This is a genomic window from Luteimonas galliterrae (genome assembly GCF_023374055.1).
Lineage (GTDB): Bacteria > Pseudomonadota > Gammaproteobacteria > Xanthomonadales > Xanthomonadaceae > Luteimonas_C > Luteimonas_C galliterrae.
Genome location: NZ_JAMBEP010000003.1, coordinates 1 through 229,148 on the forward strand (window position 1 = coordinate 1; position 229,148 = coordinate 229,148).

Below are 229,148 nucleotides of genomic sequence, written 5' to 3' on the forward strand. Positions count from 1 at the left end.
CGTGCGAATGAATTCGCACCTACGAAAAGCAAGAGTATCGGGCAAAGCGCTGGGTTACTCGCTTCGCTCGCCCTCCGGGCCATCTGCTGACGCAGAGGTTCGCTCCGGCTTTCGGCCTCCGCAGTCCCGCCTTCGCGAGGATGACGACTTACGAACGACCGTACGCTGCCTATGGCAATTCAGCCCGCGCTTTCAGCGCATCGAGAAACCTGCGCGGCGCGCCGTCGAAGCCGCCGTTGGACATGAATACGACATGGTCGCCGCGCGTCGCCAGTTCGCGCAGCATTGCGATCAGCGCATCCACATCGGCCGCAGTGCGCGCATCGCCTCGCATCGCCGCGACCACTTTGCCGGCGTCCCAAGCCAATTCCGGGCGGTGCAGGAACACCACCGCATCGGCCCCGTCCAGCGACGGCGCAAGCGCATCGGCATGCGCGCCCAGCCGCATAGAATTGCTGCGCGGCTCCATCGCCACCACGATGCGCGCACCACCCACCCGGGCGCGCAGGCCTGCGAGCGTAGTCGCGATCGCCGTCGGGTGATGCGCGAAATCGTCGTAGACGGTGATGCCGCCGATTTCGCCCAACACTTCCAGCCGGCGCTTCACGCTGCGGAAATCGGCCAATGCGGCGACCACCGAGGCGACATCGACGCCGACCGCATGGCAAGCCGCCAGCGCCGCGAGCCCGTTCATCACGTTGTGGCGCCCGACCAGCGGCCAGCGCACGACGCCGATCTGCGCGCCGCGATGGATGACCCCGAACTCGCTGCCGTCGCCCTTGACCAGGCGCGCGCTCCAATCGAAACCGTCGCCCAATCCGAAGGTGTCCACCGGCGTCCAGCAGCCCATCGCCAATACTTCGGCGATCTTCTCGTCTTCGCCATTGACGATCAGCTTTCCGCGCGCGGGCACCGTGCGGACGAGATGATGGAACTGGCGCTGGATCGCCGCCACGTCCGGAAAGATGTCGGCGTGGTCGAACTCCAGGTTGTTGAGGATCGCCACCGTCGGCCGGTAATGCACGAACTTGCTGCGCTTGTCGAAGAAGGCGGTGTCGTATTCGTCGGCTTCGACCACGAACTCGCGGCCCGTTCCGATGCGCGCGGACACGCCGAAATCCTCGGCCACGCCGCCGATCAGGAAGCCGGGCTCGCGCCCAGCGGCCTGCAGCAGGTATGCGAGGATGGTGGTCGTGGTCGTCTTGCCGTGCGTCCCGGCCACGGCGATCGTCTCGCGACCCGGCAGCACGCGCTCGCGCAGCCATTCCGCGCCGGAGGTGTAGCGCAGGCCCTCGTCCAGCACGTACTCGACCGCATCGTTGCCGCGCGACAAGGCGTTGCCGATCACGATCTCGTCGCAGTCGCGCGAGATGTTGTCCGGCGTATAGCCTTGCTTGAGGGCGATGCCGAGGTTTTCGAGCTGCGTCGACATCGGCGGATAGATCGCCTGGTCGCTGCCTTCGACTTCGTGGCCCAGTTCGCGCGCCAAGGCCGCGACGCCGCCCATGAAGGTGCCGGCGATTCCCAGGATGTGTAGCTTCAAGTTCGTCGATTCCTAGTCAATTGAAGCAAGCCGACACTTGAACGCTGGCGGCCTGCTCCCTCTCCCGCTTGCGGGAGAGGGCTGGGGTGAGGGCGCACGACCGATCAGGTCGCGGCGAAATCCTCTGGACCCTCTTGCTTTGTTTCGCAACAACGCAGGCGCAAGTAGATACATTCGATGCCATCGTGAGATATCGCGCGCCCTCATCCGGCGCTTGGCGCCACCTTCTCCCGCAAGCGGGAGAAGGAAAGCCTCAACCGACCTCGGTCGCAGGCGCGATCGCCTCGATGATCCGGTTGAACACCTCGTCCATCGAACCCACGCCGTCGACCACGGTCAGCTGCCCATGCTGGCGATAGAACTCGATCACCGGCGCGGTCTGCTGGTCGTACACCTGCAGGCGCTTGCGCACCGATTCGGGATTGTCGTCGTCGCGGCCTTCGGCCTTGGCGCGGCCGGCGATGCGGTCGATCAGCAGCTCGTTGTCCACGTCCAGTTGCAACGCGAAATCCATCGGCTGGCCGATGCGCTGCAGCAGCTTGTCCAGCGCCGCGGCCTGGGCCAGGTTGCGCGGATAGCCGTCCAGGATGAAGCCGTTGGCCGTGTCCGGACGCGAGAAACGGTCCTCCAGCATGCCCAGCAGGATCTCGTCGGACACCAGGTCGCCGCGCGCCATGATGACCTTGGCCTCCAGGCCCAGGGGCGTGCCCGCGGCCACTTCCGCACGCAGCAGGTCGCCGGTGGAAATGTGCGGCACCTGCAGGTGCTGTTTCAGCTTAGCCGCCTGCGTGCCCTTGCCGGAACCGGGCGCGCCGAGGAGTACCAGTCGCATCGCTTGCTCCAAAACGCCGAAAATCGAGTCGCCGCAGGGCGTTACACTCCCCTTGCCGCGGCGAAATACCGTGCCAGCTTACCGCAAACCCCCCGAAATCCCGAGCCTGCCCATGTCCGGAACCCTGCTCTACGCCCAGTCCGGCGGCGTCACCGCCGTCATCAACGCTACCGCCAGCGCCGTCATTACCGAGGCCCGCGCCCGCAAGGTCAAGGTATTGGCCGCGCGCAACGGCATCTTGGGCGCGCTGCGCGAGGAACTGATCGACACCTCCAAGGAATCCGCCGCCGCCATCCGCGCCCTGGCCCACACGCCCGGCGGGGCCTTCGGCTCGTGCCGGGTCAAGCTGAAATCGCTGGAAGCCGACCGCGCCAAGTACGAGCGCCTGCTGGCCGTGTTCAAGGCCCACGATGTGCGCTGGTTCCTCTACAACGGCGGCAACGATTCGGCCGACACGGCGCTCAAAGTGTCCAAGCTGGCGGCGGAGTTCGACTACCCGCTGACCTGCATCGGCGTGCCCAAGACGGTCGACAACGACTTGGCCGTGACCGATTGCTGCCCGGGTTTCGGCTCGGCGGCGAAATACACCGCGGTCTCGGTCCGCGAATGCGCCCTGGACGTGGCCGCGATGGCCGAAACCTCCACCAAGGTCTTCGTCTACGAGGCGATGGGCCGCCACGCCGGCTGGCTCGCCGCCGCGGGCGGTCTGGCCGGCAAGACCGTGGACGACGCGCCGCATCTGATCCTGTTCCCGGAGCGGCCTTACGACGAGGCGGATTTCATCGCGCAGGTGAAGAAGATCGTCGCCCGCGTCGGCTACTGCGTGGTGGTGGCCAGCGAAGGCATCCGCACCGCCGACGGCAAGTTCGTCGCCGACGCCGGCGGCGGCAAGGATTCGTTCGGGCATACGCAATTGGGCGGCGTGGCTTCGTTCTTAGCCGGTCGCGTCAAGGATCAACTGGGCATGAAGGTGCATTGGACGTTGCCCGACTATCTGCAACGCTCCGCACGTCATCTGGCGTCTAAGACCGACCTCGACCAAGCGCTTGCAGTCGGCAAGGCTGCGGTGCAGTACGCGTTGAAGGGCATGAATGCGACGATGCCGGTGATCAAGCGGACTTCCGATTCGCCGTATCGCTGGAAGATCGAGCCGGCGGCGTTGGAGAAAGTCGCCAATCATGAGAAGACGATGCCGGCGAATTTCATTCGCAAGGATGGTTACGGAATCACCGCATCTGCACGGAAGTATTTGGAGCCGTTGATTCGCGGCGAATCGCCGCCGCCGTACGGGCGGGATGGAATTCCGAATTACGTTGCTTTGAAGAATGTCGCCGTCAAGCAGAAGTTGTCGGTTTGGAGGGGGTGATCCAAGAGCCTGAAACTGTTATGCCGGCAGATCTACCCCGATAAACGGTATGCGGGTGAATGTGCCGCATAAAACAGCGGCGTCGATGCCCGCCGAAGCAATCGCTTGCCGCGCAAGCGCCTGATCTGATTGGGATTTATCTGATTGACGGTCTTCGCTGGTCGTCGCACACTGCGGTTTATGCCCCAGTTTGGGGTCTAAATGTAGTTAGGTGTCATGGGAGATCACCGCGACTTCGACAAGCTCTTGGCATACCTTCGGCGCGTTCCGTCGGTGTCCGGCTCGATCGGCTCTGGCAAGTTCGACAATGGCAACTGGTGGGTCAAGTTCTCGCTCGACATTACACACCCGCTTGCTTGGAGCGTCGTGCAAGAGTTCGGTTGTGTCCTCAACTACCTCTCACTGGAAGAACGCTTGCCCACCTTGTTCATGCCCGTTTCCCCCGCGCCCTACCTCAACGGTGGGCCGGTAGACTTCCTTGCGTGGGTCATCGAGTCCAAGGATCCTTCGTTCAAGCCCGGCACTGTTGCCGAGTGGCTCGAGGGCCGTCTTCCACGCCCGGTCGAAGACCTGGCTCAATGGGAGTCCGGCGATGACACCTAACAATTCATTCAAGCCGAACCCGCTTCGCGGGTCGGCTTAATTCAGGCGTTAGGCGGCACAGCCATGTCCTCGCAAGTCCAACATTTCGCAGAAGCGGCGAACCAATTCTGCTCTTGGGCTGAGCATGCTCCGCAATCTCCCGAGGCCGAGGCAGGAACAGCTCTACGGCTGCTATCTAGCCTCTATCAGCAAGCGCTTACCCTTCCAGACACCTTCGCGGAGGGAGAGCCCGCGGAGACAACTGACGAGGAGTGGAAGAGCATCTACCGCCGTTTTGGGGCACTGCCCTTCAACTACTACTCGCAGCGCTTCGATCCGATGGACGTTCAGAATGATGCGCTTGAGCTGGGAGACCTTGCGGACGATCTCGCTGACACTTGGAGAGACTTGCGGCGGGGCCTCTCACTCTTCAAGTCAGGTCACGTCGCTGCCGCTGGCTGGGAATGGCGACAGAGTTTCTGGCAGCATTGGGGGCATCATGCAGCGGGCGGCATCTATGCACTGCACTGCTGGCTTGCGGAGCATTCTCAGGGTGCCGCCTAACAATTCATTCAAGCCGAAGCCGCTTCGCGGCTCGGCTTAATTCAGGATGCAGGGGGATTTATGCTGGATCGTCACGAAGAGCTTGAGCACTATGCGAACTACGCCGAGTACTCAAAGACCTTGCGTACATGGCTCGTTGCTTACGGGATCGGGGGTCCGGTTCTCCTAAATACAAACGATCATTTGCTCAAACTATTCAATTCCTCACCCCTAAAAAATTGGATCATCTTCTTCTTCCTTGCTGGTGTATTCGGCCAAGTCTTGCTTGGATTTATCAACAAATGGTGTGCCTACCACATGTATCTCGGTACCTGTAGGCCCAACCTCAAAGACACAACTCGCTACAAGTTCTGGCACTACATAAATGAGCGCAGCTGGATTGACCTGACTATCGACGGCCTTTCGATCGCATCGTTCGTGATTGCAACTGTCCTCTGCCTAGTTTTGGTGATCTAGCATGCAGCCTAACAATTCATTCAAGCCGAACCCGCTTCGCGGCGCGGCTTAATTCAGGCGTTAGCCACCATGAAACACCTTACATCGCCCTTGCTGTTTCTCAGCCTCGCGCTCGCTGCGCGCGGCTCGGTCGCGCAGGAAAGCCTGCCTGTCCCTTCGATCGCCGACGCCACGTACGCCGAGTACCGAAACGAGTACCGGGCAAGCGCGCTTTGCGGGAAGGAGGAAATCACCCTGTGGAGCTGCGAGACCCGCAGGCGCGCCTATGCGCTTTGCTCTTCCCCCGTAGTCACCCGCACCTCGGGCTACATGCAATACCGGGCCGCCAACCGCGGCAAGATGACCTTCCAGTACCCCGCCGCAAAAAGCCCGCCGACCGGACTTTTCAGCTATGTCTCGTACGGCAACGGCAATGCCTCCCTGGAATTCACGAGCAGCGGTTACCACTACATGCTGCTCGACCCCCTTAGGGAGAACTCGTCCATCGTGGTGTCGCCACCCGCCGGCGGAAAAGAAACGGAAATCGCTTGTCCGGGCAATCAAACCCTTCAGGTCAACTACACCATGCGACTCATGTACGACTCCGGCGTATGGCTGGGCAAGTGACACGCATGGCGGCTAACAATTCATCCAAGGCGACGCCTCTTCGCGGCGCGAATTCCCGTGGCCGCATTTTTATGTTTGCTCCGTCTATGCACCATAGAGTGCCCGCCTGACCACTCGAGCCGCCCCACTTCGCGGTTCCGCTCATTCGGCGTTATGAGGAATAGTGACGTGACCAATCGCAACCCCGCCGAACAGCTTGGAAAGATCGAAGCTGAACTACGTCGTCTTGGCTTGCTCGTTGGCCCCATCCAACCCGCTCAGGTCGTCCGCTCGGCCTTCGGTATGGGTGAGATGCCGTTCGAAGATTGGCTCACGAAAGTCTTCCTGCCTCGTGCTTACGAGGCGGCGGACAGGAATCAATGGCCGCAGACAAGCCAAGTCGGGACCGCTGCCATCCGCAATCTCGACGGTCAAGCAGATTACGCAGCCTTAATTACATTGCTTTGCGAATTCGATCGAATAGTCGAAGCCTTGTAAACCTAGGATACAGGCAGGCAGGGTGGATTTCACTATGAGAAAAAATCACGCAACCGTGTTTTTCATTATTCTGTTCGCACCGCTTTTGTTGTTCGCTCGACCATCAAGCGGTGAAAACGAAACGAAAACCAAAGAAACCGAGCCTTCAGTAAGCGAACAAGAATCGGCTGAAGACGAAAATCCGCAAAAATGCAATAGAGCTTGGCGGAAAGCGATCTCTAAACAGATTGATCTCGGCTTTTTTGCCTCTTACGAGAAACTACCTAAGATAACCTTCGCGGAAATATCGAAGGCCGAGTTTGACCGCTATAAAAGCGTTTATCGTCCCAAGCTGGATCCGCAGCCTTCTCGCATCACGATCACTGAAACCACTTTTACAATTGACACTAACCTGGCCAAGCTAACTTTCTACCGAGAAAATCAAGATCTATTGGATCGGCATCATGCTTGCTGGATGGTGTACAAGGGTTATTACCCGGAGCTGAAAACCCATGCTTTGGTAGATGCATCCGAAGCAGAGGGCCTGAACTTCGGCACATATATGTTAGTCGATAGCGATACGAACACGGCTTACTCTCTCGCCTCTATGGAAGCGGACGGTGCTGTCGAAACACCTCTTGTTTCGCCTGGAAACGGTTATTTGGCCTATTACCAGAATTCTCCGTACAAACCAGGCACCTTTATTGGGCTGATCCGGATTACCGGCGATCCGAAGCGATTCAGAGAGTATGCGAGTTTCTCTTCGAGGGAGTACAAAGATTCTGATCGCTTCAACTCCGTTGAAGATCTAGTCTGGATCGATGATGACGCCTTTGCCGTTAAAGCAGCGCATATCGAGAAATTCAGTGAAACTCGCCCCGAGCCCAAATACTTCAAAACGAAAAGCCTTCGCGAGGTAAAGGCCCCGTAGGGCGCTGTCAGGCGCGGAGAACGGCACTTAAGCGAGAGAAAAACCGAGTCAGAGGCCGTTTTGATAATGGCGTCTGACCCGTTTCCCCATATATTGAGCCAAACCAGCGTAGCCCGGGTAAGCGCAGGGCCGTAGGGCGGGTTCCAACCCGCCGTTTACCGATCGAAGCCGAGGAACGCGCCGAGATACAGCAGAAATACCGGTATGTGGGCTGTTATCGGATCGTGCATACGGCGGGTCAGGACCCGCCCTGCAAATGCTTAAATTCGGGCGTTATGCCAATGCGAATATTCCTTGCGACTCTGTTTTCATCTTTTGCCGCCGTAGCTGTGCAGCCTGTAGTACTGCTCAGTTGGTTCTTTCTCCCAGCTTTGCTACAAGGCGCCGACCTGTCGCAGGACGTACTCGCCCTGACGACCTTCATGGCCATGTTTTTTGCGGTTCCATTCGTCCTTCTCCTTGGCATTCCCCTCACGCTCGTGCTGTATCGTCTCGGCCGCCTCAAATGGTGGCCGCTAGCGCTCGCAGGCACTATCGCTGGCGGCCTATTCGTCGGCTGGCGCGGTCCGGGTTCGGACAAGGGCGCTTCCTCTGGCGGCAACTGGTACGGCAGTTACAGAGACTTCGTCGTTGATGGCGAGCCCACGTTTTATGGCTGGCTGAGTTATCTGCAGTCCGTAACTATCTTGGCTCTGCACGGACTGATCGGGGCCACCGTGTTTTATTTCGTTTGGGTGCGCTGGATGCGCCCTAACAATGCATTCACGCCGAGCCCGCTTCGCGGCTCGGCTTAATTCAGGCGTTAGCCGCTACGAGGAGTTCTCAGTCATGGGGCTTTTGACCTTCAGCATCAACGTCACCCTCGACGGTTGCGTCGACCACCGGGAGGGGATCGCCGATGACGAGACACATGCCTTCTTCACCCGCTTGATGGACGAAGGCGGGGCGATGCTGTGGGGCCGCGTTACCTACGAGATGATGGAGAGCTACTGGCCGGCAGTCGCCCGAGGCGACGTGGAGGTACCGCCGGCGATCCGCGAGTGGGCGGTAAAGCTGGAGACCAAGCCGAAGTACGTGGTGTCGTCGACGCGAAAGGACTTTCGGTGGACCAATACCCACCACATCGCCGGCGACCTTCGCACGGAGGTGCAGAAACTGAAGGACGCGACTCCGGCCGGTGTGCTCCTTGGTAGCGGCAAGCTCGCGACCGAGCTGGATCGGCTGGACCTGATCGACGAGTACATGTTCCTCGTTCACCCTAGGATCGCCGGCCACGGCCCGACCCTGTACCAGAGCGGGCTGCCCAGTACGCGACGGCTCGATCTGGTCTCCGCGAAGCCGCTCCGCTGCGGCGCGGTCGCCATGCATTACCGGCGCGAGTGCGGCTAGCAATTCATTCAAGCCGACGCCACTCCGCGGGTCGGCTTAATTCCAGACGTTAGACCGCACAGAGGGGCATATGGCAACTGAGAACACAACGGCGTCAACGGGTCTTGCCCGCATTGCCATCGGCGTACTCTCGCTGAGCCCTTTTGCCGTAGCCCTGGACCTCTGGCTACGTTTTTTACCGAACTACCCCGCCATGCAATACATGCGCACTGCTGACCCAATCGTTCAAGCGGGTTGGATCACGCTGGGCCCTATCGGCATCATTGCCATCATACTTTTACGACGACATCCCATTGCCGGCACGATTCTTGCCTTGGCATTCTGCGCGGCATATGTACCACTCGCGAGACTACTTTGGCGCCATTTTACCTGGGGCTGCTGGGTTGCAATCGGATCCGTTGTGCTTGCAGTGACAGGCACTATTCTCTGGGCGCGGTCCAACAATCCGCCCAAGCCGACATCGCTTCGCGGCGCGGCTTAACCCTGGCGTTAGACCGCACCCATGCCCCGCTACGACTTCGAACTCTTTGCTGGCTACCATCAGTTTTACCTGCAGGACGAGCCTGCGGATGGCAATCTCGGCGATGCCTGGACCGAGGAAGCTTCAAACCGCCTTCTTGCTGTTACTCCTGGTATCGTTGGCGTGGGCACCGTCCGCAATATGGATGTGCTGGTAACCATAGACATCTTAGACGGAGAGCCTCGGCTCGATCTGGCCAGATTCGACCATGTGGTTGAGTGCTCTCTTTCAATTCAGAGCGGCCGCATCGTCGTTGCAGGATGCACTGACTACTTCCCCGATGCGGCCCGCATTGATGTTACAGCTGGCACGTATCGCGTCCGCTAGCCATTCATTCAAGCTGAAGCCGCTTCTCGGCTCGGCTTAATTCAGGCGTCAGGCGCCAAGGAGACATCATGACTGTCAAGCGTATGGACAACGTCGGCATCGTGGTAGAAGACATCGAGGCCGCCATTGAGTTCTTCACCGAACTTGGCCTCCAGCTCGAGGGGCGCGCCCCGATCGAAGGAGACTGGGCAGGCGGCGTCACCGGATTGCGCGGCATGCGCGTCGAGGTGGCCATGATGCGTACGCCGGACGGCTACAGCCGGCTCGAGATGTCCCGTTTCCTCGCGCCGCCCGTGGTCGCCGATCACCGCAACGCACCGGTGAACGCTCTCGGTTACCTGCGTGTCATGTTCACCGTGGAGGACATCGACGATACGCTCGCCCGGCTTAGCAAACACGGCGCGAAGCTCGTCGGCGAAGTGGTCCAGTACGAAGACATGTATCGGCTCTGCTACATCCGGGGCCCCGAAGGAATTCTCATCGGGCTCGCTCAGGAACTCGGGCAGCATATTTCCCGAGTGGATCCCTTAAGAACGTAAGCGTTGAGAACCGGATTGGCGTCCAACAAGTCATTTGAGCCGGGCCCGCTTCGCGGGTCGGCATAATTCAGGCGTTGGGCCCCTGGAAGGCGCCACGCCCGGCGCGGCCTTCTTTTGAGGATAGTGGTCTTGTCGATTTGACCAGCCCTTGTTCGTCGTAGCCATACCAGACAGACCCACATACGGAGAACAGGCTATGCGGTTCATCATCACGGCGCAGTCGAATGCGGAGAAGACGACGGTCGACCAACAGCCAGAATTCGATGCGGAACTCTTCAAGGCGTACATGCGCTTCAACGAGGAGATGCATCGGGCCGGCGTGCTTATCGCATCCGAAGGCCTCAACCCTGCGGCGAAAGGGGCTCGCATCGCGGTGGCAGAAGGCAAGCGCTACATCGTCGACGGCCCCTTCGCCGAGTCGAAGGAACTGGTGGGAGGCTTCTACCTCATCGAAGTGGGCTCGCTCGACGAGGCGATTCAATGGGCCCTCCGCGCTCCGTCCGGCTTCGGGGCCGACGACATTCTGGACATTCGCCAATTGACAGGCTCGGGAGACCTGCCGCCTGAAATTCTCCAACTCATCGCGGAGGCTGCGCCGACATGGAGTGCCGCGGCTTGGCCGCCGCTCAATGCGAACAAATAGCAAGCGCTGTAGGCTGGGTTGGCCTCATCAACCCAGCATCACGGTTGTACAGGGAAAGGCTGGGTTGATGAAGCCAACCCAGCCTACGAACTTACCCAGGCTGCGCTTAGTGTCAGGCGAACAAGACAGAGCCTTAACCCGCCGTTGACGGCCGCAGAATATGCGGTGTGGTTAATCGAAGCTTCGTGCGAAAGCGGGAGGCGGCCATGGCCACGCAACAAGCGATAGACGAAGCCGACATCCGGCGACGACTCGATCGATTTCTCGATGCGGTCCGCGCCATGGATATCGAAGGCGTGAGGCCGATCTATGCGCCGGATCTGGTGTCGTTCGACATCGTCCCGCCGCTGCAGCACCTCGGAGCGGAGGCGAAGCTCAAGAACTGGCGGGACGTCTTTGCGGCCTACCAAGCTCCGCTCGGCTACGAACTGCGCGACCTCACGCTGGCCGTGGACGGCGACGTGGCGTTCGGGCGCAGCCTCAACCGGATCAGCGGCACCTTGAAGAACGGGAAGCGGAGCGATTACTGGGTTCGCTGGACGACGGGCTACCGGAAGATCGGCGGCGATTGGCTCATCGTGCACGACCAGGTCTCGGTGCCCATGGATGTGGAGACCGGCGCCGCGTTGCGGAACCTGGAGCCTTGACGGTGCGGTCCGCCCCGAAGGCGAAGAAGCAGGCGTAGTCCGGCGAACGCCAGCGCCGCGGGCTCGCGGCCATGGTGTTGCCGCCCGCATGTCCGTGCCGTTCGGCACCCCGGGTGCGCTACGCTTGCACCAGCTACGCCCGCCAACGGTGGCGGGCGGTTCGAGGAGTGAGCATCGTGCTTCTCTCTGAATTTCTCGCAGCAGCCGGCTACCGGCGGATCCCGCTGCAGCGCAGCGAGGTGGGGCACTTTCATGCCCCGGCGTCGTTGCGCGGACGGGCGGTGTCCGTCCTCGTGGATACGGGAGCCGACTGCACCTTGGTGAGCCTGGCGTTGGCGCGCGAACTGAACCTTTCGCTGTCCTTGCTCCCCGACAAGGGAGGCGGCGCCGGGAATGCGGCCATGGACGTGTACGTGGTGGTGGATGCCAACCTGGATCTGGCGGAACTGCCCATCCGGCCGCACAGCCTGGTGGCCATGGACCTCAGCCACGCCAACGAGGCGCTGACCGCCCAGGGCATGGCGCCCATCGAGGCGATCCTCGGCCAGGACGTATTCGAGCGGCACGCCGCCGTGATCGACTACGGCAGCCAATCGTTGTTCCTGCGTCCGTAACGATACCGCCGCATGCAGCGCCTCGCCCCTTCGGAGGAATGACGATGCACAAGCACCGCATTTTCGCCATCAAATTCGCAAGCGTTTATCCGCTATACGTCCAAAAGGCCGAACGCAAAAACCGCACGAAAAAGGAAGTCGACCAGATCATCTGCTGGCTGACCGGCTACGACCAAGCGGGATTGCAGCGACAGATCGGCCAGGAAAACGACATCGAAACTTTTTTCGCCCAAGCACCGGCCATGCATCCGAACAGTTCGCTCATCAGGGGCGTGGTCTGCGGCATCCGCGTGGAGGACATAGAAGACCCGCTGATGCGAAAAATACGCTATCTGGACAAGCTGATCGATGAGCTCGCGAAGGGAAAGGCGATGGAAAAGATTCTGCGGCAATAAGCCGTCGGCTGACCCAATACAAAGCATCGCCCGTCCGGCTCATAATGCGAAAACAACATAGACGGGATCCGAAGATGACGATCGAATGGTCCGACACCGCCGAAGGCGTCGATTGGACGGCCCTCTCCGAGATGTACCGCCTCGCGCCGCTGGGCAACAAGAGCGCGCAATGGCTGGAGACGGCCTTCACCAACAGCATGTTCAAGTTTTTCGTGCGCAGCGGCGGCGCGGTCGTCGCTGCGGGCCGCGCGGTGGCCGACGGCGTGGATTGCGCCTACCTCTGCGACATCGCCGTGCACCCCGACCACCAGGGCACGGGTTTGGGCAAGGAACTGATCCAGCGGCTGGTGGACCGCTGCCGCGGGCACCGCAAGATCATCCTGTACGCGGTGCCGGGCAAGGAACCGTTCTACGGCAAGTTCGGTTTCAGGCGGATGCGTACGGCGATGGCGATCTTCGAAAACCCCGATCGAGCCGCTGCCGACGGCTATACGGAATGAAACAAGCCCGCCTGCGCCTCTGGCGCTAGATTGGCGGGCATTGCAGGGCCCGTAGGGCAACCCGCCGCCTGCCGGTAAACGTGCGGACAACTTCGAGCACCCTCTTTGTCCACGCCAGAACTGGCTATATCGGACCAAGATTTGGCGTAGGATCGCGGGCTCCAAACGCCATCAGACCGGGAGCGTCCGCACGTGCATCGTACTTACGTTGTCGGGCTTAGGAGCTATCTGGCCATAGGTGCGGCGGGCTGCGTCTTTTTCACTGGCTGCAGCATAGGGGCGTTTGTCGCCAAGCAGTACTGGCCCATTTCAGTCTTTGCCTTCTTTGCGGTCATGAGCCTCTACGTGTTGCTCAGCGCCGGGAAGTACGTGCTCTCCGATACCCATATCGCGCATCAGAACATGTTCGGACACTTTCGGATGCGATGGCAGGATGTGCGCAAGGTGGAGTTCGGCACTCAAGGCTCCATAGTCCTCCATGGCGGAGAGAAACGGCTAGTCGTGGCCCCGCCCGCGTATTGGTCAGGATCGAATAAAGCCGAGGCGTTTGAGCTGTTGCGCAGCAAGCTCGATAAACCGGACATAAAGTCGTATCCCAGCAACCTGGCCGACTATAAAATTCACAAGAATGTTCGGGTTTGATGTGAAGCCTGCCCTACAATCCCAGCTTTGATCAGGCATCGGAAATGCGGCCTTCCGCCTCTCCATCCCGCTTTCCCGTGCGCATCTGGGCATTGGCCGCGCTGTATTGCGTCGCGAGCCTGGTTCACTTCGCGCACAACGCCGAATACATCGCCGTCTATCCCAACATGCCTGCATGGCTTACCCGGGAGAACGTCTACGTCGCATGGCTGGCGGTCACCGGCGTCGGCTTCATCGCTGCCGCTCTTTCGTTCGCCGGCTGGCGCACGGCTGCCGCGCTGTGCCTTGTCGCCTATGGCGGCCTCGGCTTCGGCGGGCTGGGCCACTATGCGCTCGCCTTGTGTTCCGAGCACACGTTCGCGATGAACTTCACGATCTGGTTCGAGGTCGTTGCCGGTGCGATACTCGCCGTGTCCGCCGCATGGTTCATCAAACCATCGCGCCCGTTCGTAGCGTAACGGGCCGTTACGATCAGGAGACGACATGCACCACTCCCGACTTTGCTCGATGCAGATCGACTGCCGCGTCGAGGACATCGATGCCGCCGCCGAATTCTGGGCCGCGGCGCTCGGACGCCCGGTCGATCGCGGCCATTACGGCACGCGCGGCAACTACGTGATGCTGCAAACGCCGCCGGACGAGCCGATGGTGCAGATCCAGCGCGTCGAACACGAGAGCCGCGTCCACCTCGACATCGAGACGGACGACATTGCGGCCGAAGTCGCGCGCCTCGAGGCGCTGGGCGCGACCGTGGTGAAAGAGCTGGAGCGGTGGGTGGTGATGCAGGCGCCCACCGGGCAGCGGTTCTGCGTCGTGCGGCTGCAACGGCCTGGTTTTCCCAAGAACGCGAACCGCTGGGACTAGAGCGCTTGGGCCTGCGGCGCCGAGCGACGCCGGATATTGCGGTAATGGTCGTCGCAGAAACTAAAAAGGGAAGCGCCGCGCGCCTCCCCACAATGAATTTATACAATACAGGGGGACTTGCGGCAAGGCCCGCTGCGCAATGCAGTATCGCCGGCCTGCCGAAACGGCAGGACACCGGAGCGACGCGATGACCGATACGCAAACGTACTACCACGGCACGAAGGCCGACCTGAAGACGGGCGACCTGATCGCGCCGGGTTACGCCTCCAACTACGGCAAGCGGAACCAGGCGAATTTCGTTTACCTGTCCGCCACGCTGGACGCGGCCATCTGGGGCGCCGAGCTGGCCGTCGGCGCAGGGCGTGGCAGGGTCTACATCGTGGAACCGACCGGGCCCATCGAAGACGATCCGAACCTGACGGACAAGCGATTTCCCGGAAATCCTACGAAGTCGTACCGCTCCCGGGACGCGTTCCGCATCATCGGCGAGGTTGCGGATTGGAAAGGCCACTCCCCCGGCCAGCTCAAAGAGATGCACGATCACCTCGAGAGCCTGAAGCAGCGCGGTATCGAGGCCATCGAAGAATGAGCGCGGTTCGGCCATCCGGCGATCTATTCGAGCCGATCCGCTACGCGGGTCGGCTTGATTGGGACGTTAGGCGCCCATGAAAGTTCAGCCCCCACCCGGCATTAGAAAGCGAGCCGTACCATTGGCGGCCGCCTCCTTTGCCCTGTTGCTCCTCGCTGTTCCGGCGGCTCACAGGCACGCGCTGAGAAACGATCTTTCGGCGCATACGTTCAAGGTGACCATCGCCAACGAACGGGAGGATGCCTACATTTGGATCAACGATGAAGCGTCGGCGACCGTGTGGATTCCCGGAGCAGATGCCGGGGATGACCCCATCGCCGGGGCGCTGGCGCAACTAGAGCTTCCCAGAAATAGGCTAGGCAATGGATTCCAAGTGCAGCCGCAAGAAGTTGCGGAGGGATTGATCACGCTCCCGTCGGATTTCGAGCTGCAACGCTATATCCGCAAGGGATACGAGCTTAGATTGGCTGTCAGAGTCGTTCCTCGCGGATACTACTCGAAGGACTTTCCTTATGAAGACGATCCGGAAATCGGTATCGACAACGCGTATGGAAACACTTACCTGAGCCCTCATTTTTCGCGCTCAGTTGTCAGGCTGACCTATGGTCCATAGGCGGCTGCAATTCGATCGAGGCATAGCTAGGGCCGTAGACCGGATTGGTTTCATCGGCCCGACATCGCGGTCTAACATGGCAAGGGCAAATGAGGCCGCGCTTGGCGCGACCCGATGACCGCCTTATGGTTGCAGCAGGAGAATCCGATGGGAAAACCCCGCATCTTCTTGGGATCGTCAGGAAAGCAGGCGAAGCTGCTGCAGGCCCTGACGCGTGGCCTGGACGACATCGCCCATGTGGAACCTTGGACGACATCGTTCAATCCCGGGACCACTACGCTGGAACGCCTGCTCGAGCTGACGCGGGAAGTCGACTTCGCGGCCTTCGTGTTCGCGCAGGACGACTGGACGGCGGGCAGTTCGCCCGCGGCGATCGAGCCTGCATCCGGCCAGGCCTCTCCGCGCGACAACGTCGTGTTCGAGGCGGGCCTTTTCGGCGGCGTCCTCGGCATGCGGCGGACGTTCATCCTGCACGCCAGCGGCGCGAAGCTGCCCACCGATCTGCTCGGCCTCACCTGCGTGCGCTACGACGGGTCGGCCTCCGCCGCGGAAACGAAAGCCATCTGCCAGAAGCTGCGCAACGCGATCGAGAACGAAGGCCGCGCCTCGCGCATCGAAGGCCTATGGTGGCAGTACTCGCTGACCCAGCGTACCGAGAAAGAGCCGTCGGCATTGGGCGTTCTGAAGATATCGAGGAACCGCAACGGCGCCTTGGAAACGAACGGCCGCGCGTGGCAGGAAGACGGCATGCTATCGGCCAGATACTGGAGCGAAGCGGCGAGAGAGAAGGACGATGCGTCCGGCGTCTTTTACTATTGGAAGGGCGAACGGCCGCTGCACCCGGACGCCCCGCAACTGGAAGGCACCGGCGAGCTCCGCTTGGAGTCCGCAGACCGCGCATCGGGCTACTTCACTACGCGGGGCGAAGGCGTGAACGCGCGGACGGCCGGCGTCTATGTCAGAGCCGATCCGGCGGACGTGGAAACCCTGGATGGTTCCGACAACCACAAGCGCGCGGCGCTGATCGCAGAGCGTCTGGCGGATTGGAAATCGATCAGGAACACCTGATCGCCGCAGTCCGCTACGAACGTAGCCAACGAGAGGAACGCAATGAAACCGCGGATGGAATACTGGAAGGCCTCCCCCGACAGCTACAAGGCGATGATGGCCTTGGATGCTTACCTTCGCCGCTCGGGCCTCGAAAAACCCTTGTTGCACATGATCAAACTGCGCGCATCGCAGATGAACGGCTGCGCCTATTGCATCGACATGCACTGGAAGGACGCCCGCGCCGCCGGCGAAAGCGAACAGCGCCTCTATGGGCTCGACGCCTGGCGCGAAGCGCCCTACTACACCGATCGCGAACGTGCCGCGCTCGCGTGGACCGAAGCTTTGACGAACATCACCGATGGACACGTGCCCGACGCCGTCTACGAAGCCACCCGCCGCCATTTCTCGGACAAGGAACTGGCCGACCTCGGATGGGCCGTCGCCGCCATCAACGCCTGGAACCGCATCGCCATCGCCTTCCGTTCGGAAGCCGGCTCGTACCGGGCCCCGGCGCACGGTTGACCATGGCCGGGGGCAGCCGCCGCGGCGGTAACGAGGCTATCTCGCCATCGGTCACGAGTCGCGACCGCTGGCGGCGCGATGGGACTTCCGACTAGCGTCCTGAAGCCTGCGGATCCCGAGCTTGCCCGGTTTTGAGTTCGATCGCCGTTGGCCTGAAAGACCGTCCTTATCGCCTGCTGCACAGGAATTCCGCACAGGACGGCGGACGAAAAAAATCCGGGAACCAACGCATGAAGACGATCACCGCCGCGCTCGCCCTGTTGTCCGTCGCTAGCCTGCCCGCGTTCGCCCAAACCGCCGACGCTGCGCTCGAGGGGCAGATCCGTCAGTTGGACCTGGCCCATGCCGAAGCGATCTTCAAGGGCGACGCCGCCGCGCTCGACAAGCTGATGGACGACGACATCACGGTGAACCACCCCACCAACCGCATCGTCAAGGAGAAGAAGGAGCTGCTCGACCTGATCGGCCAGGGCGTGATCCGCTACGACGCATTCGAGCGCAGGCCTGAGAAATTCCTGTTCTTCGACGACATGGTGGTAGTGATGGGCGACGAGACCGTCGTGCCCGCCAAGGGCGCGCCGAACGAAGGCAAAAGCCTGCGTCGCCGCTACACCAACGCCTGGATGAAGCGCGATGGCCAATGGCGCCTGGCGTTCCGGCACGCGAACAACGTCTGCACGCCTTGCCAGGCAACGCCATAGACGACGGCGCCCGACGGGCGGCATCTTCGGCCGCGCCGACAGGCCGATAATGCCGGCCGTCGGCGGGCGAGCACCAACGCATGAAAGCCATGCTCCGGCGCGACCGGCGGGGCGCGCCGGAAGTCATCCACAAGGAGACGTCATGAAACGATTCTTGGCCATGTATATCGGCACGGCAGGCGCGACGGAGAAGGCACAGTGGAACAAGATGGATCCGGAAAAACGAAAGGCGCTGGAAGCATCCGGCATGAAGGCCTGGATGGCATGGGGAAAGGCGCACGCGGACGCGATCGTCGATCAGGGCCGCCCGCTCGGCAAGACGAAGCGCGCCTCATCGCAAGGAATCGCCGACATCAAGAACGGCATGACGGGTTATGCGATCGTCCAGGCGGAGTCCCACGAAGCGGCGGCCAGGATGTTCGAGAACCACCCGCATTTCGCGATCTTTCCGGGCGACTCGGTGGAGATCATGGAATGCCTGCCGCTGCCGGGACAGTAACGAAATCCGACGATCGTCGCGGTTATCCTCAATCACCCTTCGAAGCGAGGTGTTTATGAACAGCCCGGCACTCATCCCACACTTGGTCGTCGACGACGGCGAAGCGGCGATCGCGTTCTATGAGAAAGCGTTCGGCGCGAAACTCGAAGCCAAGCATCCTGCCGAGGACGGCAAGCGGCTTATGCATGCGCATCTGACGCTCGGCGCCGGCGCGCTGTTCCTGCACGACGATTTTCCCGAGTTCGGCGAACACGGCGCCAAAGCGCCTGCACGGCTGGGCGGGACGAGCTGTACGTTCCATTTGGACGTACCCGACGCCGACGCCGCATGGGAACGCGCGGTCGGGGCCGGCGCCGCCGTGCTCATGCCCTTGGACAATCAGTTCTGGGGCATGCGCTATGGCCAGGTCAAGGATCCTTTCGGCCATGTCTGGTCGATCGGCGGACCGGTGAAATGACGGCCGTGGCCCGGCGAAGGCGTCGACTCTGCGGAATGGCGTTCCGGACACGGCTCGCGCAAGAGGCGGTACGCTATCCGGGCGAAACGGGAACGAGGAAAGGAGCGGACGCATGAGCATTGCGCAGCAACTCGGCGAACTCGAATTCGGATTCTGGAAAGGCACACGCAACTACTACGACGAGCATCTGGCCACGGAATCGATGGCCGTGTATCCGGATCCGGTCGGCGCGCTTTCGCGCGACGAGATCCTGGCGTCGATCGACGATGGCGCGCGCTGGCAGGAAGTGGAGCTGGAGGACATGGCCGTGATCGAGGCCGCGCCGGGCATGGTCATGGTGACGTATCGCGCGAAGGCCTCGCGTGGCGACGGCGAGACGTATCAGGCGCTGGTCGGCAGCGTTTACGTCAAGGAGGACGGCGAGTGGAAGCTGGCGTTCAACCAACAGACGCCGGCGTGAACCGCTCGCGGGAGCGGCTTCAGCCGCGAGCTCTTCGGGATGCGCGGAGACCGCTCGAAAAAGCTCGCGGCTGAAGCCGCCCCTACGAAAAGCGCGCTTACAATAGGCTTACATGGATACGGCACAGCTGAAGAAATTCTGCGCCGCGCTGCCGGGCGCCGCGGCGCGCCAGCTCGACGAACCGATGAACGTGCTGGTCTACTCGGTCGGCGACAAGACTTTCGCCTATTTCAAGACCAGCGAGCCGGAACGCTGGCGCTTCAGTTTCCGCGCTTCGCCCGAGCGCTTCATCGAACTGACCGACGTGCCAGGCATCAAGCCCGCGCGCTGGATGGGCCGTTACCGCTGGGTGACCGTGGTCGACGTGCGTACGGTTCCTGCCGCCTACCTGCGCGAACTGGTGGAATGGTCGCATGGGGATGCGCTCGGCAAGCTCAGCAGGAAACGCCGCAACGCGCTACTGGGCATCGAAGCAGCGCCCGCTACCGGCGATCGGCGTCCTGCGCGACGCGTCGTTCGGCCGGCGAAGCCGAGACGCGCAGGTACCGGCCAGGGTGATAGCTGACGTACCTGCAGAAATCGAGCCCACGGTGGATGAAGGTTTCGCCGCGCAGCACGATCCTAGCGTCGTAGAGGCACCCGTCGCCTTCGCGGTATCCGATCGCCAGCGTTTCGCCGGTGCCCGCGCTCAGGCCGCGGTCGCCCAGCGGCATCGCCACCCACGCGCCGCCTTCCTGGGCGAGGGAAAACGATTCGATGCGGTCGTGCGTATCGTTGATCAATTGCACGTAACGCGTCTGGGCCGCTACAGGAAAAGCGGCGACGATCGGCAGGGCGCACGTCAGCGCCCACATCGGCTTGCGCGGATGCATGGGGATTCTCCTGCGGATAGGCGTGCTCGATCGCGGCTATTCGCGACCGCGATGCCGGCGCGGTGCCGGCAATACCTGTGATGCGCGCTTCGCGAAAAAGGTTGCAGCCGCAAAAAAAGGGCGACGGGTCCGAGGGTGTACGGGCTCTGCAGGGCAGAGCTCGCTCCGCTGCGCGACCGGGCGGTAGCCGCGGAGCGAGCCCCGCTCTACGAAGAAAGGCTAGAGCGCCTCGTGGCCCAGGTCGAGTTCGCGCACGCGCTTGGCGTCGCGGCGCTGCTCAACCAACGCGCGGATCCGTTCGCGCACGCCGTCGGCGCCCTTGATGTCGGCCAGCACCATGGACGGCGTGGTGGCGTCGGAAGTGCTCAATACGATGTCGCCGATGCCGACCACCCGCTGCCAGAACGTCTGCTGGAAATGGGTGTCCTTGACCCGGTACAGCTCCAGGTCGTCGGTGACCCGGTTGAATACGCCGCGGGTAGTCTTCAAACGTTGGTCGGTGAGCGCGTAGCGGGTGTTGCGCGTGACCAGCCAGCGCCACAGCGCCCACGGGATCGGGATCACCAGCACGCAGGCGACCCAATACCAGAAGTTCTGCCATTGGGACGGCGTGCCGGTCCAGGCTTCGCGTTCGGCGACGCCAGGCGTGACGCTTTCGATCTGGTCCATGCGCGTACCTCGTCGAGTATGGAGACAGCCCCCATGTTTCCATCATAAACGCCAGTTCCGCGAAAAGCGGCCAGCGCAGCGCGCAGCATCCAAGAAAGCGGCGAGTGCCGGCGACGGGATCGCCGGCACTCGGCGCCGCTTCAACCGCGCAAGAATGCGAGCAGATCGCGGTTGACGACTTCGGCCTGGGTCGTGCACATGCCGTGCGGGAAGCCTTCGTAGATCTTCAGCGTCGCGTTGCGGAGCAGCTTGGACGAGATCATCGCCGAATCGGCGATCGGCACGATCTGGTCGTCGTCGCCGTGCATCACCAGCGTCGGCACGTCGATGCGCTTGAGGTCGTCGGTAAAGTCGGTTTCCGAGAACGCAGCGATGCAGTCGTAATGCGCCTTGGCGGCGCCCATCATGCCCTGGCGCCACCAGTTCGCCCGCAGCGGTTCGGAGAGCGGGGTGCCGGGGCGGTTGAATCCGTAGAAGGGCACGGGAAACGTCCAGTAGAAGCTGGCCCTGTCGGCGGCGAGTTCCTTGCGCAGGCCGTCGAACACCTCGCGCGGCAAGCCGCCCGGATTCGCGGCGGTCTTCAGCATCAACGGCGGCACCGCGCCGATGAGCACCAGTTTGGCGACGCGACCGGCGCCGTGCTTGGCGACATAGCGCGCCGCTTCGCCGCCGCCCGTCGAATGGCCGACGTGGATGGCGTCGCGCAGGTCCAGATGCGCCGCCAGCGCCGCCACGTCGGCCGCGTAGGTATCCATGTCGTGACCGGTGGGCGTCTGGGTCGAGCGGCCGTGGCCGCGGCGATCGTGGGCGATGACGCGATAGCCTTGCTCGAGAAAGAAGAGCATTTGCGTATCCCAGTCGTCGCTGGACAGCGGCCAGCCATGGTGGAAGACGATCGGCTGACCCGAGCCCCAGTCCTTGTAGAAGATCTCGGTGCCGTCTTTGGTAGTGATCGATTGCATGTGGCGTCCTCGTGGGGGTGGGATCGGCGGGGGTGTCGATCCGGGAACAGCATATGCCCACGCGAACGGTGCGCGTTATGGAGACTGCGTTGGTAGGACGGGCTTTTGTAGGAGCGGCTTTAGCCGCGAGCTCTTTTCACATGATCGCGGCGATGGCCCGGGAAGAGCTCGCGGCTAAAGCCGCTCCTACGAACGCAGCCGCTCGCGCGCGCCTTAGTTGCAGGCCTTGCCTTCGACGCCCATCGACGCGGCATAGATCGGCAGCGCGGCCAGATCGCCCTTCTTGGCGGCGTCCACCGATTCCTTCAGATAGATGCGCGAACGACCCTGCGCGTCCAGCTTCGGCGGCGCGCCGCCGGCGGGTTTGCGCCAGATGCGCACGACCGCCATCTGCGAGGGACAGGCGGCGCTGGGCACGCGGATCACGTCGTTGAAGATCCAGCCGCTCTTCTCGCTGGCCTTGGCCTTGGCCGCATCGACGAAGCGCGCACGCGCCTGGCAATTGGGGCTGGTGCGCACCACGGCGAACTTGTAGGGCTCGGCCGCCTGTCCGGTGAAGGCGCCTTCGACGCGCGCGCAGGCTTCGGGGATCTGGCGCAGGGTATGGACCACGCCTACGGCCTGCGGCTTGCCGACCGGGCGCTCGATCTCGGGCTTGGGATCGGCCGCCAGGGCGGGCAGCGCCAACGCGGCGCAGAGGATGAATAACGGGGCGTGGCGCATGGCGCGTCTCCTCGAAAACAGGGCCGCAGGCTGGCATGGCCCCGCTGAACCGAACCCGGACGCTCGCGGCAGCGCAACAAAAACCGGGCAAAGTGCCGGTTTGGCTGGGGCCGGGCGCCTATGCCATAGTCGGCCGGTTGCCATCGGGCATTGCCACGGGAGGGGTTCATGCTGGTTGAGTACGGTTTGTGGTTGGCGCTGCTGTGCGCCGTCATCGCGATTCTTTACGGAATTTTCTCGGCGCGCTGGATCAACGCCCAGCCCGCCGGCAACGAACGCATGCAGGAGATCGCGGCGGCGATCCAGGAAGGCGCCCGCGCCTATCTCAACCGCCAGTACACCACCATCGGCATCGCCGGGGCGGTGCTGATGCTGGTGATCGGCTTCTTCCTCGGCTGGCCGACGGCATTGGGCTTCCTGATCGGCGCGGCGCTGTCCGGCGCAGCCGGCTACATCGGCATGAACGTGTCGGTGCGGGCCAACGTGCGCACCGCCGAGGCCGCGCGCAGCGGCATCGGCCCCGCGATGGACGTGGCGTTCCGCGGCGGCGCCATCACCGGCATGCTGGTGGTCGGCCTGGGCCTGCTCGGCGTGGCCGGCTACTACGGCCTGCTGATGTACGCCGGCCGTTCCACCGATCAAGCGCTGCACGCGCTGGTGGGCCTGGCGTTCGGCAGCTCGCTGATCTCGATCTTCGCGCGGTTGGGCGGCGGCATCTTCACCAAGGGCGCCGACGTCGGCGCGGACCTGGTGGGCAAGGTCGAAGCCGGCATTCCCGAGGACGACCCGCGCAACCCGGCCGTCATCGCGGACAACGTGGGCGACAACGTCGGCGACTGCGCCGGCATGGCCGCCGACCTGTTCGAAACCTACGCGGTCACCGTGATCGCGACGATGCTGCTGGGCGGCCTGATGGCGGCCAGCGTCGGTTCCAACGCGGTGCTGTATCCGCTGGTGCTGGGCGGCGCGTCGATCATCGCTTCGATCATCGGCACCTTCTTCGTCAAGGCGAAGGACGGCAGCGGCATCATGGCCGCGCTGTACAAGGGCGTGATCGTGTCGGGCGTGATCGCGGCGGTGTTCTTCTATCCGATCACGACCTCGCTGATGGGCGATTCGCCGCTGGGCGCCGGCAACCTGTTCTTGTGCTCGCTGACCGGCCTGCTGCTGACCGGCGTGATCGTGTGGATCACCGAGTACTACACCGGCACGCAGTACAAGCCGGTGCAGCATGTGGCAGCGGCCAGCACCACCGGCCACGCCACCAACATCATCGCCGGCCTGGGCGTGTCGATGAAGTCGACCGCGCTGCCGGTGATCTCGGTGTGCCTGGCGATCTGGATCTCGTACTCGCTCGGCGGCCTGTACGGCATCGCCATCGCCGCCACGGCGATGTTGTCGATGACCGGCATGATCGTCGCGCTGGACGCCTACGGCCCCATCACCGACAACGCCGGCGGCATCGCCGAAATGGCGGAACTGCCGCCGGAAGTGCGCGCCGTCACCGATCCGCTGGACGCGGTGGGCAACACCACCAAGGCGGTCACCAAGGGTTATGCGATCGGTTCGGCGGCGCTGGCCGCGCTGGTGCTGTTCGCCGACTACACGCACAACCTGGAAGCGGCGGGCAAGGCGGCGGTGTTCTCGCTCAGCGATCCGGCGGTGATCATCGGCCTGTTCATCGGCGGACTGATCCCGTATCTGTTCGGCGCGATGGCGATGGAAGCCGTCGGCCGCGCGGCCGGCAGCGTGGTGGAAGAGGTCCGCCGCCAGTTCCGCGAGATCCCCGGCATCATGGAAGGCACCGGCAAGCCCGATTACTCGCGCGCCGTGGACATGCTGACCAAGTCGGCGATCAAGGAAATGATGATCCCGTCGCTGCTGCCGGTGCTGGTGCCGGTGGTGATCGCGTTCCTGATGAACTTCCTGATGGGCCCGGGCGCAGGCATCCGCGCGCTCGGCGGCGTGCTGATCGGCACCATCGTCACCGGCATCTTCGTGGCCATTTCGATGACCACCGGCGGCGGCGCCTGGGACAACGCCAAGAAGTACATCGAAGACGGCCACCACGGCGGCAAGGGTTCCGAGGCGCACAAGGCCGCGGTCACTGGCGACACCGTTGGCGATCCCTATAAGGACACCGCGGGGCCGGCGGTAAATCCGTTGATTAAGATCATCAACATCGTGGCGCTGTTATTGGTGCCTTTGCTGTAAGTGCCCGCGAATGACGCCAGGAAAAAGCCCCGCTCAAGCGGGGCTTTTTTTGCTTGTCTTCCCCCTTTTTCAAAGGGGGCGACAGCAAAGCAAAAGCGAGAAGAGTGCAGCGGACAAACTCCGCTACAAGCCGGTCAGGATTCGAAGACGCCCGTCGGCAAATCGAACCACGCCGTGCACAGCAGTTGCTGGCTCTCGGCGTGCGACAACGAGCCCAACCAAACTTCTGGCTTGTCCGGCTCCGGTTTGAGCGCCTTGAAGTCGTCCGCGAACGGAACGACGCCCAGGCACCACCGCATCCGCTCGACCGGCGCATCGGTCAGCAGCGAAAATTCGAATGCGCCTTCCAGCGTGGCGCCGGGCTCGACCCGCGATGCCAACGGCGTCGGCGGAATGATCGGATGCGGCTTGGACAGCGGCAGCGCGCGGTGGCTCAGCGTGAGGTCGCCGTCTTCCTGCGAAAACGTCGGTTGCGCCACTTCGCCCTGCACCAGCTTCTTGGTCATGACCGCATGCCGGTTGCCGCGGTCGAACGCCATCAGCGGCGCTTCGCCTTCGTTACGCAACCGGTACGACACCTTCAGCGGGGCGCCTTGCGCATATTCGAAACGCGCTTCGAGGACGGCATCGGCACCGGTCACCCGGGTTGTGCTGCGATCGTCGGCAGGCATGGCGCTCTTCTCCGTGGCCGCAAGCGCGGGCTCGGGCGCCGATGCGGCGGTCAACCCGTAACCTGCGGCAAGCATCGCCAACATAAGCACGTTCACCGGCCGGAGCAAATATCGCATCGTTCCCTTCCTGAATTAAAACGGGCGGTGCACGCATGCACCGCCCGATCCCAGTAATCCTTCACCGGGGGCTCCCCGTACTCCGTCACAGGCGATCTGCGGCGGTTCCTTGCTCGGTTTTACAGCGAATAGCTCGGCCGATCCGGCAGGCCCAACTCGCGGCGCAGGCCGTTCTCGGTCAGGCCGATCGGATTGTGGGTGGTGGCCGGCGTGCTGGGATCGCCGTCGAAATCGAACGGCTGCGCGCTGGTCTCCAGGCCCACCGCCTGGCGCTCTGCATTCGGCACCTGGCCGCTGTCCGGGCCGGTGCCGTTGTAGGTGCCCGGCTGGAAGGTGCCGTTGACGCCGTTATAGGCGTGCGACATCTCGTGGTACAGCACGACCACCGGCGCCGGGAACGCGTCCATGTGGAAGGACGGGTTGTAGCTGATCTGCACGTCCGAGCCCTCGCCCGCCTTGCCGTTGCTGATTTCCGCGTCGCCGCGGCCCAGCGTCTGCGCGTAGCCGTTCTGCTCGTTGGCCAGTTCCTTGATCGTCACGGTGTTGCCGTTGGCGGCGGCGGCGTCGAACTCGGCGAGCATCTGCTGGCCGTTCGGCGAGCTGCGCAGGAAGTCGATCTCGGCTTCCACGCGTTGGCGGAACGCATCGGAACCTTCGACCTTGACGCCCTGCGTGCCGAGCTTGCTGTTCAACTCGACGTTCACCACCACCTGGCCGTTGTCGCGCTGGCCTTGGGCGAAGCTGATCGCATCCACGGCGGTCTGGCCGTAGACCTTGTCGGACGTGGTCACGCCTTCGACCGTGTCCTTGCCGTCGCCGGTGTAGATGCGGTTGCCGTCGGTGCCGCTGCGGATGGTGTCGTCGCCCTGGCCGCCGGACAGCATGTTCTTGCCGGCGCCGCCGTCGAGCCGGTCGGCGCCCTTGCCGCCTTCGACGAAATCGACGCCGTCGTCGCCGGCCAGCGTGTCGTCGCCGTCGCCGCCGTAGACCACGTCGTCGCCGGCGCCGGCTTCGATCTTGTCGTCGCCGCTGTTGCCGAAGATATCGTCGCGGCCCGCGCCGGTGCTGATCGTGTCGTTGCCGATGCCGCCGTCGATGCGGTCGTCGCCCGCGCCGGTGGTGATGGTGTCGTCGCCGGCGCCGCCGTCGACCACGATGTTGACTTTGACGTTCGGCGCAACGTTGATGGTGTCGTTGCCGGCGCCGGTGCGCAGGGTCAGTTCCTGGTTCTCGCCCAGGCGCACTTCGTAGCTTTCGCCGTTGACGGCCACATCCAGGGTACCGTCGTCGCGCTGGGTCACCTGCACGTCGTCGTTGCCGGTGCCTTTGGTGGTGAACACGACCTGGTCGCTGCTGACATAGGTCTGGCCGAAGCCGGCTTCGGCGATGGTCTGCTCGCGGGTGACCGTGGACTGCTCGCCGTCGGCCAGCTGCAAATTGCGGATGGTCTTGCCGTCCGGGGTCTGGCCGGAGGGCTGACGGGTGCCGGTGTCGCTGCCGTCGACCGTGATGGCGTCGTCGGCGGCCTGGCGCGGGGTCGATTCGACCGGGTCGGTTCCGGCCACGGTCTGGGTAGGTCCCTGACCGGTCAGCGCTTCCTGCTCGGCGGGGTTTTCCCAGTAGCTCGGCGGCTGCGAGGACTGGACGGCGGGGTCGAACTGGACGGTCATGGCGCTCCCTCATGCTCCCGGATAAGTCGGGATTGCATATATACGCACCCGTATGGGGCCGACCAAGCTAGGGCGTTCCCTAGTGTCCGGGTAAAATGGGCGATGCTGCGACGCAGCAGGGACGCGTAGAATGTCGGCCTTCTTCCCCTAATCGCCGGTAACGGCGCGCGCCCGCAACGGCGCGGAACCCCGATTCGGAGCACGCAATGGGCCTGGACCTCGTCCCCACCGGCAAAAACCCGCCGGAAGAAATCAACGTCATCATCGAAATCCCCAAGGACGCCGAACCGGTCAAGTACGAGGTGGACAAGTCCAGCGGCGCGATCTTCGTCGACCGCATCCTGTCCACGCCGATGCGCTACCCCTGCAACTACGGTTACGTGCCGCACACCCTGTGCGGCGACGGCGACCCGGCCGACGTGTTGGTGATCCTGCCGCTGCCGCTGATCCCCGGCTCGGTGATCCGCTGCCGCCCGGTCGGCGTGCTGCGGATGAAGGACGAAGCCGGCAGCGACGAGAAGCTGCTCGCGGTGCCGATCGACAAGGTGTTCGCCGGCTACAGCCACATCGCCGACATCGACCAGGTGAGCCCGCACTGGTGCGAGCGCATCGGCCACTTCTTCGAGCACTACAAGGATCTGGAGAAGGGCAAGTGGGTGAAACTGGACGGCTGGGGCGATGCGGCCGAGGCCAAGACGATCCTCAACGAAGCGATCCAGCGCTTCAACGCGTTGCCCGACAAGCCGAATTTCTGAGCCTCGGCGCTTTGTAGAGCGGAGCTTGCTCCGCTGCTTTTCGCTTGCTGCCGTTGCCTTTCGTAGGAGCGGCTTCAGCCGCGAGCTCTTTTCCACGGATCGCGGTGATCTGAGCGCAGAGCTCGCGGCTGAAGCCGCTCCTACGAAAAGCAGGAACAGCGGGCAAGCCCCACTCTACAAACAGCCGAGCCTAGGGCTCGCACTAGCTAGTTCGCACGCACCCCGATCCCTAGCCTTCCGCCGTCCCCCGAACGGAAGGCGAACTTATGGATGGCGTACGCCCGGTTTTGTCCGCGAACGAGTGGCCGGCAGCGCCGTTGCAGACGCGCAATGCGAATGCGATGGCCGCCGCCGCTGCCGACGGCGACTTGGTCGCCCATCTCGAAGACCTGGCCGCCGACGACAAGCTGGTGGATTTCCTCGGCCAGACCGACGACGCGATCGCGCTGGCGCAAAGCGATCCCACCTTCGCCGAAACGCTCGATCCGCTGCTGGAACGCATCCAGGGCGCGCTGACGGCACTGCCCACCGGCACCCTGTCGCGCGCCGAGCGCGACGCGGTGGAAGCCACGCAGGGCAAGCTCGATGCCTATCTGGGCGGCGTCGAACCGCCGACGGAACCGGGCGAAGTCCCCGGCGGCGGCCTGGAAGCGCATGAAGAGGCCGGCAGCCACCTGATCGAACGCCATGTGGGCAAGAGCGAACAGGACCTCATCGACCGGCTGAACAGGGAAAACATCAGTGCATCGTCCAGCTTCCGCGACCTGCCGGCGGCCGAGCATTTCGTCGCCGCGACCATCGCCGAAAACCAGGCGCAGGTGGACGCCTGGCTCGACGGACAGGGCGGCAACCGGCTCGTGCTGGAAGAACGCTTCGACGCCAGCACCGGCATTTCGGTGAAACGCGGCGACACCCAGGCGGAAGATGTTTTTTCCGTGAAACTGGTGCTGGAACGCTCCGACAAGCTCGGCATCGGCTATAGAATCGTGACCGGTTACCCGACCGCGCCATGAGCGTCCTGCAGATGAGCGATTTCCCCGCGTTGCGCAACTTCCTGTCCGCGTACTTCCACCAGGATTGGGCGGTGGAGCACGACACGCCCGGCGCGGTCGTCGATTATTTCGTGGAAGGCGAATCCGCGCATCAAGTGGCTCAGCTGCGCGACGAGATCGCGCGCCTGCTGGCGCAGGACATGGATGAGGACGAGCTCGCCGCTCAAGTGCACGAGCTGGGCAGCGAATACGATCCGAGCCTGGATGGCGGCAACTACCAGGACTGGCTGCGCGGTATCGAAGAACGGCTGATCGCCTAGCGCTTTTGTAGAGTCGAGCTTGCTCGACTACCTGCTCCACATGTGGGAAACAGCAGTCGAGCAAGCTCGACTCTACAAGAGCGGGCCTAGGGTTTCCCCGGGTTAACGCAGCGCTGCCGCATCCGCACAATACGCGTATCGACGGCGGAGTTGACGGCATGCTCGATCCCGTACGCACAAGCGAACCGCAAAGCGCTGCCGCACAGGCATCGCAGGGAACGCCGTCCGACGCCGAAAACCTGCAGCTCGCCCTGCGCGACGCGCCGCTGACCGAGCGCCCGCACACCGCACTGGCCGCGACGCAGCGCATGGACGACGGCGAACTGCTCGCGCTCGCCGGCAGCGAGCAAGGCACGCAGGCCTTGGCCGCCCTCGACAACGCGCTCGCCGACGCGCCGCCGACGCTCGATGGCGTGCGCGAACAGCGCCTGCGCCTGGGCGACGCGCTGGACCGTAGCCCGCATCCGGTCGATGCGAATCCCGTCGGTTCGCCATCCACGTCCGCGTTTCCGGCGATCGTGCCGTTCGGCGCGCTCGCGCAGATCTTCCCGGCGGCGTCCGCCACCACGCAGACCACCGCGCGCATCGGCGACAACACCGTCACCTGGACCAACGACAGCCAGGGCCGTCCGATCCGCGCCGAGGCGGATCTGACCGAAGTGTTCGAAGGCATCGACCGCAGCAGCGCAGAAACCGATGCGCAACGCGAAGCGGCCGACCGCGGCATCGAAGGCGATCAGGGCGGCCACCTGATCGGCCACCGCTTCGTCAAGGACCAAGGCCTCAAGAACCTGTTCCCGCAGAACGGCAACTTCAACGTAAGCGCCTACAAAACGTTGGAGAACGAGTGGGCCGACTGGATCGACAGCGGCAAGGACGTGCACATCGTCGTCCAGCTGACGCCCAAGGACCAGGACCGGCCGAATCACGTGCGCGTGTCCTATGAAGTGACCGATCCGGTTTCCGGCGACGTGGTGTACGATCAGCGCGTGACCTTCCGCAACGAGGCCGGCCAGCGTTACGACCGGATCCCGCGCGCGGACATGGACAATTATTGACCACTGCAGGACCGCGTCCGCCATGACCCAGGATGAGCTGATCGTCGAAATCGGCCGGCTGATCGTCGCCGACGGCAAGGCCACCGCGCAGCCCTGGGACCGCTATGCGCTGATCGCCTACTACGACGGCAGCGTGTCCAAGCTCAACGGCTTCGGCTACATGGGCGATGGCCGCGGCAGGCCGGCGACGCCGGAGACGTTCGACCTGGAAGACCGGCTCGACGAGTTGCGCGAAGCGACGCGCGTCGAGGGCAAGGCGCCGTGGCTCGTCTGCGTTTTTCGGTTGAACCGCCAGACCGGCAAGGCCACTGTCGACTTCGAGTACGAGCATCCGGAGCGCTGGCACGTGACGCCGGCGACCGCGAGCGAGATCGCCGAACGCGCAAGGCCCGCGTAATTGGAGTCGCCATGATCGGCCCCCTCTCCCGCTTGCGGGAGAGGGCTGGGGTGAGGGCGCGCGAACTTTCCGATGGCGTCAAACCCTGACGCAGCCTCCTCAACGGCGACACACCGGCAATTCCGGCGCAATTCTGCCGTAACGCGCGCCCTCACCCAACCCTCTCCCGCAAGCGGGAGAGGGCTTTCAAGCGAAGAGGGCTCTACGGCTTGCGCACGCGCAGCGTCGCCAGCGCGATCAGGCGCGACACCACCACTGCGATGTACATCACGCCCGCGAACATCTCCAGCATCGACAAGGCCCGTGCCGGTGCGGTGACCGGCACGATATCGCTGAGACCGACGCTGGACAGCAGGCTGAAGCTCAGGAACAACAGCTCCATCCAGGTGCGCGGCGATTCGGTGTTGAGCGCGGCGGTGAAACTGCCCGGATACCAGCTCTGGCATACCGAGAACGCAAAAGCGAATGCCCACGCCAGCAAGGTGAACGTCGCGCCGGCCGCGAGCAGTTCGTCCAGCGTCACCCGCGTGTCGGCCAGCATGTACGCCGTCAGCGCGCCGGCGGCATAGAAATACAGGATCGATTCGAGCAGGTGCGCGAGCGGCACCAGCTGCGTGTAGCCGAATACGTTGGCGGCCAGCGATATCGCGACCGAAGGAATGGCGAGCAGCCACGCGGCCCAATTCACCGCCTGGCTGCGGTTGATCACCCACAAGGCCAGCGCCAGCACCGCGATGCCGAACACGCCGAACACCGCGCGTCCGGCCGCGGTGTTCTCCATCAGCGGATTGACCACGATGGTCAACAGCTGCACGCCCAGCAGCCACCCCGAAGGATGGCGCCGGAGGCTGGACATCAACCAATGCTGGGGCGGGGCGGCCGTTTTATCGGGCTTCTCCTGCCCCACTTCACTTCACCGGCGGCGTCGGCGGCACCGGCACGTTGGAACCGGCCTGGAACGGGAAGCGCTGGAAGATTTCGAAGATCGCGCGGTCCACGTCCTGCAACTGCTCCTGCGGCGGCTTGCGGCCGACCCGGCCGATCGCGTCGCCGGTCCAGACCAGGCGGTTGCGCGGCGCGTCGACCAGGTCGACGGTCAGCGTGCCCTCGGTGTAGTTGCTGACCTGGGTCTGGTCGTACCAGTACGGCACGGCCACGTAGCGGCGCGAGCGGTAGCTGTAGAAGTACTGGTAATCGACCATGGGCGTGCTGTAGACGTCGGTGCGCTGCTGCACGATGCCCTGGAAATTCACCTTCATGTCCGGCGATTTGGCATCGTAGGTATAGCCGCGGCGACCCATTTCCTGGCGGATGTCGGTCTTGATGCGGTCGGTGATCCAAGTGGAATAGCCGGTGTTCTCCTCCATCGCGATCGGCTCGTAGAAAGCCCAGGTGCGGTAGCGGGAGAAATCGGCTTCCGGATCGGTTTCGGTGCGGATGCGCGGGCCGGTGGCGCAGGCCGACAGCACTGCGGCCAGCATCAACAGCGCGCCGCTCTTCCAAAGCCAAGTAGTACGGGGTTTCATGGCCAATCTCCAGGCTCGTTCTGGTGGCGAGTCTACGCCGGACCGGTGGATCCGGCGTGAGCGATTTCCGAACGGTTCACGCTTGTTCAGCGCCTGCCCGCTCCGCGTGCCGCCCTCATTCGATGCGGTAGACCTGCGCGCCCTGCTCGCGGAACTGCGCCGACTTCTCGGCCATGCCGGCGTCCAGCGCGGCGGCCTCGTCGACGCCGTGCTCGGCGGCGTAGTCGCGCACGTCCTGGGTGATCTTCATCGAGCAGAAATGCGGTCCGCACATCGAGCAGAAATGGGCCAGCTTGTGGGCGTCCTTGGGCAGGGTCTCGTCGTGGAATTCCTTGGCCTTCTCCGGATCCAGGCCGAGGTGGAACTGGTCCTCCCAGCGGAATTCGAAACGCGCCTTGCTCAGCGCGTTGTCGCGGACCTGCGCGCCGGGATGGCCCTTGGCCAGGTCGGCCGCGTGCGCGGCGATCTTGTAGGCCATGATGCCGTCGCGCACGTCCTCGCGGTTGGGCAGGCCCAGGTGTTCCTTCGGCGTCACGTAGCAGAGCATGGCCGTACCGTACCAGCCGATCATCGCCGCCCCTATTGCGGAGGTGATGTGGTCGTAGCCCGGCGCGATGTCGGTGGTCAGCGGCCCGAGCGTATAGAACGGCGCTTCGCCGCATTCGGCCAGCTGCTTGTCCATGTTTTCCTTGATCAGCTGCATCGGCACGTGGCCGGGGCCTTCGATCATGGTCTGGACATCGTGTTTCCAGGCGATTTTCGTCAATTCGCCGAGCGTTTCCAGTTCGCCGAACTGGGCCGCGTCGTTGGCGTCTGCGATGCAGCCCGGGCGCAAACCGTCGCCGAGCGAGAAAGCCACGTCGTAGGCCTTCATGATTTCGCAGATCTCTTCGAAATGCGTGTAGAGGAAATTTTCCTTGTGGTGCGCCAGGCACCATTTGGCCAGGATCGAACCGCCGCGCGAAACGATGCCGGTGAGGCGCTTGGCGGTCAGCGGCACATAGCGCAACAGCACGCCGGCGTGGATGGTGAAGTAGTCGACGCCCTGCTCCGCCTGTTCGATCAGGGTGTCGCGGTACATTTCCCAGGTGAGCTCTTCGGCGCGCCCGTCGACTTTTTCCAGCGCCTGGTAGATCGGCACCGTGCCGATCGGCACCGGCGAGTTGCGGATGATCCATTCGCGGGTTTCGTGGATGTGCTTGCCGGTGCTGAGGTCCATCACCGTATCGCCGCCCCAGCGGATCGCCCAGACCAGTTTTTCCACTTCCTCGGCGATCCCGGAAGACACCGCGCTGTTGCCGATGTTGGCGTTGATCTTGGTCAGGAAATTGCGGCCGATGATCATCGGCTCGCTTTCCGGATGGTTGATGTTGTTGGGCAGGATGGCGCGGCCGCGCGCGATTTCGTCGCGCACGAATTCGGGCGTGATGAACTTCTGGATGCTGGCGCCGAACGCCTCGCCGGGGTGCTGCTTGAGCAGCACCGCATCGCGCACCGCATCCAAGCGCTGGTTTTCGCGGATGGCGACGTATTCCATCTCCGGCGTGACGATGCCGCGCCTGGCGTAGTGCATCTGGCTGACGTTGGCGCCGGCCTTGGCGCGACGCGGCAGCGCACGGTTGGGAAAGCGCACGCCGGCGAGCTTGGCGTTGGTTTCGCGGCCACGGCCGAATTCCGAACTCAGTTGGGCCAGCAGCTCGGTGTCGCCGCGTTCCTCGATCCACTTCGCGCGCAGCGGCGCGAGCCCGGCGGCGAGGTCGATGCGCGCGTCCGGATCGGTATACGGTCCGGACGGGTCGTACACGGTCACCGGCGGATTCTCTTCGCCGCCGAACAGCGTCGGCGTCTGCGACAGCGCGATCTCGCGCATCGCCACGCGCACGTCCGGGCGCGAGCCTTCGACATGGATCTTGCGCGAACCCGGAATCGGTCGCGTCACGGATTCCGACAATTGTTCGGTCTGCTGGAGCAGGGAGGAAGGTACAGCATTCATGGCGTTCGTCCTGTTTCTGGATGGACGAAGCGGCGGCGCAGACGCGGAAAGGGCGTCCTGCGAAGCTTCCCTACGCCGGTGTGAGCCGGATCAGGTTCGAAGGGTCTGTCTCAACCGCCGAAAAGCTGGCGGTACCCCCGCTTCAAGGTGCATTGAATCACGGGACCCGCCCGGCCGCCACGATGTTTTTCTGTGGGAGCGGCTTTAGCCGCGAGCTCTTGATCTTGTCTCGACCGGGAAGAGCTCGCGGCTAAAGCCGCTCCCACAAAAAACTGCCTCTTGACGCAGCGCACCAATCTCCGGTATTGCTGTCGCATGCAAGCTCCACCCGCCATCGCCCGCATCGCCGCCCCGCCGCAAGGCCGGAGCGCGTTCGCGGCGGCGACGACGATTACCACCACGACGACCACCACCACCCCGACCCGGGTGCGGACGCGCGTGTTTATCTGATCGACCACGCCGCTCCGCACCCGATCAGGGTGCGGGCTGGCAGCCTTCCCCGAGTCGCGATGCGGAGCCCAACCGGAGCTCCACCATGTCTGCGCCTTCTTCCGACGAACCCTCGCCCCACTGCCACGTCCACAAATTCGGCGGCAGCAGCCTGGCCGATGCCGCGCACATGCGCGCGATCGGCGGCCTGCTCGCCGACGGCGCCGGCACGCGCCTGGTGGTGGTTTCGGCGATGCACGGCACTACCAATGCTTTGGTGGCGCTGACCGAGACCGCGCGGCAAGGGCGCGATTGGGCGCCCGAGTGGGAAAACCTGCGGCAACGGCACCTGCAAGCCGCTGCTGAACTCGGTGGAGGTCTACAGACCACTCTCACTGAAGCCTTCGATGCCTTAGGCCGCGATCTCGCCGCGTTGGCCAAGAACGAAGCGGATGCCGAACGTATCAGCGCACGCGTGCACGGCCTCGGCGAAATCTGGTCGTCGCACCTGGTGCACGCCGCGCTCGGCGGCGATGCCGGCGGCTGGCAACGCCTCGACGCCCGCGAAGTGCTGGTCGTGCACCCCGGCGAAATGGGCGTGGGCGTGGACTGGGACGAAAGCCGCCGCCGCTTCGCGAAATGGCGCGCGCGGCATCCCGGCCGCGATACGGTCGTCACCGGCTACGTCGCCAGCGACGCACAGGGCCACGCGACCACGCTCGGCCGCAACGGCAGCGATTTCTCCGCGGCCATCTTCGCCAATCTTTGCGATGCGAACGCGTTGACCATCTGGACCGATGTCGACGGCGTGCTGTCGGCCGATCCGCGGCTGGTGCCGGATGCCGTCTGCCTGCCGTCGCTGTCGTATGCCGAAGCCTGCGAATTGGCTTATTTCGGCGCCAAAGTGCTGCACCCGCAGACGCTGGCGCCGGTGCAGTCGCGCGGCATCCCGCTGCGCATCCGCAACACGCGCCGCCCGCAGGCGCCGGGCACGCTGATCGTCGCGAAATCGGACTTCGAAGGCGCGCCGGTGAAGGGCCTGAGCCTGGTGCGCGACCTGGCGGTGCTGGAACTGGCCGGCAACGGCATGGTCGGCGTGCCCGGCACCGCCGAACGCCTGTTCGCAGCGCTGCACGGTGCCGGCGTGTCGGTGACGATGATTTCGCAGGGCTCGTCGGAACATTCGATCTGCTGCATCGTCCGCGCCGACCAGGCCGAACGCGGCCGCGCCGCGATCGCCGCCGCCTTCGCCGACGCGATGGCCGACCAGCGCACGCAGGCCGTGCACGTCACCACCGACATCTGCGTGCTGGCCGCGGTCGGCGACGGCATGGTCGGCACGCCGGGCGTCGCTGCGCGTTTGCTCGGCGGGCTGGCGCAGGCGCGCGTCAACGTGCGCGCCATCGCGCAGGGCGCGAGCGAGCGCAACATCTCGGTCGCGATCGCCAGCGCGGACGCCACGCGCGCCTTGCGTGCGGCGCACTCGGCGTTCTGGCTGTCGCCGCAGTACGTGTCGGTGGGCATCATCGGCCCCGGCCAGGTCGGCCGCGCGCTGCTGTCGCAACTGGCCGCGACCCTGCCGCGGCTGCGTTCGCAATCGCGGCTGGATCTGCGCATCCGCGGCATCGGCGACAGCAAGCGGATGGCCTTGTCCGAAACCGGATGGGACGCTGGTATCGCGCTCGATGCATTGCAGAGCGATGCCGCGCAAGCAACCAACCTCGATGCCTTCGCCGCGCACATCCGCGCCGAACACCTGCCGCATGCGTTGATCGTCGACTGCAGCGCCAGCGATGCGGTCGCGGCGAAATATCCGCTGTGGTTGGCCGCCGGCATCCATGTGGTCACGCCCAACAAACACGCCGGCAGCGGCGACTGGGCGCGATATGCCGCGATCCGCAATGCGCAACGCCAGGGCGGCGGGCGCTTCCTGTACGAGGCCACCGTCGGCGCCGGCCTGCCGGTGATCCTGACGCTGCGCAGCCTGCTGGACACCGGCGACGACCTGCACGGCATCGATGGCATGCTGTCGGGCACGCTGGCCTGGCTGTTCAACCGTTTCGACGGCAGCCAGCCGTTTTCGGCGCTGGTGCGCGAGGCGAAGGCGCTGGGTTATACCGAACCGGACCCGCGCGACGACCTTTCGGGACTCGACGTGGCGCGCAAGCTGGTGATACTGGCACGGGAGGCCGGGCGCGAGCTGTCGGTCGAGGATGTGGAAGTGGAGAGCCTGGTGCCTGCGCAATTGCGAACCGTCGGCCGCGATGAATTCCTCGCGCGCCTCGAAGAACTCGACGCGCCGATGCAGGCGCGGCTCGAAACCGCCGCCGCGCAAGGCCTCGGCCTGCGCCACATCGCCCAGTTGGGCCGCGACGGCAGCGCACGGGTAGGCGTGGTCGGCCTGCCGGCGGATCATGCCTGCCGGCATACGCGCCTGACCGACAATCTGGTGCAGTTCCGCAGCGAGCGCTATTCCGAAAACGCGCTGGTCGTGCAAGGACCCGGCGCGGGACCGCAAGTGACGGCCGCAGGCGTATTCGGCGACATGCTGGCGATCGCGCAATCGCTCGGCGCGCAGACCGGCATCGCGGAGGCGCGCGCATGAGCGGCCCGCGCGCGTCGGCAAGCGCCTTCGCGCCCGCCAGCGTCGGCAATATCGGGGTCGGCTTCGATCTGCTCGGCCACACCATCGACGGGCCGTGCGATATCGCGGTCGTGCGGCGCATCGACGAGCCGGTGGTGCGCATCGCATCGATCGGCGGCGAAGCCACCGGCGCGGGGTCGTTGCCATTGGCTGCGGAGAAGAACACGGCCGGGCAGGCATTGATTTCGCTGCGCGCGAAGTTGGGCCTGGCGCATGGTTTCGAACTGGAATTGCGCAAAGGCATCGCGCTCGGTTCCGGTCTCGGCGGTTCCGCCGCTTCATGCGTAGCGGCCGTGGTCGCGGCGAACGCGTTGCTCGACGAACCCTTGCCGCGAGAGGCGCTGTATCCGTTCGCGCTGGACGGCGAATCGGTATCCAGCGGCAGCCGCCACGGCGACAACGTGGCGCCGATGCTGCTGGGTGGCGTGGTGATGGCGACGGAAACGCGGATGATTTCGTTGTCCGCGCCCGAATGGCTGCACTGCGTGACCGTGCATCCCGACCAAGTACTGGAAACAAGGCGCGCGCGCGCGGTGCTGGCCGAGCCGTATCCGCTATCGCTCGTTGTCGAACAAAGTTCGCATCTGGCGCTGTTCCTCACCGGTTTGCAGCGCGGCGATGCGGCATTGATCCGCGAAGGACTGCAGGATTTGTTGGTGGAACCGCGGCGCGCGCCGCTGATTCCCGGCTTCGTGCAGGTCAAAGCGGCGGCGCTGGGCCACGGTGCGCTGGGTGCGAGCATTTCCGGCGGCGGGCCGAGCGTGTTCGCCTGGTTCGCGTCGGAAGCGGAAGCGCAGGCTGCGGCGCCGGCGATGCGTGAGGCGTTTGCGTCTTCCGGATTCGATTCGCGGGCTTATGTTTCGCCGGTGGCGGGGCCGCGGGCGGAGGTGATCGATGCTTAGCGCCTTTGTAGGAGCGGCTTTAGCCGCGAGCTCTTACTCCGGGTTTCTGCGTGTCTGGAAAAGCTCGCGGCTAAAGCCGCTCCTACAAAAAGCGTTAGCAGCATGAAGTTTCTGAGCACACGCGGCACCTGTCCGCTCGCCTCCATCGATGAAGCACTCGCCGCGGGCCTCGCGCCCGATGGCGGACTGTACGTGCCGGAACGCTTCCCCGAATCAGTTTTTGAAGGTCCGGCCATGACTCTCGACCGCACCGCGCGCGCGCTTCTCGCCCCCTATTTCGACGATTCCTCGCTGCGCGACCAGCTAAGCGACATCTGCAAACACGCTTTTTCGTTCCCGGCGCCGCTGCGTCCGATGCATGGCGAAGGCGACTGGCTGCTCGAGCTGTTCCATGGCCCGACCGCAGCCTTCAAGGACTACGCCGCGCGTTTCCTGGCCGATGCCCTGTCAAGACTGCGTACGAAAGACGCGCCACCGACGACGATTATCGTCGCCACTTCCGGCGACACCGGCGCGGCCGTCGCAGCAGCCTTTCATCGCCGCGCGGGCTTCAATGTCGTGATCCTCTACCCCGACGGCCGCGTCTCGCCGAGGCAGGCGCACGGCCTGGGCTGCTGGCGCGACAACGTGCGCGCGTTCCGCGTCGACGGTAGCTTCGACGACTGTCAGCGGCTCGCCAAGCAGGCCCTGTCGGACGAAACGCTGCGCCGCGAGCTGTCGCTCAGCTCCGCGAACAGCATCAGCCTGGGCCGCCTGCTGCCGCAGACCGCTTATTACGCGCATGCCGCGCTGCAATTCCACGCCGACCACGGCACCCCCCTGAATTTCATCGTGCCGACCGGCAATCTCGGCAACGCCTGCGCGGCGTTCGTGGCCAAACGCATGGGCCTGCCGATCGGCGAGATCCGGCTGGCGACCAATGCCAACGACGTGCTGCCGCGTTTCTTCGCCGACGGCGACTATGCGCCGCAACCTACGCGGGCGACGCTGGCCAATGCCATGGACGTCGGCGCGCCGAGCAATTTCGAGCGTTTGCGCCATTGGTACGGCGACGACGGCGTCTTGCGCAGGGATTTCGTCGCCGGATCGGTGGACGACGACACCATCCGCGACACGATCCGCGCCGCGCCGCAGCGGCATGGCATCGTCCCCTGCCCGCACACCGCGACCGGACTGCATCTGCTCGAGCGCCTGCGCGACGCCGGCGATGAGCGGCCCTGGGCCGTCGTGGCCACCGCGCACCCGGCCAAGTTCGAGAGCATCGTCGAACCGCTGGTCGGCCATGTCGTCGAACCGCCACCGGCGCTGGCCGAATGCCTGGCCCGACCGGCATCGGCCGAGCCGATGCCTGCCGACTATGCTGCACTGCGTGAGCGTCTACTCAGTCGCTGAGATGCGCTTTTCCGCGCTCTGGCGGCTTCTTGTAGGAGCGGCTTCAGCCGCGAGCTCTTTCGATCAGTTCCGGACACAAGATCCAGGTGAGGAAGATCTCGTGGCTGAAGCCGCTCCTACAAAAGCATGACCAGCGACTCCTTGAGCTTTATGGTCTCTGCAGGCCGCCTGTCGGGCAGAAACCCTGAAATTTTTTCGGCGAAGCTATTGACAACACCTCAATGGCCATGTTCTGCTCGACCCATGACGCAGCGCAACATCCGACCGCAGACCCTCAAGGCCATGTCGCAAGACGTGCCGGTCGCGTTGCTTAGCTTCACCGCCGCTGCCCTCGTACTCGTACTCGTCCTTATTACCGTCCAAACAGGCGCGGGAGTCGGGTTTGCGTAAATAACGCCACAAACCCAGGTCGAAAGAACCTCAACCCCGCGCCCGAAAAGGCGCGGGGTTTTTCGTTTTTAAGGCCCGGGTTCCTGAAATTCGCACACAGGAACACGCGTTCGTGAAAAGCGATGCCATAAAACTAGGCCCCTCCCGAGCTCCGGCGCGCGCGATGCTGCGCGCCACCGGACTCGACGATACCGCGATCGCCAAACCGCTCGTCGCAGTCGTGCATACATGGACCGACGTGTCGCCATGCAACCTGACGCTGCGCGACCTGGCCCAGCACGTGCGCGCCGGCGTGATCGCAGGCGGCGGCACGCCGGTCGAGTTCAACACCATCGCCGTCACCGACGGCATCGCGATGGGCAGCGACGGCATGCGCGCGTCGCTGGCATCGCGCGAGACGATCGCCGATTCGATCGAACTCGCTGTGTCCGGGCATTGCCTGGATGCCGTGGTGATGCTGGTCGGCTGCGACAAGACCATCCCCGCCGCGGCGATGGCCGCGGCGCGGCTCGACACCCCCACCGTGATTCTTTACGGCGGCACGATCATGCCAGGCCAGTGCCGCGCGAAGGACGGTAGCGACAAGGCGCTGACCGTGCAGGACGTGTTCGAAGCCGTCGGCGCGCACGCGGCCGGCCGCATCGACGACGGCGAGCTGCACGAGATCGAAAGCCACGCCTGCCCCGGCGCCGGCGCCTGCGGCGGCCAGTTCACCGCCAACACGATGGCGATGGTGCTGACCTTCCTGGGCTTGTCGCCGCTGGGCGCAAACGACATCCCGGCGATCCACGCCGACAAATCCGCCGCGGCGAAAGCCTGCGGCGAATTGGTCATGCAGCAGTTGCGCAACGGCGGACCGAGACCGCGCGAACTCCTCTCCCCCGGGGCGCTGCGCAACGCAGCGCGCGCGGTCTCGGCCACCGCCGGTTCCACCAATGCGGCGCTGCATCTGCTGGCGATCGCGCACGAAGCCGGCGTGCCGTTCGATTTGGAGGAATTCGAAGCAGCATCGGCGAACACGCCGGTGATCGCCGACCTGAAACCCGGCGGCCGCTACACCGCCGCGGAAATGTTCCAACACGGCGGTACGGCATTGGTGGCGCGCGAACTGCGGGCGGCCGGTTTGATCGAGGATATTCCGACGGTCACCGGCCGTTCCTTTTTCCAGGAGCTGGATGCGACGCCGGCGCCCGGCGCGCAGGACGTCGTGCGCCCGGTCAGCGATCCGATCAAGCCGCGTGGCGGCTATTCGATCCTGTACGGCGATCTCGCGCCGGAAGGCTGCATCGTCAAGCTCGCCGGCCACGGCCGCGAGCGTTTCGAAGGCCCGGCGCGCGTGTTCGATTCGGAAGAAGCCGCCTTCGCCGCCGTGCAGGACCGTGCAGTCTCTGCCGGCGATGTCCTCGTGATCCGTTTCGAAGGCCCGGCCGGCGGCCCTGGCATGCGCGAGATGCTCGCCGTCACCGCCGCGCTGGTCGGGCAAGGCCTGGGCAACGACGTCGCCTTGATCACCGACGGCCGTTTCAGCGGCGCTACGCACGGCTTCATGGTCGGGCACATCTCGCCGGAAGCCGCGCACGGCGGGCCGATCGCGAAATTGCGCGACGGCGACATCGTGCGCATCGATGTCGCGACGCGCCGGTTGGATATCGACGCCGATTTGGCATCGCGCGAACCCAAGCGCATCGCGCCGCGCGTGACCACGGGCGTGCTGGCCAAGTACGCGCGCGATGTCGGATCGGCTTCGAAAGGTGCCGTTACTGCGCCAGGCCCGTTAGATGCGCCGAATAGCTCGCAACGCGTCATCTCCATTTCTGTCATCCCGAGCGAAGAGAAGGATCTTCTTTACGTGTGACATGCCAGCCCGGAGAGCAGACCCCTCACTGCTTTCGGGATGACAACTCCCATTCGACAACCCGCATACACCGATCACCCACACAAGGCCACCGCAATGACCACCTCCGCAAAACCCAAGATCGCCATCGTCGGCTACGGCAGCCAGGGCCGCGCGCATGCGCTCAATCTGCGCGATTCCGGTTTCGACGTCACCGTCGGCCTACGTCCCGGCGGTCCGACCGAAATCAAAGCGAAGGCCGACGGCTTCACGGTCAAAACACCGGCCGAAGCCGTCGCCGGTGCCGAACTCGTCGCCGTGCTCACGCCGGACATGGTCCAGCCGCAGCTTTACGGCGAGGTGATCGAGCCGAACATCGCGCAAGGCGCCTGCCTGCTGTTCGCGCACGGCTTCAACGTGCATTACGGACAGATCTCGCCGCGCGCCGACCTGGATGTGGTGCTGGTCGCGCCGAAGGGCCCGGGCGCGCTGGTGCGCCGCGAATACGAGATCGGCCGCGGCGTGCCCAGCGTCTATGCCGTGCAGCAGGACAACAGCGGCCGCGCCGAGGAATTCGCGCTGACCTACTGCGCCGGCATCGGCGGCGCGCGCCAGAACGCGATCAAGACCACGTTCAAGGAAGAAACCGAGACCGACCTGTTCGGCGAACAGGCCGTGCTCTGCGGCGGCGCGACCAAATTGGTGCAGGCCGGCTGGGAAACGCTGGTGGAAGCCGGCTACCAGCCCGAAGTCGCCTATTACGAATGCCTGCACGAACTGAAATTGATCGTCGACCTGTTCTACGAAGGCGGCATCACCCGCATGCACGAGTTCATCAGCGAGACCGCGCAATACGGCGCGCTGACCCGCGGCCCGTACGTGGTCGATGCCGGCACCCGCGCGCAGATGAAGAGAATCCTCGCCGAGATCCAGGACGGCACCTTCGCGCGCCAGTGGATCGCCGAGTACGCCGCCGGCAACGCCAACTACAAGGCGCTGAAGCAGGCCGATCTCGACCATCCCATCGAACAGGTCGGCAAGAAGCTGCGCGCCAACATGAAATGGCTGTCGACGGCGCCGCAGACCCCGGCGAAAGCCGCCACCCCCGCCGCCGATACGCGCAGCGAAAAACGGGAAGAGGCCGCCGCATGAACGGTGCCCGCTGGCTGGTGCAGGCATTGGCCGCAGAAGGCGTGGATACGCTGTTCGGTTATCCGGGCGGCGCGATCATGCCTTTTTACGACGCGCTGCACGGCGCGGACCTGAAACACATCCTGGTCCGCCACGAGCAAGGCGCGGCGTTCGCGGCCAATGGTTATGCGCGTGCCAGCGGGCGCGTCGGCGTATGCGTGGCCACTTCCGGCCCCGGCGCTTCCAACCTGGTCACCGGCATCGCCGACGCGATGCTGGACTCGGTGCCGATGGTGATCATCACCGGTCAGGTCGCGACGCCGTTGATGGGCACCGACGCGTTCCAGGAATTGGACGTGTTCGGCATGACGATGCCGATCGTCAAGCATAGCTTCCTGCCGCGCAGCGTCGACGACCTGCCGCGGATACTGGGCGAAGCGTTCCGCATCGCGCGTTCTGGCCGCCCGGGTCCGGTGTTGATCGACCTGCCCAAGGACGTGCAGAACGGCGATGCCTCGCATCTGCCCACGCACCGACCGCTGCCCGTCGACGAAGTGCCGGCGCCGATGGACGCCTCGCTGCACGCCGCGCTGGCGTTGATTTCGCAGGCGCAGCGTCCGGTGATCTACGGCGGCGGAGGTTTGGCGCTGGGCGATGCCGTGCAGGCGTTCCGCACCTTCGTCGACGCCACTCAGATTCCGACGGTGCTGACTTTGAAAGGATTGGGCACGTTGCCGTCGCAGCATCCGCTTAACCTGGGCATGCTCGGCATGCACGGCAGCCGCGCCGCCAACTTGGCGGTGCAGGAATCGGATCTGCTGATCGTGGTCGGCGCGCGCTTCGACGACCGCGCCACCGGCAAGCTGACCGAGTTCGCGCCGCATGCGCGGGTCGTGCACATGGACCTGGACGCTTGCGAGATCGGCAAGCTGCGCCATGCCGATGCCGGTGTGCGCGGCGACATCCGCACCACTTTGACCCTGCTGACCCTGCCCTGCGCGGCCCATCTGCACGGCCGCAACGGCGCCGCACGCCGCGCCTGGCGCACCGCCTGCCAGCAACGCGCCCGCGACGGCGCGGCGCGCTACGACGCGCCCGGCGAAACGGTGTACGCGCCGGCATTGCTGAAACGGCTGTCGGAAATGGCACCCGATGCCGTGGTGGCATGCGATGTCGGCCAGCATCAGATGTGGGTGGCGCAGCATTGGCGCTTCGACGATCCACGCAAGCATCTGACCAGTGGCGCGCTCGGCGCGATGGGCTTCGGATTGCCGGCGGCGATCGGCGCGCAGTTGCAGGATCCCCGATCGCAGGTGATCTGCGTCAGCGGCGACGGCTCTTTCCTGATGAACGTGCAGGAGCTGGCGACCGTGGCGCGCTACCGCCTGCCGGTCAAGATCGTGCTGCTCGACAACCAGGCGCTGGGCATGGTGCGGCAGTGGCAGGAACTGTTCTTCGAGCGCCGCTATTCCGAAGTCGATCTGTCCGACAACCCCGATTTCGCCGCGGTTGCGAGCGCATTCGGCATCCAGGCGTCTTACGTCGATCGCGCGGACGGCGTCGAGTCCGCGCTGCGGGCGCTGCTGGACGCGCCGGGCCCCGCGCTGCTGCATGTGGCCATCGATCAAGCCGCCAACGTCTGGCCGCTGGTGCCGCCCAACCACAACAACGCGCAGATGCTCGATGCCGACGAGCCGGCATCGTTGCCGGGAACCGAAGCGCCGCCAACCTCCCCCATCGCCGAGGAACCCCGCCATGCGTTATCAACTTGATCTCACTTTGCGCCAAGCCGAAGGCGCGCTGTCGCGCGTGCTCGGCACCGCCGAACGCCGCGGTTTCCGCCCGCTGTCGGTCGATGGCGAAGCGCAGCCCGACGGCGACCGCTGGTACCTGCGCATGACCGTCGAGGGCGAACGCTCGGACGAGTCGCTGCAGAACCAGTTGGCGAAGCTGTACGACTGTTTGGACGTGCAGGTGACGCCGTGTTGACGAAAACAACATTGGACCGGCCCTCCCCAAGTTGTCATCCCGAACGCAGTGAGGGACCTGTTGTCGTCGCCGACAAGCAGATCCCTCCCTACGGCCGGGATGACAGAAAGGAAGAATCGACCCGATTGAAGTTGTGGTTCGACGGCGAAGTGGCGGATGCGGGCACCTTGCAAGCCGACCTGACCACGCACGCCATGCACTACGGCAGCGGCGTATTCGAAGGCATCCGCAGCTACGCAACCGCGCATGGCGCCGCGATGTTCCGCCTACCCGATCACCTGCAACGCATGCGCAAAGGCGCCGAGCTGCTGGGCATCGATTTCGACATCGCCCAAGCCACCGAAGCCACGCTGCAGGCGCTGCGGGCCAACCGCCATCGCGACGCCTATATCCGCCCGCTGGCCTGGGTCGGCGCCGGCAGCTTCGGGCTGGACGTGACCGGACACGCGCAGCACCTGATGGTGGCGACCACGCCGACGCTGGTGCACCTGGGCGGCGCGAACACGCGGATGACGGTGTCTCCGTGGCGGCGCAACCCGGCTAGTTCGTTGCCGCCGCTGAAGCTGTGCGGCGCTTACGTCAATTCGATCCTGGCCAAGCGCGAAGCGAAGTCGCGCGGTTTCGATGAGGCGCTGTTCGTCGACGATCGAGGCTTCGTCGTCGAATGCACCGGCGCGAATGTGTTCCTGGTCAAGGAGGGCTGCGTCATCGCGGTCGAGCATCGCGATGCCCTCCCCGGCATCACCCGCGACACGCTGATCGCGCTGACCGGTGCGGTTTCCCGCACGGTGACCCTGGAAGAACTGCGCGACGCTGATGAAGTCTTCGCCTGCGGCACGGCCGCCGAAGTGGCGCCGATCGCCGCAGTCGACGATCGAACCTTCGGCGACAACCCGGTCAGCCGCGAACTGGCTGCGTTGTATGCGCGCGTGGTGCGCGGCGAAGAGTCCGTATCTCAAGCCTGGCTGACGCCGGTCTGATCATGGATTCCGCCGTAGCCAGCGACGTAACCGTAACGGCCTCCGATGTGCTGGCGGCGCAGGCGCGCCTGCGGCGTTATCTGGACGTGACGCCGACGCATTACGCTGAACGTTTCGGCTGCTGGCTTAAGCTGGAAAACCTGCAGCGCACCGGCTCGTACAAAGTGCGCGGCGCCTTGAACGCGCTGCTGGCGGCGCGCGAACGCGGCGACGAACGCACCGTGATCGCCGCTTCGGCGGGAAATCATGCGCAAGGCCTGGCCTGGGCCGCGTACCGGCTCGGCGTGCACGCGATCACCGTCATGCCGCGTTGCGCGCCTGAAACCAAGATCGCCGGCGTCGCGCACTGGGGCGCGACGGTGCGCCTGCACGGCGACAGCTACGACGAGGCCAAGGCCTTCGCTCGCGAGCTCGCCGAACAGCACGATTACCGCTTGTTATCCGCCTTCGACGACCGCGACGTGATCGCCGGGCAAGGCACGGTCGGGCTGGAACTGGCCACGCTGGCGCCCGATGTGGTGCTGGTGCCGATCGGCGGTGGCGGGCTGGCGGCAGGCGTCGCGCTGGCTTTGAAATCGCAGGGGGTGCGCATCGTCGGCGCCCAGGTCGAAGGCGCCGATGCGATGGCGCACGCGTTGCGCGGCGACCGCAGCCTGCGCGAACCCGCCGCCACCCTGGCCGACGGCGTCCGCGTCAAGGAACCTGGCTATCTGACGCAACATCTGCTGGCGTCGCTGCTGGACGACATCATCATAGTGCGCGAAGCCGAGCTGCGCGAAACATTGGTACGGCTGGCATTAGAAGAACACGTGATCGCTGAAGGCGCCGGTGCGTTGGCGCTGGCAGCGGGACGGCGCGTGGCCGGCAAGCGCAAATGCGCCGTCGTTTCGGGCGGAAATGTCGACGCAGGTGTCTTGGCAAGGCTGTTGTCGGAAGTGAGGCCACGTCCGCCGCGCAAACCGCGACGTCGAGCTCGAGAGCGCGCATTGCTTAAGCCCTCTCCCGTTTACGGGAGAGGGTTGGGTGAGGGCGCGCGACCTATCCCGATCGCGCCGTTCGCATCTGGAGCTACAGCAAAGTCACTGGATGACAAGCCTTCGGCTGTTGTAGAGCGCCCCCGCCTTCGCGGGAATGACAGCCAAAACAAAACCTCCATCACCGAGGAAACCTACGCATGAGCGCCCCCGATCACGTACGCATCTTCGACACCACGCTGCGCGATGGCGAGCAATCGCCGGGCTGCAGCATGTCGCCGCAGCAGAAAGCGGTGATGGCGCGCGCGCTCGCCGAGCTCGGCGTGGACATCATCGAAACCGGCTTCCCGGCCAGCTCGCGGTCCGACCGCGAAGCCGCCGCGCTGATCGCCCGCGACTTGCGCGAGACGACCTTGTGCGTGCTGTCGCGCTGCCTGCCCGGCGACATCGAAGCGTCGGCACGCGTGCTGCAGTCGGCGGCCAAACCACGCCTGCACGTGTTCCTGTCGACCAGCCCGCTGCACCGCGAACACAAATTGCGGATGAGCAAGGACGAAGTGCTGGAAGCGACGGTGCGCAACGTGGCTTATGCGCGTAGTTTCGTCGACGACGTCGAATTCTCGACCGAGGACGGCACCCGCACCGAAGAGGATTTCCTGGCCGAGGTCATCGGCGCCGCCATCGCGGCCGGCGCCACGACGATCAATGTGCCGGACACACTCGGCTACACCACGCCGGCGGAGATGCGAGCCCTGTTCCAGCGACTGATTGCGACCGTGCCGGGCGCAAAAGACGTGGTGTTCAGCGCGCACTGCCACAACGACCTGGGTATGGCGGTGGCCAATTCCCTGGCCGCGATCGAGGGCGGCGCGCGCCAGGTGGAGTGCACAGTCAACGGCATCGGCGAGCGCGCCGGCAATTGCGCGATGGAAGAGCTGGTGATGGCGCTGAAGGTGCGCGGCGCCTATTTCGAGGCCGACACCCGCATCGATACGCGCCGCCTGGTGCCGACCTCGCAATTGCTGTCGCGGTTGGTCGGCATGCCGGTGCAGCGCAACAAGGCGATCGTCGGCGCCAACGCTTTCGCGCACGAATCCGGTATCCACCAGCACGGCATGCTGCGCCATCGCGGCACTTACGAAATCATGAATCCGGAGGACGTCGGCTGGCCTGCGTCGCAGATGGTATTGGGCAGGCATAGCGGCCGCGCAGCGGTCGCGCATCGCTTGCGTGCGCTGGGCCACGTGTTGGAAGACGGGGAGCTGGACCGCGTATTCGCCGATTTCAAGGCGCTCTGCGAAAAGCAGCGCGTAGTCGACGACTCCGATCTGCAGCGCCTGATGCAGGACGATGCGAACGGCGACGGCTATCGATTGACATCGATGACGGTCAGCGACCGCGGCCAGCGCGCCAGCGCGCAGATCGAGTTGTCAGATCCGGACGGGCTGCGGATCATCGAAAGCGCGTTGGGCGACGGCCCCGTCGACGCGCTGTTCGCCGCCCTGGCGGCGGCGACCAGCGTGGACTTGAAGCTGGAAAGCTACCAGGTACACAGCGTAGGCATCGGCACCGACGCGCGCGGCGAAGCCAATCTGAGCGTGCGCCACGACGATGCCGAGTATCAGGGCACGGGCACCAGCAAAGACATCATCGAGGCCAGTGCGCTGGCTTGGTTGGATATCGCCAACCGGGTATTGCGTACCCGACAACCGCAACGCTTGTCCGCATTGGCTTGAGCAGAGATCGGAACATGAAACCAAGAACCCTTTTCGACAAATTGTGGGATGCGCACCTGGTCGCGCCGGAAACCGATGCGGTGCCGGCTGTCCTGTACGTGGATCTGCACCTGATCCACGAGGTGACCTCGCCGCAGGCCTTCGCCGAGCTCGACGCGCGCGGCCTGCGCCTGCGCCGGCCAGACCTGACCAAGGGCACGCTGGACCATTCCACGCCCACGCTGCCCGCCGACGCCGAAGGCCGCCTGCCCTACTTCAGTGCGGAAGCCGAAACGCAAGTCGACACGCTGCGCCGCAACTGCGCGAGGCATGAAGTGGAACTGTTCGATTTCGGCAGCGAACAACGCGGGATCGTGCACGTGATAGGGCCCGAACTGGGCCTCACCCAGCCGGGCATGACCATCGTCTGCGGCGACAGCCACACCGCCACGCATGGCGCATTCGGCGCGCTCGCGTTCGGCATCGGCACCAGCGAGGTCGGCCACGTGCTGGCGACGCAGTGCCTGCTGCAGCGCAAGCCGAAGACGCTGGCGATCGACATCGAGGGCGAGCTCGCGCCTGGCGTCGGCGCCAAGGACCTGATCCTGCACGTGATCGGCGCGATCGGCGTCAACGGCGGCACCGGATACGTGATCGAGTACCGCGGATCGACGATCCGCGCCTTGTCGATGGACGAGCGGATGACGGTCTGCAACATGTCGATCGAGGCCGGCGCGCGCGCTGGATTGATCGCGCCGGATCAGGTCACCTTCGATTATCTGGCAACCACACCGCGCGCACCTCAAGGCGCGGACTTCGCCCGCGCCGTAGCGCGCTGGCGCGAACTGCGCAGCGACGACGGCGCGCATTTCGACCGCGAAGTGCGCATCGATGCGTGCCAGATCAAGCCGACCTTGACCTGGGGCACGCATCCGGGCCAGGTCGCCGCAGTCGACGCGCGCCTGCCGCAGGCGCGCGACGCGGACGAAAGCAAGGCGCTGGCATACATGGGCTTCGACGGCGGCGCGGTCTTGGCCGGACGGCCGGTGGACGTGGTGTTCGTCGGCAGTTGCACCAATTCGCGCCTGTCCGACCTGCGCCAGGTGGCCGAGGTGTTGCGCGGACGTCAAGTGCATCCGCGCGTGCGCATGCTGGTCGTGCCGGGTTCGGAACGGGTCAAGCGCGCGGCCGAAGCCGAAGGCATCGACCGCATCGTGCGCGACGCCGGCGCGGAATGGCGCGAACCCGGTTGTTCGATGTGCATCGCGATGAACGGCGATCTGGTCGGTCCGGGGCAACTCGCGGTGTCGACCAGCAACCGCAACTTCGAAGGACGCCAGGGCAAAGGCGCGCGCACCTTGCTGGCCTCGCCGCTCACTGCTGCGGCATGTGCGGTGATGGGCGTGGTGACCGATCCGCGTGATTTCCTGCCTTCGCCGCCGGCGCGCAACCGCACTTTCCTGGAGGTGGCGTGATGCGCCAGTGCGCTCCATCGATTTTGAGCCGTCATTCCCGCGAAGGCGGGAATCCAGTGACTTCAACGCTGCACCAGATCGCGGCGAAGCTGTCTGCGATCGCGCGCGCCCTCTCCCAACCCTCTCCCGCAAAGCGGGAGGGGGCTAAAGCCAAGTCGCTGGATTCCCGCCTTCGCGGGAATGACGGCTTTAAGAGCACGAGTTTCAAGGAACCTAACCCATGACTGCTATCAAACAATTCTCTTCCCGCACGGTCGTTCTGCGCGAGAGAAATATCGATACCGACCAGATCATTCCAGCACGGTTCCTCACCACGACTGAACGCAACGGCCTGGGACGCTTCGCCTTCAACGATTGGCGCTACCTGCCCGATGGTTCGCCGAATCTGGAGTTCGCCTTCAATCGCTCTGAAAACAAGGATGCTGCCATCCTGGTCGCAGGCCGCAACTTCGGCTGCGGCTCGTCGCGCGAGCATGCGCCATGGGCGCTGGCCGACCTCGGCCTGCGCGCGGTGATCAGCAGCCAGATCGCCGACATCTTCCGCAGCAATGCGCTGAAGAACGGGCTGCTGCCGATCGTGCTCGACGAGAGCATCGTCAACGAGCTGCTGGACCAACCCGGTATCGAATTGAGCATCGACGTCGCCGCGCGCAGCGTAACCCTGCCCGATGGCCGCCGTTTCGAATTCCCGCTCGACACCTTCGCCCAAACGTGCCTACTGCAGGGCGTGGACCAGCTCGGTTATCTGCTCAAGCAGCAATTCGCCATCACCCGTTTCGAAAACAGCCGCCTCACGGCGCATCCGCGACAGGAGTTCCACCATGCACGCTGAAATCGTCGTTCTGCCCGGCGACGGCATCGGACCCGAGGTCACCGCCGCTGCGGTCGCGGTGCTGCGCGCTGTCGGCGAGCGTTATCGCCACCGCTTCACCTTGCACGAGCATGCGATCGGCGGCGCCGCGATCGATGCCTGCGGCGAACCGTTGCCGGAGAAGACGCTCACCGCCTGCCGCTACGCCGACGCAGTATTGCTGGGCGCGGTCGGCGGGCCGAAATGGTCCGATCCGCGCGCGAAAGTACGGCCGGAACAAGGCCTGCTCGCGCTGCGCAAAGCCTTGGGCCTGTACGCCAACCTGCGCCCGGTGCGACCGCATCCGGCCACGCTCGGCGCCGCGCCGATCAAGCCGCACCTGCTTTCCGGCGTCGACCTGCTGGTGGTGCGCGAACTCACCGGCGGCATCTACTTCGGCGACAAGACCAGGGATGCCGACAGCGCCAGCGACGTATGCCGCTACAGCGTCGGCGAAATCGAACGTGTTGTGCGCCGCGCATGTGAACTGGCACGCCGGCGCCGGGGCCATGTGACGTCGGTCGACAAGGCCAACGTGCTCGAAACTTCGCGATTGTGGCGGGAAACGGCCACGCGCGTGGCGCGCGACGAATTCCCGGACATCGTGCTGGAGCATCAGCTGGTCGACTCGATGGCGATGCACCTATTGTCCCGGCCGCGCGCGTTCGATGTGGTCGTCACCGAGAACATGTTCGGCGACATCCTCACCGACGAGGCCTCGATGCTGGCCGGATCGATGGGCCTGCTGCCGTCGGCCTCGCTGGGCGACGAGCGCGTCGGCCTGTACGAACCGATCCACGGGTCCGCGCCGGACATCGCCGGCCGCGGCATCGCCAATCCCTGCGGCGCGATCCTGAGCGTGGCGATGCTGCTGCGCCACTCGCTCGGGCTGGCGCTCGAAGCGGACTGCGTGGAACAAGCCGTGTCGGCGGCGCTCGATGCGGGTGTGCTGACCGCGGACCTGGCGCCGGCTCGGGCCGCGAGCACGGCGCAGGTGACTGCGGCAGTATTGGAGCACTTAACCGCCGATTGTCACGTGGCAGAATTGCGCGACTAGCTTTTTTGCTCTTGTGGGAGCGGCTTTAGCCGCGAGCGTTTCAAGGTCCTTCGCGGGTGAAGAGCTCGCGGCTAAAGCCGCTCCCACAAAACAACGGGCGGCTCAGCGCAGCGAGGCGTTGATCTTGGCGAGCGCAGCAGCGCCCGGATTCAACTCCGGCGCTTCGAGCGCATTCAAAGGCGCCGGCACCGTATTGAGGTGCCCGTGCAGATCGCCCGCTTCCTGATCGAAATACAGCAGGCCGGTCACCACCTCGCCCTGCGCCTGGCGCTGCTGGATCAGGTTCATCGCGGTCAGCCGGTCGCGCGGGTCGTAGGTCTCGTCGAGTTTGCGCAATCGCAGCACGGAACCGTCGTGCTGCTCGACCTGGATCGTCTCGCCGGCCGCATAATCGACCACGATTTCGGCGCGCGGCAGCATCACATCGAGCTGGTTGACCGCATCGTTGTGCTCGCGCACGTAATCGTAGCTCTTGGTGCTGCCGGGATGGTTGTTGAAGGCGACGCAGGGGCTGATCACGTCCAGGAACGCGGCGCCGCGGTGCGACAACGCGCCCTTGATCAGCGGCACCAGCTGCTTCTTGTCGCCGGAAAAGCCGCGCGCGACGTAACTGGCGCCCAGTTGCAAGGCCATGCTGACCATGTCCAGCGGACTGTCGGTATTGGCGACGCCCTTCTTCGACACCGAACCCTGATCTGCGGTGGCCGAGAACTGCCCCTTGGTCAGTCCGTACACGCCGTTGTTCTCGACGATGTAGACCATGTTCACGCCGCGACGGATCGCATGCACGAACTGGCCAATGCCGATCGACGCCGAATCGCCGTCGCCGGACACGCCCAGATAGATCAACTCGCGATTGGCCAGGTTGGCGCCGGTCAGCACCGACGGCATGCGCCCGTGCACGGTGTTGAAGCCGTGCGACTGGCCGAGGAAATAGTCCGGCGTCTTGGAACTGCAACCGATGCCCGACAGCTTGGCGACGCGATGCGGTTCGATGTCCAGCTCCCAACATGCCTGGATGATCGCCGCCGAGATCGAATCGTGGCCGCAGCCGGCGCACAGCGTGCTGATCTTGCCTTCGTAATCGCGCCGTGTGAAGCCGATCGCATTGCAGGCGAGCGTGGGGTGGTGGAGCTTGGGCTTGGCCAGGTAAGTCATGTCAAAGCCTCGGCGGGAGGTTTTCGCAGCAAGAGGAAAAGGGTGACCACGCGTGACGCCAGGATCAGCACGCCGAACCAGAACGTGACCCGACCGATGTCGTCCTTCGGATTCATGTAATGGTCGAAGTAAGCGGTCGCGGCGCCGCCGACGATGAACAAACCGGCGAAGAACAGAACGATGAGGTTGTGCAGCAGACACAGCCACCACGGCCGGACATAGAAGGCGGTGAACCAAGCCAATGCCGTCAGCGCCCACAGCATAGGCATGTCGGCCGACCTCAGGGCCATCGGCTCGGCCGCCGAGACGGTCTGCTGCAAAGGCGCCATCATGGAATCCGCGAACCAGAATCCGGCCAGCAGCACGGCCGCGAATCCGATCAGCAAGTACAGGATGCTGCGCATAGGCCTAAGCACCTGGTCCCGTTGCGTCGCTAGAGCGTGAGGTGATGCATTTTCGGCTGACCAGATACGTCACATCAACTCCTCTAACGAAGCTTTCCGCAGCCATAGGAGGAACGTCACGACGCGCGATGCCAGCATCAGCACGCCGACCTGGAACACGGTCCAGGAACCGCTGTAATTCGGCCGCAAATGGCTGTCGGCGTATCCGTTCAATGCGCCCAGGACGACGAATACACCGCCCACGAATACAACGCCGGCCGTCAGCGTTGCGGACAACCATAACGGGCGAACGAAGAAGGCCGTCGCCCAGGCCAGCACAGCGAACAGCCACAGCGATGTGCTGTCCGACGACGGGGATTGTCCGGTCGTGGCGATGGCCGCGGCGCTCGGCGACGGCGGGACCATGGAATTCGCCATCCAGAAGCCCAGGATGAGCACGACCGCGAAACCGCCCAGCAGGAAGAGCATAGGGCGCATGTTCAGGCCACCTTGTGCTGATGCGACGCCGGCCGCAACCGCGAGCAGATCGCATCGGCGATGAAGCGCGCCGTGATCGGCGTGCCGTCGTAATGCAGCACCGCGACCAGCCGAGCCGGGTCGATGCCGAATTCGTTCACCAGCAGCGAGCGCAGCTGCGCGTCCCGGTTCTGCTCGACCACGAATACCGAATCATGCGCATCGATGAAATCCTTCACAGAATCCGGGAACGGGAAGGCGCGCACTCTCATCGTGTCGAGCGCGATGCCGTCGTCCCGCAGCCGCTCGATCGCCTCCTGCATCGCCGGGCTGGTCGAACCGAAATAGATCGCCCCATGGCGCGCCGGCACGTCCGAGCGGCTGGCGATCGGCTGCGGCACCAGCGACTTGGCCGTGTCGAATTTCTGCAGCAGCCGCTGCATGTTGTAGACGTAGTCCGGTCCGCGTTCGGAATACTGCGCCTGCGGATTGCGCGAGGTGCCGCGGGTAAAGTACGCGCCCTTTTCCGGATGCGTGCCGGGATAGGTGCGGTAAGGGATGCCGTCGCCGTCGACATCCTTGTAGCGGGCGAACTCCCGCCCCTCTTCCAGCTGCGCGGCCGTCATCACCTTGCCGCGGTCGTAGCGCTTGGCGTCGTCCCAGGCGAAGGGCGCGCACAGGCGCTGGTTCATGCCGATGTCCAGGTCGGTCATCACGAAGATCGGCGTCTGCAGGCGATCCGCGAGGTCGAATGCGGCCGCCGAAAACTCGAAGCATTCGTGCGGATCTTCCGGAAACAGCAGCACATGCTTGGTATCGCCGTGCGAGGCGTAGGCGCAGGCCAGCACGTCCGACTGCTGGGTGCGCGTGGGCATGCCGGTCGACGGCCCGCCGCGCTGCACATCGATAATCGTGACCGGAATCTCGGCGAAATAGGCCAGGCCGATGAACTCGTTCATCAGCGAGATGCCCGGACCGGCCGTGGTGGTGAACGCGCGCGCGCCGTTCCAGCCGGCGCCGACCACCATGCCGATCGACGCGATCTCGTCCTCGGCCTGGATGATGGCGTAGCGGGCGCGGCCTTCCTCGTCCACACGGTATTTTTGGCAGTATTTCTGGAACGCTTCGGCGAGCGAGGACGACGGCGTGATCGGATACCAAGCACAGACCGTCGCGCCGCCGTACACGCAGCCCAGCGCCGCCGCCGCATTGCCTTCGACGAAGATCTTGTCGCCGACCGCATCGGCCTTCTGCACGCGTAGCCCGATCGGATGCGGCAGATGCTCGCGCACCCAGTCGCGCCCCAGATGCAGGGCTTCGATATTGGGCTTGAGCAGCTTTTCCTTGCCCTTGTACTGCTCGCCGATCAGGGTTTCGATGGTCGGCACGTCCATGTCGAGCAAGGCGCTCAGCGCGCCGACGTACATGATGTTCTTGAACAGCTGGCGCTGGCGCGGATCGCTGTAGGCGGCGTTGCAGATCTCGGTCAGCGGCACGCCGATGATGTTGATGTCGTCGCGGAACTTCGATTTCGGCAGCGGCTTGCTGTTGTCGTAGAAGAGATAGCCGCCGGCTTCGATCTCGGCGAGGTCCGCATCCCAAGTCTGGGGATTCATCGCCACCATCAGGTCGACGCCGCCGCGCCGACCGAGCCAGCCGCGCTCGGAAACGCGCACTTCGTACCAGGTCGGCAGGCCCTGGATGTTGGACGGGAAGATATTGCGCGGGCTGACCGGCACGCCCATGCGCAGGATCGCCTTGGCGAACAGTTCGTTGGCGGAAGCCGAACCGGAGCCGTTGACGTTGGCGAATTTGACGACGAAGTCGTTGATAGATTGGAGCGGGGAGAGGCTGGGGGTCATACGTTAGCCTCACTCTCCGTCATCCCGGCGAAAACCGGGATCCAGGCGCGTCGCAGCCGAACGATCACGGGCCTGGATCCCGGCTTTCGCCGAGATGACGGGCTAAAGCAAAATCTGCTCACGCCGCCTCCTTCTGCTTCTTGCTGCGGCATCCCGAGCCCGCATAAGTCTCCAGCAACAAGAATTTCTGCATATCCCAGGCCCCCGTGGGGCAGCGTTCCGCGCACAGCCCGCAATGCAGGCAGACGTCCTCGTCCTTCACCATCACCCGCATCGTCTTCAGCGGTTCGGACACGTACAGATCCTGCGTGGCGTTGAGCGCCGGCGCGGTGAGGCGCGTGCGCAGGTCCGCTTCGTCGCCGTTGAGCGTGAAGGTGATGCAATCGGTTGGGCAGATGTCGACGCAGGCATCGCATTCGATGCACTTGTCGCGGGTGAACACGGTCTGCACGTCGCAGTTCAGGCAGCGCTGGGTTTCCTTCCATGCGGTGGCCGGGTCGAAACCGAGTTCGACTTCCACCTGCATGCTGTCCAGCTTCTTCGCCGCTTCCGACCACGGCACCGCGTAGCGTTCGTCGGGCGAGACGGCGTTGTCGTAGCTCCACTCGTGGATGCCCATTTTCTGCGAGTCGAGCTGCACCATCGGATCCGGACGCTCGCGCGCGTCCTCGCCGTGCAGCAGCTTGTCGATCGAAATCGCCGCGGCATGGCCGTGCGCCACCGCCCAGATGATGTTCTTGGGCCCGAACGCAGCGTCGCCGCCGAACAGCACATGCGCCAGCGTCGACTGATGGGTGATCTTGTCGACCGCCGGCATGCCCCATTCGTCGAACTCGATGCCCAGGTCGCGCTCGATCCACGGGAACGCGTTTTCCTGCCCGACCGCGATCAGCACTTCGTCGCAGGGATGGAATTCGTCCGGCTCGCCGGTCGGCACCAGCTTGCGGCGGCCCTTGTCGTCGTATTCGGCGCGCACGCGCTCGAAGGTCATGCCAGTCAGGCGGCCGCTGGCATGCACGAAGGCCTTGGGGACGCGGTAGTCGAGAATCGGGATGCCTTCGTGCATCGCATCCTCTTTTTCCCAGGGACTGGCCTTCATCTCGTCGAAGCCCGAGCGCACCAGCACCTTGACGTCGGTGCCGCCGAGCCTGCGCGCGGAGCGGCAGCAATCCATCGCGGTGTTGCCGCCGCCGAGCACGAGCACGCGCTTGCCTACCGAGGTGATGTGGCCGAAGTAGACGTTGGCCAACCAGTCCAGGCCGACATGGATCTGCGCCGCGGCTTCCTGCCGGCCGGGGAGATCGAGATCGCGCCCGCGCGGCGCGCCGCTGCCGACGAACACCGCATCGTAGTTTTCGGCGAGCAATGCCTTCATCGATTCGATGCGATGGCCGCCGACGAAATCGACGCCCAGATCGAGGATGTAGCCGGTCTCTTCGTCGATGACGCTCTCCGGCAGCCGGAAACGCGGCACCTGGGTGCGCATGAAGCCGCCGGCTTTCGGATCGGCTTCGAATACGGTGACGCGATAGCCGAGCGGCGCGAGGTCGCGCGCGACCGTCAGCGACGACGGTCCGGCGCCGACGCAAGCGATGCGCTTGCCGTTGCCTTGCGCCGCGGGTTTTGGCATGCGCGCCTGCACGTCGCCCTTGTGGTCGGCGGCGACGCGTTTGAGCCGGCAGATGGCGACCGGCTCGGGCTTCTCGCTCATCGAAGCCGGGCCGTTGTTCTCTTCGACGCGCCCGCGCCGGCAGGCCGGTTCGCATGGGCGGTCGCAGGTGCGGCCGAGGATGCCGGGGAATACATTGGAATGCCAATTGACCATGTAGGCGTCGGCATAGCGGCCGGCGGCGATCAGGCGGATGTATTCGGGCACGGGGGTGTGCGCGGGGCAAGCCCACTGGCAATCGACGACCTTATGGAAGGTGTCGGGGTTGCGAATATCGGTCGGCTTCACCGCGATCCTCGCTTGCTGGCAGACCGGACGCGCCGGCCATCGCTTGCCGGGCGAGTCTAGACCCGAATGCCGGTTGGCGGCAAAGGCGCCCGCTCGTCATCCCAGCGAATGCCTGGAGCCAGCGCCTTGGCGTGTCAGAGGGGCTTGGGGAGATTTGCGGTTGCTCTGTGTAGAGCGGGGCTTGCCCCGCTGCTCTTTGCTTGGGGGTTATGGCGACCTGCCGGCCCTCTGGGCCGGGGTTTCGTCCGCTAAAACCGCGGCCGAGTTACTTTCTTTTTGTGGGGCCCAAAAAGAGAAGTAACCAAAGAAAAGGGCCTTTGGAAGGTATCCCGGCGATGGGGTTACCTCGTGTTCTTGGCCACCGCTCGCAGGCTCTCGGGATTCCTCCGTCGCTTCGACATTCAGATTCGAAGCGATCGACCCGAACGCCTCCTTAGCGCCCATCCGCAAAAGCCACGTCACCCATACGCGGCGAATCAAAATCTAGTACCTACGTAAGAAGGTCACCCACGACGAAAGCTTAGGCCGCTGGCGGACTTTCAGGTGCGACGCATCGCACCGCAGTTCAGGCCCTTTCTTGGGTTACTTTCTTTGGGCCAGCAAAGAAAGTGACCCGCGCGTAGCGCGGAAGCCTTTTTCCATGGCGCGAGTCGCAGCGCAAGCCGTGAGGACGCGGGCCTGGATCCCGGCCTTCGCCGGGATGACGGCTGAGGGGCAAGAGCAACATGGGTCCCAGCGTTCGCTGGGATGACGGCTTAGGGCAAAGGGCTTAAGGGCAAGAGCAGCGGAGCGAGCTCCGCTCTACATGGGTAGCTGGAATCATTGGGCCGACAAGGCGAGTGGAGCATCGCCCGCTTCGGCTTCTTGCGGCTTCACCTTGAACCACGCCGCATACAACGCCGGCAGGAACAGCAGCGTCAACGCCGTAGCCACGATCAGGCCGCCCATGATCGCCACCGCCATCGGCCCGTAGAACACCGAACGCGATAGCGGAATCATCGCCAGCACCGCCGCCAGCGCCGTAAGCACGATCGGGCGGAAGCGTCGCACCGTCGCATCGATGATCGCGTGCCAACGATCGTGGCCGGCGGCGATGTCCTGCTCGATCTGATCGACCAAGATCACCGAATTGCGCATGATCATGCCGGCCAGCGCGATCGTGCCGAGCATGGCCACGAAACCGAACGGCACCCGGAACATCAGCAGGAACAGCGTCACCCCGATCAAGCCCAGCGGCGCCGTCAACAGCACCAGACCCACCCGCGAGAAGCTGCGCAGCTGCAGCATCAGCAGCGTAATCACCACCATCAGGAACAAGGGCATGCCCGCGTTGACCGAGTTCTGGCCGCGCGCCGAGTCCTCCACCGTGCCGCCGGTGCGCAGCAGATAGCCTTCCGGCAGCGCATCGCGGATACCTTCCAGCGTCGGCTCGATCTGCGCCACCGCGCTGGGCGGCGTGGTGCCGTCGATGATGTCGGCGCGCACCGTCACCGTCGGCAGACGGTCGCGATGCCAGACGATGCCTTCCTCGAACGCGTATTCCAGCTTGGCCACTTGCGACAGCGGCACCGACTGGCCGCTGGCGGTCGGAATCGCCAGGCTCGACAGCAGATCCAACCGCGCGCGCTCGTCGTCCGGGCCGCGCATCAGCATCTCGATCAGCTCGTTGCCCTCGCGATACTTACTGACGTGCAGGCCCGATAGCGAACCGGAGAGGAAACTGGATACTTCCGCCGAGCTGATCCCGAGCGCGCGGGCGCGGTCCTGGTCGATGCGCAGCCGCACCACCTTGCTGGGCTCGTCCCAATCCAGGTTCACGTTGGCGGCATGCGGATTGGCGCGCACCTTCTCGGCCACCTGCTGCGCGATCGCGCGCACGCGCTCGACGTGCTCGCCGGACACGCGGAACTGCAGCGGATAACCCACCGGCGGCCCGTTCTCCAGCCGCGTCACGCGCAACTGCAGTTCCGGGAATTGCGGGATCACGTCCTCGATCAACCAGGTGCGCAGCGCTTCGCGCGATTCCAGCCCGTCGGCACGGACCACGAATTGGGCGAAATTGGCGGCGGGCAGCTGCTGGTCCAACGGCAAGTAATAGCGCGGCGAACCGGTACCGACATACGCAACGTAGTTGTCGATGCCTTCGTGGCCCTTCAGGTAGCGCTCGAGCTTCTTCGCCTGCGCCTCGGTGGCGCGCAGCGACGCGCCTTCGGCCAGTTCCATATCGACCATCAGCTCGGGGCGCGTCGAATCGGGGAAGAATTGCTGCGGCACGAAGCGGAACATCACGATCGAAGCCACGAATGCCGCAACAGTGATGCCGATCACCCACCAGCGATGCGACAGGCACCAGTCCAGCAGGCCGCGGAAACGCCGGTAAAACGGGGTTTGGTAGGGATCGTGCTCGTGCCCCACGATCGGCGGCGGTGCCAGCATGAAAGCCAGCCGCGGAAAGCGATCAGCGGCGCGCTGCCGCAGCGCACGCCAACGTCCGGCCGGAGAACGGGGATTGGGTTCGTGCTGGTGCGCCAGATCGGGAAGCATCTTGTCGCCCAAGTACGGAATGAACAGCACCGCCGCGATCCACGACACGATCAGCGCGATCGTCACCACCTGGAACAGCGAACGCGTGTATTCGCCGGTGCTCGATGCGGCGGTGGCGATCGGCAAGAAGCCGGCCGCGGTGACCAGCGTGCCGGTCAGCATCGGGAACGCGGTGCTTTCGTAGGCGAAGCTCGCCGCTTTGAGCCGGCTGAAGCCCTGCTCCATCTTGATCGCCATCATCTCCACCGCGATGATCGCGTCGTCCACCAGCAGCCCCAGCGCCAGCACCAGCGCGCCCAGCGAGATCTTGTGCAGGCCGATGCCGAAGTAATGCATCGCCGCGAAGGTCATCGCCAGCACCAGCGGAATCGACACCGCCACCACCAGCCCGGTGCGGAAGCCGAGCGAGAAGAAGCTCACCAGCAGCACGATGGCCACGGCCTCGGCCAGCACGCGCACGAATTCGCCGACCGATTCCTTCACCGCTTCGGGCTGGTCGGCGACCTTGCGCAATTGCATGCCCGCGGGCAGCGTTTCCTGCAGGCGCTTGAATTCCTGCTCCAGCGAGCGGCCCAAGCGCAGGATGTCGCCGCCGTCCTTCATCGCCACGGCGATGCCGATGCCCTCTTCGCCCATGAAGCGCATCTTCGGCGCGGCCGGATCGGAGAAGCCGCGCGTGATCGTGGCCACGTCGCCCAGGCGGATGGTGCGGTCGCCGGCGCGGATCGGGAACTGGCGGATTTCCTCGACCGAATCGAAGGCGCCTTCGACGCGCAATTGCACGCGGTTGCCCGGCGTTTCGAAGAAGCCGCTGGGCGTGATCGCATTCTGCTGTTCCAGCGCCTGTCGCACCGCAGACAACGGCACGCCCAGCGTGGCCAGCTTGGTGTTGCTGACTTCGATCCAGATCTTCTGGTCCTGCAGGCCGATCAGATCGACCTTGCCGACGTCGGGCACGCGCTGCAATTCCAGTTGCAAGCGATCGGCGTAGTCCTTCAGCACCGCGTAGTCGAAGCCCTGCCCGGTCAGCGCGTAGATATTGCCGAAAGTGTCGCCGAATTCGTCGTTGAAGAACGGACCGACCGTGCCATCGGGCAGGGTCGGACGGATGTCGCCGATCTTCTTGCGCACCTGGTACCAGAGCGGATCGATCTGCGCGGATTTGAGCGAATCGCGCGCGACGAAGATCACCTGCGATTCGCCGGGCCGCGAATACGAGCGGATGAACTCGTACTGGCCGGTCTCCATCAGCTTCTTTTCGATACGCTCGGTGACTTGCTTGGACACCTGTTCTGCGGTCGCGCCCGGCCACAGGGTGCGCACCACCATGGCCTTGAAGGTGAACGGCGGATCCTCGGACTGGCCCAGGTGCCGGTAAGACCACGCGCCGATCAGGCCGAGCACCAGCATCGCGTACAGCACCAAGCTGCGGTTGCCCAGGGCCCACTCGGAGAGATTGAATTTGCGCATGGCTTATTTCCCCCTCTCCCGCTTGCGGGAGAGGGCTGGGGTGAGGGCGAGCGCGCAACTCCGCGCCTGTTTGAAAGCTTCCTGCGACCGTGGCCCCCATCCCATCCTTCCCCCGCAAGCGGGAGAAGGGGATATCGCGCCAGCGGGAGTCGCTTCGTTACGGCACATCGGCGCTTGCGTTCAATCGCTTCGGCTGCGCCAGGTTGATGGGCCGGTTTTCGCGATCCACCGGCGTCACCAGCTGATTCTCGCGCAGCAGATGCCCGCCCGCGGAAACCACCAGCGCATCGGGCTTCAGCCCGCCGAGCACCGGCACGCTGTCTTCGCCGAAGGCACCGGTGCGCACCGGCACCGCATGGACGCGGCGCGTGGCGCGGTCGACCACCCACACCGCATTGCGGCCATCGGCACGGCGTTGCAGCGCCGACAACGGCAGCGACCAGGCCGCCTGTTCGCCGCCGTCGGCCAGATACACGCGCGCGCTCTGGCCAAGTTCCACCTTGCGCTCCGCATCGCCGCCCAGGGCGACGCGCGCGGCATAGGTGCGCGCCTGCGGATCGGCGGCGGGGGCGATTTCGCGGATCGTGCCGGGCAGTCGCTGGCCCGGCGCATTCCACAATTCCACCAGGACCGGCTGGCCGACGCGGTAGTCGCGTATCTGCGATTCGGGCAAGGCGATGGCGACTTCGCGTCCATCGTCGCCGGCCAGCGTGAATACCGTCTGCCCGGCCGCGACCACCTGCCCGGCTTCGGCCTGGCGGCTGGCGATGGCGCCGTCGCGCGGTGCGCGCAGCTGCGAATATTCGGCCTGGTTGCGGGCGACATCGAGATTGGCGCGCGCAGCGCGGGCTTGGCCGGCAGCCGCCTGGTAGGCCGCATTCTGCGCATCCAGCGCCGAACGGCTGACGAGCTGCTGCTTGGCCAGCTGCTCATAGCGCGCCTGATCGGCGCGGGCGCGGCTGAGTTCGGCTTCGGCCGCCGACAGTTGCGCCTGCGCGGCCTGCGCCTGCAGCCGCAGGTCGCCCGGATCCAGCACCGCCAGCAGATCGCCCTGCTTGACCCGGGCGCCGACGTCGACATCGCGCCGCACCAGCTTGCCGCCGACCCGGAAGGCGAGCGCGCTTTCTTCGCGCGCCCGGATCTCGCCGGCGAAGGCGACCACCGCCGGCGCAGCATCGCCGGCACGGGTAACCAGTACCGGGCGGGCGGCTTCGGGCGGCTTTTCGCCGCCGCCGCACGCCGACAAGAGTAAGGTCGCACCGACGACCAGCGCGGGCGCAAGGAAGGCTTGCCTGGCTACCACGGTCATGCTGACTCCGGGCTAATTATTACACTGGCCGGTATAGTATAAATATAAAACCGATTAGTCTAGTATTACGTCATGAGCAAGCCAGCCGCCGCCAGCAAACTCGAAACCCGAGCCAAAACCACCAGTCCTGGCCGCCCCAAGGACTTGAACAAGCGTGCCGCCATCCTGGATACGGCGAAGCGGTTGTTCACCCTGCAGGGCTTCGACGGCGTCAGCATGGATCAGATCGCCGCCGAGGCGGGGGTTTCCAAACTCACCGTCTACAGCCATTTCGGCGACAAGGACGCGTTGTTCATGGAAGCGATACGCGCCAAGTGCGAGGAGCAGATGCCCCCGGACCTGTTCCCGTCGGACCTGAAAGGTCCGCTGAGGACGCAGCTGACCCGGATCGCGCAGGCCTTCTTCGCCCTGATCACCAGCGACGAAGCGTTGTCGATGCACCGCATGATGCTGACCCAGTCCAGCGACGTCCGCGTCCGCCAGATGTTCTGGCAGGCCGGCCCGCAGCGCGTACAGGAAGCGTTCAACGAATTCCTGCAGGCGCGCGTGGCCGCCGGCGAACTGGTGGTGCCCGATATCGCCCGCGCGCCGTCGCAGTTCTTCTGCCTGCTGAAAGGCGAGTTGCACATGCGCATGGTCAGCGGGCTTTGCGCCGCCCCCAGTCAGCGCGAGGTCGATGCGCATATCGAGGCCACCGTCGACCTGTTCCTGCGCGCCCATGAGCCGCGCTGAGCCGGTGTCCGCCGATGCGCCGCGGACGTCCGCGGTCGCGATGACACCTGTCATCGCTACGAGAGTCTCGGTTACTTCCGGCACTCAGCGCCCTGTGCGACGTGGGCGATCCTGTTTCCCAAGCCGTCCCCACCCTGCCGCCAGAGACCGGTAAAATCGCGGGCCGACCGCACCAGGCACAGAGCATGACGATCGATTACGCCAAAGTCCGCGAAAACATGGTGGAGCAGCAAGTCCGCCCCTGGGACGTGCTGGACGGGCGCGTGCTGGAGGCCTTGTCCGCCGTGCCTCGCGACGCCTTCGTGCCCGAAGCCTACCGCGCGCTGGCCTACGCCGATCTGGAACTGCCGATCGGCCACGGCCAGTCGATGATGAAGCCGGTGGTCGAGGGCCGCATGCTGCAGGGCTTGGAACTGGACGCGGGCGACGAAGTGCTGGAAATCGGCACCGGCACCGGTTTCGTGACCGCCTGCCTGGGCTATCTGGCACGCGATGTGCATAGTCTGGAAATAGTGCCGGAACTCGCGGCCGCGGCGAGCGCGCGCCTGGCGCAGCGCGGCCACGACAGCAACGTGCGCATCGAGGCCGCCGATGCGTTGGCCTGGAACACGTCGCGCCGCTTCGACGCGATCTGCGTCACGGCCGCCGTCGACACGGTCCCGGCGCGTTTCGTCGAATGGCTGCGTCCCGGCGGGCGCCTGTTCGTGGTCCGCGGCCGCGCGCCGGTGATGGAAGCGGTCTGTTTGCGCAACGAAGTCAACGGCGCGCGCATCGAATCGTTGTTCGAAACCGAACTGCAGTATCTCGCCGGCGCCGCGCCGGCACCCGAATTCCACTTGTAAAAAATCAAGACCCCGCCCGCGCAACGATGCGCGGACTGCCAATAAAAACCAAGGACCTCCCCGCATGAGTCGCCGTCCGCTGTTTTTCGCCCTCGCCCTGGCCCTGTTGCCCGCCAGCGCCTTCGCCGAAGACCTGTTGCAGACCTACGAACTGGCCCGCACCGGCGACCCGCAATTGTCCGCCGCCGAAGCCGACCGCCGCGCCGTCAAGGAAGGCGCCGTGCAGGCGCGCGGCGCGATGCTGCCGCAGATCGACGCCAGCGCCTCGTTCAACCGCCAGCGCAACTACACCGACAGCCCGATCCAGGTCGATCCCGATACCGGCGAGATTTCCGGCGGCAACCGCCGCACCGAAACGTCTACCCGCAGGACCGGGGTCAACGTCGACCAGATGGTCTTCGACTTCGGCAACTTCGCGCGCCTCAAGAGCCAGAAGGCGCTGAGCAAGGGCGCCGACTTCTCGCTGGAAAGCGCCGGCGACGACCTGATCACGCGCACTTCGCAAGCCTATTTCAACGTGCTGGTCGCGATCGAAACGCTGGCCGCGGCCGAAGCGCAGGAAACCGCGCTGAAGAAGCAATTCGACTTCGCCGACAAGCGCCTGGAAGTGGGCCTGGCGCCGATCACCGACGTGCACGAAGCGCGCGCGCAGTACGACAGCGCCCGCGCCAACACCATCGTGCGCCGCAACGAGTTGGAAGACGCCTATCAGGCGCTGACCGAGATCACCGGCCAGCCGGTGCGCAGCCTCAAGGGCCTGCCCGAGGATTACAAGCCGGAGTTGCCGCCGGAGCAGACCGTGGAGAGCTGGGTCGAAAGCGCGGTCAAGAACAATCCCGCGCTGATGGCCACGCAATACCAGGTGGAATCGGCGGCGGCCGACGTGCAAACGGCGCGCGCCGGGCATCTCCCGCGCCTGTATCTGAACGGCAGCTACGGCGACACCACCAGTTGGGGCGACGTCACTTTCGCCGGCACGCAGCGGCTTCCTTTCAGCGACGACCATGGTTACGGCCCGTCCGTGGGCCTGACGCTTTCGGTGCCGATCTTTTCCGGCGGCGTGACCCAGTCGCAGGTGCGCGCGGCCATCGCGCGCCGCGATGCCGCCCAGAACCAGCTGGAACAGCAGAAGCGCGCGCTCGAGCGCAGCACGCGCAACGCTTACCAGGCGCTGATCGCCGGCGTCAGCGAAGTCGAGGCCCGTCGTTTGGCCGTGGTGTCCGCCAAAGCGGCGTACGAAGCATCGCAAGTGGGCCTGGAAGTGGGCACCCGCACCGTGATCGACGTGCTGATCAACCAGCGCAACCTGTTCGATGCGCAGCAGACCTACGCGCAGGCCAAATACGGCTTCCTGCAGAACCGTTTGCGCTTGGACCAGGCGGCGGGCACGTTGGACATTGCGGACGTGCAGGAAATCAACCGCCTGCTCACCGTCAACGCGGACGCGCAACTGCAACCGGCGCAGTAAGCCTAGCCTGGGCGAACGCGCGGCTACGCCGCGCTACCGTGCTTGTCTCCCATGATCCCGGCGAAAGCCGGGATCGGTGTCTTCGCCTCGCTCTGCAGAGCAAGGCTTACTCCGCTGCTTTTGTTTCAGGCCATCATCCCCGCGAAGGCGGGACTGCGGAGGCCGAAAGCCGCAGCGAACATCTGCGTCAGCAGATGGCCCGTGTGCTTGGCCACCGCTCGCCGGCCCTCGGGATTCCTCCGTCGCTTCGACATTCAGATTCGAGGCGATCGACCAGAACTACTCCTTAGCGAAACTCCGCAAAAGCCACGTCACCCATAGGCTGCGAATCAAAATCTAGTACCTGCGTAAGAAGGTCACCCACGACGAAAGCTTAGGCCGCTAGCGGACTTTCAGGCGCGACGCATCGCACCGCAGTTCAGGCCCTTTCTTGGGTTACTTTCTTTGGGCCAGCAAAGAAAGTGACCCGGGCGCAGCCCGGAAGCCTTTTTCCATGGCGCGAGTCGCAGCGCACCTGCGAGGACGCGGACCTGGATCCCGGCCTTCGCCGGGATGACGGCTTAGGGGCAACAGCAAAAGCAAGATGGGTCCCAGCGTTCGCTGGGATGACGGCATGAGAGCAAACGGCTTAAGAGCGAAGTGCAGCGGAGCAAGCCCCGCTCTACAAAGGCGGAGCACGACAAAGGCAGCGGATCGAGCTCCGCTCCCGCAGAGCCTGGGCCAAGCCGCTGGATTCCGGCCTTCGCCAAGAGTCGCCATGACACAATCGCGTCGTGACCGACTTCGCCGCCTTCGACCCCATCGCCGAGCGCGCCATCGCGCAACTGCGTGCGGCCGCGCCAGACCTGGCATGGTCGGAGGCGCTGCCGGCGCGATGCCGGGCCGTCGCGATCGCCAGCGACTTCGCGATCGGCGTACTGACGCGGCAACCCGATCTGCTCGCGCGGCTGGCGGACGATGCGAATGCCGGTCCACCGCCGTTGCCGGCGCTCGATGCCGCAAATCGTAGCGATTGGCCGATGCTGCTGCGCCGTTACCGCGCCGCCGAATCCACGCGCTTGGTTTGGCGCGACGCGCTCGGAATCGACGATGTCGACGCCACCCTCGCCGGCAGCACGCGCCTGGCCGAAACCTGCCTGCAGACTGCGCTGGCGGCGCTGGAAGCCGAATTCGCGCAACGTTACGGCACAGTGCGATCGGCGGACGGCGCACCGCAGCGGCTAATCGTTTTCGGCTTGGGCAAGCTCGGCGGCGGCGAGCTGAACTTCAGTTCCGATGTCGACTTGGTCTACGGCTACCCGGAAAACGGCGAAAGCGACGGCGCGCGCGGTTTGCACGCCGAAGACTATTTCGCGCGGCTCGGGCAGCAACTGGCGAAACTGCTCGACGAGACCACGATCGACGGCTTCAGCCATCGCGTCGACCTGCGCCTGCGACCGTTCGGCAACGCCGGCCGCGTGGCGCTGTCGTTCGCTGCGATGGAACAGTACTTCCAGCGCGAAGGCCGCGATTGGGAGCGTTACGCCTGGCTCAAGGCGCGGCCGGTGGCCGGCGACATCGACGCCGGCGAACGTTTCCTCGAAACGCTGCGTCCCTTCGTCTATCGGCGGTATCTGGACTACGGCGCATTGGGCGGCCTGCGCGAAATGAAAGCGGCGATCACCGCCGAAGTCGCACGCAAGGAACTGGCCGACGACATCAAACGCGGGCCTGGCGGCATCCGCGAGATCGAATTCCTGGCGCAGGCCCTGCAGCTGATCCGCGGCGGACGCGAGCCCGCGCTGCAGCAGCGGCGCCTGTTGCCGGCGCTGCAGGCGCTGGTCGATGCGCGGCAGATCGAACCGGAGGTCGGCGACGCCCTGGCCGCCGCCTACCGCTTCCTGCGCAAGCTCGAGAACCGCTTGCAGATGCTGCGCGACGCGCAAACGCATGCGCTGCCGGAAAGCGAAGCCGACCGGCACCGCATCGCTATCGGCTGCGGCTTCGCCGATTGGCCGGCATTGCGCGCGCAGCTGGATGCGCATCGCGGGCGCGTCGCCGCCGAGTTCGGAGCCCTGCTGGCTACGCGCCAACGCCGCGCGGAGCCGACCGCGCTGGCCGCGTATTGGCGCGCGCTGCCCGAAGCCGGCGAGACAGCGGTATTGGCCGATGCCGGCTTCGAAGAGGCGTCGGCGCTGGACGCGCAGCTGCGCGATTTCGCGCGCGCGCCCGGCGTGCGCGATCTGCCGGACGCCGCGCGCGCCAGGTTGGATCGCGTGCTGCCGGCGTTGCTGCAGGCGGCCGCGCAGTCGCGCCAACCCGATGCCGCTTTGCGCCGCGCGCTGGCGTTGCTGCAGAACATCCTGCGCCGCAGCAGTTACCTGGCGCTGTTGGACGAGCAGCCCGAGGCCTTGCGGCGGCTGGTCGATGCGGTCGCGCGCAGCGCCCTGCTCGCCGAACGCTTGGCAGCGCATCCCTTGCTGCTCGACGAACTGCTCGACGCGCGCGCCGCCGGGCCGCTGCCGCAGCGAGAAGCGCTTCGCGCCGAGTGCGAAACGGCTTTCGCCGCCGCGGATGGCGATACCGAGGCGGCGCTGCAGGCGCTTAACGAGAAGCGGCAGGCGCTCAGTTTCCGCATCGCCCTGGCCGTGCTCGACGCGCGCCAGAACGCCAGCGACAGCACGCGCCAGCTGGCCTGGCTGGCCGATGCGGTGGTCGCCATCGCCCTGCGCCTGGCGATCGCCGAAACCGCCGCCGCGCACGGCACGGTGCCGGACGCCCGTTTCGCCGTGCTCGGCTACGGCAGTTTGGGCGGCGAAGAGCTCGGCTTCGGTTCGGATCTGGACCTGGTGTTCCTATACGACGCCGCGGACGGCGCGCAATCCGATGGCGCGCGTCCGTTGGAAGCCTCGCGCTACTACGCGCGGTTGGCGCAGAAGCTGGTGGCGCTGCTCGGCGCGCCGACCGCCGCCGGCAAGCTGTACGAGATCGACGTCCGCTTGCGCCCCGACGGCGCCAAGGGCCTGCTGGTCTCGAGCGTGGCCAGCTTCGCCGATTACCAGCGCGAGCGGGCCTGGACCTGGGAACATCAGGCGCTGGTGCGCGTGCGCGGCATCGCCGGCGACGCCGCGCTGCTGCAGGCGTTCGAGCGCGTGCGTGGCGAGACTTTGTCGCGATCGCGGGATCCGCAGAAGTTGCGTGAGGACGTGGTCGCCATGCGCGCGAAGATGCGCGCCGAACTGGACCGTTCCGATGCCGCGCGCTTCGATCTGAAACAGGGCGAGGGCGGGCTGGTCGATCTCGAATTCTTGTTGCAGTACCTGGTGTTGCGCGACTCGCATGCGCATCGCGAACTTCTGCTGCATCGCGATACGCCCGGCCTGATCGCAGCGGCAAGCGGCGCCGGTGCGCTGGATGCATCCGTTGGCGACGCATTGCGCGAAGCTCACGCATCGCTGCTGGCGCTGGGACTGGCTTGCACGCTCGACCGCCGGCAGCGCTTGGTGGCAGACGACGAAAACGTGGCGCAGGCACGCAGGACGATACGCGGTGCGGTGCACGACTGCGGCCTGCGATTCGCGGCAACGGACTCGGAATAGCGCTGTCACACGGAGTTTCTTTCGTTTCCTTCGCCCTTAAAGTCATCATCCCGCAAGACGGGACTGCGAGGCCGAAGGGCGTAGCGAACCTCTGCGTCGGCAGATGGCCTGGAGGGCGAGCGAAGCGAGTAACCCAACGGCTTGGCTTGTCTCCTTTCTTTGAAAAGAGGGGCCGGGGAAGATTCGCTTTGGCTCTGTAGAGCGGAGCTTGCTCTGCCGCCTTGGCTTGGGGGTTGTCGCGATCTGCCGGCCTTTCAGGCCGGGGTTTCGTCCGCTAAAACCGCGGCCGAGTGACCCTTCGGCAAGCTCAGGGCATGCTTTCTTTTTGAGGGGCCCAAAAAGAGAAGTCACCAAAGAAAAAGGGCCTTTGGAAGGGATCCCGGCGAGGGGCTACTCCATGTTCTTGGCCACCGCTCGCTAGCCTTCGGGATTCCTCCGTCGCTTCGACATTCAGATGCGAAGCGATCGACCGAACGTCTCCTTAGCGCAAATCCGCAAAAGCCACGTCACCCATAGGCTGCGAATCAAAATCTAGTACCTGCGTAAGAAGGTCACCTGCGACGAAAGCCAAGTCGCTGGCGGACTTTCAGGTGCGACGCATCGCACCGCAGTTCAGGCCCTTTCTTGGGTTACTTTCTTTGGGCCAACAAAGAAAGTGACCCGGCGCAGCCGGAAGCCTTTGTCCATGGCGCGAGTCGCAGCGCAGGCCGCGAGGACGCGGGCCTGGATCCCGGCCTTCGCCGGGATGACGGCTTAGGGGCAAGGGCAAGCGCGAGAGCAAGAGCAAGATGGATCCCAGCGTTCGCTGGGATGACGGCTAAACCTCCGGCAATTGCGGCTCGATCAGCGCCATCGTCCGCGCCAGCGCGCCGCGCCCTTGCGCGACCAGCGCCAGACCGGCGTTGCCCATCGCGGCGCGCGCATGAGCATCGGCGAGCAAGGCTTCCAACGCCGGGCAGAGCGCTTCGGCGCCGGCGATGATCCGCAACGCGCCGGCCTGCTCCAGATGCGCGGCGATCTCGGCGAAGTTGTGCAGGTGCGGACCGGTGACGATGGCCTTGCCCAGCGCCGCCGGTTCCAGCAGATTGTGCCCGCCGATCGGCTGCAGGCTGCCGCCGACGAAAGCCACGTCCGCGCAAGCGTAGAAGTCGGCGAGTTCGCCCAAGGTATCGATCACGAATACCGCGTCGCCGGCGCGCGGCCAGCGGTCCTTGCTGCGCAATGCCACCTGCAGGTTTTCGCTGCGTACCAGTTCCGCTACCGGCCGGAACCGCTCCGGATGCCGTGGCGCCCACAACAACAGCAAGTCCGGCCACCGCTTGCGCAGGCAGCGGTGCGCAGCGATCACCGCGGCCTCCTCGCCGTCGTGCGTGCTGGCCGCGATCCATACCGGCCGTGCGGCGCCGAGGCTGTCCTGGAATTGCGCCACGAACGCGTCCGCGCCCGTCGGCACGGCGACGTCGTACTTCAGATTGCCGGTGACTACCACGCGCTCGCGCTGCGCGCCCAGCGCGATGAAGCGTTCGCCGTCGGCGGCCGATTGCGCCGCCACGCGCGTCACGCTGCGCAAGGCCCGCCCGATCAACGGGCGCAATACCCGATAGCCGCGCAACGAACGCTCCGACAGGCGCGCATTGAGCACGTACGACGGGATGCCGCGGTCGCGGCAACCGAACAACAGGTTGGGCCAGAGTTCGGTTTCCAGGATCAGCGCGATCCTGGGCCGGAAATGATCGAGGAAGCGCCCGACCGCACCGGGCAGGTCGTAAGGCAGATAGACGTGCTCGACGGCATCCAGCCACAGCGAACGGGCGCGCGCCGAGCCGGTCGGCGTGATCGTAGTGACCACCAGCCGCAGATCCGGGCGTGCGCGGCGCAAGGCGTCGACCAGCGGCGCGGCGGCGTTGACCTCGCCCACCGACACCGCGTGCAGCCAGATCGTGGCGGCATCCTGCCGCGGCGAATAGGCGGCATAGCGCTCGTTCCATCGCTGGAAGTATTCGCGGTGCCGGAACCCGCGCCAGATCAGGTGATACAGCGTGACCGGCGCCAGCAGGTACAAGGTCGCCGAGTACAGGGCGCGCAGCATTCGTTCGATCGGTTCACCCTGCATACCGGCACAGCATAGCGAAGCGGCGCGGCTTGTTGGCCTAAAATCGGCGCATGTCCTCGAACTCCCCCGCCGGCCCACCGCCTCTGTCGCCGCGCCACTGGCCGATGTGGCTGGTCCTGGGCGGGATCTGCCTCGCCGCGCGCCTGCCCTGGGCGCTGCAGCGCGTGCTCGGCCGCGCGCTCGGTAGGCTCATGCTACGGCTGTTGCCGGACCGCCGCGACGCGGCGCGGACCAACCTGGCGCTATGCCTGCCGGAATTGTCCGAGGCCGCGCGCGAGACCCTGTTGCGGCAGAGCTTCGACGACCTGGGCATCGGCCTGTTCGAGTTCGGGCGGGCCTGGTGGGGTTCGATCGCCACGCTGCGGCGCGACGTGCGGATCGAAGGGCTGGACAAGCTGGCCGCGCTGCAGGCGCAGGGCCGCGGCGTGCTTTTGATCTCCGGCCACTTCATGACGCTGGAAACCTGCGGCCGCCTGCTCTGCGATCACGTGGCCCTGGCCGGCATGTACCGCCGCCACCGCAATCCGGTGTTCGAATGGGCGGTCAAGCGCGGCCGGCTGCGCTACGCCAGCGCGATGTTCGCCAACGACGAGCTGCGCGCGGCGGTGCGTCATCTCAAGCGCGGCGGCTTTCTTTGGTACGCACCGGACCAGGACATGCGCGGCAAGGAAACTGTGTTCGCGCCTTTCTTCGGCATACCCGCTTCGACCATCACCGCTACCCACCAGCTGGCGCGCCTGACCGGCTGCGCGGTGGTGCCGTTCTTCCACCGCCGCGAAGACGGTCGATACCTGCTGCGCGTCGGCGATCCGCTGCCCGATTTCCCGACCGCCGACGTGGTCGCCGACAGCGCGCGCGTCAATGCCGCCATAGAGGAGATGGTGCGGCAGGCGCCGTCGCAGTACCTGTGGATCCATCGCCGCTTCAAGCGACTGCCGGATGGCCAACCGTCCGTATATTCGTAACCGCGGCGTCTAGCCCCTTTAGCTCTGGCTCTGTGTAGAGCGGGGCTTGCCCCGCTGCTCTTTGCTTGGGGTTGTCGCGACCTGCCGGCCCTTCGGACCGGGGTTTCCTCCGCTAGAACCGCGGCCGAGTGACCCTTCGGCAAGCTCAGGGCATGCTTTCTTTTTGTGGGCCCAAAAAGAGAAGTCACCAAAGAAAAGGGGGTTCCTCCGTCGCTTCGACATTGAGATCCGAGGCGATCGACAAGAACTACTCCTTAGCGCAACTCCGCAAAAGCCACGTCACCCATACGCGACGAATCAAAATCTAGTACCTGCGTAAGAAGGTCACCCACGACGAAAGCCAGGTCGCTGGCGGACTTTCAGAGGCTTCGCATCACTTGAGCTTCGGGCCCTTTCTTTGGTTACTTTCTTTGGGCCAGCAAAGAAAGTGACCCGGCGCAGCCGGAAGCCTTTTTCCATGGCGCGAGTCGCAGCGAGGCCCACAAGCACGTGGGCCTGGATCCCGGCCTTCGCCGGGATGACGGCTTAAGGGCAAGGGCAAGAGCAAGATGGGTCCCAGCGTTCGCTGGGATGACGGCATGAGAGCGAACGGCTTAAGAGCAAACGGCTTAATCGCTGCGCCGCTGCGCTTCGTAGAGCTTGGCGTACTTCAGGAAAGCGTAGAAGGCCTGCGTCCTGGCGGCGAAATAACCCGCCCAGCCGTTGAGGAAATAGCGCTTGCCGAAATACAGCTTGGCGAACGCTAACGGCGGATACAGCAACATGCGCAGCCCGAGCAGCGCCGGGCGCCGCGACTTCTTGTGTTCGACCAGGCCGCTGGAATAGCGGTTCACCTTGTCGACACGATCGTGCAGCCGCGGCTCCCCGTAATGCAGGAACGGCGCATCGAGATCGATCGCACGGCCCTCGATTTCCGGCGCGGCATGCACCGGCACCGCGTTCATGCGTCCGCACGAACGGCGGAACAGGCGCAATTGCCAGTTGGGCCGCGTGAACGGATGCGGCCACCGCCAGAACAGCCATTCGCGGCGCGGCAAGCGATAACCATCGGCGCGCGGCGATCGCAGCTCGCGTTCGATCGCGGCGCGGCCGGCGTCGCTGAGATGCTCGTCGGCATCCAGCAACAGCACCCAATCGTGGCGGGCGCGGTCGATCGCCGACTGCTTCTGCGGCCCGTAGCCCTTGAACGCCTCGACGTCCACGCGCGCGCCATGGCGCTGCGCGATGTCGCGGGTGGCGTCGGTGGAATCCGAATCCAGCACCACGATCTCGTCGCAGAACGCCACGCTCGCCAGGCAACGCTCCAGCGTCGCAGCGTTGTTGTACGTGGTGACCACCGCCGACAGCGGCGCGCGGGCGGCCTGCGCGCTCATCGGTCGCCGCGCGCGAGCAGGCTGCCGGCATAAAGCGCCGCCAGCATCAGCGTCAGCCCGCCCCAGAAGGTGGAATAGAACGCCAGATGCGTGTTGAAGGGGAACACGGTGACGCACAACGCCAGCATCGCCGGCCGCGCGCGTTCGCGCGAGGCCGCATCGGCATAGCGCCAGGCGTGCCAGGCCATCGCCGCGCCGGCCAGCCATAGCAGCAAGCCGATGAATCCGGTTTCGCTGAGGATTTCCAGCACGATCTGGTGCGCATGCAGCGCCGGGCCCACGCCCCACGCCGGCGTCTGCCCGGCGCGCGGATCGCAATGCGGGAACGCCTCGCGGAAGCCGCGCGCGCCGACGCCGTTGATCGGATGCTCGCGCACCATGCAGGCCGCGGCGCTCCAGATCCGGCCGCGGCCGGACAGGGCCGTGTCGACGCCGCCGTCCTCCTCGGCCAATGCTTGCGTGGTGCGTTCGATGCGATCGCGCACTTGCGGCGACGAGAAGGCCAGTACCGCCAGGGCGATCGCGCCGAAGGCGAATACGCCGATCAACTTCTTCCAGCCGAACAGGCGCCAGCCCGAAAACACCAGCACCAAGCCGTACGTGATCCATGACGCGCGCGCGCCGGCCAGCATCACCACGATGCCGGCGGCGGCGGCGGCGAGCAGCCAGCCGGCGAAACCGAAGCGCCGGCCGGCGGCGTACAGCAGGAACGGCGACAGGCTGGCCAGCACGATGCCGAGCTTGAGGTTGCAGGGGCCGAGCACGCCGCTGAGGCGATCGACCGCATCCACCGCCGCGGGCGTGCACATGGGTTCGCCGCTGATCGCGCGCTTGACCGCATCCAGGCTCCAAAACAGCGGGCTGGTGCCCGACACGGCCTGCAGCAGCGCATCCAGCGTCCACACGCCGACGATCGCCGCCAGGCCGCCGAACGTGATGCGGCGCCCGCGCGCATCGCCTACCGCGGCGGCGACCAGCCACAGGAACGGCAGGTAGCGCAGGTCCACCAGCGATTCGCGCAAGGCGCGGCCCTGGTCGAGCGCGTCGAGCGACGACACCACTTCCGGCATCCAGTATGCGAAGAACAGCACGCTGGTCAGCGCCCAGGTCGGCCCGCTGAGCAGCGCGGCGGTGCCGCGGAAGCGCGCCAGCAGCAGGCGTACGATCGCAGCCAGCGCGCCGAGCACCATCACGCCTTCCGCATACCCCGGCGCCGGCCACAAGGCCACGAACGCCAGCACCCAGGCGGGTGCCCAGCGCCAACCGGGCGCGTTATCCAGCGTTGGGGTCATGGTCGGTGAGCTCTCGGTAGCAATCGAGCGTCGCGGCCTGCATGGCCTGCAAGGTGTAAGCGGACATCGTAACGGTTGACGCCGACGGATGCGCGAGCAGTTGCAGCGCCGCCGCCTGCAACGCAGCGGCATCGAATGGCGGCACCGCGCCCTGCGGCTGCAGTTCGCGCAATAGCTCGCCGACGCCGCCGTGGGCCCAGCCCAGCACTGGCCTGCCGACCGACAGGGCCTCGATCACCGTGCGCCCGAACGCTTCGGGTTTGCGCGAGAGCTGCAGCACCAGGTCGGAAGCCGCATAGGCCTGCGCGATAGCGGAAGTCGCTTCGGTGATCGCGACCGCCTCACCGACGCCATGGGCCGCAGCGGCGGCCTGCAGCTCGGCGATGTAGCGTTCGCGGCCGCGTTCGCGCGCGCCGGGCATCCACAGGCGGGCGTCCGCGCCGGCGCGGCGCAATCCGGCGAGCAAGCCGATCGCATCGATATGCCCTTTCAGGCGCGTGCCGCGTCCGGGCAGAAGCAGCAAGGGACCGTGGCCGCGCAATTGCGGATGCATCGCCGCAATCGCCGCGCGCGCGGCGCGGTCGGGCGACGGCGCATGCGGGAACTGCGCGGGGTCGATGCCGCGCGGAATCACCCGCAACTTGCCGGGGTCCGTACGCGGATAGTGCCGAAGCAGGTAATCGCGCACCGTACGCGAGACGCAGATCACGCGCTCGCCGCGGGTCATGATCGCGCTATAGCGCGACGGCGAATTGAGCCCGTGCATGGTGGTGACGAAATGCGGACGCGGCGCATCGGGCCAGCGGCGCAAGGCCCGCCAGCCGATCCACGCCGGCAAGCGCGAGCGCGCATGCACGATGTCGGCGCCGGATGCGGCCAACAGCCTGCGCAGAGCGGATACGTGACGCAGCGTCAGCAGCGACTTGCGGCCGATATCCAGTTCGACATGCTCGGCGCCGGCGGCGAGCAAGGCCGGCAGCAGACGCCCGCCCGCGGATACGACGATGGCGCGATGGCCGGCGCGCACCAGCGCGTCGGCGATTTCGATGGTGGAACGCTCCACGCCGCCCGATTCCAGCGCGGGCAGCAATTGCACGACGGTCAGCGCGCGGGTCATGCCGTCGTCGCAGCGGCGGCGGCGGTCAGTCGACGAGGACGAAATGCGCCCCGCAATACGGGCATTGCGATTCGCCGCCCTCGTCCTCGATCGCCAGGTAGACGCGCGGATGCGAATTCCACAGCGCCATCGACGGCAGCGGACAGCTCAGCGGCAGGTCGCTGCGATGCACCTCGTAGCGCTTCTGGGCGTTGGCGGGCGAAGAGGCGGTGGGGGTCGGCTGGGACATGGCGCGGCGGGCCGGTTGAGCGAGGCGGTTAGTTTACCCGTCCGACCAAGCCCGAACGACTCTCTCGGCCCCGGCTTTTCGTAGGAGCGGCTTTAGCCGCGAGCCCTTTTCGACAGATCGCGTGCGATGGGAGAAGAGCTCGCGGCTAAAGCCGCTCCTACGAAAAGCGAAGGCGTCATGGGGGCTCATTCAGGCAGATCGAACAACAACACGTCCGCCATGTCCTGGCCAGCGCCGACGATCCGCAATGCGTCCCCTTCCTCGGCGAACCCCAGCGCATCTCCTGCCGACAAGCGCTGCCCATCGACCTCGATCTCGCCCCTGGCCAAGTGCAGCCAATAACGGCGGTCGGCCTGCAGCGGCCATTGCGCCGTTTGGCCGTTTTCCAGCAGCACGCCGCGCAGCCAGGCCTGCTGGCGTATGGCGATGCTGCCGTCCGCGCCGTCGGGGGACGCCAGCAGCGCCCAGTTTCCGCGCCGCGCCTGCGGATCGAAAGCGCGTTGCGCATAGGCGGGCGGCGTATTCGAACGGTCCGGCTGGATCCAGATCTGCAGGAAATGCACCGGTTCGCGATCCGAGCCGTTGAACTCGCTGTGTTCGATGCCGCGGCCGGCGCTCATCCACTGCAGTTCGCCCGGCCGCAGCACGCCGCCCGCGTCGGACAGGCTGTCGCGGTGCGCCAGCCCGCCCGACAGCACATAGCTGATGATTTCCATATTGGCGTGGCGATGCGGCGCGAAACCGCCGCCGGGCGCGACGCGGTCTTCGTTGATCACGCGCAGCGGACCGAAGCCCATCCACTGCGGATCGTGGTAATGGCCGAACGAAAACGTGTGGCGGCTGTCGAGCCAACCCACGTCGACGCGTCCCCGCTCGTCGGCGGAACGCAGGATGCGCATGGCGGTCTCCGTAAAAAAGCCGCCGCGTCGCGGGACGCGGCGGCGGGCTGCCTTACTTGGCCTCTTCGGGCTTGGGCACCATCGCTTCGGTGGTGATGCGCAGTTCTACTTCGTCGCTGACGTTGGGCGCGAACTTGCCGACGCCGAAATCGCTGCGCTTGATCTTGGCGGTGGCGTCGAAACCGATCGCCGCGCGCTTGGCCATCGGATGGTCGGCGGCCTTGTTCAAGGTCACGTCCAGCACGACCGGCTTGGTCTGGTCCTTGATCGTCAGGTTGCCGGTGACCTTGAGCTTGTCCTTGCCGGCGGCTTCGACCTTGGTGCTTTTGAAGGTGGCGTTGGGGTATTTGTCGGCTTCGAAGAAGTCGGCGCTGCGCAGGTGCTCGTCGAAATCCGGCACGAAGCTATTGAGGCCGGCCAGCGGCAAGGTGACCTGCACGCTGGAAGCGCCGACGTTGTCGGCGTCGTAAACCAAGGTGCCGTCGACCTGGCCGAAATTGAGCGACGGGTGGGAATAGCCGAAATGGCTCCAGCTGGCCAGCACCACGGTGTGGTTGGGGTCGAGCTTGTAGGTGACGGGGGCGGCGAAGGCCGATCCGACGGTCAGGGCGAGGGCGGCGGCAAGTACGAGGCGTCTCATCTTCTTACTCTCCATGCGAAAGGTGGCGCCACAATGAGGCAGCGCTGGGGTGAACGGGTGCTCGGCCGGATTCCGCGACTGTGCGGCGTACGGCAGGGGCCTGCAGTGTAGAGTTCGTGCGGTTAAGCGATAGCCACGCCACCGGAACGGATTAGTCGCATTCGTGGAACCAATACAGACTACCGCCGGCCATTCGAATCAAATATGGGCCGTCAGCGACGGCCGCGCCGGAAACCACCGACAGGCGGTCGCGTTGGCTTCAGCGCTCAGGCTGGGGCCTGTGGACGAGCAGACGCTGCACACCCGTATTCCCTGGCGCTGGGCCGCGCCGCAGCGGTGGCCGGGCGCGGCTGGCGCTTTCGGTGCCGACTTCTTGCGCCGTCAGGCGCCGGCGCTGGCGATCGGCTGCGGCCGGCAGGCCGCGCTCGCCACGCGCCTGCTGCGCGAACGCGGTGCACGCGTGGTGCAGATCCTCGACCCGCGACTGGATCCGCATCATTGGGACCTGGTGATCGCGCCCGAGCACGATGGGCTGCACGGCGACAACGTCGTCACTTTGCTCGGCAGCCTGCATCCGGTGGATGCGGCCTGGCTGGCGCAGGCGCGCAGCCGCTTCGCCGCCTTCGCCGATCTGCCGCATCCGCGGACCGCGCTGCTGCTCGGCGGCGACAGCGCGCATGCGCGCTTCGGGCGGATGGCTTTCGAGGTGCTCGCCTCCAAGCTGGAAGTCGCGCTGGCGCGCGACGGCGGCAGCGTACTGGTCACAGCATCGCGGCGCACGCCGCCGGACCTGCTGCAGGCATTGCGGCATCGCTACGACGAAACGCCGGGGGTGGTCTGGCGCGGCGCGGAGGACGGCGACAATCCTTACCCGGGCCTGCTGGCCTGGGCCGACCGCATCGTCTGCTCGCCGGATTCGGTGAACATGATCTCCGAAGCGTGCGCGACTACGGCGCCGGTTTTCGTCTTCGATCCCGAACGTGTAGGCGGGCGGCCTCGACGCTTCATAGATGCGCTGCTCCGGCGCGGCCGCATCCGTGCGATGGACACCGCACTGGCGCCGTTTGCGGTCGATCCGTTGCGCGAGACGGCGCGCGTAGCAGCCGAAGTGCGCACGCGCCTCCGCCTAGCTCTGTAGAGCGAAGCTCGCTCCGCTTCTCTGCCTTTTTAGAGTGGGGCTTGCCCGCTGCCCTTGCTCCGCCTCTGTAGAGCGGAGCTTGCTCCGCTGCTCTTCGCTCTTAAGCCCTTCGCTCTTAAGCCCTTCGCTCTTAAGCCTTCGCTCTTAAGCCGTTCGCTCTTAAGCCGTTCGCTCTTAAGCCGTTCGCTCTTAAGCCGTTCGCTCTTAAGCCGTTCGCTCCTATGCCGTCATCCCAGCGAACGCTGGTACCCATGTTGCTCTGGCGCTTGCCCTTTAAGCCGTCATCCCGGCGAAGGCCGGGATCCAGGCCCGCGTCCTGGCCAGTGCGCTGCGACTCGCGCCATGGAAAAAGGCTTCCGGCTGCGCCGGGTCACTTTCTTTGCTGGCCCAAAGAAAGTAACCAAAGAAAGGGCCCGAAGCTTAAGTGATTCGAAGGATCTGGAAAGTCCGCCGGCCTGGCTTTCGTCATGGGTGAACTTCTTACGCTGGTACTAGATTTTGATTCGCAGCCTATGGGTGACGTGGCTTTTGCGGATTTGCGCTAAGGCGTTCTTGTCGATCGCCTCGGATCTGAATGTCGAAGCGACGGAGGAATCCCGAGCGCCGGCGAGTGTTAGCCAAGCACGCGGGGGAAGCCCTCGCCGCAACAGCAAATCTCTTCCGCCCCCTCTTTTTAAAAGAGGGGAAACAAGCCGAGGCGCTGGATCGTCGCCTTCGCGGGGTGACGGCTATAAAGCTAAGGCAGCGGAGCGAATGCGTGGCGGCGAGGCAGAAAAAAAGCCCGAAGCGGCGAACCGCTACGGGCTTTTGCTCCCTCCCCCACGTCGGGTGCGGAGGCATCGTGAAGGAATCGTTATTCCCTATGCACGCTGCAGTGCAAAAAAGAACTGCCGGGTTCAGGAAGACACCGTCCTTCAGGCCGCCTTGGTTGCCGGCAGCGCACGCCCCATGGCGGTCAGTACCGCCTGCGCAGCCGTCTCGCCGGATTCGCATCCGCCTTCCATGAAGCCCTGCGTATCCAGCGCGCAATGCTCGCCGGCGAAATGCAGGCCGCCCACCGACTCGCCCATCGCCCCGCGCAGCCCCGTCCAGTCGCCGGGCCGGAAGCACGCGTAGCTGCCCAGCGTCCACGGATGCGACGGCCAATGGAATCGCACCTCGCGTCCGCCGGCGCGCGCTGCGGCCGCGCCTGGGAACAGCTTGTCGATCGCCGCCGTGGCCGCGTCCGCCTGCCGCTTGGGCGATCCCTGCCCTAGTTCGATGCCATGGCGGCCGCCGGTGAAATTGGTCAGCACACCGCCTTCGCCGGCTTGCTTGCGCGATGTCTCCCATGTGGTCTGGAACGGCAGATCGCTCATCGCTGCGCCGTTCGCGCCGTGTTCGCGCCACACGCGGCGGTCGTAGCCGATCATCAGCTTGGCGTTGGTGCCGTAAGCGAGCGTATCGATCGCACGGCGCTTGGCCGCAGGCAGGTCGATATCGATTTTTACTTTGCGCAGCAGCGTAAACGGCAGCGCTAGGATCGCTTGTTTCGCGCGCACATCGCGGCTCGCGCCGTCGCGGCGGAACGTGAGCGTGTAACCGGACGCATCGCCGCGCACCGCTTCGAGCATGCTGCCGGTCTCCATCGCATCGCTCAGCTTGTCGCCCAGGCCGCGCGGAATCAGGTCGTTGCCGCCGCGCACATGGAAGCGTTCGTCGCTGGCGCCGAACACGGCGAAGCGTTCCTTGTCCTCGGTGCCGATGAAGGTGAGGAAATTCAGCGCGGATTGCTGGTCAATCTCCAGCCCCATCTCGGTGGTGTAGGCCACGTCGATCAGCTTGCGCAGCCAGCCGCCAGCGCCGTTGCGGTCCAGCCATTGCGCGATCGACATGCCGTCCAGCGTCGATGCGTTCTGGTGGTCGGCGTAGGTGATGTCGCCGTCGCCCAGCGTCGCCAGGTCGCGCTCGACCGCCGCCGCGAGCGGCACGAAGGCCTTGACGATGTCGCGTTCTCCGACCGCGCGGCCGTCGAAGAACCAGGTGTCGTGGCCGGCATCGCCTTCGAGCAAGTCGTCGAGCTGCAAACCCAGCTCGGCGGCCATCGCGCGGATGCGGACGTGGTCGGTGTCGATCAGCTCGCCGCCCAGTTCGATCACCTGGCCATCGGGAAAGTGATTGCGCAGACTGAGCATGCGTCCGCCGACGCGGTTCTGCGCCTCGAACACCCGCACCCGCACGCCCGCCTGCCGCAAGCGGTACGCCGCGGTGAGGCCGGCGATGCCGGCGCCGACCACGACGACTTCGTCGCCGGCCTGCATCGCCGGTATCGGCGTGGACGCGCATCCGGCCAGCAGCAGGCCAGCGCCGGCGCCCGTGCCTTGGATGAAGCGGCGGCGGGATCGGTCCAGCCGCAGTTCGCGCCCTTGTTCGTAGAATTCGTCCAGCGGCGCGGGATCGTGCAGCGACGCGCGCGCGATCCTCGCGGCGCGTTGCAGCAAGTCGAACAGCGGTGTGCGGCCCATGCGTATCCCCTTTGCGAGTCGGCGCGGCGGATCTGCTTTTTGTGGGAGCGGCTTTTGTGGGAGCGGCTTTAGCCGCGAGCTCTTCGACAGTCGCAAAAGCTCGCGGCTAAAGCCGCTCCCACAAAGATCGCCGCGACTCCCCGAGAGAACGCCGTTTGTCCGTCGGCCAGGCCAGCGATCAATCCGGCCGCGGCGACCGCCCCAGATCGCGCAGGATCTCCCGCGCCGCATTGCGCCCAGGCAATCCGGTAACGCCACCGCCCGGATGCGTGCCCGATCCGCACAAATACAGGTTCCGCAGGCTGCCGCGGTAATTGCCCTGGCCCAGCCACGGCCGCGCGCTGAACACCTGGTCCAGGCCCAGCGAGCCATGGAAGATGTCGCCGCCGACCAGGCCGAACTCGCGTTCCAGGTCCAGCGGCGACAGCGCGCGATAGCCGAGCACGCTGCGCCGGAAATTCGGCGCATACGCATCCACGGTATCGATCATCAGCTTGGCGACGGTATCGCGGTGCGCGTCCCAGCCGCCGTCGACCTCCGGATGCACGTGCTGGCAGAACAGGCTGGCGACGTGCTGGCCGGGCGGCGCGAGCGTGTCGTCCAGCGTGGACGAGATCACCACTTCCACGATCGGCGCGCGCGACCAGCCGGCGTTGTGCTCTTTCGATTTGGCATCGAAATAGGCGCGCTCGAAATACTGCAGCGACGGACCGATCAGGATGCCGCTTTGGTGGTGCGGTTGCAGCTGCGTACCCGGCGCGGCGGCGAAATCGGGCAATTCCGACAGCGCCACGTTCATGCGGAAAGTGCCGGAACCGCAGCGATAGCGGTCGGCACGCTCTACCGTATTCTCGTCGAGCTGCTCGCGCGGGATCAGCTTCTGGTAGAGCAGCTTCGGATTGAGATTGGAGACCACCGTCTTCGCGCGCAACTCGCGCCCGCCGGCCAGCACGACGCCGACCGCGCTGCCGTTCTCGACGATGACGCGCTCCACGCCCGCGCCGGTATCCACCGCCACGCCGCGCGCGGCGCACTCTTTGGCGATGGCCTGGGTGATCGCGCCCATGCCGCCGATCGCATGGCCCCAGACGCCGGACTTGCCGTTGACCTCGCCGAACACGTGATGCAGCAGCACGTAGGCCGAACCCGGCGTGTAGGGGCTGGCGAAATTGCCGACCACCGAATCCCAGCCCAGCGTCGCTTTCAACGGTTCGGATTCGAACCACCGGTCGAGCAGTTCGCCGGCCGATTTGGTGAACAGGTCCAGCAGGTCGCGGCGACCGCGCATGTCCAGGTGCTTGAGCTGCCTGGCGGCCGACAGCGACGCCAGCCAGTCGGCCAGCACGAAACGATCGGACACGTTCGGCGGCGCGCGCTGCATCAGTTCGCGCAGTACCGCGACGACGCGGTCGAGCATCGCGTAATAGTCGGGCAGGCGCTGCGCATCGCGCGCGCTCCACTTCGCCACTTCGGCCTGGGTGTGTTCGCCGCCCAGCCGGAACGCGCGGCCGTCGGGCAGCGGCAGGAAGTTCGCGTACGGCCGCTCGACCACGCGCAAGCCGTGCTCGGCCAGGCGCAGATCGCGGATCACCTTCGGGTTGAGCAGGCTGACCGTGTAGCTGGCGGTGGAGTTGCGGAAGCCGGGATGGAATTCCTCGGTGACCGCGGCGCCGCCGACGATGCTGCGACGTTCAAGGACTTTGACTTTCAGCCCCGCCGCGGCGAGATACGCCGCGCAGACCAAGCCGTTGTGGCCGCCGCCGACGATCAGGACGTCGTGTTCGTTTTTCATCGCGGAAGTGTAGCCCCTCTCCCATCGGGAGAGGGGTTGGGGTGAGGGTTCGGCGATCTAATTCGAGTTAGCGTCGTACTCCGAAACCCTCACCCGCCCTCTAGGCGCCATCTCAGCGGGAGGAGAGCAAAAAAGAAGGCCCGCTTGCGCGGGCCTTCGCAGACCGAATCAAGGATAGCTCTGATTGTCAGGGTCTTTATAGTGTACCCAGCTATAACAATAAGACATGTTTTCAGCGGAACTATGCACGCAAAGTGTGCATTTCCACGTGTTCGAGCCAGTCTGTTCACAGTTTCTCAGTTCAATCGGCTTGACCGGTTGAGCTTGAAGCTGTGCCGATTGAGCCGAAGCCAATGGACTGAAACCAACGACTGCTGCGATAGCGAAGGTAAAGACTGAAAGTTTTTTCATAACCAAACCGCCTGAAGGGTTGAAGCTGGTGAAATTGCCAGCACGAATCAAGACGGACAAAACTGAGAACGACGTCCACTTTTTCGACATTCGACCCACGTCTTCTTGTCAACAATTTTGCTGACTTGCGAGTTCGCGAGCGCGAGCCAAAAAGAAAGGCCCGCTTTCGCGGGCCTTTCAGTGCAACGGTTGATGCGCGAGCGGCTTAGAAATCCATCCCGCCCATACCGCCCATGCCACCGCCGCCGCCCATACCGCCGCCGGCCGGCTCGTCCTTCTTCGGAGCCTCGGCCACCATCGCTTCGGTGGTGATCATCAGGCCCGCGATCGACGCGGCGTTCTGCAGCGCAGAACGGGTGACCTTGGTCGGATCCAGGATGCCGAACTCGATCATGTCGCCGTACTCGCCGGTCGCAGCGTTGTAGCCGTAGTTGCCCTTGCCGCCGGCGACCTTGTTCAGCACCACCGAAGGCTCTTCGCCGCAGTTGGCGACGATCTCGCGCAGCGGCGCTTCCATCGCGCGCTTGGCGATGTTGATGCCGTGGTTCTGGTCTTCGTTGGCGCCCTTCAGCTCGCCGATGGCCTGCAGCGCGCGGATCAGCGCGACGCCGCCGCCCGGGACCACGCCTTCTTCGACAGCCGCACGCGTGGCGTGCAGGGCGTCTTCGACGCGGGCCTTCTTTTCCTTCATTTCGATTTCGGTCGATGCGCCGACCTTGATCACCGCCACGCCGCCGGCCAGCTTGGCCACGCGCTCCTGCAGCTTCTCGCGGTCGTAGTCCGAAGAGGTCTCTTCGATCTGCGCCTTGATCTGCTTGATGCGGCCTTCGATCGACGCGGTGTCGCCGGCGCCGTCGATGATCGTGGTGTTTTCCTTGGTGACCTGGATCTTCTTGGCGCGGCCCAGATCCTTGATGGTCGCCTTCTCGAGCGAGAGGCCGACTTCTTCGGAGATCACGGTGCCGCCGGTCAGGGTGGCCATGTCTTCCAGCATCGCCTTGCGACGGTCGCCGAAGCCCGGCGCCTTGACGGCGCAGACCTTGACGATGCCGCGGATGGTGTTGACGACCAGCGTGGCCAGCGCCTCGCCTTCGACTTCTTCGGCGACGATCAGCAGCGGCTTGCCGGCCTTGGCCACGCCTTCCAGCACGGGCAGCAGGTCGCGCACGTTGGAGATCTTCTTGTCGTGCAGCAGGATGTACGGGTCGTCCAGCTCGGCGCTCATGCTCTGCTGGTTGTTGACGAAGTACGCCGACAGGTAGCCGCGGTCGAACTGCATGCCCTCGACCACGTCGAGCTCGTTCTCCAGGCCCGAACCTTCCTCGACCGTGATCACGCCTTCCTTGCCGACCTTCTTCATCGCGTCGGCGATGATCGTGCCGATCGATTCGTCGCTATTGGCCGAGATGGTGCCGACCTGGGCGATCGCCTTGTCGTCGACGGTGGGCTTGGACAGGTTCTTCAGCTCGCCGACGGCGGCGGTGACCGCCTTGTCGATGCCGCGCTTGAGGTCCATCGGGTTCATGCCGGCGGCGACCGCCTTCATGCCTTCGCGGATCAGCGCCGCGGCCAGCACGGTCGCGGTGGTGGTGCCGTCGCCGGCGTTGTCGGAGGTCTTGGAAGCGACTTCCTTGACCATCTGCGCGCCCATGTTCTCGAACTTATCGGCGAGTTCGATCTCCTTGGCGACGGAGACGCCGTCCTTGGTGATGGTCGGAGCGCCGTAGCTCTTCTCGAGCACGACATTGCGGCCCTTCGGGCCGAGCGTTGCCTTGACGGCATTGGCGAGGATATTGACGCCGCGCAGCATGCGCGCGCGCGAGTCCTCGCCGAAACGGATTTCTTTGGCAGCCATTGCACTAACTCCAGAATTAGAAAATTTTGCGGAGAACCGGTTTTGTAGAGCAGGGCTTGCCCCGCCGCTCTTTTTTCGAACCTTGGCGAAAAGCAGCGGAGCAAGCTCCGCTCTACAGAGAAAAAATCAGCCGACGATCGCGAGGATGTCGTCTTCCTTCACGATCTTGTATTCGGTGCCTTCGTGCTTGTACGAAGAACCCGAGTACTGGCCGTAGATGACCTTGTCGCCGACCTTGACCTTGGGCGCGCGCAGGCTGCCGTTGTCCAGCGCCTTGCCTTCGCCGATGGCGACGATTTCGCCCTTGGTGGGCTTTTCCTTGGCGTTGTCGGGGATGACGATGCCGCCGGCGGTGACTTCGTCGGCTTCGATGGGCTTGACGACCACGCGGTCGTAGAGCGGCTTCAGATTCATTGCGACCCTCTTAAGTGCTTGATTGGCGGGGATAAAGCGGGAAACTAGACCGGCGATTTTAGCAGTCGCACCAGGCGACTGCCAGCGCCGGAAACGTCAAAAACCCGGACGCGCCGGGATGCCCGAGACGTTGGGCCTGCAACGCAGCCTTTCAAGGGCTGCCACGGCCGGCGAAGGCGAGTCGGCTACCCTAGGCGCCCCTCGAACCCGTGCCGACCCTTGTCCGTACTCGTCTGCCTCTGCACCTGCCCCGACCCGGACAGCGCCGCGCGCATCGCCGATGCGCTGGTGGACGAGCGCCTGGCCGCCTGCGTCAACGTGCTGCCCGGCCTGCGCTCGACCTACCGCTGGCAGGGCCAGGTCGAGCGCGCCGACGAGGTTCTGCTGCTGATCAAGACCGCGGCCGACCGCCTGCCGGCGCTGCAGCAGCGGATCCTAGCGCTGCATCCTTATGAACTGCCGGAAGTGATCGCGGTCGAAGCTGCGGGCGGCCTGCCCGCCTACCTCGGCTGGATCGCCGAGCAGACGCGCGAAGAGAATCGATGATGACGATGCGGTCGCGCGGCCTGGCTGCGCTGGTGTTCTCCCTGTTCGTGGCGATGCCGGCGTCGGCGGTCGACGAGAAGGACTTGTTGCCGGTCGATACGGCCTTCGCGTTGAAGGTATCGGCGCCGAGCCGCGATCGCATCGAGCTGAGCTGGAAGATCGCCGACGGCTATTACCTCTACCGGCACCGCACGTCCGTGCAAACCGATGCCGCTTTCAAAGCGCAGCCGCTGCAGATGCCGCGCGGCGACAGGCATACCGACGAGTTCTTCGGCGAAGTGGAAACCTATCGCACCCAGCTCGTCGCGGCGTTGCCGGGCGTGGCCGCTCAGAACGCGCGGCAAGTCGCATTGAAAGTGAAATACCAAGGCTGCGCGGACGTTGGCGTGTGCTATCCGCCGCAGACCCGCACCTTGACCGTCGCTTTGCCTGCTGTAGGAGCGGCTGTTGTAGGAGCGGCTTCAGCCGCGAGCTCTTCGACTGATGTGCAGGAAAAAGATCAAGAGCTCGCGGCTGAAGCCGCTCCTACAAAGAGCGACAGCGGTTTCGCCGCGCTGGGCAAATCGCTGGGATCCGCGACGCAGGGCGGCCTGCTCGGCACCGCACCCAACGGCGCCAGCGAACCGCTGCCGCTGCCGCCGGAGCAGGCCTTCAAGTTCGAAGCCATCGCCGATGGCGGCAATGCGCTGCTGCTGCGCTTCACGCCGGCCAAGGGCTACTACCTGTATCGCGACAAGACTTCGCTCAAGCTCGACGCCGACGGCATCGCGCTGGAACGTCCGCGCTGGCCGAAGGGACAGCTGCATCGCGACGAGCATTTCGGCGACGTCACCGTGTATTTCGACCAGATCGACCTGCCGGTGCCGCTGCGGCGCAGCTTAGCCGAGGCGCAGAAAGTCACGCTGACCGCGAATTTCCAGGGTTGCCAGGACGATGGCATCTGCTATCCCCCGATGACGCGTTCGGTATCGTTGAACCTGCCGGCGGGCGAGATCGCGGCCGCACCTGCTGTTGTAGGAGCGGCTTCAGCCGCGAGCTTTTCGCAGACCGCACAGAATCAAGATCAAGAGATCGCGGCTGAAGCCGCTCCTACAAGAATGGTCGCCGAGGGGCCGGAAAAGCTCGCGGCCGAAGCCGCTCCTACGAAGAGCGCAACGGCCGCTTCTGGAGCGTTGGCCGAGGATTCGCGCCTGGCCGCCGCCCTATCCGGCTCGCATCGCTGGCTGACCCTGCTCGGCTTCTTCGGCGCCGGCCTGCTGTTGGCGTTCACGCCGTGCGTGCTGCCGATGATCCCGATCCTGTCCGGCCTGATCGCCGGGCGCGGCGAGCGCATCGGCGCGCGCCGCGCGTTCACGTTGTCGCTGGTGTACGTGCTGGCCAGCGCGGTGGTGTTCACCCTCGTCGGCGTGATCGCCGGCCTGCTCGGCGCCAATCTGCAGATCGCGTTCCAGAAGCCGTGGGTGATCGTGCTGTTCGCCGCATTGTTCGTCGCGCTGGCGTTGTCGATGTTCGGCTTGTACGAGCTGCAGCTGCCCGCGGCCCTGCGCCAGCGCATCGGCGCGATCACCGACAAACAGCGCGGCGGCTCTTGGGCCGGCGTGGCGGCGATGGGTGCGTTGTCGGCGCTGATCGTCGGCCCCTGCGTCGCGCCGCCGCTCGCGGGCGCGGTGGCCTACATCGCGCAGACGCGCGATCCGGTCTTCGGCGGCGCGGCGCTGTTCCTGCTGGCGATGGGCATGGGCGCGCCGCTGCTGGCGTTCGGCGTCGCCGCTGGACGCGGATTGCCGACGTCGGGTCCGTGGATGACGGCGGTGCAGCGCGTGTTCGGCTTCGTGTTCGTGGGCCTGGCGATCTGGATGCTGTCGCGAATCCTGCCCGGCGCCGCGACGCTGGCCTTGTTCGGCGTGCTCGCATTGGCCGCCGCGGCATGGGCGTTCTCGCTGGCCAAATCCGGCAGCGGCGAGCGCACGCGCTGGATCGCGCGCTTCGCCGGATTGCTGCTGGCGGTGATCGGCGCCGCCGAACTGCTCGGCGCGATGGCCGGCGGCAAGGATCCGCTGCAACCGCTGGCCGGCGCATTCGGCGGCAGGCATGAAACGCGCGAGCTCGAATTCCGCATGATCAAGTCGTCGGCCGACCTGGACCGCGAGATCGCCGCCGCGCGCGACGCCGGCAAACCCTTGCTGTTCGACTTCTACGCCGACTGGTGCGTGGCCTGCAAGGAAATGGAGAAGTACACCTTCACCGAACCGGCCGTGCACGAAGCGCTGGCCGATTTCGTGCTGCTGAAGGCGGACGTCACCGCCAACGACGACATCGATCAGGCGCTGATGAAACGCTTCGGCATCATCGGCCCGCCGGCGACGCTGTTCTTCGTCGACGGCGCGGAACGCCGGGAATTGCGCCTGGTCGGATTCGAAAAGGCCGACGCCTTCGTGCAGCGCAGCGGACACGCCAAGCCGTGAAGTCCGAGACCGCCAAGATCCTGCTGATCGCCGTCGCCGCCGGCACGCTGGGACTGGCCGCGGCGCTGGTGATGGATGGCCCCGGCCCGCTGCTGAAAACCGAAGCCGGCCAGCGCGCGCTGCAGGGCGTGCTGTCGGCCAGCGCACCGGCGCTGCCGGCCGGCGTTACCGTCGCCCGGCGCGGCGAAGCGGTGCCGCCGCTGACGCTGCCCGACCTGGGCGGCAACCCGGTCGCCGTCCCGCAGGCGTTTGCGGGCCGGCCGCTGCTGATCAACGTCTGGGCCAGCTGGTGCGGCCCCTGCATCCAGGAAATGCCGGAACTGCAGCGCTTCTTCGCCGAACAGGGCGGCAAGGGCGTACAGGTGATCGGCATCGCGTTGGACGACGAAGCGGCCGTGCGCCGATTCCTGAAGACCACCCCGGTCGCCTACCCGATACTGATCGAAGCCGCCGGCCCGGCCGATGCCGGCGTGCGCCTGGGCAACCCCAAAGGCGTGCTGCCTTACTCGGTACTGGTCTCCGCCGATGGCCGCCTGCTGAAACAGCGCATCGGCCCCTTCGAACACGGCGAAATCTCCGGCTGGGCCGAACCGTAGGGTCGGCCCTGGCGCACCCTACGTGACGCGGTCCACAAATCAAACAAGCGATTAAATTTCGCCAATTGGGATGAACTTCGGCGAACTGGACAGCATCAGCGCGATCGCGCAGACTGCCGCCTCTCGCATCCCGAACCTGCCGATGGCGAAGCTGCTGGTCCTGCATGGCCCCAACCTCAATCTGCTCGGCAGCCGTGAGCCGGAGATCTATGGGCATGCCACTCTGGCCGATATCGACGCCGACCTGAAGGCGCGGGCGCTGGCGGAGGGTCATGACCTGGAGAGCTTCCAGTCCAATGCCGAGCACGCCATGGTCGACCGGGTCCAAGCGGCCCGCGACGACGATACCGACTTCATCCTGATCAATCCGGCCGGGTTCACCCACACCTCGGTGGCCCTGCGCGATGCGCTGGCCGCCGTGGCCATCCCCTTCATCGAAGTGCATCTGTCCAACCCGCATGCCCGCGAGCCGTTCCGCCGGACCAGCTATTTCAGCGACCTGGCCGTCGGCGTTGTCTGCGGCTTCGGCCCGCTGAGCTACAGCCTGGCGCTGGCCGGCGCGATCCGGCGGCTGCAATCCGATCGCTGACTTCCTCTTCCACCCGACCCTCTCCCGCTCCGCGGGAACAGGCGCCAACCCGAGGCCGACATGGACCTTAGAAAAATCAAGAAACTGATCGACCTGCTCGAAGAATCCAATCTCGCCGAAATCGAGATCAAGGAAGGCGAGGAGTCGGTACGCCTGGCGCGCACCCCGACCGGCAGCGCGGCCTATGCCGCGCCGGCCGTGATGCACGCGCCGCCGGCGCAGCAGACCTTGGCACCGATGCCGATGCAGTCGCCGACCGAAGCGGCCACCGGCGGCACCGCCAAGCCCTCCGACCTGCCCGAGGGCCACGTGCTGCGCGCGCCGATGGTCGGCACGTTCTACGCGTCGCCCAGCCCGGACAAGCCGGCCTTCGTCAGCATCGGCCAGGCGGTGAAAGCCGGCGAAACGCTGGGCATCATCGAAGCGATGAAGATGTTCAACCCGATCGAAGCCGACGTGTCCGGCACGGTGCTGGCAATCCTGGGCGAAAGCGGGCAGCCGGTCGAATTCGATCAGCCGCTGTTCGTGATCGGTTGAGGCGCGCGATGCTCGATAAAGTAGTCATCGCGAACCGCGGCGAGATCGCGCTTCGCATCCTGCGCGCATGCCACGCTTTGGGCATCCGCACCGTGGCGGTGCATTCCACCGTCGACCGCAACTTGAAGCATGTGGCGATGGCCGACGAATCGGTCTGCATCGGCCCGGCCGCGTCCAGCGACAGTTATCTCAATATGCCGGCGATCATCGCGGCCGCCGAAGTCACCGACGCGCAAGCGATCCATCCCGGTTACGGCTTCCTCAGCGAGAATGCGGATTTCGCGGAACGCGTCGAACAGTCGGGTTTCATCTTCATCGGGCCCAAGGCCGCGACGATTCGTTTGATGGGCGACAAGGTCGAAGCGATCCGCGCCATGAAGGACGCCGGCGTGCCCTGCGTGCCCGGCAGCGGCGGGCCGCTGGGCGACGACACCGCCGCCAACGTCAAGATCGCGCGCGAGATCGGCTATCCGGTGATCGTCAAAGCCGCCGGCGGCGGCGGCGGCCGCGGCATGCGCGTGGTGCATACCGAAGCGCACCTGGGCAATGCGATCGCGACCACCAAGACCGAAGCCAAGGCCGCGTTCGGCAACGACATGGTCTACATGGAGAAGTTCCTCGAGAACCCGCGCCATGTCGAGATCCAAGTGTTGGCCGACGGCCAGGGCAACGCGATCCACCTGGGCGAACGCGATTGCTCGATGCAGCGCCGCCACCAGAAAGTGGTGGAAGAAGCGCCCGCGCCAGGGATCACGGCCGAACAGCGCGCGGACATCGGCAAGGTCTGCGTCGAAGCCTGCCTGCGCATCGGCTACCGCGGCGCCGGCACGTTCGAATTCCTGTACGAGAACGGGCGTTTCTACTTCATCGAGATGAACACCCGCATCCAGGTGGAGCATCCGGTCACCGAGCTGGTCACCGGCATCGACCTGGTGCGCGAGCAGCTGATGATCGCGGCCGGCCACAAGCTGTCGATCAAGCAATCGGACATCGTGCTGACCGGCCACGCGATCGAATGCCGCATCAACGCCGAGGATCCGGACACGTTCATGCCCTCGCCCGGCCTGGTCAAACATTTCCACGCCCCCGGCGGCCCCGGCGTGCGCGTGGATTCGCACGTCTACGAAGGCTACAAGGTGCCGTCGAACTACGATTCGATGATCGGCAAGTTGATCGTGCACGGCCCCGACCGCGACACCGCGATCGCGCGCATGCGCGTGGCGCTGAGCGAGATGGTGGTGGACGGCATCAAGACCAACATCCCGCTGCAGCAGCGGATCCTGGCCGACCAGGGCTTCCAGCGCGGCGGGCAGAACATCCACTACCTCGAGAAGCGGTTGGCGGAGCGGAAAGAGAAGTCGTTGTCGATCGTGTGATGTCTGCTTTTGGCCGTCATTCCCGCGAAGGCGGGAATCCAGCGACTTCGCTTTAGCCCTCTCCCGCTTGCGGGAGAGGGTTGGGTGAGGACGCGCGGCACGGCAGATCACGCCGCCGCTTTCTGGAGAAGCTAAAGTCGCTGGATTCCCGCCTTCGCGGGAATGACGGCTAAAAGCAAAGCGATCGACGGAGCGTGGCCATGACCGAATCCCGACAGCATCGCAGAGCCGCCAAGACCCAACTCGACACCACCGTCGTCGGCATCGAGTTGACCCTGATCAGCATCATCCAGGGCCTGGCGCTGGGCGTGCTCGCCGCTGCGGCGATCGCGCCGCTGATCGGCTTCCAGTGGGCGGTATGGCCCTACATCGCGACCGGCCTGCTGGTGGTGCTGATCTTCTGGTCGCGCGCGCTGATCCACACGCTGTCGTTCATCGGCTGGCCGCTGGAATTCGGCCACACCTTCATCTATTTTGGCGCGACCCTGATCGAGGCGGTGGCGCTGAGCCAGGTCGCCGATCCCGAACGCTGGTTCGCATTGAACGCGCTGTACGCCGCCGCGGTGTGGGGCCTGTACGCCTGGGACCTGCGCGTGGTGCGCCAGCACGCCGGCGATTTCGAAACGCCCGGCGAACGCGCGCTGCTGGACGACATCGTCCGCGACCAGCGCCTAAACATCGCCTGGATGATGCCGATGGCGTTCGCGTTCCAGACGCTGTCGTGGTGGCTGGTGCATGCGTATCCGCAATGGTTCCTGCAACGCCACTGGCACCTGCTGCCGATCGGGCTGACGCTGCTCTTCAGCCTGAACTACCTGTACGGTGGCGTGCGCCTGCTGCGGCGTCGCCAGGCCTGGATCCTCGAACGCAACGCGCAGGAGCGCGCAGAACCGTAGCCCGGGTAAGCGCAGCGCACCCGGGTCGCTCTCCCGGGTGCGCTGCGCTTACCCGGGCTACACGTACATCGCGTAATGAAGAATACTAAGCGGCATGCCTTTCCTCGAACTCACCCTCCGCTGCCGCGAATCCGAACAATCGCGTTACGAAAACGCGCTGGACGACGTCGGCGCGCTGGCGGTGACGATGCTCGACGCCGATGCGGACACGCCCAACGAACACGCCATCCTCGAACCCGGCGTCGGCGAAACGCCGTTGTGGGACACGCTGCTGCTGAGCGCACTGTTCGCCGACGATGCCGACCCGCTGCTGCTGCTGGCGGCGCTGGAAGCCTTCGATCCGGGACTGGACTGGTCGCGGGCCGGCTTCCGCAAGGTCGAGGACCAGGACTGGGAACGCGCGTGGATGGACCAGTACGCGCCGCTGCGTTTCGGCCGGCGCACCTGGATCGTGCCGTGGAACCACGCGCTGCCCGCCGAAGCCGACCAGCCGCACGCGGCCGTAGTCAGATTGGATCCGGGCCTGGCCTTCGGCTCCGGCACGCATCCGACCACGTCGTTGTGCCTGCAATGGCTCGATGCCTTGTCCGAAAGCGGACAACTGCAGGACAAGACCTTACTCGACTTCGGCTGCGGCAGCGGCATCCTGGCCCTGGCCGCGCTCAAGCTCGGCGCGGCGCGCGCGGTCGGCGTCGACAACGATCCGCAGGCGCTCACCGCCACCGGCGACAACGCGGAACGCAACGGCGTGGCCGAACGCATCGACGTGTTCCTGCCGGAAGACGAACCCGCCGCGACCTACCCCATCGTGGTCGCCAACATTCTCGCCTCGGCGCTGGATGCGCTCGCCGAGACGCTGGCCTCGCGCGTCGCGCCCGGCGGCCGCATCGCGCTCTCCGGCATCCTGAAGGGGCAGGAAGACGAATTGCTGCCGCGTTACGGCGCCTGGTTCTCCAGCCTGTCGGTCGCGCAGGAAGGTGACTGGGTGCGCATCGACGGCCTGCGCAAACATGTTTGAATAGGGCGCATGTTCGTCAAATGCCCCCGCTGCCATTCGCTGGTCGCCACCGATGCCGTCACGGGCGCGCCGCCGGACTATTGCCCGTATTGCGACGGCCCGATCGCCGGTCATCCGGACCTGGCGAAAAATGAGCCACCGCTCGAAGAGAGCGCGCAAGCCGTATCCGCCGACGATACGCCGTCGCAGGAACACATCGCCGAACCGGTTGCGGCCGAAGCGGACGAGAACACAGCCCCCGCAACGATCGTGCCCGAGGACGACGACGCGGCTGCAACCGAAACACCGGCCATCGACACCGCCGCTGCGGAAAACGATGATGAACCGGCGAAAGAGGACGCTACCGCCGCTGCCGAATCCGCAACGGCCGTCACGGATGCCAAACCCAAGCCGCGCAAAAAGAAACGCACCGCGCCGAGCTTCGCCAAACGCCCGGTGCAGGCGCCCGATCGTCCCACGCCCGTATGGTTTTGGGCGATCGCCGCCGGATTGGCGCTGCTGGCGGGATTGCAGATCGTACTCGCCGACCGCGCGCAACTGGCCGCAGATGCGCGTTGGCGGCCGCTGATCGCCTCCGCGTGCGCGGCGCTGCGTTGCGCGCTGCCGCCGTGGCACGAACCGGGCGCCTTCGCCATGCTGCGCCGCGATGTGCGCCAGCACCCCTACATGCCCGGCGCATTGCGCGTGGACGCCACGTTCCGCAACAACGCGCGCTGGGCGCAGCCCTGGCCGGAGCTGGTGCTGACGCTGTCGGACGTGGACGGACGCGCGCTGGGGACGCGCGCGTTCTCGCCGCAGGAGTACCTGGACAAAAAGGTTACGCAAAAGGAAATCGCTTCCGGCCAAAGCGCGGCCATCCGGCTGGAAGTCATGGAGCCGGCGGCCGGCGTGGTGTCGTTCTCGTTCGATTTCCGCTGACGGCAGGGCCAATTTTCATTGGCGGCTGCGACGCCGGCGCGCTAGACTTGGTCCTCTCGTCGGCGTCACGCTCGGCGGATCATGTTCCGGAAACCCGCTTGAGCGATTGAACGACGTGTCAGACCGCACCGACAACACCGCCCGCAACGCACCGCGCACGCCGCTGCGCGACCACGTCGCCAATTCCGTGCGCCGTTACCTGCGCGACTTGAACGGCAGCGACAGCGCCGACCTCTACGACGTCGCGCTGCGCGAGTTCGAGATCCCGTTGTTCGTCGAAGTGATGAACCACTGCGACGGCAACCAGAGCCGCGCCGCCACGATGCTCGGCATCCATCGCGCGACTTTGCGCAAGAAATTGAAAGACTACGGCCTGAGCTGAGCCGACTCCGTTTTCTGCTGTTCTCCCTCCTTTGAAAAAGGAGGACCGGGGATTTGCTTTTGCTTTCGTAGGTGCGAATTCATTCGCACGCTTTTTCCCCATCCGCCGAAAAGCGTGCGAATGAATTCGCACCTACGAAAGCCCAGGCAACCCGGGTGCGCTGCGCTTACCCGGGCTACAATTCGCATCCCGATTCGCTCCCTTCCCGACGCATGACCGCTCCCGACCGCCTGCCCATCCGCCGGGCCCTGTTGTCCGTGTCCGACAAGACCGGCCTGACCGACCTGGGCCGCGCCCTGGCCGCCCGCGGGGTGGAGCTGCTATCCACCGGCGGCACCGCAAAAGCCTTGCGGGACGCGGGGTTACAGGTGAAGGACGTGGCCGAGGCGACCGGCTTCCCGGAGATGATGGACGGCCGGGTGAAGACCCTGCACCCCGTGGTTCACGGCGGCCTGCTGGGCCGCGCCGGCACCGACGACGCGGTGATGGCGCAGCACGGCATCGCCCCGATCGACCTGCTGGTGCTGAATCTCTATCCGTTCGAAAAAGTCTCCGCGGATCCGAACAGTTCCATGGACGACATCGTCGAAAACATCGACATCGGCGGCCCGGCGATGTTGAGATCCGCGGCGAAGAATTTCGCGCGCGTGGCGGTGGCGACCGAACCCGCGCAGTACGCCGCGATCGTCGACGAGTTGCAGGGCAACGACGGTACGCTGTCGGCGAAGACGCGTTTCGCATTGTCGGTGGCCGCGTTCAACCGCGTCGCGCAATACGACGCCTGCATCAGCAGCTATCTCTCCGCGATCGGCGACGACGGCGCGCGCAGCGAATTCCCGGCGCAACAGAACGGCAACTTCGTCAAGGTGATGGACCTGCGCTACGGCGAGAACCCGCACCAGGCCGGCGCGTTCTACCGCGACCTGTATCCGGTGCCCGGCACGCTGGCCACGTTCGCGCAGCTGCAGGGCAAGGAGCTGAGCTACAACAACCTGGCCGACGCCGACGCCGCCTGGGAATGCGTGCGCCAGTTCCAGACGCCGGCCTGCGTGATCGTCAAGCACGCCAACCCCTGCGGCGTGGCCCAGGGCGCGGCCTGCGGCGATGCGTACGAACTGGCCTACGCCACCGATCCGACGTCCGCGTTCGGCGGCATCATCGCGTTCAATACGAAGCTGGACGCGGCGACGGCGAAAGTCATCCTCGACCGCCAATTCGTCGAAGTGCTGATCGCGCCCGACTACGAAGACGGCGCGCTCGATTACGCGAAGAAGAAAGCCAACGTGCGCGTGCTGCGGATTCCGCATGGCGATGGCCGCAACATGTACGACGTTAAACGCGTCGGCTCGGGCCTGCTGATGCAAAGCGCCGACAACCGCGAAGTGGGCCGCGATGAATTGAAGGTCGTAACCCAGCGCGCACCGACGCCCGCCGAACTGGACGACCTGCTGTTCGCCTGGCGCGTGGCCAAATACGTCAAGTCCAATGCCATCGTCTACGCCAAGGACCAGCGCACGATCGGCGTCGGCGCCGGCCAGATGAGCCGCGTGGTCAGCGCCAAGATCGCCGGGTTGAAGGCCGAGGAGGCCGGCCTGTCCGTGCCCGGTTCGGTGATGGCCAGCGACGCCTTCTTTCCGTTCCGCGACGGCATCGACGCCGCTGCGGCCGTCGGTATCAAAGCCGTGATCCAGCCCGGGGGGTCGATGCGCGACAACGAAGTGATCGCAGCGGCAGACGAGCACGGTTTGGCGATGATGTTCACCGGCGTTCGGCATTTCCGGCACTAAGCTTTTGCTCTTCCCTTCTCCCACCGGGAGAAGGTGCCCGAAGGGCGGATGAGGGTACGGCGAAGCGACGCAGTTCCAGCTTGCGACGCTCCGCCGAACCCTCACCCCAACCCTCTCCCGACGGGAGAGGGGGCTAAGGGCGACGCAACGACGAATTCGGGAGACTGCGACGCATGAAAATCCTCGTCATCGGCTCTGGCGGCCGCGAACACGCCCTCGCCTGGAAACTCGCGCAATCGCAACGCGTCACCGAAGTGCTGGTCGCCCCCGGCAACGCCGGCACCGCCACCGAAACCAAATGCCGCAATGTCGACGTCGCCGCCAGCGACATCGACGGCCTGCTCGCGCTGGTCAAGAACGAAAACGTCGCCGTGACCGTCGTCGGCCCCGAAGGCCCGCTGGTCGCCGGCGTGGTCGACCGCTTCCGCGCGCAAGGCCTGCGCATCTTCGGCCCCACCGCCGCCGCCGCGCAGTTGGAAGGCAGCAAGGCCTTCGCCAAGGATTTCCTGGCGCGCCACGGCATCCCCACCGCGCATTACGCGGTGCACACGAATGTGGACGAAGCGCTCGCCTACGTCCGCGAGAAAGGCGCGCCGATCGTAGTGAAAGCCGACGGCCTGGCCGCAGGCAAAGGCGTGATCGTGGCGATGACGCTGGCCGAAGCCGAAGCCGCCATCCGCGACATGCTGGCCGGCAACGCGTTCGGCGCGGCCGGTTCGCGTGTGGTGATCGAGGAATTCCTGGACGGCGAGGAAGCCAGCTTCATCTCCATGGTCGACGGCAAGACCGCCTTGCCGATGGCCACATCGCAAGACCACAAACGCGTCGGCGACGGCGACACCGGCCCCAACACCGGCGGCATGGGCGCCTACTCGCCCGCGCCCGTGGTCACGCCCGACGTGCACGCGCGCGTGATGCGCGAGATCGTCGAACCGACCGTGCGCGGCATGGCCAGCGACGGCGCCCCGTTCACCGGCTTCCTGTACGCGGGCCTGATGATCGACAAGACCGGCGCGCCCAAGGTGATCGAATTCAACGTCCGCTTCGGCGACCCCGAAACGCAGCCGGTGATGATGCGCCTGCAATCCGACCTGCTGGACCTGGTGGACGCCGCCATCGACGGCAAACTGGCCGGCGCCGAAGCCCGCTGGGACCCCCGCCCCAGCCTGGGCGTGGTGATGGCCGCCGAAAACTACCCCGGCACCCCGCGCCTGGGCGACCCCATCAGCAGCTGGGATGTGCCCGACGTGGCCGATACCAAAGTGTTCCATGCCGGGACCAAGCTGGTCGATGGCCAAGTGGTCACCGCGGGCGGGCGGGTATTGTGTGTTTGCGCTTTAGGCGCGACAGTTGCCGACGCTCAAGGTAAGGCGTATGCCGAGGTAGGCGGTATTTCTTGGCATGGGGAGTTTCACCGACACGATATTGGTTGGCGGGCAGTCGAGCGGGGAGAATGCAGCCCGTTCTAGTGCCTGCGACAAGCCTCGGGGGAGGCACATATGTCGTTAAGAACGCAAAAGAAACGCGCACCAAATCAATTAGTAATAAAGCAAGGGGCTGTACCACCTGCAGTTCGGTTGATGCACATCTCGGATAAAGAATGGGAGCAATTTATTGCTTCCGCCTGTCGACTCCGAACAATAAATGGAGCCTCATACGCATCCGTGATACTGCTTGGAAATGCGAACGACAAAGGGCGAGATATAGAAGCGCGATTAACAAAAGAGCTTAAAGAGAATCAGTGGGATCTCTACCAAGCCAAGCACTATGGCAACGCACTTACGCCCAGCGACATTTTCCCAGAGCTAGCCAAGCTCTTCCGGCACTTACTTGCGAAAAGCTACCCTACTCCTCGCAAATATTACATCTGTGGCCCACGAAATTCAGGCCCAACGTTGCACGATCTGATTGCTGCACCAGGCAAGTTACAAGAAGCCTTACTTACAGCGTGGCGCGAAGGCAAGAATGGATTGTTAGATCAAAAGGAATTGTTGACGCCTGAAATGGAAGAGTTCATACAAGACTTTGACTTCAGCCGCTTCGAGGAATGCCTCGTCGCCGATCTAATTGATTGGCACGCCAACGATCGCTCAGCACACTTTGCTTTATTCGGCATAGAGCCCGAACGAGGTGATGACCCGGAAGTCCCCATGATGACCGAGCCGCACGAAGCCATATACATTGAAGAATTGTTACTCGCTTATGCCGAACATCAAGGATCACCAATTACTGTAGCTGATGCCTTTGGGTCAGATACATATGGAGAACATCTAGCTGCAGCCAGAAGTGCGTTTTATTCTGCTGAGGGTCTCCGGCGTTTTAGCCGTGACATATACCCAGATGATGAGTTTGGAAAACTGCTCACAATGGTCAAAACTGGAATATCTGTCGCGCTCAGTCCTCAATTGAAAACTGGATTAGATCGCCATGATGCTGCAGTGAGTGCCGCATCGAGCTTAAATGTTTCCGATAGCGTGTTGCACCCTCGACTTCGCGGCGGGGATTTACCAGGAAGTTGCCATCATCTTGTGAATGAGAAGCGGCTCAAGTGGGTGCGTAAATGAATCGCCCCCCAGAGCTCTTCAATACGCCATTCGAGCTGGGGCTGAGAATGGTTTATTTATTGTTCCACCTTCGTCCGAATGGCGCGGACCTCCAAAAACTTGTCCTTCTCGATTACGTCATTATTTACTCCGGCGATCTTGGCGGACCAGAAAGTCTTCATACGCCCGTGCCATTCCGCAACGGAGAACTATTTAGTAGGCGAGAACGTATTGAGCAAGGGTTGTATCTAATGAGCACGCGAGGCTTAGTTGATGTGTTATTTGATGCCAGCGGAATGACATATATCGCTGGAAATAGCAGTTTCACCATGATCGGATCACTCTCTTCAGCATATTGGAGAAAGTTAGCAGATCGATGCGCGTGGGCAGCGAGCCGTTATGGGGAAAGCGACTCAAACACGCTCCTACAAGAGTTCGGTGAAGGCGGACATAGATGGGGAGCAGAATTTGAAATGACGAAGGGGGCTCATTGACATGCCCATCACGCTCATTGAACTCGCTGTAATAGGGCCTGGCAAATCGGATGCCTCTATCTCGTTCAGAACGCCTCTGCATTGATACGTGGGCCGAGTGAAACTGGCAAGTCTTATGTGCGTGATTGTCTGTGGTTTTTATTAGGCGGAGACAAGGTTCCAAAAAAGATTCCGCAAGCACTTGGATACGATCAACTTCGCCTACTGATATCAAACGATAGCGATCAATATGAAATATCGCGGGCATTGGCTGGCGGCGATACCAGAATATATCGCGTGCTAGACGAAGTTCGCGAAGCGATTGATGAGGAAGTCAATACTTTCATTGTTCGCTTATCTGGAGCCAGTGGAAAACAATTGCTCCGCTCATCATCAAAAAAAGGGAACGTGACAGGAGGTGATCTGCGTCATTGGTTCCTCCTTTCTCAACCAAGCATGATCAGTGAGGACCCTACCAGCGGCCCTCAAATGAACTCCACCCAGCGCATGGCCGCGTTCCATCTTTTTCTAACAGGCAGTGATGATGCTGCTATTCAATTAAAAAAGACAAAAGCTGAGCAAGACAGGATCGCAGGACAAATTGCGGCAACAGAGCAGCACCTAGAACACATCTCCCGGGAAATTCCATCGGGTTTAACTCGTGAACATGTTGCTGGCGCACTCGAGCATGTAGATACCGCCCTAAATGCGATGACTGAGCACTACAACTTGCGCTCCGCACAGTTAAAATCCGTGAGAAATAGCATTCTTGAGTCAGCTGGCTCTTATGCAAAAGCTGAACAAGACCGTGACCTGAGCCTGATGATGATCCAGCGATTCGAGTTGCTGGATCAAAAGTATTTGAGTGATTACGAAAGACTGGGAGCAACATGGGAAGGAATTTCCATGTTTCAAGCGCTGGATGAAACCCCATGCCCCCTTTGCGGCACGCCGGTCGAACTGCAACTTGACCCTAAACAACTCAACTCAGAGAATCAAAATCTATACCGCAAAGCCTTGTCAGCTGAGCTAGACAAAATTAGGAACCTTAGAGTGGGGTTGTCATTAACGCTCAAACACGAGCGCGAGAGGGCAAACTTTCTTAGCGAAACTACACAAAGCCTTTCCATTCGATTAAATGAATTGGAAAAACAAGAAAAGCGACAAATCAATGAAACCAGAAATGAATTCACTGGCGATCCGAAAACGCTAGCAATTCGACGTAGCGAGCTCTCTGAAAATTTAGCCAAGTTTGACGAAAAAGCGCGATTAGAAGCCAGTATAGTTCGCCTAAAGTCAACGAAACGAAGAGAGCGTTTTTCGATAGAGCGAAACGTAGGTGATTCACCGTCAGAAGTTGCGAACCTCGCAAAATCCTATCTTCATGATTGGGGGTTCACAGGTATCAAAGATGTTTCGTTAGACATGAACATGTGCGATCTGCGAATAGATGATCGCGCGCGTTTAGACTATGGTGCCGGTAAGCGTTCTATTTTTTTGACAGCGCTAACGATTAGTGTCATTTCACACGCGCTTCAAAACGGTTACCCAAATTTGGGGTTTGTCGTTATAGACTCACCATTAAAATCCTATGCCGACCCAAAGAATGCTGCGGATCGCGACATCCCTGCTAGCACAGTTACGGACCGCTTCTATCGTTGGCTGGCTGATTGGAATGGGCCAGGACAAATTGTTATTCTTGAGAATCAAGAGATAAGCGAGCCTGATCGCACCACGATTGATGCAATCGAATTTATTGGCGATGCAGTCGGGGATGGGCGAAGAGGCTTCTACCCATGAAACGGGGTCAAATACCGTTTTCAACGGCCGCCGGCCCGTCACCTCGTCTTGTTTAGTCAGGCCTATTTTTCCCGCTCAAGATGATCGTTGCCAAGCAATCTGGCGCAATTTCCTTAAACGAAAAATCAACATACCCCCACTCACGAGAAGCCCTGTAGATCGTTGCTTCTTCCAAAGAGTGCCCTCTCGGGCTATGGATGATTTTTATTGAACCAAACACTGATTCCACGTCCATTGTTGTTACACAGGCGCCCACGATCTTGATGGCGACGCCACTCCTGGGCCCGAAACGACCTGACGCATCCAAAGCCAACGAGGTTTCGGAGATTCCCAATGTCCTTTGAAGCGGAATCGGGCCGGACGACCATTCCGCACCGTACTCATCGGAATCGCGAAGATAAAGCTGGCTATTGATAATGGCCTCGTACTTGTCTTTGCGAAGTGGCATTCCCCGCCCAATCTTGTCTATTAGCAACCACAACTCAGAATACTCATTGGGGCGCCCCACTGCGGCGGATGTTGTCGTCGCAAATAGAATTGCAAGGACAAAGAGTTTATTTTTTCGACGCGCCATAGTGCTCTCCGTAGTACTCACTGTATGTCACCGTTCTACCATCCCTTGTTCGCGTGACTTCTCCGCCAAATACTTTGCTTATTGAGCGCAAGGCCTTGCTCTTATCTCCGTCGATCATGTATTGATCGTATGCCGCTTCGTAGACTTTATGGTTTACTGCACTGGCATTTAATCCGATATCTAGCGCTCCATTCGACGCATCTAGAATCTCTCTTCGAATTTGAATGTTCTTTATCAAAGCCGCCGACTCATCGATAAGAGCCCCGCGAACATAGGCTTCCTTCGAGGAATAATCAGCCCTATATGGAAACTCGGCGTGACCCACTTCATGCGTCAACGCTCTTAATACTTCCTCTGCATCTCCTCGCTTGTTTCCATCTATTACGATGCGAGGGTTCCTGCTGTCGTTGCGATCGACAAAAGAGCCAGCGCCGTTCTGACCATAGCTAAATTTCCAGCTTTGTTCCCTCAGCTTCTTAATGTCGCCCTGAAGAGTCGGGGAATGCGCGATCAACGCATCAACCTCTTCTCCATAACTGAGTCCCGACTTGTAGGCATTCGCCGATGAGAGCGATGCTGGAAGCGGATCTCCTCTATGGGTTGAGTTATCCAACGATGCTGTCGCATTTGGATACCGCTCCAAGAACGACCGTTCATCCTCGACTGGCTTGATCCTGTCTTCCTGCGCAACCGTACGTGCAGGTGTAGCCACGCGATGCGCATGCGTTTGCACAGACGCCTGAGTCCGCTCACCCGAATGCATGTACGTGGGCGCATGCGAGTGCAGGGAGTGCGCCGCGCTCGTCTGGCTCGCCCCACCCTGCCCGAATGCCGAATAAGGACTGAAATCCCCCAACAGCCCCTTGAAGAACTTGGCCGCGATCGCAGGCGCACCGAAGATCAAGGTGGTCAACAGTAGGCCCAGCCCACCTTGCTGCATCGCCAGGCTGTTGACGCCTTCCACCGATGCGCCGGTCAGCTTGGCCGTCCAAAAAGTCGCCGCCACGGCGCAGATCATGTTCGTGGCGATCGCAGCCATGACGTGCAGGACCGACAGCGCGAACAAGGTGCCGACCAGATGGTTCAGCCAACCCCAGAACAGCGGCTTGGTCTGGGGGAACAAGAGGCACAGCACGAACAAAGGCGCGAAGCCCAGGCATAGGGCCAGCATCGCCTTGTACATGAGCAACAAGGACCCGGCGACGACGGCCGGTCCGCCCATGCCCAATGCGACCAAGCCTTGGTTCCGGTACTTGGCGTTCTGCAGGGCTTCGTTGTCGCCGGCCTGGATCTCGTCGATGAACCCGAAGGCCATCTGCATGTAGCCGAGCGTGCGGTCGATGGCTTCGAAGACGTCGCCGTCCTGACCGGTCAATACGCGGTGGACCAGCCGGCCGAGGTCATGGCCTACCCAGTCGTACAAAGTGCCTCCACCCAAAGCCGAACCGGTGGCGATGGCGGTGATCATCACCGCCTGCATCGCCTCGGTTGCGAAGGCGGTCATCGAACGCTGCGAACGGCCGATGACGATGCGATAGCCTTCGATCCAAACCCAGAGTGTGAGCAACAAGGTGGCGGTGGCGATGACCCACGCCAGCATTCGGCCGAACAGATCGATGCCCAGGTCTTTGAGCCGGCCGTCGAGGTGACCATAGATTTCGCGAAAGAAGACGAAACCGCTGGCGTCGTCCAAAGGTCCGCCATGCAGGATGAACAATCCATCGAATACAAATGAAATCGCCGAAGCATCGGCCATCTTTCCGTCTCCTTTCCCTGTTGGAAGCTCAAGAGACGGAAGCTGTGCGCAGCAATGGCCATGCGCCTATGTCGCGAGTTTGAGCGCCCGAAGTAAGGCGGTCTGCAAACAATTGACCTGCAACCCGCGATTTATCCCTATATAGATCGGTATGCAAAACGATTGACCTGCGGGCCACCGACCGCCTCTGCTAGTCTCGCCCCACCGCAGCCCGGCCCCGACCCATGGCCCACAACCAGTTCGAACTCCTCAAGCAGCGCCGCTTCCTGCCCTTCTTCCTGGTCCAGTCCCTGGGCGCGTTCAACGACAACGTCTACCGGCAGGCGATCATCGGGCTGTTGTTCTGGCTGGGGGTCACGCCGGAGCAGCGGACGCTGTACACCAATCTGGCGCCGGCGCTGTTCATCCTGCCCTACTTCCTGTTCTCGGCCCATGCCGGGCAGATCGCCGAGAAGCTGGAGAAATCCAGGCTGATCCGGATCACCACGACGATGGAGATCGCGATCATGACGCTGGCGGCGGTGGGCTTTTTGACCCAGAACATGGTCGTGCTGCTGGTGGCGCTGTTCTGCACCGGGGTGCAGTCGACGCTGTTCGGGCCGGTGAAGTATTCGATCCTGCCGTCGGTGCTCAAGCCGGAGGAACTGACCGGCGGCAACGGTTTGGTGGAGATGGGCACGTCGATTTCCATCCTGTGCGGGATGATCTTCGGCGGGCTGATCTTCCAGCTGGCCGGCAGCCACGGGCCGGTGGCGGCGGCGACGGCGGTGATCGCGCTGGCGGTGCTGGGCAATCTGGTCAGCCGGGCGATTCCGCGGGCGGAGGCCGGGGCGCCGGACCTGAAGATCAACTGGAATCCGCTGCCCGAATCGCTGGCGATCTGGCGGCTGACCCGCAAGCAGTTGGCGGTGCGCAACGCGATCCTGGGCGTGTCGTGGTTCTGGTTCGTCGGCACGGTGCTGACCGCGCAGTTGCCGACTTACGCCGAAACGAACCTGGGCGGATTGCAGCCGTTGTACATCTTCGCGCTGGCGCTGTTTTCGATCGGCACGGGCGTCGGTTCGCTGTTGTGCGAGAAGTTGTCCGCGCGCACGGTGGAAATCGGCCTAGTACCGCTGGGCGCGTTCGGCATCAGCGCGTTCATGATCGATCTGTATTTCGCGCGCAGCGGTTTGGCGCCGGCGAGCGGGTTGACGATTCCGCAATTCGTGCAGCAGGCGGGCAGCTGGCGGATCATGATCGACCTGACCGGCATAGGTTTCTCCGCCGGCATGTTCGTGGTGCCGTTGTTCGCGCTGATCCAGAGCCGCACGCCCCGGGACGAGCTGTCGCGCGTGATCGCGGGCATGAACATCCAGAACGCGTTGTTCATCGTGGCGGCGGCGGTGGCGGGCATCGTGGTGCAGCGCTTTTTGGGCTGGACCATTCCGCAGGTATTCCTGGCGCTGGCGCTCGCCAATGCGTTGGTGGCGATCTACATCTTCACCATCGTGCCCGAATTCGCGATGCGGTTCCTGAGCTGGGTGATGGTGCGGGCGCTGTACCGGTTGAAGATCCGCGGCGTGGAGGAGCACGTGCCGGACGACGGGCCGGCGCTGATCGTCTGCAACCATGTGAGCTATATGGATGCGCTGATCCTGGCGGCCAGCATTCCGCGGCCGGTGCGGTTCGTCATGTACTACAAGATCTTCAATATTCCGGTGATGCGTTTCATCTTCCGCAATGCGAAAGCGATCCCTATCGCGGGAGCGAAGGAAGACCCGGCGTTGATGGAGAAGGCGTTCGAGGCCGTCGACCAGGCGTTGGCGGAAGGCGAGATCGTGGCGATTTTTCCGGAAGGCAAGCTTACGAAGGACGGCGAGATCGCGGCGTTCAAGTCCGGCGTGGAGCGGATCCTGGAAAGACGGCCGGTGCCGGTGGTGCCGATGGCGCTGCGCGGGATGTGGAGCAGCATGTGGAGCCATCGCGACAACCGCATGGGCCGGATGCGGGTGCCGCGGCGGTTCCGGGCGCATGTGGACGTCGTCGCCGGCGAGCCGATCGACGGGCGCGAAGCGACGGCGGAAGTGTTGGAGGCGAAAGTGCGGGCGTTACGCGGCGACGCGGCTTAGCTCTTGCCGTCGCCCCCCTTTGAAAAAGGGGGCGAATCGCCGAAGGCGATGGGGGATTTGCTTTTGCTTTGTAGAGCAGGGCTTGCCCCGCTGCTTTTGCTTCTATCGAAACGTAGACTAAGAGCAGCGGAGCAAGCTCCGCTTTACACGAGCAAAAGCGGAAGCAGCGGGATAAGCCCCGCTCTACAAAGCAAGAGCAACAGCAAATCCCCCTCGATCCCCCTTTTTCAAAGGGGGAGGAACAGCTAGGCCACCCAGCCGGCGATCACGAACAACGCGATCAACGCCAGCCACAGCAGCAGGATCCGCCACACCAGGCTCATCGCGTCGCGCAGTTCCGGCAGTTCGCCCAGCGATGCGGTGATGGCGGTGCCGGTGGAGACGCCGGATTCGGCGTATTCCTGCGCCTCATCGGCGATTTCGCTGCGCACGCTGGCGCGGGCGACGGTGCCCAGGAAGCCGGTGTCCAGTTGCAGCGATGCGCCGCCGCCGTCCTTCCAGGCGCCGAGCACGGTGTCGAAGTTGCCGACCAGGGCCATCGACAAAGTCATCAGCTGCGCTACCGGCCAATCGAGCAGCGTCAGCAGCGAACGCGCGCCGGCGGCGTTTTCGCCGGGCAGCAGGTGCGATTCGTCGCCCTCTGCAGCCAGCGCCGCCAATCGATAGAGCAGCGCGCCGCACGCGCCCAGCAGCAAAAACCAGAACAGCACGCCGAACCAGCGCCGCAGACTGTTGCGGAACACCGCATCGACCAGGCTGGGGCCGTCCATCGAAGGCGATTGGTCGTGCGGCCAAAGGCGCGCTGCGGCATCGCGGCGTGCGATGGGATCCTTGGCGTCGACGATCGCATCGACATCCAGGTCCAGATCGCGCGGACCCCAGGCGTAGAACAGCACCGCCACGCCGAGCAACAGGCCGGCCAGGCCGAGAATGGGTTCGTCCAAGGCCAGCTGGAACAGGCCCACGGTGACCACCGGCGGCAGCAAGGCGATCGCGATGCCGTAGCGGCCATGCCAGAAGCCGCCTTCGCCGAATTGCGATCCCAGCCAGCGCAGCCAGTTGCCCCACCAGCCGTAATGGCGCACGGAGGCGGCCAGCGACTGGGCGACATGGCCCAGCAGCAGCGCGATGACGACGGCGATCAGGGTGGCGGACATGGCCCGATTCTAGCGCGGCCGCGCGGCGCCGGCATGCGCGTGCCACTGTTCGATCAGCCAGCGCGAGATCGATATCGACGGCGACACCAGCAGGCCCTCGTCGCCGGTCTCGCCGCGCAAGGCCGCGCCGATCTCGTCGTGCGTGAACCAGCGCGCGTCCTCGAGTTCGTCGCTGGCGCGCGGTTCGTCGGGTTCGGCCTGCGCCATGAAGCCCAGCATCAGCGAGCCGGGAAACGGCCACGGCTGCGAGGCGAGGTAACGGCTGCTGCGCACGCGCACGCCGCTTTCCTCCAGCACTTCGCGCGCCACGGTCTGCTCCAGCGATTCGCCGGGTTCGACGAAGCCGGCCAAAGTCGAATAGCGGCGCGCGGGCCATGAGGCCTGGCGGCCGAGCAGCAACCGTTCGCCGTCGGTGATCGCCACGATCACGGCCGGATCGGTGCGCGGGTAGTGTTCGGCGGCGCAGGCGGCGCAGCGGCCGAGCCAGCCGCCGCGCTGGAATTCGATCGCGCCGCCGCAAACGCTGCAATGGCGGTGCCGCCCCTGCCAATGCAGCACCGCGCGCGCCTGCGCGAACAGGCTGGCTTCGAACGCCGGCCACAAGGCGGCGGCGCTGCGCAGGTCGATGCGCGGCGCGGCGTCGGTATCGACTTCGGTGGTGCGGGCGGCGAACCAGGCTTGCTCGCCGCTTAGGCCGAGGAAGACGGGTTGCGCGACGGCGTAATCGAGCGTTGCGCCATCGGTGGCCAGCAGGGCGCGATCGGCGTCGACCGCGGCCTGGCCTTCGTTATCGATCAGCAGCACTTTGCCGGCGGCCCATCGTTCGGCGAGGGCGGCGGGATCGTCGCGGAGGTGGTCGGCACGGTCCGGGCCCGGGTCGGAGAAGGCGAAAGTGGGTTGCGGATCGCGTTCGTCAGGCCTGGGCATCTTCGTTAACGGGATATGCGGCGGGTTGCAGTTTACAAGGCCTCGCGCGAAGAGCCTGCCGAAATTCGTGCTTCAGGCTTTTAGAGCGCAAATCCAGAGAAGACATGCCACCGCAACCGCGGCTAATCAAAATCTAGGGCCTTCGTAAGAAAATCACTTACGAAGAAAGCAGGGCCGCCAGCGGCCTTCCAGTTGCGACGAATCGCACCGCAGTTCAGGCCCTTTCTTTGGTTACTTTCTTTGGGCCAACAAAGAAAGTGACCCGCGCGCAGCGCGGAAGCCCTTGTCCATGGCGCGAGTCGCAGCGCCACTGGCCAGGACGCGGGCCTGGGTCCCGGCCTTCGCCGGGATGACAGCTTAAAGGCAAGGGCAAGAGCAAGATGGGTCCCAGCGTTCGCTGGGATGACGGCATAAGAGCGAAAGGCTTAAGAGCGAACGGCTTAAGAACGAACAGCTTAAGAGCGAACGGCTTATAAGAGCGAACGGCTTAAAAGCAAGGGCAGCGGAGCAAGCTCCGCTCTACAGAGCAATAAGGAGTCGGATCAGACCGTGAAGCTGCTGCCGCAACCGCAGGTGCTCTTGGCGTTGGGATTGCGGATCACGAACTGCGCACCGTGCAGGCTTTCGCTGTAATCGACCTGCGCGCCCATCAGGTATTGCAGGCTCAACGGATCGACCAGCAGGGTCACGCCGTCCGTAGCGATGGCCAGATCGTCGTCGGCCTGCTGCTCGTCGAATTCGAAACCGTACTGGAAGCCCGAACAACCGCCGCCTTGGATATAGACGCGCAATTTCAGCGCCTCGTTGCCTTCCTCGCGCACCAGCTCGCGCACCTTGGCGGCGGCGGCCTGGGTGAACAGCAACGGCGCGTCGAGCTGCTGGTAATTCGGCGAAACGGGAGCGGCAGCGGTTTCCATGCCGACAAGATGAGGCGCCGCGGGCGGGAATTCAATCCCGCCCGCGGTCCGCAGCGTTCACGCTGCGGCCGTATTCAGCAGGATCGGGCGCTCGGGCGCGTATTCCGGCTCCGGTACGGACGCCACCACCGGCGTTTCCGCGTGCAGCAGGCGGCCGCTGATCGCCGCGCCGGCGGCCATTTCCACCACCTTGTAGTGGATGTTGCCCAGCACGCGCGCATTGCCGGCCAGCTCGACCCGCTCGCTGGAATGCACGTCGCCGCGCAACTCGCCGTTGATGACCACCACCGGCGCGCGCACTTCGCCTTCGACGTAGCCGTTGTCGGCCAGGGTCAGCACCGCGCCCGGATCCTGTGCGCTGATCGAACCGTGCACGCGGCCTTCCAGGTACAGGCCACCGCTGAAGCTGATGTCGCCGCGGATGACGACCTTCTCGCCGATCAGGGTATCGACCCGGCCGGCGCGCTGCGCGCGCTTGATGCGCTCTTTGTCGCGATCGAACATGTTCAATAACTCCCCGTTACTGAGTGGTTTCCGCCGTGGCGGCGTCCCATGCGAACGCCTGCTCGGCGCTGCCGCCGCCATCGGCCCGGACGCGGGCGATCACTCGTCCGGGCACGAACCCCTGCGGCAGCAGCACGCTGCCTTCGAGCCTCTGGAAATACCGGAACTCGAAACGCTGCGGCGGCGCCTGCGGCTTCTGCAGCAGTTGCCCCCAATCCAGCCGGACCAGTTTGCCATCGCGCGTGCCCTCCACGCTGAGAGTCAGGTCACCTTTAGTGACAGCGCCTCGATTGATGTTCTGGGTCAGCGTGGCCGTGTAGCGCCAGCTGCCGTCGTTGTCGCGGCGCATCAGGATCTCGTGCACGTTCAAGCCCTTGCGCTGGCCCGTGGCGCCCACCAAGCGCTCGTAGAAGGCCACGTCGGCGCGCAGGCCGGCGATTTCCTCCTCGCGTTCGGCCAGGGTCTGCTGCAGTTCGCGATTGGCCTGGCGGCTGATGCGGTCGGACATCTGCAGCGTGGCCAATTGCTGCTGCGCCTGCGCGGTTTGGGCCGGCGAGGCGGCTGTCGGCGCGGCGCTGCCGGCCTTTCCGGCGCCGGCGAACCACCACAGGGCCGCCAGCGAAGCCAGCCAGAACGCTGCGATCAGGCCCGCCCAGAGCCAGCCGTGACGGCGAGCGGGGACGATGACGAAGCGCGGATCGGGGGTTTGAGAGCTCATGCGGCGGCTCGCGGACTTGGGGCGGTCGATTGTACGTTCCGCATTGCGTGCCTTATTCAGCGGGCGGTTGCCTATACTCGCTGCATGCGGCCCGGGATGGCCGTATGCAACAGGGAAAAACCATGTCCGAAGCCCATCTGTTCGCGATCGGCGTCCTGCTGGCCTGGCTGGCCGGCATCCGCGTCTACCTGACCGTGTTCGGCGTCGGCCTGGCCGGCTTCCTGGGCTGGCTGGAACTGCCGCAGGCGCTGCAGGCGACGCAATCGCCGTGGGTGCTGGGCGTCTCCGGCGCGCTCGCCGCGGCCGAATTTTTCGCCGACAAGATTCCCGGCGTCGACTCGGTCTGGGACTTGCTTCACACATTGCTGCGCGTGCCGGTCGGCGCGTTCCTGGCGGCGGCCGCGCTGTCGCCCAACGGCGAGCTCGGGGCGGGCATGCTGGCTACCGGCGCCGGTGTGGCCTTGACCAGCCATCTGCTGAAATCCGGATCGCGTGCGCTGCTTAACACTTCGCCCGAACCGGTGAGCAATTGGACCGCGTCGGTGACCGAAGACGCGGCCGTGATCGGCGGCCTGGCGCTGGCGTTCTCGCATCCGTGGCTGGCGCTGGCGATCGTGGTCGGGCTGACCGTGCTTTTCGCCTTGCTGGTGTGGTGGTTATGGCGCAAATTGTTCCGCCGCGCGCCCAAGGCGCAACCGGGGTAACCTGATCTGCCGCTGGCCTTTCAGCGGCAATCACTGCGTTTAACGGACCATCCCCTTTTGTCGCGAAACGGCAAGGGGATTCGCAGGGGAAAGCATGTCCACCAACGGACCCAAAGCAGTCGAACGCCCGAAAAACGAGGGAGAACCGGCCGCGGACGCGGCCAATGCCGTCATGACCGTCGAAGCCATTCGCCATCCCCGCCGTGCCGAAACGCCGCCGCCCCAGCATTGGCGGCGTTGGGGCGCAGACGCGCCTGCGTTCGAACCGGTCATCGCCGACGTTCCCGCGGTGGAAAGCGCGACGACGCAAGCCAAGACGGCGCCGGCCTACCCCGATCCGGGCCTGACCATTATTCCGCAGGACCCCGCGGGCCCGTTCCGCGTACTGATCGCAGAAGACGACCCCAGCCAGGCCAAATTCGCCGAAGGCGTGCTGGCCGGCACCGGCATGCAGACCTTGATCGTGGACAAGCCCGCCGACGTGATCGCGGCGATGGAAAAATTCCGTCCGGACCTGGTGCTGATGGATCTGCACATGCCCGGGCTGGACGGTTTGGCGATCACCAACCGCATCCGCGCGCACGAGCGGCTGATGCACACGCCGGTGGTGTTCCTGACCGGCGACCCGGATCCCGAACGCCAATACGAAGTACTCGCCGGCGGCGCCGACGATTTCCTCAATAAGCCGATCCGGCCGCGGCACCTCGTCGCCGCGGTGCTCAGCCGCGTGCAGCGCGCGCGCCGGTTGGCGCAGAACCGCGCGGCGCCGACGCAGGCGCCGTCCGCCAATCCCTTGACCGGCCTGCTGGAGCGCAGCGATCTGATCGCGCTGATCGGCAACGCGCTCAGCGCCGAACCGCGCCAAGGCACGCTGGTGTTCGCCGAGATCGCAGGCGCGGAACGCCTGCGCGAGAGATTGGGCTACGCCGCGTACGAAGCGCTGATGATCGATGCCGGGCGGCATGTCCAGAGCCTGGCCGAAGAATGCTCGGTCGCGCGGCTCAACGACCATGCCTTCGTGATCCTGGCGTCCGCCTTGTCCGGCAGCGATGTCGCCGCTTTCGCGCGCGGCTTGCGCGACGGCTTGGCGCAACGCGCGTTCGGCGACGGCATCGAAGCGGTGCGGCTGCGCGCGAGCCTTGGCGTGGTGGTGCTGGACGCCAGCTTCGGCGACGCGGGCGCTGCGCTGGATGCCGCCGAGCGCGCCCTGCGCGCTGCGCGCGTGGCGCCGACCGGCATCGCCGATTACGTGGCGCCGCAGCCCGAAGCGCCGGCGCAGGCGCAATCGGCGGCCGACCAGGTCCGCGACGCGCTGGCCGAAAACCGCTTCGAGCTGGCCTACCAGCCGATCGTCGCCGTCGCCGGCGGCGACGAACCGCAATACCAGACGCTGTTGCGGCTGCGCGATGCCGAAGGCCATCTGCATGCGGCCGCGCAATTCCTGCCGGCGCTGGAAAGCAACTCCCTGCTGTCCGAAATCGACCATTGGGTGCTGGAGCGGGTGCTCGACACCTTGCAGAGGCGCTATCACGAGCAGCGCCCGCTGCGCCTGTTCGTGCCGCAATCGCCGCGCTCGCTGTCGCGCGACGACTATGCGGATTGGCTGCTTGGCGCCCTGGAAGTGCACGGCCTGCCCGGCCATGCGCTGGTGGTCGACCTGCGGCTGGCCGATGCGCTGATCCACACCGTCACCCTGCAGCAGTTCTGCCAGCGGATGATGCGCGCTGGCGTGCAGTTCTGCCTGAGCCATTACGAGCAAGGCCGGGACGCCGAAGCGCTGCTCGCGCAACTGCCGCTGGGCTACCTTCGGCTGTCGCCGCGCTACGCCAATGCGCAGGCCAGCTCGACGCTGCGCGACGAAATGCGCGGCGTGATCGACCGCGCGCATCGCCAGGGCCTGCTGGTGATCGGCCACCAGATCGAGGATCCGCAGGCGGCCGCCAACCTGTGGATGAGCGGCATCGACTTCATCCAGGGCAATCTGGTGCAGCGCGCCAGCGGCGATCTCGAGTTCGACTTCCACAGCGCGGTGCTCTAGCCATGGCCGGCACCTCGCCTCCGTCACGTTGGATCGCGCTCGCATCGGCGATCGGCGCGGCGCTGGCGCTGGCGCTTGAGCATCTGGGCGTGGGCGGACCGTGGCGGATGACGGCGCTGCTGCTTGTGCTGGTGACCTTCTTGAGCGTGCTGGCCGTAGTCTTGGCGCTGCGCAACCGCGAGAGCGAACTGGAAGCGCGGCTGTTGCGCGCCGAGCGCACCCGCAACGAAGTCGAAGCGCTGCAGCGCGAGATCCGCCAACACCAGCAACTGGAACAGCAGCTGCAGCAGGCCAAGCAGGCGGCCGAAGCGGCGATGATGGCCAAGGGCGAGTTCCTGGCCACGATGAGCCACGAGATCCGCACGCCGCTCAACGGCATCGTGCCGATGCTCGACTTGCTGCTGACCTCGCCATTGCCGCAAGGCCAGCGCGATCTGGTGCGTACCGCGTACGCGTCTTCGCAGCAGTTGTTGCGCATCGTCGACGACATCCTCGACTACTCCAAGCTCGAAGCCGACCGCCTGGTGCTGGAAAACACCGTCTTCAACCTGCGCGAGCTGCTCGAAGACGTGGTGCAGTGGATGCGCCACCCCGCCGACATGAAAGGCTTGCGGGTGAACCTGGAGATCGACCCGTCGGTGCGCCTGCCGGTGCGCGGCGACCCGGTGCGGCTGCGCCAGGTGCTTGGCAACCTGATCGGCAACGCGGTCAAATTCACCGAGCGCGGCGGCATCGGCCTGACCGTGCGCCGGCTCGGCGAAAACGCCAGCCAGCATTTGCTGCGTTTCGAAGTCCGCGATACCGGCATCGGCATCTTGCCCGAAGCGCAGGACAAGCTGTTCACCGCCTTCGCCCAGGCCGACGCATCGACCACGCGCCTGTACGGCGGCACCGGCCTGGGCCTGGCGATCTGCAAGCGCATCGTCGACCTGATGGGCGGCCGCATCGGCGTCGCCTCCGAACCGGGCAACGGCGCCAGCTTCCATTTCGAAATACCGCTGATGAAGGTGCAGGGCGATCTGGAACATCGTCCTGCCGAACGCAATGGCATGCGCGTGCTGCTGCTGAGCACCGACGAGCGCCTGCGCCGACGCCTGCTGATGCTGGTGCCCAATTGGGGCTTGCGCCTCACCGCGGTGGACACCGTGCACGAAGCGCTCGACCGCCTGCGCACCGCCGCCGCCCAAGGCCAGCCGTGGCGCTATTCGGTGGTGCTGGCGGATCTGGCCGGCATGCGCAACACCGCCGTGCCGCTGCAGCGCAACCTGCAGCGCACCGGGCTGTACGGCGACGTGCGCCTGGTCTGCCTGTTCGGCGACGACGGCATACCCGACGGCATGCAGCGCAGCGAGGCGGCCTTCCTGCCGCGCCAGTCGCCGGACAACGAATTGCGCGGCGCGCTGATGGCCAGCGATGTCGCCACCGCGGTCACTGCGGCGGCCGCGGCGAGCGCCGCCGCGCCGCGGCAGGATGCGGCGCCCACCGCGAGCAGCGTTTCGGCGCGGCAACGCTGGCAGGGTCGCCTGCTGCTGGTGGAAGACAATCCGGTCAACCTGCTGGTCGCGCAGCAATTGCTCAAAGTGCTCGGCCTGGAATGCGACACGGCGGTCAACGGCGAGCTGGCGCTGCAGGCGATGGCGCGCACCACGTACGACCTGGTGCTGATGGACTGCCAGATGCCGGTGATCGACGGCTATACTGCCACGCGCCGCTGGCGCCAGCATGAGACCGCGCTGGGGACCAAACGCCTGCCGATCGTGGCGATGACCGCCAATGCGATGGCCGGCGATCGGCAGAAATGCCTCGATGCCGGCATGGACGATTACTTGGCCAAGCCGGTGACGCGCGCGCAACTCGACGCCTGCCTGACGCGCTGGCTGCCCGCATTGACCGAGCCGCAGGAAGGCGCGCATCCTGCCGCCGTCGATGCCATCGGCGGCGTTGCGGGCGGCGATAACCCATCCATCCCGACGGCGGCCATCGCCCACCCACCGTCGCAGGAGGCGCCGATGCTCAACGAAGAAACCCTGGACGAACTGGAAGCCATGATCGGTTCGGGCGTCGCCAAGATCATCGCCGCCTTCCTCGACAACACGCCGCGCCTGATCGCGCAGCTCAAGGCCGCGGCCGAAGTGCCGGACCTGCCGCTGCTGCGCGAACTGGCCCACAGCCTGAAATCGTCCAGCGCCAACCTCGGCGCCGAGGCGCTGTCCGAAGCGGCCAAGCGCATCGAGCTGGGCGCCCGTGCGCACACGCTCGAACGCCCGGCCGCCGCGGTGGCGGTGGTGGTGGCCGAATACGAACGCGTGCGCCCTGCCCTGCTCGCGCGCATGCCGCCCGCCGCAGCGCAGCGCGCGTAAACGCGGGACTTCGCCGACGCGACGGCTTTTTGTGGGAGCGGCTTCAGCCGCGAGCTTTTCCCGGACCTTCGTTACAGCGTCGAGGCCGCACGCACCGCACGCGTGTGGCCGAAAACAGACCAGTCGCCTTTCTCGCCGCGCACTTCGTCGGTGATCTCCAGCGCGCCGCCCGCGCCGATGCGATAGGTCGTGCGGCCCCGTTCGGTCGCGTCGTCGCCCCACTCCACCACCAGACGATCGTCGCGGCTGGCCGTCTGCAGCGGCAAAGTGATGCCGCGTGTGTCGTACCAGTGTCCGCGGCAGACGCCATCCTTGCCGCAAAGATAGAAAGCCTCGGCACGGAACGGCCAGACCTTGCCGTCGGCGGCCTGCATGCGGTTGTAGAACGTCAGATGCCATCCGCTGCCGTCGAGCGCCGAACGGAATTCCAGTTCGATGCTCGCCGTCATCCCGCTGACTTTTCCCTCGCCGGCCCAGCGGCCGCTCAACGATTCCCAGACATCGGCATGCGCGCTGCCGAAGCCCAGCGCCAATGCCAGCGCGATCGCGCGGCGCATCATTTCCGCCTCGGCGCATCGGCCGCCTGGTAGAGACTCAGCACGTTGCCGTCCGGGTCGAGGAAGTCGATAGACCAGCCGCCGTCAGGCGCCTCGCTGACCGGCACCACGATTTCCACGCCCTGCGCAGCCAAGGCATCGGCGTAATCGTCGATGCCGCCGTCCAGGCTGAAAACCACCACCGGCGATTCACCGGCTTTAGACGGGCGCGGAATGAAGACCAGGGCCAACTCGCCCACCTGCCCCATGGCCCACGGTCCGTCGTGGCCGTCGTGCGTCTGGATCGGAAGGCCCAGCGTTTTCGTATAGAACGTCAGCGAGCGCGCCAGATCGGCGACGAAAAAAACGATGGCGCCTACTTTGGGATCGGTCAACATGGGGATCTCCTTGGTTAGTCCCGCTTAACCGTTGCCGCCGGGCGGCGAAACGTGAGCGCCGCCGCGTATGACCAGCAGATGGCCGTCGGGATCGTGCGTGCCCAGGCCGTCACCGCCGCGAAACGCCGACTTCAGCGCGCGCCGCACCAGGCCGAATTGCAACTCCGCCGTGCGGGCCGGATCGCGCACATACGCCAGAGCCAGGCTCTCGGCGCGCTGTTCGGGCGGCAACGCGCCGAGCGTCTTGCGGATCGAAGTCAGGCGCTGGCGGAAGGCGGCCGGCGTCAGTTGCAGAATCCAGCGGATTTCTTCCGCGGACAATCCATGCAGGGCCAGCACCGCGACCCGGCGCGCCGCGGGCGGCAGGCGTTGCAGCAATGGTTTCGAGTCGGGAGCCGCCGGCATCGCCGGGTGCGCGACATCTTCCGTGGCGATCGCTGTTTCGCGACTATGGCGGCGCGCCGCACCGCGCGCGGCCATCGCGGCTTGGTTGCGGATCACGCCTGCCAGCCATTCCGGCTCCGCGCGACCGGCTTCGAGTGCGGCCAGCAGCGCTTCCTGCACCAGATCTTCGGCTTCGTCCGCGCGCCGGCTCACACGCCTGGCCTGAGCATGGAGTTCGCGGTAGAGAGCCAGGTCCATGCGCCGATTGTGGCATTCAATGCCGCATGCCTGCAGCGGCGACTCCGCCGCCTGGCTTTTCGTAGGCGCGAATTTATCCGCACGCTTTTCGGCGGCAAGGGCGTGCGAATAAATTCGCACCTACGAAAACGCTATTCGTCTTCGATCTTGGTCTGCAGGTAATTCTGCTCGCCGATGCGCGCGATCAGCGCCAGCTGGGTCTCCAGCCAGTCGATGTGCTCTTCCTCGGACTTCAGTATCTCGGCGAACAGCATGCGGCTGACGTAATCGCCCACCTGCTCGCAATGCACGATGCCGGCTTTCAAAGGCGGCAACGCTTCCAGCTCCAGCGCCAGATCGCATTCGAGCAGCTCGCGCGGGTTCTCGCCGATGCGCAGCTTGCCCAGCGCCTGGAAGTTGGGCAGGCCGTCGAGGAACAGGATCCGCTCGGAGAGCTTGTCGGCGTGCTTCATCTCGTCGATCGACTCGTGGTACTCGTGCTCGGCGAGTTCCTTCAGGCCCCAGTTCTTCAGCATCTTGGCGTGCAGGAAGTACTGGTTGATCGCGGTGAGCTCGTTGTAGAGCGCTTTGTTGAGGTACTCGATGACCTTGGCGTCGCCCTTCATGGCCGCACTCCGCAAAAAACTGGATGGCGCGAGGTTAGCGCGATCGACGAGAGCATGGCGGAACGCGAATCGTGCGCATTTTCGCCCGCGAATCGGTGTCGACCTAACCTTGCGCGACTGCTTTTCGTAGGAGGGGCTTTAGCCCCGAGCTCTTTTGTCGAGCTCGCGCGTTCGTTCTGGAAAACTCGCGGCTAAGAGCCGGCCCTACGAAATGCAGCGGGATCAGGCCGCTTGCGACAGCAGCGGCAGCGCGTTCTTGGCGGCGTTGTCGCCGCGCGCGAGTTCCAGGGTTTCGGCGGCGCTGTCCAGGCAAGTGCCGCAGCAGGCGCCGCAACCGGTGCGCATGGTCAGTTCGGCCACGCTGCGGCAGCCGGCATCGGCCGCTTGGCGGATGTCGTGGTCGGTGACGCCGTTGCAGACGCAGACGTACATGAATCCTGGCTCGGTCTCGTTCGGGCCATGGCGGCCCCGGCGCTTATTCCGCCAGAGATGAGAATGATTGTCAATTCTTCCCCGGTTCGCCGCTGTTGCCGCGGCTGGACGATGGGGACCGGTAACGCGGCCGGTAACGGCCATTGCCGGGCCGGCGCGGATCGGGCTTGGGCGGGGGCACGGCCTGAGCCCCGGCCACGCCCCGGGCGATCGGCGCCAGGTGCCGCAGGGCGCTGGCATAGACCCCCCGTTTGAAGGTGACCACGTGCTCGACCGGGTACCAGAAGTCCACCCAGCGCCACAGGTCGAATTCGGGCTTGTCGGTGAGGTCCAGGCGCAGATCGGCTTCCTGGCCCAGCATCCGCAGCAGGAACCAGACCTGTTTCTGGCCGATGCAGACCATCCGGTCCTGCTGGCGCACCGAACGCTGCGGCAGCCGGTAACGCAGCCAGCCGGGCGTGGCGCCGAGCACTTCGACGTGTTCGGGCAGCAGGCCTGTCTCCTCGCGGAGCTCCCGATACATGGCCTCGACCGGCGTCTCGTCGCTGTTCATCCCGCCCTGCGGGAACTGCCAGCCGTCGCGCCGTACGCGCCGCGCCCAGAACACCTGGCCGTCCGGGCGCATCAGGATGATGCCGACGTTGGGTCGGTAACCGTCCGGATCGATCACGATGCGGACTCCCAAAAGTTAATTGGCTTTCGCCACTGCGCCCGACTCTGCCACGGGATCGCCGGGGCGACAAGCATGGGGGTGGTCGAATTGACGGAAACGGCCCGAACGGGAATAATTCGCGGTTCGCCGCGTGGCTATGTAGCTCAGCCGGTTAGAGCACAGCACTCATAATGCTGGGGTCGGTGGTTCGAGTCCACCCATAGCCATACCTCCGAAGAGGTCCAGCGCCGTCCGAAGAAGGCCGAGAATCCCGTGATGCCGGGTTCCGGCCTTTTTTCTTTTCCGATGAGCCGCATTCCGGGCCGCAGCCGGTTACCAGTACAACGCGTAAAGCGCGACCAGGATCGCGATCACCCCCAACGCACCGATATTGAAACCCAGCGGCGTGCGATACCTGACATCGTCGACGCGGATCAGATCGCTGCCTGCCTTCTGCTTGGGCGTGATCAGCGACACGATCACCGCCAGCGCCAACGCCGACAGGAACACGAGGCCGACGCGGTCGATGAACGGCAGCGACGGCCACGCCAGTTTCAACAGGACCGACAACGCGAACGAGCTGATCGCCGCGGCCAGCGCGCCGGCCTCGTTGGCGCGCTTCCAGAACAGGCCCAGCACGAAGATCACCACGATACCCGGGGTGAAGAAGCCGGTGTATTCCTGGATGTACTGGAAAGCCTGGTCGAAGCTGCCCAACAGCGGCCGCGCGCTGAGGATCGCCAGCAAGACCGCGACCGCTGCGGCGATACGGCCGACGCGGACCAGATGCGCCTGGTCGTCGCTGCGTCCGCGCTTGGCGTAGAAGTCCAGGGTGAAGATGGTCGCGATCGAATTGATCTTCGACGCCAGCGACGCCACGATCGCCGCCACCAGTGCGGCGAAAACCAGGCCGAGCACGCCGGTCGGCAGCAGATCCATCATCGTCGGATACGCCTGATCGGGCCTGGCCAGGTCCGGCGCCAGCATCACCGCTGCGATGCCCGGCACCACCACCACCAACGGCATCAGCAACTTCAGGAACGCGGCGAAGATCACGCCTTTCTGCGCTTCGGCCAAGTCCTTCGCCGCGAGCGCGCGCTGGATGATGTACTGATTGAAGCCCCAATAGCTGACATTCATGATCCACATGCCGCCGACCAGAACGCTGATGCCGGGCAAGTCCTTGTAGAACGGGCTGTCCTTGCTCAGGATCATCTTGAAATGTTCGGGGTGCGCGTCCAACAGCTTGCGGTAGCCGGCGACGAGGCTGCCGTCGCCGATTTGCGACAACGTCAGGAAGGTTACCGACAAGCCGCCCAGCACCAGCAGGCAAACCTGCACGATGTCGGTCAGCGCCACCGCCTTCAGCCCGCCGTACAACTGATACGCCAGCGCGAACGCGCCCAGCAGCACCAGCGCCATCGTCGGATCGATGCCGGCGACTTGGTTGACCGCGATAGAGCCGAGCCACAGGATCGAGGTCAGGTTCACGAACACGTACAGGCCCAGCCAGAACACCGCCATCAGCGTGCGGATCCGGTGGCCATAACGCTCTTCCAGGAACTGCGGCATCGTGTAGATGCGGTTGCGTATGAACACCGGCAGGAAGAACTTGCCGACGATCAGCAGCGTCGCCGCCGCCATCCATTCGTACGATGCGATGGCCAGCCCGATCGCGTAGCCGGAACCGGACATGCCGATGATCTGCTCGGCGGAGATGTTGGCTGCGATCAGCGAAGCGCCGATCGCCCACCACGGTAGCGCCTTGCTGGCGAGAAAATAGTCGCTGGCGGATTTCTTGTGGCCTTCTTTCTCGCGCGAAACCCATTGCGCGAGTGCGAAGATGCCGATCAAGTAGACCAGCACGATCGTCAGGTCCAGCGTTGGCAGTTTCAAGGTGTTGCTCCCTCAGTGCGCTTGACGTCCACCCTGCGGTTACAGGGAGGAATGAATGGCTTCAGGAAGGCTCCGTCATTCCCGCCTCTTGAGAAGACGGGCCAAATCGGGCCTTTCGGGACGCCGTGATGCGTCGCTTACTTGCTGGTCCTGCATCCGAGCGTCCGCTCCGCCTCGCCCTGCGGGGCCAACGCGATACGCGAGAACGACAGCTGCAAGGGTGCGGCGGATTCGATCGCCAACAGGCCGGACAACTTCGACAGGTCCGCACCGGCCATCGCGAAGCACTTCAGCGGTATGCCGAGCGTGGTCCATTGGCCGACCGGCAGCGACGCCAACGACTCGCGCAGCGGCAGCGTCGCGCCGCAACCTTCGCCGCAGGCAACGTTCACGGCCACGTCGCCTTTCGGCGGCGCGTCCACGCGCAGCGTCAGCGTGAGCTGTACGTCGCCGTTGGCCTCCCGCGTCAGGTCCTTCGCTGCGTCTGCGATCAACGACACGCCTGCAAGCGCCGAACCGGACCAGGTCACGCGGCGCGCGTCCTCCTGGCGCTGATGGTCGACGGCGGCAATGCGGATGCTGCCGTCGTGCAGCGCCACAGGCAACGTCGCGACACCGACGGCGCGCTGGCCGGCGGTCTGCAACGCCATCGTCAGCCCCGGCGCCAGCTTGCCGAGCGCGTAATACAGGCCCGGTTGTGCCTGCGCGAGCGATACGCCGGCGGTTTCCGGCAGCGGCTTGAGGTCGCCCTTGTCGGCATAGGTCAGGCCGTAGCCGTAGGGGAACTGCGGGCTGTAGTCCTTCTGCCCGACGTTGTTGGCGTACTGGTCGGCGCGACGCGGCCAGGAGAAGCTGAGCTTGCCCTTGAAGTCGTAACGCACGCCGCCATCGGGCGTGCGCAGCAGCACGTCGGCGATGCCGCCGCCTTCGCTGCCGGGCAGCCAGGCCGCGACGAAGGCATCGGACGCGTTGATCTCGCGGTTCACCCACAGCGGCCGGCCGCTGAGGAACACGGTCGTCACCGGAATGCCGTCGGCTTTCAACTTCTTGATGAGCTGAAGGTCGCTGTCGTCGCCGGGCTTGTACAGCAGCGTCGGCAGGTCGCCTTGGAACTCGGCATAAGGGCTCTCGCCGATCACGACGATGGCGGCGTCGGGTTTGGTTTTGTAATGACCGTCTAGCGCGAGCTCGGCGCTGCCGCCGGCGGCCTGCACCGCAGTCTTCAGCCCTTCCCAGATCGTCTCGCCGTTCGGGAAATCGGCGCGGGCGGTGCCCGTGCCCTGCCAAGTCAATGTCCAGCCTCCGCTCTGCTTGGCCATGCTGTCGGCGCCGTCGCCGGCGACCAGCAGTTTTTTCTTCGGATCCAGCGGCAGCAAGCCGCGCTGGTTCTTCAACAGCACCAGCGATTCGCGCACCGCCTGGCGCGCGACCGCGCGATGCCCGGGCGCACCCAGCAGTTCGAATTTTCCGCCGAGCGCGCGTTGCGACGGCTTGCCGGCAGCGAACAGGCCGAGCCGGAATTTCACCCGCAACACGCGTCGCACCGCATCGTCGAGCCTGGCTATCGGAATCGTGCCGGCCTTCGCCGCGGCCAGCGTGCTCTCGTAGAACGGCTTCCAGCTGTCGGGGGCCATCACCAGGTCGATGCCGGCGTTCACGGTCGCCGGGCATTGCGTGTTGTCGCAGCCTGCGACCTGGCCGTGCGCGTTCCAGTCGGTGACGACGAAGCCGCCGAAGTTCATGCGCTCTTTCAGCACGTCGGTGACCAGCGGCTTATGGCCCGCCAGCTTCACGCCCCGATAGCTGCTGAAGGAAACCATCACCGCTTGCGCGCCGGCGGCGATGGCCGGCGGATAGCCGGCGTTGTGCACATCGCGCAGCACGGACTCGCTGACTTGCGCGTCGCCCTGGTCCTTGCCGTCGCTCGTACCGCCATCGCCCAGATAATGTTTGACCGAGGAAATGACGTGCGCGGCATCCAGGAATTCCTTGTCGGCGACCTTGCCCTGCAAGCCTTCGACCATCGCGCCGGCGTAACTGGCCACGAGCTTCGGATCTTCCGAATAGCCTTCGTAGCTGCGGCCCCAACGGTCGTCCTGCGGCACCGCGACGGTCGGCGCGAAGGCCCATTCCATGCCGGTGGTCCGCGTCTCGATCGCGGTGATGCGGCCGATCTCGCGGATCAGTTCCGGATCGCGCGCCGCACCGAGACCGATGTTGTGCGGGAACACGGTAGCGCCGACCACGTTGCTCTGGCCGTGCACCGCGTCGATGCCGTACAGGATCGGGATCGCCTTGCCGCCGCCGCGCGTGTCCATCGAGGCTTCGTAGAACGCGTCGGCCTGCGCCAGCCATTGCGCCGGCGTCGCATTGTATTTGCCGCCAGGATCGGAACCGCCACCGGCCAGCACCGAACCGAGCCGATACTTGCGCACGTCTTCGGGCGTGAGGCTGGAAATGTCGCCCTGCACGATCTGGCCGACTTTTTCTTCCAGCGTCATCGTTTGCAGCAGCGCGTCGACGCTCGCCTCCAGTGCGGGATCGGCCGGCAACGGCCAAACCGGCGCCGGCCAGAGTTCGGGATGGATCGTGCCGCCCGCCGACGTGTTTTCGGCGACGCCGGGTCCGGCGGCCAAACCCAATGCCATCGCCATGGCTAGCCCTCGTCGCAGGGTCGCGGCGCTCGGCCGCGGGTTGCTCGATGCTGTCTTCAAACCGTGCTCCAGAAAGTCCGTGCGGGCGGCGTGCCGAACCGCCCGTTACGCCGCATGCCCCTGCGCAACGCGACCAAAGGCAGGATCGGAAATGCGATGCGCGCACCCGCTTCCCCGCGCCCGCAGCGCGGGCGAAGGGAGCCGGGCGCCGATCAGAAACGCAGGCCGAAATTCACGCCGTACGTGCGCGGCGGCAAGTATTGCGATACCCACAGGAACTGCCCGGCGCCGGGGTTGAAACGGCCGGCCGCGGTGCGCGTTTTCTCGTCGGTGAAGTTCTGCACGTACAAACCGGCCCACCAGCGCGCTTCGGGTTCCTCGTAACGCAGCGAGAAATCGCCGCGGCCGTAGGCCTCTTGCTGGTCCTGTTCGCCGAGGTTGAACACGCTCAGCCAGGTTTTGCTTTCGTAGTGGCCGCTCAACCGCGGCGTCAGCATGCCGCCGTTGCCGAGAGGGAAGTCGTGCTCCCACATCAGCGTCAACGCGAAGTCGGGCGCGTGCGGCAGTTCGTTGCCGGTCACGTTCATGCAGCTGGCGATGCCCGACTCCGGCGGGCACGGCGGCAGGCCCTGGTAGTCGTTGCTGCCCGCATACAGCAGCTTGCCCAGTTCTTTTTCCGGAATGCCCGAAACCGTCAGGTTGACGCGGTCGTTGTCGCCGATGAGCGCCGACAGTTCGGTTTCGTAGCCCCACACCTTGGTGCTGCCGTCCACGTTGTTGAAGCCCAGGCCGCGGTTGCCGTCGGGGAACGTCACCGGCGCGGACAGCTGGAAGTTCTTGAAGTCCATGTAGTAGATCGCGCTGTTCCAGATCAGGCGCCCTTCCATGAAGCTGAACTTGCCGCCGATTTCGTAGTTGGTCAGTTCCTCGTGCTCGTAAGTCGCGCCGCCGTCCTGCAGGCCGCCCGACTTGTAGCCGGTGGAGACGCTGGCGTACAGCAGGCCGTTGTCGCCGACATCGAAGTCGGTGCGCAGCAACCAAGTGGTCTGGCCATGGCTGTACTCGCCGTCGTTGATGGTGGACACGTTGAAGCCCGTTGCCGGACTCGGATACGTGCCCGGCGAAATCGGTACCTGCGGCACCGCCGGGTTGTAGGCCCAGCCCCAGCCGCGGCCGCCGATGTTCTCCTTCTTGTCGTCGGTGTAGCGCGCGCCGGCGGTCAGGCGCCAGTCGTCGTTGACGTTCCAGGTGGCCTGGCCGAAGGCGGCATAGGAATCCACCGTTTCCTTGGGCTGGATGAACGAGCCCTGCCAGGCGACCGTGCCTTGCTGGGTGCCGTTGAAGATCGGGATGTCGAAGCGGATCGAGTTGTCTTCGGCGGCGTAGTACAGGCCGAGGATCCAGTCGACGGTGTTCTCGCCGGTCGACGCCAAGTTGAACTCGTGCGAAGTGTTTTCGTACTCGGAGTGGTTGGTGCGGTCTTCCTGGAACTGCGCGGGACCGCAGGCGAAACAGGTCGGCACCAGCACGCCGCTGTCCTGGTCGTAAGTGGAGGAGCCGTCGAACTTGGAGAAACCGGCGATGTAGCTCAAGCGCAGGCCGTCGTTGATGTCCCAGTCCATGCGGCTGCGCAGCGCGTAGGCGTCGCGGTCGATGTAGGGTGCGGTGTCGATCAGCGCCGACCAGAAATCCTGTCCCGGCCGGGGCTTCTGCATCAGATTCATGCTCGGCGTGCCGCGGTCGCGGAAGTATTCCAGCGCCAGGTTCCAGGAGAACGTCTCGCTGGGCTGCCATAGCGCGCTGACGCGCGCGGCCGACTGGTTCTGCGCGTTGTACTTGTCGCCGCCGGTGGCGTACTGGTTCGGATTGATCGGCTGGAACGTCGCCGGATCGCCGCCGATTGCCGCATAGGCGGCCCGCTGCGCGTCCAGCGACGGGATCTGGCCGATGGGATTCTGGTAGTCGACGTAGCCGTCGTGCTGCTCCTGCGCCAGCGCCACGCGCATTGCGAAGGTGTCGCTGATCGGCAAATTCACCGCGGCGCGCGCGCCGACCGCGTTGTAGTTGCCGACGGACAGCTGTGCGCTGCCGGAATAGCTGCCGATTTCCGGCTTGATGGTCTGGAAGTTGACCGCGCCGACCGTGGAGTTGCGGCCCCATAGCGTGCCCTGCGGGCCGCGCAGGACTTCGGCGGTCTCGATGTCGAGCAGCAGGCCGGCGGCGGCTTCGGCGCGCGGCGAGTAGACGCCGTCGACGAAGATCGCGACTTCCGGATCGGCGTATTCGGTCTTGGCCTGGTCGTTGCCGATGCCGCGCAAGGTCATGGTGATGACGTCGTGGTCGCCCTGGCGTGTGGCCTGCATGCTCGGCACCAGCTTGGTGATGTCCTGCACGGTCATCACCCGCTCCTTGTCGAGCGTTTCCGCGCTGATCGCGCTGATCGCCACCGGCGTCTTCTGCAGAGGCGTCACCCGCTTGGTGCCGGTCACGACCACGGTGTCGAGCGTATTGGCCTGCGCGGCGGGCGCCTCTTGGGCGGGCGTTGCATCCTGCGCTTGATCGGCGGCCAAGGCGTTGCCTGAGACGAGTGCGGCGACGACTGCCGTGTAGAGCAGCGAATACTTCATCTGTTCCCTCTCCCGAATTTCTTTAGTTGTTGTCTGGCCGCGCAGCGGGCGCAACGCCCGTCGGCCCCCCTATGCCTGGTGGGGCGAAGCCTGCACGCAGAATGACAGCGCTGTCAACAAAATCGATGACAGCGCAGTCATTCGCGCCTATGCTGCTGAAAATTCGGAGAAAAATGCTGCGCTGCGATAGCTGCAATGCAGCAAAAACTGGGGGCATCGAATGGCGATCGTGCGCAAGGTTCTGGTCGTCGGCGGCGGCACCGCCGGCTGGCTCACCGCGACCTATTTGGCGCGCGCGCTGGGCGCCGCCAAGCCCGGCGGCGTCGCCGTCGAACTCGTCGAATCGCCCGACATCAGCATCGTCGGCGTCGGCGAAGGTACGTTCCCGTCGATCCGCGGCACGCTGTCGACGATCGGCCTGGACGAAAACAAATTCATCGCCCGCGCCAACGCGACTTTCAAGCAAGGCATCCGCTTCGAACACTGGGCGCGCCCGCCCGGCGCGCCGGGCCGCGATCACTATCTGCATCCGTTCAGCGCGCCCAGTCAACGGCCCGGCGCCCCGGAGCTGCTGCCGTATTGGCTGCTCGGCTACGCGCCGAAAGAACTCGCTTTCGCCGAAGCGGTGACGATGCAGAAACGCGTGACCGACGCCGGCCGCGCACCCAAGCGCCTCAGCGACGGTCCCTGGCAGGCGCCGCTGAACCACGCCTATCACTTCGATGCGGCGCGGTTCGCCGATGTCTTGTCCGAACACGGCCAGCAGGATCTGGGCGTGGTCCGGCGCGCGGCGACGATCGAGCGCGTCGAACTAGATCAGGCCGGCGCGATCGCGTGCGTGCATACACGCGAGCAAGGCGCGTTGAGCGCCGACTTGTACGTCGATTGCACCGGATTCCGCAGCCTGCTGTGCGGACAGGCGCTGGGCGTGGGTTGGCGCAGCGCGAAGGACGTTTTGTTCAACGATCGCGCCTGGGCGATGCAGGTGCCGTACGAACGCAAGGACACGCCGATCCCGTCGTTCACTATTGCCAGGGCGCACGAAGCCGGCTGGACGTGGGATATCGGCCTGCACGAGCGTCGCGGCGTCGGCTACGTGTTTTCCAGCCGCCACACCGACGAAACGCGCGCCGAGCAGGTGCTGCGCGGCTATCTGGGCAAGGCCGCAGACGGGCTGACGGCGAAGCTCATCAAGTTCGAGGCCGGCCACCGCACGGCACCGTGGCACAAGAACTGCGTCGCGGTCGGCCTCGCCGGCGGCTTCGTGGAGCCGCTCGAATCCACCGGCATCGCGCTGATCGAGATCGCCGCGTACCTGATCGCGCACCTGTTCCCGGCCGACGGCGACATGACGCCGGTATCCAAGACGTTCAACGCGATGATGGCCGCGCGCTATGAGCGCATCTTCGACTTCATCAAGCTGCATTACTGCCTCAGCCAGCGTCGCGATACCCCGTTCTGGATCGACAACGTCGATGCCGCCAGCATCCCGCAGACGCTGCAGGACAAACTCGCGATGTGGCGCTGCCGGCCGCCGCACCGGTTGGATTTCATTTCCGACCTGGAGATGTTTCTGCCGGCCAGCTGGCAATACGTGCTCTACGGCATGGAGTTCCGCACCGACCTGTCGGCCCTGCGCGACGTCTACGACCAAGTCGAATCCGCGCGTCGCGAGTTCGCCGCGGTCCAGCACGTCGCCGGCCTGGCGCTCGACGATCTGCCCGCGCACCGGGCCCTGGTCGAGGCGATGGCGCGCGACTACGAAACGCAACGGGACCGGATGCCGCAGACCGCCTGACGCCCGTCGGAACGGAGCGCTAGCCGGCGCCGTCGCGTGCGATAACATGATTCGCTCCACCCCGCCCTTCGGAAACGCATCGATGCGCGCCAGAATCGAAGATGTCGCCCAGGCCGCCGGCGTCTCCATGAAAACCGTCTCGCGCGTCTTCAACCACGAACCGAACGTGCGCGAGAAGACCCGGCTCAAGGTCGAGGCGGCGGCCCAGACGCTGAACTACCGCCCTAATCCGTCGGCGCGCAGCTTGGCGGGGAACCGTTCTTACCTGATTTCGCTGGTGTACGACGATCCCGCCGCGGCATCGAGCTACGTCATGGAGATCATCGTTGGCGTGCTCGCCGCCTGCGAGCGCCAGGGTTACAGCACGATGCTGCGTCCGCTGGAATATTCCAATGCCGACCACATCCGCGCGGTGGAGGAATCGATCGCGCAATATCGACCGGACGGATTGATCCTGGTGCCGCCGTTCGCCGACGACGTCAAACTGCTGCACCGTCTCGACGCCCTCGGCGTGCGCTACGCCACGATCTCCGCGAAGGCCAAGCTCGGCCACGCGCGCATCGGCACCATCCTCGACGAGCGCAAGGCGGCGGCGGACATGATCGCGCACGCCGTCGAGCTCGGTCATCGCCGCATCGCCCACATCGCCGGCCCTACGCCGCATGGCGGGCGCGCCTGGCGCCTGGCCGGTTATCGCGACGGCCTGCGCCGCGCGGGCATCCCTTACGATCCCGAGCTCGTCGTCGATGGCGGCTTCACCTTCGACGACGGCGTCGCCGGCACGAGGCGACTGCTCGATCTGAAGCATCCGCCCACCGCGATCTTCGCCGCCAACGACGACAGCGCCTGCGGCGTCATGCACGAAGCGTTCGAACGCGGCATGCGCATCCCGCAAGACTTGTCCGTGTTCGGTTTCGACGACACACCAGCCTCGCGCCAGATCTGGCCGAGCCTGACCACGGTGCGACAGCCATGCCGCGAGATGGGCCGCATCGCCGCCGAGCAGCTGCTCGCCGCGATCCGCGATCCGCAGGCGGGCACGCTCGTGAGCGTGCCCTACGAACTGATGATCCGCCAGTCGGGCGGACCCGCGCCGGTTTCCGCGAAGCGGCGCTGAGCGGCGCCGCCGCGAACGCCGCACGCCTCTGTCGATATCCATGGCTGCCACGAAAAACAGGCCCCCGGTCGGCTTCTGGCAGATCTGGAACATGTGCTTCGGCTTCATGGGGCTGCAGTTCGGCCTCGCGCTGCAGAACGCGAACGTCAGCCGCATCTTCCAGACCCTCGGCGCCAGCATCGACGACATTCCTGCGCTGTGGATCGCCGCGCCGCTGACCGGGTTGCTCGTGCAGCCGATTATCGGCTATTGCTCCGATCGCACATGGGGCCGGCTCGGCCGACGCCGGCCGTATTTCCTCGCCGGCGCGATCGTCGCCGCATTGGCGCTGATCACGATGCCGAATTCGCCGACGCTGTGGACCGCGGCGGCGCTGTTGTGGATCCTCGACGCCGCGATCAACGTCTCGATGGGGCCGTTGCGTTCGTTCGTCGGCGATCAGCTGTCGTCGTCGCAGCGGCCGGCCGGCTATGCGATGCAGACTTTGTTCATCGCGGCCGGCGCGGTCATCGCCAGCCTGCTGCCCTGGCTGCTCGCGCAATTCGGGATCAGCAACCTCGCCGCCGCCGGAGGGATTCCCGATACGGTGAAGCTGGCGTTCTATCTCGGCGCCGCCGTCTTGTTCGGCACACTCGTCTGGACCGTGCTGTCGACGCGCGAATACCCGCCCGACGTGCTCGCCGCGTTCGAGGACGCGGAGCCGGCTGCGCCCGCAGCGCCGTTGCCGGCGTACGTACGATACACGGGCGTGCTCTGGTGCGCGGCAGGATTGGCCGCGTTCCTCGCGATCGGTCTGACCCAGGCCGATGCGCGACTGCACCTGCTTGCCGCCGGCCTGTTCGCCTACGGCGCGATACAGCTGATCGCCGGCTACAGCCGCGCACGCAACCCGCTCACCGCCATCGTCGCCGATCTGCTGACGATGCCCGCGACCATGCGCCAACTCGTGCCGGTGCAGTGTTTTTCCTGGTTCGCGCTGTTCGCGATGTGGATCTACACGACGGCCGCGGTGACCAGCGTGCATTTCGCCGCGGAGGACACTCGCTCGGCCGCCTACAACGACGGCGCGAACTGGGCCGGCGTGCTGTTCGCGGCCTACAACGGTTTCGCCGTACTCGCGGCGATGCTGATTCCCTGGATGACGCGCCGGCTCGGGCTGCGCCTGAGCCACTTGCTCAATCTCGTCCTGGGCGGCTGCGGTCTGCTGTCGTTCCTGCTGATCCGCGATCCGCACTGGCTGCTGCTGTCGATGGTCGGCGTCGGCTTCGCCTGGGCGTCGATCCTGTCCCTGCCCTACGCGCTGCTGTCCGACAGCGTGCCGGCGGGAAAGATGGGCGTGTACATGGGCATCTTCAATCTGTTCATCGTCATTCCGCAATTGCTCGCCGCCAGCATCCTCGGCTTCCTGTTGAAGACGTTCTTCGGCAATGCACCGATCTACGCGATGCTGATCGGCGGCGTCAGTCTGCTGCTGGCGGCGCTTTGCGTCATGCGCGTCGGCAAGACAGCCGGAAACGATCGCTTGCCGTGAAAGGGCCGAAAATTCCGAAAAAGCCGGAGACTCCGGCCTCCGCATCTTCGACCCGCGCCGGGAAACTATCGACGAGCTTGATCGGCGGCAGCCACAACCCGCCCATTTCGCCAGGCACGTGCTGTCCCATATCGGGGAAATCGCCGTCTTGCGTTCCGATCAGGTACGCCCGATCGCCCGCGGTCGCATAAGGCTGCCGTGGGTTCCGCCCTTGGTTGCCGATGCCCTAGCAGGGATGCCGGGGCGCCCATTGCCGCCGCATCCGGCGCAGGTCGCGCGCTGCCGCGAGCGCCCGGAGATGCGAACGCGACGACGGCAAGCGCAAGCAAGACGGCGAATTCCAGCCTTTTCATCCGGGAATCTCGAAAATCCGTCCCGAAGATACGACCGGGCCTGCGAACAGGATGCGACGACCCGTGTTCTTCGCCTGAGATTGACGCCTTGCGCTGCGAGCCGGGCTACGCCTGCGGCAGGAAGAAAGCGCTTTTTCAAGCTGACGCCGATCGCCGCATTCCGCACGTAGCAGCAGCGTTTTCCGCAGCTTTCCTCCAGTAGAAATACGCAGGCGCGGCGTTAGCCGTGCTGCCAGCATTTACGGAGATACGCAGGCGCGGCGCCAACCGTGCTGCCAGTTTTTTTGGCGAACAGGAGAAGCGGGATGCCGGGACCGTCTGAGAACTACCTACAGGTGCCGCCCCGGTCGATCCCGCTGCTGCTGCGCAGCGCGTTGTTGCTCGCGTGCGAAGCCGATCATTCGATCGGGGACGGTCGCGATCATCCGCATTTCCTCGACTATTTCCTCGCGCGCGATCGCGAGGCCGCAAAACACCTGCAGGAGGCCATGTGAACACGCCCGAAGCGCCCGAACCCGCTTTGCCGCCGGACCTGGCGCAATCGATCGCCGGCAAGGACAGCGGCACCGCTTCGACGCTGCTGTCGACCCATCGCACGAAACTTTCGATCAAGCGCACCGGCCTGTCGGACCTGCGCTCGCATCTGTCGAACGAGCGCACGCATCTGTCCTATCTGCGCACGGCGATCTCGCTGATCGGCTTCGGTATCACCATCAACCGCTTCAGCGTGTTCCTGCAGGAGAAGGGGAAGGTGGAAATAGGCCAGACCGCGATGCTGTTCCGCAGCTCCGAACACGCCGGCGCGGGCATGGTCGCGATAGGGCTGTTGCTGATCGTGTGGTCTTTGTACCGGTACTGGCACGTCAACCAGGACATCGAGCAGGCGCGCTTCAGGCCGCTGCATCGCGCGGTGATCATGCTCACGGTCCTGCTGATCCTCGCCGGCGGCACCACTACCGCCTGGCTTTTCCTCCAGCACTAGCACGCATAGCGAGCGCAGCCATGGCACGTCGATCCTTTACGCCAAACGAGTCTCCCTGACCATGGACGATATCTGGATGCGCTTCGTCGAGAACATGGGCGACCGGATCAGCGGCCCGATGAAGTTCAGGCTGGTCCTGCAGCCGCTGATGGCGCTGATCTTCGCGACGATCGGCGGGCTCGCCGACGCCAAAGCCGGAAAGACGCCTTACTTCTGGAGCCTGCTCACCCAGCCGGCGCATCGCCGGGAAATGATCCGCGACGGTTGGAAGAGCGTGGGCAAAGTGTTCTTGCTCGCGCTGGTGCTGGACGTGATCTACCAGTTCGTCGTAGCGCGCTTCGTCTATCCGGGCGAAGCGATCGTCGTGGCGCTGGCCCTGGCCATCGTGCCCTACCTGATCGTGCGCGGGCTGGTCACGCGCCTGGCGCGTGCACGGCGATGACACGCGATGTCCGGCCTTTCGCGCCTCACGCGCGCCGTTCCTACTTTTCGAGGACATGAAATGACCGCGAGCCCGAAAACGAATGCTACCGCAGCCTTGTGCGCCGCGATGGCGCTGTCTTTCGCAACGCCGTCGCAGGCAGCCGAAGGCTGGGACTGGCTGGTCGCCCCCTACGGCTGGGCGGCGAGCATAGGCACCGACCTGGAAACGCGCACGCCGCCGTCGACCGCCAGCACCGACACCAAATTCGGCGACATCGTCGACAAGATCGACGGCGCGTTCCAGATCCACATCGAAGGCCAGGGCGACCACTTCGGCGTGCTCACCGACTTCACTTATCTGGGCTTGGCCGACGACCGCGACCGTCCGCGCTTCAAGATGGAATCGGATCTCGACACGCGCCTGTTCGAACTCGCCGCGGTTTGGAGCCCCGGCGAAGACCGCTACCGCGGCGCCGAGCTGATCGCAGGCCTGCGTTACATCGATGTCGACCTGACCGTGCAACTGAAGCCGGCCAATCCGGTCTTCCGCGACGTAAGCGTCGAAGCCAGCCAGTCTTTCAGCGATTTCATGATCGGCGGGCGTTATACCTGGGCCTTCACCGATCGCTGGGGCCTGACCGTGCGCGGCGACGGCTCGTTCGGCGAAACCGAAGGCACCTGGAATGCGAGTGCGGTCGTCCAGTACCGCACCGGCAACGGCGCGTGGGCCTTCGGCTATCGCCACCTCGACGCGGAATTCGACACCGGAAACGCCAATACCGACATCACCATGAGCGGCCCGGAAATCGGGTACGCGTTCCGGTTCTGACGCACCACTCGCGCAAGCGCAGATCGCAGGAGAATCCCATGCGCCTCATCGCCCGCCTCACATTCGCCGCAGCCGCGTTCGCACTGTGCGCCGCAGCTGCGGCGCAGAAGCCCAGCGCCTACCCGGGCAAAGGTCAATCCGCACAGCAACAGGCAAAAGACGATGAGCAATGCCTCGCCTGGGCCAAGCAGAGCACCGGCATCGATCCGGCGGCCGTGGCCAATGCGCAACCGGCGCCCACGGGACCTCAGGGAGAACGGTTGCGCGGCGCGGCGCGCGGTGCGGTCGTAGGCGAAATCGTCGCCGACGACGCCGGCGCCGGCGCCGCAGTCGGCGCGCTCGCGGGCGGCAGGCGCGCGCGCGTCAACCAGGCCGCTCGCGCGCAGCAAGCCGACGCTTCGAAGGCGCAAGCGATGGACACGTACTACCGCGCCTATGGCGCCTGCATGCAGGGTCGGGGCTACAGCGTGAAGTAAACGCAGGCGCGGCCAGCGTCCGGACCCGAAAAAGCCCGGCAAACGGCCGCATCGTTTCGGTCGCGCTTGAACCCCACTACGACTGAGGAAAGAACGCAATGGATGGTCCGGATCGACATCGGCTACGGCAAGGAAGGTAAGCAGCATCGGCAAGCGACCTTGCTCTATACGTCACGTGAGCGCAGGCATCCCCTTCAACGGCAGAACCAGACGGAGCAGCGAAATGAGCAGCCAAGACGACGTCCAGCGGTCGATCCTTCCGATCCCCGATATCTCGCATGCGGGGTTGACCACCTACGATGCCAAGGATCCGGACACGAAATTCCCGCCGATCCGCGACCTGCGGCCGCCGAAAGGCGCACCGAACGTGCTGGTGATCCTGATCGACGATGCCGGCTACGGCGCCGCCAGCGTATTCGGCGGCCCGTGCCGCACGCCCAACTTCGAAAAGCTCGCCGCAGGCGGCCTGCGCTACACCCGCTTCCATACCACCGCGCTGTGCTCGCCGTCGCGGCAAGCGCTGCTCACCGGCCGCAATCATCATTCGGTCGGCATGGGCGGCATCACCGAGATCGCCACCGCGGCGCCGGGTTACAACTCCGTGCTGTCGAACACGAAGGCGCCGTTGGCGCTGACGCTGAAGCTCAACGGTTACGCCACCGCGCAGTTCGGCAAATGCCACGAGGTGCCGGTCTGGCAGACCAGTCCCGCGGGTCCGTTCAATGCATGGCCCACCGGCGGCGGCGGCTTCGAATATTTCTACGGCTTCATCGGCGGCGAGAACAACCAGTGGGATCCGGCCTTGTACGAGGGCACCACGCCGATCGAGCCGCCGAAGACGCCGGCCGAGGGTTATCACCTCACCGAGGACTTGACCGACAAGGCGATCGCCTGGGCGCGACAGCAGAAGGCCCTGCTCGGCGACAAGCCGTTCTTCATGTATTTCGCGCCTGGCGCCACCCATGCGCCCCACCACGTGCCGAAGGAGTGGATCGACAAGTACAAGGGCAAGTTCGCGCATGGCTGGGACAAGCAGCGCGAGCTGACCTTCAAGCGCCAGAAGGAACTCGGCGTCATCGCGGCCGACGCGAAGCTGACGCCGCGGCATAAGGAAATTCCCGCTTGGGACGACATGGATCCGAAACTCAAGCCTGTGCTCGAACGCGAAATGGAGGTGTATGCCGCCTTCATGGAGCACACCGACCATCATGTGGGCCGGCTGATCGACGCGCTCGCCGACATGGAGATCCTCGACGACACGCTGATCTATCTGATCGTCGGCGACAACGGCGCATCGGCCGAGGGCACGCTGCAGGGCGCCTTCAACGAGATGGCGAACTTCAACGGCATGCCCGAACTGGAGACGCCGGAATTCATGATGTCCAAACTCGACGAGTTCGGCGGCGAAGGCTCCTACGGCCATTACGCGGTCGGCTGGGCGTGGGCGATGAACTCGCCGTACCAGTGGACCAAGCAGGTCGCGTCGCATTGGGGCGGCACCCGCAACGGCGTGGTCGTGCACTGGCCGGCCGGCGTCAAGGAAAAGGGCGGCCTCCGCGAGCAGTTCAGCCACATCATCGACTTGGCGCCGACGGTGCTCGAAGCCGCAGGACTGCCGCAGCCGACGCTGGTCAACGGCGTGCAGCAGAGCCCGTACGAAGGCACCAGCATGCTGTACAGCTTCAACGATGCGAAAGCAGCGGAGCGGCATGAAACCCAGTATTTCGAGATGTTCTGCAACCGCGGCATCTACCACAAGGGCTGGAGCGCGGTGACCAAGCACCGCACGCCTTGGGAAATGGGCGGGCAGAAGATGCCGGCGTTCGACGACGACCTGTGGGAGCTGTACGACGGCAGCAAGGACTGGACCCAGGCCGATGATCTGTCCAAGAAGATGCCCGACAAGCTGCACGAGCTGCAGCGGCTATGGCTGATCGAAGCGGTGAAGTACAACGTGCTGCCGCTGGACGACCGCCAGATCGAACGCATCAACTCCGACCTCGCCGGGCGCCCGTTGCTGGTCAAGGGCAACTCGCAACTGCTGTTCGCCGGCATGGGCAGGCTGTCGGAGAACAGCGTGGTCAACATCAAGAACAAGTCGTTCGCGGTGACCGCCGACATCGAAGTGCCCGAAGACGGCGCGAAAGGCGTGTTCATCGCCCAGGGCGGCAGATTCGGCGGCTGGAGCCTGTACGCGCACGAAGGCAAGGCGAAGTTCTTCTACAACGTGCTCGGCATCAATTTCTACGAGATCGAAGCGAAAGCGCCGATTCCGACGGGAAAAGCCCAAGTGCGCGCCGAGTTCACCTACGACGGCGGCGGCTTCAACAAGGGCGGCAGCGTCAAGCTCTACTACAGCGGCAAGGAAGTCGGAAGCGGCCGCGTCGACCAGACCCAGGGCTTCGTCTTTTCCGCCGACGAGACCACAGACGTGGGCTACGAATCCGGCACCACCGTGAGCCCGGACTACACGACCCACACGAGCCGCTTCAACGGACGCCTGAACTGGGTCCAGATCGATCTCGGCGACGATGCGAAAGATGCCGACCACTACATTTCTCCCGAGGAACGGATTCGGGTCGCGATGGCGCGGCAATAACAGTACGCGACCGGGGCCGGCGCATGCGACGGCGCCGGCCCCGGTCCTGACGGAGACCAGGCCCATGCCGACCGACCCAATCCCCATTCCTGTCGTGTTCGTCGCAACGATCATCGTCGTCGCGGCTGCCGTCGAGATCGGATACCTGCTCGGTAAAGCGGTGCGCCGGCGTTCGGCGGATGAGAAAGAGTCGCCGGTGTCGGTCATCTCGGGATCGATCCTCGGGCTCGCGGCCTTCATGCTCGCGTTCACCTTCGGCATCGTTTCTGCGCGCCACGACGCCAAAAAGGGACTGGTGCGCGAGGACGCCAATGCCATCCGCGTCGCGTGGCAGCGGTCGGATTTCCTTCCCGAAGCCGATCGCGTGCAGGCCAAGGGGCTGCTTGCGCGCTACCTCGATACGCGCCTGCGCTTCACCGAGGCCAGGAAGCTCGACTCCGACCATGTCCGCGCCGCGCTGGCCGAAACCCGGCAACTGCACGACCGCCTCTGGAGCATGGCGGTCGCCAACGCGCGCAGGGACATGGATTCGGACGTCGCGGCCCTCTACATCGAAGCGCTGAACGAGATGGCCGCGGTCAATGCCATGCGCGTGGCCATCGGGATCCAGGCGCGGATCGCGAAGGAGATCTGGATCGCGTTGTTCTTCCTCATCGGCCTCGGGATGTTGGTCGTCGGCTACCAGACGGCGATCGCCGAGTCGAAGCGATCCATGATCCAGCCGGTCCTGGTCATCTCATTCGCGATGGTGATCACGCTGATCGCGACCCTCGATCGTCCCGACAGCGGCGTGCTGAAGGTGACCCAGCAGCCACTGGTCGACCTGCGCAACACGATGTCGGAGGCGACGCAACCGACAACCCGATGACTCGAACCGATGGCCGCGTCAGCCTAAGCAAGGGCATCGGCGGACCGGCGACTCACGAGCACCACGCATCGCCACCGCCTCGGCGCGAGCGATCCAGCGCAAGGAGAAGCAACTATGAACACCGCGACGCGATTCACCGGATTGCTTCTGCTTTCCTTCGGTCTGCACGCCTCGGCACAGGAAGGCCACCCGAAACACTGGGGCTATGAGGGCGAAGTCGGGCCTGAGCATTGGCAGGAGTTCGAAGCCGACTTTGGGGTGTGCAGCAGCGGCAGGAACCAATCGCCCATCGATCTCCACAACTTCATCGAGGCCGACCTGCCCCGGATCGCCTTCGACTACAAGCCAGGCGGCCATCAGGTGGTCAACAACGGCCATGCGATCCAGGTCAACTACAGCCCCGGCAGCAAGATCACCGTGGACCGGATCGACTTCGAACTGAAGCAGTACCATTTCCACTCCCCCAGCGAAAACACGATCGGCGGCAAGTCCTTCCCGATGGAGGCGCACTTCGTGCATGTCGATGCCGACGGCAACCTGGCCGTGGTCGCGCTGATGTTCGAGGAGGGCGCGAGCAACCGTGCGCTGGAGCAAGTGTGGCCGCACGTGCCGAGGGTGGAAAATGGCAAGGCGGCTTTGGCGCCGTCGGTCGCAGCGGCGGACCTGCTGCACGGCGATCGCGATTACTACCGCTACGAAGGCTCGCTGACCACGCCACCATGTTCGGAGGGCGTGCGCTGGTTCGTGCTGAAGCGCGCCGCCAAGGCGGATGCGGGGCAGCTGGCGATGGTGCGCGAAGCATTGGGGCATGCGAACAACCGCCCGGTGCAACCAGTGGGCGCAAGGGCGATCCTGCGATGACCCATGGCCAGCGCCGCCACGAACTGCAGAGCAACGAGACCGTGCCAAGCGCAGTGCAGCGGTCCAGCGTTTCCGCGACGGCGACAGCTCCTGCCGCTACGGCAGCACGCTGACGACGGCTGCGCGGGACAAAGGCGCCGCGCGCAGCGAAGCGCCCGGCACGATTCCCACAGCGGGCGTTCGATGCCTCCGCCGGCCGGCGGCCTCCTCTAGCGTTAACCCCGATCCGACGTTCGTGCGTTTGCCGTCATGAACGCGGCACAATCGCGGCCGCGACCCCTTCGAACCTTAAGGAATCGTCATGCCCCGGATCGCCTACCTGTTTTTGGCCCTGGGTCTGCTGGCCGCCTGCAACGACGACGTGGCGGCCGCGGCTGAATCCCAGGCCCCCGACACCACGCCGCGCAAGACGCTGCGCGCGTTCTCCGGCGAACAGGAACTCTCGAAGCTGCTGCAACGTTGGCGGGCGCAGGCCGAGCGCAAGCGCCGGGAGGTCGCCAAGCAAGCCGTCATGGCGCCGCCGCCGCCGCCCGCCTCCGCGCCCGATTCCGTAGCGCTGATGGCGCCCGGCAGCGTCGCCACCAACGAAGCGGCGGCCGCCGGTGACAAGGAAGAATCCATCACCAACGTACAGACCGCCGGCGTCGACGAAGGCGGCATCGTCAAGCGCCACGGCGACCATCTGGTGATCCTGCGCCGCGGCCGGCTGTTCACGGTGCGCATCGGCGGCGACGCGCTGCAGCCGGTGTCGAAGGTGGATGCCTACGCGCCGGGCACCGACCCTTCCGGCGCCTGGTACGACGAGATGCTGGTGTCCGAGAACACCGTGGTCGTGATCGGCTACAGCTATGCGCGCGGCGGCACCGAGATCGGCCTGTTCGATATCGACGGCAAGGGCGGGCTGGCGTACCGCGCGACCTATCACCTGCGCAGCAACGACTACTACTCCTCGCGCAACTACGCCAGCCGCCTGATCGGCGACCAGCTGATCTTCTACACGCCGATGCGCCTGAGCGTATGGGACGCGGGTTCGGACCAGGTTTATCCGGGGCTGCGCCGCTGGCGGTCCGGAGCCACGGCCGAGGATTTCCGCCGCATCCTGCCGGCCACCCGCATCTACCGCAGCGACGACGAACTCGATCCCCTCGAAGACGCGACCCTGCACACGGTAAGCGTCTGCGATCTGGGCCGCAGCGACATGCAGTGCAAGTCCAGCGCCGTGCTCGGCCCCGAAGGCCGCGTGTTCTACGTGTCGGCCGATTCGGTCTATGTCTGGACAACGCATTACGACCGCGACGACCGCAAGCCCAACCGCGCCGCGGTCTTCCGCTTGCCGCTGGACGGCAAGGCGCCGAGCGCCCTCAAGACCAGCGGCAGCCCGATCGACCAGCTGTCGTTCCTGCAGGACGGGCACGGCTATCTCAACGTGCTGGTCAGCGCCGAGGGCGACGGCGACGGCATGTGGAAAGCCGAGACCAAGAGCGGCGACATCGCCCTGCTGCGCGTGCGGTTGCGCGACTTCGGCGACGGCAGCACGGCCGCGCCGGCGTCGGCTTACCGCCCGTTGCCGAACATCGGCGACAGCGAGGTGCAGAACCGCTTCGTCGGCGACTGGCTGATTTACGGCGCCGCGCCGTACCGCTGGCGCAAGGCCGAGGCGGGCGCCAAGCATCCGCCGGCTCACGCTTTGCGCTATGCCGATCGCGGCATCCTGCACGCGCTCGACGTCGATCATGGCGTAGAACGCATCGAAGCGATGGGCGGCGATGCAGTGCTGGTCGGCGGCGCCGGCAAGGATCTGCACTTCACCAGCGTCAGCCTGGGCCAGCGCGCCGCCAGCCGCAGCGTGTTCGTGCAGCGCGACGCCGCGCAGGGCGAAAGCCGCACGCACGGCTTCTTCTACCGCAACGAAGGCGAACGGCGCGGCATCGTCGGCCTGCCGATCGTCGGCCAGGCGCGCAGCAACAGCATGCAGCGCTATCTGGACCAGACCGCAAGCGTGCTGTACCTGCGCAACAACGGCCTGCACCTGGGCCGCATGGGGCAACTCGACGCGCATGCCGAGCGCGCCGTCGACGACGGCTGCAAAGCGAGTTGCGTGGACTGGTACGGCGATGCGCGCCCGATCTTCATCGGCAACCGCGTGTTCGCCCTGCTCGGCTACGAACTGGTGGAAGGCCGGATCGACGGCGAGCGGATCCACGAACGTCGCCGCGCCGATTTCGCGCCCAACCGCGCCGCCGCCATCGCGCGTTGATGCCGCCAGGGCCTTTCCCGCCTTACCGTGAGAGGCCCTGCTTTTTGTAGGAGCGGCTTCAGCCGCGAGCTCTTTCCCCACGTTCGCGCGAGCTCGAAGGAAAGAGCTCGCGGCTGAAGCCGCTCCTACAATAACGCCGTATTTGCCGACGCGTCTCCGGCAGCCGAGAATGTCTGGATGGATATCTTTAAGGTCTTCACCCTCGAGGCCGCGCACCGGCTGCCGAACGTGCCGGAAGGCCATAAGTGCGCGCGGCTGCATGGGCATTCGTTCCGGATCGAGGTGCACGTCTCGGGCGAGCCAGGGGAACGCAGCGGCTGGGTGATGGATTTCGCCGATCTAAAGGCCGCCTTCCGCCCGCTGTACGACCAGCTCGACCATCACTATCTCAACGACATCGACGGTCTGGAGAACCCGACCAGCGAACGCCTGGCGGTCTGGATCTGGGAGCGCCTGAAGCCTGTCCTGCCGCCGCTGACCCAGATCGTGGTCCACGAGACCTGCACCTCCGGCTGCCGCTATCGCGGGCCCGGGCAAGCCTAGACGGCTGCCAACTGAACAGCTATTGACATTAAGCTATTGATTTACAAGGGCAAATATTTATCCCCGAAAAATTCGACTCCTGTTGTTGCATTGCAACATTAGCGGCGTTATGCTGCACCGCACAAACCGGCAAACCGCCGATTTCCTCAGGAGTTCCGCCATGTATCCGCAGTTCAACGAGCAGTTCACCGCCGCGACCCGTCAGTTCGCGGACACGGCGGCCCAGATCAACCGCCTGGCCCTGGACAACGCCGAGAAGGTGTTCGGCCTGCAGCTGGCCGCGTTCAACGACAGCGCCAATGCCGCTTTCGCGTTCTTCGGCAAGGTCGCCGACGCCCGTGACTTCGACGCCCTGAAGGCCGTCGTGCCGGCCGGCGTGCAGGTTGCCCGCGAGAACCTGGAGCGCGCCATCAGCACCGGTCAGGAAGTCTACGGCCAGACGCTGAAGACCAACGAAGCCATCGGCCAGATCGCCAAGGGCCAGTTCGAAGCGGCCACCGAGCAGGTTCAGGCCAATGCCGAGAAGGTCGTCAAGGCTGCCGGCAAGACCGCCAAGTAAGCACTTCGGTCCGCGCGGCTCTCTCCTCGCGCGATCGGAAAAACGAAACCCGGCAGCTTCGGCTGCCGGGTTTTTTTATCCCCCGCTTTTGTAGGAGCGGCTTTAGCCGCGAGCTTTTTCCTTCAGGTCGCGGTGACGTGATGGAAAGAGCTCGCGGCTAAAGCCGCTCCTACAAAAATCAACCACTGCGCGTGTTCGATTACGGCGGCGGAAAACCGGGCACCGGGAAGGTCGGCACGGGCAGCGTCGCCTCGACCGGCAGCGCTTCCGTTGCGCCGGTCTTGAGGAAATCGTAGACCGCCCGTCTCGCCGCGTCGTCGTTCCGGAGCTGGTACATCGTGCCATCGTGGCCGCCGCGATGGACCAGGATCGCGTGTCCGTTGCGGAAATACGGCAGCAGGCCCAGCGTGTTGTCGATCGGCGTCGAAGTATCCCAATCGCCGTGGACGAACACGATGGGGATGTCGCTCGGTATCGGCTTGCGCACCGCGTCGCCCATGTCACGGGTCGGCCAATCGGGCGCCGACGCGATGTTGGCTTCGAAATTCCATGTACCCAGCAGCGCGACGGTCGGATCGGTGCGCAAGCGGTGTTCGCGCTCGGCGCTGACGCCCAGGCTGCTGTCCGCCAATGGGCCGATCATGATCGTATCGGACGCCGCGCGATCGTCGATCGTCTCCCTCGCCCACGCTTCGTAATGGCCGTGGTACAGCGACAGGATGAACGCCGGCCAGCGCTCGCCCTCGGCGGTATGCGACAACAGCGCCTGTTGCAGGTCTTCGGCGCCGAGCACGACCGTTTGCGTCTTGCCGGCTTCTCCGCGCACCGTGACGCTTACCGGCCCTTTCGCGAAACGATCGCGCAGGGCGAGCACCGCCGCCATCACGCCGCCCGGCGGCAGATACGGTTTCAAGCCGGGATCGCGGTCAGCGTCGTACGCGATGCGCTGCAACGCGCCATAGACGTGCGATGGCATGTCGTAGCCGTTGTCGAGCGGCTCGACGCTGGAAAGCACTGCGCGCGCGACGATGTCCGGATGCAGGCGCATCACCGCCAGGCTCCACTGCGAGCCGAAGCTGCCGCCGAACAGGCTGATCTTGCCGTAGCCCAGCGCGCGGCGCAGATCGTCGACGTCCGCGGCGAACTCGCCGATGTCGTAGCCGGACAGATCCTTGTCGGGATTGGCGGCGACGGCGGCCTTGGCTCGCGCCTGCATTTCCGCTGCCGAGGCGCGCACCGACGCGGGCTTGTCCAGCGGCCACGCCGGGCTCGGCGCCATCAGCATTTCGCCGCGCGTGGTGTAGCCGCGTTGCTCGACCACGACCACATCGCCGCCGACGGCGGCCAAGCGCAGCCAGATGCCCAGTTTGCCCATATCGTTCTTGGCGAAAGCGTCGAGCACGCTCAGGCCGGGGCCGCCCGGGAACCAGAACACCGGCGGCGCGCCGCTCGGTTGCGGCGACTTGATCCGGGCGAAGCCAACGCCGATCAGGCGGCTGTCCGGCTTGCTCCGGTTTTCCGGCACGTACAGCGTGCCGATTTCGTAAGGCACCGCCCTGCCTTGTTCGTCGCGCACGGTGCCGCGTTCGACGACGATCTCACCCGGCCTGTGCTGGGCGACGGCTGCCGTCGGCAGGATCAAAAACAGAGGCAACAGCAGCCGCCACAGCGGCATCTGGACGATCGAACGCATGCGCGGTCACCGGTTCGTGGGGTGGCCGCCATGCTTCCACCTAGATATCTTCATGTCAAGATACTTTATATGAATATATAATGACGGCATGCCCAGAAAGCCGTCCGACGCCGACGCAAACCACGACCTGGTCGACCAACTGCTGCGCGACTGGCGCCGCGAACGTCCGGAACTGGACGCGTCGGCGATGGCCGTGGTCGGGCGGATCCTGCATCTGGGTCGGCTGCTGGAGGCGGGCGCCGGCGAGCGGCTGCGCGAAGCGGGCATCAACTACACCGATCTGGACGTGTTGGCCACTTTGAGGCGCTCCGGCGCGCCTTACCGGTTGACGCCGACCGCTTTGCGCAAATCCGTGCTGCTCACGTCGGGAGCGATGACCGCCTGCCTGAACCGGCTCGAGGCGCGCGGCCTGATCGCACGCAGCGCCGACGATGGCGATCGGCGTTCGCTGGCGGCGACACTGACCGCCCAAGGCCGCAAATTGATCGACAAAGCGATCGTCGCGCGCTTCGACCAGGCCGAGGAAGCTCTCGCAGGCCTGAGCGCAACAGAACGCGCGGAACTGGCGAAGCTGTTGCGCAAACTCCGCACCAGCTTGCCGTAGCCCGGGTTGAGCCGAAGGCTCTACCCGGGGTCGCCATCTTTCATGGTAGTTGCGCGCGTCCCGGGTAGAGCCTTCGGCTCAACCCGGGCTACGTCATCCGTTGACGGCGGGTTTTTCGTCGAGCTTGTCGCCCAGCATCCGCCGCACCACCACGTAGAACACCGGGATCAGCAGCAGGCCCAGGAAGGTCGCGAACAGCATGCCGCCGATCACGCCGGTGCCGATTGCATGGCGGGCGTTGGCGCCGGCGCCGGTGGAGATCGCCAGCGGCGTCACGCCCATGATGAAGGCGAACGAGGTCATCAGGATCGGACGGAAACGCAATTTGGCCGCTTCGATCACCGCGTCGCGCAACGGCATGCCGGCTTGGCGCTGCTCGATGGCGAATTCCACGATCAGGATCGCGTTCTTCGCGGCCAGCCCGATCACCGTGATCAAACCGATCTTGAAATAGATGTCGTTGGGCAAGCCGCGCAGCAGCGAGAAGGCCACCGCGCCGAGCACGCCCAGTGGCACCACCAGCAGCACCGCCACCGGCACCGACCAGCTTTCGTACAGCGCCGCCAAGCACAGGAACACGACCAGGATCGACAGCGCCATCAGCATCGGCGCCTGGTTGCCGGACAGGATTTCCTGGTAGGACTGGCCGGTCCAGTCGTAACCGAAGCCCTCCGGCAGCTGTTCCTCGACGATGTTCTGCATGATGCCCATCGCTTCGCCGGAGCTATGTCCCGGCGCCGGCGAGCCGTTGATCTGCACCGCCGGATAGCCGTTGTAACGCGTCAGCGAAGGCGGGGCGATGATCCAGTCGGATTTGACGACGTTCGACAGCGGGACCATGCCCGCGGACGACGCGCTGCCGGCCGTCGCCGCCGACGGGCCGGGCGTGTAGAAGCGCGCCAGCGAGTCCGGACCGGTGCGGTAGGCGCTATCGGCCTGCATGGTGACGCGTTTGACGCGGCCTTCGTCGACGAAGTCGTTGACATAGACCGGCGCCAGCATCAGCTGGATTGCGTTGTAGATGTCGCTCACCGACAGGCCCATGGCCTGCGCCTGCACGCGGTCGACATTCAACTTGAGCTGCGGCGCATCGGCCAGCGTGTTCGGCCGCACCGCGGTCAGCGCGGGATCCTTCGCCGCCGCGCCGAGCAGTTGCCCCAACGCCTGGCCCAGCGCGGCGCGATCCTGGCCGCCGCGCGCCTGCAGGTACATGTCGAAGCCGCCGAACTGGCCGAGCCCGCTGACCGTGGGCAGGTTGATCACGAAGATCTGCGCGTCGCGGATGCCCTGCAGCGCGCCGTTGGCTTTCTGGATGAACTCGGTCGCGGTGATGTCGCGATCGTCCCACGGCTTGAGGCGGATGAAGGCCATGCCGACGTTTTCGCCCTGGCCGACGAAGCTGAAGCCGGCGATCTGCATCATGCCTTCGTAGCCGTCCTGCTTCTCCAGCGTGCCGCGCACCTGCTCGAACACCGCCTGCGTGCGCTGCAGCGTAGCGCCTGGCGGCAGCTGCACGATCGCCAGCGCATAGCCCTGGTCTTCTTCGGGCAGGAAGCTGCCCGGCATGCGCGTGAACAGGAAACCGCACAGCAGCGCCAGCACCGCGAACACGATCATCCACCGCGGCGCATGCGTGACCGCGCTGCCGATGTGGCCGACGTAGGTGCCCGAGACCTTGTCGTAGACCTTGTTGAAGGCGCGGAAAACGAAGTTGCGGCCTTCGTGGTGGCCGGTCGGCTTGAGCATGGTCGCGCACAGGGCCGGCGTGAAGCCCAGCGCCAGGAACGCCGAGAAAGCCATCGCCATCGCGATGGTGATCGCGAACTGCTTGTAGATTTCGCCCGCGCTGCCGCCCTGGAACGCGGACGGCACGAACACCGCGGCCAGCACCACCGTGATCGCGACCACCGCGCCGGTGATCTGGCTCATCGCCTTGACCGTGGCTTCCCTCGGCGACAGGCCTTCCTCGGTCATGATCCGCTCGACGTTCTCGATCACCACGATCGCGTCGTCGACCACGATGCCGATCGCCAGCACCATGCCGAACAGCGACAGCTGGTTGATGCTGAAATCGATCAGGTACATGCCCAGGAACGTGCCCATCAGCGCCACCGGGATCACCAGCGTCGGAATGATCGTGGCGCGGAAGTTCTGCAGGAAGATCAGCATCACCAGGAACACGAGCACGATCGCCTCGAGCAGGGTCTTGACCACTTCCTCGATCGAGATCTGCACGAAGGTGGAACTGTCGTAGGGCGAGAACCAGGTGACGCCCTGCGGGAACGTCGCCTGCAGTTCGTCCATGCGCGCCTTGACCGATTCGGCTACGCCCAGCGCATTGGCGCCCGGCGCCAGCTGGATCGCGAAGCCGGAGGTCGGCACGCCGCTCCATTTGGTGTCGAAGCCGTATGCGGATGCGCCCTTCTCGATCCGCGCAACGTCGCGCAGGCGCACCGTCGTGCCGTCGGCATTGGCGCGCAGGATGATGTCGCCGAACTGTTCGGGCGTGCTGTAGCGCCCTTCGGCGGTGACGGTGGCGGTGAACGCCTGCTCCGGCGGCGACGGCGCGGCGCCCACCGAGCCGGCGGCGAACTGCACGTTCTGCCCGCGTACCGCGTCCAGCGCCTGGCTCGCCGACAGGCCGTAGCCTTGCAGCTTGTCCGGGTTGAGCCAGATCCGCATCGAGTATTCGCCGCCGAACAGCTGCGTGCTGCCGACGCCGGGCAGACGCGAGATCTGGTCCAGCACGCGCGATGCCAACAGGTCCGACAGCGCGTTGCGGTCGATGGCCGGATTGTTCGAGCGCACCGCGGCGACCATCAGGAAGCCGGCGTTGGCCTTGGCCACCACGACGCCCTGCTGGGTCACTTCCGACGGCAGGCGCGGCGTCGCCAGCGCGACTTTGTTCTGCACCTGCACCTGGGCGATGTCCGGATCGGTGCCCGGCCTGAAAGTCAGCGTGATCGACGCGCGGCCGCTGGAGCTGGACGAGGAACTGAAATACTCCAGGTTGTCGATGCCGGTGAGCTGCTGCTCGATCACCTGAGTGACCGCGCGCTCGGTGGTGTCGGCGCTGGCGCCGGGATAGGTCGCGCCCACCGTGATCTGCGGCGGCGCGATCGTCGGGTACGACTCCACGCCCAAATTGAAGATCGCGAGCACGCCGCCGAGCGTGATCAGGATCGCGATGACCCAGGCGAAGACCGGATGGCTGATGAAGAATCTGGACATGGCGGATCAGTTCCCCGCCGCCGCTGCGCCTTCGCCTTCTTTCTTGGCGCCGGGCGGCGCGGCCTTGCCGGCATTGGCTTGGTAAGGCACCGCTTTGACCGGCTGGCCGGGCTGCGCGCGCTGCACGCCCGAGACGACAATCCGGTCGCCCGCTGCGAGGCCCTTGCCCACCACCCAGTTCGTGCCCTGGCTGCGCTCGGTAACGATGTCCTTGCGCACGACTTTGCCGTCCGGACCGACGACCAGCACATAGGCGCTGCTGGCATCGCGTTGCACCGCGCCCTGCGGCACCAGGAACACGTTCGGCTGCGTGCCGAGCGTAGCCTTCAGGGTGACATAGGTGCCGGGCAGCAGCGTCTTGTCCGGATTGGGAATGCGCGCGCGCAATGCGATCGCGCCGGTGGACGGGTCGACCACGTCGCCGGAGAAATCGAGCACGCCCATGCGCTCGTATGGCGTGCCATCGGGCAGCAGCACCTGCACCTGCGTCTGACCTTGCGCCTGGCCGCGCTGTATGCGGCGCACCTGTTCCAGTTCGGTCACGCTCAGCGAGAAATTGACGTACAACGGATCGACCTGGTCGACCGTGGTCAGCAGCGTCGCATCGCCCTGGCCGACCAGCGCGCCCTCGGTGACCTGCTGCTTGCCGGCGCGGCCGGCGATCGGCGAACGCACGCTGGCGTAGCCCAGGTTGATGCGGGCGCTGTCCACGGCGGCCTTGCCCGCCTGCACGGAGGCCGCAGCGCTGCGCTCGGCCGCCAGGGCGTTGTCCAGATCGGATTTGGAGATGAAGTTGGTCGGCGCCAGCTGCCGCGCGCGATCGGCGGCGACCTTGGCATTGGTGTAGTTGGCCTGCGCCTGCGCCAGCGAGGCCTGGCTTTGCGACAGCGCGGCCTGCAGCGGCGCGGGGTCGATCACGAACAGCAACTGCCCTTCGCGCACGTCGCTGCCTTCAGCGTAGACGCGCTTCTGCAGCACGCCCGGCACCCGGGCGCGCACGTCCGCGCTGCGGAACGGAGCGAGCCGGCCGACCAGGTCCTTCTGCAAAGGCACGCTCGCGGGATTGACGACGATTACGCCCACTTCGGGCGGGGGCGGAGCGGCAGGCGGGGTTTGTTTGCTGCAAGCGGCAACCGTCGCCAGCGACAGTAGGGCGAACCAATAGCGACGCATGGGGGCCTCGTCGGTTTAATGTGTGTTGTCGATTTTCTATACTGATCAGTCTAGCATTCGTCTGAGACTGTGCCCGTGCCGGAAGTCAGGATCCACACGGGGGTCCAGGAGGCGCGTATCGACCGGCGACGTAATGCGTCGCCCGCGCGATGTCGCAGTGTTTGCGACACGCTCTGGGCAGCATGTGAATGCTGGCTAACCGCATCCTCCGATCGGTCGAGGCTCATCGCCGAAGCTCATCGCCTCTGGCCAAGGCCCGCCGACGGCGTCGGTCCCGCAGAAAAGCCTTGATCAATCCATGAACCATGTTCAAACTTGCGCCCCGAGCGCGGACATCGACCGGATCATGGGCACCAAGGAACGCCGCCGACGCGAGTTGGCCGACCGCGAGCAGCTGTTTCTGGACAAGGCCCAGGAGCTGATCCAACGCGACGGCTTGCTTACGCTGCAAATGGCGCGGATCGCGGAAGAGTGCGACTACGCCATCGGCACCTTGTACAACCATTTCGCCAGCAAGGAAGATCTGCTGGTGGCCCTGGCCACGCGCAACTGCGTGAGCCGGGTCGAACTGTTCGAACGCGCCGCGCGCTGGAACGGCCCGACCCGCGAACGCATGCTGGCGATCGCGTTGGCCGACCTGATGATGATCCGCGCGCAACCCGAGCATTTCCGGCTGGCGCAGTTCGTCTGGACCGACGTGATCTGGGGCGCGGCCTCGGAAGCGAGCCGGCGCCGCGCGCTCGAAGCCAGCGCGCCGCTGAGCGAGCTGGTCGACGGCATCGTGGTGAAAGCCATACAGAGCGGCGAACTGCCGGCCGACATCCGGTTGTCGCCGCAGGCGCTCACCGTGGGGCCCTGGGCGATGTGCCTGGGCATGTACACCCTGCTGCAGCAGGACGGCATGTTCGACCACAAGGGTTTCGGCGATCCCTATCGCCTGCTGTTCAAGCAATTGCAGTACCTGTTCAACGGCTACGGCTGGCGGCCGCTGTTCGACCCGGTGGACGACGATGCCGTCGACGCGCTGGTCGTACGCGTCAGCGAGGCCGTGTTCGGCTGTCGCTCGCCTTATTTGCCCGACCCCACCTTCTCTCCCCTCAAGGAAGTCCCCCATGCCCAAGCATGACACCCCGCGCGCGCCGTCCATGCGCAAACGGATGATTTGGATGCTGATCGGCGTCATCGTGATCTTCGGCGGCGTGTTCGGCGTCAAGGCGATGATGAGCGCCGGCATGAACCAGTTCTTCGACAACATGCCGCAGCCGGCGTCCGCTGTGACCTCGGCCACGGCGAAGTCGGAGCGTTGGAGCGACAACGAGGAATCGGTCGGCACCTTCGTGGCGATCAACGGCACCGATGTCACTACCGAAGCCGGCGGCGTGGTCAAGTCGCTCGAGTTCGAGGCCGGCCAGCCGGTGAAAGCCGGTGCGGTGCTCGTGCGGCTGAACACCGCCAACGAACTGGCCACGCTCAATTCGCTGGAAGCCACCGCCAAGCTTGCCGCGGTGCAACGCGACCGCTGGCGCGAATTGGGCAAGGACAAGCTGGTCTCGCAGGATGAAGTGGAACAACGCGCCACGGCCGCCGCCAGCGCGCGTGCCAATGCCGACGCGCAACGCGCGCTGATCGCGCAGAAGACCATCCGCGCGCCGTTCGACGGCATCCTGGGCATCCGCAAGGTCAACCTGGGCCAGTTCGTCAATCCCGGCGATCCGATCGTCAGCCTGCAGGCGCTGGATCCCATCTACCTCAACTTCAGCCTGCCGGAAAAACGCATGGGCCAAGTGCTGGAAGGCACCCGCGTCCGCGCCACGGTGGATGCGATGCCCGGCCGCACCTTCGAAGGGCGAGTCACCGCCATCGAGCCGCAGGTCGACGCGAATACGCGCAACTTCGGGGTCCAGGCCACGCTCGACAACGGCGAGGGCAATCTGCGTCCGGGCACGTTCGCGCACGTCGGCTTCGACCTGGGCAGCGAGCGCACCGTGGTGGTGATCCCGCAGACCGCGGTCAGCTTCAACCCTTACGGCAACGCGGTGTACGTGATCAGCAAGACCAAACGCGCCGAGGGCGAGAAGGACATGCAAGGCAAGCCGCTGACCGGCGACAAGCTGATCGTCAAGCAGCGCTTCATCAAGACCGGCGCCACGCGCGGCGACCTGATCGCCGTGACGGACGGATTGAAGCCGGGCGAACAGGTGGCCACCAGCGGCCTGCTCAAGCTGCGCAACGACGCGGAAGTGACGATCAACAACAAGGTGCAGCCGACCGCCGACGCGCGGCCCGAGACGCAGAATCGCTGATCGCCTTCCGCAACCTCACCCCCAGCCCTCTCCCGCAACCGGGAGAGGGAGAGGACACCCGATGAAATTCACCGATATCTTCATCAACAAACCGGTGCTGGCGATCGTGGTCAGCCTGTTCATCCTGCTGTTCGGGATGCGCTCGTTCACCGAATTGAACGTGCGCCAATACCCGGAGCTGCGCAACGCGGTGGTGAACATCAGCACGACCTACTTCGGCGCCGATGCGGACCTGATCCAGGGCTTCATCACCACGCCGCTGGAACGCGAGATCGCCAGCGCCGAAGGCATCGAGTACATGAGCTCGACCAGTTCGGCCGGCATCAGCACGATCCAAGCCTACATCCGCCTGGACCAGGACCCGAACGAAGCGCTCACCCAGATCGCCGCCAAGGTCAACAAGATGCGCGGCCAGCTGCCGCCGGAGTCCGAGGACCCGGTGATCGACTTGCAGCAGGGCCAGCAGATCGCGGCCATGTACGTGTCCTTCGCCAGCGAGACGCTCGACAACAACCAGATCACCGACTACCTGACCCGCGTCGTGCAGCCCAAGCTGGTCACCGTGCCGGGCGTGCAGCGCGCCGACATCCTGGGCGCGGGCACGTTCGCGATGCGCATCTGGCTGAAGCCCGACCGCATGACCGCGCTCAAGGTGACCGCGAGCGATGTCGCGACCGCGCTGGAATCGAACAACGTGCTGTCGGCGGTCGGTTCGACCAAGGGCCAGATGGTCGCGATCGACATGACCGCGCGCACCGACCTGCGCAACGCCGAAGAATTCCGCAAGCTGGTGATCCGCGAGCAGGACGGCGCGATCGTGCGCCTGGGCGACGTGGCCGACGTGATGCTCGGCTCGGAGAACTACGGGACCTCGGTCCGCATCAACGGCGAGGCCGCCACGTTCATGGGCATCTTCGTCGCGCCCGACGCCAACTCGCTGGACGTGATCAAGGACGTGCGCAAGCTGTGGGACGGCCAGATCGTGCCGCAGCTGCCGCAAGGCATCAAAGCCACGATTCCCTACGACAGCACCGAGTCGATCCAGGACGCGATCAACGAAGTGGTCAGCACGATCATCGAAGCGGTGATCATCGTGATCGTGGTGATCTTCCTGTTCCTGGGCTCGCTGCGCAGCGTGCTGATTCCGGCCGTGACCGTGCCGCTGTCGCTGATCGGTTCCCTGTTCCTGATGCTGCTGATGGGCTTCACCATCAACCTGCTGACCCTGCTGGCGATGGTGCTGGCGATCGGCATCGTGGTGGACGATGCGATCATCGTGCTGGAGAACGTGCACCGCCACATCGAGGAAGGCATGTCGCCGTTCGATGCGTCGGTGAAGGGCGCGCGAGAACTGGCCTGGCCGGTGGTGGCGATGACCACGACCCTGGTCGCGGTGTATCTGCCGATCGGCTTCCAGGGCGGATTGACCGGCGTGCTGTTCACCGAGTTCGCGTTCACGCTGGCCGGTTCGGTGCTGCTGTCGGGCGTGATCGCGCTGACGCTGACCCCGATGATGTGCTCGAAGATCCTCAAGCCGCACGCCGAGGGCAGCAAGGGCAAGCTCGAAGCCTGGCTCGACGCCCGCTTCGACTGGCTGCGCGACGGCTACCAGGGCAAGCTGCACGGCGCGCTGGAAACCAAGGCCGTGATCGCCATCTTCGGCCTGATCGTGCTGGTGTCCTGCGCCTTCCTGTACATGACCGCGCCTAAGGAACCGGCGCCGCTGGAAGACGAAGGCTTCATCTTTTCGATCGGCAACGCCGATCCGTACGCCACGCTCGACTACGTGGAGCGCTACACCGAAGAGATCACCGCGCTCGCCAAGACCGTGCCGGAAGTGCAGGACTACTTCCTGTTCAACGGCGGCTTCGGCGCCAGCGGCGGCGGCGCCAGCCCGATGGCGATGGCCGGCTTCGTGCTCAAACCGTGGAGCGAGCGCGACAAGTCGACCAAGGCTGTGCTCGAGCAGGAACTGCAGCCGCAGATGGCCCAGGTCACCGGTTTGAACGTGTTCGCGCTGGTGCCGCCTTCGCTGCCCAGCGCCGGCGGCGACGGCGGCGGCGAATTCATCGTCGGCGGCGTCGGCGAGCTGAGCCAGCTCAGCGAGATCGCCGACGCGATCCTGCAGAAGGCCATGGAGAGCAAGCGCTTCATCTTCCTTGACAAGGACCTGAAGATCGACAAGCCGCGCATCGAAGTGGAGATCGACCGCGACAAGGCGGCCAGCCTGGGCATCGACATGCGCACGCTCGGCGCCGACATGGCGGCGATGCTGTCGGGCGGCTACACCAACCGCTTCGCGATGCAGAACCGCTCCTACCTTGTGATCCCGCAGGTGCAGCGCAGCGACCGGCTCAATGCCAGCGCGCTGCAGAACTACTACACCCGCACCCGCGACGGCGAACTGATCCCGCTGTCCACCATCGTCACGCTGAAGGAAACCGCGCAGCCGCAGTCGCTCAAGCGCTTCCAGCAGCTGAACGCGGTGTCGATCACGTTCGCGCCGCGTCCCGGCGTGAGCAAGGGCGAAGCGCTGGCGATCCTGGACCAGGCGGCCAAGGAAGTGCTGCCGCAGGGCTACACGGTGGATTACGCGGGCGAATCGCGGCAGTTCAAACAGGAAGGTTCGGCCATGCTGCTGACGCTGGCGTTGGCGCTGGTCATCATCTTCCTGGTGCTATCGGCGCAGTTCGAGAGCTTCCGCGATGCGCTGATCATGCTGCTGACCGTACCGATGGCGATCTGCGGCGCCCTGCTGACGCTCAATGTGCTGGCGATCCTCAGCGGCGTGCTCGGCATGGCCCAGATCGAGGCCTTCCCGGGGATGAGCATCAACATCTACACCCAGGTGGGATTGGTGACGCTGGTGGGCGTGATCTCCAAGCACGGCATCCTGATCGTGGAATTCGCCAACAAGCTGCAGATGGAACAAGGCTTGTCGAAGCGAGATGCGATCGAGCAGGCCACTGCGATCCGCTTGCGTCCGGTGCTGATGACGACCGCGGCATTGGTCTTCGCGATGATCCCGCTGCTGATCGCCAGCGGCCCGGGCGCCGCATCGCGCTTCTCGATGGGCGTGGTGATCGCTTCGGGGATGACGATCGGTACGATGTTCACCCTGTTCGTGCTGCCGGCGTTCTACCTGTACCTGGCGCGCGACCATGCGCACGACCGCGACCGCGAAAAGTCGGCGCTGGAAGCGGAAGGCTCGCACGGGCCGGAACCGCACGCGGTCTGACCGGTTCCGCAATAGGTGTCGAAAAACGGGCGCAGCGATGCGCCCGTTTTTTTCTTTTCGTAGGAGCGGCTTTAGCCGCGAGCTTCTTCTCCCAAGCCAACGCGAGCGTGGCGGAAGACCTCGCGGCTAAAGCCGCTCCTACGAAGAGCTCATCGCGAGCAACGGTTCGCAATCGATCAGGCGCGCCAGTCGGCTCGCGGACCCGTTGGCCAAGAACGGCAGCCGCCCCAGGCAAGGCGCGGCCAGCCGCGGCCGCAACAGATCGAAATAAGCATCCGCCTGCGGCAGCGCGGGATCGATGTCGTTGCCGATCCATCCCGCGAGGTTCGCGCCGTCGGCGGCGATCGCCTGCGCGGTGAGCCGCGCGTGGTTGATGCATCCCAAGCGCAATCCCACCACCATGATCACCGGCGAATCCAGCGCGCGGACCAGGTCGCGCTGGTCCAGTCGCGCCGACAAAGGCGCCGCCCAGCCGCCCACGCCTTCGATCACGACGGCATCGGCATTTGCCGCAAGCCGCCGGTAGGCTTCGACGATCGGCGGCAAGGCGATCTCGACACCGGCTTCGCGCGCCGCGAGTTCCGGCGCGGTCGCCGACGGCAGCGCGTAAGGGTTGACGTCCGCATAGCCGGTCGCGGGATCGCTCGCCTTCTGCAGCGCTAGCGCGTCCTCGTTGCGCCATGCGCCGTCGATGCGTTCGCAACCGCTGGCGACCGGCTTCATGCCGACCGCGCGCAGTCCGCGCGCGCGCAGCGCATGCAGCAATGCGACGCTGGCCACGGTCTTGCCGATGCCGGTATCGGTGCCGGTGATGTAGAACCGCGAATTCATGCCAAACCCCTCGTTTCGGCCATGGTAATGCCTGCCCCCGCCCCCTGTTACACTCGCCGGATGTTCGCCGCCAACGCCCTCGCCGGCACCAAGCCGGAGCAGTACGCGCAACTCCTGGAGCAGGCGCGCGCGCTGCTGGCCGGCGAGCGCGACCGCATCGCCAACGCCGCCAACCTGTCGGCGCTCGTAGCCCATGCCCTGCCCGATCTGAATTGGGTCGGCTTCTATCTTTACGACGGCCAGGAGCTGGTGGTGGGGCCGTTCCAGGGCCTGCCCGCCTGCGTGCGCATCCCGCTCGACCAGGGCGTATGCGGCGCCGCGGCGCGTACCCGGCAGACGCAGCGCGTCGCCGATGTGCATGCGTTCCCCGGCCATATCGCCTGCGATGCCGCCTCGCGTTCCGAGTTGGTGGTGCCTTTGTTGCGCGGCACCGAACTTATAGGCGTATTCGATATCGACAGCCCGATTCCCGACCGTTTCGACGAAGACGACCAGCGCGGCCTGGAAGCCATCGCCGCCCTTTTCGTGGAGTCGCTGTCATGAGCGGCGAGAAACTGCGCAATATCGGCCCCAAGAGCGCAGCCTGGCTGCGTCAGGTGGGACTGCGCTCGCGTGCGGACCTGGAAGCGGCCGGTGCGCTGGAAGCTTTCATGCGGGTCAAGCGTGCCGGCTTCAAACCCAGCTTGAATCTGTTGTACGCGCTGGAAGGCGCGCTGCTCGACTGCCATTGGCAGGAAGTGCCCGAAGCGCGCCGCGCCGAACTCGTGCAGGCCGCCGAAGCCGCCATCGCGAAACTGCCACCGCCGCGCGGCCGCCCCGCGGCCACGCCGGTTACCACGACGATGATGCAGGAAGAGGCGCCGCCGGCGCTGAGTTTCTTCGACGAGCCGGGCGACACCGAGCACGATCAGGACTGACCCCAGCCTTCGCCGAGGCATATCGCTCCAAATCAGCGGCGTCTCCACATCAACATCGGCCTTGTCGTGGCCACTTCCTTCGGCACTTGTCGTCTTAAAACGACCGGAATCCCCCGGTCGAAAGACGAGAATTGCCATGAAATCGTTCGGAATACTGGCGGTTGGCTGTTTAGCCGCTTCTTTAGCCACTTACACAACCGACGCAGCCGCCCAGACCCGAGCTTGGGGCACGTTTTTCGGCGGTATGAAGGAAGAAATCGGCCATAAGGTCGCAGTCGACGCAGCAGGAAATGTGTACGTTGTAGGCAAAACCCACTCTGGAGACGGCATTGCCACACCCGACGGGTTTGATCCCTTCTTCAACAACCCCGCCGAGGGCTACCTCGCCAAATTCGACAGCGATGGTGCACTGATATGGAGCACCTATTACGGCGACGGTCCGGGCACGGAGCTCGTCGATGTCGGTCTCGACCAAAATGGCAACGTCTATGTGGTCGGGACGACGAAGTGTCCATCCGAAGGGCTGGCAAATACCTTCGATAAATCTTGCGACGGTCCCTCAGACATGGTGCTGGCTAAGTTCAGCCCTGGCGGGGCTCTGCAATGGAACACTTATTTCGGTGGCGATTCCACGGATGGCGCAACCGCAATTTCAGTTACGCCCGCCGGCAACGTTTATCTGATCGGCTCCACAATTTCTTCAATGGGGCTAGTCCCTCCCTCGAGCGTCGATGCCACCCATGGCGGCGGGTGGGATGGGGTCGTCGCAAAATTCGGCACGCAGGGTAACTTGCTGTGGGCGCGTTACTACGGCGGTGAGTCAATAGACCTCGCAACTGATATCGCGTGCAGACCTGCAATGGCAGAAGATATTTGTTTCATCACTGGCCAAACCAGTTCTACAGGCGGCATCGCAACGAAAAATGGGCACGACATAGATTTTGGCGGCGAGTTTGACGCTTTTTTGGCCAGAATCAGTGGCACAATCGGAAAGACCGTCTGGGGTTCTTATTATGGCGGTAGCGACATGGAAGACCAGACAAGCGTAGCAATAGATCAGAATTTCGATGCAGTTCTTGGCGGGGTAACGCTTTCCGACGCCTTCGCCGCTACTCCGGATGCAGAGGACGTAGACCTCAATGGAGGGGCAGATCTCTTCCTGGCCAGGTTCGATGCCGGCGGTTCTCGGAAAACTGGGCGTTATCTCGGCACCATACACGTCGAGCAAACTCTGTTAGATGTTGGCCTGGACGCCGAAAGCAATGTATATGTCTTCAGCGAGGCAAACAGCGCCAACTGGACCGGCATGGTGACGCCTGGTGCTTATGACACTCTGTATGGCGGCGGGCAAAATGACCTCGTTCTGACGAAGTTGGACGCCGACCTTCACAAACTCTGGGGTACGCTGTATGGCGGCAACGGCGCTGAACTCGGTACAAGTGATTTTGGTTCTGCGAGGCCCGGTGGAGGCATCGCTCTAGATGCCCAAAATCACATATACGTGACGGGCCCAAGCAATTCCACAGATGAGGCCCTATCGTCACCGGGAAGCCATAAGCCAATGAGCCAGGAAATTGATGCGTTCGTAGCTGAGTTTGTGCAGTAAGTCGTGCCGGCAGGCGAGGATTTCTTCCTTGCCTGCTGGTTTCTTATCTGCCTAGCGTGACCGAGAGCCACCGTCCTCCGTGTCCGTTTCGAACAAGGCGGCTTGCGGGGCAAGGTTGCGATCACGGAACCCCCCAAGTCCCACGCCCACCAGCCGATAGCGCGTGTCTTCCGCCAGATCGACGCGATGGCGCAGCGATAACGCGATGTCGACAAACTGTTGCAGCGAAGCCGGTGGCGCTTCCGGTGTATGACTGCGGGTCAGTATCCGGAACTGCGCGGTTTTCAGTTTGAGCACCACGGTCCTGCCGACGCGTTCGGTCTTCGCCGCCGCTTGCCAGGTCTTCTCGGCCAGCCGGCGGATCGTCGGCTCGATCTCCGACAGCGGCAGATCGCGTTCGAACGTATCCTCGGCCGAGATCGACTGCACCGGCTGGTTCGGTTCGACGGGACGCTCGTCGATGCCGCGCGCGCGGCGGTACAGGCGCGCGCCGAAGCTGCCGAAGCGCGCTTCCAGGTCCTCGAGCGCGAACGCGCGCAGATCGCCGACGGTATCGATGCCCAGTTCGGCCAGCTTGGCCTGCATCACCTTGCCCACGCCCGGAATGCGCGCCACCGGCAGCGGCATCAGGAAGGCTTCGACCTGGGCCGGACGGATCACGAACTGGCCGTCCGGCTTGTTCCAGTCGGAAGCGATCTTGGCTAGGAACTTGTTCGGCGCTACGCCGGCAGAGGCGGTCAAGGCGGTTTCGTCGCGGATTTGTGCGCGGATCGTTTCGGCGATCGCGGTCGCGCTGGGCAATTCGCTTTTGGGCGCGGTGACGTCCAGATAGGCTTCGTCCAGCGACAGCGGCTCGACCAGATCGGTATGGCGCAGGAAGATCTCGCGCACCTGCCGCGACACCGCCTTGTAGCGCACGAAGTCCGGCGGCACGAACACCGCCTGCGGGCAGAGCCGCTCGGCGCGCACCGCCGGCATCGCCGAGCGCACGCCGAACTTGCGCGCCTCGTAGGAAGCTGCGCATACCACCGAACGCGCGCCGCGCCAGGCCACCACCACCGGACGGCCGCGCAGCGACGGGTCGTCGCGCTGCTCGACCGAGGCGTAGAAAGCGTCCATGTCGATGTGGAGGATCTTGCGCATCTTCGACGCGGTATCCCGGAATCAGACAGTGATCAACGCGGATCTTGCGCGCATTCTTTCCGATCCGGATCGGTCGCGCACACGCGCGGCCAGCTCGGCAGCCGCAACGCAGTCAACTCGTTGCCTTCGACGCCGCTGCACTCGGGCGCCTGCGCGCTGGCCGGGCGATCGCAGACGCGGTCGGCCACCTCCTGCGCATCGCGTCGCCAGATCACCGCGCGCACCAGCTCGCCGTGCGCGAAGCGCAGCGTCGCCCAGCGCCGCGGGACGTCCGGATCGTCGTAGATCCACAAGGTCTTGCAGCCGCTGTAGTCGTCGGCGATGCGGTCGTTGCGCGGATGCACCAGCATGAAGCCGCCCGGGGTGACGACGGCGACGGCGTCGGCCGGCGCGGTGATGACTGTGCAGGATGGCTCGGCGGGGAACCACGGCTTCGGCGGCTCGGCGGCGACTGCGATGGATGCCGACCAGATCAGGACAGCGTTCGCAACCGCTCGCAAAGCCATGCTCCTAGCTCCTTCCTTTGAAAAAGCAGGGCCGGGGAGGATTTTCTTTTGATTTTGCTTTGAGCGTGCGGGCAAGCAAATCCCCTTTGACCCCGTTGTTCAAGGGGGGTAACGGCAAAAAACTACTCGACCGTGACGGATTTGGCCAAGTTGCGTGGCTTGTCGACATCCGTCCCGCGCGCCAGTGCGGCGTGGTAGGCCAACAGCTGCACCGGTATCGCGTGCACGATCGGGCTCAGCACGCCGACATGCCGCGGCGTGCGGATCACGTGCACGCCTTCCGAATCGGTGAACTGGCTGTCCTGGTCGGTGAACACGAACATCTCGCCACCGCGCGCGCGCACTTCCTGGATGTTGGACTTCACCTTCTCCAGCAGCTTGTCGTTGGGCGCGATCACCACCACCGGCATGTCGGCGTCGACCAGCGCCAGCGGCCCGTGCTTGAGTTCGCCGGCCGGGTAGGCCTCGGCGTGGATGTAGGAGATTTCCTTTAGCTTGAGCGCGCCTTCCAGCGCGATCGGGTAATGCACACCGCGGCCCAGGAACAGCGCGTGCTGCTTGGGCGCGAAACGCTCCGACCAGGCCATGATCTGCGGTTCCAGGTTCAAGGCGTGCTGCACGCTGCCGGGCAGATGGCGCAGGGCTTCCAGCAGCTCGGCTTCCTGCCGCGCGTCCAGGCGGCCGTGCAGCTTGGCCAGCGTGCCGGTCAACGCGAACAACGCCACCAGCTGGGTAGTGAAGGCCTTGGTAGAAGCGACGCCGATCTCGGCGCCGGCACGGGTGTAGAACACCAGCTTGCTGGCGCGCGGGATCGCGCTTTCGGGCACGTTGCAGATCGAAAGCGTACGCTCCTGGCCCAACGACTTGGCGTATTTCAGCGCCTCCATCGTGTCCAGCGTTTCGCCGGACTGGGAGATGGTGACGATCAGCTGCTTGGGATTGGCGACCACCTGGCGATAGCGGTACTCGCTGGCGATATCGACGGCGCAGGGAATGCCGGCGATCGACTCCATCCAATAGCGCGCAACGAGCCCGGCGTAATAGCTGGTGCCGCAAGCCAGGATCTGCACCGCATCGATGTCGCGCAGGACTTCTTCGGCGCCCGCGCCGAACAAGGCCGGCGTGAACCGGTTCTGGTCGATGATCGCTTCGATGGTGTCGGCGATGGCGCGCGGCTGCTCGTGGATCTCCTTCTGCATGAAGTGCCGGTAAGGGCCGAGTTCCAGCGAGGCCAGCGACACGTCGGACACGTGCACTTCGCGCTTGACTTCGTTGCCGGCGGCGTCGAACACGCGCACCTGCTCGCGCGTCGCTTCGGCGGTGTCGCCTTCCTCCAGGAAGATCACGCGGCGGGTCGCCGATACGATCGCCGACACGTCGGAGGCGACGAAATTCTCGCCCTCGCCCAGGCCGACCAGCAGCGGGCAGCCCATCCGCGCGCACACCATGCGTTGCGGATCGCGCTTGCTGATCACGGCGATCGCGTAGGCGCCGTCGAGTTCCTTCACCGCCCGCTGCAGCGCGGCGAGCAGATCGTGGCCTTCGCTCTGATAATGGTGGATCAGGTGCGCGATGACCTCGGTGTCGGTCTGCGATTCGAATTCGTAACCGAGCGCGCGCAAGCGTTCGCGTTGCTGCTCGTGGTTCTCGATGATGCCGTTGTGCACCAGGGCCAGTTCGCCGTGGCTGATGTGCGGATGGGCATTGCCTTCGGTGACGCCGCCATGGGTGGCCCAACGGGTGTGGCCGATGCCCAGCGAGGCATGGAAACCTTCGGCGCCGGCGGCGGCCTCCATCTCGGCGACGCGGCCGGTGCGGCGCACGCGCCTTACCGCATCGCTGTCGACCACGGCGATGCCGGCCGAATCGTAGCCGCGGTACTCAAGCCGTTTGAGGCCTTCGATCAATAACGGAACCACATCGCGATCCGCGATCGCGCCAACGATGCCGCACATGGGAAATCCTTGCTGGGGATGCGCCCAGTTTAACGGCCGCCGCGGCGGGCGGCCGTCCGGCCGCCCGGACAACGGACGGCCGGACACCTGCGATACAGCTAAATAATCAATCGGATCAACGTGTTGTGCGTTGGCATGGGGCTTGCTTTAACGGAACCAGGACTTTCATCGTTTCGGAACCCGAATGAGCATCCGCGACACCTCCGGCCAAGACCGCACCATCGGCATCCGCGACACGTCCGGCCAGGACCGCAGCTTCGCCATGCCGGGCAAGGCCCGCAAGCTGCCGAGCAAGAACGCGCTGTTGATCGGCGGCGCCTGCCTCGCCGTGCTGCTGCTCGGCGCCTGGGTCGTCAGCGGCTGGAGCGGCGGCAGCCGCTCCGTGGACAGCGCGCGCGTGCGCATCGCCGAGGTGAAGCGCGGCGACCTGGTGCGCGACATATCCGCCGACGGCCGCGTGATCGCTGCCAACAGCCCGACGCTGTACGCGATCGCCGGCGGCACGGTGACGCTCAAGGTGGTGGCCGGCGACGTGGTCAAGAAAGGCCAGGCGTTGGCCGAGATCGACAGTCCCGAACTGCGTAGCAAGTTGGCGCAGGAGGAAGCGACGCTCGCCAGCCTGGAGGCCGAGGCCAGCCGCGCGGCGTTGGATGCGCAACTCGCGCGCGCGACCGCACGCAAGGCTTTCGACCAGGCCGAGATCGAACGCGTCGCCGCGCAACGCGACTTGGAACGCTACCAGCGCGGCTTCGAAGGCGGCGCGGTCGCGCAGGTGGACGTGGCCAAGGCCCAGGACGAACTGAAGAAGGCCGAGATCGGCCTCGAGCACGCACGCAAGGACGAAGGCCTGCAAGGCCAGGGCGCGGGTCTGGATACGCGCAACAAGCGTCTGCTGGCCGACCGCCAGCGCGCGATCGTCATCGAACAACGGCGCCAGGTGGAAGCGCTGACGCTGCGCGCGCCCTTCGACGGACAAGTGGGCCAGGTGCAGATCACCCAGCGCCAGAACGTGGCGATCAACGCGCCGATCCTGAGCGTGGTCGACCTGAGCGTGTTCGAAGTGGAAATCAAGGTGCCGGAAAGCTTCGCGCGCGATCTCGCCATCGGCATGCCGGCGCAGCTGACCAGCGGCACCGGCGACCCGTATCCGGGCAAGGTGTCCGCGGTATCGCCGGAAGTGGTCAACGGCGAAGTCAACGCCCGCCTGCGCTTCGACAAGAAGCAACCGCCCGGCCTGCGCCAGAACCAGCGCCTGAGCGCGCGGATCGTGCTGGACACGCGCCGCAACGCGCTGAAGGTCGAGCGCGGCCCGTTCCTGGAGCAGAACGGCGGCCGCTACGCCTATGTGGTCGACGGCAGCAGCGCGGTACGCCGGCCGATCCGGACCGGCGTCAGCAGCCTGGGCGAAGTCGAAATACTGGAAGGCCTGCAACCGGGCGAACGCATCGTCGTTTCCGGCAGCGACCAGTTCGGCGATGCCGAGCGCATAAAAATCAATTGAAGAATGCAGGCGGGTTTTAAACCCGCCATCGCGGCACCGCAACCAACCACGAACGCCACATCACGCAACAACACCGCCAGAGGAAGAACGTCATGCTCGACATGCGCCAAGTGTCCAAGGTCTACCGCACCGAACTGGTCGAGACGCACGCGTTGCGTTCGCTGGACCTGCACGTCCGCGAAGGCGAGTTCGTCGCCGTCACGGGCCCGTCCGGCTCGGGCAAGACTACCTTCCTCAACATCGCCGGCCTGCTGGAGGACTTCACCGGCGGCGAATACGTGCTCGACGGCGAGAACGTGCGCGGCCTGTCCGACGATGCGCGAAGCAAGCTGCGCAACCGCAAGATCGGCTTCATCTTCCAGAGCTTCAATTTGATTCCCGACCTGAACCTGTTCGACAACGTCGACGTGCCGCTGCGCTACCGCGGCATGAACGCGGCCGAGCGCAAGCTGCGGATCGAAGACGCGCTGGGCCAGGTCGGCCTGGGCTCGCGCATGAAGCACTTCCCGGCCGAGTTGTCGGGCGGCCAGCAGCAGCGCGCCGCGATCGCCCGCGCCCTGGCCGGCAGTCCGCGCCTGCTGCTGGCGGACGAACCCACCGGCAACCTGGACTCGCAAATGGCGCGCGGCGTGATGGAGCTGCTGGAAGAGATCAACGCCCAGGGCACCACCATCGTCATGGTGACCCACGATCCGGAATTGGCGGCGCGCGCCCAGCGCAACGTGCACATCGTCGACGGCATGGCCACCGATATCGCCACCGAGCGCGGCCTGCTGCACGCCAACGGCCACGCCGCCTCCACCCACGCCTGAGGACGCCGCCATGTTCGGCTATTACTTCAACCTCGCGCTGCGCAGCTTCAAGCGCAACAAGGTGCTGACCGCGCTGATGGTGCTGGCGATCGCGCTGGGCATCGGCGCCAGCATGACCACGCTGACCGTGTTCTACATCCTGTCGGGCGATCCGATCCCGACCAAGAGTGCCCAGCTGTTCTATCCGCAGATGGATCCCGAGACCAGGCGTGGCTATGTCCCCGGACAAGACCCGCAATTTCAGATGACGCGCTTCGATGCGGAAAACATGCTCCGCCAGAAGCGCGGCGACCGCCAGGCGGTGATGAGCGGCGGAGCCATCAGCGTGACCCCTGATATCGCCGGCATGACCCCCTTCCGCGTTGGCGCCCGCTACACCTCCGCGGATTTCTTCCCGATGTTCGAAGCACCGTTCAAATACGGCACAGCCTGGACGGCGACCGAAGACGCCAAGCGCGACCGCGTGGCGGTGATCTCCAAGAAACTCAACGACAAGCTGTTCGATGGCGGCAACAGCGTCGGCAAGACCGTGCAGCTGCAGAACACCGCTTTCCGCATCGTCGGCGTGCTCGAAGACTGGCGGCCTACGCCTAGGTTCTACGACATGAGCAGCGATCGCTACGGCGAATTGGAGCAGGTGTTCGTGCCGTTTTCGACCTCGCGCGACCTGAAACTGATCGTCAACGGCAACATGAGCTGCTGGGACGACGACAAGGAGAGCGACGACGACCCGGAAGGCCAGTACGGCGTCAACGCGCCCTGCGCCTGGCTGCAGTATTGGGTGGAGCTGGACACGCCCGCCAAGGCCGAGGCCTACCGCCAATACCTGAGCAACTATTCCGACGAGCAGCGCGCTGCCGGACGTTTCCAACGTCCGACCAATGTACGCTTGAGCAACGTGATGGAGTGGCTGGACATCAACAAGGTCGTGCCCAGCGACGTGCGCCTGCAGACCTGGCTGGCGTTCGGTTTCTTGCTGGTGTGCCTGATCAACACGGTGGGGCTGCTGTTGGCCAAGTTCCTGCGCCGCAGCGGCGAGATCGGCGTACGCCGTGCGCTGGGCGCCTCGCGCCGCGAGATCTTCGTGCAGTGCCTGATCGAAGCCGGCACGGTCGGCCTGGCCGGCGGAGTGCTCGGCCTGGGGCTGGCCCTGCTCGGCTTGTGGGCGGTGCGGCAGCAGCCGGCCGACTACGCCGATCTGGCGCACCTGAATCCTTCCATGCTGTTGACGACTTTCGCGCTCTCGATCGTCGCCAGTTTGATCGCAGGCTTGCTGCCCGCTTGGCGCGCGATGCAGGTGGCGCCGGCGATCCAGCTGAAATCGCAGTAACCCGCATGCTCACTTTTTTGTCATCCCGGACGAAGTGAGGGACCTGTTTGGAAGCGACAGCAAGTTCATCGCTCCGTACGGAATGACAACCCTGGAGAACCACCATGGAACTGCGTCCTATCCTTTCCACCTTGCGCCGCCACAAGACCGCCGCGGCGCTGATCGTGCTCGAAATCGCGCTCAGCACCGCGATCATCTGCAACGCCCTGTTCCTGATCGGCAACCGCCTCGAACGCATGAACCGCCCGAGCGGGATTGCGGAAGACCGGATCGTGGTGGCGGAATGGACGGGGATGGGTACCGATGAGAAGGAACTCGCTGCGATAACCCGTTCGGATTTGGCCGCGCTGCGCGGATTGCCCGGCGTCGTCGCCGTCAGCACCGTCAACCAGACCACCTTCGGCAATTCATCCTGGAACAGCGGCGTCACCCTGGTCAAGGACCAGGATCAGAGCAACCTCAGCGCCTCGGTCTATCTTGGCGGCGAGCAGCTTTTGGACGCGCTGGGCCTGAAGCTGGTCGCCGGGCGCAAGTTCAACGCCGACGAGTTCGTCGAATGGGAGGCATTGCAGGCGCCAGGCAGCAAAGTCTCGATCCCGTCGGCGATCATCAGCCAGCACATGGCCGATAAATTGTTCCCCGGCGAAAACGCCGTCGGCAAATCGATCTACAGCTGGGGCGAGGAGCCGATGCGGATCGTCGGCATAGTCGAGCGCTTGGTGCGGTCCCGGGACAATTCCGAGGAGGATGCGCACTACGAAGATTCGATGATGTTCCCCGTGCATATCCCTTCCGGAAGGTATCTGATACGTGTCGGCGACCCGACGCGGCGCGACGAAACCCTCAAATCCGCCATCGAGTTGCTCAAGCGCAATAGCCTCAACCGCATCGTCATGGAAGAAGACAGCAAGCCCTTCGAGCAACTGCGCAACGAGTACTACCGCCAGGACAAAGCCATGGCCTGGCTGCTGGTGGCGGTCAGCGCGGCGCTGCTGATCGTGACCGCACTCGGCATCGTCGGCCTGGCCAGCTTCTGGGTGCAGCAGCGCACGCGCCAGATCGGCGTGCGGCGCGCGCTGGGCGCGACCCGGGCGCAGATCCTGCGCTACTTCCAGGTCGAGAACTTCCTGCTGGCCACGCTCGGCATCGTGATCGGCATGCTGCTGGCCTATGCCATCAACCAGCTGCTGATGGGCAAGTACGAGCTGCCGCGGTTGCCGCTTTACTACCTGCCGATCGGCGCGATCGCGCTGTGGCTGCTGGGCCAGGTCTCCGTGCTGGGCCCGGCCTTGCGCGCCGCGGCGGTACCCCCGGCGATCGCGACCAGAAGCGTTTAACCTGTAGGTCGGGGCTACGCCCCCGACGCGCGCGAACCCAAGCCGTCGGGCGCGTTGGCTCGACCTACAAGACCACCTCATGCCTACGATTCTCGTCATCGACGACAACCCTTCCGTCGCCACCGCGCTCGAGCTGCTGTTCTCGCTGCACGACATCGACACCGTGCGCGCGGAGTCGCCGCAGGCCGGCCTGGACCTGCTGCAGCGCGAACCCGTCGACCTGGTGGTGCAGGACATGAACTTCCACGCCGACACCACGTCGGGCGAGGAAGGCGTGGAATTGTTCCGCGCGATCCGCGAACGCCATCCCGACCTGCCGGTGATCCTGCTGACGGCATGGACGCACTTGGAAAATGCGGTGGAACTGGTGAAAGCCGGCGCCGCCGATTATCTGGCCAAGCCCTGGGACGACCCCAAACTGCTGGCCACGGTCAACAACCTGCTGGAGCTGTCGCAGGCGCGCAACGAACTGTCGCGGCACAGATCGGCCGAACGCCGCCGGCGCACCGCGCTGATGCGCGAGTACGATCTGCGCGGCTTGGTCTACGCCGATGCCGCCAGCGAGCGCGTGCTGGCGCTGGCCTGCCAAGTGGCGCGTTCGGAACTGCCGGTGCTGATCACCGGGCCGAATGGTTCGGGCAAGGAGAAATTCGCCGAAATCCTGCATGCCAACTCGTCGGTGCGCAACGGACCTTTCGTGGCCGTGAACTGCGGTGCGCTGCCCTCGGAATTGATCGAGGCCGAACTGTTCGGCGCCGAGGCCGGCGCCTACACCGGCGCCAACAAATCGCGCGAGGGCAAGTTCGAAGCCGCCGACGGCGGCACGCTGTTCCTCGACGAGATCGGCACGTTGACCCAGGCCGGGCAGATCAAGTTGCTGCGCGTACTGGAAACCGGGCGTTTCGAACGCCTGGGCGGCAATCGCGAACGCCACGTGAAAGTGCGCGTGATCAGCGCGACCAACGCCGACCTGCCGGCGCTGATCCGCAACGGCCAGTTCCGCGAAGATCTGCTGTACCGGCTCAATGCGATCGAACTGAAACTGCCGCCGCTCGCCGAACGGCCCGACGACATCCTGCCGCTGGCGCGCCACTTCCTGCCCGAAGGCAAGTTCCTGGGCGACGACGCCGCGAACGTCCTGCTGCGCCACAGCTGGCCGGGCAATGTGCGCGAACTGCGCAATGCGGTGCGGCGCGCGGCCCTGCTGGCGCGCGGCGACACTTTGGGAGCGTCGGATTTCGATCTGCCGGTTTCGGCCACAAGCGCCGTCCTTTCGGCCGAAGAACCCGATCGCGATGCCATCGAAGCGGCGCTCGAGCGCAACGGCGGCGTGCTCGCGCAGGCCGCCGCGGAGTTGGGATTGTCGCGGCAGGCGCTGTACCGGCGCTTGGACCGCCTGGGCATACGCCGGGAATAGGCCTGACCGATGCGCTGGATGCGCCGCATTCCGCTGAGCCTGAAATTCGCCGCGCTGACCGTCGCGTACATGGCGGCCGCCGCGGCGTTGGCGTTGCTGTTGCAGGAGTGGCTGACGATCTGGTCGGCGGGCGTCGTTGCGGTGGCATTGCTGCTGCCGTTGCTGGCCTACCATGTGCGCCGCGCTTTCGCGCCGATGAATTCGCTGTTCCGTTCGTTGGGCGGTACCGTGGCCAGCTATCGCGACGGCGATTTCAGCTTCGGCCTGTCCTGGGACGGCAAGGACGAGTTGGGCGAGCTGGTCGCCGCGCACAACGAACTGGGCGATGCGCTGCGCGAACAACGGCTGGGCCTGGTGCAGCGCGAGCTGCTGCTCGACACGATGGTGCAGAACACGCCCGTGGCGATGCTGCTGCTGGAACCGGAAGGCCGCATCGTGTTCGGCAACCTGGCCGCGCGCAAGCTGCTCGGCGAGGGTCGCCGCATCGAAGGACATCGCTTCGACGAGATTCTCGCGCTCGCGCCGGCCAGCTTGCGCGATGCGTTCGCGCGCGGCGGCGACGGCCTGTTCGCGGTCGGCACGGAAGACGACGAGGAGCTGTACCATCTGGCGCGCCGCCACTTCCGCCTGAACGGACGCCGCCACGAATTGCTGCTGTTGCGCCAGCTCACCACCGAGCTGCGCCGCCAGGAAGTGCAGACCTGGAAGAAAGTGATCCGCGTGATCAGCCACGAATTGAACAACTCGCTGGCGCCGATCGCCTCGCTGGCGCATTCGGGCGCGGAACTGCTGCGGCGCGGCCAACCCGAACGCCTGCCCGAGGCTTTGGCCACGATCGAAGAGCGCGCACGCCATCTGGAAGGTTTCATCCGCGGCTACGCGCGTTTCGCCAAGCTGCCCGCGCCGCGGGCCGAACCCACGCATTGGCCGCGCTTCATCGCGCAGCTACGCACCCAGGTCGATTTCGCCCTGGAAGGGGACGAGATCGATGGCCATGCCCGGTTCGACAGCGCGCAGCTCGAGCAGGCGCTGCTGAACCTGTTAAAGAACGCGCACGAATCCGGCACGCCGCCGAGCGAAGTCAAACTATCCTTACGCCGGCTGCCCGATGCCTGGCGCATCGAGGTGCTCGACCGCGGCAGTGGCATGAACGAAGCGGTGCTGGCCAACGCGTTGCTGCCGTTCTATTCGACCAAGCGCAACGGCACCGGCTTGGGCCTGGCGCTTGCGCGAGAAATCGCCGAAGCGCACGGCGGCCGCATCGCCCTGCTCAACCGCGACGGCGGCGGACTGTGCGTGAGCATGGTGTTGCCGGATTGAGCCGCATGCTTTTCCCTCTCCCCTACGCGGGAGAGGGACAGGCCCGAAGGGCCAGGGAGAGGGCCCGGCTTTTCGCGCCATCTCACAGCAAGAGCAAACGCACGCTTCGCTACGTTCGCGTTCCTTCTCCTACTTCCAGATCATGTCTGGAACGGGCTCTTCGAGCATCCTCTCCCGCCGGGGGAGAGGGAAAAGCTAGCCCTTTTTCTTCGGCCGATGCCAACCCTCTACCGTGCTCTGCCGCATACGCGCGACAGTGAGCTGGCCTTCGGGCGCATCCTTGGTGATCACCGCACCTGCGCCGATCGTCGCTCCCTTGCCGATCGTCACCGGCGCCACCAGCGACGAATTGGAACCGATGAACGCGCCGTCCTCGATCGTCGTGGTGGACTTGTTGACGCCATCGTAATTGCAGGTGATGACGCCGGCACCGACGTTGACGCCCGCACCGACCACCGCATCGCCCAGATAGGTCAGATGGTTGGCCTTGCTGCCCACGCCGATCTTCGCGTTCTTGGTTTCGACGAAATTTCCGATGTGGGCGCCGTCTGCCAATACCGTTCCCGGTCGTAACCGCGCGTAGGGACCGATCAGCACCGCGCCCTCGGTGATCGCGCCGTCGAGGTCGCAATGCGCGCGCACTTGCGTGCCGGCGGCTAGCTTGACGTCCTTGAGGCGGCAGAACGGGCCGACGCTGACGCCGTCGCCGAGCCGCACGTCGCCTTCCAGCACCACGTCGACGTCGATCTCGACATCGTTGCCGACCGCGACGCCGCCGCGGATGTCGACGCGGTTCACATCGGCGAAACGAACGCCTTGCGCGCACAACGCGCGCACTGCGCGCAACTGGTAGGCGCGTTCGAGTTGCGAAAGCTGCCAGGGATCGTTGGCGCCTTCGGTCTCGATGGCATCGGCCACCATCACCATTTCCGCCGGCGTGTACTCGTCCGCCGCCTGGGCGAAGACGTCGGTGAGGTAGTACTCGCCTTGCGCGTTGTCGTTGGACAGCGCCGCCAGCCAGCCTTTCAGCGCAGTCGCCTCGGCGGCGACGATGCCGGTGTTGACGATGCGGATGCGGCGCTGCTCTTCGCCGGCGTCCTTGTGCTCGACGATCGCCGCGACGCGGCCTTCCGGATCGCGCAGGATGCGTCCGTAACCGGTGGGGTCGGCCAGTTCCGCGACCAGCACCGACAGCCGTCCCGGACTGTTCAGCAGGCGACGCAACGTGTCGGGCGCGATCAGCGGCACGTCGCCGTACAGCACCAGCACGTGCGCGCCATCGGGAATATCGGGCATGACCTGCTGCACCGCGTGGCCGGTGCCCAACTGCTGGGCCTGTTCGGCCCATTGCAGATCGGCTTGGTCGGCGAATGCCGCGCGCACCTGATCGCCACCATGGCCGTACACGATATGGATGCCCGCCGGCTGCAGGGCGCGGGCGGCGTCGATCGCATGCGCCAGCATCGGACGCCCCGCCAGTTTCTGCAGCACCTTGGGCAGCTTGGATTTCATGCGCTTCCCCTCGCCGGCGGCGAGGATCACGACGTGCAGGGGCGCGGCCATGGCGGTTCCGGTGCTTGCGATGGCAGGATTCTAACGGGCTACGCTGCTAGCATGCGTATCGTCCCGCGATTCCCACGATATGCCGCAATCCTTGGACCGTCCCTCGTCTTTCCGGTATCCGTGCTCATGAGCCTGGGCAGGCAGGGCAAGCATTACCTGGTGATCGGCGGTATCCAGTGGCTGGTGGACTGGGGCGTGATGGTCGGCCTGAGCCATCTGGGCATGGCGGTGGAGCCGGCCAATATCCTCGGCCGCATCAGCGGCGCGCTGCTCGGCTACTGGCTCAACGGCAAGCTCACCTTCGCCGGCGACGATACCGCGGTCGGCCGCACCCAATTGCAGCGTTTCGTGATGATGTGGCTATGCACCACCGCGGTCAGCACCTGGTCGATGGGCGCCATCGACGACTACCTGGGCCTGAAGTGGGCTTGGTTGGCCAAGCCGGGCGTGGAACTTGCACTGGGCGTGATTGGTTTCGTGCTGTCGCGGCACTGGGTCTATAAACGCTAGCGCTTCACCTTGGTAGAGCGGGGCTTGCCCCACTGCTGTCGCTCTATAAAGCCGTCATCCCCGCGAAGACGGGGATCCAGCGCCTTGGCTTGTCTCCCCTCTTTGAAAAAGAGGGGTCGGGCGAGATTTGCTGTTGCTCTGTAGAGCGGAGCTTGCCCCGCTGCCTTTGCTTGAGATTCTCGCGACCTGCCGGCCCTTTGGGCCGGGGTTTCGTCCGCTAAAACCGCGGCCGAGTTACTTTCTTTTTGTGAGGCCCAAAAAGAACAGTAACCAAAGAAAAAGGGCCTTTGGAAGGGATCCCGGCGATGGGGCCACCCCGTATTCTTGGCCACCGCTCGCCAACGCTCGGGATTCCTCCGTCGCTTCGACATTCAGATTCGAGGCGATCGACCAGAACGCCTCCTTAGCGCAAATCCGCAAAAGCCACGTCACCCATACGCTGCGAATCAAAATCTAGTACCTGCGTAAGAAGGTCACCTGCGACGAAAGCAGGTCCGCTGGCGGACTTTCAGGTGCGACGCATCGCACCGCAGTTCAGGCCCTTTCTTGGGTTACTTTCTTTGGGCCAACAAAGGAAAGTGACCCGGGCGCAGCCCGGAAGCCTTTGTCCATGGCGCGAGTCGCAGCGCAAGCGGCCAGGACGCGGGCCTGGATGACATGCCGCTCCTGCGGCATGCCCTTCGGGCCATCCGCTGCGCGGATGTTCGCTCCGGCATCCTGCCTGCGCAGTCCGGCCTTCGCCGGGATGACAGCTTAGGGGCAACAGCAAAAGCAAGATGGGTTCCAGCGTTCGCTGGGATGACGGCATAAGAGCGAAGGGCTTAAGGGCAAGAGCAGCGGGCGGACTTTCAGGTGCGACGCATCGCACCGCAGTTCAGGCCCTTTCTTGGGTTACTTTCTTTGGGCCAGCAAAGAAAGTGACCCGGCGCAGCCGGAAGCCTTTGTCCATGGCGCGAGCCGCAGCGCAGGCCGCGAGGACGCGGGCCTGGATGACATGCCGCTCCTGCGGCATGCCCTTCGGGCCATCCGCTGCGCGGATGTTCGCTCCGGCATCCTGCCTCCGCAGTCCGGCGTTCGCCGGGATGCGGCTGAGGGGCCAGAGCAACATGGGTCCCAGCGTTCGCTGGGATGACGGCATAAGAGCGAAGGGCTTAAGGGCAAGAGCAGCGGGGCAAGCCCCGCTTACAAAGCGAGGGCTGAAAAGCAAAAAACGCCGGCGCGAGGCCAGCGTTTTTCGTTTCGTCGTCGCGGAGATCAGTGCTTCATGTTCTTGCGCAAACGTTCGAGCGCGCTGAGCTGGGCGACGCTCATCGCCAGCTGCGCCTGCGCTTCTTCGGCGCTCATCTTCGGATCCTTATGCGCCAGCACGCGCTCGGCTTCCTCGATCGCCGCGCGGACCGATGCCTCGTCGATGTCCTGCGCGCGCACCGCGGTGTCGGCCAGAATGGTCACGACCTGCGGCTGCACCTCGAGGATGCCGCCGGAGATGGCGAAGTCCAAGGTTTCGCCGCTAGGCTGCGTCACCACGACTTTGCCCGGCTTCAGACGCGTGATCAGCGGCGCGTGACGCGGCGCGATGCCGAGCTCGCCCAGTTCGCCGGTGGCGACGATCATGGTCGCTTCGCCGTGGAAGATCTCGGCTTCGGCGCTGACGATGTCGCAACGGATGGTGGATGCCATGTTTCCTCGCTTTGCTCGGAAACGGGATTCGGGATTCGGGATTCGGGATTGGCAAACGCGAATCCCAAAAACCTCGTTCCCCCACCCGCTTTTACCGAATCACTAATCCCTAATCACTAATCCCGAAAATTACGGGATCAGCCCGTAATTTTCTTGGCTTTCTCGAGCGCTTCCTCGATGCCGCCGACCATGTAGAAGGCTTGCTCGGGCACGTGGTCGCATTCGCCGTCGACGATCATCTTGAAGCCGCGGATGGTGTCCTTCAGCGACACGTACTTGCCCGGCGAGCCGGTGAACACTTCGGCCACGTGGAACGGCTGGCTGAAGAAGCGCTCGATCTTGCGCGCGCGCGACACGGCCTGCTTGTCCTCTTCCGACAGCTCGTCCATGCCCAGGATCGCGATGATGTCCTTCAGTTCCTTGTACTTCTGCAGCGTCGACTGCACGCGGCGCGCGGTGTCGTAGTGCTCGTTGCCGATCACGTTCGGGTCGAGCTGGCGGCTGGTCGAATCCAGCGGATCCACCGCCGGATAAATACCCAGCGAGGCGATGTTGCGGCTCAGCACGACGGTCGCGTCCAAGTGCGCGAACGTGGTCGCCGGCGACGGGTCGGTCAGGTCGTCCGCGGGCACGTACACGGCCTGGATAGAGGTGATCGAGCCGGTCTTGGTCGAGGTGATGCGCTCCTGCAGCACGCCCATTTCCTCGGCCAGCGTGGGCTGGTAGCCCACCGCCGACGGCATGCGGCCCAGCAGCGCCGACACTTCGGTGCCGGCCAGCGTGTAGCGGTAGATGTTGTCGACGAAGAACAGCACGTCGCGGCCCTTGCCCGAAGCGTCCTTCTCGTCGCGGAAGTATTCGGCCATGGTCAGGCCGGTCAACGCGACGCGCAGGCGGTTGCCCGGCGGCTCGTTCATCTGGCCGTACACCATCGCCACTTTCGACTCCTTCATGTTCTCCAGCTTGATGACGCCGGCTTCGGCCATCTCGTGGTAGAAGTCGTTGCCTTCGCGAGTGCGCTCGCCGACGCCGGCGAACACCGACAGGCCGGCGTGCTCGGTGGCGATGTTGTTGATCAGCTCGAGCATGTTCACGGTCTTGCCCACGCCGGCGCCGCCGAACAGGCCGACCTTGCCGCCCTTGGCGAACGGGCACATCAGGTCGATGACCTTGATGCCGGTTTCCAGCAGCTCGTTGGTCGAGGCCTGGTCTTCGTAGCTCGGCGCGGTGCGGTGGATTTCCCAATGCTCGGTCGCCTCGACCGGGCCGGCTTCGTCGATCGGCTCGCCGAGCACGTTCATGATGCGGCCCAGCGTGCCGACGCCGACCGGCACCGATACGGCCTTGCCGGTGTTGACCGCGACCAGGTGGCGCTTGAGGCCGTCGGTGGAACCCAGCGCGATGGTGCGCACGATGCCGTCGCCGAGCTGCTGCTGCACTTCCAGCGTGATCGCGGTGTTCTGCACCTTCAGCGCGTCGTACACGCGCGGCACGCTCTCGCGCGGGAATTCGACGTCGACGACCGCGCCGATGATCTGGACGATCTTGCCCTGGTTGTTGGCGGTGTTCATGGCCTGACTCACTCTTCAAAAAGTTTTTCGGGTGTTCGGGAAAACCGGGCGGCTTTCCCGAACATCCGCGGGATCGTCGCTGCCCGCCCGGGGACGGACAGCGACGGGATCAAACGATTACTCGCACTTCAGCGCCGCGACGACCTGGGCGAACTGGTCGTTGGCCGACTTGCAGCTGGCGACCAGGCTGGTCTTGTCGGCCACGGCTTCCCATTGCGCCTTGGACTGATCGATGCCCTGCTGGAACGCAGCCGCAGCGGCGTTGCCGCCGGACTTGGCGAAGCAGGCCTTGGCGCGATTCAGATAATCCTCGCACTCCTGCGGCAGGCCCGCGGCAACCGGAGCGGCAGCGGTGGCGGCGGCGTCCGCAGGAGCGGCAGCCGGAGCTGCGGCGTCGGCGGCCGGAGCGGCTTCTTCCTTCTTGCATGCGGCCAGGGCGGCGCACAGGGCGATGGCGATCAGGAGCTTATTCATCAAGGATTCCTTTGTTTGCTGATGGGGACGATTCGATGGTGCGTTTTCGATTGCGCAGAGAAGTTTCCTACTTCAAACCACCGGATCCGCCGTTTGCGCAGCGACAGGCCCAGCAAAAAACGCGATATCAAACCGCCGCGGCACCGCCGACGATTTCCGAGATCTCCTGGGTGATCGCCGCCTGCCGGGCCTTGTTGTAGACCAGGTTCAGCGTTTCGATCAGTTTGTTGGCGTTGTCGCTGGCCGCCTTCATCGCGACCATGCGCGCGGCGTGCTCCGACGCCACGTTCTCCATCACCGCCTGGTACACCAGCGACTCCACGTAACGGGTCAGCACGTGCTCCAGCACGGTCTGCGCGTCGGGTTCGTAGATGTAATCCCAGTCGTGGTGCGCGACCGGCTGGTCCGACTCCGGCAGCGGCAGCAGCTGATCGAACGCCGCGCGCTGGGTCATGGTGTTGACGAAATCGTTGTACACCAGGAACACGCGGTCCACCTTGCCTGCCGTGTACGCGTCCAGCATCACCTTGATCACGCCGACCAGCTGCTCCACATGCGGCTGGTCGCCCAGGTGGGTGACGGTGGCCAGCATGTTGACCTTAATGCGCCGGAAGAATACCGACGCCTTCTGGCCGATGGTGACCACGTCTACCTCGACGCCCTGCTCCTGCCACTTGCGCATTTCGCCCAGCAGCTTGCGGAACAGGTTGTTGTTGAGGCCGCCGGCCAGGCCGCGGTCGGAGGAGACGATGATGTAGCCGACGCGCTTGGTTTCCGCGCGCTGCACCAGGTACGGATGCTGGAACTCGGAATTGGCCTGCGCCAGATGGCCGATGACCTGCTTCATGGCGCGCGCGTACGGACGCGACGCCTTCATGCGTTCCTGCGCCTTGCGGATCTTGGAGGCCGAGACCATTTCGAGCGCGCGCGTCACCTTGCGGGTGTTCTGCACGCTCTTGATCTTGGTTTTGATTTCTCTGCCGCCTGCCATCTCTTTCTTCCCGTGGGGCGGGTTTCAACCCGCCGTTACGACTTCGGAACCTACGAGCCGCGGGTCGAGACCCGCCCTGCGCTTACCAGCTGCCGGTTGCGACGAATTCTTCGATGCCCTTCTTGAAGCCGGCCTCGATCTCGTCGTTCCAGTCGCCGCTGTCGTTGATCTTCTTCAGCAGGTCGCCGGAGGTGTTGGCGAAGTGCGCGTGCAGCGCCTCTTCGAACGCGCCGATCTTGTTGACCGGCACCTCGTCCATGTAGCCCTTGTCGACCGCGTAGATCGACAGCGACTGCTCGGCCACCGACATCGGCGCGTACTGCTTCTGCTTCATCAGCTCGGTGACGCGCTGGCCGCGCTCGAGCTGCTTGCGGGTGGCTTCGTCCAGGTCCGAGGCGAACTGCGCGAACGCAGCCAGCTCGCGGTACTGGGCCAGCGCGATACGGATGCCGCCGGACAGCTTCTTCATGATCTTGGTCTGCGCCGCGCCGCCGACGCGCGACACCGAGATGCCGGCGTTCACGGCCGGGCGGATGCCGGCGTTGAACAGGTCGGTCTCGAGGAAGATCTGGCCGTCGGTGATCGAGATCACGTTGGTCGGCACGAACGCGGACACGTCGCCGGCCTGGGTTTCGATGATCGGCAGCGCGGTCAGCGAGCCGGTCTTGCCCTTGACCTTGCCTTCGGTGAATTTCTCGACATAGGCCTCGTTGACGCGCGCGGCGCGCTCGAGCAGGCGGCTGTGCAGGTAGAACACGTCGCCCGGGTACGCTTCGCGGCCCGGCGGGCGGCGCAGCAGCAGCGAGATCTGGCGGTAGGCCACGGCCTGCTTGGACAGGTCGTCGTAGATGATCAGCGCGTCTTCGCCGCGGTCGCGGTAGTACTCGCCCATGGTGCAGCCGGCGTACGGCGCGATGTACTGCATCGCGGCCGATTCGGCGGCGGCGGCGGCGACGACGATGGTGTGGGCCATCGCGCCGTGCTCTTCCAGCTTGCGCACGACGTTGGCGATCGAGCTGTTCTTCTGCCCGATGGCCACGTAGATGCACTTAACGCCGGTGCCCTTCTGGTTGATGATCGCGTCGATCGCGACCGCGGTCTTGCCGGTCTGGCGGTCGCCGATGATCAGCTCGCGCTGGCCGCGGCCGATCGGGATCATCGAGTCGATGGCCTTGTAGCCGGTCTGCACCGGCTGCGACACCGACTTGCGCGCGATCACGCCCGGGGCGATGGTTTCCACCGGCGCGGTCTGCGTGGCGGCGATCGGGCCCTTGCCGTCGATCGGCTCGCCGAGCGCGTTGACGACGCGGCCCAGCAGTTCCGGGCCGATCGGCACTTCCAGGATGCGCGCGGTGGTCTTGGCGGTGTCGCCTTCGCGCAGGTGTTCGTAGTCGCCGAGCACCACGGCGCCGACCGAGTCGCGCTCCAGGTTCAGCGCCAGCGCGAACGTGTTGTTGGGCAGTTCGATCATTTCGCCCTGCATCACGTCGGCCAGGCCGTGGATGCGCACGATGCCGTCGGACACCGAGGTGACCGTGCCTTCGTTGCGCGCCTCGGCGGCCAGCTTGACCTTCTCGATGCGGTTCTTGATCAGTTCGCTGATTTCGGACGGGTTGAGCTGCGTGGTTGCCATCGGTGTTTCCCTGTGTGCCGGCGTCGCCGCCGGCTGACTAAATGAATGTCGTTAGTTGGCCAATGCGGACTGCAGGCGCGACAGCTTGCCGCGCAGCGATCCGTCGATGACCACGTCGCCGGCATCGATCACCGCGCCGCCGATCAGCGACTCGTCGACCGCCGTCTCGATCTCGACCTCGCGGCCGAAGCGCTTCTTCAGCGCGGCCTTGAGCGTTTCCAGTTCGCCGGCCGGCAGCGCCGCGGCGGACGTCACCTTGGCCTTGACCACGCGCTCGGCTTCGGCGCGCAGCTCCTCGTACAGGCCCGCGATTTCCGGCAGCAGCGCGAGGCGGCGGTTGTCCGCCAACAATGCGAGGAAGTTGCCGAAGGTCTCGCTGGCGCCGTCGGGCGACAGCAGCGTCACCGCATCGGCATGGGTCAGCTTGGGATTGCCCAGCAGCGCGGCGATCTGCGGATCGGCGCCGATGCGCGCGGCGAAGCCGAGCGCATCGGACCAGGCCGACAATTTGCCGCCGTCGCGAGCGAGCGAGAAAGCGGCGCGTGCGTAGGGACGGGCGAGGGTGAGGGCCTGGCTCATATCAGATCTCTGCCGCCAGCTCTTCGAGCAGCGCCTTGTGGGCGTTGGCGTCGATTTCGCGGCGCAGCAGCTTCTCGGCGCCGCTCACGGCCAGCGAGGACACCTGCTTGCGCAGATCTTCGCGGGCGCGGTTGGAGGCCGCGGCGATCTCGCTTTCGGCCAACGCCTTCTGGCGTGCGCCTTCGGCGATCGCTTCGGTCTTGGCCGCATCGATGATCTGATTGGCGCGCTGATGCGCCTGCTCGATGATCTCGTTGGCCTTGGCGCGGGCGACCTTCAACTCTTCGTTGACCTTGTCCTGCGCCTGGGCCAGCGCCTTCTGGCTGTTGTCGGCCGCGGCGAGGCCTTCAGCGATCTTCTGCTGGCGTTCCTCGATGGCCGCGATGATGTGCGGCCAGCCGAACTTCATCACCATCCACGCGACCGCGAAGAACGCGAGTCCCTGGACGACGAATGTAAGGTTGATATCCATTGCGTTGCTCCTGGCGCCGACGGCCCTATGCCATCGGCGATTGCCTGACCGCGTTGCTGATTAGGCGCCGAGCGCCGACAGGAACGGGTTGGCGAAGATCAGGAGCAGCGCGATGGCGACGCCGATGATCGGCACCGCGTCCAGCAAGCCGGCGACGATGAACATCTTGGTCTGCAGCATCGGGGTCAGTTCCGGCTGGCGGGCCGAACCCTCCAGGAACTTGCCGCCGAGGATGGCGAAACCGATCGCGGTGCCGAGGGCGCCCAGGCCGATCAGGAGGCCGGCGGCGATGACGGTGAACTTCATCACTTCGGCGATGAGGGCTGCGTTTTCCATGGTGTGCTCCGTATTGCGCTAGATAAAAAGAAACTGTGGGTGGGAGGTGAAATTCGAAACGGGGTCAGTGGCTCTCCGCCGCCATGCTCAGGTAGACGATGGTCAGCATCATGAATATGAAAGCCTGCAGCGTGATCACCAGGATGTGGAACGCGGTCCACACGAACCCGGAGATGAACTGCAGCGGGCCCATGACGTAGGTCATTCCGCTGGAGAACGCGGCGTTCCAGGTCATCAGCGCGATCAGGATGAAGATCAGCTCGCCGGCGTACATGTTGCCGAACAGTCGCAGCGTAAGGCTGAGCGGGCGCACCAGCTCTTCGATGATGCGCAGCAGCAGGTTGGCCGGGGCCAACAAGATCTTCATCACCGCGCCTTCGGCATGGAACGGCGCGGTGAACGCTTCCTTGGTGAAGGTGCCTAGGCCCTTGTGGCTGATGCCGAACACCTGGATCAGCAGGAACACCATCAGCGACAGGCCGAGCGTGGTGTTGAGGTCGGCGGTGGGCACCACGCGCAGATAGGCGTGGGACGCATCGTGGCCGGCGACTTCATGGCCCGTGGCCCACAGGCCCGGCAACCAGTCGACCGGGATCATGTCCATGAAGTTCATCAGGAACACGACGCAGAAGATGGTCAATGCCAGCGGCGCGATCAGCTTGCTGCGGCCGTGGAAGGTCTCGCGCACCATGCCGTCGACGAAGCCCACGACCATCTCGACGAAGGCCTGGAACTTGCCCGGCACGCCCGGTGTGGCCTTGCGCGCGGTGCGGATGAAGAAGAACAGGAACAACGCGCACAACGCCAGTGTGAACGCCACGCTGTCGATGTTGATCGTCATGAACTTGCCTTCGCCCACCTGCCATTGGAGATGGTGAAGGTGATGCTGGATGTATTCGGTGGCCCCGCCGCCGGATTCCGGCGCTTGACCCGTGCTTTCGACGATCACGCTATCGACCCTTACGTTTGCGTTCGTTTTGAAGGATGTAACCGAAGATTCAAAGCCAACAGATAAGCCAGCAATCCCGCCGCCAGCCCCGCCACCATCGGAAGCGGCGGCAAGCGCCAGGCTCCCAATGCGATCGCGAACATGCCTATCGCGACCACCCACTTGAGCAGCGCGCCGAGCAGCAGCCGCGCGAACGCGACCCTTGCCGGCACGATCCCCCCCAACGACACACCGGCCGCCAGCGCATTGCCCAAGGCCAACGCGCCGCCGCCGATCCCCGCCGCCAACGCCTGCCGCGGCCCTTGCATCAGGAACGCCAGCGCGACCAACAGGGCGACGGCGACCTGGACTGCCGCGGCGCGAAGCGCCGAGCGGCGGCCAGCAGCAATGGGATCGTGCACGCTCGACCCTGTTCAGCTTGCGGAGGATGGGGCGCCAATAACGCCCCGCGGAGCCGCAAAATTATAGCAGTCGGCCTTTTTCTGCGGCAACCGCTGAAAGTTCGGTCGCCGTCATCGAGTTGCGATATTCATGTCCGTGCGCGCCTGTTCGCATCGCTGCGGAACCTTTGCCGAAACGGCGGGTCAGTCTTAGTGAAGCCTGCCCCACAACCCTCGTCGATCCTTGTGGCAGGCCCCAGAAGCCCCGGTCCAGACCGGGGCTTCGCCTTTTCCGGCTGAAGCGATCGCTTCGATGGAAACGCTTTCACGCTCGCTGCACCCCGGATCCGTCATTAATACACCGGGCGGTACATGAAGTACCGCCTCTTTTTTCGACTCCGGAGCCTTGCTGTGATCCCCCAAAAAATCCCCCTGACCCTGGGCCTGACGCTCGCTGGCGCGCTACTCGCCCTGCCCGCCCATGCCGACGAAGACCGTTTCGTGCTGCGCCTGGGCGCGATGAACGCCGAAGCCGACAGCACCCTTTCCGGCCGCACCGTATTCGCGGGCCAGCCCCTGAGCTTCGAGGAAGACTTCGATTTCGGCGGCGAAGAGCTCGTTCCGCGCGTCGAAGGCATGTTCAAGTTCGGCGACCGCCACCGCCTGCTGTTCAACTATTTCAATTACGACAAAGACCGCCGCGCGACGCTGGACAACGATTTCTCGTTCCAGAACATCACCATCCCGCGCGGCAGCTTCGCCAAGACCGAAGCGCAGTTCGAATTGGCCAGCGCGATGTACGACTATTCGATCGTCGAAACCCCGACCAACAGCCTGGGCCTGCAGATCGGCGTCGAGTACGCCAAGCTCGAAGCGAAGCTGTTCGCGCAGGCCGGGCCCTTCAGCTACGAGGACAGCGCCAGCGACGACGGCTACGCGCCGGTGGTCGGCCTGCGTTACACGGCATCGCCGAACGACCATTGGCGTTTCGTCGTGCAAGGCCAGTACTTGAATGCGGACTGGGGCAACTTCGACGACTACGAAGGCGACATCAGCCGCGCCAATGCCATCGCCGAATACCGCTTCACCAAGAACTTCGGCGCTTACCTCGGCTACGACTGGTTCAAGATCGACGTCGAGCGCGGCGGCAACGACGGCGTGCTGGGCCTGGACCAGCGCTTCAAGGGGCCGATCGCGGGCGTGACGTTCGCGTTCTGATATCCGACCTGCAGAGCGGAGCTTGCTCCACTGCTTTCTGTAGGTGCGAATTTATTCGCACGCTCTTTGCGACAAAATCAAGAGCGTGCGAATAAATTCGCACCTACCAAGCAGAGGTTTCCGCTCTACGAGATCAATCGGCCTGCCAGCGGATCTCGCACTCGCCGTTGGCGTCCAGCGCCGACTTGATCGCATCGAGGAGCGCCGACGACGCGCCGGCGTCGGCCAGCATCATGAAGGTGTCGTTGTTGACGTAGTAGTCGCGGTCTCGGCTTGACTCTTCTTCGAACTGCGCGATCAGCAGATCCACGTCTTCCTGGCTGACCTCGCCGAGCAGGCGGTCGTTGGACTTGTCGTAAAGCTTGGGCATGTGCCGCTCCTGGCGTGGTCGCGATTACTTTCTTTTCGGAATATACAGGTCGGTGATGGTGCCTTCGTACACTTCCGCCGCCATGCCCACCGACTCGCCGAGCGTGGGATGCGGGTGGATGGTATGGCCGATGTCGGCCGCTTCGCAGCCCATCTCGATCGCCAGCGCCAGTTCGGAGATCAGGTCGCCGGCATGCACGCCGACGATGCCGGCGCCGATGATGCGGTGCGTGGCTTCGTCGAAGATCAGCTTGGTGAAGCCCTCGGTGCGGCCGATGCCGATGGCGCGGCCGCTGGCCACCCACGGGAACTTGCCGACGCCGTAGTGGATGCCCTTGGCCTTGGCTTCGGTCTCGGTGACGCCCACCCAGGCGATTTCCGGATCGGTGAAGGCCACCGACGGGATCACGCGCGCGACCCATTCCTTCTTTTCGCCCGCCGCTACTTCGGCGGCGAGCCTGCCTTCGTGCGAGGCTTTGTGCGCCAGCATCGGCTGCCCGATGATGTCGCCGATCGCGAAGATGTGCGGCACGTTGGTGCGCATCTGCCGGTCGACGTCGATGAAGCCGCGTTCGCCGACGCGCACGCCGGCCTTTTCGGCGTCGAGCTTCTTGCCGTTGGGCGCGCGGCCCACCGCCACCAGCACGCGGTCGAACAGCTTGTCGGCAGGTTCGCTGGCGCCTTCGAACGTACAGACGATGCCGTTCTTCTGCGCCTTGGCTTCGACGACCTTGGTTTTCAGGTGAATGGCGACGCCTTGCTTCTTCAAACGGTCCGCCAGCGGCTTGACCAGGTCCAAATCGGCGCCCGGCATCAACTGATCGGCCAGTTCGACGACGGTGACTGCGCTGCCCAGCGCGCGATACACCGTAGCCATTTCCAGGCCGATGATGCCGCCGCCGACCACCAGCAGTTTCTTCGGCGTTTCGGCCAATTCCAGCGCATCGGTGGAATCCATCACCCGCGGGTCGTCCCACGGGAAGCCCGGCAGCTTCAGCGGCTGCGAGCCGGCGGCGATCACGCACTGCTCGAAGCGCAGCAGTTGCGGCTTGCCGTCGACGACCACTTCCATTTCGTTCGCGGATACGAATTTCGCAACGCCGGTCACCACGCGCACCTTGCGCTGCTTGGACATGCCGGCCAGGCCCTTGGTCAGCTGGGCGACGACCTTTTCCTTGTAGGCGCGCAGCTTGTCGATCGCGATCTTGGGCTTGCCGAAGTCGACGCCGAAATCGGCGGCGTGCGCGGCCTCTTCGATCACCGCAGCGGCGTGCAGCAATGCCTTGGACGGAATGCAGCCGACGTTGAGGCAGACGCCGCCGAGCGTGGGATAGCGCTCGATCAGCACCGTGTCCATGCCCAGATCCGCAGCACGGAACGCGGCGCTGTAGCCGCCGACGCCGGCGCCGAGCACGACGATCTTGCATTCGATGTCGGCTTTCTTGCCGCTGGTCGCGACGGCCTGCGGCGCAGGTTCTGCAGGTTTGGCCGGCGATGGCGCGACCGGCGGCTTGGGCGTCGGAGCCTCGGCGGCAGGAGCAGGGGTTGCGGCAGCGGGCTTGGCCTCGGCAGGTTTGGCGTCGGCGGCGCCTTCGCTCTCCAGGATCGCGACCACGGAGCCTTCGGACAGCTTGTCGCCGACCTTGACTTTCAATTCTTTGACCACGCCCGCGGCCGACGACGGCACTTCCATGGTCGCCTTGTCCGATTCCAGCGTGACCAGGCCCTGGTCCTTGGCGACGGTGTCGCCGACCGCGACCAGCACTTCGATCACCGGCACGTCGTCGTAGCCGCCGATGTCGGGAACCTTGATTTCGATCGTATTGGCCATCGTCGCGCCCCTTACAACAGCACGCGGCGCATGTCGCCGAGCAATTGCGCCAGATAGGCGGTGAAGCGCGCGGCGGCGGCGCCGTCGATCACGCGGTGGTCGTAGCTCAGCGACAACGGCAGGATCAGCCGCGGCGCGAATTGCTTGCCGTCCCAGACCGGCTTGGTCGCCGACTTCGACACGCCCAGGATCGCGACTTCGGGCGCATTGACGATCGGCGTGAACGCGGTGCCGCCGATGCCGCCGAGCGAGCTGATCGAGAAGCAGCCGCCGCTCATCTCGGCCGGACCGAGCTTGCCGTCGCGCGCCTTCTTGGCCAGTTCGGAGGTTTCGTGGGCGATATCGATCACGCCTTTCCTGTCGACGTCGCGCACCACCGGCACGACCAGGCCGTTGGGCGTGTCGGCGGCGAAGCCGATGTGGAAATATTTCTTCAGCGTCAGGTTCTCGCCGCTCGCATCGAGCGACGAATTGAAATCCGGGAATTTCTGCAGCGCGGCCACGCTGGCCTTCATGATGAAGGCGAGCATGGTGAGCTTGATGCCGGCCTTCTCGTTTTCCTTGTTGAGGGCGACGCGCAGTTCCTCCAGACCGGTGATGTCGGCATCGTCGTGCTGGGTGACGTGCGGGATCATCGCCCAGTTGCGCGCCAGGTTGGCGCCGGAGATCTTCTTGATCTTCGACAGCGGCTTGGTTTCGGTCTCGCCGAACTTGGCGAAATCCACCTTGGGCCAAGGCAGCAAATTCAAACCGCCGCCGCCGCCGACCGCAGCAGTCGCGGCGCCGCCGGTTTGCAGCGCGTGCTTGACGTGGTTCTGCACGTCTTCCTTGCTGATCCGGCCGCCGCGCGCGGAACCGCTGACCTGCAGCAGATCCACGCCGAGTTCGCGTGCGAACAGGCGCACCGCCGGGCTGGCGTAAGGCACCTTGCCGGGCAGAAGCGCTTCGGCGTCGAAACGCACCGGCGGCAGGCCGGCGCCCATCGGCGCGGCTTCGGCGGCCTGCGCCGCCTGGCTGGCGGCGATAGAGACTTCGGCGATGTTGTCTGGCTTGGCGGCCGGTGCGACGGGTTCGACGATGGGATCGTCCTTGGACTCGATCACCGCCGGCGCCGGCGCGGACGCGGGCTTGTCGGCGGAAGCGGCGGCGCCGGCATCGGCGGCTTCGATCATCGCCACCACGCTGCCTTCGGACAGCGCGTCGCCGACCTTGACCTTCAATTCCTTGATCACGCCGGCGAACGGCGCCGGCACTTCCATGGTCGCTTTGTCGGACTCCAGGGTGATCAGGCCCTGGTCCTTGGCGACGCTGTCGCCGACCGCGACCAGCACCTCGATCACCGGCACGTCGTCGTAGCCGCCGATATCCGGGACGCGCGCTTCCTTCAACTCGGCCATGCGGCCCTCCGACGTACAGTGAGAGGGCTATTGTGGCGGGTGAAGCGTTAAGCGCCAACCACGATCGGCCCGTACGGCGCCGGATGCCCGCAAAGCGCGCTTTTAGTAGGAACGGCTTCAGCCGCGAGCTTTTTTGCCCGGCAGCAAATATGCGGATAAAAGCTCGCGGCTGAAGCCGCTCCTACGAAGAGCAGGACGCTCAATCGCGGTCGCGGCGCTTTTCCGGCGGCTTGAGCTCGAGCAGGTCCAGCGTCCGGCCGTCGGCCAGGCGGTATTCCAGCGTGTTGTCGATGCCGTCCAGCGCTTCCATCTTCCGGCAAAGGGCGCGGGCACGGACTTCCAGCGCGTCGGCGCGCGGCTTGATGCGCGCTTCGATGTCCTTGTCCATGTTCTCCATCCGCTTCAGCCGCTCCTCGTCGCCGGAGAATGCCGCGCCGAGCGCGCCGCTGACGATGTCGCCGATCAGCGTGGGCAACACGTCCTTGACTGCGTTGCCGATGCTTTCGCCCATGGCCTCGCTGTTGTAGTGGGTGGGACTCACCGCACGCGCCAGTTCGCGGTCCAGTTGCGTGCGGGCCTTGTCGAGCTTGCTGCGGGTGCGCGCCGGATCGCCGCCGAATCCGGCGGCAACTTCGGCCAGCGTGGTAAAGGCGATGTCGGCAGCATCCAGGCCCACCTGCCGCGCCAGCGGCATCACCGCGCGCGCCTCGCGTTCGTAGTCCGCGATGCGCTTGCTGTCGGCCGCACTCAAGGTCACCCAGCGGTCGTCGACGAACATGCGGCCCTGGCGCATCACGATCGCCTTGGGCGTGCCCGTGCTGCGGGTGAAGATGACGCTCTTGTCGGTGATCGCGAAGTCGTAATCGCTATCGACGTCGCATTCGACGTTGATATCCGCCTGGGCGGTGCCGGCCAGCAGCAACAACGAAAGCCCTATCGAAGCCGAACGCATGATCGTTTCCCATGTCGGATATTCCGGACGCCGCCAGCTTGCCAAATCCGGCGCTCCGCGTCCCCTGCCGGTCGGCGCCATGACCTTCGTCACGTGAACAGGCGGCCATGCAACGCCGGGCGCTCGCGGCGCATCCCTAAATGCAAGGGACCCGGGATGCGGAATGAAAGACTTACGGTGACCGCCATGCAACGCTTGCAACACGTCTTCCAGCGCGGCGCGCTGGCGCTGGCTCTGCTGACCGCCGGGATCGGCTGCGGCTACGGCCTCTACCGCCCCGACGCCGCCAGTCCCTGCGCCTCGGCCGCTGGCATCCGCACTTATTCGCCGGAACGGGCGGCCGTCACCGCGGACCACGCCGCCTGCAACTGCGCCAACGCGTAGGACGCGTTGGCGGGACTGGTCGACGGCAGGCGGTGGATCGACAGCCGTCGCGCCAGCGCCGCGTCCAGTTGCGGTTCGACGTGGCGCGCGAACGCTTGCGCCGCCTTGCCGCCGTTCAAAGCGATCGCACGCAAACCCGGCGACCGCGCGCACAGCGCGGCGATGGGGTTTGCGATTTCGCTATCGCGTTCGATCGCGCTGTCCAGACTGCCGCGCCGCACGCAAGCGCCGAGCACGTCCCACAGGCCCACGCCTGCGGCATGCAACGCGGCGATCCGCTGCGGATAAGGCAAGCCCGCATCGACGCCGAACAACGCTTCCATCAGCGGCCAGAAGCGGTTGCGCGGATGGCCGTAGTACTGCTGCTGACGCAACGACGCTTCGCCGGGCATCGAACCGAGCACCAGTACGCGCATGCCGTCGCCGATCGCAGGCGGCAAGCCGCGCAACAAACTCATGCTTTTTCTCGCGCTTGGCGAAAGCGCGCCTGCGCGTGCGCACGGCACGAAAATGAACGCATCGAAAAAGTTCCATGAATACCCGCGGAATATTCATGGTACGCACAAAGGGAGTTCATAAAGATCTCGTTAGGATTCCCGTGCCCTCTCCCCGGGCATTCGAATACTAACGAGGAGATTTCCTATGTTGTCCTTTCGCAACCTGAGCATCGCTGTCGCCGCCACGCTGGCGTTCGCGCCTGCGGCCTTCGCCCAGGACGCTTCCGATTCCGCCGCCAGCAAGCGTTTCGCCGTGACCGGCGGCTATGCGCACATGAAACCGAAGTCCGACGCCTTGGAAAACGCGCCGGGCAAGACCGGCTTCGACGGCGGCGGCATGCCGACCCTGAGCGGCAGCTGGTACGCCACCGATAATTTCGCGGTCGAACTGTGGGGCGCCGCCGACAAGTCCGAGCAGCGCGTCCGCGCCGACGGCGCCAATGTCGGCAGCATCAAGCAGCAGCCGGTCGCGGTGAGCGGCCAGTACCACTTCGGCACCGCCGGCCAGGCGATCCGTCCTTTCGTGGGACTGGGCTACTACGAGTCCAACGTCAGCGACGAGAAGCTCAACGGCCAGCACGTCGGCCTGACCACGCCCAAGGGCGCGATCGGCACCGTCGGCGCCGACTTCAACATCAACGAGCGCTGGTTCACCCGCGCGGATGCCCGCTACATGAAGGGCGATGCGGACATCAAGTCGGGCGACGTCAAGGTCGGCGAAGCCCAGATGGATCCGTGGGTGGTCGGCGTAGGCGTCGGCGCGCGCTTCTGACCGGTCGCATCGCAAGCTATCGAAACGGGCCCTGCGGGGCCCGTTTCTTTTTTTCGCGCCCGGATGCCGTTGGTCGGATCCTGGCAGTTCCGCGGGGGTTTTCGCGTATATAGCTTCGACCGATTCGCGCCCGCCTGGAGGCCGCTCATGCGTACCCGTGTCCTGCTGCTGTCCGCCTTCGTGCTGCTTTGGCTCAGCGCCTGCCGCAGCGAAAACGCCGATGCGGCGCAAGGCGCGTCCCTGGCCGCGCCCTCGCCGCCCGCAGATGCGAGCGCTGCCACACCCGATGCGGTCGCAACAGGCGCCGTTCCCTCGACGCCGCCCGCGGCCGAGGCAGAACCGGAAGCTGCACCGGCTCCGCAGGCACCGGCGGAGTTCGATCCCGCCAACGTCCCGGAAAGCAGCGCCAGCCTGCCGCCCTTCCCCTTCTTCAAGGAACCCGAAGGCCTGGTGAGCACGCTGGCCGACAAAGATCGCCGCAAGAATTTCGACCGCGAGCACATGATCGCCGGCGACAAGGTCGTGGCCGTGGAAGGCAAGGTCTTCCGCGACCGCTTCCAGCTGACCAATCCCGAGCAGCGCGAATATTCGGAAATCGAATTCCACCGCAACTATGCCAACGCCATCGCCGAACTCGGCGGCGCCGAGGTCAGCCGCGTGCAGTACACGCACAAGGTCAACGAGGCCTTCGGCGGCCGCGCCGCGGTCGATAAGCACTACCACGGCACCTGCGCCAGCGACGGCTGCGAGAACCACACGTATCTGATCCGCCAGGGCGACAAGGAATACTGGATCCAGGTCAGCACCGGCGCCATCCCGCTGCACGGCGAGCTGGTGGTGCTCGAAAAACAGGCGATGGCCAGCAAGCTCGCCTTCCTCGACGCCGCAGCGATGAAGAAGAAGCTCGACGCGGACGGGCGCGTGGCGCTGTACGTCAACTTCGACACCGACAAGGCCACGCTACGGCCCGACGCCGCGCCGGTGGTCGAGGAGATCGCCAAGCTGCTGCAGGCCGATCCGGCGCTGAAGCTGTCCATCGACGGCCACACCGACAGCACCGGCACCGCCGAGCGCAACCGCACGCTGTCCAAGGAACGCGCCGAGGCGGTGCGCGCGGCACTGGTGGCCAAGGGCATCGCGGCGGAACGGCTCACCGCGCAAGGCTTCGGTCCCGACAAGCCGCTCGCCGACAACGATAGCGAGGCCGGCCGTGCCAAGAACCGGCGCGTGGAGTTGGTGAAACAAAGCTAGCGGTTCGACAGGAAGTCGTAGCCCGGGTAAGCGCAGCGCACCCGGGTCGCGACGTGTCCCGGGTGCGCTGCGCTTACCCGGGCTACGTTCTATCGGCGTCGGCGCTAACGGCTCGCTTCGTACACCGCGATGTAATCCGCCACGCTCATGCTGGCGATCAGCTCGCCGATCGCCTCCAGCGGCAAATCTTCGGCCCGCTTGAAGCGGATGCAACTCTTGCCCATGTCGAGTTTCTTGCCTTGCGCGGCCGCGGCCGCGCGCAATTTCTTTTCCTGTTCGCCGGCGCCGTACACGCCCATCAGATACAGCGAATAGCCGTTCTTCTGCGCAGCCAGCGCCACGTAGCCGAGCGGCTGCTTGTTGTACGTGTCCGGATAGCGCGACAGCGGGATGCCCCAGCCGATCATGCCGAACGCCATCGTCTCTACGTAGCCGGCCGGCATGTGCGCGTTGACCATGTCGCGCACCTGCGACACCACGGCGCGTCGCTCCGCGGGCAATTCGGCCAGGTATCGGGCGACGGTTTCCGCTTTGCTCTGAACCATCGCAACACCTTCACGGACCGCGGACCGCCGAGCCTACTCCGGCTGCGTTAAACGGTCATGGCGCGGCGCAGCGTCGGCCGTCTTCACGCCATCTGAATGCGGAATCCGAACAGTGGCAGGGCATTTTCATATCGAGGAGATCACCGATGGCCACCAAACTGGACAAGTCGCTGAGGCGCGAAATCGAAATCGACGACAAGGCCTACACCCTCACCATCGATCCGACCGGGCTCAAGCTGACCGAGAAGGGCCATCGCAAGGGCCAGGAAGTCACCTGGAAACAGATCCTGAGCGAAGGCGGCGGCTCGCCCAGCGGCAGCTGGACGCCCGGCGGCAGCCAGTAAGGCGCTGGCGTACAACCCGGTCCCGCTCTGCGCCCGAAGGCGCGGAGCGGGACTCTCTATTTAGCGCATCAAGGCGGTACCGCGACGGCGTGGGTTTTTTCGCGCCGCAACAAGTACAGGCCGCTGGCGACGATGATCGCCGCGCCCAGCCAAGTCACCGAGTCGGGCAGCACGCCCCAAAGTGTGACGTCGAGCAAGACTCCCCATACCAATGCGGTGTATTCCAGCGGCGCGATCAGCGACGCTTCGCCGCGGCGGAAGGCTTCGGTCAACGCGATCTGCGCCAGCGTTCCGGTGATGCCGATGCCGGCGATCACCCATGCGTCCTGCGCGCGGATCGCGACCCATTCGTGCGCCGACAGGACGCCCGATCCCAGCGCGATGATCACCATCAGCCAGAACACCATCGCCTGGGTGCTGTCGCGCTGGGCCAGCATGCGCACGGTGATGGCCGAAGCGGCGTAGCAGATCGCCGCCAGCAGGATCGCCAGGCCGCCCAGGGTCAGCATGCCCGCGCCGGTGGGTCGCAGCACCACCAGCACGCCGACCAGGCCGATCGCGATCGCTGTCCAGCGCCGCAATCCGACTTTTTCGCCCAGGAAGGGCACCGCCATCGCGGTGACCAGCAGCGGTGCGACGAAGGTGATCGCATACGCCGTGGACAACGGCAGCGTGCGCAAGCCGTATACGAACCCGAACATCATCGCCACGCCCAGCACGCCGCGCAGCAGGTGCAGGCGCCAGTGCACGCGCAGCAGGGCGCGGGTACCGACGCTGAGCAATGTCCAGGCCAACACCAGCGGTAACGCGGACGCGCCGCGCAGCATCGCCACCTGCAGCGGCGGATAGTGCGGGGCGAGCAGTTTCAGGCCGGCATCCATCAGCGCGAACAGCGCCACGGCGATCAGCATGTACAGCATGGCGCGGGTGTGGGTGGCGTGTCGGCTCATCGGGCAAGTATCGCGCACGTCGGGCGGGCCGTGCCCTCTAGAGCGCGGAGCCGCTCCGCGGGGCTTCCCTGCGGCTGAGATCGCAAGCTCCAACGACTCCGCCTCCGCCTTTGTAGAGCGGAGCTTGCTCTGCTGCCCTTGCTCCCGCTTTGTAGAGCGGGGCTTGCTCCGCTGCTCTTCGCTCTTAGGCCGTTCGCTCTTAGGCCGTTCGCTCTTAAGCCGTTCGCTCTTAAGCCGTCATCCCAGCGAACGCTGGGACCCATCTTGCTTGTGCTCCCCAAGCCGTCATCCCGGCGAAGGCCGGGATCCAGGCCCGCGTCCTGGCGGCCTGCGCTGCGACTCGCGCCATGGACAAAGGCTTCCGGCTGCGCCGGGTCACTTTCTTTGCTGGCCCAAAGAAAGTAACCAAAGAAAAGGCCTGAACTGCGGTGCGATGCGTCGCGCCTGAAAATCCGCCAGCGGCCTAAGCTTTCGTCGTGGCTGACCTTCTTACGCAGGTACTAGATTTTGATTCGCAGCCCATGGGTGACGTGGCTTTTGCGGAGTTTCGCTAAGGAGGCGTTCGGGTCGATCGCCTCGAATCTGAATGTCGAAACGACGGAGGAATCCCGAGCGCTAGCGAGCGGTAGCCGAAACATGGGGTAACCCATCGCCGGGATCCCTTCCAAAGGCCCTTTTTCTTTGGTTACTTCTCTTTTTGGGCTCCACAAAAAGAAAGTAACTCGGCCGCGATTTTAGCGGACGAAACCCCGGCCTGAAAGGCCGGCAGGTCGCGACAACCCCCAAGCCAAGGCAGCGGAGCAAGCTCCGCTCTACACAGAGCAACGGCAAAGGCGCTGGATCCCCGCCTTCGCGGGGATGACGGATTGAGGGCAAAGGCAGCCCAGCAAGCCCGCTCTACAATCGCTGAAACGCAGGCACGCTGGACTGCGCTACGGCAGTGGCTTCAGGTCGCCTTGCACCATCGCATCGGCCAACGCGATCACGCGCGTGGTGAAATCGTCGTAGCCATCGCTGGGCTTCCAGTCTTCGGTCGAAGCGACCAAACGCACCGCCACCAGCCGCGCTTGCGGGACGATCACGATGAACTGCCCCTGGAAGCCCTTGGCCGCATAAGCGACCATCGGGCCCATGTCGATCTTGAAGATCTTGCCGGGGCTGAGCCCGCGCGACATCACTTCCTTGCCCCAGGTTTCCATCGCGTCTTCGCCCAGCGCCGCTTCGATCGCCGGGATCAGCTCGCCCTGGCCTTCGAAGCTGCGGCCCACCAACGGCTGCAGCTTGCGCACCACAGCTTCGGGCACGCCTGCCTTGCGCATGGTTTCCAGGCTGCCGGCATCGGCGATGAAACGCCCCCACGCCGGCACCCGCCACCACAGCAGGCCGGACTCCTCGACCAGTTCGCTCTTGCCCAACATCTCGCGCACGAACGCGGCCGGCAGCAACTGCCCCCCGTTCCAACGACCATCGTCCAACACCAATTGCCCGAGTTTCGCCGCATCCGCCGCGCGCAACGGCAAACCGGACATCGCATGCGGATTGCCGGCCTTGTCGCGTTCCCACTGACCGGGCTGGATGCCCATCGGCGCGAACAGCTTGCGTTGCAGGTATTGGTCCATCGGCACACCGGATGCCTTGGCGACGATGCCGGCCAGCAGGTTCACCGCCTTGTTGTTGTAGGCGAACGCCTTGCCCGGTTCGCTATCCAATTCCGCGGCCAATGCCAATTGCACGAAATCCGGCGACGGATAGATTTCCTCGTCGGCGCGCATCACGTTCTGCAGGCCGGACGTGTGGTCCATCAGCATGCGCAGCGTGATCGATTGCTTGCGCCCCTGCTTCCATTCCGGATACCAGGTGTGCACCGGCGCATCCAGCGAGGGGATCTTGCCGTCGGCGATCAACCCGCCTATGGCCAACGCCACGATCGATTTGGTCGCCGACATCATTTCGATCGGGCCCGGCGCCTGGCCGCTGCGGTAGTACTCGGCGACGGTCTTGCCGTCGCGCAATACCAGCATGGCGTCGCTGCGCGAGTTTCTAGCGCCTTCGACCAAGGCAGCCGTGGCGGCTTCCGGCGTCGGTTTGGGTGGAGTTTGGGCCCTGGCGGGCATCGTCGCGAGACACAGGCACAGCATCGCCAGCCAAGCTTTCATCCGCTTTCCCCCTTGCCCGATCGCACGCTGCACCTTAACGGCGCGGCAGGGGCGCCTCAATAGGCGGAAAGTCAGGCGTTCGCGACGCCGCAACCCAGCATTCCGCGGTTGAAACGCGTGTTTCATCCGCAGCGAACGCGCTGCATCGCATCATCGGCGCGTACCCTTCCGGAGAACCTGCATGTTGCGAGCACTTTTCGTAGGCGGCACCGTCGACAACAGCGAGCTGGACCTGGACGGCGGCGAAGCGCCGCTGCACTACCCGCCCAATACGGGCAGCGGACAGTCCCGCTACCGGCTGCACCAGATAGGCCGCCAGAACGGCGAGCCGGTCTATGCCGTGTACGGCGCGCCCGACCTGTCGGACGAGCAGGTGCAATCGATCGCCGACGAACGCAAGTACGCGCAGCGGTTTGAGGCCCAGCCCGAAGCCCTGTCATAATCGCGCGCCCTCACTCGCCCCTGCCGCCATGCCCTCGTTCGACATCGTTTCGGAGGTCGTTTCCCACGAGCTGATCAACGCCGTGGACCAGGCCAACCGCGAGCTGACCACACGTTTCGACTTCCAGGGCGTGGAGGCTTCTTTCGTGCTGGAAGACGGCACGGTGGCGCTGTCCGCGCCGAGCGAATTCCAGTTGAAGCAGATGGTGGACATCCTGCGCAACCGGCTGATCGCGCGCAAGATCGACATCAGCTGCCTGGAACCTGGCGAAATTTTGACCAACGTCGCCGGCGCGCGCCAGCAGATCAAGGTCAAGCAAGGCATCGAGCGCGACCAGGCCAAGAAGATCGTCAATGCGATCAAGGACGCGAAGCTCAAAGTCGACACCCAGATCAACGGCGACAAGCTGCGCGTGATGGGCAAGAAGCGCGACGATCTGCAGGCGGCGATGGCGGTGCTGCGCAAGGGCGACTTCGGGCTGCCGCTGCAATTCAACAATTTCCGCGACTGACGCCGCCGCGATGGCCGACGCGCCACAGGACCCCATCGCCGCCACGCAGCGTTGGCTGCAACGCGCGGTGATCGGCTTGAATCTGTGCCCGTTCGCTAAAGCCGTTGTCGCCAAGCAGCAGGTGCGCTTCGTGCTTAGCGATGCGACGACGCCTGAAGATCTGCTGCAGGCGTTGGGCGAAGAACTGGCGCTGCTGCGCGACACGCCCGCCGACCGGATTGACACCACGCTGATCGTGCATCCGCACGCGCTGACCGATTTCCTCGACTACAACGATTTCCTCGACCTGGCCGACGGCCTGGTCGAATCCATGGACCTGGACGGCGTGCTGCAGGTCGCCAGCTTCCACCCCGGCTACCAGTTCGCCGGCAGCGAACCCGACGACATCGCCAACTACACCAACCGCTCGCCCTACCCGACTTTGCACCTGCTGCGCGAAGACAGCGTGGCGCGGGCGGTGGAAGCGTTTCCGGATCCGGATGCGATCGTGGATCGCAATATCGAAACGCTGACGCGGTTGGGGCACGAAGGCTGGCGGCGCACCCTCGATGGTGGCGAGCTCTAGGTAGCGTTATTGCGGCGAAACTAACTTGGGCGAATGGCAACAGGTCGATTTCATTGCCTGTTGACCGGGCCGCGCCCGCGGTGGACGATATTTGTTATACCCATTGGGGCCTAAATGCAGCCAGGCGCTCAAACCAGGTTTCGCGCACATGACCCCTCTACAACCTATCTTCTGCGCCATTTATCGCTGGCGCTTGCATCCCGGCTCTGAAGCTTCCTTCGTGCAGGCTTGGTCGCGTGTGACCCTGCTATTGCGAGCCGAACGCGGCTCGCTTGGGTCGCGCTTGCATCGTGGCCCGGATGACGTTTGGTACAGTTACACGCAGTGGCCGTCCGCTGAAGCAAAAGCAGAAGGTCTTGCCCGGCCGCCAGTGGATCCGGAAGCCTGGCAACAGATGCGGGAAGCCATCGCGGAGAGCCTGCCTGAGCTTATTCTTGAGCCGATATCAGATTATCTGGCTCCGCTGCCACGGCACGGCGCCTAACCATTCATTCAAGCCGAACCCGCTTCGCGGCACGGCTTAATTCAGGCGTTAGGCCGCACCCACGCTTTACGACCATCCCCAAGAAGGAGCGCCATGGCCAAGTACCTGATCTCTTTCCCCAGCGCGGCGATGGTCGTGCCCGACGGCGAGTGGGAGGCGGTGGGCCGCGACGCGCACGCCGTGATCGACCAGGCGAAGGCCGCCGGGGTCTACGTCTTCGGCGGCGGCATCGACGAAGACGTGCCGCCCGTGCTGGTCTCGGCAGACGGCGCGGTCGCCGAGGGTGGCTACCCGTGGGCGCCCCCGCTCGACGGCGGCTTCACCGTGCTCGAACTGCTCTCGCGCGAGGAAGCCATCGTGTGGGCCGCGCGCATTGCGAAGGCCTGCCGTTGCGACCAGGAGCTGCGCGTCTTCCAGTTCGACCCGCAGTCCTGAGGGCGGTGTGTGTGCGGGCATTGCGTCGACTGCTGCCGTTATCGCTGCAGTCGCTTATGCGTTGAGCATCTTTGGCGTGTTTTTTTGCGCCTATGCTTCACCCCACATTTGGTCGCAGCCGCTGGAGCCAACGTAGATGGCGCCTGACAATTCGTTCAAGCCGACCACACTCCGCGAGCCGGCTTAACTCAAGCATTTAGAGGGCTATCCTAGTGTCTAGCACTCCACAGGAAGATCGTCTCGTTGCGCTGCTGCGCCAGCATGGCGTCGACGGTCAACCGGTTTATGGCCTAGCGGCATGGTCCGCCTTTAAAGCCTATGGCCGCGAGGTATTCGGGCCGCAGAGCATCGGCCTGTTGTTTCAGGTAGGCACTTACGATTTTACGGGCAGCCCGCTCTTCCATTTTGACCCGGTGTGCCAGTTCGAGATCACCGATGCAGATGGAGAGCACGACCATTTCGAGCAGCTGCATTGCGAGCTGACCTGCTCGCCCGATGCCGCGTTGAGCGGCATGGAGGCCTCGCTATGGTCTTTCGACTACCCAACCGCTGATGCGTTCTTTGCCGCCGTGGAGGCTCTACCCGCTTTCCAGGCTTCCGTTGAGCGCTCCGACTACACTCTTTCCGTCAGCCATGAGACCGTCTAGTGGGCCTCTTATAATTTATTCGAGCCGATCGGCACATTGGCAGTCACGAGAAGCAAAATGGCGATTACCGGAATCGTTCCGCAGCTGCGCACGACGAACATGGCCTCGTCCATTCGTTTCTATACGGAGAAGCTGGGATTCTCCGTCGAGTTCAACTACCAGGACTTCTACGCCGGGATTCGCGTCGGCGAACAAGTCTTCCATCTGAAGCTCGTGGATGAAAAAGATCCGTCGATCACCTACGTTGCAGATGGCGAACACTTCCACCTGTATCTCAAGACCGATGGCGTGGTTGCCATCGCCGCTCAGCTCAGAGCGCGCGACGTGCCCTTGGTGAAGGACGTGCACGAGACGGCTTGGAACACCAGGGAGATCGTTATCCATGACGATCAGGGCCATACCTTGTACCTTGGCGAGCAGCTGTAAGCCTGCTGCTCTGCCATGGTCTCAGCAGGCATCGGAATCGCCGTGAAAGCACGTAATTTCTTCCTGTTCATCGCGGTCATGATGTTCGTGATCGGTTGCGCACCCAAATCCGAAACAGCGGGAACGCCTGGAGACCCGTACTTCCGGAGGTTTACCCCGGCCGACTTCAAGGCCCTCGATCGCGAAATCGACCAAGCCCGCGCCGAGATGGCCGCGGCCCGCTACCGGGGCGACCGGCTCGAGGCGATACGCATCGCTGCGGATATCGGCGGCATGCTGACCTCCGCTCGCCGTGAGAGCGAAGCCCGCACGATCCTCGCTGCCGCACTGGACGAAGCCCGGCCCTACGGCCGGACAGCTGCGCTCGGCTGGGTGCTGCTCAACTTGGCGACGGCCAACCAGTACTTGGATCGACGCTCCGAAGCGGGTCCGCAGTTCGAGGAGGCGCTGGCCATCGCGCGCGACTTGGACGCGCTGGAACTGGAACACTACACCCTTCACCATTGGGGCAGGTTCCGCGTGGAATCCAAGGATTACGCCGGCGCGCGCGAATGCTTCACCCGCGCTTTGGCGTTGCGGGTGCAGCTCAACGAGCCGAGGCAGCAGTCGACGCGCGAGGCACTGGAGGATTTGGCCTCGCTCGAACGGAACCGGCCCTGACGTTTGATCTGGCCCCAACGTTCTCGGATGACATAGTCCAGTCGGCTGGTCCATCATGCCGACCATGCAAAACGGCGTCGCACAAACCTACGGCGATCGGGTGCTCAGGGTTAACCATGCCGGCGAGCATGGTGCGGTGAATATCTACGCAGGACAGATATTGCTGGCCCGGCTGACCGCTCGGGATATGCTTGCGGAGCTGCGCACTTTCAAGTCGCACGAAGAAGGGCACCGATCCGTCTTCCGGAACGAATTGGAGCGCCGCGGCCGCCCCCGATGCCGCAGCTATTGGCTTTGCGGCGCCGGTGGCTTCGTCCTTGGAGCCGTTACCGGGCTGTTTGGCCGCCGCGCTATCGCCGCCACCACGGTGGCGGTCGAGCGCGTCGTTCTTCGGCACTTGTCGCACCAACTCGACGAGTTAGGCAATAGAGATGCCGATGCGACCAGAGCCGTTTCGTCGATCTTCGCCGAAGAGCAGGAACATCACGATCGATCCGCTTCCCACATCCAAACCGGGTCGTTCTGGCCGCGTGTCCTTTCGCCAGTGGTGTCGGCGTCTACCGAGGCAGTGATATGGCTGGGCATGCGTCTGTGAACATCGACACGAGAAGCCGCAGAGAACTCTTCGCGCAACTATCGGCACTCGGCGTACGCCCAGGCGGCATACTGGTCGTGCACGCCGCATTCTCGAAGCTGGGCCCGATCGAAGGCGGCCCGGAAGGCCTGATCGCGGCGTTGCGCGACGCGTTGGGCCCGGACGGCACGCTGGTCATGCCCAGCATGTCCGACGACGACGAGGTGCCTTTCGATGCGAAATCGACGCCATGCGCGGGCATGGGCGTGGTGGCGGATACGTTCTGGCGGATGCCGGGCGTGATGCGCAGCGACAACCCGCATGCGTTCGCGGCGGTGGGTCCGATGGCGGCGCGGATTACAGCGACGCATCCGCTGGATGTACCCCATGGGCTCGACAGCCCAGTGGGGCGCGTCTACGAACTCGATGGGCAGGTGCTGCTGCTCGGCGTCGGGCACGACGCCAATACCACCGTCCATCTCGCCGAGAACATGGCCGGCGCGCGGTATCTGCGGCCGAAGCATCTGATCGTGCTCGAAGACGGCACGCCGCTGCGATACGAGTACAGCGAGCTGGATCATTGCTGCGAGAACTTCGCCAAGCTCGACGGATGGCTCGATGCGAGCGGGCAGCAGCGCCGGGGCATCGTCGGGCGCGCACAGGCGCGGTTGATGCGCTCGCGGGACGTGGTCGAGGCGGCGCTTCTGCGGCTCGGTCAGGACCAGAACGTGTTCCTGCATCCGCCCTGCGTATGCGACGAGTGCGACGAAGCGCACGCCGCGTCGGCTAGATCCGTAGGAGCGGCTTCAGCCGCGAGCTCTTGATCCTTCTTATCGTCCAAAACGCAGTGAGAAATCTGCAGTTTCCGTGGAGCAGGTCCCTCGCTGCGCTCGGGATGACGGCATAAGAGCTCGCGGCTGAAGCCGCTCCTACGAAGAGCGGGTCCCGCAGGTCCCGGTGGCGAGACCTGCGGGCAATGCGCGATCAGTTGTGCCGCGCCTCCAACGTCACCTTCGCGAACTTGGCCACGCCCACCAATTTGATGTAGTACGTGCCAGCCTTCGGCGCGGCGATATTGATGCGCTCGTTGTTGCCCGGACGGGTGGAGCGGAGGTCGTAGTCGTCCGCCGTCGGCTCCGCGGCGAAGCTCACCAGCATCGTCACGTCGCCCGAGCCGCCGTAGGTCATGAAGCTCAGGCCGCTGGCGCCGGCTGGCACGTCCAGCGAGAACAGCAGTTCGGCGTCCTTGTCGCCCATTAGGCCGGTCACCGGCGAACGGTTGACGATCGGCGTCGCATCCGGCGTGCAGTCGTCGCCTTCGCAGGGCGGAACGATGCCGCCGAGCGCGGCTTCCGCGTCGACGATGCCCACGCCCAGCGGCGTGCTGCCCGGGATGCTGACCGGGAACGGACGCGCGGTGTTCTTCAGCAGCGTTTCCATTTCCGCCGGCGTCAGCGGCGTTTCGGCCGCGCTCTGCACCAGCGCGGCGACGCCCGCCACGTGCGGTGCGGCCATCGACGTGCCGGTCATGCCCATGTAGGTCTGCGTACCTTCTTCCGGCGCGGTTTCGCTGTCGTTGATGTTCTGCCAGACGTAGCCGTTGGGATTGCCGTCGACGGCGCCGCCGCCGCCCGGTGCGGACAGATCCACGCCGGCGCCGAAGTTGGAATAGTCGGCCTTGCCGCCGGTGACGCGCGTGGCGCCCACCGCGATCACGCCGGCGCAGCTGGCGGGGCTGAAGTTCGACATGTTCACGTTGCTGTTGCCCGCTGCGACCACCACGGTGGTGCCGTTGGCGATGGCCTGGTCGATGGCGAGCTGGTACTCGGAGCCCGCGGTGCAGGCGCCGTTGCCGCCCAGGCTGAGGTTGATCACTTCGGCCGGATTCTCGTTGGCGGGCACGCCTTCGACTTCGCCGCCGGAAGCCCAGACGATCGCATCGGCGATGTCGGACGTGTAGCCGCCGCAACGGCCGAGCACGCGCACCGGCAGCACCTTGGCTTGGTGCGCGACGCCGGCCATGCCGATGCCGTTGTTGGTCATTTCCGCGACCGTGCCGGACACGTGCGTGCCGTGGAAGCTGCTGGGACGGATGGGGCATTGGCTGCCGTCGTCGTTCCAATCGCCGTAGTCGTGCGCGCCGGGCACGCGATCGGCGGTTTCGCGGCGGGAGACGAACGGGTCGGTGATGAAGTCGTAGCCTTCCAGCACGTTGCCGTTGAGATCCTCGTGGTCGACGACGCCGGTGTCGAGCACCGCCACCACCACGCCTTCGCCGGTGGACGCGTCCCAGGCCGACGTGGCGTTGATGCCGCCGGTCGGATGGTGCAGGTGCCATTGGTATTGCGCGAAGTATTCGTCGTCCGGCGTTAGCATGGGCGAAACGGCCGTCTTGGCGCGCACCGGCTGGTCGGCGTGGAAGGCGCGCAGATCCGGTTCGACATGGGCCACCGACGGATCGGCAGCAAGCGTGCGCATCAGCGCGCCTGCGCTGGCGCGGTCGAGCTTGCGCGACAGCTTCACCACGTCGGCGCCGGTAGCGGTCTTGCGCACGTATTGCACCGATGCGCTGCCGGCGGCGGCGATGCCGGAACGGTTCAGCGCCGACTGCACGGCGCCGACCAGGCGCTGCTGGTTGCTGCGCTCGATCGCGCCCGGGCGGTAACGCACGATCAGACGGTCGACGCGTGCGTCCGGGTCCGGCGTGGCGGCAGCGGCTACGGCGCGCAACGGCGTCTTGCCGGCGGCGAAGGTGAGCGGCGCGGCTATGGCGACGACCGCGGCGAGCAGGCATGTGGTGGTGCGTAGGGACTTCTTGGACATTGCATCTCTCTCCAGGGTGATGGGAGCATCGGCCGTGCGGGGGCCGGACCGATGCCTTGTTGCGTGATCGAAATTCGGGAAAAACGGGCCGTCCCTGGCCCTAACGATGGACGCGAAACGCGCTGCCGGTCACCAGCCGAAACCGAGGCCGACGCCGGCCGAACTTTCCTCATCGCTGAAGGCGCCGCCGATGGTGATCGTGGCGCTGTCGTTGATGGCGCGCTGGTAGCCGACCGACAGTGCTTGCGCGTTGCCGGAGAAGCCGGCGCCGACGCCGACGCGGTTCTGCTTGTTCACGCCTGCGGCGCTGGTGGCCATGTTGATCATGGCCGCGTTCATCGCGCCCATGCGGTCGATGCGCTCTCCGGTTTCGTCGAAGCGCTTGCCGACCAGGTCGCGCAGGTCGTCGACTGCGGCCATCGGCGCCGCCATCGCTTCCTGGAAGCGCGCATCGGTGTAGGCCTTGGATTGGGTCAGCGTCTTGGCGTCGCCGGCATTGACCTGGCGGACATTGGCCGCGTCGGTATCGCGCGAGCCATCGGCGACGTTGGCGACCTGGCGCTCGTGTCCTGCGGAACCGACCGACACGGTGTTCGCACGGTCGGCCACCGAACCCTGTCCGAGCGCGACCGCACCGGTAGCGCCGGCGCCGACCTTTGCGCCTTGCCCCAACGACGTGCCCGAAGCGGCCTGCACGGAACTGCCTTCGCCCATCGCCACCGCATTGGTGCCTGCAACCGCGATCGTGCTGTTGGCGCCTACGGCCGTGCTGCCGTCGGCATGCACTTTCGCGTTGCCGCCGATCGCGGTATCGCCGGCGCCGACCGCGACCGCATTGCCGCCGATCGCGGTGCCGTTGTTGCCGCCGGCCGATGCGTTCGAGCCGACTGCGACGGCGCCGGTGCCTTGATTGACGCTGGCGTCGTCGCTGCCGTCGCCTGCGCCGTCCACGGCTACGTGGCCGCTGTTGCCGCCGCCCGGTTGTTCGCCGGGACCGGCGTCTTCGAGCGCAGTGACGCGTCCGTCCAGCGAAGACCAGCCGCGATCCAAGGCTTCCAGCGCATCGCCGACATTGCCGAAGGCACCGCCCATGACGTTGAAGCTGGTGCCGACGATGGCGCCCGCCGCGTTGACGGTGGAGCCGCCGCCTAGCGCATCGGCCATGCCGCGTTGCGCGCCGAACAGCTGGCTGCCGTTGATCGCATCGCCGCTGTCGGCCGAGACCACGCCCGCTTTGATATTGCGCAGCGCGGTGCCGTCTTCGCCGGCCAGGGTGAGGCTGTCCTTGTTCACATCGTCGTAGCTGACGGCGCCCTTCGTGATGCCGTCTTCGCCGACCAAGCCGGCTTCGCGCAATTGCCTGACGTTGACCGCATCCGTATCGGCCGTGCCCGCGGCGACGTTGGTGATCTGGCGCTCCACGCCGGCCGCGCCAACCGAAATGGCATTCGCGCGATTGGCTACGGAACCCGCGCCGAGCGCCACGCTGTTCGCCGCGCCGGCATAACTGCCGGTGCCGATCGCGGTGCTGTTGACGCCCGAAGCGCGCGACGAACCGCCGAACGCATCCGCGCCGGCCGCCGATGCGCGCGCACCGGCGCCGACGGCGACGCTGTCGTCCTCCATCGCGTTGCTGCCGAAGCCGACCGCGGTCGCGTACTGGCCGTCGGCCAATGCGCTGCCGCCCATCGCGGTGGTGCCGGTGCCGCGAGCGCTGCTGCGCGCGCCGGCGGCGACGGCGTACTTGCCGCTGATTTGCGCGTCGTCGTCTTCAAGGCCATCGGCCTTGAAGTAACGGTTCCCTTCCCCGACTTGATCGGCGACTTCCTGCAACTGCGCCAAGTTGACCGCGTCGGTAGCTTCCGTACCGGCTGCGACGTGGATGATCTGGCGGTCGATGGCTTCGACGTCGATCGGGAGCTGGCCGTCGTGCACGCGTGCGATCGTGCCTACCGACACTGCGTTCGCGCGGTCGACATACGAGTTGTTGCCCAACGCGACGGAATTGGAGACGTTGGGCGCGACTTCGCTATTGGCACCCAATGCCATGCTGCCGTCGGCGCCGGGGAAGACGATGCTGTTCCAACCCAAGGCCACACTCTGCGTGCCGCCGGTCGCCGCGAGACCGCCGAAGGCGAGGCTTTCGGTGCCTTCGGCAACGGACAGACCGCCCATCGCGATCGTGCGATCGCCGCGCGCCTGCGCCTGATTGCCGAGTGCCGTGCTGAACACGCCGTACGCGCGCGATTCCCCGCCAACGGCGACGCTCCAATCGCCGCGCGCGGTGCTGGCCGCGCCGATCGCCGTCGACGCTTCGCCGCTGGCTTCGGAGACCACGCCGATCGCGGTGCTGCCGTAGTTGGTGGCGCGTGCCGCAGTGCCGACTGCAGTGCTTTCCTGGCCGGACGCTTCGGTCGACCAGATCTGCTCTTCGCCGGTGTTGCCGTCCCACACCACCATCTGTCCGCCGACCGCGACCGCGCTCTGCCCGGTCGCCTGACTGCCGACGCCGTAAGCCGTGGCCCATTTCGCCGAAGCGGTGCTGTTGAAACCGGCCGCGGTGGCGTATTCGCCCAATGCGAATGCGCCGCTGCCGAACGCGGTGGCGCCCAGTTCCGACGCCGACGCCGCCGAACCGACCGCGGTGGTGAAATCGCCGTCGGCGCTCGCGCCCTGATCGTCGTCCTCGCTGCCGTTGGCGGCGACGTACTTCATGTCGCCGGCGACTTCGTTCAATTGCGCGACGTTGACCGCGTCGAAATCCTCGGTGCCGGCGGCGACATTGGTGATCTGGCGCTGGAACGGGCCGATCGGATAGCCGTCGCTGTCCACGATTTCGTACGCGCTGCCGACCGAAACCGTGTTGGCGCGGTCCGCGACCGAGTAAGCGCCGAGCGCGACGGCGTTTTCCGCCAGCACATCGCTCTGCGCGCCCAACGCCGTGCCGCCCTGCACGCGCGACTTGGCCTGTCGGCCGAACGCGCTGCTGTCCAGGCCGGCGGTGCCGGCGAACTGGCCGACGGCGGTGTTGGCTTCGCCGTAAGCGATCGCGTCCGAACCGACCACCACGCTGCGATCGTCCATCGCCTCGGACGATGCGCCGATCGCGATGCTGCGGTCGCCGTCCGAATGCGCCTGCACGCCGATCGCCAAGCTCTTGTAGCTGCTCGCGCGCGCGGTGGGGCCGACGGCGATCGCCATTTCGCCGGTCGCGGCGGAAACCGCGCCGATCGCGACCGTGCCGTATTCGCTGGCGACTGCGGCGACGCCGATCGCGGTGCTTTCCTGGCCCGAAGCGATCGTCGACCAGGTCTGCATTTCCTGGCTTTCCCAATCGAACACTTCCATTTGCCCGCCGATCGCAGTGGCGCTCTGGCCGCTGGCTTCCGATCCGACGCCGTAAGCCGAACTCCACTGCCCCGAAGCGGTGCTGTTCAGGCCGGATGCGGTCGAGTACGCGCCCAATGCCATCGCGCCGCTGCCCGTCGCCGTCGCGCCGTACGCCAACGCCGATGCGGCCGAGCCTACTGCGGTGGCGAAATCGCCATCGACCGATGCGCCCTGGTCGTTGTCGGCGTCGCCGGTGGCGGCGAGGTATTTCACGCTGCCGGTGGCTTCTTCCAATTGCGACAGGTTGACCGCATCGGTGGCTTCGGTGCCCGCGGCGACATTGACGATCTGCCGTTCCGCGCCCGCCGATCCGACCGATACCGTGTTCTCGCGATCGGCGACGGAATACGCGCCGAGCGCGACGCTGTTGACCGCACGCACATCGGTCTGCGCACCGAGCGCGGTGCCGCGCTCGACGCGCGCCTTGGCTTGGCGGCCGAACGCGCTGGAATACGCGCCCGCCGTGCCGGAGTACTGGCCGACCGTCGTGTTGGATTCGTCGTATGCGACCGCGTTCGCGCCGATGGCGACGCTGCGCGCACCTTGAGCCTGTGCGCTCGCACCGACAGCGACCGCCAACACGCCGTAAGCGCGCGACTGGTTGCCGATCGCGATGGCCTTGTCGCCGCGCGCGGTGGAGGCCGAACCCAACGCGAGCGTCTGCCGGCCGCTGGCTTCGGAAGTGGCGCCGAGCGCGATCGCGCCGTATTCGGTGGCGTGGGCGGCGGTGCCGACGGCGACGGCTTGCTTGCCGGTCGCCTCGGTGCTCCAGGTTTCCCATTCCCAGGTGGTGCCGTTCATCACCTGCATCTGGCCGCCGATGGCGGTGGCGCCTTCGCCGGTCGCCTGGCTGCCCGCGCCGTACGCGGAACTATTGCTGGCGGAGGCCACACTGTTGATGCCCGTGGCGGTCGCGTTCTTTTCCAGTGCGAACGCGCCGCTGCCCAGCGCGGTCGCGCCGAAGTTCAGCGCCGATGCGGCCGAACCCACTGCGGTGGCGAAATCGCCTTCGACCGATGCGCCTTGATCGTTGTCGGCATCGCCGCTGGCGGCGAGGTACTTCACGCTGCCGGTCGCATCTTCCAACTGCGCAAGATTGACCGCGTCGGTGGCTTCGGTGCCCGCAGCGACGTGGATGATTTGCCGGTCGATCGCTTCGACCGGCACCGGCAACTGGCCGTTGTGGTCGCGCGCCGGCGTGCCGACGGACACGGCGTTCGCACGGTCCGCATACGAGAAGCTGCCGAGTGCGACCGAGTTCTGCACGCCCGGTGCGACTTCGCTGTTCGCGCCCAGCGCCATGCTGCCGTCGGCGCCGGGGAACACGATGCTGTTCCAGCCCAATGCGACGCTTTGAACGCCGCCGGTCGCGGACAGGCCGCCATAAGCCAGGCTCTCCGTGCCTTCGGCGACCGCCAAGCCGCCCATCGCGATGGTGCGATCGCCACGCGCCTGCGCTTGATTGCCCAGCGCGGTGCTGAATACGCCGTACGCGCGCGATTCGCCGCCGACCGCGACGCTCCAATCGCCGCGAGCCGTGCTCGCCGCGCCGATCGCCGTCGACGTTTCGCCGCTGGCTTCGGAGACGACGCCGATCGCCGTGCTGCCGTAGCTGGTCGCGCGCGCGGCGGTGCCGACCGCGGTGCTTTCCTGGCCCGAAGCTTCGGTCGACCAGATTTCCTCTTCCCAGGTCGAGCCGTTGATGACGACCATCTGCCCGCCGACCGCGACTGCGCTTTGCCCGGTCGCCTGGCTGCCGACGCCGTAAGCGGTGGCCCACTTCGCAGTAGCGGCGCTGTTGAAACCGGCCGCGGTGGCGTATTCGCCGAGCGCGAACGCGCCGCTGCCGAACGCGGTGGCGCCGAATTCCAGCGCCGATGCGGCCGAACCGACGGCGGTGGCGAAATCGCCTTCGGCCGCGGCGCCCTGGTCGTTGTCGGCATCGCCGTTGGCGGCGAGATATTTGATGTCGTCGGTGGCTTCTTCCAACTGCGCGAGATTGACCGCGTCGTTGGCTTCGGTGCCGGCCTCGACGTGCGTGATCTGGCGGTTCTCCGGGAAGCCGTCCCAGTTCGGGCCGGCGCCCACCGACACGGTGCCGGCGCGATCGGCGACCGAACCCGCGCCGAGCGCGACGCTGTTTTCTGCCAACGCATTGGCGTAGAAGCCGATCGCGGTCGCGCCCTGCCCGTCGGCGAACGTACTGCCGCCGAGCGCGGTCGACCATTTCGAATTCGCGAACGCGCTTTCGCCGGCGGAAGTGGCGCTGACGTCGGTGGCGAATGCGTTCCAGCCCAGAGCGGTGGATTGAATGCCGGTCGCCTGCGCGGACGAACCGAATGCGGAAGCGCGTTCGGCCGATGCGGTCGTTCCTATATGGCCGAAATACCCGCCTGCAGGACGGCTGCCGCCGACGGCCGTGCTCTGATCGCCGGTCGCCTTGGCCATGTCGCCGATCGCCACACTGCTGGCGCCTTCGGCATTGGCGCGCGAACCGGCGGCCGTCGCCCATTGGCCGGATGCGGATGCCAGCGCACCCACCGCGGTGCCGAGTTCGCCCGCAGCCTGCGCGCCTGCGCCGAATGCGGCGGCGCCGATGCCGGAAGCGACGGTGACGCCTTCCAGCACGACCGGCTTGTTCGTTTCGGGATCGATGTATTCGTGGTGCAGCTCGCCGCCGACGGCCACACTGCTGGCGCCGGAAGCTTCGCTGAAGCCACCGAACGCGGCGCTATCGTCGCCCGAGGCGACGGCGTTGAAGCCGGTCGCGGTAGCATTCGCGCCCATCGCGAACGCGCCGCTGCCCAGGGCGCTGGCGCCGACGTCGCCGGCAAAGGCCGATTCGCCAACGGCGGTGGCATAGTCGCCGTCGACCGCCGCGGCATTGTCGCTATCGGCGCTGCCGCTGGCGGCGACGTAACGTGTCGCATCTTCCAGTTGCGCGACGTTCACCGCATCGGTGTCTTCGGTGCCGGCCGCGACATTCGCGATCTGGCGTTCGCTGCCGGCCTTGCCCACCGACACCGTGTTGGCGCGGTCGGCGACCGAATACGAACCGATCGCGACGCTGTGTTCGGCGGAAGCCTTGCTGTTTCCGCCCAGCGCGGTAGCGAAGTAGGCCGTCGCATCGCTGCCCGAACCGGTCGCGGTGGCGCCGATGCCGGTCGCCGTGGAATAGGCGCCCGTGGCCAACGCACCTTCGCCGTCGGCGTAGCTATTGGAACCCAGCGCGGTGCTGATCAGACCGTGCGCCTGGCTGGCCACGCCCATGGCGATCGTCGATTCGCCGTCGGCCTTGGAGATCAGGCCCACGGCGATGCTGTTGAAACCGTCCGCGCTGGCCGCCTCGCCCAGCGCCATCGTGTTGTCGCCCAACGCTTGCGCGTCCGGCCCGATCGCAGTGGCGAAACTGCCCGCAGCGTTCGCGCCCGAACCCACCGCCACGGCGTGCGAGCCCTCGGCCTTGGTCTTCACCCAGCCGACGAAAGTGCTGTACTGACCGCCGATGGCGACCGATGAGCCGCCCGCCGCCTGCGCGCCGGCGCCGACCGCTACGTCGCTCAAGCCTTGCGCCTGCGCGGTGTGGCCTACTGCCAACGCATATTCGCCGGCGGTCGTCGCCTGGGTGCCGATGGCGATCGCGCTATAGCTGCCCGCCGTGCTTTCGCGGCCCATTGCGATGGCGCCGTGGCCATCGGCCTGGCTGCCGGCGCCGACCGCGATCGCAAGCTCGCCGCTGGCGACGGCGTCGTCGCTGCCGTCGCCCAGGCCATCCACCTGCACGTAACGCGAGCCTTCGGCGGCTTGCGCATCTGCGGTCGGAGCGGCGGCGCATTCGGTGCCGTCCGCTTCGTCGCCGGCCGGTTCCAGGCAAAGCGGGGGCGTTTCCTTGGATGAGGCCGGGGTTTCTTCGCCGGCGTGGGCGAGGCCGATGCCGGGACCGGACAACAGCAACAACAACGCGGCGTACAGCGGCGTGCGGTTCATTTCTGATCGATCTCCAGGAGTGGATGGCGCGGGGGGGACTGCGACTGTCGGCAGGTGCTAACACCCACCTTCGACAGGACGCGAGACCCTTCCACGGCCACTCCTGACCGTCACTCTCAGTGCATTACTGTTTCGCTACACCGCGAATTCTTGTTGTTTTTCAGTTGGTTGCGGATGCATTTCGCGGTTGCGCCGATGGCTCAAGGGTGAGCTCGGCAGGAATCGTCCGTTCCCCCGCCAGGCGCCGCGCCTGGGTCAAAGCCGCGCGCCAGGGTTCGATCTGGCCCTCGGCGCGGAACAGCCGCAGCTGCAGCATGGCCAACTCGAAATCCCGCGTCGCCCACGGCGCCACCCGGCCGATCAGCGCGCCGGCTTCCCCGTAACGGCCCTGCGACAGCAGCCATTGCGCCTGCGCGGAGACGGCTTCGGCGATATCGGCCGGCGTGCCGCCGCGTTCGGCCAGGGCGAGCGCCGCGGCGAACTCGCGTTGCGCGTCCGGCTTTTCGTCTCGCGCCGCATGCCCGATCGCGCGGATCAGCAGTCCGGGCAAGGAATCGGCCGAAGGCGGCGGCGCGAATTGCGGACGCGGCAGGTCGGCCTCCGCTGCGGCCTGCAACCATCGCAATTGCGTCCATTCGCGCAAAGTCGGGCTTTGTTCCGGCGACCAGTCGCGCAGCGCGCGTTCGGCCAGCACCGCGGCCGAGCGGGCGTCGCCGCCGCGCCGGGCCAAGTCGGCCATCAGGTATTCGCGCTGGTGGGTTTCGGCCAGGATCGGCACCGCGGCGGCAGGCAGCAGCAACAACTCGCGCGCTTCGCGGATGCGGCCCACCGCCATCAGCGCTTCGGCGCGGCCCAGGATCGTCCTGGCGCGCACGGCGGGATCGCGGATGCGGCCGAGCAAGGCGTACAGGCGTTCGCTTTCTTCCAGCGCCGCATCGTTTTCGAGCAGGCCCAGTTGCGCGCTGGTCAGCAGCCAGCGCGCACCGGCGAGTTCGTTGACGGCGCCCATCGATTCGAACACCGGCACGGCGGCGCGGTAGTAGCCGATCGCCGCCGCAGGACGGCCGCGATCCATTTCAACGCTGCCCAGATTGGCGTCGACCCGGGCCACCGCCAGCAAGTCGCCGGCGCGCACCTGATAGATGCGCGCCTGCCCGAGATCGGCCAGCGCGCGGTCGAAGCGGCCTTGCGCCGAATGGGTGACGGCGCGGCCGGTCAGCGCCTGGCCCAGCTCGGCGGCGTAAGGCGTAGCCTGCAACAGCTGCACCGACTGGTCGAAACTGAGCTCGGCATCGGCGAAACGCCCCAGCCGCACCAGCGAGGCGCCGCGCGCATTCAGCAGGCGCGCATGGAACAACGGGTCCTGCGCGGTCTGCGGCTGCGCCAGCAGCGCATCGACCGTGGCCAGGCTGCGCTTGTAGTCGCCGGCGCGAAAATCCACCTGGCCCAGCCGGTAGCGCAACTGGGGCAGGTTGCGCTGCAGTTCGGGCGCTTCGTTGAGGATGCGGCGCGCGGTGTCCAGTTCGTTGGCCAGCATCGCCGACTGTGCGCGCAGCAGCCGCTCGGCCAGCGCGGGTGCGTCGTTCTTGTCATAAGGCAGGCTGCGCCCGAAGGCGGCGAGCAGGCGATCGGTGGCTAGGCGCGCGGCATCGATCAGACGGGCATGACGGGCCTGCGCACGCTGCACCGGCCGATCGCGATCCACCACTTCCAGATCCACGTGCCACAGACCTTGGCGGTGCGCGATGCGTCCGCTCACGCGGCCACGGCCCTGTTGCGCGCTGGCGCTGCGTTGCGCGATGGCGCCGAGCGTGGCCTCGCTGGACAAGACCCGGATGCCGGCGCGGCGCATGCGGTCGGCGACGAAATCCATCAGCCCCAATCGCGCCCAGGCGATGTCGCCCGGGCCGGTCACCTGCATCGGCAGCACCATGAAGGCGTCTTCGGCGACCGTCGCCTGCGCGGATGTCGGCGGCGCGCTGCGCAGCAGGACGCCGGCCAGCATGCCGATGCCGATGCACGCGACCACCACCGCCGCGATCAGGATCGGCAGCCTGCCTTTGGCGCGAGGCGGCAGCGACGACGGCGCGTCGGACGAGGCCGGCGGCTGCGCTTCAACGGATGCGGGCGCGATCGGCGCCACCGACACGGACGCATATTCGCTTTCGGCGCCGCCCTCCGGCGCGGTTTCCACCACCACCGGCGCCACCCAGGAAAAACCGTAGCGCGGCACGGTGCGGATGTAGCGCTGCTCGTGGCCGTCGTCGCCGATCGTGCGCCGCGCGCGCAGCACGATCTGGCCCAGTTGGGCGTCGGACACGTCGGCGCGGCCGAATACGGCGCGCACCAGCTCGTCGCGGTGCACGGCGCGGTCGCGGTGTTCGATCAGGCAGGTCAGGCACTCGAATACGCGCGCGGGCAAGGCGACGATTTCGTCGCCGCGCATCAACTCGCGCTTGCCCAGGTCTAAGCTGTATTCGCCGAAGCGGTACGCGACGATGTTCATGCTTGCGCGCAAAGCCGCGCCGGCCTGGCGGCGCAGCGGGCTATGTGATGATGAGATCCGTCCGTGGACTCCGAGTGGAAGGTTTGCGCGACCAGCGTCATCGTCCCGGCAATGTAATGCGGCCCCGATTCTACGTCGACTTTTCCGGCACCGCGTTCGATGACCACAAACGCTTCAGGTCTTGCGCATCCAACGGGCGCCAGCGGCCTTCTTCGAGCCCGTTCAGCATCAATCCGCCTACCGCCGCGCGGTGCAGCGCCTCGACATGGTTGCCCACCGCAGCGAACATGCGGCGCACCTGGTGATAGCGGCCTTCGGTGAGCGTCAGCCGCACTCGTGTGGGGCCCAGCGATTCCAGGCGGGCCGGCTGCAGCGGCGTCTGCTCCGATTCCAGCATCAGCGTGCCGCCGGCGAACAGCGCGGCCTCGTCTCCGCGCAGCGGCGCAGCCAGCGTGGCTTCGTAGACCTTGGGCAGGTGCGATTTGGGCGAGACGACGCGGTGCAGCAGCGCGCCGTCGTCGGTCATCAGCAGCAGGCCGCTGGTGTCGCGGTCGAGACGGCCGACCGTGGACAGCAGCGGCGAGCGCGCTGCGAAACGCGCCGGCAACAAGTCGTAGACCAGGCGGCCGCGGTCCTTGGTGGAGCAGGTGTAGCCGACCGGCTTGTGCAGCATCAGCACCAGGCCCGGCGGCGGATCGAGCGGCTCGCCGTCGATGCGCACGTCGCCATGCGCGACCGTATCGTCGGCGTAGAGCACCTCGCCTTGCGGATCGGTGATGCGGCCCTCGCGGAACATCGCCGCTACCTGCTTGCGGCTGCCGTAGCCGAGATTGGCGATCAGCTTGACCAGTTTCATGCGCGCATCCGCTTCATCGGCCGGCCTTGATCGCTTCGATCGCTTTGAAGCCGTCCTGTTGCGCTACCGTGCGCACGCTGCCGAAGCGGGCGTCCAGCACGGACTCGTAGGGCAGATGGCGATTGGCGACCAGCCATAAACGGCCGCCGGGTTTCAGCGCGTCCGCCGCCGCGGCGATGAACCGGCGGCCGATGTCCGGGCGGTCGGCGCGGCCCTGCGCGTGAAACGGCGGATTGCTGACGATGAAGTCGTAGCGTTGCGGCAAGCCGGCAGTTACGTCATGCCAATGGAAGCCCAGCGTCGCCGACGATGCGATCTTGCGCATATTGATGCGCGCCAGATCCAGCGCACGCGCTTCGGCTTCGTACAGATCCAACGCGGCCACGCGCGGATTGCGCGCCAGCGTTTCCGCGGCGAGATAGCCGTAGCCTGCGCCGAGGTCGGCGCCTACGCCAGCCAGGTCGTCGGGCAGATGCCGCGCGAGCAGCGCCGAGGCGGCATCGACGCGATCCCAGGCGAACACGCCGGGACGGCTGACGAAGCGTCCGTCGAGGATCGGCCGCGGCGCATCCAGCGCCTGCCACTGGGCGGCCAATGCTTCGTCCGCCGCGTCGTTCAGAGGGCCGGTCCAGAACACGCGGCATTTGTTCTTGGACAGCGTCTGCAGCGGGCCGCCGATGCGCGCCAGATCCGCTTCGCCGGATTTGGCGCCTTCGTCGTTGGCCATGCTCGCCACGACGATGCCGCCGGGTTGCAGACGCGAGATCGCTTCGGCGAACAAGGCGCGCGCTTCGTCGCGTTGCCTGGGCGGGAGCACCAGCGCCAGCGGGAAGCGGCGCTGCGTATCGTCGGTATCCAGACCGGAGCGCTGCAGGCGGTCGTACTCGGGCTTGAAACTCTGCACGCAGACCAGGCCCGGCAGCGGCTGGCGATGCAAAGGCCAGCCGTCGCGAGCGCGCAGGAATAATGCACCGTCGTCGGGCCAGGCCAGGGCGCCGCTTGCGAAAGGCAGGAGCAGCGTTTCCAGCGGCGAGTCGTTGCCGTCAGTCGACATGAGGCGAGTACAGGAATTTCATGCGGCGATTCTACAAGGCCGCGCGAACCCGCCCCCCTCTCCCGCTTGCGGGAGAGGGCTGGGGTGAGGGCGCGCGAGGTTTCAAATCGCGTCAAATCAATCAATGAGCGGCGCGTTGGACTTCGAACGTTTGACGCGACCTGCCCCTATCGCGTGCCCTCACCCAACCCTCTCCCGCACGCGGGAGAGGGCCAAAGCAGAGCGCAGCGCCTAAGCGTGATGCATTCGTCCATCGCGGCCCAAAAGCCGCCACGCAACATCCAGCGACCACGACAACCCCGCGCACACCGCGAGCAACAATCCCCAACGCACGATCCGTTCATCGACACCCGCGATCGCTTCGTTGCCGTACATCGCCAAAGCGACCACGCCCGACATCGCCAGCGCCACGCCGAGCAGGTTCAGCATCAACCGTTCGAAACCGGTCGCATCGCGCGCCGGCGCCGCGCGCGCAGCGGCCAGTCCCGCAACCTGGTGCGCGAAATTCTCGGGCAGCGATTCCGGCGGCGGCTCGCGCAGTACGCGCACGATCGTGCGGTAGTGCGCCTCGGGCGCATCGCCGCCCGCGGAAACGATGCCCAGACGTTCGTCGCGCAACGCTTGTTCCTGCGCCAGCCATTCGCGTTCGTCCAGCAGGGCGGCGTCGTTGCGGCGGTTCTTGTCGTTGATGTTCATGCTGCGACTCCCATCCTCGGTTCCAGCACGTCGCGCAATTGCTTGCGGCTGCGGAACAGGTGGCTTTTGATCGTACCTTCGGGCAGGCCCGTGATTCGTGAAATCTCGCCGATCGGCAATTCTTCCAGGTGATACAGCGTCAGCAAGGTGCGCTGCAGCGGCGGCAGGCCGTCGATCGCGGCATGCAGCAGCGCCGAGGCCTGCGCCTGGGTGTGGTCGCCTTCCAGATCGGAACCGTCGCCGACCGTCTCGACCACCGATGCGCCCTCCTCGTCCTGGCTGTCGACCAGCGGGATGCGCTTGCGTTCCAGATGCCGCTTGGCGACCGAATAGGCCACCTGTCCGATCCACGACTTCAAGGCGCTGTCGAAACGGTATTGGTGCAGATACTGGTGCACGCGCAGGAAGGTTTCCTGGCACAGGTCGCGGGCGTCCTCGGGCTGCCGCACCATCCGCAGCACGATGTGCCAGCACAGGCCCTGGTATTGCCGCACCAGCCGCTCGAAAGCGCCCGGAGCGCCCCCCAGCACGGCCTGGACCAGCGCGCGGTCCTCGCACGGGTCGGCCTGGGCAATCTCGTTACGGCGGTCCATGGCGATGGGATACGCCGGGGAGCGGTACGGTTGCAACTGCCGGGCCTGCAACCGGCCGCCGCCGGGCCGTATCTCTTGCACCGTAGACCACCCAACCCCGGAAAACCGCCATGGACCTGCCTGGAATCCTCGTACCGATCACCCTGTTCATCTGCATCACCTATGCCATCAAGGCGGTCGTGGACGCGCATCTGCGCCGCAAGATGGTCGAATCCAACGGCTCGCAGGAATTGCTGCGCTCGATCCTGGAAGGCGAGGAGGCGCGGCGCCGCCACAGTTCGTTGCGCTGGGGCGTGGTGCTGGTCGCGTTGGCGATCGGTTTCGCGCTGATCGAAGCTTTCGGCTGGACCGAACCGACGCCGGGCATCTTCGCGGTGCTGCTGGGCGCGACCGGCTTGGGCAACCTCGCCTACTATTTCGCGGCGCGCCGCTTGGGTTGAAAGACGGCCACATCGGAGCAGCTCCGCTCTGTAGAGCGGTGCTTGCTCCGCTGCACTTCGCTCTTAAGCCGTCATCCCAGCGAACGCTGGGACCCATGTTGCTCTTGCCCCCTTAGCCGTCATCCCGGCGAAAGCCGGGATCCAGGCCCGCGTGCTCGTGGGCCTCGCTGCGACTCGCGCCATGGACAAAGGCTTCCGGGCTGCGCCCGGGTCACTTTCTTTGTTGGCCCAAAGAAAGTAACCCAAGAAAGGGCCTGAACTGCGGTGCGATGCGTCGCGACTAAAAGTACGCCAGCGGCCTGGCTTTCGTCGCAGGTGACCTTCTTACGCAGGTACTAGATTTTGATTCGTAGCGTATGGGTGACGTGGCTTTTTGCGGATTTGCGCTAAGGAGTCGTTCTGGTCGATCGCCTCGGATCTGAATGTCGAAGCGACGGAGGAATCCCGAGGGCGGGCGAGCGGTGGCCAAGAACACGGGGTAGCCCCATCGCCGGGATACCTTCCAAAGGCCCTTTTTCTTTGGTTACTGTTCTTTTTGGGCCCCACAAAAAGAAAGTAAGTCGGCCGCGGTTTTAGCGGACGAAATCCCGGCCGGAACGGCCGGCAGGTCGCGAGAACCCCAAGCAAAGGCAGAGGAGCAAGCTTACAGAGCGAGCCACCGATCAGTTCTGCAATTCGCGCAGCGTCACCGACGGCGGCGCATCCAGCACGCGGCGCGTGGCGAAGAGGCCTGCGACGAGCGCAGCGAGCATCCCCAGGCCGCCGCCTACCGCCGCCAGCACCCAGTTCGGTTCCCACGGCAGATCGAACACGCGCGTGGCCACCACGCCGGACAACACCGACGCCGCAATCGCCGCCACCAGGCCCGACAACAAACCGATCGCCGCGAATTCCGACGCCTGCGCCAATCGCAACTGCCGGCGGCTGCCGCCTAGTACGCGCATCACACCGCCTTCGAGCAGGCGCTCGTCCTGACTGGCGCTGATCGCGGCCAACAACACCAGCACGCCGGCGGCTAGCGAGAACCAGAACACCACCTGCACCACTTTCGACACCTGGTCGCCGGTGCTGCGCACCTGCTTGAGCACCGCATCGACGTCGATCACCGACAGGTTCGGAAAGCGCTGCACCAGCGCGGCGGTGAAGCGTGTCTGCGCCGGCGGTACGCTGACCGCGGTGATGTAGCTGGCGGGGAAGCCGTCGAGCGCGCCCGGAGACGCGATCACGAAGAAGTTCGGACGGAAGCTTTCCCATTCCACGCTGCGCAGGCTGGTGATCGGCGCTTCGAACTTCTGTCCGGCGATGTCGAAGGCGATGCGGTCGCCGATCTTCCAACCCAACGACTCCGCATAGCCCTCTTCCACCGACAATTCCGGCTTGGCCGGTTTGCCGCTCCAGAACTTGCCGGCCACCACCTTGTTGTCGTCGCGCAATGCGTCGGCGACCGACAGGTTGAATTCGCGCTCGGCGCGGCGCTGCGATTCGCGGTTCTGGTCCGGATCGCCGCTGCGGTTGGCGTAATCGGCGCCGCGGGTCGGCTTGCCGTTGAGCTCCACCAACCGTCCGCGGATCATCGGCACCAGCGTCGGCGCCGGCACGCCTTGGCCTGCGATGAAGTCGCGCACCGCTTGCACCTGGTCGCTCTGCACGTTGATGATGAAGCGGTTGGGCGCGTTTTCGGCCAGCGACAGCTGCCAGCGGTCGAGCAGATCGGTACGCACGAAAGTCAGCAGCAACAACGCCATCAACCCCAGGCCCAAGGCCGATACCTGCGCGATGCTGGTGCCGGCGCGGCGGCTGACGTTGGCCAATCCATAGCGCAGGCTGCCGCGCAGGCGCGAACGCAGGCGGCGCACGGCGACGATCAGCCCCCAGGCCAGCAACGCGAGCACCGCCAGCGTCGCGGCGATGCCGATCAGCATCGCGCTGCCGAGCGTGGCCGAGCCCGCTTTCCACCACAGCAATCCGGCCAGCCCCGCGAAACCGGCCAGCGCCACCAGCCATGCGCTCGGCTCGGTCGCGTCCAAGTCGCGACGCAACACGCGCAATGCGGACACGCGCCGCAATGCGAGCACCGGCGGCGCGCCGAAGGCGAGCAGCACGACCATGCCCACGACGTAACCCTGCAGCGCGGGCAACCATCCCGCCGGCGGAATCGACAACTGCATCGTCTGCGCCAGCCAACGGCCCACCGCCCACTGCAGGCCGAACGCGACCAGCACGCCGATGCTGCTGGCGATCAGGCCCAGTAACACCATCTCGCCGATGTGGATGCTCGCCAACGTGCGTTGGCTCGCGCCCAGGCAGCGCATCACCGCGGCGCCGGAAAGATGGCGTTCGCTATGCCGCCGGGCGGCCATCGCCACCGCGACCGCGGCGAGCACGACCGACACCAGCGCGGCCAATCCGAGGAAGCGGCCCGCGCGGTCGAGCGCCGAACGGATTTCGGGGCGCGCCTCGCCGATGGTTTCCAGGCGTTGCCCGCGCGCGAGCGCGGGTCGCGCCGTCTTGACGAACGACTCGATCGCGCCGCTTTCGCCGGCGACGACCAACCGGTAACGGATGCGGCTGCCTTCCTGCACCAATCCGGTCGCCGGCAGATCGGCGAGGTTGAGGAACACTTTCGGCGCCACGTTGAAATAATCCAGCGCGGCATCGGGTTCCTGCACCACCAGCGCGGACAACCGCAATTTCGAATCGCCGATGCCGATCTCGTCGCCGAGCCTCGCGCCGAGCGTGTCGGCGCCGGCGCGGCTCATCCACACCGTGCCGGGCGAGGGAACGACGCCGGCATCGCGTTCGCCCGCATCGTCGACGATGCGGAAGCTGCCGCGCAGCGGGAAACCCGCGCCGAGCGCGCGCAAATCGCCCAGGCGCAGATTGGCCGCATCGCCTGCGCCGGCGCGGATCATGCTCTGGAATTCCACGGTCTCGGTGCGCTGCAGGCCGGCGGCGTTGGCCGCATCGCGGATCCGGCCGGCGATGGGCGCGTCGCCGCGCACCACCGCATCGCCGCCGAGCAGGCGGTTGGCCTCGATCGCCAACGCGCGCTCGGCGCGATCGGTGATGAAGCCGACCGCGGTCACCGCGACGACCGCCAGCACCAGCGCCGCCAGCAGGATGCGGATGTCGCCGGCGGCCAGGTCGCGGCGCAGTTGCCGCCAGGCCAATCCGAATAGGTTTGCCGTACGGTTCACGCCGGCACCAGCCGGCCGCTGTCCAACCGCAGGACACGGCTGCAGCGCGACGCCAGATGTTCGTCGTGCGTGACCAGCACCAGCGTGGTGCCGGCATCGTGATTCATGTCGAACAACAATTCGATGATCGCCTGCCCGGTATGCGTGTCGAGGTTGCCGGTAGGCTCGTCGGCGAACAGCAGCGACGGCCGTGTGACGAAAGCGCGCGCCAGCGCCACGCGCTGCTGCTCGCCGCCGGACAGCTGGCGTGGATAATGGCCGAGGCGTTCGCCCAGCCCGACTTTCGCCAGGATCGAACGCGCCGGCGTTTCCGCGTCGGCGTCGCCGCGCAGCTCCAGCGGCAGCATCACGTTCTCCAGCGCGGTGAGCGAGGGCAGCAGCTGGAAACTCTGGAACACGAAGCCGACCTTCTCGCTGCGCACGCGCGCGCGGCCGTCCTCGTCCAGCGCCGACATCGGCTGCCCGTCCAGCGTGACCGCGCCGCTGCTGGGCGTGTCGAGCCCGGCCATCAGCGACAGCAGCGTGCTCTTGCCGGACCCGGAAGCGCCGACGATCGCCACCGTATCGCCGCGGGCGATCGTGAAGCCCACGCCGTCGAGGATGGTCAGCTCGCCGCCCGGCAAGGGCACGCGCTTGCCCAGGCCGGTCACTTGCAGCGCTTGCGTGCGCTGGACTTCAGCTTGCAGTCCGATGGAATCGGCCATGATCATCCTTATGCTTTGCCTGGCTCTATTTTCGGGAGACGTCATTAATGGGTCTTAATAACTGGCGATATGCGGCATCGCGCGTCCCGCTTCAATGGGCCAGAAGTCTTGCCGCGCTGCTCCTGGCACTGGCCCTGGCCCCCATCGCGCATGCGCAGGCCGCGCGCCCGCAAGCGGCCGCGCCCGCAAGCGAGGCTACACGGACCGTGCTGGTGATGGGCGATTCGCTATCGGCCGGCTACGGCCTGTCCGCAGCGGAAGGCTGGGTGGCGTTGACTGCGGACCGCATCGCCAAGACCAAGCCGGGATGGCGCGTGGTCAATGCCAGCATCAGCGGCGAAACCACCGCCGGCGGCGCCGCGCGCATCGTCGACGCCGTGGTCAGGCACAAGCCCGCGGTGGTGGTGATCGAACTGGGCGCGAACGACGGCCTGCGCGGGTTGCCATTGCGCGAAGCCAAGGTCAACCTGGCGCGGATGATCGGCGCATCGCAATCGGTGGGCGCCAAGGTGTTGCTGATCGGCATGCGCATACCGCCCAATTACGGGCCCGAATACACGCAAGGCTTCGAACGCAACTACACCGCGCTCGCCAAGCAGTTCGACGTCGCCCTGCTGCCGTTCCTGCTGCAACCCGTCGCCAGCGACCGCGCCAATTTCCAGAACGACAACCTGCACCCGGTGGCTGCGGCGCAACCGAAGCTGCGCGACCATGTGTGGACGGCGCTGGAGCCGCTGTTGAAATGATGCGGTTAAAAAGCGTGCGAATGAATTCGCACCTACAAGATCTTGGATATTCGTAGGTGCGAATTCATTCGCACACTCTTCGGCTTTGCACATGCGGCACCCGCGTCGATTCAGGGCGACGCCAGAACCGCCGACCGCATCGGCTGCAAACGCCCGTAAGTCAGGCTGCGCCACAGCCATTCCATCGGCCCGAAACGGAAACGCATCAGCCACCACCGGCTGACGGCCATCTGCGCTGAGAACAGCAACGCCCAAACCACGAACCACGCGACCGTGCCGTAACCCGGGCCGATGCCCAACCCATAGCCGTAGAAGATCGCGCTGCACACCGCGGTCTGCATCAGATAGTTGGTCAGCGCCATCCGGCCGGCCGGCGCGAAATGGCGCAGCCAGCGCCGCCATCCGGCGCGCAGGTAGAGCAATACGAAAAGAGTGCCTACTGCGATGCCGAGCAGCAGCGGGCCGGCGAACGCCACCAACGCCATCCACGCATGCATGCCCAAACCCTTGCTCAGCCACGGCAATGCGGCACGCACCGGTTCTGCCCAGAACTGCAGTGCGGTGGCCAGCAAGCCCAGCGGCAGCGTCCAGGCGAGGATGCGCTTGAGCAGCGGCAGATGCTCCGCCGGCGCCTGCAACAGGCGCGTGCGTCCGGCCCAGTAGCCGAGCATGAACCTGCCCAGCGAGAACAGCACCAGCATCAGGCCGCCGAGCGGATACCACCACTGCAGCAGTCCTGCATTGCCCGCTAATGCCGAAGACAAACTCGGCTCGGACAATGCATCGAAGGCCTGCGTCATGACTTCCTGCCGCGACAAGGGCCCGGCGCGGGAGACCGATGCGAACCACGCGCGCACCGCGGTCGTGCCCGCCAATGCGATCGCGAAACCGCCCCAGATCAGCCAGTGCGACGGCCATTTCCGGCACAAGATCAGGGCGAATCCGGCCAGCGCGTACACCAGCAGGATATCGCCCCACCAGAACGCGGAATGCAGCGCGCCGATCGCCAGCAGCACGCCCATCCGACGCGCGAACACGCGCAGTCCGTCGCCGCCGCGCGCCTCGGCGCGCTCCAGTTGCATCGCGAATCCGAATCCGAACAGGATCGAGAACACGGTCACGGCTTTGTGCGTGAGCATCCATTGCAGCGCGTGCTTCGCGATCCGGTCGAAGTCGGCCGTCGGCAACGCCGCCTGCGCGGGCTGGGCGAGGTATTCGTATAGCGAGAATGCCGACAGATTGGCCAGCAGCACGCCGCAGAGCGCGAAACCGCGAAGGGCATCGACCAGGTCGTAGCGTTCGGCGACGGGTATGGGAGTGATTGCGGAGGCGGCGGTGTCGGTCATCGCGACACCCTAAGCCAGCGACCGCGGCTTAGGAAGAGCCAATCGCTTTGCAACGTCGACATCAACTCAAAAAAACCGCCGGCCGCCTTCCGGAAGAGTATTGGAAAGCGACCGGCGTATCGACCACCCCCACAGCTGATCGACGTGCATCAAGACGGAAATGCGAGATCGCTGCGGCCATCAAGATCTCAAATCGTGGATTTCACGTTGAGATATGCCAGATCACTTTGCTGACCCGGCTCAGGGGCGCACGCAGTGGCTGGCGCAGGAAGCGCAGCTGTCGCAAGGCCGCGGCATGCGGTACTCGTTGTAACCGGAACCTGCGTTAACGCCCCGAAACCGGCGTCACCCGCCACACCACATTGCCGACATCGTCCGCGACCAGCAGCGCGCCGCGCTTGTCGACCGCGACGCCGACGGGCCGGCCTTGCGCCTGCCCTTTCGCATCCAGGAAGCCGGTGAGCACGTCTTCGACGCCGCCGTTCGGCTTGCCGTCCGCGAACGGCACGAACACCACCTTGTAGCCGCTGGGCGGCTTGCGGTTCCAGGATCCGTGCTGGCCGACGAACGCGCCGTTGGCATAGCGCGCCGGGAACAGCTTACCGGTGTAGAACGTCAAACCCAGCGATGCGGTGTGCGAACCCAATGCGTAATCGGGCTTGATCGCCTTGGCGACCAGGTCCGGACGCGGCGGCTGCACGCGGTCGTCGACATGCTGGCCGAAGTAGCTGTACGGCCAGCCATAGAAGCCGCCGTCGCGCACCGAGGTCATGTAGTCGGGCACCAGGTCGTTGCCCAGCTCGTCGCGTTCGTTGACCGAAGTCCACAACGCACCGCTCTGCGGCTGCCAGGCCATGCCGACCGGATTGCGCAGGCCCGAGGCGAACAGGCGCTTGGCGCCGGTGCGCGCATCGATCTCCAGGATCGCGGCGCGGTCGACTTCGTTCTCCATGCCGTTCTCGGCGACGTTGCTGTTGGAGCCGACGCTGGCGTACAGCTTGCTGCCGTCGCGGCTGGCGACCAGGTTCTTGGTCCAGTGGTGGTTGATCGGGCCGCCGGGCAGGTCCGCGACCTTGCTGGGTGCGGCGGAAATCGACGTCTCGCCTTCCTTGTACGGAAAACGCACGACCGCATCGGCATTAGCGACATAAAAGGTGTCGCCGACGAGGGCCATGCCGAACGGCGACATCAGGTTCTGCAGGAACACCGTGCGCGTTTCCGCCACGCCGTCGCCGTCGGCATCGCGCAGCAGCGTGATGCGGTTGGCGCTGGGCGTGGCTGCGCCTGCGCGCTTCATCGCCGCACCCTTCACCGCGGCCTTCAGGCCCTTGCCTTGTTCGGGGCGCGGCGGCGCATTGGTTTCGGCGACCAGCACGTCGCCGTTGGGCAGCACGTACAGCCAGCGCGGGTGATCGAAGCCCGCGGCGAAGGCGTTCACGGCGAAGCCCGGCGCGGCGACCGGTTTTGCGCCGGCCTTCCAGCCGACGGCGGGCGCGATGTCGAGTGTGGGGATCAGCTGCTTCTTCGGCTCGGGCAGTACCGGATTCGGGCCGGTGCCTTCGCGCACATTCGTCTGTGCGTGCTCGCCGCAGGCGCAAAGCGTGAGCGAGACGGCCATGACCGTGGCGACCGCCAGGACTAGGCCCGCGCGAAACAGCCGACGGCGATGGAGCGGCGCCTTTGACATGGGGCGAGGCTGCCACGGCGACCGTGATCGCCGCGCGATGCATCACACGGCAGTGGCGGCGCGATGCTTAATGTTCGGCAACGACTTGCCCAGGCACGCCTACCGATGCCCGAAGGCCCCTCGATCGTCATCCTGCGCGAACAAACCGCCGCCTTCCGCGGACGCAAGGTGCTGCGCGTCGGAGGCAACAGCAAGCTGGACTTGAGCCGTATGCAGGGCTGCCGCATCGACGATTTCCGAAGCTGGGGCAAGCACTTCCTGATCTGCTTCGACGGCTTCGCGATGCGCGTGCATTTCATGCTGTTCGGCAGCTATCGGATCGACGACCCCAAGGACACGGCGCCACGCTTGACCCTGGATTTCGGGAAAGCCGGCAGGATCGATTTCTACGCCTGTTCGCTGAAGTACATCGAAGGCGATCCGGACGAGACCTACGATTGGAGCGCCGACGTGATGTCCGACGCCTGGGACCCGAAGGCGGCGCGGCGGAAGCTGGAGAAGATGCCCGGAACGCTGGTATGCGATGCGCTGCTGGACCAGGACGTCTTCGCCGGCGTCGGCAACATCATCAAGAACGAAGTGCTGTTCCGCATCCGGGTGCACCCCGAGAGCGCGGTGGGTGCACTACCGGCGCGCAAGTTGAGCGAAATGATCGCGCAGGCACGCGAATACAGTTTCGATTTCCTCGAATGGAAAAAGGCGTTCGTGCTAAGGAAGCACTACCAGGTGCATACCCGGACGATCTGCCCGCGTTGCAGCGCCCGGCTCCAGTACCGCGCCAAGCTCGGTACGCGGCAGCGCCGCAGTTTCTTCTGCGGCCACTGCCAGCGTCTGTATTCGCAGGTCGATTCGCCGACCGTCCGCGTTCAGCGGCAACGGAAATAGCTGGGAGCGTTGCCGGCGGTGTAACGGCGCTCGGCGCTGCCGTAACCGCTGCTGTTGCCGTAACCGATGCCGAAATCGCGCTCGCGATGGACATGGCGGACCGGGGCGGAGGTCTTGCCCGCAACCGTGCGGACGGGGGTCGACGGCAGATTGCGGGAGTTGCGAAGGGCGTTCACTTTGGGGCTCCTGGTTTGGTGTGCTGGTAGACTACAACACCAGAACGATCCCGCCATGGGCCGGAAGTCACCCCTCTGAAGTCATGGACTTACGATGCCCTGGCCCGGGCCGCGGCTTGGCGCAGGGCCTGTTCGAAGACCTCGACCGGCTGTCCGCCCTGCACCAATAAGCGCTCGCCCAGGATCACCGAGGGCACGGCGCGGATGCCCTGGGAGGCGTAGAACCGTTCCTGCTCGCGGACCGCGTCGGCGTACTCGTCCGAGGCCAGGATCCGCCGGGCCCGCTCGGCGTCCAGGCCGGCCTGCCCGGCCACTTCCGCCAGCACGTCGTGCGAAGAAACATCCCGGCCCTCGCTGAAATAGGCGCGCAGCAGCGCCCGCTTGAGCGCGAGCTGGCGCGCCTGGCCTTCCGTTTCCGCCCAATGCAGCAGGCGGTGCGCATCGAAGGTGTTGTAGACGCGGCGGCGCCGGCCCATATCGAACACGAAACCCAACTGCGCTCCGCGCGCGCGGATCGCCTCGCCGTTCTGCGCCGCTTGTTCGGCGCTGATGCCGTATTTGCCGGTGAGATGCTCGACCGCGTCCTGCCCTTCCGGCGCCATCTGCGGATTCAATTCGAAGGGCTGGAAATGGATCTCGACGGGAATCTCGTCGCCGACGCGATCGATCGCTTGCTGCAACGACTGCAGGCCGATCGCGCACCAGGGGCAGGACACGTCGGAAACGAAATCGATGCGCAGCGGTGCGTAGGGGATGCCGGAAGCGTTCATGGGCGTTGGCCGCAGTTGAAAGCCGCAAGATGCGGCTGCGGCGCGCCGCTATCAAGCGGCGCGCTGGAACGCTGAATCGCAGCTGCCGACGAAAGCGATCGAAAAACGCTTATTTGTCGGTCTTCTTGCCCATCATCGACTTATGGCCGGCCTTCATCTCGGCCTCGCTGACGCTGCCGTCCATGTCGCTGTCCATTTTGCCGAACATGGACTTGGAGCCGGCTTCGTGCTCGGCGGCGGAAAGCTTGCCGTCGCCGTCGGCGTCGATGGTCTTGATCTTGTCGGCGGATGACATCTCGCTATCGGTCGCCTGGCCGTCCTTCTTCATCGCCGCATGGCTGGCGTCCATCTCGGCCGCAGTGACGCTGCCGTCCTTGTCGGCATCCATACGCGCGAACATGGCCTTGGCCGCGGCCGCATGTTCGGCTGCGGAAACCTTGCCGTCGCCGTTGCTGTCCATCTTCTTGGCCATCTCGTCGCTGGCGTTCGCATAGAGCGGCAGCGAAATGCCGGCGATCATCAGCAACGTGCAGAACGCGTTGCGCGGGGGGCTGGGGCTGTTCATCTTCGTCTCCGGAGGCGTAGCGTGAATGCAGGCTGCGCGCGCATCCGTCACGAAGGCGTCAACTTTCCTGCGTGCGAACGCCGCAGCGGCTGCGACCTGCCGGGAGCGCGCTTGTGGCGCCGCCGGCCGTTCGCTCGATTAACCGTTCACCGCTTATTGCTGCGCCGCGTCAGCGATCAGAACGTCTTAGCGCCGTTCGCGGCAACCAGCAGCGAATACAGGGAGGAGGTGGCGGTGATGTACAGCCGGTTCCGCTTGTAGCCGCCGAACACCAGATTGGACACGCGCTCGGGCACCGCGATTTCGCCGATCAGCAGCCCGTCCGGCTGATAGCAATGGATGGCCTCGCCGGCGCTGCTCCATATGCGGCCTTCGGTATCGACGCGGAAGCCGTCGTAGCGCCCGGTCTTGCAGCGCGCGAATTCCCCGCCGCCGGAGAGCTTGCCGTTGGCGCCGACATCGAATACGCGCATCACGCCATCGCCCAGGCCGGTGTCCGCGACATACAAGCGCTTCTCGTCCGGAGAGAACGCCAGGCCGTTGGGCTGCGTGAAATCGTCCGCGACGACATCGACCGACCCGGCAGGATCGATGCGGTAGACATGGCGCGCGCCGATCTCGCTCTCGGCCTTGTGGCCTTCGTAGTCCGAATCGATGCCATAGGACGGGTCGGTGAACCAGACCGAGCCGTCCGAATGCACCACCACATCGTTGGGGCTGTTGAAGCGCTTGCCCTGGTAACGGTCTGCGAGCACCGTGATCGCGCCGTCGTGCTCGGTGCGCACCAACCGCCGGCCGCCGTGTTCGCAGCTGACCAAACGTCCCTGGCGGTCGAGGGTATTGCCGTTGGTGTAGCGGGCGGGCTGCCGGAACACGCCGGCCTGCCCGGAGGTTTCGTCGTAGCGCAACATGCGGTCGTTGGGGATGTCGCTCCACAACAGGGTACGCAGCGCCGGAAAATACACCGGACCCTCGGACCAGCGGCAGCCGGTGTACAACCGCTCGAGACTGGCGCTGGTGCGGATCAGCGGCCTGAATCTCTCGTCGTGTATCCGATAATCGCTTTCGGCCATTTTCGCTTTCTTGCCGCTACGCGTGACTGGGGCGTCATTCTAGGAGAAAACAAAAGCGAAGCATCGAATTTTCCGCCTTCGCCGGACGTTGCGGCACCGCTGCATCAGGCGTCGTACGCGAAGGAACGATCGGCCGTTAGTTTCGACGCCGTTCCGGGAACACCTGTCTGCCCAACGCCCGCTTACCCGATCTTGAACGCGCGCCAACGGCCGAAGCGATTCCTAACCTTGGATGCTTGCGGCTGCGTCGAAGGCGCTCAAAATCGGATTCACCGCTCGCGGATGGAGTATCGCCATGAAATTTTCATCTTTCGCGCCCACGCTGCTTGTGGGACTGCTGCTGGCTGCGCCGGCCGCGGCCAGCTCCGACGTGACCGATCCCAAGGCGCCACGCAGCCTGCCGGCCGAAGGACGGGTCGACGTCAGCTGGACCGACCCCGCGCAGTTTTCCGAAATACGGCAGAGCAACAACCGCTGGGAAGCCAGGCGCGGCGACTGGGTGCAGCAGATAGCCAAGTACGTGCGCAAACGCGCCGAACAACGCCTGCCGGAAGGCGACCGGATGTCGGTGACCATCAACGACATCCGCCGCGCCGGTCAGTTCGAACCCTGGCGCGGTGCCAACGTGAGTTCGACGCGCTTCGTGCGCGACATCTATCCGCCGCGGATCGAGCTCAGCTTCACGCTGACAGGCGCCGACGGCCGCGTGATCGCGCAGGGCGAGCGCAAGCTGACCGATCTGGCCTTCCTGATGAACACGCCGACCGCCGGCAGCAGCGACAACCTGCGCTACGAGAAGCGCCTGATCGACGACTGGCTGTCCAAGGAGTTCAAGCGGCCGGACGCGTGAGCGCCAGCGCAAGATCCGGATAGCGCCTGCGGACGGTGCGGCGCACGATCCGTGGCATCGATGCTGCGGATCGGACCCATGCGCGCTGCCGGATTTCGAATTGCCCTAACGATCGTCGCGTTGCTCGCGACCAACATGCCCGCGCGGGCGGATTGCGATCTCAGGTTCGCGCCGCCGGAGATCCAGGCGGCGGTGAGAGCTCATCGGGCTCAGGATCCTTGTGGGAGCGGCTTTAGCCGCGAGCTTTTTGAGTCATGTCCGCGCGAGCCTGATGGGAAGAGCTCGCGGCTGAAGCCGCTCCCACGAGAAGCGCGCCCACAAACGCCGCGCCACGGCGCCCAACAGCCCTAAACCGCCGCTTCGGCCTGCTCAGCCGCAGCGCGCTGTTCCTGCTGCTGCAGCCGCCACATCTGCGCATAGTGCCCGCCGGTCGCCATCAGCTGCGCATGGCCGCCGCGTTCGACGATGCGCCCGGCATCCATCACCAGGATCTCGTCGGCATCCATCACCGTCGACAACCGGTGCGCGATCACCAGCGTGGTGCGGCCGATCGCGATGCGGTCGAGCTCGGCCTGGATCGCCTTTTCCGATTTCGAATCCAGCGCCGAAGTAGCCTCGTCGAAGATCAGGATCGCCGGGTTCTTCAGCAGTGCGCGGGCGATGGCCACGCGCTGCTTCTCGCCGCCGGACAATTTCAAACCGCGTTCGCCCACTTCGGATTCGTAGCCGTCCGGCAGCGACACGATCAGGTCGTGGATGTGCGCCGCGCGCGCGGCGCGCTCCACTTCCTCGCGGCTCGCGCCCGGGCGGCCGTACAGGATGTTGTAGTAGATGGTGTCGTTGAACAGCACCGTGTCCTGCGGCACGATCGCGATCGCCCCGCGCACGCTGGCCTGGGTGTAGTCGCGGATGTCGCGCGCGACGCTTTCGTCGTCGGTGATCGCGATGCGGCCGGCGTCGACGTCGTAGAAGCGGTACAGCAGCCTCGCCAGCGTCGATTTTCCGGAGCCCGAATGCCCCACTACGGCCACGGTGCCGCCGGGCGGGATCTCGAAGCTCACGTCCTGCAATATCTCTCGCCGCGCATCGTAGGCGAAGCGCACGCGCTCGAACGCCACCCGCGGCTGCGATACGCGCAGCGGCACGGCGCCGTCGCGGTCCTGCACGTCCTGGCGCTCGTCGAGCAGGCCGAACAGGCGCTCCAGGTTGGTGAAGGCCTGCTTCACTTCGCGATACATCATGCCGAGCATGTTCAACGGCGCCGACAGCTGCAACAGGTATGCGTTGACCAGCACCAGGTCGCCGATCGTCATCGTGCCGGCGACCACGCCGGCGGCGGCGCGCCACATCATCGCGGTCACGCCGATCGCGACGATCGCGGTCTGGCCCAGATTGAGCACGGCCAGGGTCTTGCGGCTCTTGACCTGGGCGTTCTCCAGCCGCACCAGGTTCTCGTCGTAGCGGCGCGCCTCGTGTTCCTCGTTGCCGAAGTACTTCACCGTCTCGTAATTGAGCAGCGAATCGACCGCGCGTTCGTTGGCGTGCGTATCGGCTTCGACCGCGGCGCGGTAATAGCGCGTGCGCCATTCGGTCACCGAGAAGGTGAACACGATGTACGCGGCCAGCGTGACCAAGGTGATCGCGGCGAAGCCCCAGTCGTACAGCCAGACCAGCACGCCGGTGACCAGCAGCACTTCGAGTGCGGTCGGCAGGATCGTGTACAGGGTCCAGTCGAGCAGGTCGGAAATGGCGGTGCCGCCGCGCTCGACGTCGCGCGCCACGCCGCCGGTGCGGCGCGCCAGGTGGAAACGCAGCGACAACGCGTGCAGATGGCGGAACACCTGCAGCGTGACCCGCCGCGATACCCGCGCCATGACGCGGGCGAATACGACCTGGCGCAGCTCGGTGAACAGGGTCACCGACAGCCGCGAGGCGCCGTAGGCCACCAGCAGGGCCACCGGCAACACCAACAAGGTCGGTTCGACGTCCAAACCGTCGACCAGGCGCTTGAGCACCATCGGCACGGTCAGGTTGGCGAGCTTGCCGGCGATCACCAGCGCCAGGGCCAGCGCGATGCGGCCGCTGTAAGGCTTGAGGAAGGGCATCAGGTCGCGGATCACCTGCCATTCGCCGCGCGCCGTGGCGGCGCGGGCGACCGGGGCGGAGCCGATGGTGCCGTCGTGTTCGGTTTCGGGGGCGCTGGGGACAACGGGCTCGGCCATCCGTCCAAGATGGTGGCGCCGGGCATGCGAAGCAAGCGGAAGCCGCGCGAACGGTCCGTCCCGCTAGGGTCGCCCCTAGTACCTCCCGGCTGGCCCCGTGCCTATCGTTTCGACTATCCACGACCTGCGGGAGCGCATCGCCATGGGCGAGATCTACGGCGTCAATTCGCAAACCTATGCCCACTTGCCGCCGGAGGACCAGCAGGCGATCAAGCAGGCTTATCTGGCCGATCAGCAGGCCCCGGCCGAGGCGCCTGCGCCGACGGCGCCTGCCGCCGCGCCCGCGCGCACGCCGGCGGAAGCGACGACGCCGCAGGAAGCGGTGCAGGCGATCCACGCCTTGCCGGTGCCCGATACCAGCGATCTGGCCGGCATGCCGTCTTATGCCGCGCAATCGGTCTACGAAGGCCGCGCCCAGACCTTCAACCAGACCCGCGCCGAGGCGGCGCAAGCCGCGCTCGACCGGATGGCGCCGCAGCGCAGCGATTTCGCGGGCCTCAACGGCGCGACCGCGAGCTACGAGTACAGCCAGTCGCTGCAGTACTTCAACAGCGATCCCTATGTGCGCGAGTTGAACCGCATCGTCGCGGAAGCCACCGACAAGCCGAATCAGATCCCGTCGTATCTGACCGATGCGCCGGCGCGCGTCGATCCGCAACAGGTGCCGCTGCCGCAGATGCGCGGCGCGCTGGCGCTGCTGGGCGTGGACCTGCCGCCGAACGCCACGCCGGAACAGGTCGCGGCCGGTTACCGGATCCTGTCCACCGTGCCCGAAGACATGATGGGCGCGCTGATCAATCCCGGCTCGCAGGTCACCTTCAACACCGGCGCGGGCGGCTTGAGCACGCCGTCGTTCGTGCCCGTGCGCGGCGAAGCCGGCGTCGCCGTCGAAGGCAAGACCGAGCTTTCGGACGTGCAGACCGGCGTCAACTTCGAGCAGACCCAGCAGTTCCGCATGTCGGTGCAGACCCAGGGCGAGGCCGGCATCGATTTCGGCCGCACGCCGCTGGGCAAGCTGTACAAGTGGGCCGATCGTCTTGGTCAGTTGCCCGATTCGGTGCGGGCGCTGTCCGACAGCTCGCCGATGCTGAGCCGTTTGGTGCGCGGCCTGCCGGTATCGGGTTCGTACCATGAATTCAGCGGCGCGCGCCTGACCTACGAAGCGGTGGTGACGCCGCAGCAAGGCACGCAACTGGCGAACGGCCAACTCGAGGCCGCGCCCAATCCGCTGGATCCGCTCAACATGCCCACCGGCAC

Annotated in this window: 206 protein-coding genes, 1 tRNA gene, 1 pseudogene and 1 riboswitch (1 of these 209 running past the window's edge); of the genes and pseudogenes, 121 read left to right on the plus strand and 87 right to left on the minus strand. The window is 65.3% G+C overall.

Annotated features, from left to right (window positions below):
* Positions 1-169 precede the first annotated feature (169 nt).
* A complete protein-coding gene (gene mpl, locus M2650_RS12650) occupies positions 170-1,543 on the minus strand; it encodes a UDP-N-acetylmuramate:L-alanyl-gamma-D-glutamyl-meso-diaminopimelate ligase (RefSeq protein ID WP_283254787.1) in 1,374 nt (457 codons plus the stop codon).
* Positions 1,544-1,796: 253 nt separating this feature from the next.
* The gene (locus tag M2650_RS12655) at positions 1,797-2,375 is read right to left on the minus strand and encodes an adenylate kinase (RefSeq protein WP_249475067.1); all 579 of its coding nucleotides are present in this window, start codon (positions 2,373-2,375) and stop codon (positions 1,797-1,799) included.
* Between the two features lie 112 nt (positions 2,376-2,487).
* Between M2650_RS12655 and M2650_RS12660 the strand changes: the two genes are divergently transcribed.
* The 28 genes from M2650_RS12660 (at position 2,488) to M2650_RS12795 (ending at position 19,872) form a co-directional block, all read left to right on the plus strand.
* Positions 2,488-3,741: a 6-phosphofructokinase gene (locus M2650_RS12660; protein ID WP_249475069.1), complete on the plus strand. Its 1,254-nt coding sequence runs from the start codon at positions 2,488-2,490 to the stop codon at positions 3,739-3,741.
* 216 nt (positions 3,742-3,957) lie between these two features.
* The gene (locus M2650_RS12665) at positions 3,958-4,344 is read left to right on the plus strand and encodes a hypothetical protein (RefSeq protein WP_249475071.1); all 387 of its coding nucleotides are present in this window, start codon (positions 3,958-3,960) and stop codon (positions 4,342-4,344) included.
* A gap of 63 nt (positions 4,345-4,407) precedes the next feature.
* Complete coding sequence (locus tag M2650_RS12670; protein WP_249475073.1) at positions 4,408-4,887, plus strand: DUF5063 domain-containing protein; 480 nt, start codon at positions 4,408-4,410, stop codon at positions 4,885-4,887.
* A gap of 60 nt (positions 4,888-4,947) precedes the next feature.
* Entirely contained in the window at positions 4,948-5,343 is a 396-nt protein-coding gene (locus M2650_RS12675; RefSeq protein WP_249475075.1) for a hypothetical protein, read from the plus strand.
* Positions 5,344-5,412: 69 nt separating this feature from the next.
* Positions 5,413-5,949 (plus strand): hypothetical protein, encoded by a 537-nt coding sequence (locus M2650_RS12680; protein ID WP_249475077.1) that lies wholly within the window; start codon positions 5,413-5,415, stop codon positions 5,947-5,949.
* Positions 5,950-6,117: 168 nt separating this feature from the next.
* Positions 6,118-6,426, plus strand: coding sequence for a YqcC family protein (locus M2650_RS12685; protein WP_249475078.1), 309 nt, complete (start codon positions 6,118-6,120; stop codon positions 6,424-6,426).
* Positions 6,427-6,460: 34 nt separating this feature from the next.
* Entirely contained in the window at positions 6,461-7,336 is an 876-nt protein-coding gene (locus M2650_RS12690; protein WP_249475080.1) for a hypothetical protein, read from the plus strand.
* Between the two features lie 281 nt (positions 7,337-7,617).
* Complete coding sequence (locus M2650_RS12695; protein ID WP_249475082.1) at positions 7,618-8,130, plus strand: hypothetical protein; 513 nt, start codon at positions 7,618-7,620, stop codon at positions 8,128-8,130.
* 34 nt (positions 8,131-8,164) lie between these two features.
* Positions 8,165-8,725: a dihydrofolate reductase family protein gene (locus M2650_RS12700; RefSeq protein WP_249475084.1), complete on the plus strand. Its 561-nt coding sequence runs from the start codon at positions 8,165-8,167 to the stop codon at positions 8,723-8,725.
* 502 nt (positions 8,726-9,227) lie between these two features.
* Positions 9,228-9,572 (plus strand): hypothetical protein, encoded by a 345-nt coding sequence (locus tag M2650_RS12705; protein WP_249475086.1) that lies wholly within the window; start codon positions 9,228-9,230, stop codon positions 9,570-9,572.
* A gap of 68 nt (positions 9,573-9,640) precedes the next feature.
* A complete protein-coding gene (locus M2650_RS12710) occupies positions 9,641-10,111 on the plus strand; it encodes a VOC family protein (RefSeq protein WP_249475088.1) in 471 nt (156 codons plus the stop codon).
* Positions 10,112-10,307: 196 nt separating this feature from the next.
* Positions 10,308-10,754: a YciI family protein gene (locus M2650_RS12715; protein ID WP_249475091.1), complete on the plus strand. Its 447-nt coding sequence runs from the start codon at positions 10,308-10,310 to the stop codon at positions 10,752-10,754.
* A gap of 206 nt (positions 10,755-10,960) precedes the next feature.
* Positions 10,961-11,401: a YybH family protein gene (locus M2650_RS12720; RefSeq protein WP_249475094.1), complete on the plus strand. Its 441-nt coding sequence runs from the start codon at positions 10,961-10,963 to the stop codon at positions 11,399-11,401.
* A 71-nt stretch (positions 11,402-11,472) separates the two neighbouring features.
* Positions 11,473-12,015, plus strand: coding sequence for a retropepsin-like aspartic protease (locus tag M2650_RS16445; RefSeq protein ID WP_283254789.1), 543 nt, complete (start codon positions 11,473-11,475; stop codon positions 12,013-12,015).
* Between the two features lie 44 nt (positions 12,016-12,059).
* A complete protein-coding gene (locus tag M2650_RS12730; RefSeq protein ID WP_249475098.1) occupies positions 12,060-12,410 on the plus strand; it encodes a DUF2200 domain-containing protein in 351 nt (116 codons plus the stop codon).
* Positions 12,411-12,484: 74 nt separating this feature from the next.
* Positions 12,485-12,910, plus strand: a complete 426-nt coding sequence (locus M2650_RS12735; protein ID WP_249475100.1) for a GNAT family N-acetyltransferase — start codon at positions 12,485-12,487, stop codon at positions 12,908-12,910.
* A 192-nt stretch (positions 12,911-13,102) separates the two neighbouring features.
* Positions 13,103-13,552 (plus strand): hypothetical protein, encoded by a 450-nt coding sequence (locus tag M2650_RS12740; protein WP_249475102.1) that lies wholly within the window; start codon positions 13,103-13,105, stop codon positions 13,550-13,552.
* 77 nt (positions 13,553-13,629) lie between these two features.
* Positions 13,630-14,010, plus strand: a complete 381-nt coding sequence (locus tag M2650_RS12745; protein ID WP_249475104.1) for a hypothetical protein — start codon at positions 13,630-13,632, stop codon at positions 14,008-14,010.
* Positions 14,011-14,035: 25 nt separating this feature from the next.
* A complete protein-coding gene (locus tag M2650_RS12750; protein ID WP_249475105.1) occupies positions 14,036-14,416 on the plus strand; it encodes a VOC family protein in 381 nt (126 codons plus the stop codon).
* Between the two features lie 187 nt (positions 14,417-14,603).
* The gene (gene arr, locus M2650_RS12755; RefSeq protein ID WP_249475107.1) at positions 14,604-15,005 is read left to right on the plus strand and encodes an NAD(+)--rifampin ADP-ribosyltransferase; all 402 of its coding nucleotides are present in this window, start codon (positions 14,604-14,606) and stop codon (positions 15,003-15,005) included.
* Positions 15,006-15,219: 214 nt separating this feature from the next.
* The gene (locus M2650_RS12760) at positions 15,220-15,618 is read left to right on the plus strand and encodes a hypothetical protein (RefSeq protein ID WP_249475109.1); all 399 of its coding nucleotides are present in this window, start codon (positions 15,220-15,222) and stop codon (positions 15,616-15,618) included.
* Positions 15,619-15,765: 147 nt separating this feature from the next.
* Positions 15,766-16,686: a TIR domain-containing protein gene (locus M2650_RS12765; protein ID WP_249475111.1), complete on the plus strand. Its 921-nt coding sequence runs from the start codon at positions 15,766-15,768 to the stop codon at positions 16,684-16,686.
* 42 nt (positions 16,687-16,728) lie between these two features.
* Complete coding sequence (locus M2650_RS12770) at positions 16,729-17,190, plus strand: carboxymuconolactone decarboxylase family protein (RefSeq protein WP_249475113.1); 462 nt, start codon at positions 16,729-16,731, stop codon at positions 17,188-17,190.
* 230 nt (positions 17,191-17,420) lie between these two features.
* Complete coding sequence (locus M2650_RS12775) at positions 17,421-17,891, plus strand: nuclear transport factor 2 family protein (protein WP_249475115.1); 471 nt, start codon at positions 17,421-17,423, stop codon at positions 17,889-17,891.
* A 160-nt stretch (positions 17,892-18,051) separates the two neighbouring features.
* Positions 18,052-18,390: a hypothetical protein gene (locus M2650_RS12780; RefSeq protein WP_249475118.1), complete on the plus strand. Its 339-nt coding sequence runs from the start codon at positions 18,052-18,054 to the stop codon at positions 18,388-18,390.
* 55 nt (positions 18,391-18,445) lie between these two features.
* Positions 18,446-18,847, plus strand: a complete 402-nt coding sequence (locus M2650_RS12785; RefSeq protein WP_249475120.1) for a VOC family protein — start codon at positions 18,446-18,448, stop codon at positions 18,845-18,847.
* Positions 18,848-18,959: 112 nt separating this feature from the next.
* The gene (locus tag M2650_RS12790; protein WP_249475124.1) at positions 18,960-19,307 is read left to right on the plus strand and encodes a nuclear transport factor 2 family protein; all 348 of its coding nucleotides are present in this window, start codon (positions 18,960-18,962) and stop codon (positions 19,305-19,307) included.
* A 112-nt stretch (positions 19,308-19,419) separates the two neighbouring features.
* Entirely contained in the window at positions 19,420-19,872 is a 453-nt protein-coding gene (locus tag M2650_RS12795) for an MmcQ/YjbR family DNA-binding protein (RefSeq protein ID WP_249475126.1), read from the plus strand.
* On the opposite strand, the gene M2650_RS12800 is transcribed toward M2650_RS12795, so the two are convergent.
* From M2650_RS12800 to M2650_RS12815, 4 genes are all read right to left on the minus strand, one after another.
* Positions 19,790-20,179, minus strand: a complete 390-nt coding sequence (locus tag M2650_RS12800; RefSeq protein ID WP_249475128.1) for a hypothetical protein — start codon at positions 20,177-20,179, stop codon at positions 19,790-19,792. The two genes, M2650_RS12795 and M2650_RS12800, sit on opposite strands and share 83 nt — an antisense overlap.
* A 219-nt stretch (positions 20,180-20,398) precedes the next feature.
* The gene (locus M2650_RS12805; RefSeq protein ID WP_249475131.1) at positions 20,399-20,848 is read right to left on the minus strand and encodes a PH domain-containing protein; all 450 of its coding nucleotides are present in this window, start codon (positions 20,846-20,848) and stop codon (positions 20,399-20,401) included.
* A 140-nt stretch (positions 20,849-20,988) separates the two neighbouring features.
* A complete protein-coding gene (locus M2650_RS12810; RefSeq protein WP_249475133.1) occupies positions 20,989-21,810 on the minus strand; it encodes an alpha/beta fold hydrolase in 822 nt (273 codons plus the stop codon).
* A gap of 213 nt (positions 21,811-22,023) precedes the next feature.
* Complete coding sequence (locus M2650_RS12815; protein ID WP_249475135.1) at positions 22,024-22,533, minus strand: hypothetical protein; 510 nt, start codon at positions 22,531-22,533, stop codon at positions 22,024-22,026.
* 168 nt (positions 22,534-22,701) lie between these two features.
* On the opposite strand from M2650_RS12815, the gene M2650_RS12820 reads away from it, so the two are divergent.
* Positions 22,702-24,747 (plus strand): sodium-translocating pyrophosphatase, encoded by a 2,046-nt coding sequence (locus M2650_RS12820; protein ID WP_249475137.1) that lies wholly within the window; start codon positions 22,702-22,704, stop codon positions 24,745-24,747.
* 134 nt (positions 24,748-24,881) lie between these two features.
* Here M2650_RS12820 and M2650_RS12825 read toward each other — a convergent pair whose 3' ends face one another.
* Together M2650_RS12825 and M2650_RS12830 are read right to left on the minus strand one after the other, a co-directional pair.
* Entirely contained in the window at positions 24,882-25,535 is a 654-nt protein-coding gene (locus tag M2650_RS12825) for a hypothetical protein (protein WP_249475138.1), read from the minus strand.
* Positions 25,536-25,654: 119 nt separating this feature from the next.
* Entirely contained in the window at positions 25,655-27,205 is a 1,551-nt protein-coding gene (locus M2650_RS12830; RefSeq protein ID WP_249475140.1) for a M91 family zinc metallopeptidase, read from the minus strand.
* Positions 27,206-27,411: 206 nt separating this feature from the next.
* Here M2650_RS12830 and ppa point away from each other — a divergent pair, with 206 nt between their 5' ends.
* The 5 genes from ppa (at position 27,412) to M2650_RS12855 (ending at position 30,727) form a co-directional block, all read left to right on the plus strand.
* Complete coding sequence (gene ppa, locus M2650_RS12835; protein WP_249475142.1) at positions 27,412-27,960, plus strand: inorganic diphosphatase; 549 nt, start codon at positions 27,412-27,414, stop codon at positions 27,958-27,960.
* 266 nt (positions 27,961-28,226) lie between these two features.
* Positions 28,227-28,973 carry an RNase A-like domain-containing protein gene (locus tag M2650_RS12840; protein WP_249475144.1) on the plus strand — a complete coding sequence of 249 codons (747 nt, stop codon included), beginning with the start codon at positions 28,227-28,229 and terminating at the stop codon, positions 28,971-28,973.
* Complete coding sequence (locus tag M2650_RS12845) at positions 28,970-29,272, plus strand: contact-dependent growth inhibition system immunity protein (RefSeq protein WP_249475146.1); 303 nt, start codon at positions 28,970-28,972, stop codon at positions 29,270-29,272. Before M2650_RS12840 ends, M2650_RS12845 begins: the two co-directional genes overlap by 4 nt.
* Positions 29,273-29,430: 158 nt before the next feature.
* Positions 29,431-30,330, plus strand: a complete 900-nt coding sequence (locus M2650_RS12850) for a DNA/RNA non-specific endonuclease (RefSeq protein WP_249475148.1) — start codon at positions 29,431-29,433, stop codon at positions 30,328-30,330.
* A 22-nt stretch (positions 30,331-30,352) separates the two neighbouring features.
* Entirely contained in the window at positions 30,353-30,727 is a 375-nt protein-coding gene (locus M2650_RS12855) for an antitoxin YezG family protein (protein ID WP_249475150.1), read from the plus strand.
* A gap of 202 nt (positions 30,728-30,929) precedes the next feature.
* Here the strand turns inward: M2650_RS12855 and M2650_RS12860 are convergent, their stop codons facing one another.
* The 3 genes from M2650_RS12860 to thiC form a co-directional block, all read right to left on the minus strand.
* On the minus strand, positions 30,930-31,583 hold the full coding sequence (locus M2650_RS12860) for an ion channel (protein ID WP_249475152.1): 654 nt from the start codon (positions 31,581-31,583) through the stop codon (positions 30,930-30,932).
* A 52-nt stretch (positions 31,584-31,635) separates the two neighbouring features.
* On the minus strand, positions 31,636-32,253 hold the full coding sequence (locus tag M2650_RS12865; RefSeq protein ID WP_249475155.1) for a DUF4136 domain-containing protein: 618 nt from the start codon (positions 32,251-32,253) through the stop codon (positions 31,636-31,638).
* Between the two features lie 115 nt (positions 32,254-32,368).
* Positions 32,369-34,246 (minus strand): phosphomethylpyrimidine synthase ThiC, encoded by a 1,878-nt coding sequence (thiC, locus tag M2650_RS12870; RefSeq protein WP_249475156.1) that lies wholly within the window; start codon positions 34,244-34,246, stop codon positions 32,369-32,371.
* A gap of 49 nt (positions 34,247-34,295) precedes the next feature.
* A riboswitch (TPP riboswitch) is annotated at positions 34,296-34,395 on the minus strand.
* Positions 34,396-34,781: 386 nt separating this feature from the next.
* Here thiC and thrA point away from each other — a divergent pair.
* The 13 genes from thrA (at position 34,782) to leuB (ending at position 52,008) form a co-directional block, all read left to right on the plus strand.
* Entirely contained in the window at positions 34,782-37,280 is a 2,499-nt protein-coding gene (thrA, locus tag M2650_RS12875) for a bifunctional aspartate kinase/homoserine dehydrogenase I (protein WP_249475158.1), read from the plus strand.
* Positions 37,277-38,221 (plus strand): homoserine kinase, encoded by a 945-nt coding sequence (locus M2650_RS12880; protein ID WP_249475160.1) that lies wholly within the window; start codon positions 37,277-37,279, stop codon positions 38,219-38,221. Before thrA ends, M2650_RS12880 begins: the two co-directional genes overlap by 4 nt.
* A gap of 102 nt (positions 38,222-38,323) precedes the next feature.
* Positions 38,324-39,613 (plus strand): threonine synthase, encoded by a 1,290-nt coding sequence (gene thrC / locus M2650_RS12885; RefSeq protein ID WP_249475162.1) that lies wholly within the window; start codon positions 38,324-38,326, stop codon positions 39,611-39,613.
* 502 nt (positions 39,614-40,115) lie between these two features.
* Positions 40,116-41,858 (plus strand): dihydroxy-acid dehydratase, encoded by a 1,743-nt coding sequence (ilvD, locus tag M2650_RS12890; RefSeq protein WP_345779863.1) that lies wholly within the window; start codon positions 40,116-40,118, stop codon positions 41,856-41,858.
* A 96-nt stretch (positions 41,859-41,954) separates the two neighbouring features.
* Positions 41,955-42,989, plus strand: a complete 1,035-nt coding sequence (ilvC, locus tag M2650_RS12895; protein WP_249475166.1) for a ketol-acid reductoisomerase — start codon at positions 41,955-41,957, stop codon at positions 42,987-42,989.
* Positions 42,986-44,740: an acetolactate synthase 2 catalytic subunit gene (gene ilvG / locus M2650_RS12900; RefSeq protein ID WP_249475168.1), complete on the plus strand. Its 1,755-nt coding sequence runs from the start codon at positions 42,986-42,988 to the stop codon at positions 44,738-44,740. The genes ilvC and ilvG overlap by 4 nt, the downstream gene beginning before the upstream one ends.
* Positions 44,724-44,957: an ACT domain-containing protein gene (locus M2650_RS12905; protein WP_249475170.1), complete on the plus strand. Its 234-nt coding sequence runs from the start codon at positions 44,724-44,726 to the stop codon at positions 44,955-44,957. Before ilvG ends, M2650_RS12905 begins: the two co-directional genes overlap by 17 nt.
* Positions 44,958-45,082: 125 nt before the next feature.
* Entirely contained in the window at positions 45,083-45,937 is an 855-nt protein-coding gene (locus M2650_RS12910; protein ID WP_249475172.1) for an aminotransferase class IV, read from the plus strand.
* 2 nt (positions 45,938-45,939) lie between these two features.
* Positions 45,940-47,115 carry a threonine dehydratase gene (locus tag M2650_RS12915; protein WP_345779864.1) on the plus strand — a complete coding sequence of 392 codons (1,176 nt, stop codon included), beginning with the start codon at positions 45,940-45,942 and terminating at the stop codon, positions 47,113-47,115.
* Positions 47,112-48,647 (plus strand): 2-isopropylmalate synthase, encoded by a 1,536-nt coding sequence (locus tag M2650_RS12920; RefSeq protein ID WP_249475174.1) that lies wholly within the window; start codon positions 47,112-47,114, stop codon positions 48,645-48,647. Before M2650_RS12915 ends, M2650_RS12920 begins: the two co-directional genes overlap by 4 nt.
* Positions 48,648-48,661: 14 nt before the next feature.
* On the plus strand, positions 48,662-50,101 hold the full coding sequence (gene leuC / locus M2650_RS12925; protein ID WP_249475176.1) for a 3-isopropylmalate dehydratase large subunit: 1,440 nt from the start codon (positions 48,662-48,664) through the stop codon (positions 50,099-50,101).
* A gap of 220 nt (positions 50,102-50,321) precedes the next feature.
* Positions 50,322-50,933, plus strand: a complete 612-nt coding sequence (gene leuD, locus M2650_RS12930; protein WP_249475179.1) for a 3-isopropylmalate dehydratase small subunit — start codon at positions 50,322-50,324, stop codon at positions 50,931-50,933.
* Entirely contained in the window at positions 50,923-52,008 is a 1,086-nt protein-coding gene (gene leuB, locus M2650_RS12935) for a 3-isopropylmalate dehydrogenase (RefSeq protein ID WP_249475181.1), read from the plus strand. The genes leuD and leuB overlap by 11 nt, the downstream gene beginning before the upstream one ends.
* Positions 52,009-52,110: 102 nt before the next feature.
* Here the strand turns inward: leuB and M2650_RS12940 are convergent, their stop codons facing one another.
* The 7 genes from M2650_RS12940 to M2650_RS12970 all read right to left on the minus strand — a co-directional run bounded on the left by M2650_RS12940 (position 52,111) and on the right by M2650_RS12970 (position 63,168).
* Entirely contained in the window at positions 52,111-53,166 is a 1,056-nt protein-coding gene (locus tag M2650_RS12940) for a 2-oxoacid:ferredoxin oxidoreductase subunit beta (protein ID WP_249475183.1), read from the minus strand.
* A complete protein-coding gene (locus tag M2650_RS12945) occupies positions 53,163-53,570 on the minus strand; it encodes a hypothetical protein (protein ID WP_249475184.1) in 408 nt (135 codons plus the stop codon). Before M2650_RS12945 ends, M2650_RS12940 begins: the two co-directional genes overlap by 4 nt.
* 69 nt (positions 53,571-53,639) lie before the next feature.
* Positions 53,640-54,047 carry a hypothetical protein gene (locus M2650_RS12950; RefSeq protein WP_249475186.1) on the minus strand — a complete coding sequence of 136 codons (408 nt, stop codon included), beginning with the start codon at positions 54,045-54,047 and terminating at the stop codon, positions 53,640-53,642.
* A gap of 2 nt (positions 54,048-54,049) precedes the next feature.
* Complete coding sequence (locus M2650_RS12955) at positions 54,050-55,888, minus strand: 2-oxoacid:acceptor oxidoreductase subunit alpha (protein ID WP_249475188.1); 1,839 nt, start codon at positions 55,886-55,888, stop codon at positions 54,050-54,052.
* Between the two features lie 118 nt (positions 55,889-56,006).
* Positions 56,007-57,845, minus strand: coding sequence for an FAD-dependent oxidoreductase (locus tag M2650_RS12960; protein WP_249475190.1), 1,839 nt, complete (start codon positions 57,843-57,845; stop codon positions 56,007-56,009).
* Between the two features lie 819 nt (positions 57,846-58,664).
* Positions 58,665-61,859, minus strand: coding sequence for an efflux RND transporter permease subunit (locus M2650_RS12965; RefSeq protein WP_249475193.1), 3,195 nt, complete (start codon positions 61,857-61,859; stop codon positions 58,665-58,667).
* 157 nt (positions 61,860-62,016) lie between these two features.
* On the minus strand, positions 62,017-63,168 hold the full coding sequence (locus M2650_RS12970; protein WP_249475197.1) for an efflux RND transporter periplasmic adaptor subunit: 1,152 nt from the start codon (positions 63,166-63,168) through the stop codon (positions 62,017-62,019).
* A gap of 72 nt (positions 63,169-63,240) precedes the next feature.
* On the opposite strand from M2650_RS12970, the gene M2650_RS12975 reads away from it, so the two are divergent.
* From M2650_RS12975 to glnE, 4 genes are all read left to right on the plus strand, one after another.
* A complete protein-coding gene (locus tag M2650_RS12975) occupies positions 63,241-63,900 on the plus strand; it encodes a TetR/AcrR family transcriptional regulator (RefSeq protein ID WP_249475199.1) in 660 nt (219 codons plus the stop codon).
* A gap of 185 nt (positions 63,901-64,085) precedes the next feature.
* On the plus strand, positions 64,086-64,742 hold the full coding sequence (locus M2650_RS12980; RefSeq protein ID WP_249475201.1) for a protein-L-isoaspartate O-methyltransferase family protein: 657 nt from the start codon (positions 64,086-64,088) through the stop codon (positions 64,740-64,742).
* 64 nt (positions 64,743-64,806) lie between these two features.
* Complete coding sequence (locus M2650_RS12985; RefSeq protein ID WP_249475202.1) at positions 64,807-66,210, plus strand: TolC family outer membrane protein; 1,404 nt, start codon at positions 64,807-64,809, stop codon at positions 66,208-66,210.
* A gap of 773 nt (positions 66,211-66,983) precedes the next feature.
* Complete coding sequence (gene glnE, locus M2650_RS12990) at positions 66,984-69,788, plus strand: bifunctional [glutamate--ammonia ligase]-adenylyl-L-tyrosine phosphorylase/[glutamate--ammonia-ligase] adenylyltransferase (RefSeq protein WP_345779865.1); 2,805 nt, start codon at positions 66,984-66,986, stop codon at positions 69,786-69,788.
* Positions 69,789-70,605: 817 nt separating this feature from the next.
* Here the strand turns inward: glnE and waaA are convergent.
* Positions 70,606-71,901 (minus strand): lipid IV(A) 3-deoxy-D-manno-octulosonic acid transferase, encoded by a 1,296-nt coding sequence (waaA, locus tag M2650_RS12995; RefSeq protein ID WP_249475204.1) that lies wholly within the window; start codon positions 71,899-71,901, stop codon positions 70,606-70,608.
* Between the two features lie 50 nt (positions 71,902-71,951).
* Between waaA and lpxL the strand changes: the two genes are divergently transcribed.
* Complete coding sequence (gene lpxL, locus M2650_RS13000) at positions 71,952-72,866, plus strand: LpxL/LpxP family Kdo(2)-lipid IV(A) lauroyl/palmitoleoyl acyltransferase (protein WP_249475206.1); 915 nt, start codon at positions 71,952-71,954, stop codon at positions 72,864-72,866.
* A gap of 608 nt (positions 72,867-73,474) precedes the next feature.
* Here the strand turns inward: lpxL and M2650_RS13005 are convergent.
* The 6 genes from M2650_RS13005 to M2650_RS13030 all read right to left on the minus strand — a co-directional run bounded on the left by M2650_RS13005 (position 73,475) and on the right by M2650_RS13030 (position 78,416).
* Positions 73,475-74,239 carry a glycosyltransferase family 2 protein gene (locus tag M2650_RS13005; protein WP_249475207.1) on the minus strand — a complete coding sequence of 255 codons (765 nt, stop codon included), beginning with the start codon at positions 74,237-74,239 and terminating at the stop codon, positions 73,475-73,477.
* Positions 74,236-75,531, minus strand: coding sequence for an O-antigen ligase family protein (locus M2650_RS13010; RefSeq protein ID WP_249475209.1), 1,296 nt, complete (start codon positions 75,529-75,531; stop codon positions 74,236-74,238). The genes M2650_RS13005 and M2650_RS13010 overlap by 4 nt, the downstream gene beginning before the upstream one ends.
* Positions 75,512-76,648: a glycosyltransferase gene (locus tag M2650_RS13015; protein ID WP_249475211.1), complete on the minus strand. Its 1,137-nt coding sequence runs from the start codon at positions 76,646-76,648 to the stop codon at positions 75,512-75,514. The genes M2650_RS13010 and M2650_RS13015 overlap by 20 nt, the downstream gene beginning before the upstream one ends.
* A 25-nt stretch (positions 76,649-76,673) precedes the next feature.
* A complete protein-coding gene (locus M2650_RS13020) occupies positions 76,674-76,877 on the minus strand; it encodes a zinc-finger domain-containing protein (RefSeq protein ID WP_249475213.1) in 204 nt (67 codons plus the stop codon).
* 185 nt (positions 76,878-77,062) lie between these two features.
* Positions 77,063-77,776 carry a pirin family protein gene (locus M2650_RS13025; RefSeq protein WP_249475214.1) on the minus strand — a complete coding sequence of 238 codons (714 nt, stop codon included), beginning with the start codon at positions 77,774-77,776 and terminating at the stop codon, positions 77,063-77,065.
* A 52-nt stretch (positions 77,777-77,828) separates the two neighbouring features.
* Complete coding sequence (locus M2650_RS13030) at positions 77,829-78,416, minus strand: YceI family protein (protein WP_249475216.1); 588 nt, start codon at positions 78,414-78,416, stop codon at positions 77,829-77,831.
* A 163-nt stretch (positions 78,417-78,579) separates the two neighbouring features.
* Between M2650_RS13030 and M2650_RS13035 the strand changes: the two genes are divergently transcribed.
* On the plus strand, positions 78,580-79,554 hold the full coding sequence (locus tag M2650_RS13035; RefSeq protein WP_249475218.1) for a mitochondrial fission ELM1 family protein: 975 nt from the start codon (positions 78,580-78,582) through the stop codon (positions 79,552-79,554).
* A gap of 914 nt (positions 79,555-80,468) precedes the next feature.
* On the opposite strand, the gene M2650_RS13040 is transcribed toward M2650_RS13035, so the two are convergent.
* The 4 genes from M2650_RS13040 to groES all read right to left on the minus strand — a co-directional run bounded on the left by M2650_RS13040 (position 80,469) and on the right by groES (position 86,530).
* The gene (locus M2650_RS13040) at positions 80,469-82,058 is read right to left on the minus strand and encodes a flavin monoamine oxidase family protein (protein ID WP_249475219.1); all 1,590 of its coding nucleotides are present in this window, start codon (positions 82,056-82,058) and stop codon (positions 80,469-80,471) included.
* Between the two features lie 178 nt (positions 82,059-82,236).
* Complete coding sequence (locus M2650_RS13045) at positions 82,237-83,850, minus strand: phytoene desaturase family protein (RefSeq protein WP_249475220.1); 1,614 nt, start codon at positions 83,848-83,850, stop codon at positions 82,237-82,239.
* A 616-nt stretch (positions 83,851-84,466) separates the two neighbouring features.
* The gene (gene groL / locus M2650_RS13050; protein ID WP_249475223.1) at positions 84,467-86,116 is read right to left on the minus strand and encodes a chaperonin GroEL; all 1,650 of its coding nucleotides are present in this window, start codon (positions 86,114-86,116) and stop codon (positions 84,467-84,469) included.
* A gap of 126 nt (positions 86,117-86,242) precedes the next feature.
* The gene (gene groES / locus M2650_RS13055) at positions 86,243-86,530 is read right to left on the minus strand and encodes a co-chaperone GroES (protein WP_249475225.1); all 288 of its coding nucleotides are present in this window, start codon (positions 86,528-86,530) and stop codon (positions 86,243-86,245) included.
* Positions 86,531-86,749: 219 nt separating this feature from the next.
* Here groES and cutA point away from each other — a divergent pair, with 219 nt between their 5' ends.
* The 15 genes from cutA to M2650_RS13130 all read left to right on the plus strand — a co-directional run bounded on the left by cutA (position 86,750) and on the right by M2650_RS13130 (position 102,456).
* Positions 86,750-87,076 carry a divalent-cation tolerance protein CutA gene (cutA, locus tag M2650_RS13060; RefSeq protein ID WP_249475227.1) on the plus strand — a complete coding sequence of 109 codons (327 nt, stop codon included), beginning with the start codon at positions 86,750-86,752 and terminating at the stop codon, positions 87,074-87,076.
* Positions 87,073-89,541, plus strand: coding sequence for a protein-disulfide reductase DsbD (locus M2650_RS13065; protein ID WP_249475228.1), 2,469 nt, complete (start codon positions 87,073-87,075; stop codon positions 89,539-89,541). The genes cutA and M2650_RS13065 overlap by 4 nt, the downstream gene beginning before the upstream one ends.
* Positions 89,538-90,137 carry a TlpA family protein disulfide reductase gene (locus M2650_RS13070; RefSeq protein ID WP_249475230.1) on the plus strand — a complete coding sequence of 200 codons (600 nt, stop codon included), beginning with the start codon at positions 89,538-89,540 and terminating at the stop codon, positions 90,135-90,137. Before M2650_RS13065 ends, M2650_RS13070 begins: the two co-directional genes overlap by 4 nt.
* A gap of 142 nt (positions 90,138-90,279) precedes the next feature.
* On the plus strand, positions 90,280-90,726 hold the full coding sequence (gene aroQ / locus M2650_RS13075) for a type II 3-dehydroquinate dehydratase (protein ID WP_249475667.1): 447 nt from the start codon (positions 90,280-90,282) through the stop codon (positions 90,724-90,726).
* 60 nt (positions 90,727-90,786) lie between these two features.
* The gene (gene accB, locus M2650_RS13080) at positions 90,787-91,263 is read left to right on the plus strand and encodes an acetyl-CoA carboxylase biotin carboxyl carrier protein (RefSeq protein WP_249475232.1); all 477 of its coding nucleotides are present in this window, start codon (positions 90,787-90,789) and stop codon (positions 91,261-91,263) included.
* 8 nt (positions 91,264-91,271) lie between these two features.
* A complete protein-coding gene (gene accC / locus M2650_RS13085) occupies positions 91,272-92,639 on the plus strand; it encodes an acetyl-CoA carboxylase biotin carboxylase subunit (RefSeq protein WP_249475234.1) in 1,368 nt (455 codons plus the stop codon).
* Positions 92,640-92,839: 200 nt separating this feature from the next.
* Positions 92,840-93,535: a hypothetical protein gene (locus M2650_RS13090; RefSeq protein WP_249475236.1), complete on the plus strand. Its 696-nt coding sequence runs from the start codon at positions 92,840-92,842 to the stop codon at positions 93,533-93,535.
* A 94-nt stretch (positions 93,536-93,629) separates the two neighbouring features.
* Complete coding sequence (gene prmA, locus M2650_RS13095) at positions 93,630-94,553, plus strand: 50S ribosomal protein L11 methyltransferase (protein ID WP_249475239.1); 924 nt, start codon at positions 93,630-93,632, stop codon at positions 94,551-94,553.
* Between the two features lie 9 nt (positions 94,554-94,562).
* Entirely contained in the window at positions 94,563-95,471 is a 909-nt protein-coding gene (locus M2650_RS13100) for a DUF3426 domain-containing protein (protein WP_249475241.1), read from the plus strand.
* Between the two features lie 115 nt (positions 95,472-95,586).
* Positions 95,587-95,853, plus strand: coding sequence for a DNA-binding transcriptional regulator Fis (gene fis, locus M2650_RS13105; RefSeq protein WP_425602549.1), 267 nt, complete (start codon positions 95,587-95,589; stop codon positions 95,851-95,853).
* A gap of 212 nt (positions 95,854-96,065) precedes the next feature.
* Positions 96,066-97,640 carry a bifunctional phosphoribosylaminoimidazolecarboxamide formyltransferase/IMP cyclohydrolase gene (gene purH, locus M2650_RS13110; protein ID WP_249475244.1) on the plus strand — a complete coding sequence of 525 codons (1,575 nt, stop codon included), beginning with the start codon at positions 96,066-96,068 and terminating at the stop codon, positions 97,638-97,640.
* A gap of 173 nt (positions 97,641-97,813) precedes the next feature.
* Positions 97,814-99,109, plus strand: a complete 1,296-nt coding sequence (gene purD / locus M2650_RS13115; RefSeq protein ID WP_249475246.1) for a phosphoribosylamine--glycine ligase — start codon at positions 97,814-97,816, stop codon at positions 99,107-99,109.
* 30 nt (positions 99,110-99,139) lie between these two features.
* Positions 99,140-100,204 carry an ABC-three component system protein gene (locus M2650_RS13120; protein WP_249475248.1) on the plus strand — a complete coding sequence of 355 codons (1,065 nt, stop codon included), beginning with the start codon at positions 99,140-99,142 and terminating at the stop codon, positions 100,202-100,204.
* Complete coding sequence (locus tag M2650_RS13125) at positions 100,201-100,677, plus strand: ABC-three component system middle component 2 (RefSeq protein ID WP_249475250.1); 477 nt, start codon at positions 100,201-100,203, stop codon at positions 100,675-100,677. Before M2650_RS13120 ends, M2650_RS13125 begins: the two co-directional genes overlap by 4 nt.
* 117 nt (positions 100,678-100,794) lie before the next feature.
* The gene (locus M2650_RS13130) at positions 100,795-102,456 is read left to right on the plus strand and encodes a hypothetical protein (RefSeq protein WP_249475252.1); all 1,662 of its coding nucleotides are present in this window, start codon (positions 100,795-100,797) and stop codon (positions 102,454-102,456) included.
* A 52-nt stretch (positions 102,457-102,508) separates the two neighbouring features.
* On the opposite strand, the gene M2650_RS13135 is transcribed toward M2650_RS13130, so the two are convergent.
* Both M2650_RS13135 and M2650_RS13140 read right to left on the minus strand, forming a co-directional pair.
* Positions 102,509-103,030: a hypothetical protein gene (locus tag M2650_RS13135; protein ID WP_249475253.1), complete on the minus strand. Its 522-nt coding sequence runs from the start codon at positions 103,028-103,030 to the stop codon at positions 102,509-102,511.
* The gene (locus M2650_RS13140) at positions 103,011-104,786 is read right to left on the minus strand and encodes a TrbL/VirB6 family protein (RefSeq protein WP_249475255.1); all 1,776 of its coding nucleotides are present in this window, start codon (positions 104,784-104,786) and stop codon (positions 103,011-103,013) included. The genes M2650_RS13135 and M2650_RS13140 overlap by 20 nt, the downstream gene beginning before the upstream one ends.
* 224 nt (positions 104,787-105,010) lie before the next feature.
* Between M2650_RS13140 and M2650_RS13145 the strand changes: the two genes are divergently transcribed.
* Entirely contained in the window at positions 105,011-106,897 is a 1,887-nt protein-coding gene (locus tag M2650_RS13145; protein ID WP_249475256.1) for an MFS transporter, read from the plus strand.
* Between the two features lie 245 nt (positions 106,898-107,142).
* On the opposite strand, the gene M2650_RS13150 is transcribed toward M2650_RS13145, so the two are convergent.
* From M2650_RS13150 to M2650_RS13170, 5 genes are all read right to left on the minus strand, one after another.
* Positions 107,143-108,054, minus strand: a complete 912-nt coding sequence (locus M2650_RS13150) for a hypothetical protein (protein ID WP_249475258.1) — start codon at positions 108,052-108,054, stop codon at positions 107,143-107,145.
* A gap of 9 nt (positions 108,055-108,063) precedes the next feature.
* Positions 108,064-108,981, minus strand: a complete 918-nt coding sequence (nudC, locus tag M2650_RS13155; RefSeq protein WP_249475260.1) for an NAD(+) diphosphatase — start codon at positions 108,979-108,981, stop codon at positions 108,064-108,066.
* 542 nt (positions 108,982-109,523) lie between these two features.
* Positions 109,524-109,898 carry an iron-sulfur cluster insertion protein ErpA gene (gene erpA / locus M2650_RS13160; RefSeq protein ID WP_249475262.1) on the minus strand — a complete coding sequence of 125 codons (375 nt, stop codon included), beginning with the start codon at positions 109,896-109,898 and terminating at the stop codon, positions 109,524-109,526.
* Between the two features lie 57 nt (positions 109,899-109,955).
* Complete coding sequence (locus tag M2650_RS13165) at positions 109,956-110,402, minus strand: bactofilin family protein (protein WP_249475264.1); 447 nt, start codon at positions 110,400-110,402, stop codon at positions 109,956-109,958.
* A 16-nt stretch (positions 110,403-110,418) separates the two neighbouring features.
* Entirely contained in the window at positions 110,419-111,120 is a 702-nt protein-coding gene (locus M2650_RS13170; RefSeq protein ID WP_249475266.1) for a DUF6776 family protein, read from the minus strand.
* Positions 111,121-111,242: 122 nt separating this feature from the next.
* Here M2650_RS13170 and M2650_RS13175 point away from each other — a divergent pair, with 122 nt between their 5' ends.
* From M2650_RS13175 to M2650_RS13185, 3 genes are all read left to right on the plus strand, one after another.
* Positions 111,243-111,824 (plus strand): DUF4126 domain-containing protein, encoded by a 582-nt coding sequence (locus M2650_RS13175; RefSeq protein ID WP_249475268.1) that lies wholly within the window; start codon positions 111,243-111,245, stop codon positions 111,822-111,824.
* Between the two features lie 172 nt (positions 111,825-111,996).
* Complete coding sequence (locus M2650_RS13180; protein WP_249475669.1) at positions 111,997-113,862, plus strand: EAL domain-containing protein; 1,866 nt, start codon at positions 111,997-111,999, stop codon at positions 113,860-113,862.
* A 32-nt stretch (positions 113,863-113,894) separates the two neighbouring features.
* Positions 113,895-116,222 (plus strand): hybrid sensor histidine kinase/response regulator, encoded by a 2,328-nt coding sequence (locus M2650_RS13185; RefSeq protein WP_249475671.1) that lies wholly within the window; start codon positions 113,895-113,897, stop codon positions 116,220-116,222.
* Positions 116,223-116,293: 71 nt separating this feature from the next.
* On the opposite strand, the gene M2650_RS13190 is transcribed toward M2650_RS13185, so the two are convergent.
* From M2650_RS13190 to M2650_RS13215, 6 genes are all read right to left on the minus strand, one after another.
* Positions 116,294-116,782 carry a hypothetical protein gene (locus M2650_RS13190; protein WP_249475270.1) on the minus strand — a complete coding sequence of 163 codons (489 nt, stop codon included), beginning with the start codon at positions 116,780-116,782 and terminating at the stop codon, positions 116,294-116,296.
* Positions 116,779-117,156 (minus strand): VOC family protein, encoded by a 378-nt coding sequence (locus M2650_RS13195; RefSeq protein WP_249475271.1) that lies wholly within the window; start codon positions 117,154-117,156, stop codon positions 116,779-116,781. Before M2650_RS13195 ends, M2650_RS13190 begins: the two co-directional genes overlap by 4 nt.
* Before the next feature lie 24 nt (positions 117,157-117,180).
* Positions 117,181-117,798 (minus strand): RNA polymerase sigma factor, encoded by a 618-nt coding sequence (locus M2650_RS13200; protein WP_249475273.1) that lies wholly within the window; start codon positions 117,796-117,798, stop codon positions 117,181-117,183.
* Positions 117,799-117,929: 131 nt separating this feature from the next.
* Positions 117,930-118,403, minus strand: a complete 474-nt coding sequence (gene bfr / locus M2650_RS13205; protein ID WP_249475275.1) for a bacterioferritin — start codon at positions 118,401-118,403, stop codon at positions 117,930-117,932.
* Between the two features lie 222 nt (positions 118,404-118,625).
* Positions 118,626-118,835 (minus strand): (2Fe-2S)-binding protein, encoded by a 210-nt coding sequence (locus M2650_RS13210; protein WP_249475276.1) that lies wholly within the window; start codon positions 118,833-118,835, stop codon positions 118,626-118,628.
* Positions 118,836-118,905: 70 nt separating this feature from the next.
* On the minus strand, positions 118,906-119,505 hold the full coding sequence (locus M2650_RS13215; protein WP_249475278.1) for an RNA pyrophosphohydrolase: 600 nt from the start codon (positions 119,503-119,505) through the stop codon (positions 118,906-118,908).
* Between the two features lie 135 nt (positions 119,506-119,640).
* On the opposite strand from M2650_RS13215, the gene M2650_RS13220 reads away from it, so the two are divergent.
* Positions 119,641-119,714 (plus strand) — tRNA-Met (locus M2650_RS13220).
* 106 nt (positions 119,715-119,820) lie between these two features.
* Here the strand turns inward: M2650_RS13220 and M2650_RS13225 are convergent.
* The 3 genes from M2650_RS13225 to M2650_RS13235 form a co-directional block, all read right to left on the minus strand.
* The gene (locus M2650_RS13225) at positions 119,821-121,383 is read right to left on the minus strand and encodes a sodium/sugar symporter (protein ID WP_249475282.1); all 1,563 of its coding nucleotides are present in this window, start codon (positions 121,381-121,383) and stop codon (positions 119,821-119,823) included.
* Positions 121,384-121,520: 137 nt separating this feature from the next.
* A complete protein-coding gene (locus M2650_RS13230) occupies positions 121,521-124,037 on the minus strand; it encodes a glycoside hydrolase family 3 protein (RefSeq protein ID WP_425602550.1) in 2,517 nt (838 codons plus the stop codon).
* A 212-nt stretch (positions 124,038-124,249) separates the two neighbouring features.
* Positions 124,250-126,664 (minus strand): TonB-dependent receptor, encoded by a 2,415-nt coding sequence (locus M2650_RS13235; protein ID WP_249475284.1) that lies wholly within the window; start codon positions 126,662-126,664, stop codon positions 124,250-124,252.
* Positions 126,665-126,884: 220 nt separating this feature from the next.
* Between M2650_RS13235 and M2650_RS13240 the strand changes: the two genes are divergently transcribed.
* The 14 genes from M2650_RS13240 (at position 126,885) to M2650_RS13305 (ending at position 141,860) form a co-directional block, all read left to right on the plus strand.
* Positions 126,885-128,462, plus strand: coding sequence for a tryptophan halogenase family protein (locus M2650_RS13240; RefSeq protein ID WP_249475286.1), 1,578 nt, complete (start codon positions 126,885-126,887; stop codon positions 128,460-128,462).
* Positions 128,463-128,544: 82 nt separating this feature from the next.
* The gene (locus M2650_RS13245) at positions 128,545-129,579 is read left to right on the plus strand and encodes a LacI family DNA-binding transcriptional regulator (protein ID WP_249475287.1); all 1,035 of its coding nucleotides are present in this window, start codon (positions 128,545-128,547) and stop codon (positions 129,577-129,579) included.
* Between the two features lie 40 nt (positions 129,580-129,619).
* A complete protein-coding gene (locus M2650_RS13250) occupies positions 129,620-131,110 on the plus strand; it encodes an MFS transporter (RefSeq protein ID WP_249475288.1) in 1,491 nt (496 codons plus the stop codon).
* 658 nt (positions 131,111-131,768) lie between these two features.
* Complete coding sequence (locus M2650_RS13255) at positions 131,769-131,957, plus strand: hypothetical protein (protein ID WP_249475290.1); 189 nt, start codon at positions 131,769-131,771, stop codon at positions 131,955-131,957.
* Complete coding sequence (locus M2650_RS13260; RefSeq protein ID WP_249475291.1) at positions 131,954-132,445, plus strand: YidH family protein; 492 nt, start codon at positions 131,954-131,956, stop codon at positions 132,443-132,445. Before M2650_RS13255 ends, M2650_RS13260 begins: the two co-directional genes overlap by 4 nt.
* A 61-nt stretch (positions 132,446-132,506) precedes the next feature.
* Positions 132,507-132,887: a hypothetical protein gene (locus tag M2650_RS13265; protein ID WP_249475293.1), complete on the plus strand. Its 381-nt coding sequence runs from the start codon at positions 132,507-132,509 to the stop codon at positions 132,885-132,887.
* A 60-nt stretch (positions 132,888-132,947) separates the two neighbouring features.
* On the plus strand, positions 132,948-133,697 hold the full coding sequence (locus M2650_RS13270; RefSeq protein WP_249475294.1) for a hypothetical protein: 750 nt from the start codon (positions 132,948-132,950) through the stop codon (positions 133,695-133,697).
* Between the two features lie 38 nt (positions 133,698-133,735).
* A complete protein-coding gene (locus M2650_RS13275) occupies positions 133,736-134,173 on the plus strand; it encodes a hypothetical protein (protein ID WP_249475296.1) in 438 nt (145 codons plus the stop codon).
* 223 nt (positions 134,174-134,396) lie between these two features.
* A complete protein-coding gene (locus M2650_RS13280; RefSeq protein ID WP_249475297.1) occupies positions 134,397-136,772 on the plus strand; it encodes an arylsulfatase in 2,376 nt (791 codons plus the stop codon).
* Positions 136,773-136,836: 64 nt separating this feature from the next.
* The gene (locus M2650_RS13285) at positions 136,837-137,640 is read left to right on the plus strand and encodes a bestrophin-like domain (protein WP_249475299.1); all 804 of its coding nucleotides are present in this window, start codon (positions 136,837-136,839) and stop codon (positions 137,638-137,640) included.
* A 114-nt stretch (positions 137,641-137,754) separates the two neighbouring features.
* Positions 137,755-138,501 carry a carbonic anhydrase gene (locus M2650_RS13290; RefSeq protein ID WP_249475301.1) on the plus strand — a complete coding sequence of 249 codons (747 nt, stop codon included), beginning with the start codon at positions 137,755-137,757 and terminating at the stop codon, positions 138,499-138,501.
* A gap of 301 nt (positions 138,502-138,802) precedes the next feature.
* Positions 138,803-140,758, plus strand: coding sequence for a beta-propeller domain-containing protein (locus tag M2650_RS13295; RefSeq protein ID WP_249475302.1), 1,956 nt, complete (start codon positions 138,803-138,805; stop codon positions 140,756-140,758).
* Positions 140,759-140,935: 177 nt separating this feature from the next.
* The gene (gene queD / locus M2650_RS13300) at positions 140,936-141,301 is read left to right on the plus strand and encodes a 6-carboxytetrahydropterin synthase QueD (RefSeq protein ID WP_249475304.1); all 366 of its coding nucleotides are present in this window, start codon (positions 140,936-140,938) and stop codon (positions 141,299-141,301) included.
* 160 nt (positions 141,302-141,461) lie between these two features.
* Positions 141,462-141,860: a phasin family protein gene (locus M2650_RS13305; protein WP_249475305.1), complete on the plus strand. Its 399-nt coding sequence runs from the start codon at positions 141,462-141,464 to the stop codon at positions 141,858-141,860.
* Between the two features lie 199 nt (positions 141,861-142,059).
* Here the strand turns inward: M2650_RS13305 and M2650_RS13310 are convergent, their stop codons facing one another.
* On the minus strand, positions 142,060-143,553 hold the full coding sequence (locus tag M2650_RS13310) for an alpha/beta hydrolase (protein ID WP_249475307.1): 1,494 nt from the start codon (positions 143,551-143,553) through the stop codon (positions 142,060-142,062).
* 88 nt (positions 143,554-143,641) lie between these two features.
* Between M2650_RS13310 and M2650_RS13315 the strand changes: the two genes are divergently transcribed.
* Positions 143,642-144,157 (plus strand): MarR family winged helix-turn-helix transcriptional regulator, encoded by a 516-nt coding sequence (locus M2650_RS13315; protein ID WP_249475308.1) that lies wholly within the window; start codon positions 143,642-143,644, stop codon positions 144,155-144,157.
* Between the two features lie 93 nt (positions 144,158-144,250).
* Here the strand turns inward: M2650_RS13315 and M2650_RS13320 are convergent, their stop codons facing one another.
* On the minus strand, positions 144,251-147,388 hold the full coding sequence (locus M2650_RS13320; RefSeq protein ID WP_249475310.1) for a multidrug efflux RND transporter permease subunit: 3,138 nt from the start codon (positions 147,386-147,388) through the stop codon (positions 144,251-144,253).
* 6 nt (positions 147,389-147,394) lie between these two features.
* Positions 147,395-148,561: an efflux RND transporter periplasmic adaptor subunit gene (locus M2650_RS13325; RefSeq protein WP_249475312.1), complete on the minus strand. Its 1,167-nt coding sequence runs from the start codon at positions 148,559-148,561 to the stop codon at positions 147,395-147,397.
* 298 nt (positions 148,562-148,859) lie between these two features.
* On the opposite strand from M2650_RS13325, the gene M2650_RS13330 reads away from it, so the two are divergent.
* The 3 genes from M2650_RS13330 to M2650_RS13340 all read left to right on the plus strand — a co-directional run bounded on the left by M2650_RS13330 (position 148,860) and on the right by M2650_RS13340 (position 154,102).
* A complete protein-coding gene (locus M2650_RS13330) occupies positions 148,860-149,687 on the plus strand; it encodes a TetR/AcrR family transcriptional regulator (protein WP_249475314.1) in 828 nt (275 codons plus the stop codon).
* Entirely contained in the window at positions 149,674-150,864 is a 1,191-nt protein-coding gene (locus M2650_RS13335) for an efflux RND transporter periplasmic adaptor subunit (protein WP_249475315.1), read from the plus strand. The genes M2650_RS13330 and M2650_RS13335 overlap by 14 nt, the downstream gene beginning before the upstream one ends.
* 61 nt (positions 150,865-150,925) lie before the next feature.
* Positions 150,926-154,102 (plus strand): efflux RND transporter permease subunit, encoded by a 3,177-nt coding sequence (locus M2650_RS13340; protein WP_249475316.1) that lies wholly within the window; start codon positions 150,926-150,928, stop codon positions 154,100-154,102.
* A 138-nt stretch (positions 154,103-154,240) separates the two neighbouring features.
* On the opposite strand, the gene bioD is transcribed toward M2650_RS13340, so the two are convergent.
* Positions 154,241-154,933: a dethiobiotin synthase gene (gene bioD / locus M2650_RS13345; RefSeq protein ID WP_249475318.1), complete on the minus strand. Its 693-nt coding sequence runs from the start codon at positions 154,931-154,933 to the stop codon at positions 154,241-154,243.
* Between the two features lie 60 nt (positions 154,934-154,993).
* Here bioD and M2650_RS13350 point away from each other — a divergent pair, with 60 nt between their 5' ends.
* The 3 genes from M2650_RS13350 to M2650_RS13360 all read left to right on the plus strand — a co-directional run bounded on the left by M2650_RS13350 (position 154,994) and on the right by M2650_RS13360 (position 157,456).
* Positions 154,994-155,476: a GAF domain-containing protein gene (locus M2650_RS13350; RefSeq protein WP_249475320.1), complete on the plus strand. Its 483-nt coding sequence runs from the start codon at positions 154,994-154,996 to the stop codon at positions 155,474-155,476.
* Positions 155,473-155,850: a TfoX/Sxy family protein gene (locus M2650_RS13355; RefSeq protein ID WP_249475322.1), complete on the plus strand. Its 378-nt coding sequence runs from the start codon at positions 155,473-155,475 to the stop codon at positions 155,848-155,850. The genes M2650_RS13350 and M2650_RS13355 overlap by 4 nt, the downstream gene beginning before the upstream one ends.
* Before the next feature lie 136 nt (positions 155,851-155,986).
* Entirely contained in the window at positions 155,987-157,456 is a 1,470-nt protein-coding gene (locus M2650_RS13360; RefSeq protein WP_249475324.1) for an SBBP repeat-containing protein, read from the plus strand.
* Positions 157,457-157,507: 51 nt separating this feature from the next.
* On the opposite strand, the gene dinB is transcribed toward M2650_RS13360, so the two are convergent.
* The 3 genes from dinB to glmS all read right to left on the minus strand — a co-directional run bounded on the left by dinB (position 157,508) and on the right by glmS (position 161,060).
* Positions 157,508-158,599: a DNA polymerase IV gene (gene dinB, locus M2650_RS13365; protein WP_249475326.1), complete on the minus strand. Its 1,092-nt coding sequence runs from the start codon at positions 158,597-158,599 to the stop codon at positions 157,508-157,510.
* Positions 158,600-158,631: 32 nt separating this feature from the next.
* Positions 158,632-159,105, minus strand: a complete 474-nt coding sequence (locus M2650_RS13370) for a hypothetical protein (protein ID WP_249475327.1) — start codon at positions 159,103-159,105, stop codon at positions 158,632-158,634.
* A gap of 122 nt (positions 159,106-159,227) precedes the next feature.
* Positions 159,228-161,060, minus strand: coding sequence for a glutamine--fructose-6-phosphate transaminase (isomerizing) (gene glmS / locus M2650_RS13375; protein ID WP_249475328.1), 1,833 nt, complete (start codon positions 161,058-161,060; stop codon positions 159,228-159,230).
* Positions 161,061-161,244: 184 nt separating this feature from the next.
* Here glmS and M2650_RS13380 point away from each other — a divergent pair, with 184 nt between their 5' ends.
* The 6 genes from M2650_RS13380 (at position 161,245) to M2650_RS13405 (ending at position 168,777) form a co-directional block, all read left to right on the plus strand.
* Positions 161,245-162,561: an efflux RND transporter periplasmic adaptor subunit gene (locus M2650_RS13380; RefSeq protein WP_249475330.1), complete on the plus strand. Its 1,317-nt coding sequence runs from the start codon at positions 161,245-161,247 to the stop codon at positions 162,559-162,561.
* A gap of 92 nt (positions 162,562-162,653) precedes the next feature.
* On the plus strand, positions 162,654-163,373 hold the full coding sequence (locus M2650_RS13385; RefSeq protein WP_249475332.1) for an ABC transporter ATP-binding protein: 720 nt from the start codon (positions 162,654-162,656) through the stop codon (positions 163,371-163,373).
* A 10-nt stretch (positions 163,374-163,383) separates the two neighbouring features.
* Entirely contained in the window at positions 163,384-164,703 is a 1,320-nt protein-coding gene (locus tag M2650_RS13390) for an ABC transporter permease (RefSeq protein WP_249475335.1), read from the plus strand.
* 104 nt (positions 164,704-164,807) lie between these two features.
* Positions 164,808-166,040 (plus strand): ABC transporter permease, encoded by a 1,233-nt coding sequence (locus M2650_RS13395; protein WP_249475337.1) that lies wholly within the window; start codon positions 164,808-164,810, stop codon positions 166,038-166,040.
* A gap of 79 nt (positions 166,041-166,119) precedes the next feature.
* The gene (locus tag M2650_RS13400) at positions 166,120-167,457 is read left to right on the plus strand and encodes a sigma-54-dependent transcriptional regulator (protein ID WP_249475338.1); all 1,338 of its coding nucleotides are present in this window, start codon (positions 166,120-166,122) and stop codon (positions 167,455-167,457) included.
* Between the two features lie 9 nt (positions 167,458-167,466).
* A complete protein-coding gene (locus M2650_RS13405; protein ID WP_425602551.1) occupies positions 167,467-168,777 on the plus strand; it encodes a sensor histidine kinase in 1,311 nt (436 codons plus the stop codon).
* A gap of 195 nt (positions 168,778-168,972) precedes the next feature.
* Here the strand turns inward: M2650_RS13405 and glmU are convergent, their stop codons facing one another.
* Complete coding sequence (gene glmU, locus M2650_RS13410) at positions 168,973-170,340, minus strand: bifunctional UDP-N-acetylglucosamine diphosphorylase/glucosamine-1-phosphate N-acetyltransferase GlmU (protein WP_249475341.1); 1,368 nt, start codon at positions 170,338-170,340, stop codon at positions 168,973-168,975.
* Between the two features lie 126 nt (positions 170,341-170,466).
* On the opposite strand from glmU, the gene M2650_RS13415 reads away from it, so the two are divergent.
* Positions 170,467-170,850 carry a GtrA family protein gene (locus M2650_RS13415; protein ID WP_249475343.1) on the plus strand — a complete coding sequence of 128 codons (384 nt, stop codon included), beginning with the start codon at positions 170,467-170,469 and terminating at the stop codon, positions 170,848-170,850.
* A 1,254-nt stretch (positions 170,851-172,104) separates the two neighbouring features.
* Here M2650_RS13415 and M2650_RS13420 read toward each other — a convergent pair.
* The 10 genes from M2650_RS13420 to M2650_RS13465 form a co-directional block, all read right to left on the minus strand.
* Entirely contained in the window at positions 172,105-172,530 is a 426-nt protein-coding gene (locus tag M2650_RS13420) for a F0F1 ATP synthase subunit epsilon (RefSeq protein WP_249475344.1), read from the minus strand.
* Between the two features lie 137 nt (positions 172,531-172,667).
* The gene (atpD, locus tag M2650_RS13425; protein WP_249475346.1) at positions 172,668-174,101 is read right to left on the minus strand and encodes a F0F1 ATP synthase subunit beta; all 1,434 of its coding nucleotides are present in this window, start codon (positions 174,099-174,101) and stop codon (positions 172,668-172,670) included.
* 117 nt (positions 174,102-174,218) lie between these two features.
* Entirely contained in the window at positions 174,219-174,575 is a 357-nt protein-coding gene (locus M2650_RS13430) for a hypothetical protein (RefSeq protein WP_249475347.1), read from the minus strand.
* A gap of 127 nt (positions 174,576-174,702) precedes the next feature.
* On the minus strand, positions 174,703-175,566 hold the full coding sequence (gene atpG, locus M2650_RS13435) for a F0F1 ATP synthase subunit gamma (protein WP_249475348.1): 864 nt from the start codon (positions 175,564-175,566) through the stop codon (positions 174,703-174,705).
* A gap of 82 nt (positions 175,567-175,648) precedes the next feature.
* On the minus strand, positions 175,649-177,199 hold the full coding sequence (gene atpA, locus M2650_RS13440; protein ID WP_249475349.1) for a F0F1 ATP synthase subunit alpha: 1,551 nt from the start codon (positions 177,197-177,199) through the stop codon (positions 175,649-175,651).
* A gap of 51 nt (positions 177,200-177,250) precedes the next feature.
* A complete protein-coding gene (locus tag M2650_RS13445; protein ID WP_249475351.1) occupies positions 177,251-177,778 on the minus strand; it encodes a F0F1 ATP synthase subunit delta in 528 nt (175 codons plus the stop codon).
* Between the two features lies 1 nt (position 177,779).
* The gene (locus M2650_RS13450) at positions 177,780-178,250 is read right to left on the minus strand and encodes a F0F1 ATP synthase subunit B (protein WP_249475353.1); all 471 of its coding nucleotides are present in this window, start codon (positions 178,248-178,250) and stop codon (positions 177,780-177,782) included.
* A gap of 60 nt (positions 178,251-178,310) precedes the next feature.
* A complete protein-coding gene (gene atpE / locus M2650_RS13455) occupies positions 178,311-178,586 on the minus strand; it encodes a F0F1 ATP synthase subunit C (protein WP_425602552.1) in 276 nt (91 codons plus the stop codon).
* Between the two features lie 64 nt (positions 178,587-178,650).
* Positions 178,651-179,535 carry a F0F1 ATP synthase subunit A gene (gene atpB, locus M2650_RS13460; protein WP_249475355.1) on the minus strand — a complete coding sequence of 295 codons (885 nt, stop codon included), beginning with the start codon at positions 179,533-179,535 and terminating at the stop codon, positions 178,651-178,653.
* Positions 179,536-179,546: 11 nt separating this feature from the next.
* Complete coding sequence (locus M2650_RS13465; RefSeq protein WP_249475357.1) at positions 179,547-179,936, minus strand: hypothetical protein; 390 nt, start codon at positions 179,934-179,936, stop codon at positions 179,547-179,549.
* A gap of 351 nt (positions 179,937-180,287) precedes the next feature.
* Between M2650_RS13465 and M2650_RS13470 the strand changes: the two genes are divergently transcribed.
* Entirely contained in the window at positions 180,288-181,133 is an 846-nt protein-coding gene (locus tag M2650_RS13470) for a TonB-dependent receptor (RefSeq protein ID WP_425602553.1), read from the plus strand.
* A gap of 133 nt (positions 181,134-181,266) precedes the next feature.
* Here the strand turns inward: M2650_RS13470 and M2650_RS13475 are convergent, their stop codons facing one another.
* From M2650_RS13475 to M2650_RS13490, 4 genes are all read right to left on the minus strand, one after another.
* Positions 181,267-181,503: a hypothetical protein gene (locus tag M2650_RS13475; RefSeq protein ID WP_249475360.1), complete on the minus strand. Its 237-nt coding sequence runs from the start codon at positions 181,501-181,503 to the stop codon at positions 181,267-181,269.
* Between the two features lie 24 nt (positions 181,504-181,527).
* Complete coding sequence (gene lpdA / locus M2650_RS13480) at positions 181,528-183,333, minus strand: dihydrolipoyl dehydrogenase (RefSeq protein ID WP_249475361.1); 1,806 nt, start codon at positions 183,331-183,333, stop codon at positions 181,528-181,530.
* Between the two features lie 11 nt (positions 183,334-183,344).
* Positions 183,345-184,730 carry a dihydrolipoyllysine-residue acetyltransferase gene (locus M2650_RS13485; RefSeq protein ID WP_249475363.1) on the minus strand — a complete coding sequence of 462 codons (1,386 nt, stop codon included), beginning with the start codon at positions 184,728-184,730 and terminating at the stop codon, positions 183,345-183,347.
* 199 nt (positions 184,731-184,929) lie between these two features.
* Positions 184,930-185,682: a DUF2884 family protein gene (locus M2650_RS13490; RefSeq protein WP_249475364.1), complete on the minus strand. Its 753-nt coding sequence runs from the start codon at positions 185,680-185,682 to the stop codon at positions 184,930-184,932.
* Positions 185,683-185,868: 186 nt separating this feature from the next.
* Here M2650_RS13490 and M2650_RS13495 point away from each other — a divergent pair, with 186 nt between their 5' ends.
* The gene (locus tag M2650_RS13495) at positions 185,869-186,066 is read left to right on the plus strand and encodes a hypothetical protein (protein ID WP_249475365.1); all 198 of its coding nucleotides are present in this window, start codon (positions 185,869-185,871) and stop codon (positions 186,064-186,066) included.
* On the opposite strand, the gene M2650_RS13500 is transcribed toward M2650_RS13495, so the two are convergent.
* The gene (locus M2650_RS13500; RefSeq protein ID WP_249475366.1) at positions 186,003-186,524 is read right to left on the minus strand and encodes a DNA-deoxyinosine glycosylase; all 522 of its coding nucleotides are present in this window, start codon (positions 186,522-186,524) and stop codon (positions 186,003-186,005) included. The two genes, M2650_RS13495 and M2650_RS13500, sit on opposite strands and share 64 nt — an antisense overlap.
* A 184-nt stretch (positions 186,525-186,708) precedes the next feature.
* Between M2650_RS13500 and M2650_RS13505 the strand changes: the two genes are divergently transcribed.
* Together M2650_RS13505 and M2650_RS13510 are read left to right on the plus strand one after the other, a co-directional pair.
* Positions 186,709-187,335 (plus strand): OmpW/AlkL family protein, encoded by a 627-nt coding sequence (locus M2650_RS13505; RefSeq protein WP_249475368.1) that lies wholly within the window; start codon positions 186,709-186,711, stop codon positions 187,333-187,335.
* A 147-nt stretch (positions 187,336-187,482) separates the two neighbouring features.
* Positions 187,483-188,586: an OmpA family protein gene (locus tag M2650_RS13510; RefSeq protein WP_249475369.1), complete on the plus strand. Its 1,104-nt coding sequence runs from the start codon at positions 187,483-187,485 to the stop codon at positions 188,584-188,586.
* A 104-nt stretch (positions 188,587-188,690) separates the two neighbouring features.
* On the opposite strand, the gene M2650_RS13515 is transcribed toward M2650_RS13510, so the two are convergent.
* Complete coding sequence (locus M2650_RS13515) at positions 188,691-189,131, minus strand: DUF1801 domain-containing protein (RefSeq protein ID WP_249475371.1); 441 nt, start codon at positions 189,129-189,131, stop codon at positions 188,691-188,693.
* 146 nt (positions 189,132-189,277) lie between these two features.
* Between M2650_RS13515 and M2650_RS13520 the strand changes: the two genes are divergently transcribed.
* On the plus strand, positions 189,278-189,475 hold the full coding sequence (locus tag M2650_RS13520) for a hypothetical protein (RefSeq protein WP_249475373.1): 198 nt from the start codon (positions 189,278-189,280) through the stop codon (positions 189,473-189,475).
* 68 nt (positions 189,476-189,543) lie between these two features.
* Here M2650_RS13520 and M2650_RS13525 read toward each other — a convergent pair whose 3' ends face one another.
* Positions 189,544-190,425, minus strand: coding sequence for a DMT family transporter (locus tag M2650_RS13525; RefSeq protein WP_249475375.1), 882 nt, complete (start codon positions 190,423-190,425; stop codon positions 189,544-189,546).
* 932 nt (positions 190,426-191,357) lie between these two features.
* A complete protein-coding gene (locus tag M2650_RS13530; RefSeq protein ID WP_249475377.1) occupies positions 191,358-192,581 on the minus strand; it encodes a serine hydrolase domain-containing protein in 1,224 nt (407 codons plus the stop codon).
* A 181-nt stretch (positions 192,582-192,762) separates the two neighbouring features.
* On the opposite strand from M2650_RS13530, the gene M2650_RS13535 reads away from it, so the two are divergent.
* The 10 genes from M2650_RS13535 to M2650_RS13580 all read left to right on the plus strand — a co-directional run bounded on the left by M2650_RS13535 (position 192,763) and on the right by M2650_RS13580 (position 198,149).
* Positions 192,763-193,023 carry a hypothetical protein gene (locus M2650_RS13535; RefSeq protein WP_249475379.1) on the plus strand — a complete coding sequence of 87 codons (261 nt, stop codon included), beginning with the start codon at positions 192,763-192,765 and terminating at the stop codon, positions 193,021-193,023.
* Between the two features lie 28 nt (positions 193,024-193,051).
* The gene (locus M2650_RS13540; RefSeq protein WP_249475380.1) at positions 193,052-193,534 is read left to right on the plus strand and encodes a YajQ family cyclic di-GMP-binding protein; all 483 of its coding nucleotides are present in this window, start codon (positions 193,052-193,054) and stop codon (positions 193,532-193,534) included.
* 10 nt (positions 193,535-193,544) lie between these two features.
* Complete coding sequence (locus M2650_RS13545) at positions 193,545-194,099, plus strand: DUF1415 domain-containing protein (RefSeq protein ID WP_249475382.1); 555 nt, start codon at positions 193,545-193,547, stop codon at positions 194,097-194,099.
* A 148-nt stretch (positions 194,100-194,247) separates the two neighbouring features.
* Positions 194,248-194,583, plus strand: a complete 336-nt coding sequence (locus M2650_RS13550) for an antibiotic biosynthesis monooxygenase family protein (protein ID WP_249475383.1) — start codon at positions 194,248-194,250, stop codon at positions 194,581-194,583.
* Positions 194,584-194,676: 93 nt separating this feature from the next.
* Entirely contained in the window at positions 194,677-195,018 is a 342-nt protein-coding gene (locus M2650_RS13555; RefSeq protein WP_249475384.1) for a YciI family protein, read from the plus strand.
* Positions 195,019-195,230: 212 nt separating this feature from the next.
* Entirely contained in the window at positions 195,231-195,665 is a 435-nt protein-coding gene (locus M2650_RS13560) for a hypothetical protein (protein WP_249475385.1), read from the plus strand.
* Between the two features lie 57 nt (positions 195,666-195,722).
* On the plus strand, positions 195,723-196,091 hold the full coding sequence (locus tag M2650_RS13565) for a VOC family protein (RefSeq protein WP_249475387.1): 369 nt from the start codon (positions 195,723-195,725) through the stop codon (positions 196,089-196,091).
* A gap of 42 nt (positions 196,092-196,133) precedes the next feature.
* The gene (locus tag M2650_RS13570; RefSeq protein ID WP_249475389.1) at positions 196,134-196,751 is read left to right on the plus strand and encodes a tetratricopeptide repeat protein; all 618 of its coding nucleotides are present in this window, start codon (positions 196,134-196,136) and stop codon (positions 196,749-196,751) included.
* A 55-nt stretch (positions 196,752-196,806) separates the two neighbouring features.
* Entirely contained in the window at positions 196,807-197,346 is a 540-nt protein-coding gene (locus M2650_RS13575; protein WP_249475390.1) for a demethoxyubiquinone hydroxylase family protein, read from the plus strand.
* Between the two features lie 77 nt (positions 197,347-197,423).
* Positions 197,424-198,149 carry an AAC(3) family N-acetyltransferase gene (locus M2650_RS13580; protein ID WP_345779866.1) on the plus strand — a complete coding sequence of 242 codons (726 nt, stop codon included), beginning with the start codon at positions 197,424-197,426 and terminating at the stop codon, positions 198,147-198,149.
* Between the two features lie 160 nt (positions 198,150-198,309).
* Here M2650_RS13580 and M2650_RS13585 read toward each other — a convergent pair whose 3' ends face one another.
* From M2650_RS13585 to M2650_RS13615, 7 genes are all read right to left on the minus strand, one after another.
* Positions 198,310-200,148: a S8 family peptidase gene (locus M2650_RS13585; RefSeq protein ID WP_249475394.1), complete on the minus strand. Its 1,839-nt coding sequence runs from the start codon at positions 200,146-200,148 to the stop codon at positions 198,310-198,312.
* Positions 200,149-200,277: 129 nt separating this feature from the next.
* Positions 200,278-207,525 carry a YadA-like family protein gene (locus M2650_RS13590; RefSeq protein ID WP_249475398.1) on the minus strand — a complete coding sequence of 2,416 codons (7,248 nt, stop codon included), beginning with the start codon at positions 207,523-207,525 and terminating at the stop codon, positions 200,278-200,280.
* A 160-nt stretch (positions 207,526-207,685) separates the two neighbouring features.
* Positions 207,686-210,031: a winged helix-turn-helix domain-containing protein gene (locus M2650_RS13595; protein ID WP_249475399.1), complete on the minus strand. Its 2,346-nt coding sequence runs from the start codon at positions 210,029-210,031 to the stop codon at positions 207,686-207,688.
* A 130-nt stretch (positions 210,032-210,161) separates the two neighbouring features.
* Complete coding sequence (locus M2650_RS13600) at positions 210,162-210,887, minus strand: pseudouridine synthase (protein WP_249475400.1); 726 nt, start codon at positions 210,885-210,887, stop codon at positions 210,162-210,164.
* A gap of 13 nt (positions 210,888-210,900) precedes the next feature.
* Positions 210,901-211,941, minus strand: coding sequence for a class I SAM-dependent methyltransferase (locus M2650_RS13605; protein ID WP_249475402.1), 1,041 nt, complete (start codon positions 211,939-211,941; stop codon positions 210,901-210,903).
* Positions 211,942-212,172: 231 nt separating this feature from the next.
* Complete coding sequence (locus M2650_RS13610; protein ID WP_249475405.1) at positions 212,173-212,637, minus strand: hypothetical protein; 465 nt, start codon at positions 212,635-212,637, stop codon at positions 212,173-212,175.
* Positions 212,634-213,230: an RNA polymerase sigma factor gene (locus tag M2650_RS13615; protein WP_249475407.1), complete on the minus strand. Its 597-nt coding sequence runs from the start codon at positions 213,228-213,230 to the stop codon at positions 212,634-212,636. The genes M2650_RS13610 and M2650_RS13615 overlap by 4 nt, the downstream gene beginning before the upstream one ends.
* Before the next feature lie 110 nt (positions 213,231-213,340).
* On the opposite strand from M2650_RS13615, the gene M2650_RS13620 reads away from it, so the two are divergent.
* A complete protein-coding gene (locus M2650_RS13620; protein ID WP_249475408.1) occupies positions 213,341-213,670 on the plus strand; it encodes a DUF6249 domain-containing protein in 330 nt (109 codons plus the stop codon).
* Positions 213,671-214,332: 662 nt separating this feature from the next.
* Here the strand turns inward: M2650_RS13620 and M2650_RS13625 are convergent.
* Both M2650_RS13625 and M2650_RS13630 read right to left on the minus strand, forming a co-directional pair.
* Positions 214,333-216,867, minus strand: a complete 2,535-nt coding sequence (locus tag M2650_RS13625; protein WP_249475410.1) for an ABC transporter permease — start codon at positions 216,865-216,867, stop codon at positions 214,333-214,335.
* Positions 216,864-217,571: an ABC transporter ATP-binding protein gene (locus M2650_RS13630; protein ID WP_249475411.1), complete on the minus strand. Its 708-nt coding sequence runs from the start codon at positions 217,569-217,571 to the stop codon at positions 216,864-216,866. The genes M2650_RS13625 and M2650_RS13630 overlap by 4 nt, the downstream gene beginning before the upstream one ends.
* A gap of 47 nt (positions 217,572-217,618) precedes the next feature.
* Between M2650_RS13630 and M2650_RS13635 the strand changes: the two genes are divergently transcribed.
* Positions 217,619-218,317 carry an arylesterase gene (locus tag M2650_RS13635; RefSeq protein WP_249475414.1) on the plus strand — a complete coding sequence of 233 codons (699 nt, stop codon included), beginning with the start codon at positions 217,619-217,621 and terminating at the stop codon, positions 218,315-218,317.
* Between the two features lie 110 nt (positions 218,318-218,427).
* Here M2650_RS13635 and M2650_RS13640 read toward each other — a convergent pair whose 3' ends face one another.
* Positions 218,428-219,663, minus strand: a complete 1,236-nt coding sequence (locus M2650_RS13640) for a DUF418 domain-containing protein (RefSeq protein ID WP_249475417.1) — start codon at positions 219,661-219,663, stop codon at positions 218,428-218,430.
* A gap of 325 nt (positions 219,664-219,988) precedes the next feature.
* Positions 219,989-221,281 (minus strand): PQQ-dependent sugar dehydrogenase, encoded by a 1,293-nt coding sequence (locus tag M2650_RS13645; RefSeq protein WP_249475419.1) that lies wholly within the window; start codon positions 221,279-221,281, stop codon positions 219,989-219,991.
* 174 nt (positions 221,282-221,455) lie between these two features.
* On the opposite strand from M2650_RS13645, the gene M2650_RS13650 reads away from it, so the two are divergent.
* Positions 221,456-222,235, plus strand: a complete 780-nt coding sequence (locus M2650_RS13650; RefSeq protein ID WP_249475420.1) for a DNA-formamidopyrimidine glycosylase family protein — start codon at positions 221,456-221,458, stop codon at positions 222,233-222,235.
* Here M2650_RS13650 and M2650_RS13655 read toward each other — a convergent pair.
* From M2650_RS13655 to M2650_RS13670, 4 genes are all read right to left on the minus strand, one after another.
* On the minus strand, positions 222,217-222,411 hold the full coding sequence (locus M2650_RS13655) for a hypothetical protein (RefSeq protein ID WP_249475421.1): 195 nt from the start codon (positions 222,409-222,411) through the stop codon (positions 222,217-222,219). The two genes, M2650_RS13650 and M2650_RS13655, sit on opposite strands and share 19 nt — an antisense overlap.
* Before the next feature lie 89 nt (positions 222,412-222,500).
* The gene (locus M2650_RS13660) at positions 222,501-223,181 is read right to left on the minus strand and encodes a DsbA family oxidoreductase (protein WP_249475423.1); all 681 of its coding nucleotides are present in this window, start codon (positions 223,179-223,181) and stop codon (positions 222,501-222,503) included.
* Positions 223,182-223,290: 109 nt separating this feature from the next.
* The gene (locus M2650_RS13665) at positions 223,291-223,746 is read right to left on the minus strand and encodes an EF-hand domain-containing protein (RefSeq protein ID WP_249475425.1); all 456 of its coding nucleotides are present in this window, start codon (positions 223,744-223,746) and stop codon (positions 223,291-223,293) included.
* Between the two features lie 176 nt (positions 223,747-223,922).
* Positions 223,923-224,819 (minus strand): SMP-30/gluconolactonase/LRE family protein, encoded by an 897-nt coding sequence (locus M2650_RS13670; protein WP_249475426.1) that lies wholly within the window; start codon positions 224,817-224,819, stop codon positions 223,923-223,925.
* Between the two features lie 295 nt (positions 224,820-225,114).
* Between M2650_RS13670 and M2650_RS13675 the strand changes: the two genes are divergently transcribed.
* Positions 225,115-225,669 carry a DUF3016 domain-containing protein gene (locus tag M2650_RS13675; RefSeq protein WP_249475428.1) on the plus strand — a complete coding sequence of 185 codons (555 nt, stop codon included), beginning with the start codon at positions 225,115-225,117 and terminating at the stop codon, positions 225,667-225,669.
* A gap of 347 nt (positions 225,670-226,016) precedes the next feature.
* Here the strand turns inward: M2650_RS13675 and M2650_RS13680 are convergent.
* Positions 226,017-227,879 (minus strand): annotated as a pseudogene (locus M2650_RS13680) (ABCB family ABC transporter ATP-binding protein/permease); the annotation flags it as partial.
* Positions 227,880-227,988: 109 nt separating this feature from the next.
* On the opposite strand from M2650_RS13680, the gene M2650_RS13685 reads away from it, so the two are divergent.
* A protein-coding gene (locus tag M2650_RS13685) for a hypothetical protein (protein WP_249475431.1) crosses the window boundary here: on the plus strand, positions 227,989-229,148 show its 5' portion. Its footprint extends 988 nt past the window's final position; the window shows 1,160 of its 2,148 coding nt (coding positions 1-1,160); it begins with the start codon at positions 227,989-227,991; the stop codon falls past the right edge of the window.

Bases quoted from the DNA above. Each gene is read 5' to 3' on its own strand.
- M2650_RS12655 (WP_249475067.1), bottom strand. From the start codon at position 2,375: ATGCGACTGGTACTCCTCGGCGCGCCCGGTTCCGGCAAGGGCACGCAG.
- M2650_RS12660 (WP_249475069.1), top strand. From the start codon at position 2,488: ATGTCCGGAACCCTGCTCTACGCCCAGTCCGGCGGCGTCACCGCCGTC.
- M2650_RS12665 (WP_249475071.1), top strand. From the start codon at position 3,958: ATGGGAGATCACCGCGACTTCGACAAGCTCTTGGCATACCTTCGGCGC.
- M2650_RS12670 (WP_249475073.1), top strand. From the start codon at position 4,408: ATGTCCTCGCAAGTCCAACATTTCGCAGAAGCGGCGAACCAATTCTGC.
- M2650_RS12675 (WP_249475075.1), top strand. From the start codon at position 4,948: ATGCTGGATCGTCACGAAGAGCTTGAGCACTATGCGAACTACGCCGAG.
- M2650_RS12680 (WP_249475077.1), top strand. From the start codon at position 5,413: ATGAAACACCTTACATCGCCCTTGCTGTTTCTCAGCCTCGCGCTCGCT.
- M2650_RS12690 (WP_249475080.1), top strand. From the start codon at position 6,461: ATGAGAAAAAATCACGCAACCGTGTTTTTCATTATTCTGTTCGCACCG.
- M2650_RS12695 (WP_249475082.1), top strand. From the start codon at position 7,618: ATGCGAATATTCCTTGCGACTCTGTTTTCATCTTTTGCCGCCGTAGCT.
- M2650_RS12700 (WP_249475084.1), top strand. From the start codon at position 8,165: ATGGGGCTTTTGACCTTCAGCATCAACGTCACCCTCGACGGTTGCGTC.
- M2650_RS12705 (WP_249475086.1), top strand. From the start codon at position 9,228: ATGCCCCGCTACGACTTCGAACTCTTTGCTGGCTACCATCAGTTTTAC.
- M2650_RS12710 (WP_249475088.1), top strand. From the start codon at position 9,641: ATGACTGTCAAGCGTATGGACAACGTCGGCATCGTGGTAGAAGACATC.
- M2650_RS12715 (WP_249475091.1), top strand. From the start codon at position 10,308: ATGCGGTTCATCATCACGGCGCAGTCGAATGCGGAGAAGACGACGGTC.
- M2650_RS12720 (WP_249475094.1), top strand. From the start codon at position 10,961: ATGGCCACGCAACAAGCGATAGACGAAGCCGACATCCGGCGACGACTC.
- M2650_RS16445 (WP_283254789.1), top strand. From the start codon at position 11,473: ATGGTGTTGCCGCCCGCATGTCCGTGCCGTTCGGCACCCCGGGTGCGC.
- M2650_RS12730 (WP_249475098.1), top strand. From the start codon at position 12,060: ATGCACAAGCACCGCATTTTCGCCATCAAATTCGCAAGCGTTTATCCG.
- M2650_RS12735 (WP_249475100.1), top strand. From the start codon at position 12,485: ATGACGATCGAATGGTCCGACACCGCCGAAGGCGTCGATTGGACGGCC.
- M2650_RS12750 (WP_249475105.1), top strand. From the start codon at position 14,036: ATGCACCACTCCCGACTTTGCTCGATGCAGATCGACTGCCGCGTCGAG.
- arr (WP_249475107.1), top strand. From the start codon at position 14,604: ATGACCGATACGCAAACGTACTACCACGGCACGAAGGCCGACCTGAAG.
- M2650_RS12765 (WP_249475111.1), top strand. From the start codon at position 15,766: ATGGGAAAACCCCGCATCTTCTTGGGATCGTCAGGAAAGCAGGCGAAG.
- M2650_RS12770 (WP_249475113.1), top strand. From the start codon at position 16,729: ATGAAACCGCGGATGGAATACTGGAAGGCCTCCCCCGACAGCTACAAG.
- M2650_RS12775 (WP_249475115.1), top strand. From the start codon at position 17,421: ATGAAGACGATCACCGCCGCGCTCGCCCTGTTGTCCGTCGCTAGCCTG.
- M2650_RS12780 (WP_249475118.1), top strand. From the start codon at position 18,052: ATGTATATCGGCACGGCAGGCGCGACGGAGAAGGCACAGTGGAACAAG.
- M2650_RS12785 (WP_249475120.1), top strand. From the start codon at position 18,446: ATGAACAGCCCGGCACTCATCCCACACTTGGTCGTCGACGACGGCGAA.
- M2650_RS12790 (WP_249475124.1), top strand. From the start codon at position 18,960: ATGAGCATTGCGCAGCAACTCGGCGAACTCGAATTCGGATTCTGGAAA.
- M2650_RS12795 (WP_249475126.1), top strand. From the start codon at position 19,420: ATGGATACGGCACAGCTGAAGAAATTCTGCGCCGCGCTGCCGGGCGCC.
- M2650_RS12800 (WP_249475128.1), bottom strand. From the start codon at position 20,179: ATGCATCCGCGCAAGCCGATGTGGGCGCTGACGTGCGCCCTGCCGATC.
- M2650_RS12805 (WP_249475131.1), bottom strand. From the start codon at position 20,848: ATGGACCAGATCGAAAGCGTCACGCCTGGCGTCGCCGAACGCGAAGCC.
- M2650_RS12810 (WP_249475133.1), bottom strand. From the start codon at position 21,810: ATGCAATCGATCACTACCAAAGACGGCACCGAGATCTTCTACAAGGAC.
- M2650_RS12815 (WP_249475135.1), bottom strand. From the start codon at position 22,533: ATGCGCCACGCCCCGTTATTCATCCTCTGCGCCGCGTTGGCGCTGCCC.
- M2650_RS12820 (WP_249475137.1), top strand. From the start codon at position 22,702: ATGCTGGTTGAGTACGGTTTGTGGTTGGCGCTGCTGTGCGCCGTCATC.
- M2650_RS12825 (WP_249475138.1), bottom strand. From the start codon at position 25,535: ATGCGATATTTGCTCCGGCCGGTGAACGTGCTTATGTTGGCGATGCTT.
- M2650_RS12830 (WP_249475140.1), bottom strand. From the start codon at position 27,205: ATGACCGTCCAGTTCGACCCCGCCGTCCAGTCCTCGCAGCCGCCGAGC.
- ppa (WP_249475142.1), top strand. From the start codon at position 27,412: ATGGGCCTGGACCTCGTCCCCACCGGCAAAAACCCGCCGGAAGAAATC.
- M2650_RS12840 (WP_249475144.1), top strand. From the start codon at position 28,227: ATGGATGGCGTACGCCCGGTTTTGTCCGCGAACGAGTGGCCGGCAGCG.
- M2650_RS12845 (WP_249475146.1), top strand. From the start codon at position 28,970: ATGAGCGTCCTGCAGATGAGCGATTTCCCCGCGTTGCGCAACTTCCTG.
- M2650_RS12850 (WP_249475148.1), top strand. From the start codon at position 29,431: ATGCTCGATCCCGTACGCACAAGCGAACCGCAAAGCGCTGCCGCACAG.
- M2650_RS12855 (WP_249475150.1), top strand. From the start codon at position 30,353: ATGACCCAGGATGAGCTGATCGTCGAAATCGGCCGGCTGATCGTCGCC.
- M2650_RS12860 (WP_249475152.1), bottom strand. From the start codon at position 31,583: ATGTCCAGCCTCCGGCGCCATCCTTCGGGGTGGCTGCTGGGCGTGCAG.
- M2650_RS12865 (WP_249475155.1), bottom strand. From the start codon at position 32,253: ATGAAACCCCGTACTACTTGGCTTTGGAAGAGCGGCGCGCTGTTGATG.
- thiC (WP_249475156.1), bottom strand. From the start codon at position 34,246: ATGAATGCTGTACCTTCCTCCCTGCTCCAGCAGACCGAACAATTGTCG.
- thrA (WP_249475158.1), top strand. From the start codon at position 34,782: ATGTCTGCGCCTTCTTCCGACGAACCCTCGCCCCACTGCCACGTCCAC.
- M2650_RS12880 (WP_249475160.1), top strand. From the start codon at position 37,277: ATGAGCGGCCCGCGCGCGTCGGCAAGCGCCTTCGCGCCCGCCAGCGTC.
- thrC (WP_249475162.1), top strand. From the start codon at position 38,324: ATGAAGTTTCTGAGCACACGCGGCACCTGTCCGCTCGCCTCCATCGAT.
- ilvC (WP_249475166.1), top strand. From the start codon at position 41,955: ATGACCACCTCCGCAAAACCCAAGATCGCCATCGTCGGCTACGGCAGC.
- ilvG (WP_249475168.1), top strand. From the start codon at position 42,986: ATGAACGGTGCCCGCTGGCTGGTGCAGGCATTGGCCGCAGAAGGCGTG.
- M2650_RS12905 (WP_249475170.1), top strand. From the start codon at position 44,724: ATGCGTTATCAACTTGATCTCACTTTGCGCCAAGCCGAAGGCGCGCTG.
- M2650_RS12915 (WP_345779864.1), top strand. From the start codon at position 45,940: ATGGATTCCGCCGTAGCCAGCGACGTAACCGTAACGGCCTCCGATGTG.
- M2650_RS12920 (WP_249475174.1), top strand. From the start codon at position 47,112: ATGAGCGCCCCCGATCACGTACGCATCTTCGACACCACGCTGCGCGAT.
- leuC (WP_249475176.1), top strand. From the start codon at position 48,662: ATGAAACCAAGAACCCTTTTCGACAAATTGTGGGATGCGCACCTGGTC.
- leuD (WP_249475179.1), top strand. From the start codon at position 50,322: ATGACTGCTATCAAACAATTCTCTTCCCGCACGGTCGTTCTGCGCGAG.
- leuB (WP_249475181.1), top strand. From the start codon at position 50,923: ATGCACGCTGAAATCGTCGTTCTGCCCGGCGACGGCATCGGACCCGAG.
- M2650_RS12940 (WP_249475183.1), bottom strand. From the start codon at position 53,166: ATGACTTACCTGGCCAAGCCCAAGCTCCACCACCCCACGCTCGCCTGC.
- M2650_RS12945 (WP_249475184.1), bottom strand. From the start codon at position 53,570: ATGCGCAGCATCCTGTACTTGCTGATCGGATTCGCGGCCGTGCTGCTG.
- M2650_RS12950 (WP_249475186.1), bottom strand. From the start codon at position 54,047: ATGCGCCCTATGCTCTTCCTGCTGGGCGGTTTCGCGGTCGTGCTCATC.
- M2650_RS12955 (WP_249475188.1), bottom strand. From the start codon at position 55,888: ATGACCCCCAGCCTCTCCCCGCTCCAATCTATCAACGACTTCGTCGTC.
- M2650_RS12965 (WP_249475193.1), bottom strand. From the start codon at position 61,859: ATGCGCAAATTCAATCTCTCCGAGTGGGCCCTGGGCAACCGCAGCTTG.
- M2650_RS12970 (WP_249475197.1), bottom strand. From the start codon at position 63,168: ATGACCGTGGTAGCCAGGCAAGCCTTCCTTGCGCCCGCGCTGGTCGTC.
- M2650_RS12975 (WP_249475199.1), top strand. From the start codon at position 63,241: ATGAGCAAGCCAGCCGCCGCCAGCAAACTCGAAACCCGAGCCAAAACC.
- M2650_RS12980 (WP_249475201.1), top strand. From the start codon at position 64,086: ATGACGATCGATTACGCCAAAGTCCGCGAAAACATGGTGGAGCAGCAA.
- M2650_RS12985 (WP_249475202.1), top strand. From the start codon at position 64,807: ATGAGTCGCCGTCCGCTGTTTTTCGCCCTCGCCCTGGCCCTGTTGCCC.
- waaA (WP_249475204.1), bottom strand. From the start codon at position 71,901: ATGCAGGGTGAACCGATCGAACGAATGCTGCGCGCCCTGTACTCGGCG.
- lpxL (WP_249475206.1), top strand. From the start codon at position 71,952: ATGTCCTCGAACTCCCCCGCCGGCCCACCGCCTCTGTCGCCGCGCCAC.
- M2650_RS13005 (WP_249475207.1), bottom strand. From the start codon at position 74,239: ATGAGCGCGCAGGCCGCCCGCGCGCCGCTGTCGGCGGTGGTCACCACG.
- M2650_RS13010 (WP_249475209.1), bottom strand. From the start codon at position 75,531: ATGACCCCAACGCTGGATAACGCGCCCGGTTGGCGCTGGGCACCCGCC.
- M2650_RS13015 (WP_249475211.1), bottom strand. From the start codon at position 76,648: ATGACCCGCGCGCTGACCGTCGTGCAATTGCTGCCCGCGCTGGAATCG.
- M2650_RS13020 (WP_249475213.1), bottom strand. From the start codon at position 76,877: ATGTCCCAGCCGACCCCCACCGCCTCTTCGCCCGCCAACGCCCAGAAG.
- M2650_RS13025 (WP_249475214.1), bottom strand. From the start codon at position 77,776: ATGCGCATCCTGCGTTCCGCCGACGAGCGGGGACGCGTCGACGTGGGT.
- M2650_RS13030 (WP_249475216.1), bottom strand. From the start codon at position 78,416: ATGAGACGCCTCGTACTTGCCGCCGCCCTCGCCCTGACCGTCGGATCG.
- M2650_RS13040 (WP_249475219.1), bottom strand. From the start codon at position 82,058: ATGGGCCGCACACCGCTGTTCGACTTGCTGCAACGCGCCGCGAGGATC.
- M2650_RS13045 (WP_249475220.1), bottom strand. From the start codon at position 83,850: ATGAAAAACGAACACGACGTCCTGATCGTCGGCGGCGGCCACAACGGC.
- groL (WP_249475223.1), bottom strand. From the start codon at position 86,116: ATGGCTGCCAAAGAAATCCGTTTCGGCGAGGACTCGCGCGCGCGCATG.
- groES (WP_249475225.1), bottom strand. From the start codon at position 86,530: ATGAATCTGAAGCCGCTCTACGACCGCGTGGTCGTCAAGCCCATCGAA.
- M2650_RS13065 (WP_249475228.1), top strand. From the start codon at position 87,073: ATGATGACGATGCGGTCGCGCGGCCTGGCTGCGCTGGTGTTCTCCCTG.
- aroQ (WP_249475667.1), top strand. From the start codon at position 90,280: ATGGCGAAGCTGCTGGTCCTGCATGGCCCCAACCTCAATCTGCTCGGC.
- accB (WP_249475232.1), top strand. From the start codon at position 90,787: ATGGACCTTAGAAAAATCAAGAAACTGATCGACCTGCTCGAAGAATCC.
- accC (WP_249475234.1), top strand. From the start codon at position 91,272: ATGCTCGATAAAGTAGTCATCGCGAACCGCGGCGAGATCGCGCTTCGC.
- M2650_RS13090 (WP_249475236.1), top strand. From the start codon at position 92,840: ATGACCGAATCCCGACAGCATCGCAGAGCCGCCAAGACCCAACTCGAC.
- prmA (WP_249475239.1), top strand. From the start codon at position 93,630: ATGCCTTTCCTCGAACTCACCCTCCGCTGCCGCGAATCCGAACAATCG.
- M2650_RS13100 (WP_249475241.1), top strand. From the start codon at position 94,563: ATGTTCGTCAAATGCCCCCGCTGCCATTCGCTGGTCGCCACCGATGCC.
- purH (WP_249475244.1), top strand. From the start codon at position 96,066: ATGACCGCTCCCGACCGCCTGCCCATCCGCCGGGCCCTGTTGTCCGTG.
- purD (WP_249475246.1), top strand. From the start codon at position 97,814: ATGAAAATCCTCGTCATCGGCTCTGGCGGCCGCGAACACGCCCTCGCC.
- M2650_RS13120 (WP_249475248.1), top strand. From the start codon at position 99,140: ATGTCGTTAAGAACGCAAAAGAAACGCGCACCAAATCAATTAGTAATA.
- M2650_RS13125 (WP_249475250.1), top strand. From the start codon at position 100,201: ATGAATCGCCCCCCAGAGCTCTTCAATACGCCATTCGAGCTGGGGCTG.
- M2650_RS13135 (WP_249475253.1), bottom strand. From the start codon at position 103,030: ATGGCGCGTCGAAAAAATAAACTCTTTGTCCTTGCAATTCTATTTGCG.
- M2650_RS13140 (WP_249475255.1), bottom strand. From the start codon at position 104,786: ATGGCCGATGCTTCGGCGATTTCATTTGTATTCGATGGATTGTTCATC.
- M2650_RS13145 (WP_249475256.1), top strand. From the start codon at position 105,011: ATGGCCCACAACCAGTTCGAACTCCTCAAGCAGCGCCGCTTCCTGCCC.
- M2650_RS13150 (WP_249475258.1), bottom strand. From the start codon at position 108,054: ATGTCCGCCACCCTGATCGCCGTCGTCATCGCGCTGCTGCTGGGCCAT.
- nudC (WP_249475260.1), bottom strand. From the start codon at position 108,981: ATGCCCAGGCCTGACGAACGCGATCCGCAACCCACTTTCGCCTTCTCC.
- erpA (WP_249475262.1), bottom strand. From the start codon at position 109,898: ATGGAAACCGCTGCCGCTCCCGTTTCGCCGAATTACCAGCAGCTCGAC.
- M2650_RS13165 (WP_249475264.1), bottom strand. From the start codon at position 110,402: ATGTTCGATCGCGACAAAGAGCGCATCAAGCGCGCGCAGCGCGCCGGC.
- M2650_RS13170 (WP_249475266.1), bottom strand. From the start codon at position 111,120: ATGAGCTCTCAAACCCCCGATCCGCGCTTCGTCATCGTCCCCGCTCGC.
- M2650_RS13175 (WP_249475268.1), top strand. From the start codon at position 111,243: ATGTCCGAAGCCCATCTGTTCGCGATCGGCGTCCTGCTGGCCTGGCTG.
- M2650_RS13180 (WP_249475669.1), top strand. From the start codon at position 111,997: ATGACCGTCGAAGCCATTCGCCATCCCCGCCGTGCCGAAACGCCGCCG.
- M2650_RS13190 (WP_249475270.1), bottom strand. From the start codon at position 116,782: ATGATGCGCCGCGCGATCGCGCTGGCATTGGCGCTGGGCTTCGGCAGC.
- M2650_RS13195 (WP_249475271.1), bottom strand. From the start codon at position 117,156: ATGTTGACCGATCCCAAAGTAGGCGCCATCGTTTTTTTCGTCGCCGAT.
- M2650_RS13200 (WP_249475273.1), bottom strand. From the start codon at position 117,798: ATGGACCTGGCTCTCTACCGCGAACTCCATGCTCAGGCCAGGCGTGTG.
- bfr (WP_249475275.1), bottom strand. From the start codon at position 118,403: ATGAAGGGCGACGCCAAGGTCATCGAGTACCTCAACAAAGCGCTCTAC.
- M2650_RS13210 (WP_249475276.1), bottom strand. From the start codon at position 118,835: ATGTACGTCTGCGTCTGCAACGGCGTCACCGACCACGACATCCGCCAA.
- M2650_RS13230 (WP_425602550.1), bottom strand. From the start codon at position 124,037: ATGGCGATGGCATTGGGTTTGGCCGCCGGACCCGGCGTCGCCGAAAAC.
- M2650_RS13235 (WP_249475284.1), bottom strand. From the start codon at position 126,664: ATGAAGTATTCGCTGCTCTACACGGCAGTCGTCGCCGCACTCGTCTCA.
- M2650_RS13240 (WP_249475286.1), top strand. From the start codon at position 126,885: ATGGCGATCGTGCGCAAGGTTCTGGTCGTCGGCGGCGGCACCGCCGGC.
- M2650_RS13245 (WP_249475287.1), top strand. From the start codon at position 128,545: ATGCGCGCCAGAATCGAAGATGTCGCCCAGGCCGCCGGCGTCTCCATG.
- M2650_RS13250 (WP_249475288.1), top strand. From the start codon at position 129,620: ATGGCTGCCACGAAAAACAGGCCCCCGGTCGGCTTCTGGCAGATCTGG.
- M2650_RS13255 (WP_249475290.1), top strand. From the start codon at position 131,769: ATGCCGGGACCGTCTGAGAACTACCTACAGGTGCCGCCCCGGTCGATC.
- M2650_RS13265 (WP_249475293.1), top strand. From the start codon at position 132,507: ATGGACGATATCTGGATGCGCTTCGTCGAGAACATGGGCGACCGGATC.
- M2650_RS13270 (WP_249475294.1), top strand. From the start codon at position 132,948: ATGACCGCGAGCCCGAAAACGAATGCTACCGCAGCCTTGTGCGCCGCG.
- M2650_RS13275 (WP_249475296.1), top strand. From the start codon at position 133,736: ATGCGCCTCATCGCCCGCCTCACATTCGCCGCAGCCGCGTTCGCACTG.
- M2650_RS13280 (WP_249475297.1), top strand. From the start codon at position 134,397: ATGAGCAGCCAAGACGACGTCCAGCGGTCGATCCTTCCGATCCCCGAT.
- M2650_RS13285 (WP_249475299.1), top strand. From the start codon at position 136,837: ATGCCGACCGACCCAATCCCCATTCCTGTCGTGTTCGTCGCAACGATC.
- M2650_RS13290 (WP_249475301.1), top strand. From the start codon at position 137,755: ATGAACACCGCGACGCGATTCACCGGATTGCTTCTGCTTTCCTTCGGT.
- M2650_RS13295 (WP_249475302.1), top strand. From the start codon at position 138,803: ATGCCCCGGATCGCCTACCTGTTTTTGGCCCTGGGTCTGCTGGCCGCC.
- queD (WP_249475304.1), top strand. From the start codon at position 140,936: ATGGATATCTTTAAGGTCTTCACCCTCGAGGCCGCGCACCGGCTGCCG.
- M2650_RS13305 (WP_249475305.1), top strand. From the start codon at position 141,462: ATGTATCCGCAGTTCAACGAGCAGTTCACCGCCGCGACCCGTCAGTTC.
- M2650_RS13310 (WP_249475307.1), bottom strand. From the start codon at position 143,553: ATGCGTTCGATCGTCCAGATGCCGCTGTGGCGGCTGCTGTTGCCTCTG.
- M2650_RS13315 (WP_249475308.1), top strand. From the start codon at position 143,642: ATGCCCAGAAAGCCGTCCGACGCCGACGCAAACCACGACCTGGTCGAC.
- M2650_RS13320 (WP_249475310.1), bottom strand. From the start codon at position 147,388: ATGTCCAGATTCTTCATCAGCCATCCGGTCTTCGCCTGGGTCATCGCG.
- M2650_RS13325 (WP_249475312.1), bottom strand. From the start codon at position 148,561: ATGCGTCGCTATTGGTTCGCCCTACTGTCGCTGGCGACGGTTGCCGCT.
- M2650_RS13330 (WP_249475314.1), top strand. From the start codon at position 148,860: ATGAACCATGTTCAAACTTGCGCCCCGAGCGCGGACATCGACCGGATC.
- M2650_RS13335 (WP_249475315.1), top strand. From the start codon at position 149,674: ATGCCCAAGCATGACACCCCGCGCGCGCCGTCCATGCGCAAACGGATG.
- M2650_RS13340 (WP_249475316.1), top strand. From the start codon at position 150,926: ATGAAATTCACCGATATCTTCATCAACAAACCGGTGCTGGCGATCGTG.
- bioD (WP_249475318.1), bottom strand. From the start codon at position 154,933: ATGAATTCGCGGTTCTACATCACCGGCACCGATACCGGCATCGGCAAG.
- M2650_RS13350 (WP_249475320.1), top strand. From the start codon at position 154,994: ATGTTCGCCGCCAACGCCCTCGCCGGCACCAAGCCGGAGCAGTACGCG.
- M2650_RS13355 (WP_249475322.1), top strand. From the start codon at position 155,473: ATGAGCGGCGAGAAACTGCGCAATATCGGCCCCAAGAGCGCAGCCTGG.
- M2650_RS13360 (WP_249475324.1), top strand. From the start codon at position 155,987: ATGAAATCGTTCGGAATACTGGCGGTTGGCTGTTTAGCCGCTTCTTTA.
- dinB (WP_249475326.1), bottom strand. From the start codon at position 158,599: ATGCGCAAGATCCTCCACATCGACATGGACGCTTTCTACGCCTCGGTC.
- M2650_RS13370 (WP_249475327.1), bottom strand. From the start codon at position 159,105: ATGGCTTTGCGAGCGGTTGCGAACGCTGTCCTGATCTGGTCGGCATCC.
- glmS (WP_249475328.1), bottom strand. From the start codon at position 161,060: ATGTGCGGCATCGTTGGCGCGATCGCGGATCGCGATGTGGTTCCGTTA.
- M2650_RS13380 (WP_249475330.1), top strand. From the start codon at position 161,245: ATGAGCATCCGCGACACCTCCGGCCAAGACCGCACCATCGGCATCCGC.
- M2650_RS13385 (WP_249475332.1), top strand. From the start codon at position 162,654: ATGCTCGACATGCGCCAAGTGTCCAAGGTCTACCGCACCGAACTGGTC.
- M2650_RS13390 (WP_249475335.1), top strand. From the start codon at position 163,384: ATGTTCGGCTATTACTTCAACCTCGCGCTGCGCAGCTTCAAGCGCAAC.
- M2650_RS13395 (WP_249475337.1), top strand. From the start codon at position 164,808: ATGGAACTGCGTCCTATCCTTTCCACCTTGCGCCGCCACAAGACCGCC.
- M2650_RS13400 (WP_249475338.1), top strand. From the start codon at position 166,120: ATGCCTACGATTCTCGTCATCGACGACAACCCTTCCGTCGCCACCGCG.
- M2650_RS13405 (WP_425602551.1), top strand. From the start codon at position 167,467: ATGCGCTGGATGCGCCGCATTCCGCTGAGCCTGAAATTCGCCGCGCTG.
- glmU (WP_249475341.1), bottom strand. From the start codon at position 170,340: ATGGCCGCGCCCCTGCACGTCGTGATCCTCGCCGCCGGCGAGGGGAAG.
- M2650_RS13415 (WP_249475343.1), top strand. From the start codon at position 170,467: ATGAGCCTGGGCAGGCAGGGCAAGCATTACCTGGTGATCGGCGGTATC.
- M2650_RS13420 (WP_249475344.1), bottom strand. From the start codon at position 172,530: ATGGCATCCACCATCCGTTGCGACATCGTCAGCGCCGAAGCCGAGATC.
- atpD (WP_249475346.1), bottom strand. From the start codon at position 174,101: ATGAACACCGCCAACAACCAGGGCAAGATCGTCCAGATCATCGGCGCG.
- M2650_RS13430 (WP_249475347.1), bottom strand. From the start codon at position 174,575: ATGAATAAGCTCCTGATCGCCATCGCCCTGTGCGCCGCCCTGGCCGCA.
- atpG (WP_249475348.1), bottom strand. From the start codon at position 175,566: ATGGCAGGCGGCAGAGAAATCAAAACCAAGATCAAGAGCGTGCAGAAC.
- atpA (WP_249475349.1), bottom strand. From the start codon at position 177,199: ATGGCAACCACGCAGCTCAACCCGTCCGAAATCAGCGAACTGATCAAG.
- M2650_RS13445 (WP_249475351.1), bottom strand. From the start codon at position 177,778: ATGAGCCAGGCCCTCACCCTCGCCCGTCCCTACGCACGCGCCGCTTTC.
- M2650_RS13450 (WP_249475353.1), bottom strand. From the start codon at position 178,250: ATGGATATCAACCTTACATTCGTCGTCCAGGGACTCGCGTTCTTCGCG.
- atpE (WP_425602552.1), bottom strand. From the start codon at position 178,586: ATGGAAAACGCAGCCCTCATCGCCGAAGTGATGAAGTTCACCGTCATC.
- M2650_RS13470 (WP_425602553.1), top strand. From the start codon at position 180,288: ATGAAGTACCGCCTCTTTTTTCGACTCCGGAGCCTTGCTGTGATCCCC.
- M2650_RS13475 (WP_249475360.1), bottom strand. From the start codon at position 181,503: ATGCCCAAGCTTTACGACAAGTCCAACGACCGCCTGCTCGGCGAGGTC.
- lpdA (WP_249475361.1), bottom strand. From the start codon at position 183,333: ATGGCCAATACGATCGAAATCAAGGTTCCCGACATCGGCGGCTACGAC.
- M2650_RS13485 (WP_249475363.1), bottom strand. From the start codon at position 184,730: ATGGCCGAGTTGAAGGAAGCGCGCGTCCCGGATATCGGCGGCTACGAC.
- M2650_RS13490 (WP_249475364.1), bottom strand. From the start codon at position 185,682: ATGCGTTCGGCTTCGATAGGGCTTTCGTTGTTGCTGCTGGCCGGCACC.
- M2650_RS13495 (WP_249475365.1), top strand. From the start codon at position 185,869: ATGCAACGCTTGCAACACGTCTTCCAGCGCGGCGCGCTGGCGCTGGCT.
- M2650_RS13500 (WP_249475366.1), bottom strand. From the start codon at position 186,524: ATGAGTTTGTTGCGCGGCTTGCCGCCTGCGATCGGCGACGGCATGCGC.
- M2650_RS13505 (WP_249475368.1), top strand. From the start codon at position 186,709: ATGTTGTCCTTTCGCAACCTGAGCATCGCTGTCGCCGCCACGCTGGCG.
- M2650_RS13510 (WP_249475369.1), top strand. From the start codon at position 187,483: ATGCGTACCCGTGTCCTGCTGCTGTCCGCCTTCGTGCTGCTTTGGCTC.
- M2650_RS13515 (WP_249475371.1), bottom strand. From the start codon at position 189,131: ATGGTTCAGAGCAAAGCGGAAACCGTCGCCCGATACCTGGCCGAATTG.
- M2650_RS13520 (WP_249475373.1), top strand. From the start codon at position 189,278: ATGGCCACCAAACTGGACAAGTCGCTGAGGCGCGAAATCGAAATCGAC.
- M2650_RS13525 (WP_249475375.1), bottom strand. From the start codon at position 190,425: ATGAGCCGACACGCCACCCACACCCGCGCCATGCTGTACATGCTGATC.
- M2650_RS13530 (WP_249475377.1), bottom strand. From the start codon at position 192,581: ATGAAAGCTTGGCTGGCGATGCTGTGCCTGTGTCTCGCGACGATGCCC.
- M2650_RS13535 (WP_249475379.1), top strand. From the start codon at position 192,763: ATGTTGCGAGCACTTTTCGTAGGCGGCACCGTCGACAACAGCGAGCTG.
- M2650_RS13540 (WP_249475380.1), top strand. From the start codon at position 193,052: ATGCCCTCGTTCGACATCGTTTCGGAGGTCGTTTCCCACGAGCTGATC.
- M2650_RS13545 (WP_249475382.1), top strand. From the start codon at position 193,545: ATGGCCGACGCGCCACAGGACCCCATCGCCGCCACGCAGCGTTGGCTG.
- M2650_RS13550 (WP_249475383.1), top strand. From the start codon at position 194,248: ATGACCCCTCTACAACCTATCTTCTGCGCCATTTATCGCTGGCGCTTG.
- M2650_RS13555 (WP_249475384.1), top strand. From the start codon at position 194,677: ATGGCCAAGTACCTGATCTCTTTCCCCAGCGCGGCGATGGTCGTGCCC.
- M2650_RS13565 (WP_249475387.1), top strand. From the start codon at position 195,723: ATGGCGATTACCGGAATCGTTCCGCAGCTGCGCACGACGAACATGGCC.
- M2650_RS13575 (WP_249475390.1), top strand. From the start codon at position 196,807: ATGCCGACCATGCAAAACGGCGTCGCACAAACCTACGGCGATCGGGTG.
- M2650_RS13585 (WP_249475394.1), bottom strand. From the start codon at position 200,148: ATGTCCAAGAAGTCCCTACGCACCACCACATGCCTGCTCGCCGCGGTC.
- M2650_RS13590 (WP_249475398.1), bottom strand. From the start codon at position 207,525: ATGAACCGCACGCCGCTGTACGCCGCGTTGTTGTTGCTGTTGTCCGGT.
- M2650_RS13595 (WP_249475399.1), bottom strand. From the start codon at position 210,031: ATGAACATCGTCGCGTACCGCTTCGGCGAATACAGCTTAGACCTGGGC.
- M2650_RS13600 (WP_249475400.1), bottom strand. From the start codon at position 210,887: ATGAAACTGGTCAAGCTGATCGCCAATCTCGGCTACGGCAGCCGCAAG.
- M2650_RS13605 (WP_249475402.1), bottom strand. From the start codon at position 211,941: ATGTCGACTGACGGCAACGACTCGCCGCTGGAAACGCTGCTCCTGCCT.
- M2650_RS13610 (WP_249475405.1), bottom strand. From the start codon at position 212,637: ATGAACATCAACGACAAGAACCGCCGCAACGACGCCGCCCTGCTGGAC.
- M2650_RS13615 (WP_249475407.1), bottom strand. From the start codon at position 213,230: ATGGACCGCCGTAACGAGATTGCCCAGGCCGACCCGTGCGAGGACCGC.
- M2650_RS13620 (WP_249475408.1), top strand. From the start codon at position 213,341: ATGGACCTGCCTGGAATCCTCGTACCGATCACCCTGTTCATCTGCATC.
- M2650_RS13630 (WP_249475411.1), bottom strand. From the start codon at position 217,571: ATGGCCGATTCCATCGGACTGCAAGCTGAAGTCCAGCGCACGCAAGCG.
- M2650_RS13635 (WP_249475414.1), top strand. From the start codon at position 217,619: ATGGGTCTTAATAACTGGCGATATGCGGCATCGCGCGTCCCGCTTCAA.
- M2650_RS13640 (WP_249475417.1), bottom strand. From the start codon at position 219,663: ATGACCGACACCGCCGCCTCCGCAATCACTCCCATACCCGTCGCCGAA.
- M2650_RS13645 (WP_249475419.1), bottom strand. From the start codon at position 221,281: ATGGCCGTCTCGCTCACGCTTTGCGCCTGCGGCGAGCACGCACAGACG.
- M2650_RS13650 (WP_249475420.1), top strand. From the start codon at position 221,456: ATGCCCGAAGGCCCCTCGATCGTCATCCTGCGCGAACAAACCGCCGCC.
- M2650_RS13660 (WP_249475423.1), bottom strand. From the start codon at position 223,181: ATGAACGCTTCCGGCATCCCCTACGCACCGCTGCGCATCGATTTCGTT.
- M2650_RS13665 (WP_249475425.1), bottom strand. From the start codon at position 223,746: ATGAACAGCCCCAGCCCCCCGCGCAACGCGTTCTGCACGTTGCTGATG.
- M2650_RS13670 (WP_249475426.1), bottom strand. From the start codon at position 224,819: ATGGCCGAAAGCGATTATCGGATACACGACGAGAGATTCAGGCCGCTG.
- M2650_RS13675 (WP_249475428.1), top strand. From the start codon at position 225,115: ATGAAATTTTCATCTTTCGCGCCCACGCTGCTTGTGGGACTGCTGCTG.